Source organism: Aggregicoccus sp. 17bor-14 (assembly GCF_009659535.1).
Classification (GTDB): domain Bacteria; phylum Myxococcota; class Myxococcia; order Myxococcales; family Myxococcaceae; genus Aggregicoccus.
This window is the reverse complement of sequence record NZ_VJZZ01000001.1, coordinates 325424-555366: the sequence shown is the minus strand read 5'-3', so window position 1 is coordinate 555366 and position 229943 is coordinate 325424. Positions and strand designations below refer to the sequence as shown.

Sequence of the window (229943 nt, the reverse complement as noted above, 5' to 3'; positions counted from 1 at the left end):
GGAGCTGCGCGTGGCGCGTGCGGAGAACGCCCGGCTCGCCCAGCGCCTCGAGCGCTTGGAGCTGCGCGACACCGTGGGCCGCGCCCGCGCCTCCACCGCGAGCCCTCCCGCGGGGCCCCCTTCAGGCCCCGCCGCCGCGGGTGGGGACGCTGTGGCGAGCGTTCCCGGTGCGCCGCCCGAGCTCGCGGTGGTGAAGCTCAAACCCAAGCTGCAGCCCGCGCCGCCGCTTCCCACCGCGGTGCCCGTGGTGGAGCCGGCGGCCGAGCAGATGGAGATGCTCATCAGCGAGGCGGAGGCCGTTGCGCCTGCCGCCGCCGCGGACGGCGCCGCCCCGGCCGCCGGCCGCGCCGCGCTGCCCCCGGACGCCCGCGACCCCGACGTGCTCGAGGCCGAGTACGAGCAGGCGGTGGCGGCGCTGCGCACCGGCAACGTGGAGGGTGGGGTGGCGCGCCTCGAGCGCTTCGCGGACGAGAACCCCCGCCACCCCCGCGCGGACAACGCGCTCTACTTCCGCGGCCTCGGGCTGATGGGCCTGCAGGAGTTCCCCGAGGCGGCGCAGGCCTTCGAGGCGCTGCTCAAGCGCTACCCCGCCGGCGACGCCGTCCAGGACGGCATGCTTCGCCTCGCCGAGTGCCAGCTGCGCCTCAAGAAGTCCACCGAGGCCCGAGAGCTCTACAACCGCCTCCTCACGCAGTACCCGGGAACGGCCGCCGCCAGCCAGGCGGAGCAGCGGCTCGCCTCGCTCCCGCGTTGACGCAGATTTTGAAAGGACGTCGCTCCATGCGTTCCCCCCGCACCTCCTCCCCGCTCCGCTTCGGCCTGGGCCTCGGCCTCGGGCTCGCGCTCGCGCCCCTCGCGGCGCGCGCCCAGCAGGCCCCCGCGGCCCCGCAGCCCTCGGAGCAGTCCGAAGGCACGCAGAACGACACCCAGAACGACGCCCAGGACGCCGAGGCCCCCGAGCAGCAGGAGGGCAGCGAGACGCAGGGCGCCGACGTGGCGGATGCGCCCGCGCGCGCCCCGCAGGGCGGCCGCGTCTCGGCCCCGGGCGAGGTGCACACCGTGGTGCCGGGTGACACGCTCTGGGATCTCTCCCAGCGCTACCTCGGCAACGCCTGGTACTGGCCCAAGGTGTGGTCCTACAACCCGGAGATCGCGAACCCGCACTGGATCTACCCGGGCAACCTGGTGCGCCTCTTCCCCGCGGGCGAGGAGGCCCCCTCGCGGGTGGAGTCGGGCGCGCAGCAGGCGCCGGCCGTCGCGGCGACGGAGCTGCCCTCCAGCGGCGGCGACCTCGAGGCCCCCAGCGCCTTCGAGGCGGCGGACGAGGGCCAGGTGACGGTGAGCGGCAAGATCGGCTTCGTGCCCAAGCAGGGGCGGCGCGTGGTGCACGCGGGCTTCGTCACCTCGCGCGAGCTCGACGAGGCGGGGCGCATCGACAGCTCCTTCTCCGAGGCGCTGATGCTCTCGTACCCGGACACGGTCTACGTGCGCTTCAAGAACAAGGGCAACGCGAAGCTCGGCGACCGCTACGTCATCTTCCGCACCGACAGGCTGGTGCACCACCCGCTGTCCGGCGCCAAGGTGGGCTACCTCACCAAGTTCCTCGGCGTGCTGCGCGTCACGCGCGTCTCCGACAAGCTCGTCACCGCGCAGGTGCAGGAGACCTGGGACGAGGTGACCCGCGGCGACCTGGTGGGCCCCTACGGCGAGCAGCTGGCGGAGACGGTGGCGCCGCGCCCCAACGAGCGCCAGGTACAGGCCACGGTCATCACCGCGCTGGAGCCCGCGCTCACCCTCTACGGCGAGCACACCGAGGTCGTGCTCGACCGCGGCCGCAGCGACGGCGTGCAGCAGGGCAACACCTTCACCATCGTGCGCCAGCAGGACCTGGGCGGAAACTTCATGAACCCCGCCAAGGGCCAGAACCCCGACCTCCCGGTCGAGGACGTGGCGGTGTGCCTCGCGGTGGACGTGAAGGACCGCACCACCAACTGCCTCCTCACCCGCTCCATCCGCGAGGTGGTCCCGGGCGACCGGGCCCTCATGCGGGTGGCCCCCGCGCCCTCCGCGCAGCGCTAGCGGGGCCCCCCCCTGCCTTCACCCCGGGTGTGGAGTCCCGGGGGGAGGGGGCGCCGGGTTGGCTTGACCGCCGGCCGCGCCCTGTTTAAGTGTCCGCCGCCCTGTCGGGCCCATCATCTATATAGGACCTATAGATGCGGCCGGATGGGGGAAGGGTACGGTGGACGCTTCGAACGACACACTGTCGGTGGAATCCCGCGCGGAGCTCGCGCTCTGGGCTGCGCCCGGGCTGGGGCCCAAGACGCTGCGGGAGCTGAGGGCCCACTGCGGCGGCGCGCTCGGCGCGCTGCTGGAGCTGCCCACGCGGGACTGGGTGCCCGAGGCCCCGGTGCCCCCGGCCCTGCGCCAGCTGCTCCTGCGCGCCTCCTCGCTCGCGAGCGTGGCCGCGCGCATCCAGGAGCGCTGCGCCGAGGCCGGCGTGGGCATCGCGTTCCAGGGCGAGCCCGCCTTTCCCGACCGGCTCTGCGGCCTGGAGGACGCGCCGCCGCTGCTCTTCTACCGGGGAGCCCCCGGGGCGCCCCGCCGGCGCATCGCCATGGTGGGCAGCCGCCATCCGGAGCAGGGCTTCCTGCCCTACGCCCGCACGCTCGCCCGCCAGGTCGCCGAGGAGGGAGGCTGCATCGTCTCCGGCGCGGCGGTGGGCGTGGACCAGGCCTGCCACTGGGGCGCCCTGGACGCGGGCGGCGACACCTGGGCCTTCATGGGCTCGGCGCTGGACCAGCTGGACAGCGCCCAGGCCGGCTTCATCCCCCACCTGCTCGGGGGCGGCGGCCGGGTGTTCAGCGAGCTGCCTCCCGGGGTGCGGGCGAGCAAGAGTTCCTTCCCGCGGCGCAACCGACTCATCTCCGGCGCGTCTGACGCGGTCCTGGTGCTGAGGGCCGGGAAGAAGTCGGGGAGCCTGCGGACGGCGGAGGCCGCCGTGCTGCAGGGCCGGCCCGTGCTCGCCCTACCGGGCGACGTGCGCAACCCCACCGCCGAGGGGTGCAACGACTGGATCGAGAGCGGGCAGGCGCGGCTGTGCCGGGGGGCGGACGACGTGTGGAAGGCGCTCGGGCTGAAGCCGAGCCAGGTGGTGAGGCCGGAGGAGCCGGTGCAGCTGGACGCGACCTCCGCGGAAGCGAAGGCCGCCTATCGATTGTTGGAACGCGTTCCCCGGGGTTTCGACGACGTGCTGTTGCGCAGCGAGCTGGACCCGGCGGCGCTCGCCAGCGCGCTGTCGGAGCTGGAGATGCAGGGGCTGATCGTGCAGCACCCGGGAAAGCTTTACGAGAGGGTCTAGGTAGGAGAACCCATGGCGACGAAGAAGAAGACAGAGGCAGCGGAGACCGAGGCGCCCGAGACCGCAGAGGCGAAGAAGCCCGCGGCGCGCAAGGCCGCAGCCAAGAAGACGACCGCCAAGAAGAAGTCCGCCAAGAAGAAGGCGGCAGGGAAGGGCTCCGCCAAGGCGCTCGCCACGGTGGAGGCCAGCGCCGAGGGCGACGACGCCGAGGAGGCCCCCGAGCGGCGCGGCAAGGGCCCGCACTACCTGGTGGTGGTGGAGTCCCCCGCGAAGGCGAAGACCATCAAGAAGTACCTGGGCTCCGGCTACACGGTGAAGGCCTCCGTGGGGCACGTGAAGGACCTGCCCAAGAGCAAGATGGGCGTGGACATCGAGCGCGACTTCGAGCCCGAGTACGAGGTCATCAAGGGCAAGGAGAAGGTGCTCGGCGACCTGAAGAAGGCCGCGCGCGGCGTGGACACCGTGTTCCTCGCCACCGACCCGGATCGCGAGGGCGAGGCTATTGCCTGGCACATCCACGACGAGCTGGGGCACCAGAACCAGTTCCGGGTGATGTTCAACGAGATCACCAAGAAGGCCATCCAGGAGGCCATCGCCCAGCCGCGCCAGCTCAACCGCGACAACTACGACTCGCAGCAGACCCGCCGCATCCTCGACCGGCTCGTGGGCTACCAGATCAGCCCGCTGCTCTGGAAGAAGGTGCGCCGCGGCCTGTCCGCGGGGCGCGTGCAGAGCGTGGCGGTGCGCCTGGTGGTGGAGCGCGAGGAGGAGATCAAGGCCTTCGTGCCCCAGGAGTACTGGACGCTCGAGGCGCTCTTGCAAGGCCAGCAGCCCCCGCCCTTCAAGGCGAAGCTCAGCCGCGTGGACGGCAAGAAGCTGGAGCTGACGAACCAGGCCCAGACCGAGGGGCTCGTCGCCGAGCTGCAGGGCGCGCGCTACACGGTGGCCAAGGTGGACCGCAAGGAGCGCCGCCGCAACGCGCCCGCGCCCTTCATCACCTCCAAGCTGCAGCAGGAGGCGGCGAACCGCCTGGGCTTCAGCGCCAAGAAGACGATGACGCTCGCCCAGAAGCTCTACGAGGGCGTGGCGCTGGGTGAGGAGGGCCAGGTGGCGCTCATCACGTACATGCGCACGGACTCCACCCGCCTCTCCAACGACGCGGTGGAGCAGGTGCGCGGCTTCATCGCCACCACCTTCGGCAAGGACTCGCTGCCGCCCGAGCCGCTCGTCTACAAGACGAAGAAGAGCGCCCAGGACGCGCACGAGGCCATCCGCCCTACCTCGCTCGAGTACCCGCCCACCCGCGTGCGCGGCTTCTTCGAGCAGATGGGCGAGGAGGACATGTACCGGCTCTACGAGCTCATCTGGAACCGCTTCGTCGCGTGCCAGATGATGCCGGCCGTCTACGACCAGACCGCGGCGGACATCACCGCCGCCCGCGCCACCTTCCGCGCCTCCGGCAGCACGCTCAAGTTCCCCGGCTACCTCGCGGTGTACGGCGCGGGGCTCACCCCCGAGGAGGAGAGCGAGAAGGAGAAGGCCAAGGCCGCGGGCGAGGAGAGCGCGGACGAGGCCACCGGCGAGCTACCCCCGCTCGAGGAGGGCCAGGAGCTCAACCTCCAGAAGCTCGTCCACGAGCAGCACTTCACCCAGCCGCCCCCGCGCTTCAGCGAGGCCACGCTGGTGAAGGAGCTCGAGGAGCGCGGCATCGGCCGTCCGTCCACCTACGCCGCCATCCTCTCCACCATCCAGGACAAGAAGTACGTGGAGAAGCTGGAGGGGCGCTTCCGCCCCACCATGCTCGGCGGGATGTGCAACGAGATGCTCGTGAAGCACTTCCCCAAGGAGATGGACGCCGCCTTCACCGCCAACCTCGAGGAGAAGCTGGACCAGATCTCCGACGGCGAGGTGGACTGGAAGAGCGTGCTGCACGACTTCTACGGGCCCTTCAAGGAGACGCTCGAGAAGGCCGAAGCCGAGATGCGCGACGTGAAGCGCGAGGAGATCAAGACGGACATCCCGTGCGAGAAGTGCGGGAACCCGCTGCTCATCAAGTTCGGCAAGATGGGCCACTTCCTCGCCTGCTCGGGCTACCCCGAGTGCAAGAACACCAAGGACTTCAAGGAGGTGGACGGCAAGATCGTCGTCGTGGAGGAGGAGACCACGGACGAGAAGTGCCCCAACTGCGAGAAGCCCATGGTGGTGAAGCGCGGGCGCTTCGGGCGCTTCCTCGCGTGCTCCGGCTACCCGGAGTGCAAGACGAGCAAGCCCATCTCCATCGGGGTGGACTGCCCCGAGTGCAAGCAGGGCTACCTCACCGAGCGCCGCAGCGGCCGGGGCAAGATCTTCTTCGGCTGCAACCGCTACCCGGACTGCAAGTTCGCGGCGTGGGACCGGCCGCTCGCCGAGAGCTGCCCGCAGTGCCAGAGCCCCTACCTGCTGCAGAAGTTCAGCAAGCGCGACGGCGCCTTCATCAAGTGCCCGAACAAGGAGTGCGACTACCGGCGCGAGGCCCCCGAGCCCGGCGCCGGGCTGAACCTCGCCGCCACGACGTCGGCAGCGTGACGTCGGCGGCCTGACGTATTGGACGAAGGGGAGGGCGGCTTGACGCGTGAGCCGCCCGCCCCGTACAAGCCGCAGCACCGCGCTGCAACGGCCGCGGCGTGCGGGACCACGGGCCGGGGTCTCCTGAGGAACTCGCAGTGGGTATGAACGCGAACGTGGCGCAGCTGTGCGCCGGAGCGCTGGGCGCAGGCCCCGCCTCCGGGGGCCTCGAGGTCCTGCTCGCTCGCGCGCAGGCCGGCGGCCCCGCGCTCTGGTTCACCCTGGGGCTGGGCGGGCTCGCGCTCGGGCTCGCCGCGGAGCGCTCGCTCGCGCTGATGGCGCGCGGGGGGCAGGGCCCCTCTCCCTTCATGGATCAGGTCTCCAAGCTGGTGGCGAGCGGCAACCTGGAGCGCGCGGCGAAGCTGTGCGCGGCCTCGCCGCACGAGCCGCTCGCGCCCATCGTGCAGCAGGGGCTGCGGCGCGCCTCCGAGGGCCAGGAGGCGGTGCACGCGGCGCTGGACGCGGCGCTCGCCGAGGCCTCGCCGCGCCTGGGCAATCGCCTGCGCTGGCTGCCGCGGCTCGGCGGGCTCGCGCTGCTGGCCGGGGTGGGGGGCGCCGCACCGCGCCTGCTCGCGCTCGCGCATACGCCCGTGCTCTCGGGCGAGGTGCGCGAGGGCCTGCGCGCGCTGCTGGTGGACCATGCGGTGGTGGCGGGGGCGGTGAGCGCGGGCTGCCTCCTCGCGCACCGGCTGCTCGCGACCACGGCGAAGCGGCGGGCGGAGGCGCTGGCGCGCCAGGCGCTGCGGCTGGAGGGCGCGCTCGCGCGGCGCAACAGCCGGACGGAGAGCGGCAGCCTGCGTGCCGCAGGGACCGGGGCGGGCTAGGCCCGCTCCCGGCACTTCCTCTACAGCGAGTACAGGGCCATCGGGCCGCCGCGCATCTCGTGCTCGTGGCGGGTGGCGTCCTCCTCGCAGCGGATGGCGAAGGGCAGGGCCTCCAGCCGCTCGAAGGGGATCTCGGTGTCGCAGTCCACGCACAGCCCGAAGCTGCCCTCGTCCATGCGGCGCAGCGCCGCGTCGATGAGCATGATCTCGCGCCGCTGGGTCTCCATGAGGCTGGACAGCGTGTAGTCGGCGAGCTCGGACTGGGCGTTCTCCTCGTACTCGGGGTCGCGCTCCTGATCCTTCAGGGCCCGCAGCTCGCGGTGCACGCCCAGGCTCGCCTCGAGGATGTCGCGGCGGCGGCGCTGGAGGATCTCACGCAGCTTGCGGAGGTCTTTGGTTCGGGTCATGTGCCTGCGGCTCCAGGTTCGAAATCCGTCGTGAACTGCGCTCGCGTGGGCCCGCGGGCCGGAGCGAGGAACGGAGCAAACCTAGGTGTGACAGTGGGGGTGGGAAACCGACAGGCGGGACGCAGGGATGGCGCCAGGTCGCAGGGCAGACGGGCAGGCTCCGGGGCCGCGGGGACGCGCGTCCCCACCGGCCTCGCTGGCCCTTAGAAATCGCCCTCCACTCCTGCTAACAGGCAAAGGCCCGGCGCTGTTCTGCCGGGCTTCTGACGGCGGGAGACGTGCGATGGCGGACACGGTGTCGAGTGAGTCGAGTCAGCGGGTGACGGTGATCGGCGGCGGGCTCGCGGGCAGCGAGTGCGCGTGGCAGCTGGCGCGGCGCGGGGTGCCGGTGACGCTGTGCGAGATGAAGCCCCAGAAGCGCTCGCCGGCGCACAAGCTGGACGGGCTCGCGGAGCTGGTGTGCTCCAACTCCCTGCGCTCGGACAACCCGGAGAGCGCCGTGGGGCTGCTGCACCAGGAGCTGCGGAAGCTGCAGTCGCTCATCCTGGGCTGCGCGGACGCGCACCGGGTGCCGGCCGGAGACGCGCTCGCCGTGGACCGCGAGGCCTTCAGCGCCGCCGTCACCGGGGCCGTGCACGGGGCCGTCCAGCTGCAGCCGGGCGAGGTGGAGCGGCTCCCCGAGGGGCCCGTGGTCATCGCCACCGGGCCGCTCACCAGCGACGCGCTCACCCGCGAGCTCGAGCGCTACGTGGGCCAGAAGCTCTATTTCTACGACTCCATCGCCCCCATCGTCTCCGGGGACTCCATCGACCAGGGCATCGCGTTTCGCCAGAGCCGCTACGGCAAGGGGGACGGCGACGACTACCTGAACCTGCCGATGAACCGCGAGGAGTACTACGCCTTCGTCGAGGCCATCCGCACGGGCCAGAAGGTGGTGCCGCACGCCTTCGAGGAGCCGCGCTACTTCGAGGGGTGCCTGCCCATCGAGGTGATGGCGGAGCGCGGGCCCGACACGCTCGCCTTCGGGCCGATGAAGCCGGTGGGGCTCATGGACCCGCGCACCGGCCAGGCGCCGTACGCCGTGGTGCAGCTGCGCATGGAGGACCGCGCCGGCACCAGCTGGAACATGGTGGGCTTCCAGACGCGCCTCACCTGGGGCGAGCAGAAGCGCATCTTCAGCGCCATCCCGGGGCTCGCGAACGCGGAGTTCCTGCGCATGGGGCAGATCCACCGCAACACCTTCATCGACGCGCCGCGCCTGCTCGAGCGCGACCTCTCGCTCAAGGCCGAGCGCCGCCTCTTCTTCGCGGGGCAGATCACCGGCGTGGAGGGCTACGTGGAGAGCGCCGCCTGCGGCCTGCTCACCGCGCTCGCGGTGCACGCGCGCCTCACCGGCCGCGAGTTCGTGCCGCCCCCGGCCACCACCGCCCTGGGCTCGCTCTACCGGCACGTCACCGGCGAGGCGCACCCGCCGGACTACAACTATCAACCTTCCAACGTCATCTTCGGCCTCTTCCCGCCGCTGCCCGGAAGGGTGAAGAAGGCGGAGAAGCGCTCGCGCTACGCTGCGCGCGCGCAGGCGGACCTGCAGGCCTGGCTCTCCACGGTCCCCGCGCCTCAACCCCTGCAGAGGAGCGCGTGATGGCGGTGCGGTCGGTGTCGGTCCAGGTCGTGGTCCTGTCCTCGGTGCTCGTCGCGCTGGGCGCAGGCTGCAAGCGCGGCCACGAGGAGGCGAAGGCGCCGGCCCCGGCCGCTCCCGCGGCCCCCGGCGGCGCCGCCGCACCCGAAGGAACGCTGCTGGCCGCAGGCAACGCGCAGGACCTGCGCCTCAGCCCGGACCGCCGCTGGGCGGTGTACCTGGTGCAGGCGAAGAAGCCGGCGCTGGACGGAATCCCGCCCCAGATGCGCCTGGGCAGCGCGCGGGTGGTGTCCACCGCGGGCGGCGCCGAGCCGCGCGCGCTCGGCGACGGCGTGAGCAACGTGCCGGGCGGGATGCTCTTCACGCCGGACAGCCACTACCTGCTCTACCTCACCGGCTACAGCCCGGCGGGGCAGTCCGGGGACCTGAACGTGCTCGCGCTGCAGGACCAGGACGCAGCGCCCCAGCGCGTGGGCCGCGGCGTCACCTACCTGCTGCCCAGCCGGGACTCGAAGCACCTCGCCTTCGTGGAGGAGGGGGTGCTCAAGGTGGGAGCGCTGCCGGCCGGCCCCTTCCAGGAGGTCGCGCGCGACGTGGCCACCGCGGACTTCAGCCCGGATGGGCAGTGGCTGCTCTACACGCGCCGCCTCACCGCGGGCGGCGGCCTCGAGGTGGTGTCCACCGCGAAGCCCACGGCCCCGCACAAGCTCGGGACCCAGGTGGGCAACTTCACCGTCGCCTCCGACTCGAAGCACGTGGCCTTCCAGGTGCGCAGCACGGACGGCTCCAGCCTCTACGATCTCTACGTGGCCGGCTTCCCCGAGCTCCAGCCCAAGCGGATCGCGGGCGGCACCCACCGCTTCCTCTTCAGTCCGGACGGGAAGTGGCTCGCGCGCACGGAGAACGGCAAGTCCCCGCAGGAGTCCGGCAGCGTCGTGGTGGGCCCGGCCTCGGGCGCTCCGGGCCGCACGCTGGGCGAGCGCGTGGAGAACATCACCTTCTCGCCGGACTCGCGCGCGGTGGCCTTCCTCGCCCGGTTCGTGCCGCCGCCGGAGCCGGGCGGCGTGGGCACGCTCACGCTCGCGCAGCTGCCGGACGGTGAGCCGAAGAAGCTCGGCTTCCGGGTGCCCAACTACCGCTTCAGCCCGGACGGCAAGCGCCTCGCCTTCCTCTCGCGCGTGACCAAGCCGGTGTACTCGGTGGACCTGTTCACCTACGCGCTGGGGGAGGAGAAGGCCGCCCGCGCCCAGAGCGGCGTCTTCGGCTACGGCTTCTCGACGAAGGGCGAGTCGCTGGTGTTCCGTACCAACTGCATCCGCCAGGGCCGCTCCTGCGATCTGCTCGAGGTCCCGGCCGAGGCGGCGCAGGCCGCAGCGCCGCAGGCGGGCGCAGCGGCCGCGGACGTGGGCACCACCCCGGCGGCGCGCAAGCTCGCGGACGGCATCTACACCTACGAGCTGAGCGAGGACGGCCGGCGCGCGCTGGTGAGCTACGCGCGCATGGAGGCGAACCGCTTCGACCTCGCGGTGCTCAACCTCGAGTCCGGCAAGCAGCGCACGCTCGACCAGGGGGTGCAGCTGCCCGCCTTCTTCGTGGGCGAGGACGGCGGGCGGGTGGTCTACGTGGTGGACCACGGCCAGACGCCCGGCGTGTACGCGGCCGGGGACGTACCGTGAGTTTCTTGCGCGCGCGCCCGCACTCCCTAAGCTCGCGCGCACGATGAACGAGGCGCTCTCGCCGCTCTTGCAGAAGTTCCGCGCGCACCTGGAGGACCAGCAGGGCGCCTCCGCGCACACCGTGCGCAACTACCTGCTGGACCTGCAGGACTACGAGCGCTACCTCACCGAGCGCATGGGCTCGAGCCTGCTCGCGGGCTCGCACGCGGCCATCCGCGGCTACCTCGGCACGCTCTCGGTGGACCTCGCCCCGGCGAGCCGCGCGCGCCACCTGGCGAGCATCAAGAGCTTCTACCGCTTCCTCGTGCGCCAGAAGCTGCTGCCCGCGAGCCCCGCCAAGCTGGTGAAGAGCCCCAAGCTGCCCAAGGCCCTGCCCAAGGTGCTGCCGGTGGACGAGGTGTTCGCCATCCTGGAGGTGCCCAGCCAGAAGACGGTGCTGGGCCTGCGCGACCGCGCCATCCTGGAGATCCTCTACGGCGGCGGCCTGCGCATCAGCGAGCTGTGCGGCCTGGACCTGCTGGACGTGGACCGCAGCGGGCGCCTCGTGCGGGTGATGGGCAAGGGCAGCAAGGAGCGCATCTGCCCGGTGAACGCGAAGAGCATCCGCGCGCTCGAGGCCTACCTGCAGCGGCGCGGCGAGCTGCTCGCGACCCCGCACGCGAAGCAGGACCCGGACGCGCTGTTCCTCAACTTCCGCGGCGGCCGGCTCACGCCCCGCAGCATCGCGCGCCACCTGGACACCTACGTGGTGCAGTGCGCGCTCACGCGCAAGGTGAGCCCGCACGCGCTGCGCCACTCCTTCGCCACGCACCTCTTGGGCGGCGGCGCGGACGTGCGCAGCATCCAGGAGCTGCTCGGCCACGCGAGCCTCTCCACCACCCAGCGCTACACCCACGTGAGCTGGGATCAGCTGCAGGCCGTCTACGACAAGGCCCATCCCCGGGCCTGAGGCCCTGAGGGTCTGAGCTCTCCGAGCGGCCGAGGGGACGCAGGGGAGGGTGCCCCGCTGTACAGGGGCTGCGGCAATCCTTGGAAACCCTCCGTGCGCCTTGTTACACCCGGGCGCATGACCACCATCCTCTGCGTGCGCCGCGGCGCCAAGGTCGTCATCGCGGGCGACGGCCAGGTGAGCCTCGACAAGACGGTGATGAAGAACTCGGCGCGCAAGGTGCGCCGGCTGGGGGACGGCTCCGTCATCGCAGGTTTCGCCGGCGGCACCGCGGACGCGTTCACGCTCTTCGACCGCTTCGAGGGAAAGCTCAAGGAGCACCAGAAGAACATGGCGCGCGCCTGCGTCGAGCTGGGCAAGGACTGGCGCACGGACCGCTTCCTGCGAAGGCTCGAGGCGCTCCTGGTGGTGGCGGACCGGGAGAAGACCTTCATCCTCTCCGGCAGCGGGGACGTGGTGGAGCCGGACCACGGCATCGCCGCGGTGGGCAGCGGCGGGCACTACGCGCTCGCGGCCGCGCGCGCGCTGATGGAGCACACCCAGCTGCCCGCGCGCGAGGTGGCCCAGGCCGCCATGGGCATCGCCGCGGACATCGACATCTACACCAACGCGAACGTCAGCTTCGAGGAGCTCTAGGCCGTGGGTGACAAGCGCAGGAGCGGCGCCTTCACGCCGCGCGAGGTGGTCAGCGAGCTGGACCGGTACATCGTGGGGCAGGCGGCGGCCAAGCGCGCGGTGGCCATCGCGCTGCGCAACCGCTGGCGGCGCCAGCAGGTGCCGGACGACCTGCGGGACGAGATCTACCCGAAGAACATCATCATGATCGGCCCCACCGGGGTGGGGAAGACGGAGATCGCGCGCCGGCTCGCGCGCCTCGCCCAGGCGCCCTTCGTGAAGGTGGAGGCCAGCAAGTTCACCGAGGTGGGCTACGTGGGCCGGGACGTGGAGTCCATGGTGCGCGACCTGGTGGAGGCCGCCATCGCGCTGGTGCGCGAGGAGGAGATGGAGAAGGTGCAGGCGCGCGCCGCCGAGCTCGCCGAGGACCGGCTGATGGAGCTGCTGTCCGGCCACGGCGCCTCCTCGCGCCCCTCGGGAGGCGGCTTCGGCTTCGCCCCTCCGCCGCCCCCGCCCACGCCCCAGCGCCTCTCGGAGAACGAGCGCGAGAAGCTGCGCGCGCGCCTGCGCACCGGGAGCCTGGACGACGAGGAGGTGGAGGTGGAGACCGCCGAGGGCGGCAACACCTTCCTGCGCAACTTCAGCGGCCAGGGCATGGAGGAGATCGGCTTCAACCTGCAGGACCTCTTCAAGAACATGCCCGGCATGAACCGCACCCGGCGCCGGCGCGTGCCGGTGCCCGAGGCGCTCAAGCTGCTGCAGCAGGAGGAGGCCGCAAAGCTCGTGGACAGCGAGCGCGTGACGCGCGAGGCGCTGGTGCGCGCCGAGCAGAGCGGCATCCTCTTCATCGACGAGATCGACAAGATCGCGAGCCGCGAGGGCGGCAAGGGCGCAGGCCCCGACGTGAGCCGCGAGGGCGTGCAGCGCGACATCCTGCCCATCGTGGAGGGCAGCACCGTCAACACGAAGTACGGCCCGGTGAAGACGGACCACATGCTCTTCATCGCCGCGGGCGCCTTCCACCTCTCCAAGCCCTCGGACCTCATCCCCGAGCTGCAGGGGCGCTTCCCCATCCGCGTGGAGCTGGAGCCGCTCACGGGCGAGGACCTGGTGCGCATCCTCCAGGAGCCGAAGAACTCGCTCATCCGCCAGTACACCGCGCTGCTCGCCACCGAGGGCGTGCGCCTGCACGTCACCGAGGATGCCATCCAGGAGCTGGCCCGCATCGCGCAAGGGGTCAACGAGCGCACCCAGAACATCGGCGCCCGCCGACTGCACACCGTGCTGGAGCGGCTGCTGGACGAGGCCTCCTTCAGCGCGAGCGAGGTGGGCCCCTCGGACCTGCAGGTGGATGCCGCCTACGTGCGCGAGAAGCTGCAGGCCATCACGCAGGACGAAGACCTCTCCCGCTACATCCTGTAGGGTCCCCTCCGCACCCGCTGCGAACCGGTTTCAACGCCCAGGAGCTCACGCCGTGTCCTCGCCTCTCACGCCCGCCCCCACCCACTCCGCCGTCGCCGATCCCTCGTCCGCCACCAGCCAGCGCTGGATGGACAAGGCGAAGGCCCACCTGCTGGGCAACTACAAGCAGCAGCCCATCGTGCTGGAGCGCGGGCAGGGCAGCCGCGTGTGGGACGCCGAGGGCAAGGCGTACCTGGACCTGCTGGGCGGCATCGCCACCTGCGCGCTCGGCCACTGCCACCCGGAGGCGGTCGCGGCGCTCAAGGCGCAGGCGGACAAGCTGTGGCACGTGTCCAACGTCTTCTACAGCGAGCCGTCCATCGCGCTCGCCGAGCAGCTCACGAAAGCCAGCGGCCTCGAGCGCGCCTTCTTCTGCAACTCGGGCGCGGAGGCGAACGAGGCGCTGCTCAAGCTCGCGCGCAAGGCGATGAAGGACCGCGGCCAGCCGGAGCGCTTCGAGGTCCTCACCTTCGAGAACTCCTTCCACGGCCGCACCCTGGCCACCGTCACGGCCACCGGCCAGACGAAGTACCAGAAGGGCTTCGAGCCCCTGCCGCCGGGCTTCCGCCACGTGCCCTATGGCGACCTGGAGGCGGTGAAGGCCGCGCTCTCGCCCGCCACTGCCGCGATCCTCGTGGAGCCCATCCAGGGCGAGGGTGGGGTGCGCTCGGCGCCCGCAGGCTTCCTCAAGGCGCTGCGCGCGCTGTGTGACGAGAAGGGGCTGCTCCTGCTGGTGGACGAGATCCAGACTGGCATGGGCCGCACCGGCAAGCCCTTCGCCTTCCAGCACGAGGGCATCCGCCCGGACGCGGTGAGCATGGCCAAGAGCCTGGGCAACGGCATCCCCATCGGCGCCATGCTCTGCACCGAGGAGCTGGGCAAGGCGCTCGTGCCCGGCACCCACGGCTCCACCTTCGGCGGCAACCTGCTCGCGTGCGCGGTGGCCAACGTGGTGTTCCGCAAGGTGATGGACCCGAAGATGCTCGAGGAGGTGAGCGCCAAGGGCGAGTACTTCCTCTCCCGCGCGCGCGCGCTGCAGCAGCGCCACCCGCAGCTGGTGAAGGACGTGCGCGGCCGCGGCCTGCTCATGGGCGTGGAGCTCGCGCAGGACGTGGCGCCCCTCATCGGCCGCTGCCGCGAGGCGGGCCTGCTGGTGAACGCCGCGGGGGAGAAAACCGTGCGCTTCGCCCCCGCGTACATCGTCACGCGCGAGGAGCTGGACGAGGGGCTCGCGATCCTCGAGCGCGTCCTCACGGCCTGAAGCGGCCCGCGCTCGTTTGACGTGGAAGACCGGGAGTCCTAGTCTGGACAGTCGCCGCACCCACACCTTCCTACCTTGAGCGAGTCACACACCATCGTCGGCCTGGGGACCCGGACCGACCACGTCGCGGCGGCGCCGGGGGTGGACCCGGTGGCGCTGCGCCTGAACCCCGAGGAGTGCGCACTGCTCGCCCTGGTGGGTCGCGCGGCGCGCATCGACGCGGTGCTCGCGCGCTCGGGGCTGCCCGAGCCGCGCGCCATCGCGGTGCTGCTCGCGCTGAGGGCCAAGGGGGCGCTGGTGCCCGCCCGCGTGAGCATGCCGCAGGCCGCGGCGCAGCCGGTGGACGCGGGCCTCGCCGAGGAGGTGGAGCTCGAGCCGGCGCGCAAGCAGGAGATCCTCGCGCTGGACCGCGCGCTGGATCAGCACGATCACTTCTCCGTGCTGGGGCTCGCGCCCGGGGCGAGCGCCGCGGACGTCAAGGCCGCCTACTACGAGGCGAGCCGGCGCTTCCACCCGGACCGCTTCTACGGCAAGAACCTGGGCAGCTTCCGCGCGCGCATCGAGCGCATCTTCCGCCGCCTCAGCGAGGCGCAGGCGGTGCTCACCCAGCCGGACAAGCGCGCCGCCTACCTCAAGGCGCACCCGGAGCTCGCCGCGCCGGCCGCCCCGACGCCGGCCCCCTTCGACCCCGCCGAGGCCGAGCGCAGCGCCGAGCGCCGCGCGCGCCTCGCGCGCCACCCCTACCTCGCGCGCACCCAGCGCCTCAACGAGCTGCTCGCCCGCGCGCGCGCCGCGCTCGAGCGCGGCGCGTACGAGCAGGCCTTCGCCGAGCTGAACCAGGTGACGGCGGTGGATGCGCAGAACGCCGAGGCCGCGCTGCTGCTCGCCGAGACGCGCAGGCGCCACGAGGCGCTGCGCGCCGAGCGCGAGCTCGCCCGCGGCAAGGAGCTGGAGCGCTCCGGAGACCTGCAGGGGGCGCTGGCCGCGCTGCGGCTCGCCGCCACCCTGGATGTAGGCAACGCCGAGGCGGCCTTCCGTGCCGCGAGCGTGGGCCGCAGCGCGGGGCTGGACGCGAAGGAGGTGCGCGTGCTCGCCCTGCGCGCCGTGGAGCTGCAGCCGCGCCGCGCCGCCTACCACCTGCTGCTCGCCCAGGTGCACCTGGAGTCCGGGGCGAAGAAGCTGGCGAAGAAGCACCTCGAAGAGGTACTTGCGCTGGAGCCCCAGCACGCCGAGGCCAAGGCGCAGCTCAAGAAGCTGCGCTGGCCGTTCTAGCCTCGGCGTTTGGGCGTAGAGTGGGGGGTGTATGGCAGAGCGTGAACCGGTGATCGGCATCGACCTGGGGACCACCAACAGCGTGGTGGCCACCGTGCAGGGCGGTCAGCCGGTGGTCATCAAGAACCGGACGGGGCAGAACCTCACCCCGTCCGTGGTGGCGGTGGCCAAGAACGGCAAGCGGCTCGTGGGGCAGATCGCCAAGCGCCAGGCCATCACCAACCCGCAGGAGACGGTGTCCGCGTCCAAGCGGCTCATCGGGCGCAAGTTCTCGAGCCCCCAGGTCCAGGACGCGCTCAAGGTGCTGCCCTACCAGGTGGTGTGCGGCGAGCACGACGACGTGCGCGTGCGCCTGGGCGGGCGGGACGTGTCCCTGCCGGAGATCTCCGCGCAGCTGCTCGGCGAGCTGAAGGCGGACGCGGAGGCGCACTTCGGGCGCGCGGTCACCAAGGCGATCATCACCGTGCCGGCCTACTTCAACGACGGCCAGCGCCAGGCCACCAAGGACGCGGGCCGCATCGCCGGGCTGGACGTGCTGCGCATCCTCAACGAGCCCACCGCCGCGGCGCTCGCCTACGGCTTCGGCAAGAGCGTGCGCGGGAAGATCGCCGTCTTCGACCTGGGCGGCGGCACCTTCGACGTGAGCGTGATGGAGGTGGGCAACGACGTCTTCGACGTGGTGGCGACCGGCGGCGACTCCTTCCTCGGCGGCGAGGACTGGGACAACCGCATCATCGAGTGGCTCGTGTTCGGCTTCGCCAAGGAGCACGGGCTGGACCTGCGCAAGGATCGCATGGCGCTGCAGCGGCTGCGGGACGCCGCCGAGCGCGCCAAGGTGGAGCTCTCCAGCGCGCGCGAGGCGCAGATCAACCTGCCCTTCATCTGCACGCCGCCCGGGGGCGGCGCCGCGATGCACCTGCAGACCGTGCTCACGCGCGACAAGCTCGAGGAGCTCACCCACGATCTCATCCAGCGCACGCTCACCCTCGCGGACGAGGTGCTGCAGGACGCCAAGGTGCGCGTCTCCGAGCTGAAGGAGATCATCCTCGTGGGCGGCATGACGCGCATGCCGCGCATCGCCGAGGAGGTGAAGCGCCACTTCAAGCGCGAGCCCTGCAAGGGGGTGCACCCCGAGGAGGTGGTAGCGCTGGGAGCCGGCATCCAGGCGCACGCGCTCGTCGCCCAGGAGGGGGAGATCCTCCTGCTGGACGTGACGCCGCAGTCGCTGGGCGTGGCCATCGCGGGCGGCTACGTGCGCCGCCTCATCCCGCGCAACACCACCGTGCCCACCTCCACCACGGAGCTGTTCCACACTTCCAAGGACTACCAGAGCACCGTGAAGATCATGGTGCTGCAGGGAGAGAAGGAGCTCGCGCACGAGAACGAGCTGCTGGGCGAGTTCATCCTCTCGGGCCTGCGCCAGGCGCCGCGTGGAGAGGTGGAGATCGAGGTCGCCTTCGACATCAACGCCGAGGGCATCGTCTCCGTGTCCGCGCGCGACACCGAGACCAACCAGCGCCAGTCGATCACCGTCACCGCCTCGGGCGGCCTCACCCAGGACGAGCTGCAGCGGATCATGGAGGAGCAGCGCGACTACCTCATGGAGGCGCGCGCCTCCGAGGAGGTGCGTGCGAAGCGCGCCGAGCTGGACCAGGCGCTGCGCGAGCTCACCCAGCTGCTGCCGCGCGTGCGCGAGCTCACCCAGGGCACGGACTTCGGCCAGGACGCGCTCGCCAAGGCCGAGCACACCGCGGCGAGCGCGCGCACGGCGCTGGGCGGAACGGACCTGGGCGCGCTGCACCAGTCGCTCGAGCAGGTGGCGCGCGCGGTGAACCTGTTCCGCGGCGTGGTGCAGCGGCTGGGGAACGGCCGATGAGCGCCGAGCGCACCGAGCAGCTCATCGAGGCGGCCCTCTGGCTGCGCCTGAGCGGCGATGCGGAGGGCGCGCGCAGGCTGCTCGAGCAGGCGCTGAAGCTGGACCCGGGCAACGAGCGCGCGCGCCAGCAGCTGCTCGAGGCCAATCAGCCGCCCTCCGCGAGCCCGCGCCGCATCACCAACCCCTTCATCCGTGTGGACCCCGCCGGCAGCCCCGCGCCTGCCACGCTCGAGGACTGGGGCGCGGAGGCCTCGCGCAAGCTCACGCCGGACGCCTCCAGCGCCTGGGACAGCGCGGCGAATCCCGGTGTGCACCTGAGCAGCGTGTCGCCCGCCAAGCGCGATGCGCTGGATCTCATCGCCGCGGAGCCCGCCGGCACGGACGACGCGGGGCCCCTGAGCTCGGGCGCCCGCGCGGAGGTGGAGACGCTGCTGCGCGGCGCCGAGGATCTGCTCGGCCTGGACGATCACTCCGGCGCCATGGACCTGCTGCTCAAGGCGCGCGAGCTCGCTCCCAACGAGCCGCAGGTGCAGGCGCTCATCGAGCGCAGCGAGCACACGCTGATGACCATGCTCGAGTCCAAGCTGGGCGACCTCGGGCGCGTGCCCAAGGTGCGGCTGCAGGACGACGAGATCATCTGGCTCAACCTGGACCACCGCGCCGGCTTCGTGCTCGCGCAGATCGACGGCACGGTGAGCTACGAGGACCTCTTCGCGCTCTCGGGGATGAGCCGGCTGGACACCGCCCGCATCCTCGCGCAGCTGCTGGAAGAGGGCGTCATCGCCTCCTGAGCTGCGCGCTCGCCCCTGCGCAGCACGCCCTGCACGTCACCCGCTGGAGGCTGGCCGCTCCGCCCTCCGGGGTTTCCGCGCGCGCTTTGCGCGGCCTGCCTCCGGACGCCGCGCCCTGAGAAGAGACGGGGACGACCCGCCGGCGCCGCTCCCCCTGCGACAACTTGCCGCAGACCGCGGTGCGGTGCGGCGCGTTTGACGGCGGTCTGGGCGCGACGACATCCTTCGCGTCCCATGGCTCTCCGCTCGCTCATCCTCCGCACCACTGCTCTGGTCTCGCTCGCTGCTCCCGTCGCCCACGCGCAGGTGGTCGGGGCGGACGACACGGTGGACCGCTTCTTCCCGCTCTCCGAGAGTGCCTCGGTGCCGCCCACGCAGGTGCGCGCCGAGACGAACGGGACCGCGACCCGGGCCGGTGCGGACGGCAGCAGCGGCTACGGCGTCACCCAGACGGTGGAGATGGTGGCACTGCCGGGGCTCGCGCTGCGCGCCGGCGGCGAGCTGCGCAGCGGCGGCGAGGGCTTCACCCCCGAGGTGCAGGCGAAGTACCAGTTCCTGCGCCAGGGCAAGCACGGCGTGAACCTCTCGGCCGGTGCGCGCTACAAGCAGCTCGGCTTCAGCTCGGACGGCGGCGAGGTCGAGCTCTTCGTCTCGGCGGGGCGCCGCTGGGGCCAGCTCCTGGGCACCGCGAACTTCGTCGCCGGCCACGAGATGGAGCGACAGGACGCGGACTTCGAGGGCCACGTGGGCCTGGGCTACCTGCTCACCGAGCACCTGATGGTGGGCCTCAACTCCCGCTTCAAGCAGGAGGCGGAGATGGGCGGCAAGCCGCCGGGGGGCCGCGTCGGCCGCGAGTTCGAGCTCGTGAGCGGCGGCACCGTGGGCTACCAGTGGCGCATCCTGGAGGCCTCGGTGCTCGCCGGCTGGCACATGCCCAAGGCGAGTGATGAGCAGGGCGCCATCGCGCTGATGCGCGTGGGCCTCAACTTCTAGCCGCCACGCTCCCTCCCGCGGCACCTCGAGGCCTGCCTCCCTCCGCGCGAGGGACGGCAGGCCTCGCCGCTTGCGGGGCCCGGAGCTGCGCTAGTCGTCCGACTGCTGCGTCGCCGCGCAGCGGCCCGCCTGGCACGCGACGCCGGTGCGGAAGCGCGGGGGCGCGCACACCGGATCCGGGCAGCGCTGGGCGCTCGCCCCGCACTGGCGCTTGCGCTCCTCGAGCTGCGCGAGCTCGCTGCGCAGCACGGGCCTCGGCGTGCACAGCGTCTCGCAGCAGCCGCTCTCGTCGATGCGGGTGAGCGCGCAGTCGGCGTCGCTCGTGCAGCGTCCTCCCGCTCCCGCCTCCGGTGCGGCCACAGCGGGAGGCACTGCGCTCGCGGGCTCTGCCGGCGCGGCCGCGGCAGGGGAGGCTTCGGGGCGGGGCGCCTCGCGAGGCGCGGCCGCGGGCTGCGTCGAGGCCTCGTGTGAGGCGGGCGCGCTCGCGCGGGGCGAGGGCTCGGAGGAGCGCGCGCAGGCGCAGAGCAGCAGGGCAGGGAGGAGCACGGAGCGGAGGAGGGGAGCCATGCACTCCATCCTGGACCCGCAGGCCCCGTGGCGTCAGCCCCCTCTTCGCGCTGCTGTCCGCTACCACCCCCAGAACGCAACCGGATTGCAAGTACCCCCCCCACCCGTCATGGCGCGCTGCGGCGCGCTGCCTGCTCTCCGAGTGATGCGGCGTTTTGCCGCAGTTTTTTTGGGGGGGGCCCTTCCCAGCGGGATTTCCACTCGTGCACAATTTCCTCCCCTCGACAGTCCGGGAGCCGCAGGAATGGCCCTTTGTTTTGCAGACGCAGTGGATTCAGGCGCCGCATTTCGCGTGCAGGTCTCTGAACTCCTCCCGGAGCGGATCTCCGCTCCGCGCGCGCTGCGCCCGGCTTCGAGCCCGTCCTGCACGACTGCGCGCCGCCTCTCCCGCGCGCGTCCCTGTTGACCTCTGCTCAGCCGCTGGCCGGCACGCCCTCCTCGGAGCGCGCGCCGGGCCGCTGCGGCCTACCCCCTCCCGCCCAGAGTACGGGCGGACCCTGCAGTCGAAACGGAAGCGGAAGTTCAGTTGTGGTGCGGCTCGAAACCCCCTCGGGTGCCTATGCTTAGTAGAACCAAGTGGAAGCTGTTTGGACTGACGACTTCGGTGGGGCTCGCGGCATGCGCCCCGGCCGTGGTCGGCGCGTACAAGAACTGGAAAGAGGCGAAGCACGACGCCGCCGTGAAGCGCGCCGAGCAGGCGCTCGCGCAGGGCGCGGACTTCATCCCCTGGCAGGAGGAGCTCGTCCCCGAGATGGAGGAAGAGGGCGCCTCCGAGGCGGAGAACGAGAAGGTCGAGCAGGACTTCGCCGACCTGCGCCGGCTCGCGCTGCAGGCCGAAGTCGGCCCGCGCCCCGCCGAGTTCAACAACCAGCTGCTGAGCATCGTGGCCCGCGAGAACGAGCGCTGGAACAAGCCCGCCTCGCAGGACAACTTCGTGCGCGCGCTCGGTGACGCGAACGCCGTCGGCCCGGCCGCCGCCGGCACCCGTCCCTGGCTCAGCCTCGGGCCTGGCACCGCCCGCTCCTCGTACAACGGCACCTACTACAAGTCGATCGACTCGGGCCGTCCCACGCAGATCCGCGTGAAGCCGGGCGATCCCAAGACCGTGTACCTCGCCACCTCCGGCGGCGGTCTCTGGAAGGCCACCGACTTCGGCCAGTACCCCACCTGGCTGCCCCTCACCGACAACCTCGGCTCGCTCGCCATCGGCGCGCTGGACATCGACCCGAACAACCCGGCGACGGTGTTCATCGGCCTCGGTGACGCGTTCGACCGTCAGGGCGGCGGCATCGTGAAGTCCACCGACGAGGGCGCCACCTGGGGCGCTCCGATCGTCCTCGCGGCCACGCACCCGGTGGATGGCAAGCCCACCGCCACGAACAACGTGCGCGACATCAAGGTGGACCCGACCAACTCCAGCAACATCCTGGTCGCCACGGACGACGGCTTCTACCGCTCCACGGACGGCGGTGCGACCTTCGGCCTCATCGACCTGCCGAACACCGCGGCCACTGGCCCGGTGCGCGAGGCCACCTGGGCGCTCACGTACCTGGGCACCACGGGCGGCCAGTCCCAGTGGCTCGTGAGCGGCGTGTACGCCTGCCCCGGCGGCCTGCCCCCCACGCCGGCCAGCGGCACCCAGAACTCGTCGCTCGGCGTGGCCGCCTGCGCTTCGAACCCGGCCGTGGGCAACTACGGTGACTTCTGGAAGAGCACCGACTCGGGCGCGACCTGGGTCTCCGTGCGCGCCTCCGGCGCGCTGACCGCGGCGCTCACCGCGGGCGGCGCGGGCGAGGTCGGCCGCATGCAGATTGCCGGCAACGCGGCCCCGAACCCGGGCAACGCGGTCGTGTACGCCCAGGCCAGCACCATCATCGACAGTGGCTCGGCGGGCAACGCCACCGCGGCCATCCTCAAGAGCACCGACGGCGGTGCGAGCTGGACGGTGGTGGGCACCAAGGCCACGGCGATGGCCAACCCGACCAGCGGCGCCGACTGCAAGACCCTCGATATCGGCCACAACCAGAGCTACTACAACCTGGCCATCGCGGTGGACCCGGGTAACTCCAACAACGTGCTCATCGGCGGCAACCTCTGCGGTGCGCGCACCCGCAACGGCGGCGCGACCTGGGAGAACGTGGCGCACTGGCTGCCCCAGGGCGGCGGCGGCCTCACGGCGGACGGCTTCCTGCCCTACGTGCACGCTGACTGGCACACGGCCACCATCATCCGCACCAGCGCGGGCGCGGTGGCGTTCGCCGGCACGGACGGCGGCCTCTTCGCCTCCTACAACCTGTTCGACGTGACCAGCCCGGCCACCGTGGCCTGGCAGTTCCCGGACGTGGGCCTCGTGACCCAGCTGCCCTACGCGGTGGGCTCGGGTGACCCGGTCTACGGCACGGGCAGCGTGGTCTTCACCGGCCTGCAGGACAACGGCACCCGCTTCCGCCTGGTCGACGACGAGAGCTTCGTCTTCGACTTCGACCTGCAGAACTGGGACCAGATCATCGGCGGTGACGGCATCGGCAACGCGGTGGCCAACGACTCGCGCGGCCAGAACCCCGTGTACTGGGCCTCGGTGCAGAGCAGCTGGCGCTTCTGTGTCCCGCGCCTGCGCGACTGCAGCCGTCCCACCCGCCTCGAGAACGGCGTGGAGAAGAGCAACTGGCGCGCGTTCACCACCAGCTTCCCGGCCGGTGATGGCATCCCGTTCCTCGTGCGCTACGGCGCGCTCAACGACGACAACGGCTCGGTGGTCGCCAACAGCAGCCTGAACGTCTACCGCATCCGCGTGGATCCGCTGAACGAGACCCCCGTGTTCACCCGCATGACGCCCGCGGGCTTCACGGTCGCCGGCTCGGTGCGCGGCACCCGCGGCAACGGCCCGATCGTCTCGCCGTACTCCTACACGGTGGACGGCGTGCCCGCCCGCATCTACGGCGTGCCGCTCTCCAGCGGTGGCTCGGCGATCATCATCGACAAGGGCAACGCGGTGAACGTGATCAACGCCGCGACCGCCGTCACGGTCGGCACGGATCAGATCGGCTTCATCCAGGCGGTCACCGTCCCCCGCAACCCGGCCAGCCTGGGTGGCACGGACGTGAAGCAGACCTGGCTGGTGGCCTCCGCTGGCGCCGTGACGCTCGCGAACACCGTCGTCCCCGACTCCGTGGGTCACCTCTACAAGACGACCGACGCCGGTCAGACCTGGGTGCCCTTCCACGGTAACGGCACCGGCTTCGACCTGCCGAACGTGCCCATCTGGAGCGTGAAGTACGACCCGAGCGACCTCACCGACTCGACCATCTACGTGGCCACCGAGATCGGCCTCTACCGCACCGTCGACGGTGGCAAGACCTGGGCCCGCTACGGCCAGGGCCTGCCCATGGTGCGCACCTACGACGTGGTCATCTCCTCCAACGGCGGCCTCGTGCGCGTGGCCACCTACGGCCGCGGCATCTGGGAGATCCACCCGGAGAGCGAGCCGGCCAGCGCGCCGAGCACCGGTGACTGGGACGGCAACGGGGTCATCGACTACTTCGACCTGCAGGCCATGGCCACCCGCCTGGGCACCACCCCGGCGACGGGGCCGAGCGCGGGCCTCGCCTTCAGCAACTCGCTCTTCTACTCCAACACCCTCGACCTGACCGGCAGCCCCACCACCATCGAGGAGGCTGACCTCAGCGCCCTCGTTGCCAAGTTCGGGAGCACTCCGTGAACCAGGCCATCACTTCCACTCGAACCTACTCCCGGCCCATGACTAGAAACCTCCTCGTCCTGCTGTGCGTGGGCCTCGCGGCCTGCGGCGGTGGCGAAAAGCCCGCGGTGGCCGTCTTCACCGCGGCGCCCGAGACCATCGCGAAGGGCAGCCACACCAAGCTGGTCTTCACCGCCAACAACGCCAACCGTCTGAGCATCGACAACGGCGTGGGTGACGTGACCGGCAAGTCCTCGGTGGACGTCTCCCCCACCGAGACCACCGTCTACACCCTCACCGCCAGCCACGGCAGCGACCGTGCCGAGTCCAAGCTCACCGTCACGGTGGGCCCCACCCCTGCGGCCGGCTTCAAGCTGGCCGTGGCGGGGGCCATCGTCGCGGGCGCTGCGACCAACGTCACGGTCACGGCCGTGGACCCCTCGGGCGCCACCGTTCCCTCGTACACGGGCACGGTGCACCTGGTGAGCAACGATCCCCAGGCGGAGCTGCCCGGGGACTTCACCTTCACCGCCGCGGACAAGGGCGTGAAGACCGTTCCCGTGGTGTTCAAGACGGCGGGCGCGCAGCTGCTCGTCGCCAACGGCACCGTGGGCGGTGGGATGACCGGCTCCTTCAGCACCCAGAGCGCCGGGCTCCCGGTCAAGGCGGCCGCCGCCAAGACCCTGCTGCTCTCCAGCGTCCCGGTGGAGGCGGACGCGGACACGGACGTCACCTTCCAGGTGTCCTTCACGGACGCGTACAACAACCTCGCCACCGAGCAGCGCGGCACCCTCCAGGTGCGGCTGAGCGACGGCAGCGCGGTCCCCGTGCAGGACGTCCAGGTGGGCAGCGACGGCCGCGCGCAGATCACCGTGGCCTTCGCCACGGCCGGCGTGCAGACCGTGACCGTCACGGACTCGGCCAACTCCGCGCTCAAGGCCACTGCCGAGGTGCGCGTGAAGCCGGGCTCGGCCCTCAGCTACACCCTCGCGCCGCTGCCCGCCTCCGCGCGGGCCGGCGAGCCGCTCGCGGTGACCGTCACCGCGCGCGACCGTAAGGGCAATGCGGCGGCCGGTTACAACGGCAGCGCGTCCTTCTCGTCCTCGGACGCGACGGACCAGCTGCCCGGCACGGTCACCTTCGTGGACGGCGTGGCGCACGCCTCGGTGAGCTTCCGCACCGCGGGTGACCACTCCTTCACCGTGACCGAGGTGGGCGGCAGCCTCTCTGCGACCTCCTCCACCGTGGCTGTCAGCGCGGCGGATGCGGCGGCCCTCGTCGTCTCCGGTCCGGCCTCCTCCGAGGCGGGTGCGGCGGCCTCCTTCACCGCGACGGTGAAGGACGCCTACGGCAACACCGCCACGGGCTACCGCGGCACGGTGCACGTGAGCTCCACGGACAGCGCGGCCGTGCTCCCGGCCGACTACGCCTTCACGTCTGACGACGCGGGCACCCACGCGTTCTCGGTGACCTTCAAGACCACCGGCACCCAGCAGGTCTCCTTCGCTGACGCGGCGCACAGCCTGTCCGCCTCGGCCTCGGTGGCCGTGGGGGCCGGTGCGGCCGTCGCCTGCGAGATCTCCGAGACCCCGTCCACCAGCACTGCCGGCGCGAGCCTGCCGGTGCGCGTGACGGTCAAGGACGCCCAGGGCAACACGGCGACCGGCTACGCCGGCACCGTGGCGCTCAGCTCCTCGGACGCGAAGGCCACCCTGGGGGCGGCGGTGACGTTCGTGCCGTCGCGTGACCAGGGCAGCCGCGTGTTCACCGCCACCCTGGTGACGGCCGGCAGCCAGACCCTCACCGCGGGCGACTCGGCCGCGGGCTGGTCGTGCACCGCCACCGTCGCGGTGAGCGCCGCCCAGAGCCGCCTCGTGCTCGGTCTGCCCGCGGGCGTCAACGCGGGCATCCCGGCCACGGCGACCGTGCGCGTGCAGGACAGCTTCGGCAACCCGGTCGCGGACTACGCCGGGACGCTGCAGTTCACCTCCACGGACGCGAGCGCCACGCTGCCCGCGGACCTCGTGTTCACGGGCTCCGAGGGCGGCGTCGGCTCGGTCAGCGTCACGTTCAAGACGCTGGGCAGCCAGACCCTCACTGCGGTGCAGTCCGGTGACAGCACCATCTCCGGTCAGGCGACCACCGCCGTCCACGGCCTGGTCTACACGGATCCGACCGCGGGCGCCGGCAAGGTGCGCTTGGTCCTCAACACGGCCGCCTCGAGCGCCAGCGTCGTCCAGCTGGACCTCGTGTCGAACGTCTCCTACGCCCGCCAGGGCAGCACCACGGCGCGCGGCGGCATCTACTCGGCCGGTATGAACCTGCCGGTGGACACCACCCGCGCGGTCGCGGACTCCACGCTGTTCGTGGAGCCTGCGGCGGCGAGCGCGGCGCTGTCCCTGGGCGCGGCGCCCAAGGCCATCGGCGCGGCGCTGCCCACCACGGGCCCGGGGGCGAACGTCCTCTACACGGGCGCGAGCCAGAAGTTCGCGGGCGCCGGTGCGGTGGCTGCGGACTCCAACCTGACCACCGGCAAGGTGTTCTACTCCGTGCGCCTGAAGCTCCCGGCCACGGCGACGGTGGGCACGGTGTTCGACGGCAACAACCTCGGCACGAAGTTCCGCGCCGCGGTGCGCAACCGCGCGGGTGACGAGCTGCTGCAGAACGCCGACTTCGCCATCGGCAAGCTCGAGGTCCGCTAGCAAGCCGCGGTCGGCGCCCCACCCGGGGCGCCGCTCGCCAGACGCCCCCTTCCGCGCAGCTCGCGGGAGGGGGCGTCGTCGTTCAGGGGATGGACCGGGTGGGGAGGCTGCTCAGTGCCGCCGCGAGCGCCCGCCGTCCGTGTCGTCTCCCGCGGGCGAAGGCAGCGGGCTGTCGAGCGGGTCCTCCACCTCGAGCGCCTGCTCGCGGCGCTTCTCGTACTGCCCGCGCACGTAGTCCACCAGCGGGTCCAGGTAGCTGAGCAGGGGAGGGCAGCGCACCGACGTGCCCTCGAGCCGCTCGAGCGTGTTGTGGCAGTTGTAGAGCGCCAGGTGGCTCACGTAGCTGATGGCCGCGCGCTGCGGGCGCGCGAGCCGCTCGAGCACCGGCAGCCGCAGCATCACGTCGGCCGCGCGCGCCGAGAGGTTGAAGCGCGGCAGCTTGCGGTTCGCGCGCTCCGCGACGAGCTCGTACACGCGCCGCGCGCTCATCGGGTTGGGGTCCACCAGGTGGAAGGTCTGCCCCACGGCCGCGGGGTCGCGGCTCAGCGTCCACACCGCCTCCACCAGGTAGTCCATGGGGATGACGTTGAGCGGCGCGACGCCGTTGCCCGGCAGGGGCAGGGGCGCGACCAGCGGCGAGGTCACCAGGAGGATGCCCAGGTAGTAGGGCCCGTCGAAGCGGTCGATCTCCCCCGTGCGGCTGTCGCCCACCACGCTGCCGGGGCGGAAGATCGTGACGGGCAGGCTCGCGCCGGCGCGCTGCACCAGGCGCTCCGCGTGGAACTTCGTCTCCTCGTACGCGTTGCGGAAGGCCTGGCCGCGGTCCAGCTCGTCCTCGGCGATCACCCCCACCCGGTCTCCGGACACGTAGCAGGTGGACAGGTGGTTGAAGCGCCGCAGCCCGCCGCAGTCGCGCGCGAGCTCGAGCACGTTGCGCGTGCCGTCCACGTTCACCCGCCAGGCCGTCTCCTTGGGCGTGCTGAGCGAGGTGAGGGCGGCGAGGTGGAAGATGTCCGTGGTGCGGCCGCGCAGCCGCTCGTACTCCTCGCCGGAGAGGCCCAGGTGCATGTCCGCCACGTCCCCGGTGAGCAGCTCCACGCGGCCCGGGTTCTCGAGCCCCTTCACCAGCCGCTGCGCCTCCTTCAGGTGGCGCGGCTGCACCAGGAGCGCGAGGTGGGCGCGGGGCTCCGCCTCGGCGAGGTGGGTCACCAGCCGCTTGCCGATGAAGCCCGGGAAGCCGGTGACGAAGTAGCTGGGGGCAGCTGCGGGCGCGCGCGTCTCACTCATGGCGGGGCGCACCATACGTCAGCCGCGTGCGAGCAGGGCCTCCCAGATGCGCTCCACCTGCGCGCGCGTGGCCGCGAGCTCCCCCGCGTTGTCCACCACCCAGGTCGCGTGGCGCCGCTTGTCCTCGAGCGGGAGCTGGGAGGCGAGCCGTGCCTCGGCCGCCTCGCGCGAGAGGCCGTCTCGCGCCATGAGCCGCGCGAGCTGCACCTCGCGCGGCACCGCCACCAGGATGACCCCCTCCATGCGCGTGTGCAGCCCGTTCTCGATGAGCAGCGGGGCGTCGTAGATGACGCGCGCGGCGCCGGCCTCGGCGAGCGCCTGCGTGCGCTCGAGGAAGGCCTGCGCGATGCGCGGGTGCAGCAGGGCATTGAGCGCGGCGCGCTCGGAGGCGTCAGCGAACACGCGCTGGCCCAGCTTCGCCCGGTCCAGGCCTCCGTCCGGGCCCAGCACGCCGGGAAAGCGCGCTGCCACCTCCGCGAGCCCGGGCGTCCCCGAGGCCACCACCTCGCGCGCGAGCACGTCCGCGTCCAGCACCTGCGCTCCCAGCTCGCGCAGCATGCGGCTCACGGTGCTCTTGCCCGAGGCAATCCCTCCGGTGAGCCCGTACAGGTGCACCTACTTCGCCCCGCGCAGCGTGGTGAAGATGAACGAGTTCACCGTCTTGCCGTCCTCGTTGAAGAAGATGGCGAGCCCCAGGCGGGGGTAGAGGTAGTAGCTGCGGAAGTCCTCGGTGATCTTCTTGAGGTAGCAGGGGGTCTCCGGCAGCGGGCCCGTGGGGCAGGCCGCGCCGTAGGTGTTCTCGATCGCCTCGCGGTCGATGACCGGGGCGGGGAACACGTCGATGCGGTCCACCACGCCGCTCGCCGGGTCCAGCTTGAACTGCACCTGGGTGGTGCCCTTGATGGCCTGCTTGGCCAGGTAGGCGATGACCTCGGGGCCCGCCTTGCCCGCCTCGGGCTTCACCGTGCGGGTGGGCGTGCCGAAGCGCTTGAGCACGTCCTCGCGCCGGCTCACCCCGGGCTCGATGCCCTGCCAGGGCTTGGCGAGCGCGGGCGCGGCGGCGAGCAGCAGGAGCAGCAGGGCGAGCGGGGGCAGGGCAGGGGTGCGCATCGGTCTCGGGGTTCCTACTGAAAGGGCCGCAGGGCCTCAAGCGCGAGGGACGCGGCCCGGGTGTCCGCCATTCAAAGCCGCCCATTCCTGCCTTGCCGCGCTCTTCCCGGGTCTGCTAGTGCTCGCCGCTGCCATGCGCGCTCCCGGACCCTGGATTTTCCTCGTCATCCTGGCCACTTCCAGCGCGGCGCTCGCCGCGGACTTCGTGGGGCCGGAGAGCTGCAAGGGCTGCCACCCGGAGGCGTACGACGCCTGGATGCAGTCCAAGCACGCGCGCGCCACCGACTCGCTCAACACGCAGCAGAAGGGGGACGCGCGCTGCCTCAGCTGCCACGCGCCGAACCAGGCCGAGCAGCAGGTGGCGCAGGTGACGTGCGAGACCTGCCACGGGGGCGGTCAGTACTACTCCCCCAGCTACGTGATGAAGGACGCGGAGCTCTCGCGCCTCGTGGGGCTGGTGGACCCGAGCGAGAAGAGCTGCCGCACCTGTCACGACGCCTCCAGCCCCTCGCTCAAGCCGTTCAACTTCGTGGAGAGCCTCAAGGCGATCGACCACTGGTCCGCCGAGCGCGCGCGCCGCAGCGGTGCGCGCGCCGAGGCCTCCCCGCACGGGCAGGACAAGAAGTAGGACCCGGTGATCAAGATCCTCGACTCGCAGTTCGTCACGACCGCGGTGGAGCCGCACGGCTACCCCACCGACCACGGCGTGGAGGTGGCCTTCGTGGGCCGCTCCAACGTGGGCAAGTCGTCCATGATCAACGCGCTCACCGGCCGCAAGAAGCTGGTGCGCGTCTCCAACACGCCGGGGCGCACCCGCACCCTGAACTTCTTCGACGTGGACCTCGAGCGCGGCCGCCTGCGCCACCGCGTGCGCCTGTGCGACCTGCCCGGCTACGGCTTCGCCAAGGCGAGCAAGAGCGACAAGGCGCAGTGGGAGAAGATGATCACCACCTACCTCGAGAAGCGGCACCGGCTCGAGGCGGTGGTGAGCATCATCGACGCGGAGGTGGGCCCCACCGAGGAGGACCACCGCACGCTCGAGTTCCTCCAGGCGCATGACCGCCGCATCCTCGTGGCCGCCACCAAGATCGACCGCCTCCCCAAGGCGCGCCGCAAGCCGCGCGTGAAGGCGCTCGCCGAGGAGCTGGGCCTGCCGCTCGAGGCCGTGCTGCCCTTCAGCTCCACGGACAAGATCGGCGTCGAGGAGATGTGGGACGCGCTCCTGGACACCTTCGGGCGCCGCTCGGTGCACGCGCCCGAGCCGAAGGAGCCCAAGGAGCCCCGGGGCCCGTAATCCCCCCTCCCGGCGGCCCCCTGTGGTAGGGCTCGCCCCGTGTCCGACTCCAAGACTCCGCAGGGAAGTGGCAAGGGTGCGCAGGAGGGGCTGAGCAGCCTGCGCCGGCAGCTCGCACAGCTCTCGCCCAAGGCACGGCTCGATGCGCTGATCAGCGCCCCGGACGCCCGGCGCCTGGTGCGCAGCATGCCCGCCGAGGATCTCTACTTCGCCATCGCGGACGTGGGGCTCGCGGACTCGCCGGAGCTGGTGCAGCTCGCGAGCCCGGCGCAGTTCCGCACCTTCGTGGACCTGGGCGGCTGGGAGCGCGACCGCATCGACCCGCACGCGCTGCTCACCTGGCTGCGCGCCGCGCGCGGCGACGAGCCCGAGGAGTTCCTGCGCAAGGTGCACGGCGTGGACGCGGAGCTGCTCGAGTACCTGCTGCGCGAGTTCACCGTGGTGCACGACCTGGAGGAGAACCCGGACGTGAACCCGGAGGGCGTCACCATGGAGACGCCCGAGGGCCGCTACCTCCTCGAGTTCAAGGAGGTGGAGGGCGCGGAGCTCGCCGGCCTGCGCCACCTGCTCAACGATCTCATCGCCGAGAACCCCTTCGAGGCGGTGCGCCTCTTCGAGGCGGCGCGCTGGGAGGTGCCCAGTGAGCTCGAGGAGATCGCCTACCGCTTCCGCGCCGGGCGCCTGCAGGACCTGGGCTTCCCGCCGCTCGAGGAGGCCGTGCGGCTCTTCAGCTACGTGGACCCCGGAGCGAGGCCCGCGCCCGCGGCTTCGCCCGGCCAGGCGCTCGCGGCGGCGGGCGGCCACGTGGACTACCTGGAGGCGGCCTTCCGCGAGCTGGACGCGGTGGAGCGCGACAACCTCGAGGACGAGCTGCGCGGGGTGGCGAACGCCGCGCTCGTGGCCGAGGCCGCGGACCCCGGGGACCTGGACGCCCTGCGCCGCGTGGGCGAGATGGTGCGCGACTACCTCTCGCTGGGCCTCGAGCACCTCACCGGCGCCGCCCCCGCGCGCGCCGCGGAGCTCGTGCGCGAGGTGCCCCTGCCGCGCCTCTTCCAGGTGGGCTTCTCGCTCACGCTCGCGCTCAAGTACCGCGCGGACCGCCTCGTGAAGGCGCCGCTCGCGCGAATGGATGACACGCTCTTGCTGATGCCCGAGGAGGCCGCGGGGGTGGAGGCGCTGCGCCGCAAGCGTCCGCGGCGCGCGCTGCGGGTGCAGGGCGCCGAGGCCGTGCCCTTCCGCAACCTGCGCGAGCTCGCCCTGAGCGAGGCGCTGCTCGGCCGCGCCGAGGCGCAAGGGGCCATCTTCCGCGCGCTGCTCGGCGGCAGCGAGCCGAGCGCCCGCGAGCGCCTCGCCCGCTTCGGGGTGGACCTCAAGGCGCTCGAGGTGGAGCGCCTCTTCACCGCCGCCGTGGCCATGGCGGTGCTGGAGGGCCGGGTGGACCCGCGGCCGCTGCCCGAAGGGCGCGGGAGCGAGCTGGGCGAGCGCCTCTTCGAGGGGGAGCCCGCGGCGCCCCGCCTGCGCGCGAGCGCCGCCGAGCGCGCCCTCGCGGCCCTGGAGCCGGCGGTGGAGGAGGGCGCCCGGCCCGAGCTGCGTCGGCTGGTGAACGCCACCCTGGAACGGCTGCGCACCGAGCTGGGTGCGCCCTTCCTCCAGGAGCGGCGCATCCACCCCACGCTGGCCGTGATCCTTCCCATGGAGGGCAGCGCGACGCCGTAACTCTTTCAGGCTGCGCGGGCCCCCGTCGGCGCAGCCCTCGCCAAGTCACTGGATCCACGGGCAATGGCTGCTCGGAAGCCTGGCACGCACCCTGCTTGAGGGGGGCGTCGCAGAAGTGTGCTTTCAGAGCGTCGCTCGGGAGGAGTGGGCATGGTGGGCGAACAGGGGCGGCAGCGCGACGTGCTCGCGTTCTACTGCCTGACGGCTTTCGCATTTTGCATGTACGCGGTGCCCGGCGAGTGGATCCCCGCCCTGGCGCCCCTGCGCCTCGCGCTGCTGACCTCGGGGCTGGCCGCGGGACTGGTGGTGATGCGCCGGGTGGGGCGCGCCGAGCCCTTCTTCCTGGACGGGGTGCGCGGCGTCTCGCTGATGTGCTTCTCGGTGGTGGTGGTGGCCTCGATGAGCTGGTCCATCAACCCGCTGGAGAGCCGCGCGGTGGCGATCGAGGTGCTCAAGCTGAGCGCCATCTACCTCGCCGTGGTGAACGTGGTGACGAACGAGAAGCGCCTCACCGTGATTCTGGGCGCATTCGTGCTGGGCTCCATCATCACCTCCATCGGCGTCATCAACTGGTACCTCGTCGGCGAGAACCTGGTGGAGGGCTTCCGCGCCCGCTGGGTGGGCATCTACGCGGACCCGAACCGCACCGCGATGAACGTGGGCATCGTCGTGCCGCTCGCGGTGGCCTTCATCGCGCGCAAGGGCACCGGCTGGCTCTTCCGCATCGCGTGCACGGCCGCCGCGGTGCTCGCCGTGGTGGCCATCGTGTTCACCCACTCGCGCGGCGGCTTCGGCGGCCTCGCCACCGCGATGGCGCTGTGGGCCATCCGCGAGAAGCGGCGCCTGCAGGCCATCGTGCTCGGGGCCGTCTTCGCGCTGGGCCTGGTGGTGTTCGCGCCGGAGAGCTTCTGGAAGCGCAACGAGACGGTGACCGAGTTCCACCAGGACGCCTCGGCCATGGGCCGCGTCTACGCGTGGCAGGTGGCCAGCCGCATCAGCCTGGACAAGCCGCTGCTGGGCGTGGGGGCGGGGGGCTTCCGCTTCGCGTGGCCGCTGTACGCCCCGCCGGAGTCCCACCGCGCCTACGTGGCCCACGACCTCTTCCTGGAGGTGCTCGGCGAGCTGGGCTGGGTGGGCTTCTTCCTCTTCCTCATCTTCGCCGGAGGCGCGGTAGGCGGCGCCTTCGAGGCGAGCCTGGACCCGAACATCGGCTGGGTCGCACGCGCGCTGGGCGCGAGCATCGTGGGCTACCTCATTTGCCAGCTGTCCGCCGGCTACATCCAATCCGCACACCTGTACATGCTGTTCGGCCTCGCCGCGAGCGCCGAGCGCCTCGCCCGGATGCGCGAGGCGACGGCCCTGGTGCCCCAGCGCGGCCCCGCGAGCGCGCCCTCCGAACCGCTGGAGCCCGCGTGGGAGCCCACGCGCCATGCCCTCTGAGGGCAGCCACCGTGAGGCGGGGGCGCTGCCTGCGCCCCGGCCGCTGAGGCTGGTGCAGTTCACCCGCTCCTTCCACCTGGGCGGCACCGAGGTCCAGGTGGTGGAGCTGCTGCGCGGCCTGCCCGCGCACTACCGCACGCAGGTGTGCGTGCTGCAGGAGGGCGGGGCGCTGCTGCCGGCGGTGCGCGCGCTGGGGCACGCGCCCGAGGCCTTCCCGCTGCAGGGCTCGCTCGCCCAGGCGAACACCGCGCTGCAGGTGGCGCGGCTCGCGCGCTGGCTGCGGCGCCAGCGGGTGGAGCTCGTGCACGTGCACGACTTCTACTCCTCGGCGCTGGCGGTGCCCGCGTGCCGGCTCGCCGGGGTGAAGGCCATCGTCGGGCGGCTGGATCTCTCGCACTGGCAGGGGCCCGCGCGCCGCGCGCTCCACGCGCACCTCACCGGCCTCGCGCACCACGTGGTGGTCAACGCCGAGGCCATCCGCACCCAGCTCCTGTCCGAGGAGGGGCTCGCGCCGGACCGGGTGAGCGTCATCCACAACGGGCTGGATCTGCCGCGCTTCGACGCGCGCAGCGCCGCCGGGCTGCAGGCGCCACTCCCGGACACCGGCGGTGCGCCCTGGCTGCTGCACGTGGCCAACATGAACCACCCGGTGAAGCGCCAGGAGGATCTCTTCCACGCGCTCGCCCTGCTCGCGCGCCGGGGCACCGTGCTCCACGCGCTGCTGGTGGGCGACGGCCCCCGCCGCCCCGAGCTCGAGCGGCTCTGCGAGCAGCGGGGGCTGCGGCGCCAGGTGCACTTCCTCGGCTTCCGCCAGGACGTGCCGGCCCTCTACGCCCGCGCGGCCTTCGGAGTCCTCTGCTCGAGCGCCGAGGGGCTCTCCAACGCGGTGATGGAGGGGCTCGCCGCAGGCCGCGCCATGGTCGTCACCCGCGTGGGCGGAAACCCCGAGCTGGTGCTGCACGGCGCGCGCGGCCTGGTGGTGGAGCCCTGCCGGCCCGAGCAGCTCGCCGACGCCTTCCTCCAGCTGCTCTCGGACCCCGTGCGCGCCGAGGCCCTGGGGGCCGCGGGCCGCCGCTTCGTAGAGCGCGAGCTGACGCTGGCGGAGATGGTGCGCCGCCACGACGCCCTGTACCGCAGGGTGGTGGGAGGGAAGGGGGCCGAGGCCGCTGCCTGGGTCCCCGGGCACGCAGCCGAGGCCGCTGCGGGCGCCTGATGCAATGGCCGGGCGGGCCCTGCGTAGGGCATGCAGAGCCCCTCCCTTTCCCGAGGCCCCGCATGCACGCCCTCCTCCTCCTCGCCCTCGCCGCCACGCCCAACCCCCAGTCCTTCTCCTTCGACGCGGGCGCCGCCCCGAACGTGCACGTCTCGGACGTGAACGGCTCCGTCACCATCGAGGGGAGCGAGACGGGGAAGGTCACCGTCGAGGCGCGTCAGGAGGGCAGCGCCGAGGCGCTCGCCGACTACCCGGTGGAGGTGAAGCAGGAGGGGGACACCGTGACGGCGCGCCTGTGCTGCGGGCCCTGCGCGGAGAAGAACCGCAGCTGCAACCACCCGCCGGACACGCACTTCACGCTTCGGGTGCCGCGCGGCGCCCGCCTCGAGCTCTCGGTGGTGAACGCCGCCGTGCGGGTGAGGGGCGTGAGCGGCCGGCAGGAGGTCAGCAGCGTGAACGGCGCCGTGGAGCTCTCCGGCTCCACCCAGGCGCTCAAGGTGAGCACGGTGAACGGCTCGGTGCGCCTCGCGCCCCAGGAGGTCGCGGACACGGACGTGAGCACCGTCGCGGGGGACGTGAAGCTCCAGCTGCCGGACCACGCCAGCGCCAAGGTCGACTACTCCACCGTGGGCGGCAGCTTCAACGGCAAGAGCAAGGCGCTGGGCAGCGTGAGCCGCCAGTACGGCGCCGGCGCCCACGACATCGACGTCAGCACCGTGAGCGGCGCGCTCGACGTCGAGCCGCGCAGCTAGGCATCCAGGTTTCTCGGGGCCCTGCCGGCCGGACCCTCCAAGGGGTCGGCAGGGCCTCTTCCTCTTCTACGGCGTGGCGAGCACCGCGGGCGGCGCTGCCCTGCGCGCGTCCGCGCCCACCAGCTCGCGCACGCTCTTGAGGCCCTCGCGCTGCAGGTGCTCGCTCAGGCCCTGTGCGAGGCGCCGCGGCATCCCGGGCCCCTCGTAGATGAAGCCCGTGTACACCTGTACGAGCGAGGCGCCGGCGCGCAGCTTCTCCACCACGTCCGAGGCGCTGAACACCCCGCCCACCCCGATGATGGGCAGCGTGCCGCCGCTGCGCTGGTAGGCGCGGCGGATGACGGCGTTCGCCGGCTCGCGCACCGGGGCGCCGGAGAGCCCTCCCGCCTCCTTCGCCACCGGGTGCTCGAAGGGCCGCGCGATCGTGGTGTTGGTGCAGATGAGCCCGTCCAGGCCGCAGCTGCGCACCACGTCCACCACCTCGTCCACGGCCTCGGGGGTGAGGTCCGGGGCAATCTTCAGGAACAGGGGCTTGCCCGGTGCCACCTGCGCGAGCCGCGCCTTCACCGCCCGCAGCAGGGCGCCCAGCGCCTCGGGCTCCTGCAGCTTGCGCAGGCCGGGGGTGTTGGGCGAGCTCGCGTTCACCACCACGTAGTCGCCCAGCGCCCCGAGCGCGTCCACGCAGGCCACGTAGTCGTCCACCGCGCGCTCCAGCGGCGTGTCCTTGTTCTTCCCGATGTTCACGCCCACCGGCGCCGGCTGCCAGCGCCGGCGCCGCAGGCGCTCAGCCGCCGCGAGCGCGCCGCCGTTGTTGAAGCCCATCCGGTTGATCACCGCGCGCTGCTCCGGGATGCGGAAGAGGCGGGGGCGGGGGTTGCCCGGCTGCGGGCGCGGGGTGAGCGTGCCCACCTCCACCGCACTGAAGCCCAGGGCGAGCAGCGCATCCACCGCCGCCGCCTCCTTGTCCAGGCCCGCCGCGAGCGCCACCGGGTGCGCGAAGCGCAGGCCCGCCAGCTCCACCGAGAGATCCACCGGCGGCAGCCCCAGCGCCCGCTCGCGCAGCCAGCGGCACAGCCCCTGGAAGCGGCTCAGCAGCCGCATGGCGAAGAGGGTCAGCTCGTGGGCCGCCTCGGCCGGGAGCAGGAAGAGGAGGGTGCGGAGGAGCGGGTACATGGCCCCTCCGATATCAAGTCCTAGGCCGGAATGAACGAGTACTCGCGCGCCCAGGCGAGCGTCTGGTTCACCTGGTCGGGCGTGAGGATGCCGTGCTTCTCCATCAGCGCCACCTCGCTGCTCATGTCCGTCTCGAGCAGGTAGGGCCCGTCCGTGTTGATGCTGAACTTCACCCCGCGGTCCCAGAGCGTGCGCACCATGTGCTTGAACTCGTCCAGGCCCTCCACCGCCTTGGTGTGCAGGTTGGAGGTGGGGCACAGCTCGAGCAGCACGTTGCGCTCGCGCAGGATGCGCATCGCGCTCTCGTCGTAGGCGGCGAGGATGCCGTGGCCGATGCGGTGCGGATGCAGCGCCTCCACCACCGTCATCACGCCCTCGGCGCCGGTGCCCTTCGTCTCGCCCGTGTGCACCGTGCACTTGAGCCCCGCCTTGCGCGCGCGCTCGTAGAGATCCTGGAACTCGCGCAGGGCGTCCGGCCGCTTCTCCATCGCGTTCTTCTCGCTGCCCGCGAGGTCGATGCCGTAGACGCCGCGTCCCCGGTACTTGATCGCCTTCTCGACCAGGATGCTGTTGAGCCGGTGATCCCACTCGCGCGCGAGGCAGAAGATGAGGCCCGTCTTCACCCCGTACTCGAGCGAAGCGCGGTCCATGCCGCGCAGGGCCGCGTGGATGATGTGGTCCAGGTCCAGCTCGCTGTTGAGGTTGCGCTTCATCGGGTTGAAGCGCAGCTCCATCTGCGTCACCCGGCTGCCGCGGTACTCCTTGCCGATGATCTCGTACACGCTGCGCTCGATGGCGCTGGGCGAGCTCTGGATCTTCTCCGTCCAGGTGTGGAGGATCTTCAGGTAGTCGTCGAGGCTGCCCACCTTGCCGGGACGCGAGGTGATCAGCTCCACGAACTCGAAGTATCCCTTCACCGGCAGCTTGAAGCCCTGCTGGTGGGCGATGGACCAGAGGATGTGGGGCGCCACGGCGCCGCCCACGTGGATGTGCAGATCGATCAGGTCGCGAGCCATGGCGGTATGTATGCACAGCGCCGCGCGGGCGTAAAGGCGCCCCCCCCCTCAGCGGCGCAGCAGCACGTACAGCGCGCCCGCGCCACCGTCCTGCGGACGTGCAGTGGCGAACGCCAGCACCCGCTTCCCGATGCGCTTCTGTGAGAGCCACGACTGCACCTGGCCCTTGAGCACCGGCAGCTGGTCCTTCGAGTGCAGCCCGCGCCCGTGCACGATCAGCACGCAGCGCTTGTGGCCGCGTCGGCTCTCGGTGAGGAAGCGCTCCACGGCATCGCGGGCCTCGGCCTGCCCCATGCCGTGCAGGTCCAGCTGGCCCTGGAGCCCGAAGTCGCCGCGCCGCAGCGCCTCCATCAGCGAGCGGTCCGCGCCGCCGGACGCCGAGCCCTCGAGCACCTCGCCGCGCTCCGCGATGTCGAAGTCGCCGCGGCCCTCCACCAGCTCGGCCAGCTGCGCGAGCGCCTCGGCGTTGTCGTCCGCGAGCTGCTCGATGAGCCGGGGAAGGGCAGGGTCCTCGGGCGGCGGTTTGCCGCGCTCGGTCAGCTGCGACACGCCGTCCATCGCCGCGTAGAAGAGCGCGGCGTCGTCCTCCTCGATCGGCTTCGCGAGCTTCTTCGGGGGAGGGGGCGGCGCGGGCGCCTTCTTCGGCGCCGCGGGCTCGGGTACCTTCTTCAGCGCCTTGAGCGCCGCGAAGGGGGTGTTGAAGCCACTGTCCTTCTTCTTCGGCGGGCCACCGCGCTCGCTCATCCGTCCTCCCGGGAGCCCCACTCTTAATCCGCCCTCAGCGCCCGCGCAGCCTCCGAATCTCGGCGTACGCGCGCTCCAGCTCCTGGAAGCGCAGGGTGGCCCGCTCGCCCTCCGCGCGGCCGAGGTGCGCCACCCGGTCCGGGTGCGCCTGCGCCGCGAGGCGCCGGAACGCGCGCCGCACCGCTGCGTCGCTCGCGTCCGCCGCAACCCCCAGCGCCGCGTAGCTCGCGTGACCCGCGGGCTCGGCGGGAGGCTGCAGGGAACGCTGCTCGCGCTCGGCCTGGGCTTCGGCCGGGATGCCGAGCAGCCCCGCCACGCGCCGCAGCGCCTGCACCTCGGCGTTGCTCGCGCGCCCGTCGGCGAGCGCGAGGGTCCAGAGCGCCTCGAAGAGGCGGAGGCGCTCAGCGCCACCGAGCACTTCTCTCAGCGCTACCGCGGCCGGCCCGGGCGCGCGCGGGGCCTGCAGCTGCGCCTTCAGGCAGCGTCGCACCGCGCCCAGCGCCTGGGGGCCATAGCCCAGCGCATCCGCGAAGTGCTCGCGCACCGCGCGCAGCTCCTCGCGCCCCGGCTCGCCGTCCGCGCGCGCCACCTCGAGCAGCAGCGCGCAGGTGTCGGCGGTGAGGTCCGGTCCGGAGGGCGCGGGCAGCGGGCGCAGGTCGTCGTAGAGGTGGCCCGCGAGCAGCCCCACGCCCACCAGCAGCACCGCGCCGAGCGGGTTGCCCACGGCGAGCCCCAGGCCGAGCCCCAGCAGTGCACCGACGAGTTTGCCCATGAGCACCGGTGCGAGGCCCCCTTGCCGCTGCCCAGTTTGCCATATAGAGCGCCGCGCCATGGCCCAGCTGATCGACGGCAAGGCAATCGCCGCGCGCGTGCGCGAGCAGGTGCGGCAGGACGTGGAGCGGCTGCGCGCGAGCGGCGGGCCCACGCCCGGGCTCGCCGTGGTGCGCGTGGGCGAGGACCCCGCCTCGAAGATCTACGTCAACGGCAAGAAGCGGGCGGCGGCGGAGGTGGGCTTCCAGTCCTGGGAGCACCCGCTGCCCGCGACCGTCTCGCAAGGGGAGCTGCTCGCGCTCGTGGCGCGGCTCAACGCGGACCCGGCCGTGCACGGCATCCTCGTGCAGCTCCCGCTGCCCGCGCACCTGGACGTGGACGCGGTGATCGCGGCGGTGAGCCCCGACAAGGACGTGGACGGCTTCCACCCGGTGAGCGCGGGCCGCCTCTCGCTGGGCCTCCCGGGCCTGCGCCCCTGCACCCCGCTGGGCGTGATGCACCTGCTCGGCGGGGTGGGCTGCAACCCCTCGGGCAAGCGCGCCGTCGTCGTGGGGCGCAGCAACATCGTGGGCAAGCCCATGGCGCTGATGCTGCTGCAGGCGGACGCCACCGTGACGGTGTGCCACCGCAAGAGCGACCTGGCGCGCGAGGTTGGCCAGGCGGACATCCTCGTGGCCGCGGCCGGGGTGCCCGAGCTGGTGCGGGGCCACTGGGTGAAGCCCGGCGCGGTCGTCATCGACGTGGGCATCAACCGGCGCGCGGACGGCACGCTGGTGGGCGACGTGGAGTTCGCCCCGGCCTTCGTGCACGCCCGGATGATCACCCCGGTGCCCGGGGGGGTGGGCCCGATGACCATCGCGATGCTGATGCGCAACACGCTGCAGGCCGCGCGCGCGGCTACTTCGCGTTGAACGCGCTCTTCACGCCCGGGCGGTTGAGCACCACCAGCATCCAGATGCCGATGGGCAGCCCCACCGTGCAGGTGATCGCCGGGGGCACCATCGCGCCGATGGCGCCCACCACCGCGAGCCCGTAGCCGCGCAGGCGCATCGTGTTGAGCGCGCCCTGGATGGTGAGCGCGCTCCAGATGGCCGAGAACGCGAGGATCGCGATCAGGGGCAGGGTGGGCGTGGCGCCCGCGGCGCGCGTGCCGGTGGCCGGGTCCTCCCAGGGCATGTGCGCGTGCAGCGCGAGCGCGACGGCCATCACCGCGCAGAAGAACGCGTTGAGGATGCCCACGCACAGCAGCAGGAAGGCGGGGGGCCGCAGGTGGCGGAGGATCAGCAGACGGGGGTCAGAGGGGGGGAGTTCGACGCCGGGACCGCTCATGTGCGAGCTCGCAGTGCCCCCACGATCATGCGCGTCGCGGGGGACTTGTTGAGGGTGTAGAAGTGGATGCCGGGCACGCCGCGCGAGAGCAGCTCCATGCACTGCACCGTGGCGTGCGCCACGCCCAGCTGCATCAGGGCCTCGGGCTGATCGCGCACGCGCTCGAGCTGCAGCGCGAGCCGCATGGGCACCGTGGCCCCGCACATCCGGGTGAAGCGCTGCAGCTGCTCGTAGTTCGTGATCGGCATGATGCCCGGCACGATGGGGACGTTGATGCCGGCGCGGCGCGCCCGCTCCACGAAGTCGAAGTAGAAGGCGTTGTCGAAGAAGAGCTGGGTGATGACGAAGTCCAGGCCCGCGTCCACCTTCTGCTTCAAGTGGACCAGGTCCTCCTCGCGGCTCACCGTCTCCACGTGCCCCTCGGGGTAGCAGGCCCCGCCGAGGCAGAAGCCGAAGTCCTCGCCGCGGATGAACTCGACGAGCTCGCTCGCGTAGCGGAAGCCCCCCTCGTGGGGCACGAAGCCGGGCGCGCCCGCCTGGGGGTCCCCGCGCAGCACCAGCACGTTCTCCACCTGCGCGTCCGAGAGCTTGCGCAGGATGGCGCGCAGCTCCTCGCGGTCGTGCCCGATGCAGGTGAGGTGCGCCATCGCCGTGATGCCCGTGGTGCGCTTGATCTGCGTCACCAGGTCCACCGTGCGGTCGCGCGTGCTGCCGCCCGCCCCGTACGTCACCGAGACGAACCCGGGCTCCAGGGGAGCGAGCTCTTCCAGGGTGCGCAGCAGGGCACGCGTGCCGTCGTCCGTCTTCGGGGGGTAGAATTCGAACGAGAAGCAGGGATTGGACGGATTCAAGCGATAACGAATCTTCATGCGGCGCGCCGTCCTCGCCCTCCAGTGGGACCTTGATCGGAGGGGGTGCGCAGTTATAGTCCGCGCGCCTTTTTCCCCCACACGTTTTCAGGAGAGATCCATGCCCCGGCGCACGCCGCTCAACGAGGCCCACCGCAAGCTGGGGGCCCGCATGGTCGACTTCGTGGGCTGGGACATGCCCGTGCAGTACACCTCCGTCATCGCGGAGCACGAGGCGGTGCGCACGGGCGTGGGTCTCTTCGACGTCTCGCACATGGGCGAGATCGAGTTCCGCGGCCCCGGCGCGCTCGAGAGCGCCAACGCGCTCATCAGCAACGATCTCGCGCGCTGTGCGGACGGCCAGGCGGTGTACGCGGGCCTGCTCAACGAGCAGGGCGGCTTCGTGGACGACGTGGTCGCCTACCGCTTCAGCGCCGAGCGCATCCTCGTCTGCGTCAACGCGAGCAACGTGGACAAGGACTTCGCCTGGATGAAGGAGCACGCCAAAGGCGTCGCCCCCGTCAACCGCAGCGACGACTTCGCCCAGATCGCCGTGCAGGGCCCCAAGGCCCCCGCGCTGGTGCAGCGGCTCACGAAGGCGGACCTCTCCAAGGTCGGCACCTACCGCTTCACCGAGGGCGAGGTCGCGGGCGTGAAGTGCATCATCTCGCGCACCGGCTACACCGGCGAGGACGGCTTCGAGCTGTACTGCCCCCCGCAGGACGCCGAGAAGCTCTGGAACGCGCTCATGGCGGAAGGGCAGCAGGACGGCGTGAAGCCCGCCGGCCTCGGCTGCCGCGACTCGCTGCGCACCGAGATGAAGTACGCGCTCTACGGCAACGACATCGACGACGCGCACACCGCGCTCGAGGCCGGCCTGGGCTGGATCGTGAAGCTCGACAAGGCGCAGTTCGTGGGCAAGGACGCGCTCGTCGCCCAGAAGGCCGCGGGCGTGAAGCGCAAGCTCGTGGGCTTCGAGCTCACCGGCGCGGGCGTCCCCCGCCACGGCTACCCCGTGCTCAAGGACGGCCAGCGCGTGGGCGAGGTGACGAGCGGCACCATGGGCCCCTCGGTGAAGAAGCCCATCGGCATGGCCTACGTGCCCACCGAGCTCGCCGCCGAGGGCTCCACCTTCGACGTGGACATCCGTGGCCGCGCCGTCCCGGCCACCGTCGTGAAGACCCCCTTCCTCAAGAAGTCCTGAGTCTCGTCAGCCCCCTTTCCAGGAGCAGAACGCCATGGCCGCTGTCCCCCAGGATCTGAAGTACACGAAGGACCACGAGTGGGCGCGCCCCTCGGGCAAGTCGGTGGTGGTGGGCGTGACCTCGCACGCCCAGGAGGCGCTCGGTGACGTGGTCTACGTGGAGCTGCCCAAGGTGGGCGCCACGCTGACGGCCGGCCAGCCCTTCGGCGTCATCGAGTCCACCAAGGCGGTGAGCGAGCTCTTCGCCCCCGTGAGCGGCAAGGTGGTGAAGGTGAACGACGCCCTGAGCGACAACCCCCAGACCGTGAACTCGGACCCGTACGCGGCCGGGTGGATCGTCGAGGTCGAGCTCTCGGACACCAAGCAGCTGGACGGCCTCATGGATGCCAGCGCGTACGAGAAGCTGCTCGCGAAGCAGGCGCACTAAATCGGCGGGCGCCGGCTGTTACAGGGCGTTCTCGTTACCCCTTCCGCGACCTCTGCCTCAAAGGCTCAAAGGGCCCCAAGCACCATGAACCTGAACTGGAAGCACCAGGAGCAGTTTTCCGGCCGCCACATCGGCCCGGACGCCACCGAGCTGGAGGCGATGCTCGCCACCCTCGGCGTGGACTCGCTCGAGACGCTGATCGGCCAGACCGTCCCCTCGGCCATCCGCTCGAAGGAGCCGCTGAAGATCGCCGCCCAGCCCAGCGAGCACGAGCTGCTCGCGCAGCTGGAGAAGATCGCCGCGAAGAACCAGGTGTTCCGGTCCTTCATCGGCATGGGCTACAGCGACACGCACACGCCCAACGTCATCCTGCGCAACATCTTCCAGAACCCGGGCTGGTACACCCAGTACACGCCCTACCAGGCGGAGATCGCGCAGGGCCGGCTCGAGGCGCTGCTCAACTACCAGACCATGGTGATGGACCTCACCGGCATGGAGGTGGCCAACGCCTCCCTGCTGGACGAGGGCACCGCGGCCGCCGAGGCCATGGCCGTGGCGCTCGCCGTGAAGGGCGGCGAGGCGCGCACCTTCTTCATCTCGGACTCCTGCCACCCGCAGACCATCGAGGTGGTGCGCACCCGCGCGCTGCCGCTGGGCATCGAGGTGGTGGTGGGCGACCACCGCACGGTGGACCTGGGCGCCAAGAAGTTCTTCGGCGCGCTGGTGCAGTACCCCGCCACCGACGGCGCCGTGCACGACTACAAGGCCTTCGGTGAGAAGGTGCACGCGGCCGGCGGCCTCTTCATCGTCGCCGCGGACCTGCTCTCGCTCACGCTGCTCACGCCCCCGGGCGAGTTCGGCGCGGACGTGGCGGTGGGCAGCGCCCAGCGCTTCGGCGTCCCCATGGGCTACGGCGGCCCGCACGCCGCCTTCTTCGCCTGCAAGAACGCCTTCACCCGCGTGATGCCGGGCCGCATCATCGGCGTGTCCGCGGACGCGCAGGGCCGGCGCGCGCTGCGCATGGCGCTGCAGACCCGCGAGCAGCACATCCGCCGCGAGAAGGCCACGAGCAACATCTGCACCGCGCAGGTGCTGCTGGCCATCATCGCCAGCATGTACGCCGTGTACCACGGGCCCAGGGGGCTCAAGGCCATCGCGGAGCGCGTGCACGGGCTGACCACGGTGCTCGCGCGGGGCCTGGCGAAGCTGGGCCTCAAGCCCAAGCACGACCAGTTCTTCGACACGCTGCGCGTGGAGCTCTCCTCCACGGCCGCCCGCGCGGTGCTCGCGGCCGCCGAGGCCCAGGGCATGAACCTGCGCCGCATCGACGAGAAGAGCATCGGCGTGAGCCTGGACGAGACCACCCGCGCCTCCGACGTGGAGGCGCTGCTCGGCGTCTTCGCGCAGGGCAAGAAGCTCGAGGGTGGGGTGGACGCGCTCGCGCAGGACCTGGTGAGCCCCGTGGACGCGGGCCTGCAGCGCAAGAGCCCGTACCTCACGCACGCGGTCTTCAACAGCTACCACTCCGAGACGGAGATGCTGCGCTACATCAAGCGCCTCGAGTCGCGCGACCTCTCGCTCACGCACTCGATGATCCCGCTGGGCAGCTGCACCATGAAGCTCAACGCCACCGCGGAGATGATCCCGGTGACGTGGCCGCAGTTCAGCAAGCTGCACCCCTTCGCGCCCCCGAGCCAGGCGGCCGGCTACAAGGCCATCTTCGAGCAGCTCGAGGGCTACCTCGCCGAGGTCACCGGCTTCTCCGGCGTCTCGCTGCAGCCCAACGCGGGCAGCCAGGGTGAGTACGCGGGCCTGCTGGTCATCCGCGCCTACCACCAGGCGCGCGGCCAGGGCCACCGCGACGTGGTGCTCATCCCCTCCAGCGCGCACGGCACCAACCCGGCGAGCGCCGTGATGGCGGGCTACAAGGTCGTGGTCTCGCGCTGCGACGACAACGGCAACATCGACGTGGAGGACCTGCGCGCCAAGGCGGAGCAGCACAAGGACAACCTCGCGGCGCTGATGGTGACCTACCCGTCCACCCACGGCGTGTTCGAGGAGGAGATCCAGGAGATCTGCCGGATCATCCACGAGCGCGGCGGCCAGGTGTACATGGACGGCGCGAACCTCAACGCCCAGGTGGGCCTCACGCGCGCGGGCCAGTTCGGCGCGGACGTGTGCCACATCAACCTGCACAAGACCTTCTGCATCCCGCACGGCGGTGGCGGCCCCGGCATGGGCCCCATCTGCGTGGCGAGCCACCTGACGAAGTTCCTCCCGGGCCACCCCGTGGTGACCACGGGCGGTGCGCAGGCCATCGGCCCCATCAGCGCGGCGCCGTGGGGCAGCGCGAGCATCCTGCTCATCTCGTGGATGTACATCTCGATGATGGGCGGCGAGGGGCTCACCCAGGCCACCAAGGTCGCCATCCTCAACGCGAACTACATCGCCGAGCGCCTGCAGCCGCACTACCCGGTGCTCTACCGCGGCAAGCGCGGCCGCGTGGCCCACGAGTGCATCGTGGACCTGCGCCAGCTCAAGAAGAGCGCGGGCATCGAGGTCGAGGACGTGGCCAAGCGCCTCATGGACTACGGCTTCCACGCGCCCACGGTGAGCTTCCCCGTGTCCGGCACCCTGATGATCGAGCCCACGGAGAGCGAGTCCAAGGCGGAGCTGGACCGCTTCTGCGACGCGATGATCTCCATCCGCCAGGAGATCCGCGACGTGGAGGAGGGCCGCGCGCCGCGCGAGGGCAACCTGCTCAAGAACGCGCCGCACACCGCCGCCGTCCTCACCGCGCAGGAGTGGGATCGCTCCTACACCCGCGAGCAGGCCGCCTTCCCCGCGCCCTACTTGCGCGAGGGCAAGTTCTGGCCCTCCGTGGGCCGCCTCAACAACGTGCTCGGCGACCGCAAGCTCATCTGCTCCTGCCCTCCCACCGAGGACTACGCAGAGCAGGCCGCCTGATGCACGCTCCCGCTGGGAGCTGAGCCCGAAGGCCCGGAACGCCCCGCGCGTTCCGGGCCTTTCTCTTTCGGGGCCTTCAGCGCGGCCGCACCGGCTCCACGTGCACGACCACGTCCACGACCTGGGGGTAGGCCGCCTGCAGGCGCTGCTCCACCTCGTCCGCGAGCGCGTGCGCCCGCGCGGTGCTCAGGTGCGGGTCGACCTCGATCTTGAGGTCCACGTAGACGCTCTCCTCCATTCCGCGGCTGCGCACCTCGCGGCAGGAGCGCACGCCTTCGACCGCGGCGGTGAGCGCGGCCACGTGCACCGGGTCCAGGCGCGCCGAGTCGGAGAGGATGCCCACCGCCTGGCGCACGATGGTGTAGGCCACGTGGGCGACGAAGAGCATCACCACCAGCGCCACCACGCCGTCGGCGCGCGGGAAGCCCAGCCACACCAGCAGCATGGAGAGCAGCACCGCGCCGGTGACGAACACGTCCGAGAGCGTGTGGCGCGCGTCCGCGAGCAGCAGCGAGCTGTTGAGCCGCTCGCCGAAGCGGCGCTCCACGCGGCTCACCACCACGTTGATGACGAGCGTGCCCACCATCACCCAGGCCATCACCGGGCTCACGCTGGGGTGGCGATCGTGCAGGAGCGAGTCGAAGGCCATGCGCCCCAGCTCCAGCATGCCCACGCCCACCATCGCCCCGATGCCCAGCGACGCGAGCGCCTCGAACTTGCCGTGGCCGTAGGGGTGATCGTCGTCCGCGGGCTGCGCCGCCACGGACATGGCCACCAGGCCGAGCACGTTGGAGCTGCCGTCGATGAAGGAGTGCAGGCCGTCCGCCGTCACCGAGGCGAACTGGTGGTAGAGGCCGATGCCCAGCTTGGCGGCGGCCACGGCCCAGTTGGCGACGAGGATGGCGGCGAGGACCTGGCGGATGCGGGCGTTGCGCGTCTGGGCGGGGGAGGGCTCCACGGTGGCCCCCTCATGCAACGCCCAGCCCCTCCGAAGCAAGAGGGGGCGCCCTAGTTCGGCGCGCGGAAGATCCGCATGCGCGGGCCGCCGCCCATCTCCAGGAAGAAGCCGAAGGAGAAGGTGACGGTGTTCTCCGGCCCCATCAGCCCCGCGGGCGGGTTGGGGAAGGGCTGGGCGCGCTCGAAGGACTGCACCGCCTCGAGGTCGAGGAAGTCGAGCCCGCTGCTCTTCTCCACCTTCACGTCCGTCACGCGGCCGCTCTGGTCCATGGTGATGGCGAGCAGCGTCTGCCGGTCGCGCCCGGCGTAGGTGCTGCCCGTGGGGTCGCGCATCTGCAGCACCTTGCTCGGGTTCCACTGCTCGGCCACGCGCTGCTTGAGGCGGTTGAAGAAGCTCGCGTACTTCCACTCGCGCGTGTTGAGCAGCGTCGCGTCGCCCTCCTCCTCGTTGCGCAGGTCGTCGTTGGGCGCAGCGCCGACGATGCGGCTCATCGACTCGGCGGAGGGCATGAGGCTCGCGATCCCCTGCTTCCCCGCGTGCCCCAGCGAGCCCTCCTGCTGCTGCGTGCCCTGGGTGCCCGGCTCGATGCGCAGGCGCTTCGAGTTGCCGTCCATGTCCTCGCTCTCGGTGCGGTTGGGCACCGAGGCGCCGGGTCCGGGCGTCTCCGGGTTCGTCTTGAGCGCCACCGCGTCGCGCTTGCGCGCCTCGGGGATCTCCATGATGGCCTTGCGCTGCGCCTCGGTGGCGGGGCGCTCGTCGTCGCCCACGCCCGCGTTGCCGCCGGCCTCCGCCTGGCGGGGACGGGAGGCCTGCTCGGGGTTCGGCCCCACCGCGCGCGGCGCCGCGTTGCGGTAGTTCGCCGTCTGCTCGCGCGCGCGGGTCTCCTTCTGCACGCGGTTGTTGCTCTCCGAGAGGTACTTCGCGTCCGGGGACACCTCGTCGTTGCCCGGCGCCGTGTCCACCACCTGGCCCTGCGGCTTCTCGGGCGGCTTGGGCTCCACCTTCGCCACCGCCTTCTGCTGCGGCTTGACCGCGGGAGGCGTGCCGGGCGGCAGGGGGCGGCTGTTGCCCCGGTTGCGCGCCCACTGGTCCGCGCTCAGCGAGCGCAGGCTCACGTCCTGGGGCGGGGGCTTGGGCGTGTGCGGGGGGGCCGGCGGCGCCAGTGCCGAGAGCAGGACGAGCAGCCCGACGAAGACCCCGTGCCCCAGCAGGGCCAGCAGCAGGGCGACGAGGGCACGGCCCCAGCCTCCCTCGGAGCGCTTTCGCCTGGAGCTGGGAGCCTGAGAGGAGTTCATCGCCAAGGTGACCCGTCTAACCATCGGGCGGTCAGAACAGTCCCGCCCGCTCACTGGGCAAGATGCGGCCGCCCCCCGACCGTCTCAAGCCTGCTCTGTCCCGGAGTGCTCAGTAGATGGCCGCCACTTCGGCACCGCTGAAGTAATAGCGCAGGATTTCCCGGTAGTCCTGCCCGGCCTCCGCCCGCCCGATCGCCCCCGTCTGGCACATCCCCACGCCGTGGCCCCAGCCGCCGCCGGTGAACACCCAGCCGCTCACCCGGCCCCGCGCGTCGCGCTCCGCGGAGACGAGGAACATCGCGCTGTTGAGCATCCCGAAGAGGCGGCGGATGTTGAGCTCCCCGCGCACCTGGGTGGCCCCCTTCTCGCCGGAGAGCGTGAGCAGCTTCGCGCGGCCCGAGACCCCGCGCTCCGTGACGCTCATCGCCTGCACGGCCCCGATACCCAGCGAGGCGGTGAGCGCGTCCACCTGCTCGGCCGTGAAGCGGCGCTCCCAGCGGAACTTCGAGGCCTGCGCGAAGCTCGAGAGGCGGCAGGCCGCCGGCAGGTCGGCGCGCAGGAACTCCGCCAGCTGGGCGGGGGAGGGGAGCGGCTCGCCGTGCCCTTCCTGCTCGAGGAGGTCCGGCCGCCCGCGCAGGTTCGGATTGGGCGGCCCGCCCCACACCGCGTCGTTGTCCTCGGTGTGCCCGCCGCACACCGCGCTGTAGACCGAGTCCACGAGCCTTCCGTCCGCGCCGAACAGGGCCTCGCCGCGCGTGGCCTCCACCGCGGCGCTCGTGCTCGCGGCCTCGCCCGAGCGCCCCTTGTACACGGCGCAGTGCTGCTCCGAGCAGAGCAGGTAGGGGTCCGCCAGGTGCTTCGTGCCCACCTTGGCCAGCACCTCGCCGCGCGCCGTGACCGCCTGGGCCTTGAGCGCCTCGGGGTGCGCGCGGGCGAAGATCTCCGAGGGCACCAGCCCCTTGAGCAGGTCCTCGAGCGGCACCAGGTTCACCACCCCGAGCGTGCCGTAGCGGTCCACCGTGAGCTGCAGCGTGCCGCGGTAGCTGCGGTCCTCGAAGCTGTGGAAGTCGTAGCCCACGCCGTACTCCACCTGCGCCACGTCGAAGCCGGCGCCGTCCAGCGTCTCCACGACGAGGCTGTCGCGCCACGCGCCCTGCACGCGCCCTGCGTCGTCCAGCAGCTCGAGCACGCCGCTCGCCGGCGCCTGCACCTCCTCGAAGAGGCTGGTGCGCACCCCGAACTGCCGCAGCACCGCGGCCTGGCGCGCCGCGGCCTCCTCGGGGCCGAGCACCTCGTCCACGAGCAGCAGGTAGCGGCGGTTGTCGATCACCTTGCCTGCGATGCCGAACAGCGCCCCGAGCACGTGGGGGCGCACGCGCAGACCGCGCGCCTGCCAGCGCGCCTGCTCGATCGCGAGCCCCGCCTTGTCCGCGAAGGGGAACTCCGCGAGCTGCACCCGCGCGCTCATCCGCGCCGGCGTCCCGCCGCGCAGCCGCACACTCCAGCGCGAGCCCGCCGGCGCCTCGAGCACCTTGTGCTCCGGCCCGTCGAAGCGCAGCCGCATCCGCCCGCGCGGCGTGAAGCGCACCTCCTGGCGGCGCTCCATCAGCCGCACCGGCACCAGCGGCTCGCCGCCGCGGAAGTCGAGCCGCTTCTGGGTCAGCGCGCCGGGAACCTCCGGGGCTGCTCCCTCACTGCTCGCGGGCGCCGGGGCGCTCTCGTCCGCAGGGGCCAGGGAGGCCTCCCGGCCCGCGTCCGGAGGCGTGGCGGGAACGCTCTCCACGGTCGCAGGCCCGTGGGCCACGGGGCGGGAGGGCTGCGGCTGCGTGGCGCAGGCGAGCGCGAGGAGGACGGGCAGGAGGGGCCGCAACAGGGGGGATCGCAAGCCCGGCGGACCCTACCTGCGAGCAGGCGGGCTTGCCACTGGCACGGGGGACGGAGGGTGGGCTCAGCAGGCGCCGCCGGCGAATAGCTCCCACCTCCGGGAGGTTCACCCTGCTCACCTACTTTCCTGGAGACAACGGATGACGAAGACCCCTGCGGCCCGCCTGGCCGCCTGCTTGCTGACCCTGGGACTTGCGGCCTGCGGAGGAGGCGGCGGGGAAGCGCCCTCCGGCGAGGCGCAGACCGGGACCGGCGCGGGCGGGACGGGCAGCACGGTCGCGGCCGGTCAGCCCATCCCGCTCGGCGTGCAGTCCGTGGAGGACACCCCCGTGGCCCGCCTGCCCAACCACCCGGGCCACACGCCCATCGCGCAGCCCTCGCCCCAGCCCGGTGCCGTGGGCCAGGGGCTCAGCCTGCCGAAGAAGATCCAGTACGCGCACACCTTCGTGGTGAGCCCCAAGGGGGACGACAGCGCGGCGGGCTCCGAGGCAGCGCCGTTTCGCACCATCGCCAAGGGCGTGAGCGCCGCGGGTCCCGGAGACCTCGTGCGTGTGCTGGCCGGCACCTACGACGAGCGCGTGGCGCTGACCAAGGCGGGCACCGCGGACGCCCCCATCACGCTGCAGGGGGAGGGCTCTCCGCGCCTCACGCCGGGCCCCGGCAGCGGCGCGGTGGTGAAGGTGCAGGCCCCCAACTGGATCGTGGACGGCCTCGAGATCGACTGCCAGGGCCAGGGCGTCTTCGCCGTCACCTTCGAGGGTGACGTGCGCGGCTCGGTGCTCGCCAACAGCGAGCTGCACGGCGGCACGCTGGGCGGCGGCATCACCACCTTCAACGACGCGCGCGGCGCCACCGTCGAGAACAACCACATCCACGACTTCCAGCGCACCGGCGGCAACGGCGACTCGCACGGCATGGTGATTCAGTCCACGAGCAAGGACATCACCGTGCGCAACAACGACATCCACGACAACTCGGGCGACTCGGTGCAGTGCCTCGGGCCCGAGGGGTTCAGCAACCTGCCTCCCGCCGACGGCGTCCTCATCGAGAACAACCACCTCTACGACAACCGCGAGAACGCGGTGGACATCAAGACCTGCAAGAACGTGGTGGTGCGCAACAACCGCATGCACGGCTTCAAGGTCTCCACCACCTCGAAGGGCGAGGCCGTGGTGGTGCACATGTCCGCGAGCACCGTGACGGTGGAGAACAACGACATCTCCGAGGCCGCGAAGGGCATCTCGGTGGGCGGAAACCACGACGGCCCCGTGCCCTCCGGCGTGGTGCTGCGCCGCAACCGCATCCACGCCATCAGCAAGGCCAACGGCGGCGACGGCAGCGGCATCCGCCTCGAGAACTCGGACGGCACCCAGGTGCTCAACAACACCGTGACGGACATCGAAGGCGCCGCGCTCGTGCTCGGCCACGGCACCGGCGGGCCCACGAGCAACCTCACCGTCGAGAACAACATCCTGGACGGCGCCACGGACGTGGACCTCGGCGGCGAGGCGCCGGGCCTGAAGCTCGTCACCAACCTCTACGGCGGTGCGGGCCGCTTCATCACGGGCGGCAGCAACAGCGCTCCCGTGGACCTGGAGGCCTTCCGCGCCAAGTCCGGCGACAAGGGCTCCACCGTGGGCCGCCCCGGCGTGGACACCACGACCTACGCCCCGGGCTCGGACGCGGTGGACAAGGGCACGGACGTGAAGCTGCCCTTCTGCGGCAGGGGGCCGGACATCGGCGCGGTCGAAGTGGGCTGCTGACCCAGACGGCAGAAAAAGCGAAGGCCCGGCGCGAGGTTGACTCGCACCGGGCCTTTGAAGTCTCGAGAGGCGCCACCCGGATTCGAACCGGGGAATGAAGGTTTTGCAGACCTTTGCCTTACCACTTGGCTATGGCGCCGCGAGACGGGGCTTATAAGGGCCTGCGCCGGACCGGTCAAGGAGGGCGTGCAGCGCGCTAGCATCCGCCGCGAGCCGCCCCCGCGCCCTTCGAGCGGACCGCGAGCGGCCGGGGAGGGCAGGCACATGCTGCACGGCTATGGGCTGTACGCAGAGGAGCACGAGGCCTTCCGGAGCACGGTGCGCAGCGTGGTGCAGAAGGAGCTGCGCCCGCACGCCGCCGAGTGGGAGCAGCAGGAGGAGTTCCCGCGCGCGCTCTTCCGGCGCTTCGGCGAGCTCGGCTTCCTCGGGCTCAAGTACCCCGAGGCCTACGGCGGCAGCGCCACGGAGGGGCAGAGCGGCGAGCTCTTCGAGGCCGTGCTGCTCGAGGAGCTGGGCCGCTGCGGCTCGGGCGGCGTGGCGGCGGGGCTCGGCGCGCAGTTCACCATCGCCACCGGACCCCTGCACAAGTTCGGCACGGACGCGCAGAAGCGGCGCTTCCTCGCGCCGGCCATCCGCGGCGAGCGCATCGGGGCGCTCGGCGTCACCGAGCCGGACGCGGGCTCGGACGTCGCCTCGCTGCGCACCACTGCGCGGAGGGACGGCAGCCACTACGTCGTCAACGGCGCGAAGCTCTACATCACCAACGGCGTGCGCGCGGACTTCGTCGTGCTCGCGGTGAAGACGGACCCCGCCGCGGGACGGCGCGGCCTGTCCCTGCTCGTGGTGGAGCGCGGGACGCCGGGCTTCAGCGTGGGGCGCAAGCTGCAGAAGCTCGGCTGGCGCAGCTCGGACACCGCGGAGCTCGTGTTCGAGGACTGCCGCGTGCCGGCCGAGAACCTGCTGGGGCAGGAGGGCGAGGGCTTCGCGCAGATCATGGGCAACTTCCAGTGGGAGCGCCTCAGCCTCGCGCTCGGTGCGCTCGGCGCCATGGACGACATGCTGGACACGGTGCTCGAGCACGTGCGGCAGCGGCGCGCCTTCGGCCAGCCGCTCGCGGGCTTCCAGGTGGTGCGCCACCGGCTCGCGGAGCTCGCCACCGCGCGCGAGTGCGCGCGCCAGCTCACCTACCACGCGCTGCGCCTGCACGTGGGCGGCGAGTACGCCATCGCCCAGACCTCCATGGCCAAGAAGGTGGCCACCGAGACGGCCTGCCAGGTCGCGGACGCGTGCCTGCAGCTGCACGGCGGCGCAGGCTACATGATGGAGTACGACATCCAGCGGCACTGGCGCGACGCGCGCCTGGGCCCCATCGGCGGCGGCACCAGCGAGGTGATGAACGAAATCATCGCCAAGCAGCTCGGGCTCTGATCGCCAGCGGACACCGGGTAGCAGGCGAGCAGGCGGGGGGCGGGAAGCGCTGAGGCACACTCCGGGTTGTCGGGTCGAAGGTAGACCGGGCCGGAGGTCACCGCGTGGAGCTGCTCATCTCCTGCAGCGAGCTGTTCGAGCGACTGGGTGACGACGACGTGCTCGTGCTGGATGTGCGCTCCGGCGCGGACTGGGAGCGCCTGCCCATGCACGTGCCGGGCGCCCTGCGGCTCGCCCCCGAGGAGCTGGCGGGGTCCCTCTCCATGCTCCCGGACGACGAGCTGATCGTGCTCTGTGGCACCGCGCCCGCCGAGCTCGACGCGCGCCGCGCCTCGCTGCTGCTGCGCCGCTCTGGCCGCACGGCCCGCGTGCTCGCGGGCGGCCTCCACGCCTGGATCCTGGGCGGACTGCCCACTGAGCGCCACGCCAGCACGCAGGATGCGGCCCACGGCCAGTCCGCGTGAGTTGTCTCCGGACGGCAGGTCCCCTCATTTTCGGGGGTGCCTCTGCGGGGGCGAAGCACTAGTGTGCGCCCACTTTTTTCGCAGTCCCAGGAGAGCGTTTCATGGCCTACGTCGTCGCCGAGCCTTGCATCAAGTGCAAGTACACCGACTGTGTCGAGGTCTGCCCCGTCAATTGCTTCTACGAAGGGGCGAACTTCCTCGTGATCCACCCGGACGAGTGCATCGACTGCGGTGCCTGCGAGCCGGTGTGCCCCACCAAGGCGATCTTCCCCGAGAGCGACCTCCCGGGTCAGTGGTCCGAGTACAAGGCCCTCAACGCGGAGTTCGCCCCCAAGTGGCCGAACATCGCGGAGAAGAAGGCGCCCCTGCCCGAGGCCGAGGAGTTCAAGGACAAGACCGACAAGCGCAAGCTCTTCGACCCGAACCCGGGCGCCTGAGCCGCAACGCAAAGCCGCACCGCCAGGCCCCGAGCGCACGTGCGCTCGGGGCCTGCGTCCTTCTCAGCAGGCCTCGAGCGAGCGCAACCGCAGCCCCCGCGCCTCGAGCGCCGCGCGCAGCTCCGTGAGCGCAGTCGGGGCAGGCGGGCCGTTGCGGCCCGTCAGCCGGAGTGCCACCTCGCGCGGGCCGGTGCGCTCCACCTCGACCGTCGCAGCGAGCGCGCCGCCCACGCTCAGCGCCATCGCCGGCCGCTGCGAGCGCACGAAGAGCTCGATGCGCTCGATGAGCGCCAGCGCGGCCTCGGCCCGCGCTTCCGGCGCGTCCTGCGCGTGCGCCTTGCGCGCACCGGCCCCGCCCACGGCGAGCCCCTCCGTGTCGCCCTCGGCGCCGAGCTCCGCCGGGGACTGCGCGCGCTCCGCGTGACGCGTCGGCTCGGGCAGGGGCGACGGCGCGGTCTCGCGCGTCAGCTCGCGGCGAAGCTCGCGCGAGATGAGCTCCGCCATCCGCTGCCCGTCGCGCTGCTCGCTGCGCCCGAGCCCCTCGGAGCGAACGTCCCCCAGGCGCTGCGCCTCGGCGTGCAGCCCGCTGCGCACGAGCCGCAGCCCCTCGGCGCTGCCCGGCCTCGCCGCGCGAAGGCCGCGCGCCCCGCGGCCGGCAGCGGCCGGGAGCACCAGGTGGCAGTGCAGGCCCGGGCGCACGCGGGGCGGTGCCACCGCGTGCAGGGTGCGCTGGAAGCTGCCGGGCGCCCGGGGGGGCGCGTCGGCAGGGGACTTCGAGTCGGAGGGGACACGCATCGGCTTGCTCCTGGAACGGTAGGACCTCCGCCCGCACGGAGCAGCCGGCGTGCCGGCCCCGCCTACCCGGGATGCGCGCTGCGGCCCGTCTCACCCCCGGGCCCCTGCCGTCCGGGAAGAGGGACGCCGGAGGCCTGCGCAGGAGGGTGCACGCCCAGCACCAGCAGCGCTGCGGCAACCTCCAGCAGCGCAGCCACGCCGTAGAGCCGGTGGCCGCCGAGCCAGTCGTAGCCCGCGCCCGCGCTCACGTAGCCGAGCAGGCCGCCCAGGCCGAAGCTCACGGACACGAACAGCGTCTGGCCGGAGGCGCGCAGCGCCGGCGGCGAGCGCTCCGCCATGAAGGCCACGCTGGCGACGTAGAACGCGCCGAAGGTCATCCCGTGCAGGAGCGACAGCGCGACGATCGCCACGGGCGAGCGCGTCGCCGCCATCCCTGCCCAGCGCACGGCGCTCGCGGCGAAGGCGAGGAAGAGCAGGTGGCGCGGAGCGAGCCGCCGCGCGAGCTGCGGATGCAGCAGCATCACCCCCACCTCCGCCGCCACCCCCAACCCGGAGGACAGGCCCACCACCGCGGGCCGCAGCCCGAGCGCCTCGACGTGCAGCGAGAGCAGGCCGTTGTACGGCGCGCAGGCGAGCCAGTGCAGACAGGTGGCCCCGAGCAGCAGCCGCACGTCGCGGGGTGCGAGCAGCCGCAGCCCCGCGAGCGGAGTGACGGCCGCGCCCGGGGCACTCGGCGCGCGGATGCGCAGGCTCCAGAGCGCGTACGCGGCCACGAGCCCCAGCGGGATGGCGACCGCCGAGCGGTCCGGGCGCACGGTGGCGAGCCCGAAGGCCGTGGTGCTCAGCACGAAGCCCACCGAGCCGAAGAGCCGCAGGCGCGCGTAGCTGCCGCCCACGTGGGCCACCCGGTGCAGGGTGAGCGCGTCGGCGAGCGCGGTCACCGAGGAGACGAACAGCGCGTAGGTCGCCAGCACGAGCAGCAGGGTGGCGAAGCGCGTGGCGAAGAGCAGCGGCGCGAAGGCGAGGCAGGCGCAGGTGGCGAGCAGGGTGAGCACGCGGTCCGGCCGCCCCGTGCGGTCCGCGAGGTGGCCCCACAGCGGCGGCATCAGCAGGGACATGAGAGGGCCCAGCGCGAGCAGCAGCCCCACCTGCGTCGCGCTGAGGGAGAGGGAGGCGAGGTAGGCGGGCAGGAAGGGCTGGGTGATGCCCAGCGCTGCGAAGTACAGGAAGTAGAAGCCTGCGAGCGCGCTGCGCCCGGCAACCTGCGGGGGCGCCGTCATGGGGCCGGCCCCTTAGCACGGGCCCCTCGATTGTGCCTGTCGGCAACCGTCGCTTTTGTGTACGGTGCCGCGCGCATGTCGACTCCGGATACCCCCCAGCCGGTCACCCTCGCCGAGGTCAAGAACGAGGCGGATCTGATCCAGGCGCTCGCCATTCGCGAGGTCGTCTTCATCGAGGAGCAGCACGTCCCGGAGGGCATCGAGCGCGATGCAGAGGACGCGCGCGCCTACCACGTCCTCGCGTTCCAGGGCGGGCACGCCATCGGCACGGGGCGATTGGTGATGATGGCCGCGCCCCCGCCCGGCGAGACCGGCGGCCGCTGGGCGCAGGTGGGCCGCATGGCCGTGCTGCAGTCGCACCGCAAGGCCCGCGTGGGCTCGCTGCTGCTCACCCAGCTGGAGGACGAGGCGCGCCGCCGCCAGGTGACGGGCATCCTGCTGCACGCGCAGCTGTACGCGCTCGAGTTCTACAAGAAGAAGGGCTACGAGCCGCTCGGCCCGGTCTTCCAGGAGGCCGGCATCGAGCACCTCGAGATGCGCAAGCGCCTCTGAGCGCTGGCGCTCCCCGCGTCAGCGGCGCGGCGGCCTCGGAGGAGGCGGCTGCGCGTGGCGCGGGTCCTCCGGCCAGCTGTGGCGCGGGTACTTGCGGCACAGCTCCTTGCGGATGGCCGGGTAGTGGCGCTCCCAGAAGCCCGCCAGGTCCGTGGTCACCTGCACGGCGCGCATGTTGGGCGCGAGCAGGTGCAGCACCAGCGGCACCCGGCCCGCGCACACGCTGGGGCCCTGCGCGAGGCCGAAGAAGTCCTGCAGGCGCGACTCCACCCAGGGCGGCTTGCCCTGCTCGTAGTGCACCTTCACGCCGCGCCCGCCCGGCAGCGTCACGCGCTCCGGCACGTGGTTCGCGAGCAGCCGCGCCTGCTCCGACGTGAGCCGCGCCTGCAGCGCGTCGATGAGGCTCACCCCCTCGAGGTCCGCGAAGCTGCGCGCGCCCACGCACAAGGAGGCGAGCGCGTCGCGGACGAAGGCCGCGTCCACGCTGGGAAAGCCCGCCTCGGGGAAGGCGCTCGCGAGCAGCCCCACGCGGGTGCGCCACTGCTCGAGCGCCTCCGCGCTCGCGAAGCGCTCGGGGCCCGCCGCGAGCGCCGCGTCCACCAGCACCCGCGCCGCCTCCTCGGACGGGGGCGCCACGGTGCGCGTCTCCTCGAGCACGAGGTTGCCGTAGGCCAGCCGCGTCACGCGCTCCACGCGCCGCGCGTCCGCGTTCCACTGCAGCGCGTCCAGCTCCTCGAGCGCCTCGGGGTAGAGGTCCAGCAGCCACTCGGGCTCCACCGCGCTCGCGAGCCGCACCACCGCGCCCTTGCCCGCGCGCTCCTCGGCGTCCACGGCCACCATCAGCTCGGGCTCGTGCACCACGCTCAGCTCGGAGAGCGTCGCGGTGCCGCCGCCGAAGAGCAGCAGCTCGGGCGCGCGGGGACGGCGCCGGCGCGCGACCCGGTCCGGATAGCCCGCGAGCGCGCTCAGCATCAGCGCCTCCTCGAGCGCCTCGGCGCGCTCGGGGCGGCGCCCCTGCTCCCGCACGGCGCGCCGCAGCTGCCGCTGCACGCGGTCCACCGCCTGCACTGCCGCGGGCTCCAGCGAGAGCCCCTGCAGGCGGCCCGGAGAGAAGCCCGCGCGCTCGGCCTCGCGGAAGCGCTCGAGCAGCTCGAGCAGGTCCGAGGGGCCGCTCACCACCGAGCCTGCCGCGCTGCCGCGCCCCTGGGGGCCGAAGCCCGCGCGCGCCTCGCGGCGGATGTCGCGCTCGCCCAGCAGCGCCGCGAGCACCGCCGCGTCCGCTCCCACGCCGCGCTTCTCACCCTCCGCGATGATGCGCGCCTGGCGCGGGTGCACGGGGAAGCGCAGCAGCCGCTCGCCCACGGGCGTCACGGCCCCTGCCGCGTCCACCGCGCCCAGGCGCCGCAGCAGCGTCTCGGCGGCTTCCAGCGACGCCGCGGGCGGCGACTCGAAGAAGGGGAAGGTGGCGAGGTCACGCACCCCCGAGGCGCGCAGTGCGAGCACGGTCTCGGTGAGATCCATGCGGCGGATCTCCGGCGCCTCCTGCTCGGGCCGCCCGTCGAAGTCGTGCTGCGTGTACAGGCGCAGGCAGTGGCCCGCGCGCGTGCGGCCCGCACGGCCTGCGCGCTGCGTGGCCGAGGCGCGGCTCACCTTCGCGACCTTGAGCGCGGGCAGCCCCGACCAGGGCGAGTGGGACGCCGTGCGGGCGAGCCCGCTGTCGATCACCGCCGCCACGCCGTCGATGGTGACCGACGTCTCGGCCACGTTGGTGGAGAGGATGAGCTTGCGGCGGCTGCTGCGGCGCACCGCGCGATCCTGCTCGGCGGGGGAGAGGTCGCCGTGCAGCGGGAGCACGTCCATGCCGTGGCGCTCGGCGAACTCCGCGCAGGCCTCCTTCGCGCGGCGGATCTCCCCGGCCCCCGGCAGGAAGACGAGCAGGTCTCCCTCCACGCCCGCGGCCACCAGGCGCTTCACCGCGGAGAGCACCTGCGCGTCGAGGTAGCGCTCGTCGGGCGAGGGCAGGTACTCGAGCGTCACCTCGAAGCGCCGGCCCTCGGAGCGCAGGGTGGGGCAGCCGCCCAGGTAGCTGCTGATGGGGCCCGCCTCCAGGGTCGCGGACATCACGACCAGCTTGAGGTCCGGGCGCGCGCCCTGCTGCAGGCGCGCGAGCTGCGCGAGCGAGATGTCCGCCGAGAGGTGGCGCTCGTGGAACTCGTCCAGCACCACCACGCCCACGTCGCGCAGCGTCGGATCGCCCAGCAGCCTGCGCCCGAGCACGCCCTCGGTGACGAAGGACAGGCGCGTCTTGCTGCTGCGCACGTCCTCGAAGCGCACCTGGTAGCCCACGGTCTCGCCCACGCGCTCGCCGAGCTCCTCGGCCACGCGCTGCGCGGCGAGCCGGGTGGCGAGGCGCCGCGGCTGCAGCACCACGATCTCCTTGCCGCCGCCCAGGCCCGCCTCCAGCAGCGCACGCGGAACGCGGGTGGTCTTTCCGGCGCCCGGGGGCGCCTCCAGCACGAGCGCCTGCGCACGCTTCAGCGTGGAGACGATCTCGGGCAGCAGCGGATCGATGGGGAGCGCGACCTCGGCCATGGCGTGCGGAGTCAGTCTCCGGCCCCCTCGGCAGGCTTGGCGGCCTTCTTCCGGCGGCGCGCGGCCTTGGGCGTCGGCGCGGCCTCCTCCTCGACGGGGGCAGACGGCTCGGGCACGGGCTCGGATACCGGCTCGGCCACGGCCTCCGCCTCGGCCGCGCTCGCGGCGCCGCCTTCTTCCTCGGGGGGCTCGTGACCCTCCTCGAGCGGGGGCTCGCCCTGTGCCTCCGCGGCGGCATCTTCCCCGACCGCGGCCCCGGCCTCGACGTCATCCGCGTGGACCGCGTCGAGCTCGAGCGGCCCGCCGCCGCGGCCCGGGCGGCGCTTGGGCTTGATGCCGAGCCCGGAGGCGTCGAAGGCGTCGCGCACGGGAGTGAGGGCCGCTTCCGCGAGCAGGCGCGCCTGGCGCACCGCGATGTCCAGGCGACGGCCCAGGGTGATCAGCCCCTCGCGCAGCGGCGCGGCCTCGTCCTCGGGCAGCGGCGCGGGGTTGTAGCAGGCGAGCCACTGCACGTAGGCCGCCGCCACCTGGTCGAGCACGGGCCGCACGAGCGCGAGCTCGTCCTGGGCGAGCAGGCGCGTCACGTACGAGGACTTCAGCCGGCGCTCGTACAGCGCCGCGTACTCGGTCACGGCCTCCCGGCTCGCGCGCCGCAGCTGGGGAAACTTCAGGTGGGGGAAGAGCGCGTCGATCACCGGCGAGCGGCTGCCCGCGCTGAAGGTGATGCCTGCATGCAGCTTCTCGAGCGCGTCCACCCAGACGTTGAGCAGCTCGGCGCCGAACTCCTCGCGCACCTCGTCCAGCTCGGGCAGGTCGCGCACGCGCTCGAGCATCCCCGGTGCCGGGATGCGCTCGAGCCGCACCAGCTCCAGCGCCGCGCCCATCCACTCCTTCTCGCGGACGAGGCCCCGCTTGCCGCTCAGCTGCTCCTCGGCACCTGCGAGCCGGGTCTCGAAGACCTCGGCGAAGCGGATGAGATCGTAGGCTTCCAGGCAGCTGAAGGACATGGCGTCCGCCCATACCACAGGGCGGCGCCGTCCCGGGGCCTCCGCTTTCAGCGCCCGTGCAGCAGGGCCTGCAGCGCGCCGGGCGCGGTGAAGTCGTCGAAGGCGAACTCGGCGCCGGCCGCCTGCAGCTCCTGCGCGCTGTAGCTGCCGGTGCCTACCCCGATGGTGGTCGCCCCGATGCCCTTGGCGGCCGCCACGTCCTTCGGCGTGTCCCCGATCACCACCACGCGGCAGGCCTCCAGCGGAGCGCCCAGCAACGCCGCGCCCGCGCGGGCCCCGTGGCGGATGAGCTCGGTGCGATCCTCGGCATCGCAGCCGAAGCCGCCGAAGCGGAACGGCTCGTAGAGCTGCACGCGCTCGAGCTTCACCTTCGCCCCGGGGCGCACGTTGCCCGTGCCCAGCCCCACGGCGAAGCCGCTGCGGGCGCTCGCCGCCTCCACGGCCTCGCGCATGCCCGGGTGCAGCACGTAGTCGCGGTCCTGCACCTTCGGGATCTCCTCGTGCAGGCCGGCGATGTACGCGGCGATGAGCGCGTCGATCGCGGGCTCGGTGGGCTGCACGCCGATGACCTCCAGCCCTTTGCGCACGATGGCCCGGTCGGTCATCCCGGACATCTTGAAGGAGTCGCAGGCGTCGCGGCGTCCGTGGAGGCGCTCGAAGGCGAGCTCCATGGCGCGGCGGCCCGCGCCCCCGGTGGTGACGAGGGTGCCATCGATGTCGAAGAGGAGGACGGTGGGTTGCATGCGGCGGCTTGCTTAACGGGCTTCGCGCCCGAAGGCGAGCCCCGCTGCCCGAACGCTGGGCGGGGAGGGCGGCAGGCTCCGGCCCGCTACGGCGCGCTCAAGGCTCCAGCCGGCTGAGGCTCTGCTGCAGGGCCTCGCGCACGCGCTCGGACTCCTCGGCCGCGAGACGCTCCTCCAGGGCGCTGCGCGCCGTGTCTCCACCCAGGCCGCCCAGCGCCCTCGCCGCGGCGGCGCGAACCTCGCCGTCGCGGTCCGAGAGCATCGGCGCGAGCACGGGCAGGGCCACGCGCCCGGCCTGCTGCCCCAGGGCGAGCGCGGCGGCGGCACGCACGGGCGGCGCGACGTGTGGGTCCTCCACGAGCGCGCGCAGGCGCACCTCGGCGCGGGGATCCTCGCAGCGCCCCAGTGCCTCCACGGCATCGAGCGGCAGCGGCACGCTGCTGCGGGGCTCCGCGAGCAGCGCGTCCACCGGAGCGCAGGCCGTGCTGCGGGCCGCGGAAGCGGGCGCAGGCGCAGCCACTGCGGAGGGCGACGTCGCGGGCGGAGCGGGGCGCGCGCAGGCGCTCCCTGGGAGGACGGCGGCGCCGAGCCACAGCAGCAGGCGGCTCAGCGCGAGGGGGCGGTGCATGGCTGCGCGGCTCGGGCCCATCGGATCCTCCGGACGAGTGCGGCGCGCGCATCATGCCAGCGTTGCGCGGCGGCTCGCAGTGGGGCGGGCGCACCTGCAGCGCAGGCGGATTGTTGCACCGCGCGGACGCATGTAGGGTGGGGTGTATGGCTGGGCGCGTCTTCTTCTTCCTGCAGCACGCGACGTACGAGCCCGCGTTCCAGGCGGCCTCGATGGGCATCACTGCCGCGGCGATGGGGGACGAGGTCTACTTCGTCTTCGCCTTCGATGCGCTTCGCCAGCTCGTGCGAGGCAGCTTCGGGCTCCCGCACACCGAGAAGGAGATGGCGGAGAGCGCTCGCGCAGAGGGCCTCAACGTCCCGCCTCCCGCGCGCATGCTCGCGGAGGCGCGCAGCCTCGGCGCACGTCTCATCGCGTGCGACACCACGGTGCGCATCTGCGGCTTCGACCCCGCTGAGCTTACCTTGGAGCACACGCTCGACGAGGTGATGGGGCTCGCCTCGCTCTGGCGACTCACGAGCGGCGCGCGCACGCTCAGCCTGTAGCTTTGCAGACCCGCGGCTGCGCGCGCAGAACGCTGGCTCCGTGAGTGCTCGCAGAGGTATCCTCGCCGGGCTCTTATTTCGGGCCACGTCGAGGATGGGTGCTCCGTCCTGCCGGCCCCGTGAGGAACACGAACAACATGCGCGCCAAGCTGACCATCCTCAGCGCTCTTGCAGTGGGCATCGCCGCCGGTGCGATCGCGGGCTGCCAGACCTATGACTTCGAGCCGGTGAACCCGCTCGCGCTGGGCCAGACCACGGTGCTGAACAAGGTCGTCGCGAAGGGCGAGACCCCCAACATGATGATGCTCGTGGACACCTCGGGCTCCATGAACACGCCGGTGGCGTGCGGCTCCGGCACCTGCCCCACGCGGTGGCAGGAACTGCAGGGCGCAATGAAGACCTTCCTCACCGGCAGCGGGACGGTGGCGCGTCTCGGGCTCACGACCTTCCCGGACACGCAGGTCGGCAACCCCATCGGCCCTGCGTGCACCGCCTCGAGCAAGGTCGACAAGGATCTGCCCGCGCCCGGAACCGACGAAACGGCCGTGCAGCTGCAGGCGCGTGCCAACGAGATCAACGCGATCCTCCAGAAGATCAACTCGGGCCAGTCCGGCGCGGAGATCGTGGTGGGCGGGACCCCGACGAGCGTCAGCCTCCAGTTCGTGGGCGGCCTGCCCGCGCTCCAGGATCCGGACCGCGAGAACCTCGTGCTGCTGCTGACGGACGGTCTGCCCAACTGCAATCCGAACAACCCCGCCAGTGGCATCACGGATCCGGCTGCCTGCCGATGCACGCTGGGCACCAATGCTTGCAACGACGCGGAGTCCGAGCGCCTGGGCTGCCTCGACAAGGACGTGAGTGTGCAGCGCGTGGAGGAGCTGGCCAGCCGCGGCATTCGCACGATCGTGATCGGCTTCGGAGCGGAGACGACCTCGGGCACGGCGGTGGAGGTGCTCAACGCAATGGCCGAGAAGGGAGGCTTCGCTCGTCCGTGCGCGCCCGGTCAGGCCACCTGCACGAAGTTCTATCCGGCGTCGAACCAGCAGGAGCTCGCCGCGCAGCTGGCGGCCATCTCGGGGCTGCTGCCCGGAAACCCCTGCCTCGTGCCGCTGACCACCGAGCAGCTGCCCAGCGACGACAAGCTGCTCGTCGTGAAGCTCACTGCGGACGGTGTCACCCGCACGGCCGAGCAGGGCACGGACTACCAGCTGAATCGCACCGGCGACAAGCAGGGCGTGGAGATGATCGGCGCCACCTGCGAGCGCATCAAGCAGTCCACCCCGCGCGATCCCGTGACGCTCGAGGTCTTCGCCGTCCAGCCGAAGTAGGCGAGCGGCGCGCCAGGCAGGCGCGTGCTGCGCGCCTTTACGCAGACAGGGACGGGCACTAGGTTCGCAGCCCGTCCCCACTTCGTCTGGCGCCCATGAAGATCACGCTCCTCTCGCGCTCCGCCTCCATCCCGTCCACCAAGCGCCTCATCGAGGCGGCGCGCGCGCGCGGGCACAAGGCGCGCGTGCTCAACCCGGTGCGCGTGGAGATGCACCTCGACGGACGCAGCGCGAACCTCTACTACCAGCGCAAGAAGCTCTCGCCCTGCGACGTGGTCATCCCGCGCATCGCGCAGAGCATCAGCAACTACGGCCTCGCGGTGGTGAACCAGTTCGCGATGCGGGGCATCCCCATCGTCAACAGCGCCCAGGCCATCGCCCAGTCGCGCAACAAGATGCGCACGCTGCAGCTGCTCTCGGCGCACGGCATCGACATCCCGGCCACCGTGATGGCGCGCGACGCCGGAGACCTGAAGGAGATGGTGGGGCTGGTGGGCGGCGTGCCCGTGCTCGTGAAGCTGCTGCAGGGGCAGGAGAAGCACGGCGTGATGGTGTGCGAGAGCCTCCAGTCGCTCGAGGCAGCGCTCGAGGCCATCCTCGGCCTCGGCCACAACCTGGTGGTCCAGCAGTACGTGAAGAAGACGGGGCACGATCTGCGCGTGCTCGTCATCGGGGGCAAGGCCGTGGCGGGCGTGCGCCGGCGCCCCCGCGTGGGCCGCCTCTCCGCCACCCTCAACCGCGGCGCGCGCCTGGAGGGCATTGCGCTGTCGCCCTCCCAGCGCGAGGCCGCCGAGGGGGCGGCGCGCCTGGTGGGCCTCGACGTCGCCGCCGTGGACCTCCTGGACGTGCAGGGCGCCCCCAAGGTCTTCGAGGTCAACAGCTCGCCGGCCCTCCCGGAGATGGAGGCGGCGACGGGCATGGACCTCGCCGGTCTCATCGTCGAGCGCGCCGAGCAGCTGGTGCGCGAGGCGCCGCCGCGCGCGCCCCGCCGCGAGCGCGCGGCCTCCAGCGCCCCGGCTGCCAAGCGCGGGCGTCGCACGCCCAAGGCCTCTGCCGGAGGGCTGTGAGGCGAAAGTCCGTCCGTGCGTCGGGGCAGGGCAGTGATAGAAGCGAGCGGTCCCGTCCAGGAGTCGTCTCCCATGCCCCTGCGCCCCGCGCTCGCCCCTCTGCTCGTGCTCGCCCTGCTGGCCCCGCTGCGCGCGGTGGCCGGGGAGCCTGCGGCGGCGCCCGGGTCGCGCTTCGAGCTGAGCACCGAGGGCAGCTCGCTGCGGCTGCGCGCCGGTGAGCGCGGCGTCTTCGTCCTCACGGTGAAGACGCGCGGCGGCGCGCACGTGTCCGACGAGGCTCCGCTCAAGCTCCTGCTGCAGAGCGCCCAGCTCACGCCGGCGAAGACCCGGCTGGGGCAGGCGGACTCGGTCGCCCGGAAGCAGCCGGGAGAGGCCTACGTCGACCCGCGCTTCGAGGTCGCCTTCACGGCGCCGCGCCCGGGCCGCGCCTCCCTGGACGCCCAGCTCACCTTCTTCCTGTGCATGGAGGAGCGCTGCGAGCGCATGGAGCGCAGCGTGTCCCTTCCCGTCGAGGTCCTGTAGCCCGTGTCCAGAGAGCGAACCCCGCAGCATCCGCAGCGTCGTGAGGGACGGGAGGGCCGCCGCTCCCAGGGCGAGCAGCGCCTCGTCTACGGAGTGAACCCCGTGCTGGAGGCCCTGCGGGCGCACCCGGATGCGGTGGAGCGCCTCTACACCTCCGAGGGGCAGCTGGCCGGCCGCGCGGGCGCGGAGCTGCTGGGACTCGCGCGCGAGGCGGGCGTGCGGGTGGAGAGCGTGGCGCGCGAGCGCCTCGCCCAGCTCGCCGACGGTGGCGTCCACCAGGGCGTGGTCGCGGAGCTGCGCGCCTTCTCGTACAGCGAGCTCTCGGACCTCATCGAGCGCGCCCAGGCGAGCGGGCGGCCGCCGCTCTTCGTCGTCCTGGACGGCATCCAGGACCCGCACAACCTCGGCGCCATCATCCGCTCGGCGCACGCGCTGGGCGCCCACGGCGTGGTCATCCCCAAGGACCGGGCGGTGCAGGTGACCGGCACGGTGGCCAAGGCCTCGGCCGGTGCGGTGGAGTACTGCCCCGTGGCCCAGGTGGTGAACCTGTCGCGCGCGCTCGAGGAGCTGAAGGCCGCAGGCATCTGGATCGCCGCCGCCGACCCCGGCTCCCAGGAGCCCCTGTGGCGCGCCCGCCTGGACGGCCCCATGGCCATCGTCGTGGGCGCCGAGGGGGCAGGCGTGCGCGAGGGCGTCCTCAAGCACTGCGACTTCCGCCTGCAGATTCCGATGATCGGCCGCGTGGGCTCACTCAACGCGTCCGTCTCCGCAGCGGTTCTGCTATACGAGTGCGCCCGCCAGCGGGCCGCGCCTGCCGCCGGGGGAAAGTAGGGCGGCGGCGGATCAAAGCGCTTGACTTACATCGTCGGCTGCTCGTACAAAGCGCCCGCTTTTACGGACCGGAACGGTGGCTGCGGGCGCCTCCGGCGAGCAGGCGGGTGTAGGGGTAGGGAAGCAACCGGGATTCGCCGGTGTAGCTCAGTCGGTAGAGCAACTGATTTGTAATCAGTAGGTCGCGGGTTCAAATCCCGCCGCCGGCCAAGTGGGACGGGGCCGCGGATGAGGGCCCGAGGCAAAGAGAACGCAGCACGGTCGAAGGAGTTTTGATACGGAGGGGTGCCCGAGCGGCCAAAGGGAGCAGACTGTAAATCTGCCGGCTCTACGCCTTCGTTGGTTCGAATCCAACCCCCTCCATCGGTCCATGCGGGAATAGCTCAGTTGGTAGAGCGTCAGCCTTCCAAGCTGAATGTCGTGGGTTCGAATCCCATTTCCCGCTCCACCCGTTGTTTGGTTGCAAATAAGCCCTGATAGCTCAGTTGGCAGAGCGCATCCTTGGTAAGGATGAGGTCTCCAGTTCAATCCTGGATCAGGGCTCCATTTTTCGAGGAGCGTTATGAGCAAGGAGAAGTTCGATCGCAGCAAGCCCCACGTGAACATCGGGACGATTGGGCACGTGGACCACGGCAAGACGTCGCTGACGGCCGCCATCACGAAGGTGCTGGCGAAGACGGGCGGCGCGACGTTCCTCGCGTACGACCAGATTGACAAGGCGCCGGAGGAGCGCGAGCGCGGCATCACCATCTCCACCGCGCACGTGGAGTACCAGACGCAGAACCGGCACTACGCGCACGTGGACTGCCCGGGCCACGCCGACTACGTGAAGAACATGATTACGGGCGCGGCGCAGATGGACGGCGCCATCCTCGTGGTCTCGGCGGCCGATGGGCCCATGCCCCAGACGCGCGAGCACATCCTGCTCGCCCGCCAGGTGGGCGTGCCCTACATCGTCGTCTTCCTCAACAAGGTGGACATGCTGGATGACCCCGAGCTGCGCGAGCTCGTGGAGATGGAGGTGCGTGACCTCCTCAAGAAGTACGACTTCCCCGGTGACAGCATCCCCATCGTGCCCGGCAGCGCCCTCAAGGCGCTCGAGGGCGACACCTCGGACATCGGCGAGGGGGCCATCCTCAAGCTGATGGCGGCCGTGGACAGCTACATCCCCACGCCCCAGCGCGCGACGGACAAGCCCTTCCTCATGCCGGTGGAGGACGTGTTCAGCATCGCGGGCCGCGGCACGGTGTGCACGGGGCGCGTGGAGCGCGGCATCATCAAGGTGGGCGAGGAAGTCGAAATCGTCGGCCTCAAGCCCACGCAGAAGACCGTCGTCACGGGCGTGGAGATGTTCCGCAAGCTGCTGGACCAGGGCATGGCGGGCGACAACATCGGCGCGCTGGTGCGCGGCCTCAAGCGCGAGGACGTGGAGCGCGGCCAGGTGATGGCGAAGCCGGGCAGCATCACCCCGCACACGAAGTTCAAGGCGCAGATTTACGTGCTGACGAAGGAGGAGGGCGGCCGCCACACCCCCTTCTTCAAGGGCTACCGCCCCCAGTTCTACTTCCGCACCACCGACGTGACGGGCACCGTGAAGCTGCCGGAGAACGTCGAGATGGTGATGCCGGGCGACAACATCGCCATCGAGGTGGAGCTCATCACCCCCATCGCCATGGAGAAGGAGCTGCGCTTCGCCGTGCGCGAGGGCGGCCGCACCGTGGGCGCCGGCGTCGTGGCGGACATCATCGCGTAATTGGTGTAGTCTCGGTTTCAACAGGCACTTAGCGTGCCGAGGGGAGAGTCGGTCCGCCGGCTTTCCCCTCTTGCCTTCTGAAGAGTGACGTCATGCCCAAGGGTAATCGCACCATCATTTCGCTCGAGTGCACGGTGTGCAAGGAGCGGAACTACACCACGACCAAGAACAAGCGGAAGAGCCAGGACAAGCTCGAGCTGAACAAGTTCTGCCCTCGTGACCGCAAGCACACGCCGCACAAAGAAGGCAAGGTCTAGGCTTTAGGCCAGTAGCTCCAACGGTAGAGCAGCGGTCTCCAAATCCGCGTGTTGTGGGTTCGAATCCCTCCTGGCCTGCCAGTTTTTTCCGAGTGAGCGGGGACCCTCGGGGACGAAAGTGCCCCGAGGGTTCCTGCCTTTTCGCATTTCCGGTCTCGCAGCACCCGTGAGGAACGATGGCGACGGCAAGTGAAGCCAGCCAGCAGGCCAACCGCTCGGCGATGGATCCCAAGCGCCTGGTGGTCATTTTCTACCTGATTGCCGGCATCGTGCTGGCGCTGTTCCTCGAGCACGTCTTCGGTCTGCTGTGGGCCAAGGCGGGCTGGAACGACCGCGAGCTCATCGAGGGGCTCGGCTGGAACATCTCCACCTTCGTGGGCTTCGCCGTGGCGATCGCGCTCGTGGTGGCCGCGTTCGCGAACAAGCGCGTGCACGACCTCTCGGTGGACGTGGCCAGCGAGCTGATGCGCGTGAGCTGGCCCACCTGGAGCGAGACCCGCGCCTCCACCTTCGCGGTGGTCGTGGCCTCCCTCGTCGCCGCGGTGCTGCTCTTCTTCATCGACACCGTGGCCTACAAGCTCATGGTGGACTGGCTGCCGGCGGTGTGGGGGAAGCTGTAATGGCGATGAAATGGTACGTCGTCCACACCTACTCGAACTTCGAGAACCAGGCGAAGAAGAGCCTGGAGGAGAAGATCCGCCTCGAGGGGCTGCAGGATCAGTTCGGTGAGATCCTCATCCCCATGGAGCAGGTCGTGGAGATGGTGAAGGGGGAGAAGAAGACCTCCAAGCGCAAGTTCTTCCCGGGCTACATCTTCGTCCAGATGGACCTGAACGACCGCACCTGGCACCTGGTGAAGAACACCCCCAAGATCACCGGCTTCCCGGGCGCCGCGCAGAACGAGCAGCCCACGCCCATCTCCGACAAGGAGGTGAGCCGCCTCACCAGCCAGATCTCCGAGGGCGCCGTGAAGGCCAAGCCCAAGGTGCAGTTCGAGGACGGGGACACCGTGCGCGTGATCGACGGCCCCTTCGCGAACTTCAACGGCACCGTGGAAGAGGTCAACGCCGAGAAGGGCCGCGTGAAGGTGCTCGTGAGCATCTTCGGCCGCTCCACCCCTGTGGAGCTGGACTTCATGCAGGTGGAGAAGACCACCGGTTAAGCATTCCGAATCTCCCCGCGCGCTGAGCGCGGGAGCAACCCGGTGGGAGGGCCGTCGTCAGCGGCTCCGCTCGAACCACCGAATCGAAAGGCAGTCGCCATCCGATGAAGAAGGTCACAGGACAGGTCAAGCTGCAGATCCCGGCCGGCAAGGCCAACCCCGCCCCCCCGATCGGCCCCGCGCTCGGTCAGCAGGGCGTGAACATCATGGAGTTCTGCAAGCAGTTCAACGCGGCCACGCAGCAGCAGGCGAAGGAGAGCCTGATCATCCCGGTGATCATCACCGTGTATCAGGACCGCTCCTTCACCTTCATCCTGAAGACGCCGCCCGCGGCCGTCCTCATCAAGAAGGCCGCCGGTCTGCACACCGAGAAGAAGAAGGGCTCTGGCGCGAAGAAGCCGGGCAAGGAGAAGGTCGGGCAGATCACCCGCAAGCAGCTCGAGGAGATCGCCAAGACGAAGATGGGCGACACCACGGCCGCTTCGCTCGAGGCCGCGATGAACACCATCGCCGGCACCGCCCGCTCCATGGGGATCGACGTCGTCGCCTAAGGGTCGGCCGTCACCTACCTTCGAAAGGATTCTGAATCATGCCTAAGCCTGGAAAGAAGTTCGCCGCGGCCTCCGCCCTGGTCGACCGCAACAAGCGCTACACCATCACCGAGGGCTTCAAGACCCTCAAGGCGTCCGTCGACGCCCGCAAGACCAAGTTCGACCAGACGGTGAACGTGGCCATCAACCTGGGCGTGGACCCCAAGCACGCGGACCAGATGGTTCGCGGCGCGGTCGTCCTCCCCCACGGCACCGGCGCCACCGTGCGCGTGGCCGTGTTCGCCCGCGGCGAGAAGGCCACCGAGGCCGAGGCCGCCGGCGCCGACGTGGTCGGCGGCGACGAGCTCGCCAAGCGCATCGAGGGCGGCTTCCTCGACTTCGACACCGTCATCGCCACCCCGGACATGATGGGCGTGGTCGGCCGCCTCGGTAAGGTGCTCGGTCCCCGCGGCCTCATGCCCAACCCCAAGGTCGGCACCGTGACCGTGGACGTGCGCAAGGCCATCGGCGACGCCAAGGGCGGTAAGGTCGACTTCCGCGCCGAGAAGGCCGGCATCGTGCACGCGAAGATGGGCAAGAGCTCCTTCACCCAGGAGAAGCTCGAGGCCAACTTCAACGCGCTCGTGGACACGGTGATGAAGCTCAAGCCGGCCACCGCGAAGGGCGTGTACCTCAAGGGCCTCGCCATCAGCACCACCATGGGCCCCGGCATCAAGATCGACACCCAGGAAGTCCTCGCCCGCCACCGCTAAGGGGCGCGCGCGGGGCGCCTCCCGGGCGTCCGCAGCAGCCAGGCACGGGGGAGGGGGGCCAGTCCGGCAACCCTCCCACCCGTCGCCTGGCTGACTTTTTTTGCGAGAAAGTGCTGGATCTTTCGGAAGCCGGGCGGTATAGGCCGCCGGCTTCTGCAATTGGGGCGCCATGTCGATTCCGACCTGGCGCCTTGTCGTCCCTGGTCCCAGACAGCAGGGACCGAAGGTGGTGCACGTGCCTCCCGTTGGCAACCGGGCAACCGGTCGGGATCACGCAAGCCGCCCTCGGTTCAAACGGCGAAGTCGTGCCAGCCCTGCCGAGACTGGAGGTGCGGTGTGGTGCCCCACTTCGGGGTTCCTCTCTCGCTCTGCCGCTTTGGCCCAGGCATCAAGCCCACCGTCAGGTGGGTCAGGAGGAGGTGAGTCAAGGTGCTGAAGAGCGAGAAGGAAGAGCTCATCAAGGAGCTCAACGAGAAGTTCGCGAAGACCCGCACGGGTATCGTCGCCGAGTTCTCCAAGCTGAACGTGGAGACCGTCACCAAGCTCCGCAAGAAGCTGCGCGAGGGCAAGGTGGAGTACAAGGTCCTCAAGAACTCGCTGGCCAAGCGGGCCGCGAAGGGCACGCCGGTGGAGGTCATCTCCGGCGACTTCACGGGTCCCGTGGCGATGGTGCTGAGCTACGACGACGTCGTGGCCCCGGCGAAGATCCTCTCCGAGTTCATCAAGGACATGGAGACGATCAAGGTTCGGAGCGCCGTCGTCGAGGGCCGCAAGGTCAACGCCGAGGGCGTCAAGGCGCTGGCGAAGATGCCGGGCCTGCCCGAGCTGCGTGCCCAGATCCTGGGCATGCTGACCCAGCCGGCTGGCAAGCTGGTGCGGACCATTGCAGCCCCCGGTTCGCAGCTGGCGCGCGTCATCCAGGCGTACGCGGACAAGAAGTAATCGTTCCCAGAAGTTTTATATCACCCACCCAGGGGACTTTCCTGCCCAGAGGGCAGTGTCCCCGCTAGTAGGACAAAGAAGGACACAGTCACATGGCCGACCTGAACGCAATCATCGACCAGCTCTCGCAGCTCTCCGTCATGGAGGCCGCTGAGCTCGTGAAGCAGCTCGAGCAGAAGTGGGGCGTTTCCGCCGCCGCCGTGGCCGTTGCCGCGGGCCCCGCGGGCGGTGGCGCTGCCGCCGCTCCTGCCGAGGAGAAGACGGAGTTCAACGTGGTGCTCGCGAACGCCGGCGCCAACAAGATCAACGTCATCAAGGAGATCCGCGCGATCACCGGCCTGGGCCTGAAGGAGGCCAAGGACCTGGTCGAGGGCGCGCCCAAGACGGTGAAGGAGGGCGTCAACAAGGACGACGCCAAGAAGATGAAGGACCAGCTCACCGCGGCTGGCGCCACCGTCGAGATCAAGTAGCACCCCGCGGCAGGTGGGGGCCGGTTCGGGAAATCCCGGCCCCTCCCTGACCGGAAAGGCAGGCCGGCGCTCCCCGCAACGGGGGCGCCGGCTTTGCCCTTTCCACCGGTTACAAATTTCCCGCCGCCGCTGCGCGTTATAGACGCTTGCCCCGCCTTGCCCCGCCCTGGGCAGCCTCGTCCCCGGAGACCGAATGCCGACGCAGATCCAGAACAATTTCCGCGTGCGGAAGACCTTCGCGAAGATTGGGAAGATCATCGATATTCCCAACCTCATCAACATCCAGAAGCAGAGCTACGAGAAGTTCCTCCAGGCGGACATCGCGCCTGAGAAGCGCGAGGACCTCGGCCTGCAGGGTGTCTTCAAGAGCGTCTTCCCCATCCGGGACTTCAACGAGACCAGCTCGCTGGAGTTCGTCTCCTACCACCTGGAGAAGCCGAAGTACGACGTCGACGAGTGCCACCAGCGTGGCATGACCTACTCGGCGCCGATCAAGGTCGTCGTCCGTCTCGTGGTCTGGGACAAGGACGAGGAGACCGGTGCGCAGAGCATCCGCGACGTGAAGGAGCAGGAGGTCTACTTCGGGGAAATCCCGCTGATGACCCAGAACGGCACCTTCATCATCAACGGCACCGAGCGCGTGGTGGTGAGCCAGCTGCACCGCTCCCCCGGCGCCTTCTTCGACCACGACAAGGGCAAGAGCCACAGCTCGGGCAAGCTGCTCTACAACGCCCGCATCATCCCGTACCGCGGCTCGTGGATCGACTTCGAGTTCGACCACAAGGACCTGCTCTACGTCCGCATCGACCGCCGCCGCAAGCTGCCGGCCACGGTGCTGATCCGCGCCCTGGGCGCCGTGCAGGACACCGCGAAGAAGAACCCGCTCGAGTTCCGCGGCTCGACCGAGGAGATCCTCAACTACTACTACGCGACCGAGACCATCTACCTCAACAGCGCCGAGGACTTCGAGAAGAGCGTGGAGCTGGAGCTCCTGCCCGGTCAGCGCGCCACCCGCGACATCAAGACCAAGTCGGGTGAGGTGATCGTCAAGAAGAACCGCAAGTTCACGCGCGCCGCCATCAAGAAGCTCGAGGCGGCGAAGATGAAGACGCTGCCCATCGACGCGGACGAGCTGTGGACCAAGGTGTCCGCCTACGACGTCGTGGACGAGACCACCGGCGAGGTGATCCTCGAGTGCAACGAGGAGGTCAGCCAGGAGAAGGTGGACGAGCTCCTCAAGCGCGGCATCAAGGAGTTCAAGGTCCTCTTCATCGACAACCTCAACGTGGGTCCGTACCTGCGTGAGACGTTGATGCTGGACAAGATCGACAACCCCGAGCAGGCGATCATGGAGATCTACCGCCGCCTGCGCCCGGGTGATCCGCCCACGCCCGAGACGGCGATCAACCTCTTCACGAACCTGTTCTTCAACCCGGAGCGCTACGACCTGTCCAAGGTCGGCCGCCTGAAGCTGAACTTCAAGTTCGGGCTCGAGGAGCCGCTCGACGGCCAGATCCTCACCAAGCGCGACATCCTCGAGGTCATCCGCTACCTGATCGACCTGAAGAACGGCCGCGGGACCATCGACGACATCGACCACCTCGGCAACCGCCGCGTGCGCGCGGTGGGCGAGCTGCTCGAGAACCAGTACCGCATCGGCCTCGTCCGCATGGAGCGCGCGATCAAGGAGCGCATGAGCCTCCAGGAGATCGAGACGCTCATGCCGCACGACCTGATCAACGCCAAGCCGGTGACGGCGGTGATCAAGGAGTTCTTCGGCAGCAGCCAGCTCAGCCAGTTCATGGACCAGACCAACCCGCTCTCCGAGGTCACGCACAAGCGTCGCCTCTCGGCGCTCGGGCCCGGCGGTCTCACGCGCGAGCGCGCCGGCTTCGAGGTGCGCGACGTGCACCCGACGCACTACGGCCGCATCTGCCCCATCGAGACGCCGGAAGGTCCGAACATCGGCCTCATCGCGAGCCTCTCGACCTACGCGCGCGTGAACGAGTTCGGCTTCGTAGAGACCCCGTATCGCAAGGTGGACGCGGGCGTGGTCAGCGCGGACGTGGCCTTCTACTCGGCGCTCGAGGAGGAGAAGCACACCATCGCGCAGGCGAACGCCGAGATGGACAAGAAGGGCAAGTTCGTCAACGAGCTCGTCTCCAGCCGCCGCGGCGGTGAGTTCGTGCAGGCGCGCGCCGAGGACGTGGACCTGATGGACGTGTCCCCGAACCAGCTGGTCTCGGTGGCCGCCTCGCTCATTCCCTTCCTCGAGAACGACGACGCGAACCGCGCCCTCATGGGCTCGAACATGCAGCGCCAGGCCGTGCCGCTGCTGCGCACCTTCGCGCCGCTGGTGGGCACGGGCATCGAGGCGATCGTCGCCCGCGACTCGGGCGTCACCTGCGTGGCCCGCCGCGACGGCATCGTCGAGGCGGTGGACGCGGGCCGCATCGTGGTGAAGGCGGACGTGCCGGCTGCGTTCAGCGACAGCACGAGCGAGGTCGACATCTACAACCTCCTCAAGTACCAGCGCTCCAACCAGAACACCTGCCTCAACCAGAAGCCCATCGTGCGCAAGGGCGACCGGGTGAAGAAGGGTGACGTGATCGCCGACGGTCCCGCGACCGAGACCGGCGAGCTCGCGCTCGGCCAGAACATCGTCGTCGCGTTCATGCCGTGGCAGGGCTACAACTTCGAGGACTCCATCCTCATCAACGAGCGCATCCTCAAGGACGACGTGTTCACGTCGATCCACATCGAGGAGTTCGAGTGCATCGCGCGCGACACCAAGCTCGGCAAGGAGGAGATCACCCGCGACATCCCGAACGTGGGTGAGGAGGCCCTCAAGGACCTGGACGAGAGCGGCATCATCCGCATCGGCGCCGAGGTGAAGCCCGGCGACGTGCTGGTGGGCAAGATCACCCCCAAGGGCGAGACCCAGCTCTCCCCCGAGGAGAAGCTGCTGCGCGCCATCTTCGGTGAGAAGGCCGGCGACGTGCGCGACAGCTCCCTGCGCGTGCCCCCGGGCGTTCAGGGCACCGTGATCAGCGCCAAGGTCTTCAGCCGCAAGGGCGTGGAGAAGGACGAGCGCGCGAAGCAGATCGAGTCCATGGAGGAGGCGAAGCTCCTCAAGGACCAGAACGACGAGATCAAGGTCATCCGCGACTCGGCGTTCGCGCGCATCCGCAAGATGCTCTCGGGCAAGGAGGTCCAGGGCAAGCTGGTGGACGACAAGGGCAAGATCCTGCTCAAGAAGGGCGACAGCCTCAACGACGAGCTGCTCTCCACCGTCCCCTACAAGTACTGGAGCGAGATCTCGGTCGGCGACCCGCTGGACTCCAAGATCCGCGACATCCTGCGCAACCTCGAGGAGAACACCGAGGCCGTGAAGCTCGCCTTCGGCGAGAAGATCGCGCGCATCAAGAAGGGCGACGAGCTCCCGCCGGGCGTCATCAAGATGGTGAAGGTGTACGTCGCCATCAAGCGCAAGCTGGCGGTGGGCGACAAGATGGCCGGCCGCCACGGCAACAAGGGCGTCGTGTCCCGCATCCTCCCCGAGGAGGACATGCCGTACCTGGAGGACGGGCGTCCGGTGGACATCGTGCTCAACCCGCTGGGCGTGCCCTCGCGCATGAACATCGGGCAGATCCTCGAGGTGCACCTGGGCTGGGCGGCCAAGGGCGTCGGCGAGCGGCTCCAGCACTACATGGAGCAGAACTACTCGACCGAGCAGCTCAAGAAGGCGCTCAAGGCGGCCTACGACGACCGCGCCTTCGGCGACTTCGTGGACGGCCTCAACGACGAGGAGGTCCGCGCGGTGTGCCAGAAGCTCAAGCGCGGCATCCACGTGGCCACGCCGGTGTTCGACGGCGCGCGCGAGACCGAGATCCACGGGCTCTTCGACCAGGCCACCCTGCCGCGCAGCGGCCAGATGGTGCTCTTCGACGGGCGCACCGGCGAGCCGTTCGACCAGAACGTCACCGTGGGCGTGATGTACATGCTCAAGCTGCACCACCTCGTGGACGAGAAGATCCACGCGCGCTCCATCGGGCCCTACAGCCTCGTCACCCAGCAGCCGCTGGGCGGCAAGGCGCAGTTCGGCGGTCAGCGCCTCGGCGAGATGGAGGTCTGGGCGATGGAGGCCTACGGCGCGGCGTACACGCTGCAGGAGTTCCTCACCGTCAAGAGCGACGACGTGGTGGGCCGCACGCGCATGTACGAGGCCATCGTCAAGGGCGACAACGTCCTCGAGAGCGGCCTGCCGGAGTCCTTCAACGTGCTCCTCAAGGAGCTCCAGAGCCTCGCGCTCGACGTGGAGCTGCTCGAGAACGCCCCGCCGGAGCGCCAGCGCGCCTTCGGCTCGGGCCTGGACGTGGGTGGAGACGGCGCGAAGACCGGTACGGACGCCTAGCCCCGCCTCGCATCAGCCGCCCGGCGCCCGCTCCCTTGCTACGGCAGGGAGCGGGCCCCCTGGCGGCCCCTCGAGGCCACGCAACGAATTGGCGCTTCGGCGCTCAAACAGTTTTTCGGAGGCACCGTGAAGGACATTTTCAACTTCTTCGAGAAGCCCAAGGACCCGCTTTCCTTCAACGCCATCCGCATCGCGCTGGCGAGCCCGGACAAGATCCGGCAGTGGAGCCACGGCGAGGTCAAGAAGCCCGAGACCATCAACTACCGCACCTTCAAGCCGGAGCGGGACGGGCTCTTCTGCGCCCGCATCTTCGGGCCGGTGAAGGACTACGAGTGCAACTGCGGCAAGTACAAGCGCATGAAGCACCGCGGCGTGGTGTGCGAGAAGTGCGGCGTGGAGGTGATCCAGTCCAAGGTGCGCCGTGAGCGCCTGGGCCACATCACGCTCGCGACCCCGGTCGCGCACATCTGGTTCCTCAAGTCGCTCCCCAGCCGTCTGGGAAACCTGCTCGACATCACGCTCAAGGAGCTCGAGAAGGTCCTGTACTGCGAGAGCTACATGATCATCGATCCGAAGGCGACGCCGCTGCTCAAGGGCGAGCTCGTCTCGGAGGAGAAGCTGCACAAGCTCTACGCCGAGCACGGCGAGGACAGCTTCACCGCGGGCATGGGCGGCGAGGCCGTCCGTGAGATGCTCAAGAACATCGACGTGACCCGGCTCGCCGAGGACCTGCGCAAGGACATGCGCGAGACCACGAGCGAGGCGAAGCGCAAGAAGTACGCGAAGCGCCTGAAGGTGGCCGAGGCCTTCCGCATCTCCGGCAACAAGCCGGACTGGATGATGCTGGACGTGATCCCGGTCATCCCGCCCGACCTGCGCCCGCTCGTGCCCCTGGACGGCGGCCGCTTCGCGACCTCGGACCTCAACGACCTGTACCGCCGCGTGATCAACCGCAACAACCGCCTCAAGCGGCTGCAGGAGCTCAACGCGCCGGACATCATCATCCGCAACGAGAAGCGGATGCTGCAGGAGGCGGTGGACGCGCTGTTCGACAACGGCCGCCGCGGCAAGACCATCACCGGTCCGAACAAGCGCCCCCTCAAGTCCCTGAGCGACATGCTCAAGGGCAAGCAGGGCCGCTTCCGCCAGAACCTGCTCGGCAAGCGCGTGGACTACTCCGGTCGCTCGGTGATCGTGGTGGGCCCGGAGCTCAAGCTGCACCAGTGCGGCCTGCCGAAGATCATGGCGCTCGAGCTCTTCAAGCCGTTCATCTACAACAAGCTCGAAGAGAAGGGCTACGTCACCACCATCAAGAGCGCGAAGAAGATGGTGGAGAAGGAGCGTCCCGAGGTCTGGGACATCCTCGAGGACGTGATCCGCGAGCACCCGGTGCTGCTCAACCGCGCCCCGACCCTGCACCGCCTCGGCATGCAGGCGTTCGAGCCGGTGCTCATCGAGGGCAAGGCCATCCAGCTGCACCCGCTCGTGTGCGCCGCGTTCAACGCGGACTTCGACGGTGACCAGATGGCCGTGCACGTGCCCTTGTCCATCGAGGCGCAGATGGAGGCGCGCGTGCTCATGATGAGCACGAACAACATCCTGAGCCCCGCGAACGGCAAGCCCATCATCGTCCCCACGCAGGACATGGTGCTCGGCATCTACTACATGACCCGCCCGCGCGAGTTCGCGCACGGCGAGGGCCGCGTCTTCTCGTCCCCGGACGAGGTGCGCGCCGCCTACGATCACGGCGAGGTCGCGCTGCAGGCGAAGGTCACCTGCCGCATCGACGGCGTGCGCAAGGACACCACCGTGGGCCGCGTCCTGCTCTGGGACATCGTGCCGCGCAAGGTGGGCTTCGACGCCATCAACAAGGTGCTGGACAAGAAGAGCCTCGGCGCGCTCATCGACCTCTGCTACCGCCTCACCGGCGAGAAGGAGACGGTGCTGCTGGCCGACCGCATCCGCTCGCTCGGCTACACCAACGCGACGCGCGCGGGCATCTCCATCGCGCTCAAGGACATGATCATTCCTGCGAAGAAGCAGGAGCTCCTGGACGGCGCGCGGCGCGAGGTGTCGGAGATCGAGAGCCAGTACAACGAGGGCCTCATCACCGACGGCGAGCGCTACAACAAGGTCATCGATATCTGGGCGGAGATCACCGAGAAGGTGGCCGCCGAGATGATGCAGCAGATCTCCCAGGAGGAGGTCTCGGGCGACAACAAGGAAGGCAAGCGCGAGACGCGCAAGCAGCCCTCGTTCAACCCCATCTACATCATGGCCGACTCCGGCGCCCGCGGCTCCGCCCAGCAGATCCGCCAGCTCGCGGGTATGCGCGGCCTCATGGCCAAGCCGTCCGGTGAGATCATCGAGACGCCCATCACCGCGAACTTCCGCGAGGGCCTCTCGGTGCTCCAGTACTTCATCTCCACCCACGGCGCCCGCAAGGGTCTCGCGGACACGGCGCTGAAGACCGCGAACTCGGGTTACCTCACCCGCCGTCTGGTGGACGTGGCCCAGGACGCGATCATCACCGAGTACGACTGCGGCACCATGGATGGTCTGTTCATCGGCGCCCTGGTCGAGGGCGGCGAGATCATCGAGGCGCTGGGTGAGCGCATCCTCGGCCGCGTGGCCCTGGACGACATCCACGACCCGGTCACCAGCGAGGTCCTCGTCCGTGCGAACGAGGAGATCGACGAGGCCAAGGTCAGCCGCATCGAGAACAGCGGCATGGACAAGGTGAAGATCCGCTCGGTGCTCACCTGCCAGGCGCGCCGCGGCATCTGCGTGGAGTGCTACGGCCGCGACCTCGCTCGCGGGCGCAAGGTGTCCATCGGTGAGGCGGTCGGCGTCATCGCGGCGCAGTCCATCGGCGAGCCGGGTACCCAGCTCACGATGCGCACCTTCCACATCGGTGGTGCGGCGACCCGTCGCGCCGAGCAGTCCAGCCTCGAGAACCGCTTCGGCGGCACGGTGAAGTTCTCCGGCCTCAACACGGTGCAGAAGGCGGACGGCAGCCTCGTCGCGATGAACCGCAACGGCGAGATCGTGATCGTGGACGACAGCGGCCGCGAGCGCGAGCGCTACGGCGTCATCTACGGCGCGCGCATCCTGGTGAAGGAGGGCCAGAAGCTCGAGGCCACCACGCTCATCGCCGAGTGGGATCCCTTCGCGATCCCGCTGCTCACCGAGGTGGGCGGCGTCGTGCGCTTCGAGGACATCATCGAAGGCGTGACGATGTCCGAGACGCTCGACGAGGTCACCGGCCTCAGCCGCAAGACCGTCATCGAGTCCAAGGACCCCGAGGCCCGTCCTCGCATCACCATCCGTGACGCGAACGGCGAGGTGAAGGAGCTGCCGTCCAGCCGCAACCCGGCGAGCTACTTCCTGCCCCAGGGCGCAATCATCACCGTCAACGACGGCGACGAGATCAACCCCGGCGAGGTCATTGCCAAGCAGCCGCGCGAGACCACGAAGACCAAGGACATCACGGGCGGTCTGCCCCGCGTGGCCGAGCTCTTCGAGGCGCGCAAGCCCAAGGACTCGGCGGCCATCGCCGAGATCGACGGCGTGGTCAGCTTCGGCAAGGACACCAAGGGCAAGCGCAAGCTGATCATCACCCCCGAGGTGAGCGGCGAGCAGCGCACCGACCTGGCCAAGGAGTACCTGATCTCCAAGGGCAAGAACATCAGCGTGCACTCGGGCGACCGCGTGAAGGCCGGCGAGGCGCTGATGGACGGCTCGGCCAACCCGCACGACATCCTCAAGGTGCTGGGCGAGAAGGAGCTCGCGCGCTACCTGGTGGACGAGGTGCAGGAGGTGTACCGACTGCAGGGCGTGAAGATCAACGACAAGCACATCGAGACGATCGTGCGGCAGATGCTGCGCCGCGTGCGCGTCACCGACGTGGGCGACACCAACTTCCTCGTCGACGAGCAGGTGGAGAAGTGGGTGTTCGAGGAGGAGAACGAGAAGGTCATGGCGGCGGGCGCGCGCCCGGCCGTCGGTGAGCCGCTGCTGCTCGGCATCACCAAGGCCTCGCTCTCCACCGAGTCGTTCATCTCGGCGTCCTCCTTCCAGGAGACCACCAAGGTGCTCACCGAGGCCGCGATCAACGGCAAGGTGGACTACCTGCGCGGCCTCAAGGAGAACGTCATCATGGGCCGGCTCATCCCCGCCGGTACCGGTCTGCCGAACTACAAGCACCTCGACATCGCGGTGGAGAGCCCGGCGGACGAGATCAACGAGATGGAGGCCGCGCTCGCGGCGACCCACGGCGACGAGAGCGGTCCGCTCGGCGCTCCGGCGCGCGGCGAGGGCAGCCGCGGGGAGACCGGCGCCGCCTAAGGCGCAGGCCTCAACTCGCAGCACCCCAGAATCGGTAGCACCCACCGCCGTCCCGGCCATCTGCCGGGGCGGCGGTTTGTTTTTGTCCAGCCGACGCTGCGCGTCAGGACCCCTTGACGCTCTATGGCGCATCGCGTTATGGCCGGGGGACTGGCCGGGCAAAGGCCACTACCTGGGGAGGAGACACACCATGGCGACGACGGCGAAGAACGGCAGCAGCGGCAAGGCGGCAGCGGGCAACGGCTCGCAGCTCGAGGCGTTCGTGAAGGGCCAGCTGGGCGAGGCGCAGAAGCGCATCGCGGGGCTCGAGAAGGAGGCCGAGAAGGTGCTCAAGAACCTCGCGGCCCGCGGCGCGGACTCGCGCAAGGAGCTCGAGGGCCTGCTGGGCCGCATCAACTCGGGCGAGTTCAACCCGCTGGAGAGCGCGCGCGTGCGCGAGCTGGGCAAGAAGGCGAACCAGGCGGGCGCCGAGGTGAAGAAGCGCCTGGACGGCCTGCAGACCCGCGTGGTCGAGGCGGTGGGCGTGGCGAGCCAGACGCAGGTGAAGGAGATCAACCGCGAGCTGGGCAAGCTCTCGCGCAAGCTGGACACGCTGCTCGGGGGCAAGAAGCCCTCGGCCAAGAGCGAGCCGCGCGCCTAGGCCGGTCCTCCGGTCAGTGTCTGTGGGTGGACGGGGGCCCCGGTGCGAGGGCTCCTCCGTTCCCAAGCCCCGGGGGGCTGTGATTTACCCTGGAGCACGTACGTTCCCGCCGCAACCGGACCGCCCTGGCGGCCCGCCTGCGGCCGCCGTCCCAGCCCCCCTCCCGGAGACCGCCCCATGGACAGCCCCGAGACCCCGCGCGAGAAGCGCCCCCTGGCCGAGACCTTCGAGCGGCTGTGGGGCCAGGCGCTGCTCGCGGTCTCCAACGCCGAGGAGGAGGCCGCCCGCGCGGTGCAGCGCGTCACGGGGGCTGCCGGCTGGAGCCAGGACGAGGTGCGCCGCCACGCGCGCGAGCTCACGGAGCGCCTGGTGAGCCAGCGGCGCGACCTGGAGCGCAACGTGGAGGAGGGCGTGCGCCGGGCCCTGGGCCGCATGAAGCTGCCGCGGCGCGAGGAGCTGCAGGAGGTCTCGGCCCGCCTGGAGCGCATCGCCCAGCGCATCCAGGCCCTGGAGGACACGCGTTGAGGAGCGCCATCCCCGCGCGCGGGGAGGCGTTCTTCCGCTGGATTCACGCCTGGAGCGCCGGGTGCGCGAAGCTTCCGCTGTTCGCGGGGCTCGCCCTGGTGCTCGCCGCGCGCGTGGGGGCGACGCTGGAGGCGCTCGCCCCGCCGGCCCCGGTGGAGCTCGCCGTGGAGGCGCCGTCCCCGGACGCGGCGATCATCGACACCGTGCTCACCAAGCGCGCGCCCGCCTTCGGCCTCACCCTGCGCCGGCAGCTCGGCCAGGCGATCGCCGAGGAGGCGGGCAGGGCGGGGTACGATCCGCTCCTGGTGCTCGCGCTGATCGACGTGGAGAGCGACTTCGACGAGGGCGCCGTCTCGGACAAGGGCGCGCGCGGGCTGATGCAGATCAAGCCCAGCACGCTGCACTTCCTCGCCGAGAAGCAGGGCCTGCGCCTGTCGCGCGAGGAGGTGGCGGCGGACCCCGCGCTCTGCGTGCGCCTGGGCATCCGCTACCTGCGCAACCTGCACGACCGCTTCGGGGACCTGGACCTCGCGCTGATGGCCTACAACGCCGGGCCGGACCGCATCCGCCAGGCGATGAAGGAGGGCGAGCTGGACGTGTTCCGCCGCTACCCGCGCCTGGTGCGCCGCGACTTCCGCCGCTTCCGCGAGGGCGAGGGGCTGGGCGGCGACTGGGCCCTCGCCCAGCGCGAGCTCGAGGACGCTGCCGCCGCCGAGTGAGCGCGAGGGGCTCGCGCACGCGCCCGCATCGCCTTGTGGGGGCGGGCCCCTTGGGCTAAGGGGGCAGCAGCGCTTCGAGGGAGGCACCGTGTTCACGATCGATCCCCGCTACCGCGGGCTGCCCACCACCCGCGAGCAGGTGGCGTCGCTGCACCAGTCGATCAACAGCCCGCACGTGGCCATCCCCGGCAAGGCGGCCGGGCCCGCCCAGGCCTTCATCGTGGGGCTGCGCGTGGCGGCCGGCCTGCGCGTCTTCGTCTACCTGTACCTGGGCGAGACCGCCGACTGCGCCGTCTACGTCTCGGACGCGGGCGCCGTGCCTGCGGCGCGCTACGCGGACGAGGAGGGCGAGGCGCTCGCGTTCGTCGAGTCGCTCGGCTTCATGATGGACGACGCGCGCTTCCGCACCCTGCCGCCCGCGCAGCAGGACGAGCTGCTGCGCACGCTGCCCGCCTTCCTCAAGGATCCCTCGCTCGTCGCGCCGGGCAAGGCGCCGCGCAGCCGCGCGGAGGAGAAGCGCTCCGCCGCCGCGCAGCTGGGCCGCCTGCTCGCTTCCTTCTAGACGCCGCCTCCGACCCCGCGCTTTCCCCCGCCGCCCCTCGCAGGAGCCGCCTCCGAATGTCCCGTCCCGCCGCCCTCCGCACCGCGCTCGTCTCCCTCCTGGCCCTCGCCGCCGCCGCGACGGGCTGCAGCCACACCCCCACCGAGCGCGAGCAGCAGGGCTCCGAGAGCCGCTACGATCTCGGCGTGCTCGCCCAGCAGCAGGGGCGCATCCAGGAGGCGTACACCGAGTTCCAGCGCGCGGTGGAGCTGAACCCGGACAACGCGGACGCGCACCACGCGATGGGCGTGCTGCTGCACCTGGCCTTCAACCGCCCGGAGGAGGCGATCAAGCACTACGAGAAGGCGATCGAGGTGCGGCCCACCTTCTCCGAGGCGAAGACGAACCTGGGCAACGTGTACCTCTCGCTGCAGCGCTACGACCAGGCGGTGAAGCTGTACAAGGAGGCCCTCAACGACATGCTCTACCCCACGCCGTACATCGCCCAGAACAACCTGGGGTGGGCGCTGTACAAGAAGGGGGACAAGGCGCAGGCGCTGCAGAACATCAAGGCGGCGGTGACCACGAACCCGCAGTTCTGCCTCGGCTACAAGAACCTCGGCCTCATCGCGGAGGAGGGGGGCGACGCGGCGGAGTCCTGCCGTCAGTACGCGCGCTACCGCGAGGCCTGCCCGGACGCGGCGGATGCGCTCAAGCGCGAGGGCGTGTGCCAGGCGCGCGCGGGGCAGGTGGAGGCGGCCAAGAGCAGCTTCACCACCTGCGAGGCGAAGGCGCAGGCCCAGGACCTGAAGGACGAGTGCCGCCAGCTCGCCGAGCAGCTCTAGTTCCCCCTTCACCCTCCCACCCGCAGGCGCTCTCGTGGACCACATCGACTTCGGACGCTTCCTCACCCAGCAGCGCGAGCTGCGGGGCCTGTCTCGCGACGAGGTGGCGCAGGCGACGAAGATCCCCCCCACGCTCATCGCCGCGCTGGAGACCGGCCAGGTGGAGCGCCTGCCCGCGCGCATCTTCGTGCTCAACTACATCCGCGCCTACGCGCAGGTGATCGGCATGGAGCCCGAGGAGGCGGTGCTGCGCTACGAGGAGATGGACAAGACCGTCCCCTCCGAGCCGCCGCCGGCCGCGCTCGAGCACGCGCGGCGCACCCGGGCCTGGGTGGGGCTCGCGCTGACGCTGGTCCTGGCCGCCCTGATCGTGGGCGGTCTGCTGCTCGCTTCCGGGAAGCTCGGCCACCCCTTCGGCGGTTAAGTAACGACCATGGAGCGCTACGCGGACGAAGCCCTGGTCCTCTCCACCGTGGACTACGGCGAGGCGGACCGGCTCGTCACCCTCTTCACCCGGGAGCACGGCAAGCTGACGGCGTTCGCCGCCGGCGCGCGCAAGAGCAAGCGCCGCTTCGCCGGGGCGCTCGAGCCCTTCATGCGCATCGGCGTGCAGCTGGTGGAGACGCGCGGCAGCACCGTGCGGCTGGACTCTGCGGACATCCGCGCCGGCTACTACGCCGTGCGCGAGGACCTCTCGCTCATCGCCCGCGCCCTGCACGCGGTGGAGCTCAGCCGCGAGCTCACCCGCGACCACGAGCCGCACCCGGAGCTCTTCGAGCTGCTCGAGGGCTACCTCGGGAAGCTCGACGCGAAGGAGGCGGGGCCCACCTCGCTCATCGCCTTCGAGCTCGCGGCGCTCGCGCACGCGGGGCTGATGCCGCGCTTCGACTCCTGCAGCCTGTGTGGAGGGGAGCCGGGCGAGCGGCCCCGCTTCGATGCCGCCCACGGCGGCGCGGTGTGCGAGCCCTGCTCTGCGCGCGCGCGCGAGGCGAGCGCGGTGGCGCCGGGGCTGCTGCAGGGCCTGCGGGCGCTGCAGGAGGGCCAGCGCACGCCGCTGCCGGCGGAGCAGCGGGCGCGCGCTCGCACGCTGCTCAACGCCTTCCTCGCCCACCACATCGGGCGGCGGCTGCGCAGCGTGGACTTCATGGCCCAGGTCGGGCTCGATTAGTCCTCGGTTCGGCTTCCCGACACCGTGCGGGTAGGGCGCTGTGCGTCCGTCCTTGACGCTCCCGGACCCCGTCAATAGGGTCCGCCGCGCAGCGTCATCCGAGCCTACCGAGCCCCCATTCCATGTACTTCCAGGACCTCATCCTCACGCTCCAGAACCACTGGGCCCGCCAGGGGTGCATCATCACCCAGGGCTACGACCTCGAGGTCGGCGCGGGCACCATGGCCCCGTCCACCTTCCTGCGCGCCCTGGGCCCCGAGCCCTGGAACGTGGCCTACGTGCAGCCCAGCCGCCGCCCCGCAGACGGGCGCTTCGGCGAGAACCCGAACCGCCTGTTCCAGCACCACCAGTTCCAGGTGATCCTCAAGCCTGCGCCCAAGAACGTGCAGGAGCTCTACCTGGACTCCATCCGGGCCATCGGCATCGACCCGCGCGAGCACGACATCCGCTTCGTGGAGGACGACTGGGAGTCGCCCACGCTGGGTGCCTGGGGCCTGGGCTGGGAGGTGTGGTGTGACGGGATGGAGGTCACCCAGTTCACCTACTTCCAGCAGTGCGGCGGCTTCGAGTGCAAGCCGGTGGCGGCGGAGCTGACGTACGGGCTCGAGCGCATCTGCATGTACCTGCAGAACGTGGAGAACGTCTTCGACATCGAGTGGGTGAAGGGCGTGAAGTACCGCGAGGTGTTCCACCCGAACGAGGTGGAGATGAGCGAGTACGCGCTGCACGCCTCGGACGCGGCGCAGCTGTTCGCGCTCTTCGACTCGTACGAGAAGGAGTGCAAGCGGCTCATCGAGCTGAAGCTGCCGCTGCCCGCGTACGACTTCGCGCTCAAGTGCTCGCACACCTTCAACCTGCTGGACGCGCGCGGCGCCATCTCGGTGACCGAGCGCGCCAACTTCATCAAGCGCGTGCGCGACAACGCGCGCCTGTGCGCCGAGGGCTACCTGCAGATGCGCGAGCGGCTGGGCTACCCGCTGCTCAAGACGCAGTGGACGGTGGGCCAGCAGCCTCCCGTGCTCGAGGGCAAGCCCGCGAGCGACTACTGGAAGACCGTGAAGCTCAACAAGGCCGAGGAGGAGACCACCCGTGGCGCGTGACCTGCTGTTGGAGATCGGCGCGGAGGAGATCCCCGCCTCGTTCATCGGCCCGGCGCTCGAGGACCTGACGCGGGTCATCACCACGCGCCTCGCCGAGGCGCGGCTCGCCCACGGCGCGGTGCGGACGTTTGGAACGCCGCGGCGGCTCGCGGTGCTGGTGCAGGGCGTGGCGGACGCGAGCGAGGACGTGACGCGCGAGGTGCTGGGGCCCAGCGCCAAGGCGGCCTACGACAAGGACGGCAAGCCCACCAAGGCGGCCGAGAAGTTCGCCGAGAGCGTGAAGCTGCCGGTGGAGAAGCTCGCGCGCACGCAGACGGCGAAGGGCGAGTACCTGGCGGCGAAGGTGGAGGAGAAGGGGCGCCCCGCGGCGCAGCTGCTGCCCGAGGTGCTGCACGCCGCGGTGCACGGCATCAACTTCCGCAAGTCCATGCGCTGGGGCGACGTGGAGACGGCCTTCGCGCGGCCCGTGCAGTGGATCGTCGCGCTGCTGGGCGCCGACGTCCTGCCGGTGGTGTTCGGCGACGTGAAGAGCGGCCGCACCACGCACGGCCACCGCTTCCTCGCGCCCGACGGCATCGAGCTGAAGGCGCCCGCGGACTACGAGGCGGCGCTGGAGCGCGCGCACGTGGTGGCGGACGTGAGCAAGCGCCGCGCGCTCGTGGTGGAGCGGGTGAGTGCTGCGGCCAAGAAGGCGGGCGGCGCGCTGCTCGAGGACGAGGCGCTGGTGGACCAGGTGACGAACCTGGTGGAGCTGCCCAACCCGGTGGTGGGCTCCTTCGAGGAGCGGCACCTGGACCTGCCCGCCGAGGTGCTGGTGCAGGAGATGAAGAGCCACCAGCGCTACTTCAGCCTCGTGGACGCGAAGGGCAAGCTGATGCCGCGCTTCATCGCCGTGTCCAACACGCCGGTGCGCGACGAGCAGCTGTCCCTGCGCGGCTACCAGCGCGTGCTGCGCTCGCGGCTCGCGGACGGGCGCTTCTTCTTCGACGAGGACCGCAAGACCCCGCTCGAGGCGCGCGTGGAGAAGCTCGCGCGGGTGGTGTGGCAGGGCAAGCTGGGCAGCTACGCGGAGAAGGTGGCGCGCTTCCGCTCGCTCGCGGCCGAGCTCGCGCGGCGCACGGGCCATGCGGACCAGGTGTCCACCATCGAGCGCGCCGCCACGCTCGCCAAGGCGGACCTCGTCACCGGCATGGTGGGTGAGTTCCCCGAGCTGCAGGGCGTGATGGGGCGCGAGTACGCGCGCGCGGGCGGCGAGCCCGAGCCGGTGGCGCTCGCCATCTTCGAGCACTACCTGCCGCGCTCGGCGAGCGACAGCCTGCCCACGCAGGACGCGGGCGCGCTCATCGGCATCGCGGACCGGCTGGACACGCTGTGCGGCATCTTCGCCATCGGCAAGGGGCCCACCGCGTCCGCGGACCCCTTCGCGCTGCGGCGCGCGTGCCTCGCGGTGATCAACATCGTGCTCGCGCGCGGCTACCGCTTCTCGCTCTCGCAGGCGGTCGACGCCGCGCTCGAGCAGCTGCAGCCCAAGGTGGCGGACGTGAAGCGCAAGGCGGGTGAGCCCAGCGTGCGCGAGCAGGTGCTCGAGTTCTTCCGCGGCCGCCTCAAGGCGCTGTGGACCGAGCAGCACCGCGCGGACGTGGTCGAGGCGGTGCTCGCGGTGGGCTTCGACGACCTGGTGGCCGCTCAGCGGCGCCTGCAGGCGCTCAGCCCGCTGGTGGGCCGCGCGGACTTCGCGCCGCTCGCCGTGGCCTTCAAGCGCGTGGCGAACATCGTGGAGAAGCAGGGCAAGGGCGTGAGCGGCGGCGAGGTGAGCCCCCAGCGCTTCACGGACGAGGCCGAGCGCCACCTGCACTCCGCGTTCACCCAGGCGCGCGGGCGCGTGGCCGAGTCGATGAAGACGGACGACTACGCGGCGGCGCTCAAGGAGATCACCGGCCTCAAGCCCGCGGTGGACACCTTCTTCGACAAGGTGATGGTGATGGCCGAGGACAAGGACCTGCGCGAGAACCGCATCCGCTTCCTCACCGAGATCGGCACCCTGTTCAACCAGGTGGCCGACTTCTCGAAGATCCAGGCCGAGCTGTCGGCGTAGCGCCGGGGCAGCAGGGGAGGGGGCGGGCCCGCCGGCACCTACACGGCGCCGCGAGGGCCGCCCCTTTGTGATTGCGCACCGGGGGCCCGGTTTCTACACTCCGGGCCCTTTGATGCGCCCACACTTCCTGACCCCCGCGCTGCTCTTTCTCGCCACGTGCAGCTCCGAGCTGCCGCGGCGCAACCCCCCGCTCGACAGCTTCGCGTACCCGTCCGCACTGGTGCACGTGAAGGTCCCAGGCAAGGACAACGGCCTGCTGTACGTGACGAGCAGCAACTTCGACAAGCTCTACGACACCGGCGCGGTCATGGCGGTGGATCTGGACGCGCTGTCCACCGCGCTTCCGGCCTTCGAGCGCACGGACAAGCCGGTCGTGGGGCCGCGCGATGCGCCCACGCCGCTCAACGTCGGCGACGGCGGCCGGGTCTTCGTGCAGAGCATGACCGGGGACATGGCGCTCTGGACCTCGCCGAGCGACGGCCAGTCCTACCTCTTCGTGCCCAGCCGCTCCGAGGGCGACCTGCTGCAGGTGGTGCAGGCGAACGGCACCCAGCTCAAGTGCGTGGGCACCGACAGCCTCGATTGCCAGAGCCACGCCATCACGCTCACCACGGCGGAGGGCGTCACGAACGGCCAGCCCGGGGCGCCCGCGCCCTTCGGCGTGACGGTGGGGCAGGGGGCGGACAGCGAGCTGTGGGTCACGCACCTGATGTCCGCGCTGGTGGAGAAGGGGACGAACCGCCAGGCCACCGCGACCACCTACGTGCTGCGCACGGACGCGCAGGAGGTGGTGAAAGCGCTGCAGGACCCGACGAAGCACGGCCTGCTGCAGCTCCCCCCCGACCAGTTCCTGCCGCTCACCGTGGGCGCCTCGCTCGCCGGTGCGCACGCGGTGGCGCTGGGGCCTGACTACGCCTTCCTCTCCGGCCGCTCGGTGACGAGTGGGCAGGGCACCGCGGGTGCGCCTCCCTTCCTGCTGCGCGCGATCCGCCGCACCGACCCGCCGCTGGCGCTGGACGCGGGGCTTCGCGCCTCCTACCCGGACATCGAGGCGCGCGGGCTCGCGCTCAACGCGACGGGAACGCGCCTGTACCTCGCAGGCCGGGCGACCGGCAGCACGCTGATCGTCGCGCACGTCAACAGCACGCCCACCACCCTGGGGGTCACGGTGGTGCGCGCGATCGACACGCTCCCTCCGGGTGCGAGCGCCGTGAAGGTGATCTCGCGCGGCACCCCCACCCAGCCGCGCGGCGACCTGGTGCTCATCACCTGCAGCAGCGCCGGCGTGCTCGCCATCTACGACGACGAGGTGGGCGACATCGTGGCGCAGGTACCGGAGCTGGGCCTGCAGCCCTACGCGCTCGCCGTGGACGAGCGCATCATCGACCCGCTCACCCAGCAGAAGGGCGCGCGCGTGTACGTCGCGAACTTCGCGGACGGCCGGGTGAGCGTGATCGACATCGACGATGTGGACAAACCCCAGGGCGCGCGCGTGGTCGCGCGGCTCGGCGCGCTGCAGGCCTGCGCGAGTGACAACCGGGAAAACTGCCTGGAGGGCTCCCCGTGAAGTGCGCTGCAAGGACGTTCCTGATCTCCGCGCTGCTCGTCTGCGCGGCCTGCAGCTCCAGCCAGGACGAGGTCCCTCCGGCCGGGCTCGCGGAGACCTACGACCTCGTCGAGGCGCAGGGCCTCATCTTCGTGACCTCCGCGGAGACCAATGACCTGAAGGTCATCGATCCCTCCGTGGTGGACTACATCCGTGCGCCCAACCCCCTCGAGGCGCTCTCCGTGCCGGTGGTCGCGCGGCCGGACAAGCTCGCCCGGGACATCTCCTACGAGGCGACGCAGACGGACCTGGGCACCGAGAAGACCGGCCCCTACGTCTACGTGCGCAGCGCGAGCGAGTCCGCGATCTCGGTGGTCTCCACCGACGCGCTCGACCTGCGCACGGTGATCACGGTGCCCACCCAGGGCGCGGTGACGGCGCTCGCGGCGCGCGGCCCCACCTACGCGGACCCGACGCACAGCGTGCTCTACTACGCGGCCCAGGCGCAGGGCCGCAGCTCACTGTTCCGCGTGGTGCTGCCGGCGGACCCGGCGGTGCTCGCGAAGGTGGATCCCAAGACGCTCGTGAGCCAGGAGGTGAAGATCGAGAGCGGCACCAACGACAGCGGCGCCGCGGTGGCCGTGCCGGCCGAGGGCTACGGTCCGGTGACGGCGCTGCTGGTCGTGCCGGGCCGCATCGCGGACGCGAGCACGCTGAAGGATCGCCTGATCATGGCCACCCGCTCGTTCCAGGGGACGAGCACCGACCCGCTCAACCCGCAGCGTCCCTTCGACACCGTGCGGCTCGCCTTCGAGCCCACGCGGGCGGTGGCGGAGCTGAAGCTGAACTACACCACGCCGCTGAGCTCGGCGCAGACGGACCGCAAGCCGGTGCCGGTGCGCAGCCTCATCACGAACGGGCGCTTCTCGTACACCGCGCTGGAGCCGGACGCGAATGGGACCCCGCAGCCGGTCACCAAGGTGAAGGAGGCGGCGGACCACATCTTCGCGCTGATCGACGAGGAGGCCTGCGTGGGCGTGAGCCGTTGCGGCGGCGTGCTCGCGGTGAACTCGACGGACGGAGAGATCGCCACGGCCACCGTGCCCGAGCGAGCCGAGGTCTCGAGGATCACGAACGGGACCAAGGAGGTCATCGCGGACTCCGCCCCCGGCTTCACCGCCCCGATGCTGCCGCTGGCCTTCGACTTCTCGCTGCCCACGGGCTTCACGCTGGTCCCCCGCGCCGAGGTGCAGGTCGTCCAGGGCGTTTCCCCGGTGCAGCAGCAGTTCCCGCTGCTCGGGATCGTGGCGCACGCCAGCGGTGCCTACTTCGCTTTCGACGCGATGAACCTCATCCACCTGGATCAGGATGTGCGTGACTCGACGATCTCGCCCCCCTCGGCGCTCGACGCAGCGAACACCCCCTTCCCGGAGAGCAGCGAGGTCTTCAAGAGCAACCCGATCAGGATCAACGACCCCTTGCTGACCCCCTTCCAGGGCTACACGGACTCCGCCACGGTGTCCGTCGTGTTCGAGGGCCCGATCACCACGAGCTTCTTCGCGACCACGCAAGAGGCCACGACGTTCAGCGTCCCCCCGACGCTGGTGCACAGCGGTGCGGTCGGGCTGCCCACCACGGGCGCGCCGGAAATCCTCCCGGGGGACGTGGTGCAGTTCTTCCCCAGCTCGGACCCGAGCACGCTGTGCCGCGTGATCAAGCCCGACGGCTCGAGCGAGGTGCAGGAGGCCCACGTGGACACGGTGACCCCGGGCAATCTCGCGACCGGGGCGGCCATCACCTTCACGCTGGCGGAGAAGACGATCCCTGCGGCCTGCAAGGACGTGAAGTTCTTCCAGGTTCGCTCCGGCAAGGACACGGTGTGGCCCTTCGTGGCCTACAGTGACAACACGTACCTCGGCCGCGTGGGGCAGGCGGGCACGGGCGGCGAGCTGGACCTGCGGACGAACCCGCACTTCCTCGCCCCGCACTTCACGTTCGGCAATCCCTCGCTGCAGATCGTGGCGGTCAGCACGCCTCCGCAGGCGCTCACCCGCGGCAACAAGTACGTCTACACGCTCGCCTCGAACTTCGATCCCTACAGCTTCACGGTGGCGACGGACGCGGCCCGCCTCACGCGCTTCTTCATCCCGGGTCCGATGGTCTACTCGCCGGGCCGCCCGCTGACGGTCGAGGGGGGTGGCGAGCCCACGATCGAGGGAAAGAACCGCATCTACGTGGCCTACCCCACGGCGGACGGCGTGCTGCAGATCGCGCTTGAGGGCGCGCAGAACAACGGCCGCCTGCTCGTGCCGGTGGTGCCCTTCCAGTAGTCGAAGGGCGCATGCGCTCTGCTATCGTCCGCCCCGGACACTGCCAAACCCGGGGCCACACGATGATGGAACAGACGAAGCGTCCGGCACGCCAGGTCGGGATTGCCGACCACCTGTGGGAGACCTTCGAGCTCATGGCAGAGCAGATGGGCTCGGAGCGGGAAGCGCTGATCAACCAGGCGCTCTTCACCTTCGCGCGCCTCAACGGCTTCCTCGAGGCGGCGAGCGCCGCGCCCCGCAGCAGCGCAGGCGCCGCCGCAGCGGCCGTGCCTCGCACGCCGGCGTTCGCGCCCGCGCCGGCCCCCGTGCGCCACGCGCCCCTGCAGCACCCGAAGACGGCACCGGGCCTGCCCGCGGCCGAGGCCGCGCCTGCCGCGGAGGACGAGCGCTCGCATCGCGAGGAGGACGGGGCGCTGCCCCTGCCGGGCGCCGCGGAGCCCGCGGCGGCGAGCATCGAGCCCGACGCCGCGCCCGTGCAGCTGCCCGCACCCGCTGCGGCGGCCGCGGAGCCCGGCCTGCAGCTGTACCTGATGACCGAGAGCGGTGAGCTGGACAAGATCACCAAGGACCGCTTCGTCATCGGCCGCGGCAAGCACTGCGACTTCGTGATCAACTCGGGCAAGGTGAGCCGCGAGCACGCCGTCATCGTGCGCGACGGCGATGCCTACTTCATCGAGGACCTCGGCTCGTCCAACGGGACCTGGTTCAACAAGCAGCGCATCAAGCGCCGCCGCGTCGAAGAGGGCGACGAGTACTTCGTCTGTAACGAGAAAATTAAGCTCGTGTTGCGCTGATCAGGCGCGCGCCACGCGCGTGACCTGTTCTTGAATTGACCCCGCAGGGGCCCTCCTGTTCAATGGCGCGAGCCTGCTCGCTCGCTCGGCAGGCGTTTCCATGACGCCCGCCGAGATCGCGCTCTGGACAGCGCTGGGAGTAGCCCTGGTGATTGCGGTCGCGACGGACCTGCTGCGCCAGTTCATCCCGACGGCGCTCACGGCCGTGCTGCTCTTCGGAGCGCTCGCGCTGCGGCTGCTGCTCGAGGGCGTGGGCTCGCTGGACTCCGGGCTGCTCAGCGGCGTGGTGGCCGCGGCGGGGCTCGCGCTCGTGCTGCTGCCCTTCACGCGCGGCGGAGGCATGGGGGCGGGCGACGTGCGCCTGATGGCGGGCGTGGGCGCGGCCGTGGGGTTTCCGGCGGTGCTCGCGGTGGCGGGCTTCGTGTCGCTGATGGCCTTCTTCCAGGCCGTGGTGACGCTGCTGTGGCAGGGCGCGGTGGCCGAGACGCTGGGCGCGATGCTGCAGCGCTGGGCGGTGCGGGCGGGACTGCGGCCGGAGGGGAGCGCGGCGCCCGTGCGCCGCCGGGTGCCCTTCAGCGTGGCGGTGCTGCTGGGCTGCGCGTGGACGTGGGTGTGGCGCAGCGGGCGGGTGGGGTAGGGCGCGTGCAGGCAACGGGACAATCGAGGGGACCGACGACGATGGGCAAGGGCATCAGGCAGGTGGCGCTGTGGGGGGCATGGCTCGCCGTGCTCGTGGGTGGGGTGGCGGCGGGTCAGGAGAGCACCACGATCGCGCTCGGGGTGGGGACGCAGAAGGTCATCTCCGCGCCCGGCGTCACGCGCATGTCCATCGGCGACCCCGCGGTGGCCGAGGTGAAGAGCCTGGGCGGCAGCCAGGTGCTCGTCACGGGCAACGCCGAGGGCAAGACCACGCTGCTGATGTGGAAGGGCACCGGGCAGCGGCTGAGCTACCTGGTGACCGTGCGGCGGCAGGATCCGAACGAGGTCATCTCGGAGATCCGCAAGCTGCTCGGCGAGATCGAGGGCGTGAGCGTGCGCATGGTGGGCGACCGCATCTACCTGGACGGCCAGGCCTACACGACCCAGGACGCGGACCGCATCCAGCAGGTGGTGGACCTGTACCCCAACGTGAAGAGCTTCGTGAAGATCGCGCCGAACGCGAAGAAGCTCGTGGCGCAGAACCTCAACGCGGCCTTCCAGAAGGCAGGCCTCAAGAACGTCCAGGCCAACGTCGTGGGGGCGTCCATCTTCCTGGAGGGCTCGGTGGAGAGCCAGCAGGACCTGCAGAAGGCGGAGCTCGTCACCAAGGCGCTGGGCGAGAAGGTGGAGAACCTGCTCACGGTGGGCATCAAGCGGATGATCCTCTCCGAGGTGCAGTTCGTGGAGATCCGCCGCAACTCGCGCGACCGCTACGGCGTGAAGTACCCCACCGACATCACCGGCACGGTGAGCGCCTCCGCCATCTTCAACAAGCAGCTGTTCCCGGGCAGCTTCGCGGATGGCGTGGCGCAGGCGGCCATCATCGGCTCCGCGGACTTCGCCGTGGGCTTCCAGACCAACGACGGCTACGGCCGCCTCCTCGCGCAGCCCAAGCTGGTGTGCGCGAGCGGCGAGAAGGCGGAGTTCCTCGCCGGCGGCGAGGTGCCGATCCCGCTCATCACCAACAACCAGTTCACGGTGGAGTACAAGCCCTACGGCGTCATCCTCAACATCCGCCCCACCGCGGATCGCAACGGCAACATCCAGACGGAGATCGAGGCGGAGTCGAGCGAGATCGACACGTCCGTGGCGGTGTCCGTGGGCGGCTCGGCCAGCGTGCCCGGCTTCCGCACGCGCAAGGTGAAGACCAACGTCACCGTGCGCCACGGCGAGACCATCGTGCTCTCCGGCGTGTTCAGCCACGACGAGCAGAAGGCGGTGAGCAAGATCCCGGGCCTCGGTCACATCCCGATCATCGGCGAGCTGTTCAAGAGCCGCGGCTTCGACTCCACCAAGCGCGAGCTGGTGATCTTCGTCACCCCGCGCATCGTGAACCCGGACTCGGACAAGGTCCGCACGATCATCGAGGACGTGAAGACCCGCTACAAGCAGGCCCGCAGCGAGGTGAACTTCAACATCTTCGACTGAGCGGCGCGGGAGCGCGCGGCTCCATTTCGAAGGGCCGCGCCATCCGCCGTTCGTCGTACGGCCCCTGCCTGGAGGGGCCCTCTCCCGCGGGGTAGACTGGGGCGCATGTTCCTCATCACGCTCGCGGAGAAGGGGGGCGACTCCCAGCAGCTGGAGTTCGCCCAGGACGAGGTGACGATCGGCCGGCTCGCGGGCAACGACATCGTGCTCGCGAAGGGGAACGTCTCCAAGAACCACTGCCGCCTGGTGACGAAGGACGGCAAGTACGTGCTCGTGGACGAGCGCTCCACGAACGGCACCTTCGTCAACGGCAAGCGCGTCTCCGCGCCGCTGGTGGTGAAGCCCACGGACGCCATCTTCGTGGGGGACTACGTGCTGCACGTGGAGGCGCCCGGTACGAGGCGCGAGGCCGCCGGCGCCGAGACGCCCGCGCCGCTGCACCCGGCCCCGCCGGCCGTGGCCCTGCGCGCGGCCGCGGTGGCGGCCCCGCCCGAGCCCGCGCCGCAGGCCCCCGTGGCGGCGGCGGGCCGCATGCCCGCCTCACTCGCCAGTGCGCTCGCGCGCGCGCAGCGCCCCGTGGATGCGCGCGCGCTGCGCTACACGCAGCTGCAGAAGGACATCCACGACCGGCTCATCGAGTACCTGGATCTGCGGCGCATGGACATGGACCGCCTGGGCACCGAGGAGCTGTGGCGGCGCACCGAGAAGTCCATCCGCGACATCCTCGACCAGATGGAGGCGGACGGGGAGCTGCCCGACGACGTCTCGCGCGACGCGCTGCTCACCGACGTGATCAACGAGGCGCTGGGGCTCGGGCCGCTGGAGGCCTTCCTGGACTCGGACGAGATCAGCGAGATCATGGTGAACCACGCGAACCAGATCTACGTGGAGCGCAAGGGCAAGCTCACGCTCTCGGACAAGAGCTTCTCGTCCAACCGGGCCGTGCTCGGCGTGATCGAGCGCATCGTGGCGCCGATCGGGCGGCGCATCGACGAGTCCAGCCCGCTGGTGGATGCGCGCCTCAAGGACGGCAGCCGCGTCAACGCGATCATCCCGCCGCTCGCGCTCAAGGGCCCCTGCATCACCATCCGCAAGTTCAAGAAGGACTCGCTCAAGATCCAGGACCTGGTGAAGTACCGCACGCTCACGCCGCAGATGGCGGAGTTCCTCGAGATGTGCGTGAAGGCGCGCAAGAACATCGTCATCTCGGGCGGCACGGGCTCTGGCAAGACGACCACGCTGAACATCATCAGCGCGTTCATCCCGGACGACGAGCGCATCGTCACGGTGGAGGACGCCGCCGAGCTGCAGCTGCCGCAGGAGCACTGGGTGCAGCTGGAGAGCCGCCCGCCCAACCTCGAGGGCAAGGGCGCGATCGGCATCCGCGATCTGGTGAAGAACTGCCTGCGCATGCGCCCGGACCGCATCGTGGTGGGCGAGTGCCGCTCGGGCGAGACGCTGGACATGTTGCAGGCGATGAACACCGGGCACGACGGCTCGCTCACCACGCTGCACGCGAACACCCCGCGCGACGCCATCGCCCGCCTCGAGACGATGGTGCTGATGTCCGGGATGGAGCTGCCGGTGAAGGCCATCCGCGAGCAGATCGCGAGCGCGGTCCACATCATCGTGCAGCAGACGCGCTTCTCGGACGGCACGCGCAAGATCTGCTTCATCACCGAGGTGTCGGGGATGGAGGTGGACATCGTCACCCTGCAGGACATCTTCACCTTCAAGCAAGAGGGCTTCTCGGAGGACGGCAAGGTGCGCGGACGCTTCGTGGCCTCGGGCTTCGTGCCGAAGTTCTACGAGGAGCTGCAGCGCAAGGGCCTGCCGGTCAACATGAGCATCTTCCGCGAGGACTAGCCGCCCCATGCCCACGCTCCTCGTCACGCACCCCGACGGCACCCAGACCGAGCACCCCTTCGAAGGCGAGCTGAGGATCGGCCGCCAGGAGGGCAACGATCTCGTCCTCGCCGACGGCGGGGTGAGCCGCCGCCACGCACTGCTGCGCGCGCAGGGTGCGCAGGTGGTGCTCGAGGACGCGGGCAGCGCGAACGGGACCTACGTGGAGGGGGCACGGCTCGAGGGCCCGTGCGTGCTCGAGCCCGGGCAGGAGGTGCAGCTGGGCGACTACCTCCTGCAACTCGTGGCGCCCGCGCGCGACGACCGCAGCCGCACCGACGAGGTCCCTGCGCTCGGTGCGGTCCCAGACGCAGCGCCTGGGTCCGCAGCGGCTCCGGATCGCGCGGGCGAGGCGGGGGCCTCCGCCGGGGCTGCGCTCGCACCGCCGCGCACGCCGAGTGGACGCACCTCGCGCACGGACGAGCTGCTCGCGCCCGGTGCTGCGGCGCGTGTGCCCCAGGCCCTGGCCCGGACCGGGCAGGGCCCGAGGCTGGTGGGGCTGACGGGGCCGTGGGCGGGGCAGCGTGTGGCGCTCGCGGGCACGCTGAGCGTGGGGCGCGGCGCGGGCGCGGGCCTGCTGCTCGAGGACGAGTCCGTGAGCCGCCGCCACGCCGAGCTGCGCTGCACCGGGGCGGGCGTGCAGGTGCGCGACCTGGGCAGCGCGAACGGGACCGCCGTCAACGGCGCACCCGTCCCTGCAGGCGCCCCGGAGGGCGTGCTGCTGCAGCGCGGAGACGCGGTGCAGTTCGGCGTCGCGCTGTTCCGCTTCGAGGACGGCGCGGAGGACGAGGCGGCGCCGCTGAGGCGGGCGCGCGGCGGTGCAGTCCCCACGCGCAGGGGTCAGCGCGGGGCTCGCCCCAGCCCTGCACAGCTGTGGGCTCAGCTGGACCCACGCCGCAAGCGGCTCGCCGTGGCCGCGGGCGGCGTGCTCGCGCTGCTGCTCACCGCGGGAGTCGTGAAGGCCCTGTCCGGGCCGGAGCCCGAGGCCGCGGCGGTCGCCGGGGGCGAGGAGGGCGCAGGCGGGGAGAGCGGCGAGCAGATCCAGCAGCTGCTCAGCCAGTGCCGCTCCTACGCCTCCACGGAGCTGGACGCCGAGCCGGACTGGCGTCGCGCCGAGGAGGCGTGCGGCAAGGCGCTGGACCTGGACCCGCTGCAGTCCGAGGCCCACGCGCTGCTGCAGCGCATCCGGCTCGAGCGCGAGGCCGGCGACAACTTCACCCGCGGCGAGCGGGCGCTCGCGCGCCTCAATGCGGAGGAGGCGCTGGACCTGTTCGGGAAGATCCCGAAGGAGAGCGACTACTTCCGGCGGGCCCGCCCGCGCGTGCGCGAGGCCAGCGCCCAGGTGGTGAAGCGCGCGCTGGACGACTGCAAGCGCTACCTGCGCGACAGCCAGTGGGCCGCGGCGGTGCCGCGCTGCGAGCGCTACCTGGGCGTGGCCTGCCAGAAGATGGACCGTGAGGAGCTGGAGCCGCCGGTGGGCTTCAAGGTGGTGCTCACCTCGGGCCGCCTGCGCACGAACGAGTGGCGCCCCAAGGATCCGCTGTTCCTGCGCTTCCTCACGGCGCGCCAGCGCGTGGACCCCCGCGCAGCCCCCTGGACCTGCCCGCCCGCGGACATCCTCGCCGAGGAGCCGGAGGCGGAGGACCCGAAGCAGGCGGTGACGGCGGCCTTCCAGAAGCGCTACGCGGACAAGCTGCTGCAGGCGGCGATGCTCGACTACTGGTCCGGCCGCAGCACCGAGGCGCTCGCCACGCTGCAGAAGCTGCGCTCGGACTACAACCGCGCGCAGTACCACGCGGACGCGGACGCGGCGATGCGCGACCTGTCCACCGTGGACCAGCTCTTCAAGAGCGGCCAGTCCGCCCTGCAGGCGGAGGATCCCGAGCGCGCCGCCGAGCCCTTCCAGGAGGTGCTCGAGGTGGACGGGCGGGTGATGGCGGAGCTGGCCACGACCCGGCCCTCGTTCTACCGGCGCGCCATCCAGCAGGACATGGCGAGCCATGCGTACGTGGCCGGCAAGCACTGGGCGGACCGCCAGGACACGCGCCGCGGCTGCCGGGTGTGGAAGCTGGGCTTCGGCTTCTACGCGGGCAACACGGACCTGAACAAGGCGGTGGGCTTCTGCTCCACCCGGGGCCTGGCGCTGCTCAACGAGGCCCAGGGGTGCGCGGACCTGCCGGCGGTGCTGGACTTCGCGGTCAAGGGCGACGGGCTGCAGGAGAAGGTCGCCGCCAAGCGGGCCGAGTGGGCGTGCGCCGACTAGCGCGCGTCGCTGTCCAAGAAGGGCGCGGCTCGGCGTGGACAGGGCAGGGCGCGCGGGTTAAGGCTCGGGAATGGTCCCGAGCCCGTCCGCTGGCGCGCCCGTCCTCACGCTGATCGACGCGTCGAACTTCATCTTCCGCGCCTATCACGCCATCCAGCACCTCTCCACGAGCAAGGGGGTGCCCACCAATGCCGTGTACGGCTTCACGCGCATGGTGCTCAAGACGCTCAAGGACCTGGAGCCCACGCACGTGGCCCTGGTCTTCGACAAGGAGAGCCGCACCGAGCGCCAGAAGCTGGACCCCAACTACAAGGCCAACCGCGAGGGGCCCCCGCCGGACCTGGTGCCCCAGTTCGCGCTCATCCGCCGGGTGGTGGAGGCGCTGAACCTTCCGGCGCTGGAGATGGCCGGCTGGGAGGCGGACGACGTCATCGGCACCCTCGCGCGGCGCGCCAAGGCCGAGGGCTACTGCGTCCTCGTCGTCACCGGCGACAAGGACTTCGTGCAGATCGTGGACGAGGACGTGCGCCTCTTCGATCCGATGAACGACCGGCGCACCGGCCCCGCGGACGTGAAGGAGCGCCTGGGCATCGAGCCGCGCCAGATGCGCGACTACCTGGCGCTCATCGGCGACGCCATCGACAACGTGGCGAAGGTGCCGGGCATCGGCCCCAAGACGGCCGTGGAGCTGCTCACCCAGTTCAACGACGTGGAGACGCTGCTCACGCGGCTCGACGAGGTGAAGAAGCCCAAGATCCGCCAGGCGCTGGAGAGCCACCGCGACAGCCTGCAGCTGGCCAAGAAGCTGGTGACCTTCAACACCGAGCTCCCGCTGGACGTGAAGCTCGAGGACCTCGCGCGCCGCCCGGTGCACGAGGCCAAGGCGCGCGACCTGTTCAGCGAGCTGGAGTTCTACAAGCTGCTGCAGGAGATGCCCACCGAGGCGCCCACGCCGCTCGCGCAGACCACCGAGACCGTGGTGGACGCGGGAGGGCTCAAGGCGCTCGCGGACGCGGCGCGCGCCGAGGGCCGGGTGTTCCTCATCCCCGCTTACGAGGGCCTGCCCTACGCCGCGGAGCTGGTGGGCCTGGGCGTGGCGCTGCCGAGCGGCAAGAGCGCGTACGTGCCGCTGGGCCACCGCGTGCTGGGCAGTGCCGGCGTCGCCCCCGCGCAGTTCTCCGAGGTGTTCGGCCCGCTGCTCGCGGACGCGGGCGTGAAGAAGGGCGGCCACGGCCTCAAGAGCCTGAGCCTGCTGCTCTCCTCACTGGGCCTCGTGCTCGCGGGCAGCGAGGACGACGTGGAGCTGCTCAGCTACCTGCTCAACCCCTCGCGGCGCGAGCACGCCCTGACGGACCTGGCGCGCGAGCGGCTGCGGGCGGAGCTGCCGCCCCTGCCCGCCGTGGCCGAGGGCAAGAAGGGCCGCGCGCTCTCGGATCACACCGCGGAGGAGCTCGCGCCGGTGTACGGCACGCGCGCGGATGCCGCGCGCCGGCTCGCCCCCGACCTGTGGGAGGAGCTCGAGCGCGCGGGCCTCGCGAAGCTCGCGCGCGAGCTCGAGGTGCCGCTCTTGCCATTGCTCGCCCAGATGGAGCGCCACGGCGTGAAGGTGGACCTGGGCACGCTCGCGGGCATCAGCGCGATCGTGGACGGGGAGTGCCAGACGAAGCTCAAGGACGTGCACGCGGCGGCGGGGCGCGAGTTCAACGTGGGCTCGAACCAGCAGCTCGCGCAGGTGCTCTACACCGAGCTGCAGCTGCCGGTGCTCAAGCGCGGCAAGACGGGCCCCTCCACGGACCAGGAGGTGCTCGAGAAGCTCGCCCAGCAGCACCCGGTGGCGCGCGCCATCATCGAGTACCGCACCCTGTCCAAGCTCAAGAGCACCTACCTGGACACGCTGCCGGGCCTCGTCGCGAAGGACGGACGCATCCACACCACCTACGACCAGGCGGCGACGGCCACCGGGCGCCTCTCCTCGCGCGACCCGAACCTGCAGAACATCCCCATCCGCACCGAGGTGGGCCGGCAGATCCGCAGCGCCTTCGTGGCCGAGGCGGGTCACCAGCTGGTGTCCGCGGACTACAGCCAGGTGGAGCTGCGGCTGCTCGCGCACGTGGCGGAGGATCCCGTCCTCATCGACGCCTTCCTCAACGACCAGGACATCCACAGCCGCACCGCGGCCGAGGTGTTCGGCGTGCCGCCGGAGCAGGTGACGCGCGATCAGCGCCGGGTGGCGAAGATGGTGAACTTCGGCATCGCCTACGGCCTCTCAGCGCACGGCCTCTCGGGCCGCCTGGACATCCCGGTGGAGGAGGCGCGAGACGTCATCGAGCGCTACTTCACGCGCTACGCGGGCATCCGGCGCTACCTCGAGGACACCGTGGAGCAGGCGCGCAAGCGCGGCTACGTGGAGACGCTGTTCGGGCGCCGCCGCCTCATGGGCGACCTGCTCTCCAAGAACCGCAACGTGGCGCAGGCGGCCGAGCGCGCGGCGATCAACATGCCGATCCAGGGCACCGCGGCGGACCTCATCAAGATGGCCATGCTCGCGGTGGACCGCGCGCTGCGCGAGCGGGGCCTGAAGGCGCGCATGCTCCTGCAGGTGCACGACGAGCTCCTCTTCGAGGCGCCGGACGCCGAGGTCGACGCCGTGAAGGCGCTCGCGCAGGAGTGCATGTCCTCCGTCACGCAGCTGAAGGTGCCGCTCAAGGTGGACGTGGGGGCAGGCCGCAGCTGGGCGGACGCCCACTAAGCTCCACCCGTGCTCCGCCTCAGTGCAGCGCGGCCCGGGGGCGCTCCTCGAGCTGCCGGCTGCGGGCGGCGTGCGTGCGCTCGAAGAACTCCACCACGAGCCCGCCGAAGGCCACCCGGGGCGCCTCGGCGGCCGGGTCCGCGAGGCGCTGGAAGTAGGCCACCGCCGAGTCCACGGCCTCGTCCACCGCGCGGTTGAGGGTGGTGCGCTCCTCGTCGCTGCCGCCCAGCACCTCCAGCGCGTCCACGAGGCAGCGGCGCAGGGCCGCGAACTCGTCGTAGAGGGCGCGCACGCCGCGCTCGCGCGACAGGCGCAGCACCGCGCGCGTGCGGCCCCAGGCGCTGCTCGGGTCCCCGGCGAGGCTGCGGCCCACCTCGCAGATGAAGGGCTCCACCACGTCATCGAGCAGGTTGTGGGGGATCTCGCCCTTCTTCCCCTCGGCGTACCGCACGCGGCGCCACGCCGCCGCCACCCTGTCCGGCTGCTGCGAGAACACCCGCGCCGCCCCCGCCGCCACCCGCCTCGCCCGCTCCGCCATGTGTCCGGCCTCCTCGGTTGCCGCCCCTGCTGAGCAAGAGCCCGGCCAAGGGACGCGCCCCGGAGCGGGGACCGGAGATCAACGGGTTGCAGCGTCCGGAGGGAACCTTCCGGCACCCGCGGCTGTAAATTGTTTTCCCATGTAGGTGAAAAGGCGCAGCCGCCCCCGGCACCTCAGTGCAGGGTGGGCTTCGTCGGGCGCTGCGCCTCGGCGTCGCGCTCGGCCTCGGGCGGGGCGGCCTCGGGCGGGGCCTCGCTCGCGGCCGGCGCAGGCGGCTCCCAGGAGGGCAGGGCGCTGTCGGTGAGCGGGGGGAGCGCGAGGGTGCTCGGGGCGGCGAGGGCGGCCTCCTCGGCCGCGAGACGGGCCTCCTCCTCGGCCTCCCGCGCGTCCTCCAGCTCCAGCGCGGCGAGGTGGCGGCGCTTCTGGCGCTGGCGCAGGACGAAGGCCGCGCAGCACAGCAGGGTGGCGAGGAGCCAGAGCAGCTCGCCGGTGGTGGCGAGCGGGAGCCAGCCGTAGCGCGCAGGGAGCTCCTCGCGCCAGGACTCCTCCTCCAGCCGCAGCGTGCTGCGGAAGGCGCGGGCGAAGGCGGTCTCGAAGGGGGCGCCGCGGCCCACCGCGTCCACCAGCTCCGCCATGCGCTCGGGGCCGTAGCGCGAGGCGAGGTGGGCGACGAAGGCGCTGCTCTGCGCGTAGGCGACCTCCACGTCCCACGGCTGCTCGGGCCAGCCCTCGTCGAGGTCCTCGAAGTGCAGGATGCGGTCCTGCCGCACGGCGCGGAACAGGGCCGTGTACTGGGAGACCGAGAGGCGCTCGCCGCTCACGTTCATGGCGAGCCCCTCCTGGAACCAGCGCGGCCATGCGGGGCCCAGCTGGCCCAGCGCCACGTGCGCGAGCTCGTGGCGCAGCGTGGTGGGGCCCTGCTCGCTGCGCAGGCTGAGGGCGTCCAGGAGGATGATCTGGTGGGCCGGGTACGCGAGCGCCACGGCCCAGCCCGGGGGCGCGCCGCCCGGCAGCGCGAGCGCCTCGAACTCCTCGCGCCCCACGCCCACGCGGATCTCCGTGGTGCCCTTCCAGTCGCGGCCCAGCAGCTGCCCGAAGCTGTCGCGCACGCCCTCGATCTCCTTCGCGAGCGCGCGCGCGGCGCCCTCGGCCCGGGCCGTGTAGAGGATGCGGAAGCGCCGCGTGCTCAGCTCACCGGCGACGAGCGCGGGGCGCGGCAGGGGCAGCAGCGCGGGCTCACCGCCCGCGTGGGAGCCTGCGCTGGTGCGCCCGTCCGAGGCGACGACCGACGGCAGGGCCCGCTCGCCGCGCACGTCCTCGACCGGAGAGGGCTGCGGCGTGGCGGCGAGCGCGCGCGGGGCGCCCAGCAGGGCGAGCAGGAGCAGCAGGGCGGGGGGCAGGAGGCGCTTCACGGCGCACCAGAGATAACAGCCTCGCGCCGTGCGGCATCAAGACCCGCTGCGTGCGCCCCGCTTCGACGCGCGGTGTCACCCGCGCGGCGGGACTACTCGGTGGCGCCGGCCTTCTTCTGGGCGAGGTAGGCCACGTTGTCCTCGATGCGCTCGTAGTCGCGGTCCGCGAACGAGGGGCTGCGGAAGGTCTCCAGCAGCTTGAGGTGCGAGTCCACCACCGAGCGCACCTGGCTCTCGAACTGCACGCGCTGGCGCTTGAGCTCGTTGATGTCCTCCACCACCTGCACGAGCTTGGTGTGCGCGCCCTGGACGATCTTCTCGGCCTGGTGCTCGGCGTCCGCGAGGATGATGTCCGCCTCCTTCTTCGCCGCGGACTTGAGGTCCTCGCTGATGCGCTGCGCGGTGACCATGGTCTCCTGCAGCGTGCGCTCGCGCTCGAGGTGCTGCTCGAGCCGCGACTGGGTGCGCTTGAGCTCCTCCTTCAGCGCGATGTTCTCCTTCACGACCTCCTCGAACTCGCCGGCGAGCAGCTCGAGGTAGGCCTCCACCTCGCGGCGCGAGAAGCCGCGGAAGCCGGCTTCGAAGCGCTTCTGCCGGATGTCGAGAGGGGTGATCTTCATGGCCGCGAGTATAGGGCAGGGCTCCCCGCGCTCCAGGAACTGGCCGTCCGGGATGGGGGCGCCGTCCGCCGATGAACGCCTGCTTGCCCTGCAGTCAGGGAAGAAGAACGCAGCCGGGGCGTCCACCGGAGATCGCTCGCGAAAAAGCATGTGGGCAATTTCTTGACCCGATCCGCGCCCGTGGCACAAACGCCGGCGCTACAGGCGTGTTGCGCACGGGAGGCAAGGGGACAACATGACGGCGACGGTGGCGGCCTGGCAGACCCTGGAGGGCGTGGACGTCGAGTGCACCCACTGTGGCGTTCGGATGACGATGCACGCCGGGGCGCGCGTGAAGTACTTCCGCTGCGGCTCGTGCCACCGCTGGGTCTCCAGCACGTACACGGACATCTTCCGCGCGGACGCGAAGATGCGCACCCACCCGGTGAAGGAGGCGCCCGAGAGCGCCGGCTTCATCGAGGTGAAGGATCGCCTCGAGCGCTGGCTCACTCAGCTCGAGGACCAGGACCCCTACCGCGTGCTCGGCGTCTCGCCGCTCGACTCCGCGGAGACGGTGCGCAACCGCTACCGCGAGCTCGCCATGGAGCGCCACCCGGACCGCGGCGGCTCCGCCGAGCGCATGCGCGAGCTGAACGCCGCGTACGAGCGCATCCTGCGCCACCGCGAGCGCAAGCGCGCCGAGGCGCTGTCCTCGGGCAGCAGCACCCTGCCCGGGGCGCTGCCCGCGCGCAGCCGCTGAAGGTCGCCGCGCGCTGTCGCCTCCTGAACAGCGCGGCGCTCCTTGACCCGCAGTCCGGCGGCTCGCGCCCCTGCTGATCCGGGCGGCACCGTTGCCGCCCGCGCCCCACGTGTCGACCTTGGCCGCCGGAGGATGGCGACATGGGGCGTCGGTGGGCGGGTGCGGTCGGGAACTGGACACTGTGCGTGCTGCTGGGAGCGGGCTGTAGCTCGAGCCCTGCGCCCGCGTCGGACCCACCTCCCGCCTCCGAGGCTCCCTCCACGCCGCAGCCTGACGCGGGCCGCCCCGGGGACGCCGGCTCTGGCGACGGCGGCGCGAGCGACGGCGGCGGGCGCGACGCGGGCAGCCCGGATGCGGGCGCCGGCGATGGCGGCGCTGCGGACGCGGGGCCGCAGGGACAGACGCGCTGGCTGCACCACCCCTCGGAGCCGAAGCACGAGGTCTCGGGCGGCGTCGCGGTGAGTGACGCGGGCAGCATCTTCAGCGTGGCCACGCACGGCGTGGAGGCCGCCTACAGCACCGCGGGCGAGACGGAGCTGCGCCTCGTGGTCACGCGGCTCGAGCCGGACGGGCGCGTCGCGTGGACGCGCGCCTTCCCGGTGAGCCGGCCGCCGCCCACGGGCGACATCCAGGACTCCGGCTCGGTGCAGGCGCGCGTGGCGGCGGACGCCGCAGGCAACGTGTACCTCGCGGGACAGCTGCGCGGCAGCGTGAGCTTCGGCGGTGCAACCCTGACCTCAGGCGGCTTCCTCGCGGGGCTCACCCCCGCGGGCGAGCACCGCTGGTCGGTGGCGCTTCCCGCGGGCTACGAGGTGGGCGCGCTCGCGGCGGACGGCGCGGGCAACACCTACGTGGGCGTGCAGGTGCAGGGGGCGTATCAGCCGGACACCCAGTGCTACCCGACGGACGGTCGCGTGGCGAAGTTCGACGCGCAGGGAGCGCGCGTCTGGGAGACGAGCATCGGCGGTGCGCAGTGCGATGGGCACCGCGCCGAGGTGCGCGCGCTGAGCGTGGACGCCTCCGGGCGGGTCGCCCTGGGGGGCGCGTTCAGCGGGGAGCTGCGCTTCGGGGAGCAGCGCTACCGCACCACGGCCTTCAGCCCCTACCTCGCCGTCCTGGGCGCGCAGGGAGGCCTCGCGTGGCTGCAGCCCTTCTCGAGTGCGTCGGGCGCCGTGACGGGCGTGGGCCAGAGCGCGAAGGGCACGGTGGCCGCCACCGGCACGCAGTACGCGGCGGGGCACCTCGACTGGGCGGGCACCCGGCTCGACAAGACCGCGCCGACGGACCAGATCTTTCTTCTCGTGGCGGAGCGCGATGGGAAGGCGCGCTGGGCGAAGGACCTCGGCGCGGGTGAGCGGCCGGTGCTCGCGGTGGAGCCGCTGGGCAGCCTCGTCGTTGGAGGGCTCACCCGCACGTACGAGGATCCGCAGCGCCCGGGTGTGGACCCGCTGAACGACCCGCACCTGTTCGCCTCGCGCTTCAACCTCGACGGCACTCCGCTCTGGACCCACGTCTTTCCTCGCGGTGATGGGCGGCCGGACCTCTTCGCCGAGGAGCTGAAGGGTGCCGCGATGGTGCCAGGCGGCGCGGGCGCCTCGGTGCTCGCGGGCCAGTTCTCCGCGCCGACGGACTTCGGGACAGGGACGCGCACACCCGCCGAGACGGACGTCTTCGTCCTGCGGCTCGCGCCGTGAGCGGCGCCCGCCGGGCGCAGCGCCCGGCGATGCGTCCGGGCGCCGCGCGTCGGCCTCAGCTCGCGGCGGAGCTGCCCTCGTGCACGGTGTCCTCGCGGGGGGCGCGCACCTCGATGACCCGCTCGCCCCAGCGGGCGTAGAGCCGGTACATCACCGGGAGCAGGACCATGGTGAGCGAGCACGCGGACAGCGTGCCGAAGACGATCACCACCGCCAGGGGCCGCTGCGTCTCGGAGCCGATGGCGTGGCTCATCGCCGCCGGCACGAGGCCGAGCGCGGCCAGGGCCGCCGTCATCAGCACGGGCCGCAGCCGCTCGCGGCAGCCGCGCACGATGGCCTCGTCCAGAGGCTCGCCCGCGCTGCGCCGCTCCGCGATCGCCGAGGTCACCAGGACGCCGTTGAGCGCGGCCTGCCCGATGAGCGCGATGAAGCCCACGCAGGCGGCCACCGACACGGGCATCCCGGCGAGCGCGAGCCCGAACACGCCTCCCACCAGGGCGAAGGGCACGTTGAGCAGCGTGAGCACCGCCCGCCCGAAGGAGTCGAAGGCCTTGAAGAGCAGCAGCAGGGTGAGCAGCAGCGCCACCGGCACCACGGTGAGCAGCCGGTTCATCGCCCGCTCCTTGTTCTCGAACTCGCCGCCCCACTCGATCTGCATCCCGCCCTCGAGCGGTGCCTCGCGGGCGACGCGGGCGCGCGCCTCGCTCACGAAGCCGCCCAGGTCGCGGCCGCGCACGTTCATCCGGATGCCGATGTAGCGCCGGCCGTTCTCGCGGTTGATGGAGGCACGCCCCAGGCCGGTGCTCACGCGGGCGAGCGCCTCGAGGGGGATGCTCGCGCCCCCCTCCACGGGGACGCGCAGCTTGCGCAGCTTCTCCACGTCGTCGCGGCTGGAGAGCGGCAGGCGCATCACCACGTCCAGGCGCCGCTCGCCCTCCCAGAAGTCCGCCACGGGGCGGCCGCCCACCGCGGTCTGGAAGACGTGCTGGAAGTCGCCCAGCGACATGCCGTGGCGCGCGAGCGCGGTGCGGTCCGGCACCACCTGCAGCTGGGGCACCTCGCCGCTCTTCACGATGCCCAGGTCCGCCACGCCCGCGACCTTCGAGATGGCGTCCTTCACCCGCTCGGCCTGCTTCTGGAGCGCGACCAGGTCGTCGCCGTACAGCTTCACGGCCACCTGGCCGAACTGGCCGCTGATGCTCTCGTTGACGTTGTCGCGGATGGGCTGACTGAAGTTCACCTCGAGGCCGGGGATCTCGTCGATGGAGGACTGCAGGTCCGCGATGACGTCCGCGAGCGTGGGCGTGCTCGCCGGCCACTCCTCGGGGGGCTTGAGCTTCACGAAGAACTCGAGGTTGTTCGTGAGGGTGGCGTCCGTGCCGTCCTCGGGCCGGCCGAGCTGGGAGAGCAGCGACTCCACCTGCGGCTTCGCCTGGATGAGCTGGTTGATGCGCGGCACCAGCTTGCGTGCCTCGGTGAGCGACACGTTCGAGGGCAGGGTGAAGGTCATGTACAGCGCGCCCTCGTTGAGCTCGGGCAGGAACTCGGAGCCGAGGTGCGGGAGCGTGAGGCCCGCGGCGAGCAGCGCCGCGCTCGCGAGCGCGATGACCAGTGCGGGGCGGCGCAGCGCGAGCCGCAGCGTGGGGGCGTAGGCCCGGTCCGCCCAGCGCAGCACCGGCGATTCGCGGTGCTTCACCTTGCCCCGGTACACGAAGGACGCGAGCACCGGCACCAGGGTGATGGAGAAGAGCAGTGCGCCCACCAGCGCGGCCACCACGGTGTTGGCCATGGGGGCGAAGATGCGGCCCTCCACCCGCTGCAGCATGAAGATGGGCAGGTAGGCCGCGATGATGATCAGCAGCGCGAACACCGTGGGGCGCACCACCGCGATGGTGGCGCGGCGGATGCGCTCGGTCGCCGTGAGCCCGGCGTCGCGCGCCTCGTCGTGGCTGAGCCGCGTGAGGATGCTCTCGATGATGACCACGCCGCCATCGACGATGACCCCGAAGTCGACGGAGCCCATGGACAGCAGGTTCGCCGACATGCCGCGCAGCTTCAAGTAGATGAAGGACGCGAGCAGCGAGAGGGGGATGAGCACCGCCACCACCAGGGCTGCGCGCAGATCCAGGAGAAACACGAAGAGCACGAGCGTGACCAGCACCGCGCCCTCGAGCAGGTTGTGGCCCACCGAGCGCAGGGTGGTGGAGACCAGGTCGGTGCGATCGTAGAAGGGCTCGATGGAGGCCCCGTCCACGGCGAGGCGGGCGTTCACCGCCTCCACCTGCGTGCGCAGGCGCGAGAGCACCACCGAGGGGTTCTCGCCGCGACGCATGAGCACGATGCCCTCCACCGCATCCAGCTGCGAGCCCACGCTCACCACGCCCTGGCGGGGCGCCCACCCCTCGCTCACGTCCGCCACGTCCTGCAGGAACACGGGCGTGCCCTCGTGGGTGGCGACGCGCACCTTGCGCAGGTCCTCCAGCGAGCGGAACAGGCCCTCGCTGCGGATGACGAACTGCTCGGCGCCGCGCTCGAGGGTGCCACCGCTCGCGTTCACCGAGCCCTCGTGGATGGCGCTCTCCAGTTGCGCGAGCGTGAGGCCGAACGCGGCGAGGCGGCCGGGCCGCGGCTGCACGTGCAGCTCGCGCACGAGCCCGCCGTAGCTCACCACGTCCGCGACGCCGTCCACGCGCATCAACTGGGGGCGCACCACCCAGTCCTGCAGGGTGCGCAGCTTCATCGGGTCGCCGCCGGCGCCCTTGAGCGAGTAGCGGTACACCTCGCCGATCGGCGTGGCGAAGGCGCCCAGCTCCGGGGTGACCCCCTCCGGCAGCTCCGCGTCGCGCAGGCGCTCGAGCACCTGTTGGCGCGCCCACTGCCCGTCCACCCCGTCGTTGAAGGTCATGGTGACGAAGGAGAGGCCGAACATGGAGAGGTTGCGCAGCCGCGCGAGCCCGGGCGTGCCATTGAGGGCGCGCTCCAGGGGCAGGCCGATCTGCCGCTCCACCTCCTCGGAGGGCTGACCGTCGAACAGCGTGATGACGTCCACCTGGGTGTCGGTGGGATCCGGGAAGGCCTCCACCGTCAGGTCGCGGAAGGAGAAGTAGCCCCAGATGGCCGCGAGCACCGTGAGGAAGGCGATGGCGCTGCGATTCTTCAGGGAGAAGGTGACGATGTTCTCGAACATGGCCTAGTCCGCGAGATCGATCTGGTTGAGCAGCAGCAGCGCGCCGCGGGCCACGTAGCGCGCCCCCGGCTCCAGGCCCGAGCGCAGCTCCACCTCGCCGCCGCGCCTGCGCCCGGTCACCACCGGGACGCGCTCGAGCCGGTCGGGCGCGCGCGCCACGAAGACGAGGCTCTGCTCGCCCTCGCTCACCACGGCCTCCTCGGGGACGCGCACGCGCTGCGTGCTCGGGTCCGCGGCCAGGGCCACCTCCACGAAGGCGTTGGGGCGCAGCGCGTGGTCCGCATTGGGCACGCGCACGCGCAGCTCGAGGGTGCGGCGCTGGGGGTCCACCACCTCGGAGAGGTGCTCGATGACGCCGGGGCGCTCCAGCGCGGCGTCCTGCGTGACGACACGCACCGCGCCGCCCTGCGCGAGGTCGGCCGCGTCCGCCTCGCTCACGTCCGCGAGCACGCGCAGCTCGTCCAGGTCCGCCACCCGCACCAGCGGCCGCTCGCGCTCGGGCCCCACCTCGGCGCCGGGGTGCACGTCCAGCTCCACCACGGTGCCCGCGCGGGGGCTGCGCACCCAGTAGAGGTTCTCGCCCTCGGGGGCCACCGTGAGGCTGGACTGCTTCGCGAGCGCCGCCTTCAGCGAGAGCTGCGCCTGGGTGAGCTCGGCCTCGGCCTCCAGCACGTCCTTCTCGGCCGTGGCCTTGAGCCCGAGCAGCTCGCGCGAGCGCTGGGCGAGCCGGGCCTTCACCGCCACCTCCTCGCGGGCGCTGGCCACCTCGCGCGCGAGGTCCGCGAGCGCGGCGCTGCGCACGGAGAAGAGCCGGTCACCGGCCTTGACGCTGTCTCCCAGCTGCACGCGCACGCTCTCCACGCGGCCGGCCAGCGGTGCGCCCAGGTTCGCGGTGCGCTTCTCGTCGAAGTCCACGCGGCCCGGCACCGGCAGCGGCGCGAGCGCGGGCGCGCTGCGCGCGGCCGCGAGCTCCACGTACTTCCACTGCGGCGCGTTCGGGGCGAGCGTGACGCCCTGGGCATCTGCGCGGAGGGCGGGGGCGGCGGGCGCGGGCTGCGGGTCGCGCCGGTGGAGGAGGAAGGCCAGCGCGAGGATGCCCAGTGCGAGCGTGACGATCAGGGCCGCGCGCTTCGCCGGAAAGGTGCGGGGCGAGGGAGGGGGCGCGTCAGGGGAGGAGACGGAAGGGGCGGCGGAGTGGGTGGCGTGGGACATGGAGGGCTCGCTCAAGGAGTGGAGGAAGGGGACGCGGAGAGGTCGGCCGGCAGCGGGGGCTGCGCGCCGGCGGTGAGCGCCTGGGCGCTCGCGAGGCGGAACGCGGAGAGCTCGAGGTCGGCGGACTCGAGCAACGTCTCGCCCAGCGTGCGCCGCGCCAGCAGCAGCTCCTGGAGCGGCGCGCCGCCCGCACTCACGGCGGCTTGCAGGTCCTGCACCACGCTGCGCGCGAGCGGCAGCGTGTGCGCCTGCAGCCGGGACCGGCGCTGCTCCAGCAGGGAGCGCTCTGCGGCGAGCTGCTGCAGCTGCTGGCGGGAGCTCTCCAGCAGCAAGGTGCGCGCGCGCTCGGCGGCGCCGGCGCTGGCGGCCGCGGCCTGGTCGTCTGCCTGGCCCTGGTCGAAGAGGGGCAGGGGAATGGAGGCGCCCACGAAGAGGCTGTTGGGCTGGTTTCCCGCGGCGACGAACTGGTCGCGCACGTAGCCCACGCGCAGCGTGGGATCCGGGATGCGGTGGGCGCGGGCGAGGGCTCCCTGGGCGCGGGCGGCCTGCGCCTGGGCGTCGAGCGAGGCGAGGTCTGGACGCTGCGCGGTGGGCGCCCCGCCGGGGGCCTCGGGGAGGCGCGCGAGGAACGCCGCCGCGCGCTCGCTGCTGCCGAAGGGCTCGCAGGGCATGCCCACCGCGCCGGCGCACGTGCGCAGCGCGCTGGCCAGGTGGGCGTGCTCCTCGGCGAGCGCGCTGCTGAAGTGCGCCTCCTCCAGCTCGGCGCGGTCCGCGTCCAGGCCCGGGGTGTCCCCGTGGCGCGCGCGCTGGCGCTGCAGCTCGGTGAGATCCGAGGCGTCCGTGGAGAGCTGCGTCAGCGCGGCGGTGCGCAGCTCCGCGGCGGCGACCTCGGCGATGACGTCCAGGAGCTCGAAGTAGCGCTGGCGCAGCTGCTCCTCGGCATCGAGGCGGGAGGCGCGGGCGCTCGCCGCCGCGGCCTCCTGGCGAGGCCCGCGCTTGCCCAGCTCGATGAGCTCGGACACCGAGACCGCGTAGTTGGGGATCTGCGAGAAGGGCAGGTCCTCCGGGTTGTGCGGCCCCACCGGGATGGTGTTCCACGACAGGTCCAGCCCGGGGTTGGGCAGCAGGTGCGCGCGCCGCTGCTCCGCGAGTGCCGCGCCGATGCGCCCGCGCGCGGCGGCGAGCTCCGGCGAGCGCTGCCACAGCAGCGCCGCGAGCTCGGACTGCGAGGGAAGGGTCGAGAGGGCGAGGGTGGGGGGCTCGGCGTGTGCGGCGAAGGGGGAGAGCAGCAGCGCGGCGACGGCGCCGAGAGAGGCGAGGGGACGGGGGCTCAAGGTGGGGGCTCCGCAGGTGTGCGGGCTCCCCTGAGCACGGCCCGTGCCGCGCGCGTGGGGCACGTGATTCCGCGCGCTTGTCCTCGTCCCCTCCGCGCGCGCTGAAAGGGACTTTCAGCGGGGCTGCCCGCCGCTGAAGGATTCTTTCAGCGGCCCCCGCTCAGGGCTCTTCGAGCCGCTTGAGGAAGGTGGGATAGGAGAGGCCCAGCACCTTCGCGGCCTCCATGCGCCGCCCCCCGAGCCGCGCGAGCACCCAGCGCACGTAGTGGCGCTCCAGGGCCTCCAGGGTGGTGGGGGGCCCGTCCAGGCAGAAGGCCTCCCCGGATGGGCCGGCGGGCGCTGCCGGCGTCGGGCCCGCGAGCAGCTCCAGTGTGAGCTCGGGGCCGGGCTCGAGCACGAGCGCGCGCTCGAGGATGTTGCGCAGCTCGCGCACGTTGCCCGGGAAGTGGTAGCTGCGCAGGCGCGCGCGCGCCGCCTCGCCGAGCGTGGCGCTGCGGCGGCCGAGCCGGGTCCGCATCTCGGCGAGCAGCCCCTCGGCGAGCGGGAGGATGTCCTCGGGGCGCTCGCGCAGCGGGGGGATGCCCAGGCGGAAGACGCCGAGGCGGAACCAGAGATCCTCGCGGAAGCGCCCCGCGCGCACCTCGGCCTCGAGGTCGCGGTTCGTGGCGGCCACGATGCGCGCGCTGCTCTCCAGCGCGCTGCTGCCGCCCAGGCGGCGAAAGGCCCCGGAGTCCAGGAAGGTGAGCAGCTTCGCCTGCACGGGGAGGGACAGCTCGCCCACCTCGTCGAGGAAGAGGGTGCCGCCGCTGGCCACCTCGACCAGCCCGCGCCGCGAGGTGCGCGCGTCCGTGAAGGCGCCGCGCTCGTGGCCGAAGAGCTCGCTCTCCACCGTGGGCTCGGGCAGGGCGGCGCAGTTCACGTGCACGAAGGGCGCCTGGGCGCCTGCGCCCCGCGTATGCAGGTGCCAGGCGAGCACCTCCTTGCCCACGCCCGTCTCTCCCAGCAGCAGCACGGGGCTGCGGGGCGAGGTGGCGATGCGGTCCAGGGTCTGCACCACCTGGCGCATGCCCGCGGAGAGCGGCGCGATGAGGCGGCGGCGGCCCGAGAGCTCTGCCTCCGCGCGCTGCAGCCGCTCGCGTAGGCGGATGTCCTCCGCCGCCCGGCGCGCCTTGATCACCAGGTCCGCGAGCTCCACCGGCTTGGCCACGTAGTCGGCCGCGCCCGCGCGGATGGCATCCACCGCGCTGGCGATGTCGCCGTGCGCGGTCACCATCACGATCACCGCGGCAGGCGCCTTCTCGCGCAGCTCCGGGAGGAAGCCCATGCCGTCTCCATCCGGGAGGCGCCGGTCCAGGATGACGAGGTCGGGGCTGCCTTGCTCGAGCGCGGCGCGCGCCTCGTGCAGCGAGTGGGCGACGCGCACCGGCAGCCCCTCGCGCTGCAGCGCGGCCGCGGCGAGCGCGGAGAAGGCGCGGTCATCATCGACGAGGAGGGTGGCGAGGGGGGCGTTCATGGCTCGAGCTCGAGTCTCACGGTGAAGCAGCTTCCGGCCGCGGTGCGCTCGAAGGCGAGCTTGCCGCCCATGTCGACCAGCGCCTGGTGGGCCATGGAGAGCCCGAGGCCGATGCCCTTGGGCTTGGAGGTGACGAAGGGCTCGAAGAGCCGCTCCTCGAAGCCGGGTGGCGGGCCGCCGGCGTTGTCCTCCACCCGGACCTGCCCCCAGCGGCCATCGCGCTCCGCGCTCACGCGCACCCAGGGGGCGCTGACGCGGCCCAGGTCCTTGGCGCCCACGGCCGCCTCGATGGCGTTGCGCACCAGGTTGTCGATCGCCGTGACCAGCATCAGCGGGTCGGCCTGCACGCGCAGCGGGCCCGCGGAGTGCACCGTCACCTGCACCTCGCTGCGCTCCGGGAGCGCGGCGAGCCCGTCCACCGCCTCCTGCGCGACGCGCTCCAGTTGCACCGGCACGCGGTGCACCACCGGAGGCTTTCCGAAGGCGAGCAGCGAGCGCGCGAGGTGGCCGAGGCGGTTGGTCTGGCCCCGCAGCGTCTTGACCGAGGTCGCCGCGTCCCCGCCCAGCTCGAGCATCGACACGGCGGCCCCGAGCCCGTTGAGCGAGTTCTTCACCTCGTGCGCGATCAGCGAGGACGCGGTGCCCAGGGCCGCGAGCTTCTCGCTCTGGGTCACCCGCGCCTCGAAGGCGAGGAAGCCGCGGTAGATGCGGCGCAGCGAGAGCGCAAAGAGCAGCAGGGTCGCCACCTGGAGCACCGCGATGAAGAGCAGCTGCAGGCGCATGCGGCCGCGCAGCGGGGCGATGGCGGCGTGCTGGTCCGCGATCATCAGCAGCCACAGGGGCGTGCCCCGCACGGCGTTGGCTGCCGCGAAGACGGGCGTTCCCGCGAGCTCCCACTGCTCGCCCTCACCGCCGGCCGCGAGCGCCTGCACGCGCTCGAGCATCCCGCCCTGGCGCACCCATGCGGGCGCGCTGCTGGGGAAGAGGACGTTGCCCGTGGGGCCCAGCACCGCGAGCGACTCGCCCTCGTCGTGCAGCTGGGGGACGAGCCGGTGGGAGGCCTGGACCAGCCCCAGCAGCACGCCCTCGTTGCGCACGGGCACCGCCACGGCCAGCGTCTCCTCGCCCGCGGAGAAGACGTCCACGGTGGAGCCTCGGGTGGCCAGCACCCGCTGGAACCACGGCGAGCGCTGCAGCGCGGTGTTCGCCGCGAAGAGGCCGTGCGGCTCGCTGCGGATCACCTGTCCCTGGAGGTCCAGCAGCGCCACGCCGCCGGTGAAGAGCGAGGAGCCCTGGTGCGCGATGCGCAAGAGCAGCTCCTCCGGCGCGGCCGTGTCGTCGCGCAGGTTGACCTCGGGCTGCTGGGCCACGCGCTCCAGCTCGGCCTGCAGCAGCGAGACGTGCAGGGAGAGGGCGTCCGCGTACAGCGCCGACTCCCGGGCGAGCCGCGCCTGCATCTGCACGCGGCTCGCGCTGACGTCGCTGCGGTAGGAGATGAGAGGGCCGATGATTGCGATGGCCGCGAGCAGCGCGAGCCCCATGCCCACCGCGCGGGCAAAGGGCCGGTGGGCGCTCGCGAGGCGTGCGCTCGGGGTGGGGGTGGGAGGACCCTGCGGTGCGCTCTTCGCGGCGTCCGGGCTCATGCTCTGCGCACTATTGCGCGTGCGGTCCGCCGGTGAAAGCACCGGGCGGGGGGGGCCGCCGCACCCGGCTGGTGCCTCGGGCCGCAGGCGAGCGGATCGGCACCCGGGTCAATGGGGGACCGAGCCCTGCGCTTCCGTCACCACCTCCAGCGACTCCGCGCCCGCGTCCCGGACGGCGTCCAGCGCGGCCACGACGGTGGCGTAGTTGGCGCCGTCCGCAGCTTCGAAGAAGACCTGCCGCTCGCCCGGCCGCCGCTGCGCGAGCGCCTGCCGCAGGTGCCCGGTGAGGTCGTCCGCGGGCACGGGGGCGCCGGCCACGCGCAGCTGCCCCGCCGCGTCGAGGCTCACCAGCAGCTGCGAGCTGCTGGATGCACCGGACTCCTCGATGGCCGTCTTGGGAAGAGCGAGGGGCAGCTCCGCCTGCGCGAGCGGCGTCACCACCATGAAGATGATGAGCAGCACGAGCACGACGTCCACCAGGGGCGTCACGTTGATGTCCGCGTTCGCGCGCCCCTGCGGCGTGAGGAGGGTGCGGCGCTGCTTCGGGGGCCTCATCGCGCGCCCTCCGCCTTGCCCGGCTCCACGGCGAGCGCCACCCCGCGTGCGCCGGCGGCGCGACTCTCCTGCATCACGCGGCGCACCTCGCCGTAGGTGAGGCTGCGGTCTCCGCGCAGGACCAGCCTGCGTCCCGGCTGCTCGCGCAGCGCCTGGGTGAGCTGCTGCGGCAGCGCCGCGCCCGCGGGCCGCGAGGCGGCGTCGACGAACACCTCGCCCGCCTGCGTGATGGAGACCACGAGCGCGGGAGGAGGCGGCGCGCCCTCGCGCGCCCCCGAGGCCTGCGGCAGCTTCACGTCCTTGCCCGGCTGCAGCTGCGGCGTCACCACCATGAAGATGATGAGCAGCACCAGCACCACGTCCACCAGCGGTGTGACGTTGATCTCGCTCTTCGCTCCGCCTCTGCCGTTGCCCACCGAGATGGCCATCGAGTCCTCCTTCGCGTGCGTGTGCGGGCCGCGTCACACGGCTTCGGCCCGCAACGTCACGCTACGCACCGCGCGCGGGGCGGGTGCGGAGGGACGGCCATCCTTTCGTCACGGTTCGGTCAGGCGAAGAGCGCGAGCAGATCGTCGCGGGTGATGGAGGCTCCGGCCGAGGCCTCGCTCAGCGCCGACTCGAAGAGGGCCCGCTTCTTCTCCTGCAGCCCGAGGATGCGCTCCTCCACGGTGCCCTGGGCCACGAGCCGGTACACCATCACGGGCCGCTCCTGCCCGATGCGGTGCGCGCGGTCGGCGGCCTGCGCCTCGACGGCGGGATTCCACCAGGGGTCCATGAGGAATACGTGATCGGCGGCGGTGAGGTTGAGGCCGGTGCCGCCTGCCTTGAGGCTGATGAGCATGACCGGAGGCCCTTCCGCGGACTGGAAGCGCGCCGTCACCTCGCCGCGGTTCTGCGTGGCGCCATCCAGGCGCTCGAAGGGGATGGAGGCCTGGGTGAGCGCCGGCTCCAGCAGGTCCAGCAGCGAGGTCCACTGCGAGAAGACGAGCGCCTTGTGCCCATCCGCCGCGGCGGTGCCGAGCCGGTCCAGCAGCGTCTGCACCTTGGACGAGGTGTTCGCCTGCTGGCCGGGGACCAGCGCGGGGTGGCAGGCCGCCTGGCGCAGGCGCAGCAGGGCCTCGAGCGCCTTGAGGATGCTGCCTCCCTCCTGCAGCAGCGCCACCACCTCCTTGCGCGTGGCGGCGAGCACGGCGTCGTAGACGCTGCGCTCGCGCTCATCCAGCGAGACGTGGAGCACGGACTCGCTGCGCGGCGGAAGCTCCGGCGCCACGTCGCGCTTGAGGCGGCGCAGCACGAAGGGGCGGATGCGCTTGCGAAGGCGGGCCGCAGCGTCGGGCTGCCCGTCCGTGATGGGCCGCGCGATGCGCTCCTCGAAGTCGCGGCGCCCCCCGAGCAGGCCGGGGTTCGTGAAGTGCATGATGCTCCACAGCTCCTCGAGCCGGTTCTCCAGCGGCGTGCCGCTCAGCGCGAGCCGGAAGCGCGCCTTCATCGCGAAGGCCGCGCGGGCCGCCTGGCTGTCGGGGTTCTTGATGGCCTGGGCCTCGTCCAGCACCAGCGTCTCCCAGGTGCGCGCGCCGAGCGCCGCCTGGTCCAGGCGCAGGATGGCGTAGGTGGTGAGGGTGACGTCCGCGGCGGGGTCCAGCTCGCGCTCCGGGCCGTGGTAGACGGACACCTTGAGCGAGGGGCGGAAGCGCGCGAGCTCCGCGGCCCAGTTGGGCAGCACGCTGGTGGGGCACACCACGAGCGTGACGGGGCCGAGCGCGCAGATCGTCTGCAGCGTCTTTCCCAGGCCCATGTCGTCCGCGAGGATGCCGCCCAGCCCCGCGCCCCGGAGGAACTGCAGCCAGCTCACGCCCTGCTGCTGGTAGGCGCGCAGGGTGGCGGTGAGATCCGCGGGGAGGGTGGGGGGCGGAAGCCGCTCGAAGCCCTCGACCAGTGGCGCGAGCCGCTCGAAGCCCGGCGGGGGCGGCTGCTCCAGCGTCTCGCACAGCGCGCTGAGCTCGGGCAGCGCGTGGTTCGCGAGCTTGCCGTCCGCGCCTCGCGAGGCGAGCAGGGCGGCGACGCGCTCGCCGTGCTTGTCCAGCCAGGCCTGGGGCAGAGGCGCCCAGCCGCCGCCCACCAGCGGGACGAGCCCCAGCCCCTCGCGCCAGGCGCGCACCACGGCCTCCGCGTCCACGCTCTGGGCGCCGCCCTCGGCGCCGGTGGCCTGGAACTCGAGCTTGAAGCGCACCTCGGGCACGCCGCCCGCGCCCAGCGCGGACTCGAGCTGCAGCGAGGGCTGCAGCTTCACGTGGGGGCTCACGATGCCCGCCGCGTCTCCCGCGAGCCCACCGCCCCAGCGCCGCAGCTTGTCCGCCCAGCGCACCATCTCGGTGCCCTGCACGGTGACGCGCTTGCCGGGGACGAGGTTGAGCTCGTCGCGCAGCTGGTGCACGAGCCGCTGCTCGGCGGCCTCGTCGCGCAAGGGGACGGCGCCGCGCAGGTAGGTCATCCGCCCGCCGTCGATGCGCACCGAGGGCGGCGCGCCGTAGACCAGCGTGGGCAGGAGCGAGAGCCCCGCGTCCAGCTGCGTGAGCTCGAGCAGGATGCGCGGCCGCAGCTCGCGGTCGATGGGCGGCAGGCGCTTGCTGCGCACCTCGACGCGCAGGCGGCGCGCGAGCTCGGGGAGCACCTTCGAGCTCAGCTCGCCGAGCTGGTTCGCGCCGTAGGTGCGCGTGAGCGGCAGGTGCTGCAGCCAGGGCCCGCTCAGGTCCGTGGCGCCGAGCATGGCGAGCGAGTCGCCCACCAGCGCCACGCCCGGAGCGAGCACCTCGGTGACGTCCGGGTCGCGGGTGAGGCGCACGGCCCACTGCTCGCCGCGGTCCTCCACCACGGCCTTCGGGTTCACCGGCTCGCTCGCGACCGCGACCGGCTTGCCCTCCAGCTGCACGTTGCGCGCGGGCTGCAAGAGCTGCAGCAGGGCCGCGAGGCGCTCGGGCGGGATGGGCCCGCGCAGCTGCTTCTCGAGCAGCTTGTCGATGACGAGATCGTGCTGCTCGAGCTGCATCGTGGCGGCCTGCGCGGGCCGCGCGAGCACCGCGGCGAGGCTTCCCTCCAGGGGCTCGTGGCGGCCGTCCGCGTGCGCGATCAGCCGCTGCAGCTGGAGGCCTCCGTCCACGCGCTTGAAGTCGTAGACCACGCGGCCCCAGCGGTTCGCCGCCGGGGTGAGCGGGGCCTCCTCCTTCTCCGCCTGCTGCAGCGAGATGGCGGCCGCGACCACGTGCTCGCAGGGGTCCACGCGGCTCGGGCAGTTGCACTCCCACGCGTCGTCCCCCGGGTAGAGGATGACGGTGAGGGGCACGGGGCGCCCGGAGGCGCGCACGCGCAGCTCGATCTCCTTCTCGCTCTGCGCCTGCACGGCGACGGCGCCCGCGCGCGCGAGGTTGACGCCGTTGGACCAGATGCCGGGCTTGGCCTCGGCGCGCACCGCTTCCAGGAGCTGGGAGAACGCGGACATGGGGACCTGTTTCCCTACGGCCCCCCGCGCCTGCGTGCAACGCGATTCCTACGCGGCCTGGGCACCCAGGGCCGGGTAGTCCGTGTAGCCCTTCGCGTCCGGCGTGTAGAAGGTCTGGAAGTCGGGCGCGTTGAGGGCCGCGCCGCTCGCGAGGCGCTCGGGCAGGTCCGGGTTCGCGAGGAAGGGGACGCCGAAGGCCACCAGGTCACCCTCGCCGCGCTCGAGCGCCGCGTTCGCGCTCTCGCCGGTGTAGCCGCCGGAGAGGATGAGCGTGCCCCGGAAGGCCTCGCGCAGCGCGGGCGTCACGCGGGGGCCCGGGACTGCGGCGGGGCCTGCGACGGGCTCGCTCACGTGCAGGTAGGCCACCTGGCGCTTCGAGAGCTCGCGGGCGACGTAGGTGAAGAGCGCCACGGGGTCCGAGTCCTTCATGTCCTGGTAGGTGCCCGTGGGGCTCACGCGCACGCCTACGCGCTCGCGGCCGATCGCCGCGGCCACCGCGTCCGTCACCTCGAGCAGCAGGCGCGCCCGGTTCTCCACGCTGCCTCCGTACGCATCCGTGCGGCGGTTGGCGCTGTCGCGCAGGAACTGGTCCAGCAGGTAGCCGTTCGCCGCGTGCAGCTCCACGCCGTCGAAGCCCGCTTCCAGCGCGAGCCGCGCCGAGTGCACGAACTGCGCGACGATGCCGGGCAGCTCCGAGACCTCGAGCGCGCGCGGCGTCACGTGCGGCTGAACGCCGGTGGGCGTGTAGGTCGGCCCCTGGACGGCGATGGCCGAGGGGGCGACCGGCTGCTCGTTGCGCGCGTTCCAGCTGGGGTGGTGCGCCCTTCCGGCGTGCCACAGCTGCACGAACACCTTCGCGCCGCCCGCGTGCGCTGCCTGCGTCACGCCGCGCCAGCCGGCCACCTGCGCCGGGGTGTGCAGGCCGGGGGTGCGCATGCCGCCCGCGCCCACCTCGGTCACCTGGGTGGCCTCGGTGACGATGAGGCCCGCGGAGGCACGCTGCCGGTAGTACTCGGCCATGAGCGGAGTGGGGATGCGCTCGGGGGCGCGGGTGCGGGTCATCGGGGCCATCACGAAGCGGTTCTGCAGCGTGAGGGGCCCGAGCGTGTAGGGCTGGAAGAGGGGAGCGCGGGACATGGTTACTTCCTCCGAAGCGGTTACTGCAAAAAGGGAAGCGATGGGGCAGATCTAACGGGACGCTTCCTCCTGTCAAGCGACTTCCTTTCCGGAAGGGTGGCGCCGCCGCGCCGCGGATGACAGAATTGGGAATGCGCGCTGCCCGGAGTGGCTCCGGGAGCGAGGAAGGAGCCCGCCGTGATGCAGCGACACTGTCAGCACCTGTGCGAGCGCTTCCAGCTGGCGATGGAGCTGCTCGCGCGGCCCTGGAACGGCCTCATCGTAGCGACGCTCGAGGAGGGCCCGCTGCGCTTCGGCGAGCTCGCCGAGCGCGTGGAGGGCATCGGCGACCGGATGCTCTCGTCCCGGCTGAAGGAGCTGGAGGCGGGCGGGGTGCTGGTGCGCGAGGTGGAGCCCGGCCCGCCGGTGCGCGTGCGCTACCGGCTCACGCCCGCCGGCGAGGGCTTCCGGGCGGTGCTCGACTCCATCAGCCGCTGGGGCGAGCAGCTCGAGCAGGGCCGGCGCAGCGCCGGAGGCGCCTCCGCGCGTGCGCCGCGGCGGGCCCGCGCCGCAGCGGGCGCCCGCGCGGCGCGCCAGCCCTGAGGTGTCTCGCACTGCACGCAGGCAGGCGAGGGTGACGCAGCGTGTCTAGTTCGGCCGTCCAGAGCGCTGAGAAAGTTCTCCCCGTCTTGCGAGTCGGCCGGGCTGCGCAGGTGCCCGGAGTGCCATTGCCGAGGTCACCGGTGTCCCCCTTCGTCCGCCCACAGCCCGACCTGCGCCATCGCTACTTGAAGAGCGCCGCGGCCTTGCTGAAGGTGGAGAGCACCCCCCAGGCGAGCGGCACCGCGACGACGAACCAGGCACCGAGCACCAACGCGACGTTCGACTGCGCCTTCGACTCCGCCATGGGAACCTCCGGTTGCGCGGGCGCGCCCTGGGTGGGCGGCCTGGCGCACAGGTCTAGGCGGCGCGCGGAGTCAGCGCAAGCCACCCCCCGCCTCGCAGCGTCTTCTTCCCCTCACCTCCCTTGGAGTCCCTCCCGATGAGCCAGGACGATCGCGCTCCTGCCCCCCGCCCCTCGAACGCGCCCGCGGCGCCGCCCGAGCCGGGTCCCACGAACGCGCTTCAGGTGCAGCCTCCGAGCGCACTGCTCGCCCCCCAGGTGCTCGCCGAGCCGCCGGTGGAGACCGAGGGGCTGCGGGTGGGCCCCGCGCCGCAGGCGGCCGGTGGGATGCCCGCGATCGTGAGCACGATGCGGCATGCGCTGGGGAAGATGGGCGCGGTGCGCACCTTCCAGACGCTGAGCCGGCTCAACCAGAAGGGCGGCTTCGACTGCCAGAGCTGCGCGTGGCCCGACCCGGACGGCGAGCGCGACCTCGCCTCCTTCTGTGAGAACGGCGCGAAGGCGGTGGCCGACGAGGCGATGACGGCGCGCATCGGACCCGAGTTCTTCCGCCGCTACAGCGTGCAGCAGCTGAGCGAGCAGTCCGACCACTGGCTCAACCGCCAGGGCCGGCTCACGCACCCGATGCTGCTGCGAGAAGGCGGCACGCACTACGAGCCGGTGAGCTGGGACGAGGCCTTCGCCCTCGTGGCGCGCGAGCTCAACGCGCTCGCGAGCCCGGACGAGGCGCTGTTCTACACCTCCGGGCGCACGAGCAACGAGGCCGCGTTCCTCTACCAGCTCTTCGTGCGGCAGCTGGGGACGAACAACCTGCCGGACTGCTCGAACATGTGCCACGAGTCGAGCGGGCAGGCGCTCAACGAGGTCATCGGCATCGGCAAGGGCACCGTCACGCTCGAGGACTTCGCGAAGACGGACCTGGTCATCGTGGTGGGGCAGAACCCGGGCACCAACCACCCGCGCATGCTCACCACGCTGCAGGAGGCCAAGCGCCGCGGCGCGAAGCTGCTCACCATCAACCCGCTGCCCGAGGCCGGGCTGCAGCGCTTCAAGCACCCACAGGAGGTGTTCGACACGCTGGTGGGCAAGGGCACCCAGCTCACGGACCAGCTGCTGCAGATCCGCATCAACGGCGACATGGCGGTGCTGCAGGGCATCATGAAGGAGCTGCTGGACGAGGAGGCGAAGCGGCCCGGCGAGGTGCTGGACCACGCCTTCATCCGCGAGCACACCACGAACTTCGAGGCGCTCGCGGCCTCGCTGCGGGAGGTGAGCTGGGAGCTCATCGTCGAGCAGTCGGGCGTGAGCCGCGCGGAGATCCGCGCCGCGGCGGAGCTGGTGCTGCAGGCGCGCACCTTCATCATCTGCTGGGCCATGGGGCTCACCCAGCACAAGAACGCGGTGGCCACCATCCAGGAGCTGGTGAACCTGTGCCTCCTGCGCGGGAGCATCGGCAAGCCCGGCGCGGGGCTGTGCCCGGTGCGCGGCCACAGCAACGTGCAGGGCGACCGCACGGTGGGCATCTGGGAGCGCCCGAAGGAGCCCTTCCTCGCGGCGCTGGACCGTGAGTTCGGCTTCACCTCGCCGCGCAAGCACGGCCTGGACGTGGTGGCCGCCATCCGCGCGATGCACGCGGGCGAGGCGAAGGTGTTCTTCGCCATGGGCGGCAACTTCCTCTCCGCCACCCCGGACACGCACTACACCGCCGAGGCGCTGCGCCGCACGCGGCTCACCGTGCAGGTGTCCACCAAGCTCAACCGCTCGCACCTGGTGCACGGGCGCCAGGCGCTCATCCTCCCGTGCCTCGGCCGCAGCGAGGTCGATCTCCAGGCGGGTGGGGCGCAGTTCGTGAGCTGCGAGAACTCGATGGGCGTGGTGCAGTCGTCGGAAGGAAAGCTCGAGCCCGCGAGCGAGCACCTGCTGAGCGAGCCCGCCATCGTGGCCCGGCTCGCGCGCGCCACGCTGGGCGAGCGCTCGCGCGTGGACTGGGAGGGGATGGCGGCGGACTACGATCGCATCCGCGACGCCATCTCGCGCGTCATCCCCGGCTTCGAGGACTACAACGCCCGCGTGCGCAGGCCCGGCGGCTTCTACCTGCCCAACGCCCCGCGCGAGAACCGCTATCCCACTGCCACGGGGAAGGCGAACTTCACCGTGCACCAGTTCCCGCGCCACCAGCTCGCGCCCGGGCAGCTGGTGCTGATGACCATCCGCACGCACGACCAGTTCAACACCACCATCTACGGCCTCGATGACCGCTACCGCGGCATCTACAACGGCCGGCGCGTCATCCTCATGCACCCCGAGGACGTGCGCGCGCTGGGCTTGCGCGAGGGCCAGTTCGTGGACCTCACCAGCCACTTCGAGGGCGAGCGGCGCACGGCGCTGCGCTTCGCGGTGGTGCCCTTCGCCATCGCGCGCGGGTGCGCCGCGAGCTACTTCCCCGAGACCAACGTGCTGGTGCCCATCGGCAGCACCGCCGAGCGCAGCCACACGCCCACCTCGAAGTACGTGGTCATCACCCTCGCACCCTCCGAGGCCCCGCAAGCGGGGCGGCTCACCGAGGGTACGAGAGAGCCCGCACGCGTCTGAGGCTCCCCGCAGCATCCGCGCGGGAGCCCCTCTCCCGCTCGGTCCCCGAAGCGATGAAGGAGAGAGGTCGCATGGCGTCTTTTCTGGATCGTGATCACACGGTCGCAAGACCGGGCTTCAACCGCTGGCTCGTCCCCCCCGCAGCACTCGCCATCCACCTGTGCATCGGTCAGGCCTACGCGCTCAGCGTGTTCAACCTGCCGATGAGCCGGCTCATCGGCATCACCAAGCCGGCGCCCGAGGACTGGCCGCTCACCACCACGGTGTGGATCTTCAACATCGCGATCTTCTTCCTAGGGCTGTCCGCGGCGCTGTTCGGCAAGTGGCTCGAGCGCGTGGGCCCGCGCCGCGCGATGTTCGCGAGCGCGCTGTGCTTCGGCGGAGGCTTCCTCGTCTCCGCGCTGGGCGTGCACCTGCACCAGATCTGGCTCGTGTACCTGGGCTACGGCGTCATCGGCGGCATCGGGCTGGGGCTCGGCTACATCTCGCCGGTGTCCACGCTGATCAAGTGGTTCCCCGACCGCCCGGGCATGGCCACCGGCATGGCGATCATGGGCTTCGGCGGCGGCGCGATGATCGGCAGCCCGCTCGCGCAGAACCTGATGGAGCACTACAGCAGCGCGACGTCCGTGGGCGTCGCGGAGACCTTCGCCACCATGGGCCTGCTGTACCTGGCCTTCATGATGTTCGGCGTCTTCACCGTGCGCGTGCCGGCGGAGGGCTGGCGGCCCGAGGGGTGGGTGCCCTCGCAGCACCAGAAGAAGCTGGTGACGAATGCGAACGTGACGGCGGACACGGCCATCAAGACGCCGCAGTTCTGGCTCCTGTGGGCGGTGCTCTTCCTCAACGTGACGGCCGGCATCGGCGTGCTCGCGCAGGCGTCTCCGATGATCCAGGAGATGTTCCCGGGCACCATCACGCCGGCGGCCGCCGCGGGCTTCGTGGGCCTGCTCAGCCTCTTCAACCTCGCGGGCCGCTTCTTCTGGTCCTCGACGTCCGACTACATCGGCCGCAAGAACACGTACATGGTCTACTTCGCGCTGGGCACGGTGCTCTACGCGGCGGTGCCCACGCTGGGGCGCTCGGGCAGCGTGTTCCTCTTCGTCGCCGCCTTCTGCGTGATCATGAGCATGTACGGCGGCGGCTTCTCGACCGTGCCCGCGTACCTGCGCGACATGTTCGGCACGCTGCAGGTGGGCGCCATCCACGGCCGCCTGCTCACCGCGTGGAGCGCGGCGGCGCTCGTGGGGCCCACGCTCGTCACCTACGTGCGCGACTACCAGCTCGCCCACGGCGTGCCCAAGAGCGAGGTCTACACCATCACCCTGTACATCATGGCCGGGCTGCTGGTGCTGGGCTTCGTCGCGAACTTCTTCGTCCGCGAGGTGAACGCCCGCTACCACGTGCGCACTGCGGAACCGACCGGGGCACCGGCCGGCGCCAGCTTCCAGAAGGCCTGAAGCACGGAAGGCCGGAAGCCCTGGATTGCTCCAGCGCTTCCGGCCTTCGTGGCATGTCCCCGACGGGATTCGAACCCGTGTTACCGGCTTGAAAGGCCAGCGTCCTGGGCCTCTAGACGACGGGGACCTACGGCAGTGAGTCGCGGGGGGCTCGAACCCCCGACCCTCGGCTTAAAAGGCCGGTGCTCTACCAGCTGAGCTAGCGACTCGCACTATTCTTTTTTGGCCACGCCGGGCTCGGCTGGACACCCCGCGTGAGCGGCTCTCTACCAGCACTGCTCCCGGGCTGCCAGCGCCGTGGACCTGGGGGCCGGGCGGGCAGACGCCGGCCGCCTGCCCGCCGCGCGCTTTGGCTATAGAGGCACCATGCGAGAGCACGACGAGCGCGCCGAGGAGGACGAGGACGAGGAGGACGCCCCCAAGGGCCCGGGGAAGCGCTACCTCACGCGCACGGGCGCAGAGCGGATGCACAAGGAGCTGCTCAAGCTCCTCAACGAGGAGCGCCCCAAGGTGACGGCCGAGGTCTCGGCGGCGGCGGCCCAGGGCGACCGCTCGGAGAACGCCGAGTACATCTACGGCAAGAAGCGCCTGCGCGAGATCGACCGGCGCATCCGCTTCCTGCAGAAGCGCCTGGACACCGCCACCATCGTGGACCCCGCGGAGCAGGTGGACCGCGAGCACGTGTACTTCGGCGCCACCGTGCTGCTCGAGGACGAGGACGGCACGCGCACCACGTACCAGCTCGTGGGCTCGGACGAGATCGACACCTCGGGCGGGCGCATCAGCGTGGACTCGCCGGTGGGCCGGGCACTGCTGCGCAAGCGGGTGGGGGACAGCGTGGAGGTGATGCGGCCGCGCGGGGAGATCGAGCTCACCGTGGTGAAGATCGAGTACCGCTAGCGCACCCGGTCGAAGGTCACGACCCAGACCCACGGGTTCGTGGCCCACACGTGGCCGCGCTCCCCGTTGATGCTGTCCCAGAGCGCGCGGTACGCATCCCGGTCCGCGACCCCTTCGTCCCGCGCGTCCGCCTCGCTCACGTCCTGCAGGGGCTCGATGCGCACGGCCTCCACGTGCAGCAGCAGCCGCGAGGCGCGGCGCGGGAGGAAGAGCGGAGACTTCCACTTCGCCGGGGGACTCGCAGGCGCGTCGGCGCGGTACACGAAGCCCTCGCCCGCGGGGCCCAGACCTCCTTCACCCACAGGCGGTCCCCGGCCTTTCCGTAGGGAGAGAGGGCGAGCAGCTCGTCCGGAGGTGCACCTCTCCAGGTCCATTCCCGCCAGCGCCACGCGGCGCCCTCGCGCGTGGGCAGGGGGTTCATCGCCCGACGCGTCTGCCGCTTCGTCCCGGCCTGTAGCGCGTGCACCATCGGGGCACTGAACAGGATGGGACGCTCCCGGGATCCAGACCCCGTGTCTTTTCCGACAGCCTGCTTTCCTCGGGCCATGGTGGCTGCTTCCCTGGGGAGTGGGTGCTTATAGTGATCACTAGTCGAAGCACCGTCGCACGGACGTCGCACCTAACCCAGAGGTCGCGCAGCCCACGATGCGAAAGAACTTCATCCTCGACACGAACGTCCTCCTCCACGATCCCCGCTCCATCTACGGCTTCAAGGACAACAACGTCATCATCCCGATCTACGTGATCGAGGAGATCGACCAGTTCAAGCGCGACCTCTCGGAGCTGGGCCGCAACGCCCGCCTCGTGGCGCGCTACCTGGACAGCTTCCGCGCGGAGGGCTCGCTCAAGGAGGGCGTACCCCTGCCCGGTGGCGGCATGCTCTACGTGCGCTTCACCAGCCGCGAGCTGCCGCTGTCCATGGCGGACAGCAACCTGATGGACAACCGCATCCTCGCGGTCGCGGTGGACCTCCAGGAGAAGGAGCCGGACTTCCAGGCGGTGTTCATCACCAAGGACACCAACCTGCGCATCCGCGCGGATGCGCTGGGGCTCGTCGCCGAGGACTACGACGCCGAGCGCGTGGAGATCACCGAGCTGTACACCGGCTTCACCGAGCTGCTCGTCCCCAAGGACGCGGTGGACCAGATGTACAAGCAGGGCGCCGAGGTCGAGGTGGCGCAGGTGGGGCAGCTCTCGCCCAACCAGTTCGTCCTGCTCAAGGACGAGACCAACCCCAGCCACACCGCCATGGGCCGCTTCAACGGCGCCAAGGGCCGCGTGGTCCCGCTGATGCGGGTGATGAAGGAGGGCGTCTGGGGCGTGCGCCCGCGCAACATGGAGCAGGCCTTCACCCTGGACCTGCTGCTCAACGACGAGATCAAGCTCGTCACCATCGTGGGCAAGGCGGGCACGGGCAAGACGCTGCTCGCCATCGCCGCGGGCCTGCAGAAGGTGACCGAGGAGAGCCTGTACCAGAAGCTCCTGGTGAGCCGGCCCATCTTCCCGCTCGGGCGCGACATCGGCTACCTGCCCGGCAGCGTCGAGGAGAAGCTCAACCCCTGGATGCAGCCCATCTTCGACAACGTCGAGTTCCTCATGAACCTCAGCCGCGCCGACAAGAAGGCGGGCCGCGGGTACCACGAGCTCATCGACCTGGGGCTGATGGAGATCGAGCCGCTCACCTACATCCGCGGCCGCAGCATCCCCAACCAGTTCATCATCGTGGACGAGGCGCAGAACCTCACCCCCCACGAGGTGAAGACGATCATCACCCGCGTGGGCGACAACACGAAGATCATCCTCACCGGCGACCCCTTCCAGATCGACAACCCCTACGTGGACGCCACCAACAACGGGCTCGTGCACGTGGTGAACCGGTTCAAGAACGAGAAGATCGCCGGCCACATCACCATGGCGAAGGGCGAGCGCAGCCAGCTCGCGGAGCTCGCCGCGAACCTCCTCTAGCCGCGCGCTGGCGCGGCAAGGACCAGGGCACATGAAGGAAGGCAACGGAGACCCGAGCAAGCCCAACGGCACGCCGGACATCGAGGAGAAGAAGCTCACGGTGCAGTACCCCACCGACTACACCTTCAAGGTGATGGGGGTGCAGGCCGGCGACTTCCGCGACTACGTGCGCGAGCTCTTCGAGCGGCTCATGGGCGGCGCGCTGCGCCCGGACGCCCTGAGCGAGCAGCCCAGCAGCAAGGGCAAGTACCTCTCGATCAACGTGACCGTGCACCTGACCTCGGAGGAGCAGCGGCGCGCCATCTACGCCGAGCTGCACAAGGACCCCCGGGTGGTCTACTACCTGTAGGCCTTCCGGACAGAGCAAGGGCAGGTTAAACCCCGCGCCATGAGCCCTGACGAGCCCCTCCCGCACGTGCAGCCCGCTGGCGCACGTCAGGCCTTCGCCTCCGAGGAGGCCACGCGCCGCTTCGCGAAGGTCGCGCTGCTCGCACCCGGCGACCGGGTGCTGCTGCTGGGCGGCTGCGGCGAGGCCCCGCTCGTGCTCGCGCGCGACTACGGCTGCCAGGTGGTGGCGGCGGCCGAGGACCCGCAGGCGCTGCAGCCGCTGCAGCGCGAGCTCGAGGCGCAGGCGCTGGGGCACCTGCTCCGGGTATGCCCGCTGGAGGGCGCGCTCGAGGGGTTGGAGGAGGGCGGCTTCCAGGGCGTGCTGGTGCGCGGGGAGCGCCTGTACCGGACCCGGGAGGCCGCCGAGCGCCTGCGCTCACTGCTCGCCCCCGACGGACGCTTGGGCCTCGTCGCGCTCACCTGTGTGGGGCGCAGCGTGGACCCGGAGGAGCAGGCGCGCTGGGAGGCGATGCAGGGCGCGCCGCTGCTGGGCCCGCTCGCGCTGCTCGCGCTGCTGCGCGACGCAGGCTACGAGCCCGAGGCGGCCGAGGCGCTCGCGCCCGCGGAGCTGGAGGCGCTCGCGCAGGCCGAGGCCAGTGAGGAGCCCCTGCTGCGCGCGTGGCGCGAGGAGGGCGGGCGCGGCGGCGTGAGCTACGCGCTCGTGATGGGCCGGCGCCGAGAGCCGGGTGAGCGGCCGCCGATGCCTCACGACCGCGGCTGAGGAGGGCGTGGGTCAGGCGCCCTCTCCCGGAAGGAGCGGGCGCGCGGGCTCAGTGCATCGGGGCGCTGAAGTCCACCAGGTCCACCGCCTCCGGCGCGATGCCGAAGGTGACCTGCTCGCGGTAGCCCGCCGCATCGCCCGCCACCTGGAAGGGCACGGGGCGCGCGGAGCGGATGGTGACCTCGCTCGCGTGGAAGTCGAGGATGCCCTCGGGGAACCAGCGGCCGGCCCACAGCTTGGGCAGGTTCGCGATCACGCTGGTGGTGCCCACCTGACCCAGGCGCAGCTGCATCATCCCGCGGCGCTTGTCGGCGAAGGGGAACATGCGCATGCCGTAGCCGTAGAAGGGCATGGTGGCGGCGGCCGCCATCATCAGCTTGCCGCGGAACAGCTGCGCACCCGGCGCGATGGGCTCGCCCACCGGCTGCCCGTCGGGGCCGAGGCGGTAGGCCTCGGTGTGGGGGCCGTTGGTGATCTCGCACTCCACCAGCGTGGAGTTCGTGAGGTAGTGCGGCACGGTCTTGAAGGTGACGGCGGAGAAGTAGCCGCCCCCGCCCGTCATCACGCGCTTGAGCACGCCCTTGCCCAGGTTGTGCTTCACCCAGATGTAGTCGTTGAGCAGCTTGCCATCCACGCCCATGCCGGCGAACGGCGCGCGCTGCCCGTCCACGCTGAGCAGGTCCATGCGGCGGCTCGCCGTCGCCTCGTTGGCGCGCGCACGCAGCACGTCGTGCAGGATGCCGTCGTTGCGGGTGTCCGAGGCGTTGGTGAAGTGCGCGATGGCGTTGCCCGTGCCCAGCTTCAGCACGCCGAAGCGGGGCGCCCGCTGGCCGGGCAGGCGGCCGCGGTGCTCCAGCTGGCGGTACACCTCGTTGACGAAGCCCATGAAGGTGCCGTCGCCGCCGCCGGTGAAGACCGTGTGGTAGTTGCGCTCGAGCACCGTCTGCACGATGCGCCGCGCGTCCAGCTCCGAGCGGCTGAGGAACAGGTCCTGCTCGGGCACCACGTGCGAGAGGGCACGCACCACGCGCGCGTTCACCTTGCGCGCGTTGGCGTTCAGCAACACCGCCACCTTCGGCTCCGCCGACGGGACGGCCTGCGGCAGGCCGTGTGAGTCAGCGGGGCGGAGGTCGGGGACCAGCATGGGCAAGCTCCAGGGTAGGGGCATGTCGTTGCGCACTGCGGCAACCGGGCAGGATTGCTGCATTTTCTCCGCCAACCTTTGACGCTGGGAGTCAAAGGGCCTCCCTCAAGGAATAATCACGGCTTGGCGCGTTCACAGCCCCTGACCGGGTGCGTAAGCCGTTACCCAGCGAACAGCCAGGTGGCGCGCGCGTTACGCACCGGTGACGCGCAGCGGCGGCCGCGCCCGGGGCGGGGCCGCGTGCGAGCGCTGGGGAAGCGACCTGCGGGCACCCCGGAGCGGTTTGACAGGGTGGGGGGGCTGGTTAACTTGGTCGTACATCGGAAGGTTTCTGAGAAAACGCAGTCTTTTCCGGAGGTTAACGACCGTGGGCAAGATTATCGGCATCGACCTGGGCACCACGAACAGCGTGGTCGCCATCATGGAGGGTCGCGAGCCCAAGGTGATCACCAACGAGGAGGGCAGCCGCATCACGCCCTCCGTCGTCGGTTTCGCCAAGGACGGGGAGCGGCTGGTGGGGCAGGTGGCGAAGCGCCAGTCCATCACCAACCCCGAGCGCACCATCTACTCGATCAAGCGCTTCATGGGCCGGCGCTTCGAGGAGGTGGGCGAGGAGACCAAGCTCGTCCCGTACAAGATCGTTCGCGGCCCGCACGGCGATGCGCGCGTGGACATCGACGGCAAGCAGTACAGCGCGCCCGAGGTCAGCGCGCAGGTGCTGCTCAAGCTCAAGCGCGCCGCGGAGAACTACCTGGGTGAGAAGGTCACCGAGGCGGTCATCACCGTGCCGGCGTACTTCAACGACGCCCAGCGCCAGGCGACGAAGGACGCCGGGGAGATCGCCGGCCTCACCGTGCGCCGCATCGTGAACGAGCCCACCGCGGCCGCGCTCGCGTACGGCCTGGACAAGAAGAAGGACGAGAAGATCGCCGTCTACGACTTCGGCGGCGGCACCTTCGACATCTCGATCCTCGAGGTGGGCGAGAACGTGGTCGACGTGCTCGCGACCAACGGCGATACGCACCTGGGCGGCGACAACATCGACCAGCGGATCATGGATTGGCTCGTGTCCGAGTTCAAGAAGGACACCGGCCTGGACGTGAGCAAGGACAAGATGGTCATCCAGCGCCTGAAGGAGGCGGCGGAGAAGGCCAAGATCGAGCTCTCGAGCACCAACGAGACGGACATCAACCTGCCCTTCCTCACGGCGGACGCGACGGGTCCCAAGCACCTGAACGTCAAGCTCAGCCGCGCCAAGTTCGAGGCGATGATCGACGACCTCATCGAGCGCTCGCTCGAGCCCTGCCGCAAGTGCCTCAAGGACGCGGGCCTCGAGCCCAAGGACCTGAACGAGGTCGTGCTCGTGGGCGGCAGCACCCGCATCCCCAAGGTGCAGGAGGCCGTGAAGCGCCTCTTCGGCAAGGAGCCCAACCGCTCCGTGAACCCGGACGAGGTGGTGGCCGTGGGCGCCGCGGTGCAGGCCGGCGTGCTCTCCGGCGAGGTGAAGGACATCCTCCTGCTGGACGTGACCCCGCTCTCGCTCGGCGTGGAGACGCTGGGTGGCGTGATGACCAAGCTCATCGAGCGCAACACCACCATCCCCACCCGCAAGTCGGAGACCTTCTCCACGGCGGCGGATGGCCAGAGCCAGGTGGAGATCCACATCCTCCAGGGCGAGCGCGACATGGCGGGCGACAACCGCAGCCTCGGCAAGTTCCACCTGCAGGGCCTGCCCCCGGCGCCGCGCGGCGTGCCGCAGATCGAGGTCACCTTCGACATCGACGCGAACGGCATCCTCAACGTGAGCGCCAAGGACAAGGCGACGGGCAAGGAGCAGAAGGTCACCGTCAGCCACTCCTCGGGCCTCGCGAAGGAGGAGGTCGAGAAGATGGTCTCCGCGGCGAAGGAGAACGAGGCCGCCGACAAGGCGCGCCGCGAGCTCATCGAGCTGAAGAACCAGGCGGAGAGCCAGGCCTACGCCGCCGAGAAGATGGTGAAGGAGAACAAGGACAAGCTCTCGGCGGACTCCGTGAAGACGCTCGAGGAGGCCATCAGCGGCCTCAACGGCGTGCGCGAGGGCCAGGACAAGGACGCCATCAAGGCGGCGCTCGAGAAGCTGCAGCAGGCCAGCTACAAGGTGGCCGAGGAGATGTACAAGGCCACCGGCGCGGCCCCCGGCGGCGAGGCGCCTCCTGCGGGCGGCCCCTCGGCGGCTCCGGGCAGCCAGGCCACGCCCAAGGACGACGTGGTGGACGCGGAGTTCCGCTCCACCTAGTCGCTGACGGACAGCACTGAGTCGTAGGCCCGAGGGCCGGCGCACCTCCCACAGCGGGGTGCCCCGGCCCTCGTGCCGTTTCACGGGCGTTCATGGCCGGACGGCGCGCGGGGAAGCGCGCTGCCCGGGCGCAGAGGGCGCATTAGCCTTGTGCCCGAGCCCCCGTGACGCCCACGCCCCCCGCACCGAGCTTCGAGCAGGCCGCCCGCGCCTTTCGCGCGTACTTCGCGGAGCTGCGCGCGCTCTACCTCGAGCGCGAGGCGCTCTTCACCCAGGTGGAGCTCGCGCTGCTCTCGCGCGAGCACGTGCTGGTGGTGGGCCCCCCGGGCACGGCGAAGAGCGCGCTGTGCGCCGCGGTGCTCGGGCGCATCGTGGACGGGGAGACGGGGGCGCCCTCGCTCTTCGCGAAGCAGCTCTCCGAGAGCACGGTGCAGACGGACCTGGTGGGGCCCGTGGACTTCAAGGTGCTCACCGAGACGGGGCGCACCCGGCACCTGGTGGAGGAGGGGATGCTGGGCGCCACCCACGCCTTCCTCGACGAGGTGTTCGACGGCCGGGACATGCTCCTGCGCGCCATCCTCAACGCGCTCTACGAGCGCGAGCTGAAGCAGGGCCGCAGCATCGCCGTGGGACGCACGCAGTCCGTGCTGATGACGAGCAACCGCTACCTCTCCGAGGTGCTGGCGCGCTCGCCGGAGCTGCTGCTCGCCTTCGCCGACCGCATCGGCTTCGTCTCCTTCGTGCCGCGCACCTTCGTGCGCCCGGACAGCCGGGCCACGCTGCTGCAGCGCGCCTCCGAGGGCCCTCAGCCCCGGCTGCACGCGTCCCTCACGCTGCAGCAGCTCGCCCTGCTGCAGGAGGAGGCGGAGCGGGTCGCGGTGCCTCCGCCGGTGCTCGAGGCGCTCGAGCACCTCGCGGAGGAGCTGGAGCGGCTGCTCGCGGCGCGCACCGCGCAGCTGCCCGAGCTGCTGCCCACCAAGACCTTCTCGCAGCGCTCGCTCGTGAAGGCGCTGTGGGTGCTGCGCGCGGCCGTGGTGCGCGACTGCGCGCTGCACCGGCCGGAGCGTGCGCGCGTCGCGGGCTTCGAGGACCTCGAGTCGCTGCGCGCCTACTTCCTGCTGGGCGGGCCTCCTCCCGAGGGCGTCGAGGCGCTGCTGCGCGAGGGCCGCATCGATGCGCGCGAGCGCGCCCAGCTCGAGCGGGTGCGCCTGGAGCACCGCGCCTTCGACGAGGCGCTGGCCCACGTGCGCGCCGCCCTGGGAGAGGGGCCCGCGCGCGAGGCTCGCGCGCTGCATGGCCTCGCAGCGCAGGAGGCGGCGGACGCCATCGCGCGCAGCTTCGAGCCGGGTGCGGCCACGGCGCTCGCCGCCACGCTGGAGGCCCGGCTCGTCCCGGGACCACGCTACGCGGAGAACCGCGCGCCCCTCCTGGAGGCGGCGCGGGCCCTGCTCTCCGCGGCGCGCGAGGCGCTCGCGCGCCCGCAACCGGGTGGCGACGTGCTCGCTGCCGGAGCGCGCGCCCTCGGGCTCGCGCAGAGGGCGCCGGAGCTCGCGGCGGAGCGGGCACCGCTTGCCGCTGCGCTGGAGCGCGCGCTGGAGGCGGCACTTTCCGGCGCAGGCGCTGCGGCGCAGGGAGCGGCCTTCGAGTCGCGACGCTCGCTCGCCCAGCTTGCCCTGCGCGCCCGTGAGCTCGCTGCCGAGCTCGAGCGGTTGCGCGAGAGTCGGCGCACACTGCCCGAGGCCGTGCAGGCCCGGCTCGCGCGGTGCGAGCAGCGCGTCCGCGAGGAGGCGGCGTCAGCCCTCGCCCGGTGTGCTCCGGCGCTCTTCGAAGCGCCCGCGGAGCAGTCCTCCCTCGATGAGGCAGTGGCTCAGCTCCACGCCCTGGAGGCGGCCCTCGTCGCGCTCGCCCCCGGACAACAGGGGCTCACGGCGCGGCTGCTCGCGCCGCTCGCGCGCGCAAAGGTGGAGGCCGCACTCGCGGGCGTAGTCTTTGGGCAGCTCGGCGAGCTGGAGCAGCACCTGCGTGCGCTCGCGCAGTCGCTGCGGCGCTGGGGGCTCGAACCGACAGAGCTCCTGGGCGGCTGCGCCCACGTTCTGGGTCCGCACCTGCTCGCCCACGTGCAGACGCTGCAGGCTCCGCCGGCGCTCACGCCCTCCGGGAGTGAGGCGCGGGAGGGGCTCGCGTATTCGCGCTACCGCGACGCCTTCGCCGAGGGGCCTGCGGCCCGCGAGCTCGCGGCGCTCCCGGCGGTGCGCGCGTACCTGCCGATCGACGCTGAGGTGGGCGCACAGCTCTCCCGGGCGCTGCACGAGGAGCTCGAGGCACGGGTGGCCAGCCTCGAGGCCTGGTTCGGCCGACTGAGGGAGGCGCTCCCCGCGGCCCCCTCGAATCGCCGCGAGGCCGTCGCGAGCTTCGACGTCCTCATCCACAGTCGCTTCCCCCAGTTGCTGCTGCGCGACGGAGAGCTCGCCCGGCTGGGCTCGGCGCTCGCCCTGCTCGAGGCCGAGGGGGAGGCTGCGCGGGCGGCGCCGCTGCGTGCGCGCCTCGAGTCCTTGCAGGGCGCCTTCGAGCAGCTCGCGCAGGCGCTCCTCGAGCGGGGAGCGGCGCCATGAGCGGAGGGCGCTGAGGGTGGACCGCGCCTCCCGGCTCGAGCGGCTGCGCCGCCGCCTCGATGCGCTCGGCGCCGAGCCTCCGCGGCGCACGGGGCTCCTGGGGTGGGTGCGGAGGCGTTGGCAGAGGGGGGAGCTGACCCTGCAGCTGCCGGTGCTGGAGGCGTTGGACCGGGACCTGAACCGCGTGGGCGTGCTGACGCTCGCGGACGCTCGACTATTGCATCGCCTGGGCGTGCAGCGCGGCCGCGCCGGGGCGCTCGCGCAGGGGCTCGCAGCGCGCGCGGACGAGGCCTTCATCGAGTTCGAGCGGGAGCTGGGCTGGGCAGAGCGAGCGTGGCGCTCCGGGGCGCTCGCTCCGGGCGCCTCGCTCGCGCTCGGACGCGGCCTCGTGCAACTCTCGCGCGTGCTGCGCGTGGCCGAGGTCTTCGCGGGGGACCGCCACCCGCAGGACCGAGCCCTGGGCCTGCTCCCGCGTGCGGCACCTGCGTGGCGCACGGGCGCTCCCGCGGCGGCACGGCTTGCGGCAGCCGAGTACCTCTACGAGCGCGCCCGCGCCGAGCCGCTGGATGTGGAAGCGCGGCGAAGAGACCTCACGCTCGCCCACGAGCTGCTGCTGCACCTGGGCACTGAGGCCGAGCGCGAGCGCACCCTCGCGCTCCGGTGGGAGGTGGCGCAGGCGCGAGAGCGGCTCGCGGAAGCGCCCGCAGTGCGCAGCCTGGCGGCACTGCTGCGCGAGGTGCGCGGCGCCACGCTGCGAGACCCACAGCGCGCCTACGGCTTGCTGCGAGGCCTCTACGAGCGGGCACTGGAAGCAGGGGAGGAGGGCCTCGCGGGCGCGGTGCGACCCGCGCTCGAGGCGCTGCTCCCCGAGCCCGAGGCCCTCGCCGGGCTCGTCGAGCGTGCTGAGTGGGAGCCGCTCGGGCTGTGGGGCGAAGCCGGAGGTGGGTCGCTCGCGGCCGTGGCGTATGGCCTGGACCCGGAGCGCCTCGCGCTCCTGCAGCTCGCGGCCGGCAGTGCGCACTTCTTCGACGTCCAGGCGCCGGAGTCGCTCTCGCAGGTCCTCGCCGGGGCGCCGCGCTCGGCGCCGCGGCGGGTGCCCTATCCGACCGCGCGGCTGGGCTTCGACACCACGGGAGACCCGGGCGAGGTCGCCTCCTTCGTCATCCAGGACCCGCGCCGCGTGCTGGTGGATCTCGCCGCGCACGCGCAGCCGGTGCGCGCGTGGTTCGAGGAGCCCGCGGAGCCTGCCCCTCGCGAGCGCTCGGCGGTGCGCGTCTACGTCTGCGATGCCTCGGGCTCGATGCAGGGAGCGCGAGCGCGCCTGCGCGACGCACTGCTGCTCTCGGAGCTCGCGCACCTGCGCCAGCGCGCGCTGCACCGCCAGCCCTTCGACCCGGTGCTCTTCACCCTCTTCGACGAGGCACCCGGCGAGCTCGTGCGGGTGGACAGCGCGGCCGAGGCCACCCGGCAGATGGAGCGGCTCTTCGCGAGCTCCCCCGCGCAGGGACAGACGAACATCACCGCCGCGCTCGTCTCCGCCTTCGAGTCTCTGCGCAGCGCCCGGGCGAAGGACGCGCGATTGGCCCATGCGACGCTGGTGCTGGTGACCGACGGTGAGGACCGCGTGGACCTGGAGCTGCTGCGGCGCGTGCGCGCTCCGCTCGGCCGCGTCGACATCGCCCTGAGCGTCATCTCGCTCGGGCAGGAGAACCCGGATCTGCGCGCGCTCGTACGCGAGCAGCGCGAGCAGGGGGCCCGCGCCTTCTACCAGCCGCTCTCGGACGCGGACCTCGCCTGGGCGCAGGGCGCCTTCTCCTCGCCCTGGCGCACGCTGCTGCCGCAGGACGTGGCGGTCGGTGCGGAGGCCCTGGAGGCGCTCGCCCCCCATCTCGAAGCGCTGGAGGCCCTTGCCACCCGCGAGGCTCCCCGGATGCCCGTGGTCCTGGAGGTGTCATTCGCCGCGCTCTTCCCCGAGCACCCGGATGCAACAGGGCGCCTCCGGCAGGAACCGCTGCGGGACGAACGGGTGGCGGACATCCTCGGGGCGGTGGCGGAGGTGGCCTCGCTCACGGGGGCGGCCGAGCGCGCGCGGGAGAGTCAGCTGCTGCTGCGCCACCTGCTGCAGCTCTACGGGCTCCCCGCCGAGGCGTACCTGGAGGCCCTGGCGGCGGGAGGCCCGCCCGTGCGCGAGGCCCTTGCCCGGGTGCGCCTGCTGTGCGCACCGCTCGGAGGGCCCAGGGTATGAGACGCGTGCTCTTCGACTGGTGGCGAAAGCGCAGGGCCCGCGCGGCTCCGGATCCGCTCGCGACCTACGACCGGGTCCTCGGCGAGCTCGAGCAGGAGGCGGCGCGGGTGCGCCGTGCCGCCGCCGCGCTCCTCGCGCTGCAGGGCGAGCTGCGCCGCAGCGCCGAGCGCGCCGCGGCGCACCTGCGCGAGCTCGATGGCCGCGCGGACGACGCCAGGCGCCGGGGCGATGACCGGGCGGCCCAGGTGCTGCACGCGGACCGGGCGCGCTCGGAGGAGGAGGGCAGGGCGGCACGGGCAGCGCTCGCGCGGGTGGAGGCGGATGCCGAGGTGCTGGTGGCCGCCGCGCGCTCGCTCGAGGAGCGCCTGGGCGCGCTGCGGCGCGAGCGCGAGGACGCGGCGCTGCGCCTGCGCGCAGGGGAGCTGGTGCAGGAGGCGCTGCGGCTGCCGGGCGAGCGCTTCGAGCACCGGGTGGCGCTGGACGCCGCACGGGACGAGGTGGAGCGCGCGCACGCGCTCGCCGAGCTCTACCGCGAGGAGCAGCGCCGCTAGGTGCGGCGTGCCGTCTGGTGCAGCTCGAGCAGGATGCTGCCGTTTTTGAAGAGCCGCACCGCGCCCGAGGTCTGGCTCACGACGAGCGCCACGCACTTGGTGGTGGAGGTGATGCCCGCGGCCGCGGCGTGGCGCGCCCCGAGCCCGAGGGGGATCTTCACGCCCTCGTCCGCGGCGGAGAGGTAGCGGCCGGCGGAGAGCACCACGCCGTCCTCGCGGATGACGAAGGCGCCGTCGAGGACGGAGAAGTTCTTGATCGCCTCGCGGATCTTCGGGTCGAGCACGTTGCGCTCGGCCTCGGAGAGTCCCTGGAAGGGGTTGATGGTCATCTGGCGGCTCTTCTCCAGGACGGAGTTGTGGTCGCCGATGGTGATGATGGTGCCGATGGGATGGCCCTCGAAGCCCTCCTGGCCGATCTGCAGCGCGAGCTGGATGAGGGCATCCACCACCTGGGAGTTGAACTCCTCGCCCAGCTTCACGCCCTCGATGGTCACCCGGTCGTCCAGGCTGCCGCCGATGCGCATCTGCATCAGGGTGTCCGGCGGGCGGCCCACCCGGCCTGTCATGCAGAGGATGAGCTCCCCCTCCTTGAAGGCCCCCTGGGAGAGCGCGGAGACGAGCGCCACCTTCACGCGCTCCACGCGGGAGTAGTCGTAGGCCGGAATGACGAGCGCGCGCAGGCCCTTGGCGCGCTGCTCGTGCGCGATGGCCTCCAGGGTGACGGCGTACACCAGCTTCTTTCTCATCGAGCGACCCCGCAAATCGTCAGCGGGAATCGGCTGGTCGCAGATATAGAGGAAGTGGTCGACGTCGCTCTTGGCTGCGAGCGAGAGGGCGTTGCGGAGGAACTCGCGGTCGAACTTCGAAAGATCGTTCATGCGCTCCCTCCCCTGGCTGCCTGCTGGGTGCGGGTCACCTTGACACCTGCAGCAGTCTGAATAAAGCTTTCCGGCCTTTTTTTAGAGGTCGAAGGCGTTTTTCTACTCTCCACACCGGAGCCGCGGTCGTGAATCAGAAAGATCTCAAGCGTTACAAGAAGATGCTCGAGGACAGCAAGACGAGCCTGCTCGAGAGCGCGAAGAAGACTCTGGTGGAGGAGTCCAACTTCGACACGGACGACCTGCCCGACGAGATCGATCTCGCCTCGTCCGAGTACGCGCAGTCCATGGTGTTCCGCCTGCGGGACCGCGAGAAGTTCCTGCTCAAGAAGATCGAGAAGGCGCTCGCCCGCATCGAGGACGGCACCTTCGGCATCTGCGAGCGCTGCGAGGAGGACATCGCCCAGAAGCGCCTCGAGGCGCGCCCGGTGACGACCCTCTGCATCCGCTGCAAGGAGGAGCAGGAGAAGAAGGAGAAGTCCTACGGGTAGTCGCAGTCCCGCAGGAAGGCCGGCCCGGGCAGCTGCCCGGGCCCGAGCCCCCTAGGCGGCCGGCTGCAGCTCCACGCGCAGCAGCTGCCGCCCGATGAGGAACTGGTCGCCGTGCTCCACGAACGAGGGCGCGATGACCCTCACGAAGGTGCCGTTGGACGAGCCCACGTCCCGCACCACGACGCGCTCCTGGCGGACGGTGAGCAGCGCGTGGCGCCCGGAGACGAAGCCGTCGGTGGGGAAGGTGAGGTCGCCCGCCTCGCGCCCCAGCAGGTTCTCCCCGTCCTTGAGCGGGAAGGCCGCGCCGCGCACGCCCCCCTCGAGCATCTGCACAAGCCGGAACCGGTAGCCCGCGTCCGGCGAGCCCCACACCTGGGTGCCTCCCGGCCCGGGCGAGGCCGCGGGCACGGGCTCGAGCACCAGGCGCTGGCGCCCCACGCGCAGCTCTCCGCCCGTGCCCAGCTCGCGCTCCTGGCGCAGGCGCACGAAGACGCCGTTCGCTCCGCCCACGTCCTCCACCGCGAGCCGGGGGCCCGCGAAGAAGAAGCGCGCCTGCACGGGGAGGATGAAGGGGTCGTCCGGCAGGGAGAGGTCCGCGTGCCGCCCGCAGGTGAGCATGTCCTTCTGCATCGCGAGCACCTGCTCGGTGCCCCCGTCCGCGCGCACCACGCGCAGGGACACGCGCGGGCGCGCCCCGGCGCCGGCGGCCTGCATCACCAGGGTGCCGGCCGCGCGCAGGGGGCTGCCGCAGGCGATGCAGGTGGAGGCGTCCGGGAGGTTCTGGGCGTTGCAGCGGGGGCAGTGGGTCATGGCGCCGGGGAGCAGCAGGGGGCTGGGGCGCGTCATATCAAGGACGCGCGGGGAGCGCTCGCTTCCGCACCGGTCGGCTGCTTGTGGCGGGGAGGGGGGACGTGCGAAATTTCCCCGCCCGCTGCGACGGGCCCACCCCGGAAGGTCCCCCCTTGCTCTGCCCCTCCTGCGGCGTCGACGCCGGCGAGAGCTCCAAGTTCTGTCCCGCCTGCGGCATCACCCTGGCGCGCAGCGCGCCGAGCGATGCGTACGAGGGCCGGATCGTCGCCCAGAAGTACCGGGTGGAGGCGCTGATCGGCGAGGGCGGCATGGGCAAGGTGTACCGCGCCCGCCAGTTCGCGCTGGACAAGCCGGTGGTGCTCAAGGTGCTGCGCCAGTCGCTGATGTCGGACGAGCGCACCGTGGCGCGCTTCCAGCGCGAGGCGCGCGCCGCGAGCCGCCTCAACCACCCCAACTCCATCAACGTGCTGGACTTCGGCCAGGCCGAGGACGGCGCCTTCTTCATCGCGATGGAGTTCGTCTCCGGCAAGGACCTGCACCAGGTGCTCAGCACCGAGTGGCCGCTGCCCGAGGCGCGCATCGTGCGCATCGTGGCGCAGGTGCTCTCGGCGCTGGGCGACGCGCACATCGCGGGCGTCATCCACCGGGACCTGAAGCCCGAGAACATCATGGTGGAGCAACGGCGCAACGCGCCGGACTTCGTGAAGGTGCTCGACTTCGGCATCGCGAAGATCCAGGAGGCGGGCGACAGCGACGGCCCCGCGCTCACCCGCGCCGGCTTCGTGTGCGGCACGCCCGAGTACATGTCCCCGGAGCAGGCCCGTGGCGCGACGCTGGACGCGCGCTCGGACCTCTACGCGGTGGGCGTCATCCTCTACCAGCTGGTGACGGGGCTGCTCCCTTTCGACTCCGACTCCGCCGTGGGCTTCGCCACCAAGCACCTCACCGAGGTGCCGCCGCCGCCGAGCCAGCGCCGCCCCGGCGTGCGCGTGTCCACGGGGCTCGAGCAGCTCATCCTGCGCGCGCTCGCCAAGGACCCCGAGCTGCGTCCGCAGAGCGCCGAGGCCTTCCGCGAGGAGCTGCGCGCGCTGCAGCAGGAGGCCGTGGGCACGCCCGCTCCGCGCCCGCTGCTGCTCACCACGCCCGCCCCGCCCACGGCCCCGCAGGCGGCCAGCTTCGCCTCCACGCGGCCCGTGGCGCTTCGCGCGCCCGAGCCTGCGCCTCGTCCGGCGACCGCCGCCGGAGGCCGCAGCCTGCTCGGCTTCAAGGTGCTCACGGGCGCCCTGGTCGTGGCCGCGCTCGCGGTGGCCGGCTACGCGCTGCAGGGGTGGGTGAGGCCCCCGGCACCCGCCGCCGTGGCGCCCGCGGCCGAGGTCGCGGCCGCAGGGCCCGCGGCCGCCGGGGAGCCGCTCTACGCGCTCGAGGTGCCGCTCGATGCGCGCGACCCGGCGCGCGCCCAGCAGCTCGCGCAGGCGGGCGACACGGCGCACGAGCACGGCCAGCTCGACGTGGCGGCCCAGCGCTACCGCGAGGCCTTCCGGCTGGATCCGGATCCGGAGCTCGCGCTGAAGCTCGGTGAGCTCGCCTGGCAGCGCGATGCGACGGCGGAGGCGCGCGGCTGGTGGCAGCGCCACCTGCGCGACGCGAGCGACTCGCACGCCCGCCGCTACATCGAGCAGGCCATGTCGGACGTCTCGGCGGAGCCCCAGGCGAGCCCCACAGGGCCCTAACAGAGCCCCTAGCCGAGCAGCTCCACCTGCAGCACGTGCTGTCCCATCCGCACCCGGTCGCCCGCGCGCAGCGGGCGCTCGGTGAGCGGGGGGATGCGCACGTAGGTGCCCAGCCCGCCGGACAGGTCGCGCAGCGTGGCGCCCGAGGGATGCGGGCTGAGCTCACAGTGGCGCACCGCGAGCGACTCGTCCTGGGGATAGGAGAGGTCGCAGTGGGTCTGCCCCACGGTGAGCATGGGGCCCGCGGTGGTGACGGCGCGGCCGGGACGCCCGCCCACCAGCACCTCCTCCACCGCGTAGAGCGCCTGGCCCGAGGGCACCGGCGCGCCGTACACCAGGGGGCGCCCGGCCAGGGGCGGCGGGGCCTCGAGCAGCCCGACGTAGCGGAAGGCCCGCTGGCCCACGGCGAAGAGCCCGTGCGGGGCGAGGCTCTCCGTGCCGGCGATGGTGACGTAGACGCCGGAGGTGCTGGACTCGTCGCGCACGAAGAGCGCGCCGTCCTTCACCACGAAGGTGGCGTGCAGGGGCGAGACGTAGGGGTCCTCGGCGAGCAGCAGCGCACCCCGAGTGCGGCCCACCACACAGCCGGTGAGCGGCAGCCGGTAGCGCTGGCCCCGGGAGGCGCCTGCCAGCACGGCGAGCCCGAACTTGGGCGCGGCCGCCGCAGTCCCGGCTGGGGCCAGCCCCGTGCGGGCCGCAGGCGGGGTGAGGGCGCGACCGACGAGCGGGGCAGGGGCCGCGGGCACGCCTGCGGCGCTCGCCGTGCGCGGGGGGGCAGCCGTCGGGGCCGCCGGGGAGCTGGCGGTGCGCGGCGGCGAGGCGGGCACTCCGGCGGCGCTGGCGGTGCGCGGAGGCGGCGCGGCGGGTGCCGGAGCGCGCGGGGGAACGGTCGCCAGGCCCGAGGGCGCCGGAGGCGGGGTGCGGGCGGACGGGCGCAGCCCGGGAGGCACGCTCTCCGGCGGGCGGGTGGGGCGCGGGGCCTCGCCGGCCTTGGGGAAGGTGGAGACGGCCGCCGGGGCACCCCGCGCGGGGGCGCCCAGCGACGTGCCACACGCCTGGCAGGCAGCGCTCTGCGGAGGGTTGTACCCGTCACAGTTCGGGCAGACGACGGCGAGTGAGGACAGCAGGAGCTGTGACATGGGAACGGCCGACTCTAGGGGGTGGGAAAACACCGGGTCAACGCGCGCGATGATGGCGGTCGTTGCCCCCCCTGTCTCGCACAGTTACGATTGCCAGACGCCTCGATGATTCGCCTGAACGACATCCTCCAGCGGGTGGCTTCGTACCATCCGGACCCCGACCTCGACATCATCAAGAAGGCGTACGTCTACTCCGCCAAGGTGCACCAGGGGCAGCTGCGCAAGTCCGGCGAGCCCTACCTCATCCACCCGCTCGAGGTGGCCGGAATCCTCGCGGAGCTGAAGCTGGACGAGGCCTCCATCGTCACGGGGCTCCTGCACGACACCATCGAGGACACGCTCGCCACCTCCACGGAGATCACCGACCTGTTCGGCCCCGAGGTGGCGCAGCTGGTGGACGGCGTCACCAAGCTGTCCAAGTTCAGCGCCTCGGCGAGCCTCTCGCAGGAGGAGAAGCAGGCGGAGAACTTCCGCAAGATGATCATCGCGATGGCGCAGGACATTCGCGTCATCCTCGTGAAGCTGGCGGACCGCACGCACAACATGCGGACGCTGGATCACATGGCCGAGGAGAAGCAGGTCCGCATCGCGCAGGAGACGCTGGACATCTACGCGCCGCTGGCGAACCGGCTGGGCATCAGCTGGGTGAAGACGGAGCTGGAGGACCTCTCCTTCCGCTACGTGAAGCCCCAGGACTTCTTCGCGCTCAAGGAGAAGCTCGATAAGCGCAAGAAGGAGCGCGAGAAGTACATCGAGGACGTCTGCCAGTTCATGCGCGACAAGCTACAGGAGCGCGGGCTCACCGCAGACGTCAGCGGCCGCTTCAAGCACGTCTACAGCATCTACAAGAAGATCAAGAGCTCGGGCATCGAGTTCGAGCAGATCCCGGACATCATCGCCTTCCGCATCATCATGCCCACGGTACCCAGCTGCTACGAGGCGCTGGGCCTGGTGCACCAGCTGTGGAAGCCCGTGCCGGGGCGCTTCAAGGACTTCATCGCCATCCCCAAGCCGAACATGTACCAGTCGTTGCACACGACGATCATCGGCCCGCTGGGAGAGCGCGTGGAGGTGCAGATCCGCACGCTGGAGATGCACAAGATCGCGGAGGAGGGCATCGCCGCGCACTGGGCCTACAAGGAGGGCAAGGCGCTCGTCTCCAAGGACGACGAGAAGTTCGCCTGGCTGCGCCAGCTGATGGAGTGGCAGCAGGACCTCAAGGACCCGAAGGAGTTCCTCGAGACGGTGAAGGTGGACCTCTTCACCGACGAGGTCTTCGTCTTCACCCCCAAGGGGGACGTGCGCTCGCTCCCGCGCGGCGCGACGCCGGTGGACTTCGCCTACGCCATCCACTCGGACGTGGGCAGCCGCTGCGTGGGCTCCAAGGTGAACGGGAAGATCGTCCCGCTGCGCTACAAGCTGAAGAACGGGGACACGGTGGAGGTGCTCACCAGCCCCCAGGCGCACCCGAGCAAGGACTGGCTCACCTTCGTCAAGACGAGCCGCGCCCAGCAGCGCATCCGCGGCTTCATCAAGCAGCAGCAGCGCGACAAGAGCCTGCAGCTGGGCCGCGAGCTCACCGAGCGCGAGCTGCGCCGCTACTCGCTCAACCTGAACAAGCTGCTCAAGGGCGGCGAGCTCAAGAAGGTGGCCGAGGGCTACGGCTACCGCATCGAGGAGGACCTGCTCGTGGCCGTGGGCTACGGGAAGGTGGCGCCCCACCAGATCGTGCAGCAGCTCTTGCCGCCCGAGAAGGTGAGCGCCGTCAACGAGCAGCGGGCGGGGCACGAGGCCTCCGGCGCCGCAGCCACCGGCAGCGACCGGGCGGGCGCGAGCGCCTCGAGCATGCTGCCCTCGTTCTCGCGCGTCACGGACCTCGCCAAGAAGCTGGTGGGCCGGCAGAGCCGCAGCGGGGTGCAGATCGGCGGCGTGGACGACGTGCTGGTGCGCTTCGGGCGCTGCTGCAACCCGGTGCCCGGAGACCCCATCGCGGGCTTCATCACCCGCGGGCGCGGCGTCACGGTGCACACGGTGGGCTGCGAGAAGGCGCTCGCCACGGACCCCGAGCGCCGCGTGGACGTGGCCTGGGACGTGCGCGGCGCCTTCAAGCGCCCGGTCACCCTGCGCGTGCTCACCGCGGACCGCCCCGGCCTGCTCGCGGACATCTCCAACACCTTCAGCAAGAAGGGCGTGAACATCTCCCAGGCGAACTGCCGCGCCACCGGGGACGACCGCGCGGTGAACACCTTCGAGGTGGTCATCTCGGACCTGAAGCAGCTGACCGACCTCATCCGCACCATCGAGGGGCTGCAGGGCGTGTTCTCCGTCGAGCGCATCTAGGCGCGCGGCCCGCAGGCCGTGGACGCGGTACCTGTGGCTACCGGGATGCGGGCGCTGCTAGCGTCGGGGCCGCCGCAGCCGCGGCTACCTCTGGAGGGGAATGCCATGTTCAAGGTCAACAAGATCCTGGTTCCGCTGGACTTCTCTGTCGCCTCTCAGCGCGCGCTGAAGTACGCGCGCGCTCTCTCGCAGCAGCTCGGCGCCACGGTGGACGTACTGCACGTGGGCTCGGAGGCCGAGATGCGGGGCCTGGACGAGGTCTCCGTGCTGCTCAAGGGCGTGCCCGGCTCCACGCTGGAGTCGTACAACGAGCGCGACGCGCAGCGCGCGCTGACGGTGCTGCTGCGCGACGCGGGCTTCGACCGCGAAGTGCGCAACGACGAGATCGAGCAGGGCAAGCCTGGCGAGGTCATCGTCCAGCGCATCAAGGACGGCGGCTACGACCTGGTGGTGATCGGCACCCGAGGCCGGCGCAAGGGGCTCTCGCGCTTCGTGGGCAGCGTTGCGATGCAGGTGGTGCAGGACAGCCCGGTGCCCGTCTTCACCTGCCAGCCCGAGCACGCATAGGCCGCCCCAACGCGCGGCGCGCGCTGCCGGCTGCGCGCTCCGTGCCCGCCTCCCGCGCCGTCATCAGTGCAGGTAGACCACCCCCTGCAGCACGAGCGTACGGCTGCCGAACGGGATGCGCGCCCGAAGGCGGCCCGGCTTCGGCGAGACGACCTGAGCGGCCTCCAGGCGGGCCTGCGCTCGCAGGCGGGGTGGAGCGAGTTGCAGCAGCGCGGCCGCCGTGCCGTTGAAGTAGACGAGCCGGGAGCCACAGCGCTGCAGCATGCGACCCCGCAGGAACGCGCCGGCGCAGCTCGGCGCTCCCTCGAGTGCGAAGTGCCCCTCGTCCACGAAGAAGCGCGCGCTGGCGTCCCGCGGGGCCTCCCAGTCCAGCAGGACCTTCCCGTCACGCACGTCCAGCAAGAGCACGCCCGTGGCATCGGCCACTGCGACGACCCCACCGTCGCGGAGCACTCCGATGGCAAACGGCGGCTGTGAGGCACGGGGCCGGGCGCGGTACGCTTCCAGCTCCGAGGCACACGCGGCCCCGTCGTGGGCGCGTCGGCAGTCGCTGGGCACGCGGTCCGCCTCGCGCATTCGACTCGGGAGCCGCACCGTCCAGCGCACGCGGTCGTGCGCATCCAACCAGCTCACCGACACCGCTTGCGCGAGGGGCGGCACCGACGCGCCCGGTCGCTCCTCCAGGTCCCAACGCAGGAAGGGGCCTGCGCGAAGCGGCTGCGCGCTGGCCACCCCCGACGCGAGGAGGAGTGCGAGGCCAGACGCCTTCCAGAGGCGGGCACGGGAGGACTGGGGACTGTGCATGCGGACCTCCACTCGGAGCGTCCGGACGTGCGGTGCGGCCTGCCATTCAATCCGGTGAGGCAAGCCGGGGCCAGGGGGGCTGCGGGAGAGGTGTGAAGGGGGGCTCCGCGAGCCCTACGCGCCCCTGCGAACGCGTTTGTAGCCAGGCGCGGCGAGGCACCTGGCGCCGAGGTGAGCCGGCGCGGCCATGGCCTGCGACCTCGAAAGGCGAGCCGGCTCGCCCTTACGCCGCCGACCCGCGCGGCTCGGCCGGGGTGGTGAAGTCCACCGGCTTGTACCAGCGGGCCACCAGCGCGAAGAGCACCGCGAAGACCACCATCAGGGCCGAGAAGAACAGGTAGTAGGCCACTCCCGTGAAGGGGACGAACAGCGGCACGAGCGCGGTGATGGCGTTGCCCACCGCGATGAACACGAACCAGAAGCCCATGATGACGCTCTTCATGGACGGCGGCGCCTGGGTGAAGGCGAACTCGAGGCCCGTCACCGAGATGAGCACCTCGGCCACGCCGAGGAAGAAGTACTGCACCCCCTGCCAGAGCGCGTGCGGTGCGTGCCCCGACTGGATGCGGTGCTCGACGAGCGCCGCGGTGAGGAACGCGAGCGCGGCGATGAACATCCCTGCGGTCATCTTGCGCAGGGGCGTCACCTCGAGCCCGCGCCGGCGCAGGACGTCGTAGAGGCGGTTCATCACGGGGATGAGCACCAGCACCCAGGCCGAGGCGTACGAGGAGAGCTGGCCTGCGCTCATCCGCATCCCCCCCGGCAGCCCGAGGCCCATCTTGTCGGCCTGCAGGGTCCAGCTGGAGCCGTACTGGAAGTAGAGCGCCCAGAAGACGGACACCAGCGAGAACACGAACACGATGCGGATGGCTGCACGGACGCCGTCGACCGCCTCCGCGGGGAAGCGCCCGCGCAGGCTGTCCAGGCGCGACTGGCCCGGCGCGGGCTTCGCCCCGAGCGCCGCCAACGACACGCGCAGGAAGCCGTGGGGGTTGGGACCCGTGGGTGGCGGCTTCACGTACTGCCGGCGCCCCAGGTAGAAGACGAGCAGGGCGAGCGCCATCGCGATGCCGGGCAGGCCGAAGGCCCAATGCGGGCCGTACCAGTCGAGCACCTTGGGGATGAGCAGGACGCCCAGCACCGAGCCCACGTTGATGGCGAAGTAGAACCACCCATACGCCTTCTCCACCAGGTGCTGCTTCTCCGGGCCGAACTGGTCCCCCATGAAGGTGGACACGCACGGCTTGATGCCGCCCGCGCCCATGGCGATGAAGAGGCAGCCCACGTAGAGGCCGAGGCTGCCGGGCACCACCGCCAGCAGCGCGTGTCCCAGCACGTAGCCCAGCGACACGAAGAGGATGGTCGCGTAGCGGCCCAGGAAGCGGTCCGCGAGGAAGCCGCCCAGCAGCGGGGCGAAGTACGCCCCGAAGTTGAACCAGTGGTACTTCTCCCGCGCTTCGACCTCGTCGAACCCGAGGTGCTTGGCCATGTACAGCACCAGGATGGCGGTCATCCCGTAGTAGCTGAAGCGCTCGCAGCCCTCGGTCCCGACGATGTAGCGGGCCTGCGGGGGCATGCGCTCGTGCTGCGCGGGCAGTTCAGTCGAGAGGGCCATGGGATGAGATGCAACGGGCAGGCATGCGCCGAGTCAAGCGCCGCGCTGCGCCCGGCTCCTCAGCCGTGCCAGAAGTGAAGGACGAGGCGCGCGGGTACGGAGAGACCCGCGAGCACCATCATGGCGACGATGGGGGCGCGCTTGATGCCCGCGGCATTCTTGGCGAGAAAGTGCAGGAACCACGCGTCCACGGCGAGCATGGCTGCTCCGCTGGCCATGGCGAGGCGGATGTCCGAGAAGAGCCCGACCCCGAACCAGAGCGCGACCCATCCGAGCGCGGCAAGCAGTGACAGAAGCCCACCGAGGGTCGTGCTCCGACGCGCCTCCCGCTCGCTGCTCTGCTCCAGGGGTGCCCACGCAGCGAGCAGCTCGCGCACCGCGTCCGGCCTGTCCAGGTAGGGGGGGAGCACGGTCGCGAGGCCAGCCCCCCTCCCTGCGAGCACGAGTCCCATCCCGGGGATGTCCCGGATGCGCGCTACTTCACTGCGGGCAAGGCGCCGCTCGGGCATCAAGGTGCTGCGCTGGACCAGCCCTTCCTCGTCCACCTCGAGGCGGTAGCTCTCGAAGTGCTGCTCGAGCCGCGCACGGACCCTCCCTGCCGTGAGCCACGGCTGTGCCATCAGGAAGGTGCCGAAGATGCCGAGAACGGCGAGCAGGGTCCGGTCCACGGTGCCCGTCAGGAGATAGGCGGGGACCGGGATCAGCAGCAGGAGCGGGAGCGTGAAGAAGGTGGCGCGAAGCTGGCGGGTGCGGTGGTCGCGCTGCGCCTGCTCGAGCAGAGAGGGATTGAGATGGAAGACGGGCATGCCACGACATTCAAACGCGACGGGTGCCCCTCCCGCCAGGGCCCTCCCTCCGTCGGGCGTCGCGCGTGCGCCGCATCTCGGCGCTCGCCTCCCGCCGCCAGCGTGCTAGAGCCCGGGGTCTCCCTGGCCGCGCCTCATCCCGGTGCGGCCTCTTCCTTCCGAGGTCCCGCAATGGCGCGCAAGACGATCCACTCCGACAACGCCCCCAAGGCGATCGGCCCCTACTCGCAGGCAGCGCAGGTGCCCGCGGGCACCATGACCTTCCTGTCCGGGCAGATCCCCCTCGACCCCAAGACGATGAACATCGTGGAGGGGGACGTGGTGGCGCAGACCGAGCAGGTGATGAAGAACCTGCAGGCGGTGCTCGAGGCCGCGGGCCTCGGCTTCGACCACGTGGTGCGCTGCGGCATCTTCGTCACCGACCTCAACGACTTCACCAAGGTGAACGAGGTGTACGGCCGCTACTTCAAGGGCCCGCCCCCCGCGCGCGCCACGGTGCAGGTGGCGGCGCTGCCGCGCGGCGTGAAGGTCGAGATCGACGCGATCGCGGTGGCCTGAAAAGGCGAAGGCCGCCGGAGCTCCCCTCGAGGAGCTCCGACGGCCTTCCGTGCTTCAGGGCTCCGGAGAGCGCGCTACTTCTGGTCGCGCGCGACCGGGCCCGCCTTGCTCAGCTCCTCGTCGATCACGGCCTTGAAGGAGTCGAAGGGCAGCGCCCCGACGACCTGGCGGCCGTTGATGAAGAAGGTGGGGGTGCCGTTGGCGCCCAGGCTCATGCCCTGCTGGGAGTCCGCGTTGATCTGGGCCTCGAACTTGTTCGAGTCCATGGCGGCCTTGAACTTGGGCATGTTCAGGCCGATCTCCTGCGCGTAGCGCTCGAGCGAGGCGCGGTCCAGCGCGCGCTGGTTCGCGAAGAGCTTGTCGTGCATCTCCCAGAACTTGCCCTGCTCGTTCGCCGCCATGGCGGCCATGGCCGCGGGCTTCGCGTTCGGGTGGAAGGGCAGGGGCTGGTTCTTGAAGGCGAGCTTCACCTTGCCCTTGTAGGTGTCCTCGATCTGCTTGAGCGTGGGGATGACCCGGCCGCAGAAGGGGCACTCGAAGTCCGAGAAGGCCACGATGGTGACGGGGGCGTTCTTCGCACCCTTCACCGGGGCGTTGCCGAGCTCCACCTTCTGCACCGCGGCGGGCGCAGCGGGGGCCTCGGGAGCAGCGCTGGGGGCGGGGGCCGCGGCGGCCTGGGCCATCAGCTTCTCGTACACGTCCTCGAGCTTGGTGCCGCTGGCGAGCAGCTTGTCCGCCTTGGCGATCTCTTCGTCGATGATCTGCTTGAAGTTCGCGAAGGGCACGGCGCCCACCACCTCACGGCCGTTCACGTAGAAGGTCGGGGTGCCGTTGGCGCCCACCGCGGCGCCGTCGCGCGCGTCCTGCTCCACGCGGCTGCGGAACTTGCCGCTGTCCAGCGCCGCCTTGAACTTGGGCAGGTTCAGGCCGATCTCCTGGGCGTAGCGCTCGAGGGACGCGCGGTCGAGGGCGCGCTGGTTCGAGAACATCTTGTCGTGCATCTCCCAGAACTTGCCCTGCTCGTGCGCGGCCATGGAGGCCTCGGCGGCGAGCTTCGCGCTCTGGTGGAAGGGCAGGGGCTGGTGGCGGAACACCACGCGCACGTCCTTGCCGTAGGTCTCCTCGATCTGCTTCAGCGTGGGGGTGACGCGGCCGCAGAAGGGGCACTCGAAGTCGGACCACTCCACGATGGTGACCTTGGCCGCCTTGGGGCCGCGCACCGGCGCGTCCGCGGGGAAGGTGACCTTGCGCACGGCGGGCGCCGGGGCCTGGGCCTCCTGCGCGGGAGCGGCGGAGGGCGCGTCCTGCGCCTTGTCCATGGTGGCGGCGTACACGTTGGCGCGCGGGGTGCCGGCCTTCACCAGGGCCTCGGCCTTGGTGAGCTCCTCGTCGATGACGGCCTTGAAGTTGTCGATGGGCTGGGCGCCCGAGAGGAAGCGGCCGTTGATGAAGAAGGCCGGGGTGCCGCTCGCGCCGAGCTTCTGCGCCTGCGCCTGGTCATGCGAGATGACCTCGGCGAGCTTGGGGTCCTGCATGTCGCGCTTCCAGCGCGCCACGTCGAGGCCCACCTGGCCCGCGTACTTCTCGAGGTCCGCGTCCTCGATGTTGCGCTGATTGGCGAAGAGGGTGTCGTGGTACTCCCAGTACTTGCCCTGCTGGCCAGCGGCGAGCGCGGCGAGCGCGGCGGGGCGGGCGCGGGGGTGGAAGGAGAGCGGGTTCTGCTTCATCACGACCCGCAGCTTGCCGGCGTACTGCTTCTCCAGCTGCTGCACGGTGACGTGCGCGCGGCTGCAGAAGGGGCACTGGTAGTCGGAGAACTCCACCAGCGTGACGAGCGCGTCGGCGGGGCCGCGCACCGGGGCGCCATCCACCGGCACCTTCAGCACGGCGGTGTTGGTGGGCCGCGCCGAGGGGCGGGCGGCGCTGGGGGCGGCCGCGGCGGCGGTGGGGCTGTCGCTGCTGGGACCGGTGGCGGCCTTGCCGAACACAAATCCCAATACAAGGCCCACCAGGAGGGCCACCAGAACGCTGGGCTTCATAAGTCGGGTCTACTCCTTCAGTGATTCACGGGTTCCAACGTGCGGCTTCCGAAGACAGAGCCGCCCGTCGGCAGGGCGGCGGTACTTAACAGGGCGAAAAACGGCGGTGCAAGCCGCCCGGACCCATGGTGAGACGAGGGCGCCGGAAGTTTCAGGCCCAGAGAAAGCGGCCAGGGTGGCCCGGGATTCCAGCGCCCTCGAGCGGCCGCATGCCAGGATGCCCCCCACGCCGATGCCCCAGAGCCCCGCCCCGCCTGCCGCCGTGCTCCTCGACACCTCGGGGCGCTACTGCCCGGTGCCCATCCTCGAGATCGCCAAGGCGTGCCGGGGCCTGCCCGCCGGCACCCTCGTGGAGCTGTGGGCGACCGATCCCGGCATCCGGGCGGACCTCCCCGCCTGGTGCGAGGCGACGGGCCACCGGCTCCTCGGGCTCGAGCAGCAGGGCGAGCGCTTCGTCGCCCGGGTGCTCACGCAGGGCAGGGCGCCCTAGAGCAGCTGCAGCACCCGCTCCTCGAGCTTCTGGCCGCGCGAGACGCCCAGGATGAGCACGCCGGTGGAGAGCAGGTGGGCCACGGTGCGGCTGATGACCTCCTCGGGGCGGTGCTGCTGCCCGTCGAAGCGCACCAGCAAGACGCCCTCGCTCTCCAGGCGCGCATCGCTCACGCCCGGAAGCTGGGTGAGCTCGGGAGGGATGACCATGCCGCTCGCAATCTGCACGCGGAACTCCGCCGCCTGGCCCGTGAGCTCGCCCATGGTGCCCGCGCGCGTGAGCGCGCCGCGGTCCAGGATGGCCGCCGCGTCGCACAGCTCCTCGAGCTCCTGCAGGTTGTGGCTGGAGACCACCACCGTCTGACGGCCGCGCATCTCCTTGATCAGCGCGCGCACCTGCGCGGCCACCCGGGGGTCCAGCCCGGCCGTGGGCTCGTCCAGCAGCACCAGCGGCGGAGCGCCCATCAGCGCCTGCGCCATGGCGGCGCGCTTGGCCATGCCGTGGCTCAGCGCCTGGGTCTGCACCCGCCAGGCCTCCTGCAGCCCCACGCGCTCGAGCGCGGAGCGCGCCTCGCCGGCCGGGTCCGCGAGCCCCGAGAGCCGCGCCCAGTAGGTGAGCAGCGCCCCCGTCTCCCAGCCGGGCGGCAGGACGGCATCCTGCGGCAGCGCGCCGAGCCGGCCCTTGAGCGCGCCCGAGACGCGCGGGTCCACGCCCATCACCTCCAGGCGCCCCGCCGTGGGCGCGAGGTAGCCGCACATCATGCTGAAGGTGGTGGTCTTGCCCGCGCCGTTGGGCCCGATGAGCCCGAACACGCTGCCGCGCGGCACGCTGAGGCTGAGGTCCTCCACGGCGAGCTTCTCGCCGAAGCGCTTGCTCACCCCCTCGAGATGGATGGCCCGGTCGCTCACAGATCCCTCTGGCGCAGGGTGAGGTGGGCGAGCCCCAGGAAGACCGCCGCGAAGGCCACGTAGGCCGCGGCGCTCGCGAGGAAGGGGCCCGGCTGCGGGTGCAGCAGGTTCGTGGAGTAGGCGGAAGGGGAGAGGTAGCGCAGGGCGTCCGCCGGCGAGGGCAGCACGCTCGCGATCACGTCCACCAGCCAGAACACGAAGAGCAGGATGAAGTTGACGACGAGGCTCACGCCGGGGCTGCGAAACAGCGCCGAGCACAGCGAGGTGAGCGCGACGTAGGCGAGGCTGTAGACGAGCGCCGCCCCCCAGAAGCGCACGAAGGTGAGGGCCATCAGCCCCCAGCCGAAGCCCGGCGTGGTCGCCTTCGCGAAGACGAAGATGGCGAGGTCCACCAGCAGCACCAGGCCGAGCAGCAGCACCGCCTGGGTGAGGAACTTGCCCAGCAGCACCGAGGAGCGGCGCGCCCGCACGGTGACGTAGCGGATGGAGCGCGGTCCCACCTCGCCGCTGAGCTGATCGAAGCCCATCAGCACGATGTACGCGGGCAGGAAGAAGAGGGTCATCTTGAAGACCACGAGCACGAGGATGGGCACGCGGCTGAGCGCCTCCATCATCGCCGGGTCCTTGTTCACGAAGAACCCGAGCACCCCCTGGTGCGCCTGCTCCATGGCGGCCTGCGTCTCCGCGCCGTTGCCGCTCGCCGAGGCCCGCTCCAGCTGCTCGCGCACCTGGCGGGTGATGCCGCCCACCACCAGCAGCACGAGCGCGGTGAACATTGCGTAGAGACCGAGGAGCACCACGGTGCGCGCGCTGCGCAGCGCGCGGCGCAGCTCCGCGCTCCAGATGACGACGATTTCCCTGAGGCCTTCTCCGTGTCGTTCCACGGTGGGCGACCCTAGCGGAACTCTGCGCCGCGGTTCCCACTTTCTCGCACTCCGCGGCACCTGCCGGCACCTGCTCCGGAGGCATTCGTCACCGCACTGCGCTTTGCGGGAATGGACCGCGCGATCCCGCCGATTAGGATGCCGCGCCGCGCTGAACCCGTGACCGAGATCCGATGAACCCCTCCCGCCGACTGCTCTCCGCGTTGCTCGTCACCCTGGTGTGTGTGGTGGGGGCCCTGGGTGGGCTCGTGCACACATCCCTCGCCAGCCCCGCCGCGGACGCGGGCAGCGCCACGGACGGTGGCACCGCGGCGTCCAGCGCGGACGCGGGCGTGGAGGCGGTCGCGGCGGCGGGGCTGCTGCCTCCGAGCGTGGTGCCGGACCGGCTCAAGGCGCCGCCCATCGCGGGGCTGCGCAGCCTCTCCGCGAAGGAGGACCTGCTCGCGCGCGCGCGTCCGGACGGCAAGGGCCACCTGGTGCTGCCCGACGGCCGCCGCCTCACGGTGGATCCGGAGCTGCAGGGCGCGCTCACGAAGATCCTCGAGAGCTACGAGGTGCCCTACGGCGCGGTGGTGGTGCTGGAGCCCTCCACCGGCCGGGTGCTCGCGATGGCCGAGCACTCCCAGGCGCAGCCCGGCATGCGCGGGCTGACCACGCGCGCAGTGTTCCCCGCGGCCAGCGTCTTCAAGATCGTGACCGGCAGCGCGCTCGCGGAGGCCGGCGTCTCCAAGGACGTGCAGGAGTGCTTCCGCGGCGGCAAGCGCCGGCTCACCGAGCGCATGCTCGAGGACGGTGCCCTCAGCGGCAAGTGCCTCAGCCTCGCGGAGGCCATGGGCAAGAGCGCGAACGTGGTGTTCGCCAAGCTCGCGCTCAAGCACCTCGCGCCCGAGCGCCTGCGCCACATGGCGGCCGCCTTCCACTTCAACCGCAGCATCGACTTCGACGTGCCCACGGACGTGTCGCTCGCGAGCATCCCGGACGACGAGTTCGGCTTCGCGCAGGCGGGCGCGGGCTTCGGCAACGTGTACCTCTCGCCCCTGCACGGCGCGCTGATGGCCTCGGTGGCGGCGAACCGCGGCCTGTGGACCGACCCGGTGCTGGTGGAGCCCAGGCCCGGCAGCGCGCCCGCGCCCGCGGTGGACCCCGAGTCGCGCCGCGTGCTCACGGCGCAGGCGGCCGCCGAGCTCACCGACATGATGGAGGAGACCGTCACCAACGGCACCGCGCGCGCGGTGTTCCGCCAGCGCGGCTTCCAGGTGAAGGGGGCGGTGGGCAAGACCGGGACGCTCGCGGACAAGGCGCCCTTCCGCGACTACTCGTGGTTCGTGGGCTTCGCGCCGCGGGACAACCCCCAGGTGGCCGTGGCTGCGGTCATCGTCAACGAGCCCAAGTGGCGCATCCGCGCCGCCTACGTCGCGCGCGAGGCGCTGCGCCTCGGCCTCGAGCGCGCCCCCGCGCACGTGGCCGCGCCCGCGGCCCCCGCCGTCGCCGCCACCGGCGGCTCCGAGGCGGTGGATGGCGGGGTGGCCGCCCCGGCCGTGAGCGCCACCGCCACCCCCTGAAGCGCCTCTCGCTGCCGGAGTGCCCATGCCCCCCGTCCCCCTGAAGACCCGCGAGCGCCTGTCCGAGGTCCGCTACGAGATCCGCGGAGAGCTCGCCCGGCGCGCGCGCGAGCTGGAGGGGCAGGGCCGCAAGCAGATCAAGCTCAACATCGGCAATCCCGGCGCCTTCGGCTTCCGCGCCCCCGAGCACCTGCAGCGCGCGATCGCCGAGCGCATCGCCGACACCGACCCCTACACGCACCAGCAGGGGCTGCCGGCGGCGCGCGAGGCCATCGCCCGCTACCACCGCGCGCGCGGGACCCCGGGCGCGAGCGCGGAGCGGGTGTTCGTGGGCAATGGCGTGAGCGAGCTCATCGATCTCACGCTGCGCGCGCTGCTCAACCCCGGCGACGAGGTGCTGCTGCCCTCGCCGGACTACCCGCTGTGGAGCGCCGCCACCATCCTCAACGACGGCCGCCCCGTGTACTACGCGTGCCGCGCCCAGAACGGCTTCCTGCCGGATCCGCAGGAGCTCGAGCGCCTGGTGACGCCGCGCACCCGGGCGCTGGTGCTGATCAACCCGAACAACCCCACCGGCGCCGTATACCCGCGCGCGCTGCTCGAGCAGCTGGTGGCGGTGGCGCAGCGCCACGGGCTGCTGCTGCTCTCGGACGAGATCTACGACTCGATCCTCTACGACGGGGCGCGCTTCGAGCCGCTCGCGCCGCTCGCAGGCGACCTGCCCTGCATCTCCTTCGGCGGCCTGAGCAAGGTGCACCGCGCCTGCGGCTGGCGCGTGGGCTGGGCGGTGCTCTCCGGAGACCCGGCCGCGAGCGCCGACCTGCACCGCGCGATGGATCTGCTCGGCGCGCTGCGGCTGTGCGCCAACGTCCCGGGGCAGTTCGCCATCGAGGCGGCCCTGCACGGCGAGGACACCATCGCGCCCCTGTGCGCGCCCGGCGGCCGGCTCTACGAAGCGCGGCGCGCCATCCGCGAGTGCGTGGAGGCGAGTCCCCACCTGGAGCTGGTGGCCCCGGCCGGCGCGCTGTACGCCTTCCCGGCGGTGGTGGGGACGGCCGCCGCGGGCTTCGACGATCACCGCTTCGCGCTCGAGCTGCTGGAGACCGAGGACGTGCTGGTGGTGCCGGGCTCGAGCTTCAACGTCCCCTGGCGCAACCACTTCCGCGTCACCCTGCTGCCCGAGCCCACGCAGCTGCGCGAGGTGTTCGGACGCATCGGCCGCGTGCTGCAGCGCCACGTGGAGCGCTCGACGCCCGCGCGCGCCGGCTAGCGGGGGGACGGGGTGGCGCGCGGCTTGGGCGTCATCCGCACCAACCCGGAGTCCACGAAGCCCTGCAGGTAGCGCAGCGCCTCGAGCTCCTGCAGGGGCGAGACGTGGACGATGTTCGCCACGTCCCGGCGCCCGTCGATGCGGCTGAGCAGGTAGCGCTCGGGGGCGGTGAGCGCGAGCGTCTTGAGGTGCGCCGGGGGCACCAGGAGGCTGGGCACCTGGGGGCGATCCAGCAGCTCGCGGCGCAGCTGGCCGAGCAGCGCGCTCTCCGCGCCCTTGAGCAGCTCGGCCGTCTCGGTGGAGGGGTCCATCTCGTGCGCGCGGCGCGCGAGCGCCTCGCCGTCGCGCAGGTTGCCCGCGTCCAGGAAGTTGCGCGCCGCGGCCACCACCTCGCTCGCGGGGGACTCGGCGCCGATGACGCTGGGCGGCTCCTCGAGCGCCTCGCCCAGGTTCAAGGGCTCCTCCGCCACGCGCACCGCCTCCAGCCGGTAGAGCGCGTAGAGGCGCTGGTAGAGGAAGAAGTCCGAGGCGTGCAGCGCGAGGACCATGTCGTCGATGGTCATGTCCTCGTGGATGAGGGCCACGAGGCGCGCATCGAGGCTGCCGGGCTTGGGCGGCTGCGGCAGCCGGCTCTCGTCCACGGCGAGCCGCACCGAGCCGGAGGGGAAGGCCTGGCGGATGGCCTGCCACGCGGTCTCGCGGAACTCGCCCTCGCGGTGGATGTCCAGCAGGTCCACCACCACCTCCATGCCCTCGAAGGAGGGCAGGGTGGCGTCCGGGTCGAAGCTGAAGGCGCCCTCGTCCCAGGCGAAGGCGTCCAGCAGGGTCTCGCGGAACTTCATGTTCAGCGCGCTGAGCACGGCCTGCTCGGTGACCAGCCCGATCATGACCAGGATCTTCCCGAGGAAGACGCGGGTCTGCTTCTGGGTGGCGTAGGCCTTCATGAACTGCTCTTCCGTCAGGTGCCCCATGTTGATGAGGAACTGACCGAAGTACTCGCGCGGCTGGTTGCTGCTCGCGTTCACCACCTGACCGTCGCGCAGCGCCACCTGCTTCTGGACGCCCGCGCGCTCGAGGCGGAGCGCACCCGTGGCGCGGCGGTTGCCGAGGTAGACGACGAGATCCTTGAGGGGCATCGTCGCGAAATCGCCTGCAAGGCCGCGCATCGCGCCCCATCCTGCAACCGATGAGAGTCGATCTCTACTCAAAACCTGCCTGCTCGCTCTGCGACAAAGCCCTGGCCGTGATCGAGCGCGTGCGCGAGCGCGTGCCCTTCGAGCTCTACGTGCACGACGTGCGGATGTCGCCCGAGCGCTTCGCCGAGCTGCGCTTCGACATCCCCGTGGTGTTCATCGACGGGCAGCGCGCCTTCCACCACGCGGTGGACGAGGGCGCGCTCGAGGCACGCCTGCGCGAGCGGGCAGCCGAGGGCGCATGAAGGGAAGCCCGTGGCACAGCTGTTGCTCAAACCGGCGGCCAGGGTGAGCAACTTCATGCCCCATCCCAGGAAGAATCAGGGGATAGCGGGGGCAGCCAGGCGGTCGGGGCTGTAATTCTGGGTAGGCAAGGGGCCTGAGCGGTGGGGAAGAAAATGCGGACGGGCCGGGGGTCGGGGCGGTGGGTGTGAAGGCCAAGCGGGCAGCATCGGCAGGCGGCGGGCGTCAGGCTCCGACCGTGCTCCTCGTGGAGCCGCGGGCGGAGAGCCTGGAGGCGACCCGCGTCGTGCTGATGGACGCGGGCTTCCGCGTCGTGCCGCTCAGCCGCTACGAGGCCGCCGTGCCGCTCTTCCAGGTGCTGCGCCCGGACGCCGTGGTGCTCGCGGCGCAGGGCCCGGACTACAGCGCGCTGGGCGTGGCGCGCCGCATCCGCCAGCTCTCGCACGGCTGCGTGCCGCTGCTCTACCTGGTGGACGCCTCGGACCCGGAGGCGCGGCGCTTCTGCACCGAGCGCGGGCAGTGCGTAGACCTCGCGCCGCGCGGCTACGCGGGGTACGACGGCGGCGAGCTGCCGCTCAAGCTCTACGCCCAGCTGCGGCTGCGCGAGAGCGTGCAGCGCGCGACCCGCTCCGAGGACGCGCACACCACGCTGCACGATCCGCTCACTGGCGCCTTCACGCGCCCCTTCCTGCTCGCGCTGATCGGCCAGGAGGTGCGGCGCGCCGAGCGCTTCGGCGGGACCTTCTCGCTGGTGGCCGCGTGCGTGGACGGGATGGGGCCCTTCCGCAAGACCTACGGGCGCGGCGTGGCGGAGCGGCTGCTGGTGTACGCGGCCGTGGTGCTGGGCCAGACGGTGCGCGAGGCGGACGTGGTGGCCCGCGTGGACGAGGAGGCCTTCGCGCTCTTCCTGCCGGGCACGCCGCAGGAGTCGGTGGCGGAGCTGACCGGGCGCGTGCACGCGCGCTTCGAGCAGGCGCGCTTCCAGGTGGAGGGCAAGGTGGTGCGCACGGACGTCTCGCTCGGTTCGGTGAGCTTCCCGGACACGGTGGGCAGCCCGGGCCAGCTGTTGACGGCGGCGCTCGCGGATCTGCGGCGCGGCCGCGAGGCACGCCGCACGGCGAGCGGGCCGAGGCTTTCGATTTGAGGTGGCGCCGCCCCCCGCGCGGGCGGGGCTTGCGGCGTGAGCAGAGCATCGGGGTGGCAGGAAAGGGGCGAGGGAGATGGGGATGGATCGGATCGCAGTGCTGGTGGTGGATGACGAAGAGTCGGTGCGCACGTTCCTGGCCGAGTTCCTGGGCAGCTCGGGCTACCAGGTGCGCTCGGCCTCCAGCGGCGCGCAGGCGCTGGAGATGCTGGCGGGCGGCTCCTTCGATGCGGTGCTCCTGGACGTGATGATGCCGGAGATGAGCGGCCTCGAGGTGCTGGGCCGCTACCGCAGCAACGGGGGCACGGCGCCGGTGATCGTGCTCTCGGCGCTCACCGGGCAGGATGACGCGGTGCGCGCCATGAAGCTGGGCGCCACGGACTACCTGTCCAAGCCCTTCGACAACGCGGAGCTCGAGGACGTGCTCAGCCGCGCGCTGGGCCGCCGCAGCAGCGCGCGCCCGCCCGAGCCGCGCGCCCGCGAGCGCCTGCCCGAGGCGGCGGTGCCGGACGGCGACAGCCGCGTGCTCATCTCCACTGCGCCCTCCATGCGCCGCGCCCGCGCGCTGGTGGAGCGCATCGCGGACACGGACGTGCCCGTGCTGCTGCTGGGTGAGTCCGGCACCGGCAAGGAGGTCATCGCGCGCGAGATCCACGCGCGCAGCCGCCGCCGCGCGCGCCCCTTCATCAAGGTGAACTGCGCCGCGCTGCCCGGCGAGCTGCTGGAGAGCGAGCTGTTCGGCCACGAGCGCGGCGCCTTCACCGGCGCCACGGCCGAGAAGCCGGGCAAGTTCGAGCTCGCCGACCAGGGCACCATCTTCCTGGACGAGATCGGCGAGATGGCGATCCGCCTCCAGGCGAAGCTGCTCCAGGTCCTGCAGGACGAGGAGTTCTTCCGCGTCGGCGGCAAGAAGAGCGTGCGCGTGGACAGCCGCGTGGTGGTGGCCACCAACCGCGACCTCGAGCGCGAGATCGAGCTGGGCAACTTCCGCGAGGACCTCTACTACCGCCTCAACGTGGTGGCCATCCGCCTGCCGCCCCTGCGCGAGCGCATGGAGGACGTGGTCCCGCTCACCGATCACTTCCTCAAGAAGTACGGGCGCAACTTCATCTCCAGCGTCTCCGAGCTGCCCACCGAGGTGCTGCGCGCCTTCGGCGAGTACAACTGGCCGGGCAACGTGCGCGAGCTGGAGAACATGGTGCGCCGGCTGTGCGTGCTGCGCGATCCCTCGCTGGTGCTCGACGAGCTCAGCGCGGGCCGCACCCCGGGCAGCGCCCCGAGCCTGCCCACCGCCTACGCGGGCGACGTGGGGCACGCCGCTCCCCGCGAGCCCGTGCGCTCGCTGGGCGGCGCGGGCGCGAGCGTGGCCAGCACCGAGGTGCTCGAGATGCCGCCGCGCGGCCACGCCGGCGCCGTCACGCTCAACGAGCCCTTCGGCCGCCCGCTGCCTCCGCCGCCGCGCTACGCGAATCCCTTCGACATGCCGCAGCCGCCGCCCCCGCCGCCCTCGATGCCCGAGGCGGACATGTCCCTCAAGGACATCGGCAAGCGGGCGGCCATGCTCGCCGAGCGCGAGGCGATCCTGTCCATGCTGCAGCGCACCGCGTGGAACAAGCGCCGCGCCGCCGGAAAGCTGCGCATCAGCTACAAGGCGCTGCTCTACAAGATCAAGGAGTGCGGGATCATCGACCCGCGCGCCAGCGCCGAGTTCTGAGCACCCGTGTCCTCCCTCTCTCTCTGGGAGAGGGTCGGGGTGAGGGAAGTACGCTCACCCCTTGCGCCCCCGTGCCCCGCCCGCTATCGCGCGGAGCATGACGCCTGCGCTGATCCTGCTGGGCAGTGGCTACACCCTCACGCGGCTCGCGCTGCGTGAGGCGCAGTCGGGGCGCACGGTGCTCGCGAGCACCCGCCACCCCGAGCGCATCGCGGCGCTCGAGGCGGCCGGCGTCCAGGTGCTCCCGTTGGAGGCCGCGCTCGCGCGCTCGCGTGACGCGCACGTGGTCATGGGCCTGCCGCCCGAGGCGGGCTGGGACGCACGCATCGCCGAGGCGTTCCAGGCGCAGCCACCCGCGAAGTGCGTGTACCTGTCGTCCACGGGCGTGTACGGCAGTGCGCGCGGAGTGGTCGACGAAGAGACCCCCGTAGACCCTGTCGCAGGTGCAGGCCGTCTCGCAGCCGAGGCGCTGCTGCGGCCGCTGGGCGCGGTGGCGCTGCGCATCGCCGGCATCTACGGGCCGTGGCGCGGGGCGCACACGCGCCTGCTCGCCGGAACGCTGCGCCTCCCTCGAGACGGTGGAGGGCGCATCTCGCGCGTCCACGTGGATGACCTCGTCGGAGCCGTGCAGTGCGCGCTCGAGCGGGGCACCCCGGGCGAGGTGTACTGCGTTGCGGATGATCGCGCGGTGACGCAGGCCGAGACCGTGGGCTGGCTGTGCGAGCGGCTGGGCGTGCCGCGGCCGCCGGAGGTGGAGCTGAGCGAGCTGCACCCGAGCCTGCGGGGTGACCGGGCCGTGCAGAACGCGCGGCTCAAGGGGCTCGGCTGGACCCTGCGCTATCCGGACTACCGCTCGGGCTTCGAGGCGGTGCTCCGGGACGAGAGCCACTAATCCCTCACCCCGACCCTCTCCCAGGGGGAGAGGGGACGGTGTCACGATGATCATCCTGATCCCCGCGTTGCTCGTCCTCAGTGCCCTCTACTGGGCCTTCGTCGCGCTGCAGCTCCTTCGCGCGATGCGCCAGGTGCCCCAGCTCGCCGAGCTGCAGCCCCCGCCGCCCCCGCGCTGGCCGCGACTCTCGCTCGTCATCCCGGCCTGCGACGAGGAGGCCACCCTGGAGCCGGCGCTGCGCTCGCGCCTGCGGGAGGACTACCCCGAGCTCGAGCTCGTGGTGATCGACGATCGCTCCACCGACGCGACCGGCGCCATCGTGGACCGGGTGGCCGCAGAGGATGCGCGCGTGCGGGCGCTGCACATCCGCTCGCTGCCGGAGGGGTGGCTGGGCAAGGTCCACGCGCTGCACCGCGGCGTCGAGCAGGCCAGCGGCGAGTGGCTGCTCTTCACCGATGCGGACGTGCACCTGGAGCCCGGCACGCTGCGCACGGCCGTCGCGTACTGCGAGTCGCGCGGGCTGGATCACCTCGGCGTCTTCCCCGAGGTGTGGAGCGCCTCCTTCCGCCTCGACGTGGCCCTGGGCACCTTCGGGCGCCTGGTGGCGCTCGCGGCCCGCCCCCACGCGGTGGAGGACCCCCGCTCGCGCGCGGCCTTCGGAGTGGGGGCCTTCAACCTCGTGCGGCGCAGCGCGCTCGAGCGCAGCCCCGGGCTCTCTTGGCTGAGGCTCGAGCTGCTCGACGACGCGGCGCTGGGGCAGATGCTCAAGCGCAGCGGAGCGCGCTGCGGCATGGCGATGGGGCGGGGCAGGGTGGGGCTGACCTTCTACCCGTCGCTGCGAGAGCTCGCGCGCGGCACGGAGAAGAACGGCTTCGCGGGCGCGGGGCGCTTCAGCCAGCTGCGGCTCGTGCTCTTCTGCCTCACGCTGCTCGCCCTCGAGGGGACCCCCTTCGCGGCGCTGCTCGCCTTCGGGCATCCGCTCGTGCAGCTGGCGGGCGGGGCCATCGCCGCGCTCGCGGTGGGCGCGAGCATGGTGGGCAGCCGCTGGATGGCGCGCCCGGTGCTCCCCAACCTGCTGCTCCCGCTGGGCACGCTCTTCTTCGTGGGTTGCCTCCTGCGCTCCGGCTACCTCGCCCACCGGCGCGGGGGCATCGCGTGGCGCGGCACGCTGTACCCCACGGCGCTGCTGCGGGCGGGGGCCCGCTACGAGTTTCCCTGAGGACACGCCCCCGGATCTCCGGGACAGGGGGGCCTCGCTCTGCGGCGGAGCGGGAACATGCTGCGGCCCATGGCGAGCGACAGGGCAGGCCAGCGGGACGCGGACGCGGCGCAGCTGGGGCGGCTGGGTTATGCGCAGCAGCTGCTGCGCGACATGGGCGGATTCTCCAACTTCGCCCTGTCCTTCTCCATCATCTCCATCCTCACCGGCGCGGTGACGCTCTACGGCCATGGGCTGCGCTTCGGCGGGCCCTTCGCCATGGGGGTGGGCTGGCCGCTGGTGGCACTCGGCACGCTCACGGTGGCGGCGAGCCTCGCGCAGCTCGCGTCCTCGTTTCCCACCGCCGGCGCGCTCTACCACTGGAGCGCGATGCTCGGTGGGAAGCGCGCAGGCTTCTTCACCGCGTGGCTCAACACGGTGGGGCAGTTCGCCATCACCGCGGGCATCGACTACGGCCTCGCAGAGTTCATGGCGGACATGCTGACGGGCTCGCGCCAGCGCAGCACGGTGCTCGCCATCTACGCGGGAATCCTCGTCTCCCATGCGGCCCTCAACCACGTGGGCGTGCGGGCGGTGGCGGTGCTCAACGCGCTCTCGGCCTGGTACCACCTGGTGGGGGTGGGGCTGATCCTGGGCGCGCTCCTGCTGCTCGCCCCGCAGCGCGAGCCCGCCTTCCTCCTCACCCGCGTCACCGCCGAGCCCTACGGGTACGGCTACGCCTTCCTCATCTCGCTGCTGCAGGCGCAGTGGACCTTCACCGGGTACGACGCGAGCGCCCACGTGTCCGAGGAGACGGTGGACCCCACGCGCAATGCCCCCTGGGGCATCTTCCTCTCCGTCGTGGTGAGCGCGCTGGTGGGCTGGGCCCTCATCGCCGCGGTCACGCTGAGCATCGGGGACCTCGGGGCGACGGTGCGCGCGGAGAACCCCTTCCTCTACGTGCTGCGCGGCGCGCTCGGAGCGCGGCTCGGCGGCGCGCTGGTGTGGGTGGCGATCGGCGCCATGTGGTTCTGCGGGCTCGCCTCCATCACGTCCAACTCGCGCATGCTCTTCGCGTTCGCACGCGACGGAGGGCTGCCCTTCTCACGCCAGCTCGCGAGCGTGTCGCCGCGCTTTCGCAGTCCGGCGGTGGCGGTGTGGGTCTCGGCGGCGGCGGCGCTCGTGGTGGCGCTGTGGAGCGGCGCCTACGCGGCCATGGTGGCGCTGAGCACGCTGGCGCTCTACGCATCCTACGCGCTGCCCATCCTGGTGGGGCTGCGGGCGCGGGCGAGCGGGATCTGGAGCCAGCGGGGGCCCTGGGATCTCGGGCGCTGGGCCCTGCCGGTGAACGTGGCGGCGCTCGCGTGGAGCGCCGCGGTGATGGTGCTCTTCGTGCTGCCGCCCAACCAGCTCGCCGGCTACACCTTCGCCGGCTGCCTCGTGCTGCTGGGCGCCTACTGGGGGCTCTCGCGGCGCCACACCTTCGTGGGGCCGCGGGTCTCGCTCAACGCGCCTTCGGCAGCGCGGTCTTCCCCATCTTGAGCACGCGCTTGAAGTGCTCGGCGGACACGGGGACCACCGAGATGCGGCTGCGGGTGAGCAGCTGCATCTCCTCGAGCTCCGGCGTGGCCTTGATGGTGGCGAGCGTCACCGGCTCCTTCAGCGCGACCACGGGGCCCACCTCCACCGAGGCCCAGTTCTCGCCGGGCGCGGTGGGGTCCTCGGACGCTGCGGTGAGCACGCGCGCCACGGCGACCACGGCCTTGCCCTCGTTGGAGTGGTAGTAGAGGCAGAGGTCGTCCGGCTGCATCGCGCGCAGGTTGTTGCGCGCCTCGAAGTTGCGCACCCCGGTCCACGCGGTGCGCCCCTCCTGCTCCAGCTGCGCGTAGGGGTAGACGGAGGGCTCGCTCTTGATCAGCCAGTACTGGGTCTTCGCCATGGCGGCGCATGCTACCCGGCGGCCCGCGCGGGCCAAGCACAAGCGTCAGCGGCCGGGAGCCTGCGCCGGGGTCGTCTTGAGGAACACCCGCAGGGCCTCGGCGATGCCCCAGGCCTGGGCGATGCAGCCGCGGGGGCGGTAGGGCTCGGTGGCGTCGAAGATCTCGCTCACCTGGCCGACGCCGGCGTGCTCCAGGTGCTCCTGCAGCCCGCTGAGCACCTCGCGGGCCCGCGAGCGGTCCGGGTCCACCTTCAGGCGCGCATCCACGTAGTGGCCGATGAGCCAGCTCCACACGGTGCCCTGGTGGTAGGCGGCGTCGCGCGCGCGGAGGTTGCCGTCGTAGTTTGGCTTGTAGTCGGGGTGGCCCGGGGCGAGCGAGCGCAGCCCCACGGGGGTGAGCAGCTGCTCGGTGACCTTGCGCAGCACCGGCTCCCAGCGGTCGCGGCGCAGCACGGGGTTGCGCAGCGAGATCGCGAAGATCTGGTTCGGGCGCACGGCGGCGTCGTTGCCACCGCCCTCGGCGTCCACCACGTCGTAGAGGCAGCCCTCGCGCTCGTTCCAGAAGCGCTGGTTGAACGAGGCCTCGGTGCGGTCCGCGTCGCGCACGTAGGGGGCCGGGTCCTCTCCCAGCTGCTCGGCCCACGTGGCCATCAGGCGCAGGGCGTTGTACCAGAGCGCGTTGAGCTCCACGGCCTTGCCGCGGCGCGGGGTGACGACCCAGCCGTCCACCTTCGCGTCCATCCAGGTCAGCTGGTAGCCCTGCTCGCCCTGGGTGAAGAGGCCGTCCGCGGGATCGATGCGGATGTTGAAGCGCGTGCCCTGCAGGTGGCGGGTGACGATCTCCTGCAGGGTGGGGAAGAAGTCCTGAAGGAGCGCCCGGTCCTTCGTGGTCTCCAGGTAGCGGTCGATGGCGTGGAAGAACCAGAGCGTGGCGTCCGCCGTGTGGTACAGGCCCTCGCTGTTGCCCTCGGGAAAGAGGTTGGGCAGCAGGCCGTCGCGCACGTAGTGACGGAAGGTGCGCAGGATGGCCGCCGCCTCGCGCAGGCGCCCCGTGCACAGGGTGAGCCCCTCCAGGGAGATCATCGTGTCGCGGCCCCAGTCGGTGAACCAGTGGTAGCCGGCGATGACGCTGCGCGCGTCGTGCCCGATGGCGCGCGCCCAGGCATCGTCGCGCGGGCGCATGGGCTCGATGACGAACTGGTCCGCCGCGAGCACCAGCCGCTCGGCGACCTTGTCGTGGGTCGCGGCCGGCGCGCGTGAGAGCAGGTGCCGCTCGCGCGTCTGCTCGTGCTCGAAGGCCTCCGTGGGCAGGGTCCCGAGCGAGCTCCAGTCCTCGGTGGTGACGCCGAGCACCACGGTCTCTCCGGCGCGCAGCGTGCACTCGAAGTAGCCGGGGCTCGCCTGCGTCTCCACGTGATCGTAGCCGCGCGCCTTCTCCGTCCGGTACAGCAGCGGGGCGGACACGTCGTAGAGGCCCACGAAGGGCATGGGGCGGGGCGCGAAGATCTTCATCCGCATGGCGGGCGAGTGCTCGTTCGCGCGCACCTCGACGCGGTCCTCGCGCAGGTTCACCACCGGGCTCCACGGCTGCGGCGGCATCCCCTGGTCGTGCGGGCGCATCACCGGGTAGGGGCGCACGCGCAGGGTGAGCTCGGAGCCCGAGAGCAGATCCCACGCGACGAAGAGGCTGTTGGTGCCGTGGACCAGGACGAGCCGGCGCCGCAGCCGGGCGCCGTCCACCTCGAACTCCCACTCCGGCAGCAGGCCGTGGAGCCGGAACGCCCTCAGGAAGGGCAGGTTGCTGCTCACCAGCGTGCCGTCCGCGTGCTCCTCGGCGTCCAGGCGCACGCGCTTGGCGCCTCCGCCGAGCACCACCTCCTCGGTGAGGCGCGCGAGCAGCACGGTGCGCCCGTGCTCGGGGATGTTGGGGATGAAGAGGCCGTGGTAGCGGCGCGTGTTGCAGCCGGCAATGGTGCCGGACGCGTAGCCGCCGCGCCCGTTCGTCACCAGCCACTCGCGGCTGAGCACCTCGCTGGCCTCGGGGCCTCGCGGCCACTGGAACTCCATGCGCGGCAGGGGGGGCGATTTCTCTCTCACGCGGTCCTCTCCTCACTGATGAGTACGCAGGCCGTCTGCCCCGGGAGTCGCCAGCGGCCCCCGTCCTCGAGCGGCGCCATTCCGCTCCCGCCGAAGCGGGTCTCCTCTGAAGACAGCAGCGGGCGCCAAAGCTTTCCCGCCTCCGGCGCCAGCAGGGGCTCCGGGCAGGGGGACAGGTCCAGCTCGGTCCCCAGGTTCAAGAGCAGCAGCCGGTCGCCCTGCTGCCCGTCCCCCAGGTAGCGCAGCACCAGCGCGTCGCGCGAGAGCACCGCGCCCGCGAGCCGCTCGCGCGCCTGGGCCGCGAACACCGGGTCCTCGCGCCGCAGCCGCAGCAGCTTACGGTGCAGCTCGCGCATGCCGCGGTGCGGCTCGCGCTCGCACTCGCTCCAGTCCAGCTGTGAGCGCCTGAAGGCCTCCTCGCCGAAGGGGATGCGGAAGCCCTCGTGCTCCAGCGCCTCGCGCGCCGCCGGGAACTGCGAGACGAAGGCGTTGCGGCCCCGCTCGACCAGGGGCTGCAGCTCCTCCTTGTGGTCGACGAAGTAGAGGAAGGGCGTGCTCGCCGCCCACTCCTGGCCCATGAAGAGCAGCGGGGTCTGCGGCAAGAGCAGCAGCAGCAGCGTCAGCGCGCGCGCCCGCGCGGGGCCCGCCAGCTGGCACAGCCGCTCGCCGCGCAGCGTGTTGGCGAGCTGATCGTGGTTCTGCAGGAAGAAGACGGCGTGCGGGGCAGGGGTGTGCAGCAAGGGCGTCCCGCGCGGCTTCTGCTGCCAGCGGTAGTGCTGGCCCTGGTAGAGCGCGTTGCGCAGCGCGCACGAGAGCAGCTCCTGCGCCGTGCCGGTGTAGTCCACGAGGTACGCCTCGCGCCGCCCCAGCGCCGCCACGCGCGCCGTGTGGTGGAAGTCGTCGATCCACAGGGCGTCCGTGCCGTGGCCTCCCTGCTCGGGAGCTTGGACGCAGCGCACGTCCTGGGGCTCGTTCTCGGAGACCACGAGCACGCGGCGGGGGCCCGCCGCCTCGCGCACCCGCGCCGTGAGCTCCTGCACCACGTGGCGCGCGCTCTGATCGAAGAGGCTCTGGGTGGCGTCGAGCCGCAGCCCGTCGAAGTGGTACTCGCTCACCCAGTGGCAGGCGTTCTGGATGAAGAACTCGCGGCTGCCCTCGGCGTCCGGGTACGCGTCGAAGTTGGTGGGGTCTCCCCACTCGCCCGGGTAGCGGGTGCTGAAGTAGCCGGGCGAGTACTGGGCGAGGTAGTTCCCGTCCGGGCCCAGGTGGTTGTAGACGACGTCCAGCAGCACCGAGAGCCCCAGCGCGTGCGCGCGGTCGACGAAGCGGCGCAGGTCGTCCGGGCTGCCGTACACGGCGCAGGGCGCGAAGAGGGTGACCCCGTCGTAGCCCCAGTTGAAGCGGCCCGGGAAGGTGTGCAGCGGCATCAGCTCGAGGCAGGTGACGCCGAGCTCCGCGAGCTGCGGCAGGCGGTGCGCCGCGGCCGCATAGGTGCCCTCGCGCGTGAAGGTGCCCACGTGCAGCTCGTAGAGCACCTGGCCCCGGAGCTCGGGGCCCCGCCAGGCGGCGTCCCCCCACGCATGGCGGCGCGGGTCCACCACTTGCGAGGGGCCGTGAGGCCCCTGCGGCTGGAAGCGCGAGGCGGGGTCCGGGAAGCAGGCCCCGCCATCGAGCCGGTACGTGTAGAGCGCGCCGGTGGGCACCGGCAGCTCGCCCTCGAAGTAGCCCCCGCTCGCACGCTGCAGCGGCAGGCAGACGGCTGCGGAAGCGCCCGGTGCACCCGCGAGGCACACCTCGACGCGCTCGCGCCGCGGCGCCCAGACGCGGAAACGCGTGCGCCCCTCGAGCGAGGGGCGCGCACCCAGCGTCAGCCTGCGGTCCTCGTCCGGCACCCGGCCCTCCCCGTGGGAGGCGGCAGGCCCCCCTCAGAAGATGGGGCGGCTACGCCTCCTTGGCGACACCGGTCGGCGCGGGCAGCTTGCCCGCCAGCGCAGAGCTCGTGGCGAAGAGGCCGAGCCCGATCAGACCCAGCGCCGCAGCCTCGGCGTACGCCCCGAGCACCGTGCTCAGGAGAGTCATCGCCCCGCTGCCCACCATGAACACCGCCACCACCGCCCCCGCTGCCTTCCCCATCGGTGCACGCTCCAGGTTCCCGGGCCCACTGCCCGGCGTCCACGGGAGGTCCTTACAAGCAGCGTGCCGAGCGGCTCTCCCCCGGGGCGTGGGCAACCGCAGCGAGCATGTGGGCAAAACCCTTCCACGGGTGGGCCCTGATCACGGGAAGGACCCCGGTGTCCTCTGGGGATCAGCCGAAAAAATTTCCCGATCTTCCCCTGTCCTCCTTGCACCTACCTCACTGAAACCCCCAGATTCCCGAGGTTTGGGCACTCCGAGGGGGTGGCACACCCGGTGCTAAGGCCAGTGCCCCGAATGCAGGCCACCGTGTGGGCAATGCCGTACCGCGGTGGATGAATCGAGTGGCACTGAGGGAGGAGAGGGAAAGATGTTCAAGAAGAGCGCGAGGGCGATGGCGGTGATGGGGTTCGGGATGCTCCTCCTTTCGGGATGCGCCCACCAGCAGGCCCCCCAGGTGGACAACTCGGAGAAGCCGTTCCGCATCGGGCGCGAGGACGTGCTCGACATCGCGGTGTGGCGCGATCCGGACCTCTCCCGGGTGCTCCCGGTGCGGCCGGACGGCTTCATCACCATGCCCATGGCGGGTGAGCTGATGGCCGCGGGCAAGACGCCCGGCGAGCTGGAGAACGAGATCAAGGAGAAGCTCAAGCCGTACGTGCAGGAGCCGCGCGTGAACGTGATCGTGCGCGAGGTGAACAGCAGCCGCGTGTTCGTCACCGGCGAGGTGACGCACCCGGGTGCCTACCCGCTGCGCGGCCGCGTCTCGCTGCTGCAGGTGCTCGCGCAGGCGGGCGGCTTCACCGACTTCGCGGACTCGGACGAGATCGTGGTCATCCGCACCTCCACGGACGCGGGCGCCAAGAGCCAGCGCATCCCGGTGCGCTACAGCGACCTGGTGAAGGGGGACGCGCAGGAGAAGTACGACGTCATCCTGCGCCCGGGCGACACCATCGTCGTTCCGTAGCGCGCAGCGGGAGCGGGGCGGGGCGTGCGGCGCGGGCCGCGGCCCCCGCTCGGGAGTGGTTGCAGGCAGCGCAAGTGCAGTCATCTGGCGGTGGGTGGGAGGGGAGGCGTTGGCGATGCGCAACAGACTGATGGCGGCGTGCGTGGTGCTCTGCGCGCCGGCAGCGCTGGCGGGGACGGTGTTCACGCCCTCGCTGAAGGTGACGGCCGAGGAGCGCTACGACACCGACCTGCGCCTGCGCGAGAACGGGGCGGGCGGCCAGCTGATGAGCAAGCTGTCCCCGCGCCTCGGGCTCGAGGCGAAGGATCCCACCCTGGTGCTGGACTCCTTCTACGCGGCGGACGCGTTCATCCGCCACGGCTCGGGGAGCACCTCGCTGGATCACCGCGCCGGGGTGGACCTCAAGAAGCAGCTCAGCCGCAACCTCCGCCTGGACACGGCGCTGCGGGTGTTCCGGGTGACGGACCCCACCAGCCTGCCGCGCCAGGGCCTGGGGGCGACCTTCGACCCCATTCTCTACGGCAAGGCCACGGTGGGGCTCGGCGGCCGCGTGTCGCGGCGCTGGAACGTGCGCGGGGCCTACACCTTCGAGGCGGCGCGCGTGTACGCGGCCACGCCGCAGGTGGGCGTGGGGCTGGAGGGCAAGAGCGCGCGCGGTGACTTCGTGCACACGCCCACGCTCGAGGCCTGGTACGGCGTGTCGCGCCGGCTGCTCTTGGGCACCGAGTACCGCTACCAGGCCTTCCAGCTGAGCAACGGCCTGGACCAGTCGCACACGCCCAGCGCGATGCTGCGCTACCACCTCACGCGCTGGACCACCTTCACCGCGCGCGGCGGGCCCGTCTTCTTCCAGCCGCACTCGGGAGTCGCGGGCGGGCAGGGCGTCATCCCGCGCGTGCAGCTGGAGCTCACGCGCGAGGTGGAGCACGCGGCGCTGGGCCTCGTGGTGGGCCACGACCTGGTGGGCGCGAGCGGCTTCGATCGGACGCTGTGGGCGGACTACGCGAGCCTCGTCGCGTCGCGCGCCTTCAGCGACAACTTCAACGTGTTCGGTGCGGCCAGCTTCTTCCGCAACGGCAAGGCCCCCAATCAGGGGCTCACGAGCTTCAGCGCCCAGGACGGTGTGTCCCAGGGCTACGCAGTCGGGGGTGGCGTGGAGTACCGGCTCAACCGGTACCTCGCGCTGCAGGGGACCGTGGACCGCATCGACCAGGTGGGGGGGCCGCAGGCTCCTGCCGCCGGGCCGGGCGGGGCGGCCACGGGTGCGGTGGACCTGTCGCGCAATGTCGCGGCGGTCCGTGCGGTGTTCACGGCTTGGTAGCGACGGCTTCGGAAGGCCTGTCTTAGGAGGAGTGGAAAATGGAGCGTGGGATGACGGCAGACCAGATGTTGGCGGCCCTGTGGCGCCGCAGGGCTCTGGTGGGAGCCATCGCAGTGGCGGCGTTCATCATGGGAGCGGCAGTCGTGATGACCCGCCCCAACGTGTACCAGGCGACCGCCGTGGTGCGCGTGGAGCCGCAGCGGCCGGCCGAGGAGATGGTGCAGCACACCGTGAGCGAGCTCATCGAGCAGCGCCTGCTCACCGTGCGCCAGGAGCTGATGGCGCGCCCCGTGCTGCAGAAGGCCATCGAGGAGATGAACCTCTACCCGAACATCGTGAGCGAGGACGGGATCGACGCCGCGGTGGACGCCATGCGCAAGGACCTGGAGGTGCGCGTGGAGGGTGAGAACGCCTTCGAGATCACCTACTCGAGCCACGAGAAGGAGACGGCCGCCAAGGTGGCCAACCGCCTTCCCGCCATCTTCGCCGAGGAGACGCTGAAGCTGCGCCAGGCTCAGGCCGCGCGCGCCACCCAGCTCTTCCAGGACGAGATGGGCTCGCTCTCCAAGAGCGTCACCGAGTGGGAGCGCAAGATCGCCCAGTTCAAGGTGGACCACATGGGTGAGCTGCCCGAGCAGATGGAGATGAACATGCGCGGCCTGGAGCGCATCAGCCAGCAGCTGCAGACCAAGAGCGAGGAGCTGCGCATCGCCGAGGCGCGCCGCTCCGACCTGGCCCGCGCCCGCAACGCGGCGGACAGCGAGGCCGGCCGCCTCGAGCTCGCCGAGGACACCCTCACCAAGGACCTGGTCACCGCGAAGACCACCTGGACCGCGGATCACCCGGAGATCAAGCGCCTGTCCGCCGAGCTCGACGCGATGAGCGCCAAGCGCAAGGACGCCGAGAGCCGCATGTTCGCCGAGCGCGCGGAGCGCACCCGCGTGGCGCAGCTCATCACCGACATCCAGCAGAGCATCGGTGACCTGCAGAAGCAGGCCGAGACCTACCAGAAGCGCCTGGACCAGACCCCGCGCTGGGCCCACGAGCTGGGCGTGCTCAACCGCGACTACGAGATCGCCCGCACCAAGTACCAGAGCGTGGTGAGCCGCAAGGTGGAGGCCGAGCTCGCCGAGGACCTCGAGGCCAAGAGCGCCAAGAGCCTCTTCAACGTCATCTCCCCGGCCGGCGTGCCCTTCAGCCCCGCCAAGCCGGACCGCATGGGCGGCCTGATGATCAGCCTGCTCGTGGCCCTGGGCCTCGGCGTGCTCACCGGCGTGGTGATGGAGATGCGCGACGACAGTATCCGCGACAGCAGCGAGATCAAGGAGCGCCTCACGCTGCCGGTGCTCGCGGTGGTGCCGAACATGCAGGGCAAGAGCGAGCGGCGGGTGCTGATGCCCGCTCCTGCGTCCCGGAACGGAATTTCTTCCCCGGGGTCCCTGAACTAGGGCTGAAAAAATGGAGACCCGACGCTCAGTGGGCGCCGCAGGTCAGAGGGGGATGACTGTGAACCCGACGAATTCTTCGAGGAACGAGATGGATCAGACGATGGAGCGGGCGGGCAACTTCCTTCCCCGCGTGGACGAGAGCGTGACGGGGAACGAGGTGGACCGCCGTCTGGTCAGCCTCACCGCCCCGGCCTCGGCGGCGGCCGAGCAGTACCGCAGCCTCTACTATCGGCTCGAGCGCATGCGCGAGCTGCGGCCCATGAAGGTCATCGCCTTCACCAGCGCGATGCCCGGCGAGGGCAAGACGGTGTCGGCGGTGAACCTGGCGCTCGCCGCCGCGCGGGCGAACCCGGACCGCCGCATCCTGCTCGTCGACGCGGACCTGCGCCGCAGCAACGTGGGCACCGTGCTCGGCATCAAGAGCAAGCCGGGCCTCAGCGAGCTGCTCGCGGGCGAGGTCGAGGTGCGCGACGTGGTGCGCCGCTTCGCCGCCACCCGGCTGGCCATCCTGCCCGCCGGCGGCGTGCCGGAGGAGCCCACCCAGGTGCTCGCGAGCTCGCGCATGAAGCAGCTGCTCAAGGCGGTGCGCGAGAGCTTCGACGAGATCTACGTGGACCTGCCTCCCTCGCTGCCCTTCGCCGACGCGGGCATCCTCGCGCACCAGGCGGACGGCGTGCTCATGGTCATCCGCGCGAACGTGACGCCGGTGAAGGCCGTGAACCAGGCGGTGGAGCAGCTCGGGGGCGCGCCGGTGCTCGGCTGCATCCTCAACGGCGCGGAGACGCACACCACGCCGTACCTGAAGAACTACCTCAAGAAGTAGCCCTGCCGTCGCAGGGCGCTGTGCTGGAGCAGTCACCGCGCGCTCCCGGAGGGGCTCCTTCCGGGGGCGCGCGGCGCAAGGGGCGGTCGGTTTGCATCGGGTGTGGGTGTAGGGCGGGTAGGAGGGGTTTCGAGTGCTTCGCGTTTTCCATCACTACTTCTCGGCCAGGAAGCTGGCCTTCTTTCTCGCAGAGAGCTCGGCCATCGCGCTCGCGTGCCTCATCGGCGCGGTGGGGCTGGCGGCGGCGCTCGCCCCGGCGGGTGAGCCCCTGCAGTGGCACCACTTCGCGCCGGCGCTGCTGATCCTCAGCGCGGCCTTCGTGGCCACCTTCCAGTTCACGCTGTACCTGCTGGATCTCTACGACTTGCGCGTGGCCACCGAGGACCGCCGCCGCGGCTACCGCTTCCTCAAGGCGGCCGGAGCGACGGCCGTGGTGGTGGGCGTGCTGATGATGCTCGTCCCGCTGCTCGTGCACGTGAGCATGCCGCCGGGGGCGCTCCTGGGCGGGGCGATGGGCGCGCTCGCCGGCACCCTCACGGTGCGCGCCGCGATGCACGCGGTGGTGGGCGAGCCCGCGCGCGTGCTGGTGGTGGGCAACGGCGTGAAGGCGCGCCAGGTGGCGCTCGCGATCGAGGAGGGCGGCGAGGACAGCTTCCGCGTGGTGGCCATGGTGGACCCGCGCACCGCGAGCGAGAGCATCGACGCGACGGCGGAGCGCCTCGGCGCCGAGTACGTGGTGCAGGCCGCGGACGACATGCGCGGCGTGAACTGGATGGAGGCGCTGCTGCGCTGCCGGCTCAACGGCCTGCGCGTCTACGACGCCATCGGCTTCTGCGAGCGCGTGCTGCGCCGCATCCCGGTCGCGCACCTGCGCGCGAGCGACTTCGCCTTCGCGGACGAGCTCACCGTGTCGCCCCTGCGCCGCGGGCTCAAGCGCGCCTTCGACATCGCGGTGTCCAGCGTGCTGGTGCTGCTCGCCGCGCCCTTCCTCCTGCTGGTGGCGGTGGCCATCAAGCTGGACTCCAAGGGCCCGCTCTTCTACCGGCAGGAGCGCACGGGGCTCGCCGGGCGCAGCTACTTCCTCTGGAAGTTCCGCAGCATGCGCACGGATGCGGAGAAGGACGGCGCGGTGTGGGCCAAGGCCAACGACGACCGCGTCACCCGCGTGGGGCGCTTCATCCGCAAGACGCGCATCGACGAGATCCCCCAGGTGTTCAACGTGCTGCTCGGGGACATGAGCTTCGTGGGCCCGCGCCCCGAGCGCCCCGTGTTCATCGAGCAGCTCAAGAAGCAGATCCCCTTCTACGGCCTGCGCGAGGCGGTGAAGCCGGGCATCACCGGCTGGGCGCAGATCCGCTACCCCTACGGGGCCTCGGTGGAGGACTCGCGCAACAAGCTCGAGTTCGACCTCTACTACGTGAAGAACGGGAGCCTGTTCCTGGACATCGGGATCATCTTCCACACCGTGCGCCACGTGCTGCTGGCGCGAGGGGCGCGGTAGGCCCGGCGGTTGCAGTGAGCAGGAGCGTGCCCCTGGGGGCCAGGGCACGCGCAGGGCAGGACAGAGGGCAGGGCGGGGTGGGTGGGCTGTAAGGCTGTAAAGGGCGGCGGGCAGGGGGACGGACATGTCAGGGTTGCACTCGGAGATTCCACTGAACGGGCTGCACGACGCGCTGGAGCGCGCCGCGCGGGAGGAGCAGCAGCGCAACGAGCTGCTCAACCGCCCGCTGGAGCAGCGCCCCACGCAGATCGTCGCCATGGGCGGCGGCACGGGGCTGCCCATGGTGCTGCGGGGGCTGGCGCGCCGCGCCGAGCCGCGGCTGGGGGAGCCGGGACTGGACATCACCGCGGTGGTGGCGATGAGCGACGACGGCGGCAGCAGCGGCCGGCTGCGCCGCGACCACGGCGCGCTGCCGCCGGGCGACATCCGCAACTGCCTCGTGGCGCTGGCGGGTGGGAAGAAGAGCGCCCTGGGCGAGGTGTTCCAGTACCGCTTCGGGGGTGCGAAGGGGCTCGCGGGCCACGCGGTGGGGAATCTCCTGATCGCCGCGCTCGCCGAGCTCAAGGGGGACTTCCTCGAGGCGGTGCGCCTGAGCGGGGAGCTCTTGGGCGCCAAGGGGCAGGTGCTGCCCAGCACGCTCGCACCGGTGCAGCTGGTGGCCCAGATGGAGGACTTCACCGAGGTCGTGGGCGAGCGGGCGATCGCGCGCGCCCAGGGCCGCGTGCGCCGGGTGAGCCTCAGCCCGCGCAGCCCCCCGCCGGTGGACGGGCTCATCGAGGCCATCCACAGCGCGGACCTCATCACCATCGGCCCCGGCTCGCTCTACTCGAGCGTGCTGCCCAACCTGCTGGTGGACGGGGTCGCGCGCGCGCTCAAGGAGACGCGGGCGCTCAAGGTGATGGTGGCCAACCTCATGACCCAGCCGGGCGAGACGGACGGCATGGACTGCCTGGATCACGTGCGCGCGGTGCTGGATCACGTGGGCCCCGTGCTGGACGCCGTGCTGGTCAACGGCACCGTGCCGGAGCCCGAGGCCATCCGCCGCTACGCGCGCCGCGGCGCCTTCCCGGTGACGGTGGACCGCCGCGCCCTCATCAGCGCGGGGGTGATCCCGGTCGAGGCGGACCTGCTCAAGGAAGGGTCCAAGATCCGACACGACAGCCGCAAGGTCGCGCGCTGCCTCCTGAAGATGGCGCGCAGCGGCTTGTAGCCGCCCGGGCCCATCCCCACCTTGGGCCCGCCCTGCGCGAGCGGCGCGGAGCGGGCCTTTCCGAAGTCACAGCACCTGGAGAAGCGGACAAAGACATGGAAGCCCTTCAGCTGAGCGCCCCGCAGGAAGCCGCCGCCCCCGCGCCCCAGGCGCGCGTGCAGGTGGTGACCGACCGGGCCGCCTTCATGGCCCTCGAGCCCGAGTGGAACGCGCTGGTCTCCCAGACGGGTGACGAGCTCTTCTACCGCCACGAGTTCCTGCGGGTGTGGCTGGACAACTTCGCCCCCGGCGCGCAGCTGCGCGTGCTCACCCTGCGTGAGCCGGACGGGAGCCTCTCGGCCGCGCTGCCCCTGCTGCTCGAGAAGAGCAACATGTACGGCGCCCCGGTGCGCCAGCTGGTCTCCGCGGCGAACCCGCACTCCTGCCGCTTCGACGTCGTGGCGCGCGAGCCCGAGGCCGCGGCGCAGGCCTTCCTCGCGCACCTGCGCCAGGACCGCGGCTGGGACGTGCTGCGCCTCAACGACGTGCCCGAGGGCGGCGCGGGCTGGCAGCTGCACGCGGCGGCCGCCAGGGCGGGGCTCGCCACCGGCAGCTGGGAGTCTCTGCAGTCGCCGTACTTCCCACTCCCTGCCCGCCACGACGCCTTCCTCGCCACGCTGCAGTCCAAGTTCAAGGCCAACTGCCGCCGCCGCCGCAAGAAGCTGGAGGAGCGCGGGCAGGTGCGCTTCGAGCGCTACGACGGCGGCGTGGAGCTGGACGCGAAGCTGGAGGAGGGCTTCGCCCTGGAGGCGAGCGGCTGGAAGGGCCAGCGCGGCACCGCCATGGCGCAGGACGTGCGCACGCGCGGCTTCTACACGGAGCTCGCGCGCGAGAGCGCCCGCAACGGCCGCCTCACGCTCTACTTCCTGCGCCTGGACGACCGCGCCGTCGCCTTCCAGTTCGGCCTCACGCACGGCGAGCGCTACCTGCTGCTCAAGCCCGGCTACGACGAGCGCCTGAAGGAGTGCAGCCCCGGCCAGCTCCTGATGGAGGAGGCCGTGCGCGACTGCATCGCGCGCGGGGTGCGCGAGTTCGACTTCCTGGGGCCGGACATGGTGTGGAAGCGCGACTGGACGGACAAGGTCCGCCGCCACACCTGGCTCTACCTGTTCAACGACACGGCCTTCGCGCGCGCGCTGTGCACCGCGAAGTTCCGCTGGGCTCCTGCCGCCAAGGAAGCGGCGAAAGAGGTGGTGTCGCGATGGAAGAAGTGAAGAGCAACGCCGGGCGCATGTTCGTTCCGTCCCTGCCGACGCTGTGGCCCAGCATGCTGCTCGCGCGCAAGGACGTGGGCGGCTTCCTGCCCTTCGCCTCGCCGTCCGTGCGCTACTTCTACTTCGCGCGCAACGCGGTGTGGCTCACGGTGAAGATGCTGGGGCTGGACCAGGGTGGGGGAGAGGTCCTGGTCCCCGCCTACCACCACGGCGTGGAGATCGAGGCGCTGGTGGACGCCGGCGTCACCCCGCGCTTCTACCGCGTGGGCAGCCGCTGGGACGTGGACCTCGCGGACGTGGAGCGGCGCATCGGTCCGAAGACGCGCGCGCTCTACCTCATCCACTACGCGGGCTTCCCGGGCCCCGCGGCCGAGATGCGCGCCCTCGCCGACAAGCACGGGCTGCCCCTCATCGAGGACTGCGCGCTGTCCTTGCTCTCCTCGGACGGCACCGTGCCGCTGGGCAGCACGGGTGACGTGGGCATCTTCTGCCTCTACAAGACCCTGCCGGTGCCCAACGGCGGCGCCATGGTGATCAACGGCCCGCGCCAGTACAGCGTGCCCGAGCCGCCCGCGCCTCCCACCACCAGCACCTTCAGCCACACGGTGGGCTCGCTGCTGCAGAACCTCGAGCTGCGCGGCGGCAGCGTGGGCCGCGCGCTGCGCGCCGCCATCCGCGGGGTGGGCCGGGGCACGGTGAAGGCCGCGAGCATCGAGCGCGTGGCCACCGGCACCCAGCACTTCAACCGCAAGCACGTGGACCTGGGCATGAGCCCGCTCACCAAGCGCATCGCGCTCGCGCAGGACCTGGCGAGCGTGGTGGAGCAGCGGCGGCGCAACTACTTCTACCTGCTCGCGCGCCTGCGCGACGTGTCCCCGCCGCTCTTCAACCAGCTCGCCCCCGGCGTCTGCCCGCTCTTCTACCCGATGGTGGTGGAGAACAAGCCCGCCCTGCTCGAGAACCTGCGCGCGCGCGGCATCGACGCCATCGACTTCTGGAAGTACTTCCACCCCGCCTGCAACGCCTCCGAGTTCCCGGAGGTCGCCGAGCTGCGGCGCACGATCCTGGAGATTCCCTGCCACCAGGACTTCGGTCCTGACGAGATGGCGCAGATCGCCGACGCCGTGCGCGACGCGCTGGTGCAGACCCGTCCCCAGCGCTCGCGTGCCGGCTGAGCCGCCCCCGGCGTCGTCGCTGGGGGAGCCTGTTTCCAACTGGAGCAACACCGTGATCCGAGAAGCCGACCTGACGCCCTCGCCGCAGCCGCAGCCGCACACCTCCCAGTGGTTCGAGGTGACCAGCGTGCGCAGCGGCGCCGACTTCGCCGCCCTGCGCGGCGAGTGGGACGCGCTGCTGGATGCGAGCGACGCGGGGCCCTTCAACGCCTGGGAGTGGCTGTATCCCTGGTACCGGCGCATCGCCATGGACCGCCAGCCCTTCGTGCTGGTGGCGCGCGACCGCCGTGGCAGCCTCGCGGGGCTGATGCCGCTCGCGCTCGAGACGCGCAAGGTGCTGGGGCGCAGCGTGCGCCGGCTCGCCTTCCTCGGCGAGACGCACGTGGGCAGCGACTACCTGGACGTGGTCGCGCGCCGCGGCGAGGAGGAGCCCGTCACCCGGGCCTTCATCAGCCAGCTGCGCGAGCTGCGCGCCGAGTGGGACGTGCTGGACCTCCTCGACCTGCGCGAGGGCTCGCTCACGGTGAAGCTCCTGCAGGAGGCCTTCGGCGCAGACGTCGTCCGCGTGAGCGAGCGCTACGTGTGCCCCTTCGAGACGCTGGACCCGAAGGAGCCCTTCGACGCCTTCCTCAAGCGCACGGGGCGCCGCGACAACTACCTGCGCCGCCGCAAGTGGCTCGAGAAGCAGGAGGGCTACCGCATCGAGAAGACCGAGTCGCCGGGCGCGCTCGCCGCGCCCATGACGGACTTCTTCCGCCTGCACGCGATGCGCTGGGCGGGTGACGGCGGCTCGCAGGGCATCAAGGGCGCGGGCGTGGAGGCCTTCCACCGCGACGCCACCGGGCTGCTCGCCGAGCGCGGCCGGCTGCGCATGTACACGATGAAGGTGGGCGGCCAGGCCGTGGCCAGCGTCTACGGCATCCTGCACAGGGGCAGCTTCATCTACTTCCAGTCCGGCTACGACCCCGCCTGGCGCAACAAGAGCGTGGGCCTGGTGCTGGTGGGCGAGACCTTCAAGGACGCCTTCGCGGCCGGGATGACCGAGTACGACTTCCTGCGCGGCACCGAGACCTACAAGTCCGACTGGACGAGCCAGCAGCGGCGCACCGTGGCAGTGCGCGTGCACGCGGCGAAGGGCGCGGGCGCGTGGTTCACCCGCCACGAGGAGGCCGCCCGCACCGCGCGCAACGCGGTGAAGCGCGTGCTGCCGGAGAACCTGGTGGAGCGCGTGCGCCGCTTCCGGCGCAAGCTTGCGGCGGTGAAGTAGGGCGCGCCTGCTAAGGTGGCAGGTCCCTACGCAAGGACCTGCCGATGCGCGCCCACCTCGCCCTGCTCTTCGTCCTCCTGCCCTCTCTGGCGGCCGCCTCCCGCCTGCCAGAGACCGTCGTCCCCGAGCACTACACGCTCTCGCTCGCCCCGGACATGGCGACGGGCGCGCTCGAGGGGAAGGAGACGGTGCGCCTGCGCATCGCGAAGCCCACGCGCAGCGTCGTGCTCAACGCGGTGGGGCTCACCTTGCGCGACGTGGCCGTGACGGCCGGCGGCCAGCGCCAGCAGGGCAGCGTGAAGGTGGACGCGGCGGCCGAGACCGTCACCCTGAGCTTTCCCAAGGCGCTGGCAGCAGGGGAGGCGGAGCTCTCGCTCGCCTTCAGCGGCCGCGTGCGCGACGACCTGCGCGGCCTGTACTTCAGCAAGAGCCCTCGCCGGAAGTACCTCGCCACCCAGCTGGAGGCGACGTACGCGCGCATGGTGTTCCCCTGCTTCGACGCGCCTGCGTTCAAGGCGACCTTCGACCTCTCCGTCGTCGCGGACGCGGGCGACACCGTCATCTCCAACGGCAAGCTGGTGAAGGACGAGCCGGGCCCGCAAGCCGGCAAGCACACGCTGACCTTCTCCACCTCGCCGCGCATGTCCACGTACCTGGTGGCCATTGCCGCGGGTGACTTCCAGTGCCTGGAGGGCGAGTCGGACGGCACGCCGCTGCGCGTGTGCGCGGTGCCGGAGAAGGTGCAGATGGGGCGCACGGCGCTCGAGCTCACGCGCACCTTCATCCCCTTCTTCAACCGCTACTTCGGTATCCGCTACCCCTTCGGCAAGCTCGATCAGGTGGCGATGCCCGACTACGAGTGGGGCGGGATGGAGAACACCGGCGCCATCTTCTACAAGGAGCGCGCGCTGCTGCGCGACGAGAAGACCATGACGGTGAGCGCCAAGCGCGGCCTCGCCTCGGTGGTGGCGCACGAGATGGCGCACCAGTGGTTCGGCGACCTCGTCACCACGCGCTGGTGGAACAACATCTGGCTCAACGAGGGCTTCGCCACCTGGATGGCGCGCAAGCCCGTGCAGGCGTGGGATCCGAAGTGGGATCAGGCCCTCGAGGCCGCGCTGGATGCGGCCGGTGTCGCGGAGGTGGACTCGCTCTCCACCACCCGCCCCATCCTCGCCAATGGCGAGACCCCGGGAGAGATCAAGGAGCTGTTCGACGGCATCGCCTACCAGAAGGGCGCGGCGGTGCTCGGCATGCTCGAGGCCTACCTCGGGCCGGACACCTTCCGTGACGGCGTGCGGGCCTACCTCGCGCGCTACCAGAACGGCAACGCCACGGCGGAGGATCTCTGGACGGAGCTCACCCGCGTCTCGAAGAAGCCCGTGGACCGCATCATGAAGAGCTACGTCACCCAGGCGGGCCTGCCGCGCATCGCCGTGCGGAATCGCTGCGAGGGCGACCGCACGAAGGTGACGCTGCGCCAGCAGCGCTTCCTCTCGAACCCGGGCTCCGCGCCGAAGGGGGCCTCCGCCGAGCTGTGGCAGGTGCCGGTGTGCCTGCGCAGCGGCAAGGAGGGGGCGCCGCAGTGCGAGCTGCTGCGCCAGCGCGAGCAGACCTTCTCCGTGCAGGGCTGCCATCCGTGGGTGTTCGCGAATGCCGGCGCGAGCGGCTTCTACCGCACCCGCTACGCTCCCGAGGCGCTGCGCGCGCTGTCGGGCGAGGTGATGAGCGCGCTGAGCCCCGCCGAGCGCATCGTGCTGCTGCAGGACCAGTGGGCGCTGGTGCTCGCGGGGGACGGCGAGGTCTCCGAGGTGCTGCAGCTCGCCGCGGGCATGGAGGCGGAGCGGCGGCGCGCCGTGTGGGAGGTGCTGCTCGAGCGCATCGGCTTCGTGGGCGAGTACCTGGTGGCCCCGGCGCAGCGCCCTGCCTTCGACCGCTGGGTGCGCGCGCGGGTGACGCCGGCGCTGAACGAGCTGGGCTGGGAGCCGAAGCCCGGCGAGCCGGATGACGCGCGCGACCTGCGGGCGCGGCTCTTCGGCGCGCTTGCCGGCGCAGGGGACGAGGCGGCCATCGCGCGGGCGCGAGCGCTCACCCAGCAGGCGATGAAGGCGCCGGCCTCGCTGGATCCCAGCCTCGCGGGCGTGGCGGTGGGCATCGCGGCGCGCTACGGGGACGCGGCGCTCTTCGAGGCCTTCCAGGCCCAGCAGCAGCGCGCGGGCAGCCCCGAGGAGGCCTTCCGCTACCTGATGGCGCTCACGCGCTTCCGCGACCCGGCGCTGGTGGAGCGCGCGGTGGCCCTCCTCCGCTCGCCCACCCTGCGCAGCCAGGACCTGCCCTCGTACACCGGGGCGTTGCTGAGCAACCCGGCCTCGCGCGATCAGGCCTGGGCGGCGATGAAGGCGGACTGGGCGCGCCTGAGCAGCCAGGTGACCTCGTTCGGCGGCGGCGGCGCGGTGGGCGCACTCGGCGCCTTCTGTGACGCCGCGGCCGCGCGCGACATCGAGGGCTTCTTCGCGAGCCACCCGGCTCCGGGCGCCGAGCGCACCCTCAAGCGCAGCCTGGAGTCCATCTCCCAGTGCGCGGCGCTCAAGGCGCGGCAGCAGGCGCCGCTCGCGCGCTGGCTGGACACCGCCTCTCCGTAGCGCTCCCTCTCCTCCGGGGGAAGGGCACGGCCGCTACGAGAGCTCCACCTCGACGAGCAGCTCGCTCTTCGGCGGGAGGATGCCGAGCACCCGCCGGCGCAGGAACGAGAGCTGATCGTCCAGCACGTCCGGGCGCCGGTACATCTCGAAGTGGCCGGTGTCGTAGCGGCGCAGCTCCAGCTTCGGGGCGCGCTGCGCCGCGCGCACGGCCGCCTCCGGAGGAACGGTGAGGTCCCGGTTCGCCACGGCCATGAACAGGGGCACACCGAGCCGTCCTGCCGCTCCGCCCGGGTTCTCGAAGGGCACGTGCAGCAGCAGCCGCGCGGCGAGCCGGTTCACCCAGCGCGAGTCCGCGCTCGAGGTGATGGACGCATAGCCCGGCATCGCCTCCTCCGAGGTGAGCAGCGCGAAGGTGCCCGGCTCCCCCACCGCGGGCACGTAGAGCGGCGCCCGCCCGAACAGCGCGCGCAGCCCGTCCAGCACCGCGAGCCCCGCGGCGCGCAGGAGCACCCGCAGCGGCGTGATCCGCAGGTTCGCGAGCCCGTTGACGAAGGGGGCGATCGAGACCACGGCGGCCACGTCCGCGTCCTGCTCGCCCACGGCGAGCACGTGGCCGCCCGAGAAGGAGAAGCCCCACAGCACCAGCCGCTCCGCGTCCACGAAGGGCAAGGTGCGCGCGTAGGCGAGCGCCGCGCGGTAGTCCTCGCGCTGCCGCGCAATGTCCAGCAGCTCCCGGGGCTCTCCCTCCGAGTCGCCGAAGTGCCGGTAGTCGAAGAGCAGCGCGGCGAAGCCCTCGCGCGCGAAGGCCTCGGCGAAGCGGGGGAGGGCGTCGTTGCGGGTGAGGGTGAAGCCGTGGGCCATCACCACGCAGGGCAGGGGACCGGGCTTCGCCGTGGGCCGGTACAGCCACGCGGCGCAGCGCTCCGCGCCCGAGGCGAAGTGCACCTCGCTGCGGGTGAACGGCGCCTCGGTGGGTCCCCGGTCCATGCGCCCCCTGTCTAGCGTCCGAGCTGCTGGCGCAGCCGCGCGATCGCCTGGGCCACCTGGGGCGGCCGTTGGTCCCGCGGCACCTCCACGCTGAAGCGCTCGAAGTACGCGAGCGCGTCCGCCTTCTGCCCGCGCTGCTGTGCGATGGCGCCGAGGAAGAGCAGCGCCTCCTGTGCGTCCGGGTAGAGGTCCACCAGCTCGCGCAGCTCCTTCTCGCCGCCCTCGCCGTCACCGCTGATGGCGCGCAGCACGCCGCGGTGCACGCGCGACTCCACGTGGAAGGGGTCCACCGCGAGCGCGCGGTTCGTCACCCGCAGGGCCTCGTCGTACACCTCGCGGCGGATGAGCTCGTGGCCCACCAGCGCCGAGGTCTCCAGGTCCCCCGGGTTCTCGCGCAGCCGCTCGCGCGCCGCGGTGAGCTCCGCGTCGTCGCTCTGGCCCGCCGCGGCGCTGCCGCCCGGGGCGCCCTGGCCCTGCATGGGACCGGCTCCCGGAGGCGTGCGGCCGGTCATCACCCCCTGCTCGTCGCGCTCGCGCTGCTCGGAGACGAGCACGTAGCTCAGCGCGCCGAAGAACAGCACGATGCCCGCGCCCCACAGCGCGCCGCGCAGCTGCGGCCGATCCGCGAGGAAGCCTCCCGGCGCCGCGGCAGCCGGCGCAGGAGCCTGCGCGCGCGCAGCGGCCACCGGCGCCCGCGCGACCGCGTCCCGCTCGCGCAGCACCGCCGCCGCCTCGTGCTCGAGCCGGCTGCGCTCCTGGGCGTACTGCTCGGCGGGCAGGTGGTGCTGCTCCGTGGAGAGCTCCTTGAGCTGCTCGAGCAGCCCCTGGTAGCGCCGCTCCAGGTCCGCGAGCCCCGGCCCCGCGCCGGCGCTCTCGGGCGCCGCGGCGCCCCCGGCGCGGCGGGTGAAGAGCAGGTAGAGGGAGGCCGCCACGAACACCAGCCCGAGCACCACGAGGCCCGGAATCCAGTTGGTCTGCTGTGTCATCGCTCGAGGTCCCGGCGCACGGCCTGGAGGTAGGGGTCCTCGGCCTCGGCCGGGACGGGAGTGGAGGAGGGCGAATGCGGGGCTGCAGCGGGCTCGGGGGCGCGGCGCACCTGGCGGAGGATCACGAAGGCGCCCACCAGCAGCAGCACCCCGGGGCCGAGCCAGACGAAGAGGTTGAAGCCCTCGGCCTTGGGCTGCAGCAGCACCCACTCGCCGTAGCGCGCGACGAAGTAGTCGCGCACCTCCTGGTCGTTCTTCCCCTCGGAGACGAGCTCGCGCACCTTGTCCAGCTGGGCGCGCGCCATGGAGGACGGGCTGTCGGTGATCGAGAGGCCCTGGCACACCGCGCAGCGCAGCTCCTTGCCCAGCTTCTGCACGCGCTGCTCCAGCGGCGGGGCGAGCGGCTGGCTTCCGGCCTGCTGCGGCGCGTACTGGCCCGCGGCGAGGCCGAGCGCGAGCGTGAGGGGAAGGAGGAGGCTCATGGGGTACGTCCTACTGCTTGCGCCGGTGCCTTGCACCGGGAAAGCCCCGGGCGGGGCCGATGGGGGAGCTGGCGTCGCGCGCTCCACTGCGCGCCTCAGCGCGCCGGAGCGGCTGCAGGCTCGCGCAGCGCCCTCACGGCGGCCTCCAGGGTGTCCGGATCGATGGGCCCCACGTGCTTGCCGCGGATGATGCCATCCGCGTCGATGAAGTAGGTCTCGGGCACGCCCGCGACCCCGTAGTCCACCGCCATCTGCGAGCGGGGGTCCACGAGCTGGGTGAAGCTCTCGCCGTGGCGGCGCAGGAAGGCGCGGGCGTTGTCGTCCGTGTCCTCGAAGATGACGCCGAGGAAGCGCGCGTCCTGGCCCAGCTTGCGCGCGCCCCACTCGAGCACCGGGTGCTCGCCCTCGCAGGGCCCGCACCAGGACGCCCAGAAGTTGAGCACCACCGGCTGGCCCTTGAGGGCGGCGAGGCTCACCGTCTCACCGGTATTCAGCGCCTTGAGGGTGAAGGCGGGAGCGGGCTTGCCCTGCATCATGAAGGGCACCTCGTGCGGGTCGCGCCCGAAGCCCTTCCACAGCACCACGAGCAGCGCCACGCTCACGACGGCGAGCCCCACGGGCAGCTTCCACCTCATGCGGCCCCCCGCTCGGCCGAGGCCGAAGGCACGGAGGCGACCTGGGCACCGGCGCTCCCGGCCGCGCTCGTGCGCGCCCGGCGCGAGGGCCACAGCGAGATGAGCGAGCCGAGCACCAGCAGCGGGATGCTCCACCAGATCCAGCTCACCAGCGGGAACACCCACGCGTTGAAGCTCGCCGTGGCGCCGCCCTCGCTGAAGGCGAGCAGCGACACGTAGAGGTCCTCGCCCGGGTGGTCGCGCACGGCGGGGCTGCCCACCGGGTCGGTCATCCGCTCGTAGTAGTTCATCCGCGGCGCGAGCGGCTCCACCTTGCCGCCCGGCGTGGTCACCTCGAGCTTCGTGGCCACGAAGGTGCGCCGCGGCTCCCGGCCGCTGGTGAGCCCCAGGTACTTCACGCTGTAGCCGCCGATGGCGAAGCTCTGCCCCTCGCGCACGGTGGCCGTGGCGTGGGTCACGTACGAGCTGCTCGCGGCGACGGCCACGATGATGAGCACGATGGCCAGGTGCACGATGTACCCGCCGAAGCGGCGGCGCGCCTTGGTGGCGCTGCCGAAGAGCGCCCCCACCAGCCCCTCCTTGCGCTCGCGCATCCGCACCCGGACGGGCAGGGCAAGCTCACGCAGGGTGACGAGGGTGACGAAGCCCGCGAGGCCGAAGGTGAGCAGCGGGTAGAAGCCGCGCAGCCCCGCCGCGTAGCAGGCCGCCGTCACCGCGAGCCCCACCAGCGAGGGCACCACGAACTGCCGGCGCACCGTGGCCGGGTCCGAGCTCCCCCAGGGGAGCATGGGCCCCACGCCCATCAGGAAGAGCACCGCGATGCCGCCGGGCACCGCCATCTTGTTGAAGTAGGGCTCGCCCACGCTCACGCGCACGCCGCGCACCGCCTCGCTGATGAGCGGGTAGAGCGTGCCGATGAGCACCGTGAAGGTGATGGCCACGAACACCAGGTTGTTCACCAGGATGCTGGCCTCGCGGCTCGCGAGGCTCTTCACGTAGCCCTCGGCCACGAGCAGGTGTCCGCGCGCCGCGAGCAGCGCGATGCACACCACCAGCAGGAAGGCGATGAACACCAGGAAGGTGGGGCCGATCTCCGACTGGGTGAAGGAGTGCACCGAGTTGAAGATGCCCGAGCGGGTCATGAAGGTGCCCAGGATGGTGAGCACGAAGCTCGCCAGCGCGAGGCTGATGGTCCAGAGCTTCAGCATGCGCTTGCGCTCCTGCACCATCGTCGAGTGGATGAACGCGGTCGCCGTGAGCCACGGCAGGAAGCTCGCGTTCTCCACCGGATCCCACGCCCAGTAGCCGCCCCAGCCCAGCACCGCGTACGCCCACCAGCTGCCCAGGATGATGCCCACGGACAGGAAGGTCCACGCGATGAGCGTCCAGCGCCGCAGGGGGGCCATCCAGCTCTCGCGCAGCTCGCCTCCCAGCAGCGCTGCCACGGCGACCCCGAAGGGCACGGTCATGCCCACGTAGCCGAGGTAGAGCATCGGCGGGTGGATCACCATGAGGAAGTGGTTCTGCAGCAGCGCGTTGGGGCCCGGCCCGTCCGGCGGGACCGGGCTCACCGCGCTCCACGGGTTCGCCGGCCCCGCGATGAGGAAGGCGAAGAAGATGCCCACCCCGAGCATGGTGCCCAGCGCGAGCGTGAGGTGGCGCGGCTCCTCGCGGCGGCTCGCCAGCATGAAGGCGAGCACGTAGCTGCCCATGATGAGGCCCCAGAAGAGGATGGAGCCCTCGAGCGCGCTCCACAGGCTCACCACCGTGTAGAGCAGGGGCGTGGCCCGGCTGCCCACCTGCGCCACGTAGCGCACGCTGAAGTCGTGGGTGACGAGCGCGTGCACCATGGTCAGGTTGCTGCCCGCCATGCACAGGAAGAAGCCCCACACGCAGGCGCGCACCCAGCGCAGGCTGCCCGTGCTGCGGCGCATGCCGGCCGTGAGCCCCACGATCGCGCCGAAGGTCGCGAACGCGAGCCCCGCGAGGATGAGGCCGTAGCCCACCAGCCCGTTCAAGGCTTGCCCCCCGGACCGCCGCTGATGCCCTCGCCGGGGGCGCCATTGGACGCGGTCTTCTCCGGCTCCAGCGTCTGGTACAGCTTCTTCACGTCGTCGCTGTTCTTGGGCGCCCGGTACTCGTTGGAGTGGTTCACCATCAGCCGGTTGGAGCTGAAGACGTGCGAGGCGTCATAGGTGCCCTCCACCACCACGCCGATGCGCTCGCGGAACATCTGCGGCGGCACCTCCGTGCTGCGTACCAGCACGCTCGCGGCGCTCGGCTCGAGCCCCTGCGCCACGCGGAAGGTGAGCGAGGTGTGGGTCTCGTCCCAGTGGATGCTGCCCGGCTGCACGAGGCCGCCCAGACGCACCGTGGCCCCGTACGCGTCCTCGCCCTTGGCGAGCATCTCCGAGGGGCTCCAGTAGTAGACGAGGTTGTCGCCAATCTTCCCCAGCGACACGAAGGCGAGCCCCGCCGCGGCGACGAGCAGCGCGCCGAGCGCGAGGAGGCGGTTGCGGGTGGTGGGCTTCATCGCCGGCTTCTTCTCCGATTCCATGGCCGTCACTTCCCCGAAGGCCCGCGGTTGCCAGCGGGCGGAAGGTCCTGCGTGCGCGGGCGGCGCACCCAGAGCGAGAGCGCGTAGAGCGCGAGCCCCGCCCAGGCCACGCCGTACGCGCGCCCCACGAAGTCCCAGCCGCCCACGATGCGGCCCACGCCCACGCGCGAGGCGGCATCCGCCGCCTGGGCGAGCAGCCCCGAGGAGAGCACCGAGGCAACCGAAGCAAGGGGCATCATGCGACCTCCCGGGGGTGCGGCGCGCTGGGCAGCGCGTCTGGCAGGGCCACCTCGGCCTCGCGCTCGCGCAGGGCAATCCAGTAGCGGATGAGGACGAACGCGCACACCAGCGCGAGGAAGCCGAAGGCGTTCACCCGCAGGGGCAGCACCATCTGCGGGTCCACGGTGCGCGGGCTGCTCTGCACCTGGTGCAGGCTGCGCCACCAGCGCACGCTGAACCAGACGATGGGCAGGTTCACGAAGCCGATGATCCCCACCACCGCGCTCCACACCGCGCGCCGCTCCGGGTCCTCCACGAAGCGGCGCAGCGCGAGGTAGCCCGTGTAGGTGACGATCATGATCGCCTCCGCGGTGAGCCGCGGATCCCACGACCAGTACACCCCCCACGTGGGCTTGCCCCAGATGGAGCCGGTGACGAGGCCCAGCGTCGCGCACACCAGGCCCACCTCGGCCGAGGCCTCCGCGAGCGCGTCCGTGCGCCAGCTCGCCTTGAAGAGGTAGGCGAGCGCGCAGCCGAAGTTCAGCGTGAGCAGCAGGCAGGCCATCCACTGCAGCGGCACGTGCACGTACATGATGCGCTGCACGTCGCCCATCTCGCGGTCGGGCGGCGCCCACGCGAGCCCGAGGTAGTGGCCCACCACCAGCAGCACTGCGGCCAGTGCCCCCAGCACCCAGACGGTCTTGGATTTGCCCATAGGTTTGGCCCTTCGGTCCCTAGTCCTCGATCACCCGGGGGAACAGCACGAAGCCCAGGCTCCAGTATATCAGATTGAAGCCCGCCAGAAGCTTGAGCCATGAGCTCAGCTGATTCATCGGGTCACCCTGGAGGACCAGGTTGGTGGCCTTGGCGGCGGCGAGGAGCGCCGGGATGATCAGGGGGAAGAGTAACAGCGGCAGGAGCACGTCCCGCGCGCGGGCGTTGCTCGCGATGGAGGCGTACACGGTGCCCGGCGCGCTGAGCCCCATACAGCCGAGCAGAAGGGTGAGACCCAGGGGCAACAGCCCGAGCGTGATCTTCACTCCGTAGAGCGCCGCCATCACCGGCACCAGCAGCACCCCGAGCACCACGAGCAGCAGCCCGTTGCCCAGCGCCTTGGACAGGAAGATGGCGCGCGCGTCCGCCGGGGTGAGCCGCAGGCCATCCAGGCAGGCGTTCTCCTGCTCCACCCGGAAGCTCTCGCCCAGCGCGAGCACGCTGGCGAAGAGGATGGCGAGCCAGAGGTAGCCGCCCGCGTTGCGCTCCAGCAGGCGCGTGTCCGGCCCCAGCGCGAACGAGAAGAGCAGCAGCGTGGCGAGCGAGAAGAACACCAGCGCGTTGAGCCGCGCGCGGGTGCGCCACTCGATGAGCAGGTCCTTGCCCAGCAGCGCGAGCGTCGTGCGCGCGAGCCCCACTCCCTGGCGCGGCGCGCTCACGCGGCCACCGCCCGGCCGTCCTGCAGGTGCAGCCGCTCCTCGCACAGCGCGAGGCCCTGCTCCACCAGGTGCGTGGCGAGCACCACCGTGACCCCCTCCTGCTTCAGCTGCCCGATGATCTCCTCCATCGCCGCGATGCCCGCGGGGTCCAGCTCCCCGAAGGGCTCGTCCAGGAGCGCGAGCGAGGGCCGCTTCATCAGGAGCCGCGCGATGGCGAGCCGCTTGCGCATGCCCGCGGAGAACTGGCGCACCGGGCTGTCCGAGCGCTGGGTGAGCCCCACCCGGGTGAGCAGCCCCTGCGCGGCGTCTCGCGGGGAGGGCAGGCCCAGCAGCCGCGCGAACACCGTGAGGTTCTGCTCCGCGGTGAGGTCCTCGTACAGGAAGCTCGCGTGGCTCAAGAGCGCCACCTCGCGCCGCACCTCGTCCCGCGCGCCCACGCTGTCCTTGCCCAGCACCTCCACCCGGCCCGCCGTGGGGCTGAGCGCCGTGGCCACCAGGCGCAGCAGCGTCGTCTTCCCCGAGCCGTTGTGCCCGGTGAGCAGCAGCGAGCGCCCCGCGGGCAGCGCATAGCTGAGCCGCGCGAGCGCCCAGCGGCGCCCGTAGCGCTTGCTCACGTCGTGCAGCGCGAGCGCCGGCACAGCGTCAGGGGAAGGGGGAGGGGGCATGGAGGCCCGCGTAAGTAGCCGGAAATCGCCGCGTTCACCAGCGGACTCGGCACCCCCGCGCCCCCCGGCGGCGCACAGGGAAGGGTGGAGCCGCTCGGGTGGAAAGTTTTTCAGCAGGTAGGCCTGCTCGCCCCGGGAGCGGCGGATCGGCTCGCCCAGAGCGTTGGAAGATCAGGCGCTTGGCGCGCGCGCCGCTGGCACCGGGGCTGCAACGGAGCGCCGCCAATCCACAGGGCGCGTCAGGGCACGCGCGGGGGTCGGGACGGGTATGTCGGGTTCGATGCTGATTCGTCGGGTGGTGAAGGGCGCGGCCGCGGGCTTCATGCACTACAGCGGGGTGCGCAGCGCCATGGCGAAGTGGCGCCGCAGCCAGTCCGGCGGGCGGCGCATCCTCATCGTCAGCTACCACCGCGTGGTGAGCGACTTCACCGGCGAGCTGCAGCGCTCCATCCCCGGGCTGCTCATCTCCCAGGAGACCTTCCAGAAGCACCTCGAGGAGGCGGCGGCCGCCGGCTACGACTTCGCCAGCATCGGGGACGCGGTGGACGTGATGGCGGGCCGGCGCACGGCGAAGAAGGACCTGTGCGTGGTGACCTTCGACGACGGCTACCGGGACGTGTACCGCTACGCCTACCCGGTGCTGAAGAAGCTGGGCGTGCCGGCCATCACCTATCTGCCCACGGCGTTCATCGGCACGGATCGCCGCTTCAACCACGACCGGCTCTTCCACCTCGTGCGCAAGATGCAGGAGCGCAAGAACCGGCCCTTCTTCGACACGCTGCCCGCCGCGGCCGCCGAGCTCCTGCAGCCCATCCTCTCCGGGCACAAGAGCGCGAGCGCCACGCTGGACGACTTCATCGAGGTGCACCCCGGCTCCACGCTCACCGAGGTCATCGACGCGCTCGAGCAGCAGCTGGGCGGCGACCCGGACCTCACCCCCGAGCAGGGCGACATCATGAACTGGGACGAGGTGCGCCGCATGCACCGCGACGGCTTCGAGTTCGGCGCCCACACGCTGGGCCACACCGTGCTCACGCTGGAGAGCACCGAGTCCGTGGAGCGGGAGATCGGCGAGAGCAAGCGCACCATCGAGCGCGAGCTGGGCTGCCGCGTGCAGGACTTCGCCTACTGCAACGGCTGGTACTCGGACGAGATCATCCGCGTGCTGCAGGCGCAGGGCTTCCGCTCCGCCGTCACCACCGAGGACGTGCCCAACCGCATCGGCGGGGACCCCTTCGCCCTCAAGCGCAAGGTGCTCTGGGAGAACTTCAGCCTCGGCATGCTCGGCGACTACTCGCCGAGCCTCACTACCTGCCAGCTCGACGACTGCTTCGGCGTGCTCGGCATGAGCAGCCCGGTGCTCGGCAAGCGCCCGCACCAGGCGCGCGGCCTGAGCGCCTCTCTCGCGGCGCAGACGCTGCGCGCCGCGGCCGCCGCCAACAACCTGCCCAAGGAGAACCCGTGAAGGACCGTACAGCCCCCGCGAGTGCCGGAGGCGGAAGCTTCCTCGGCAAGGCGGGGCCCCTGGTGCTCGCCCGGCTCTTCACCGCCGGACTGACCCTCTCCATCCCCCTGGTGCTCGCGCGGGTGCTGAACCTGAGCGAGTACGGCACGTACTACCAGCTCTTCCTCATCGCCACGACGCTCTACTACGTGCTGCCCTTCGGGGTGGTGCAGAGCCTCTACTACTTCCTGCCGCGCGCGGAGGCGAAGCGCCCCTTCCTCGGGCAGACGCTGCTCTTCATGACCGCCGCGGGGCTCGTGGGCGGGCTCGGGGTGGTGGCGGCGCTCTCGCCCGTGGCCGCGTGGTTCTCCAACCCCGCGCTGCTCAGCTTCCGCGCGCCGCTCGCGCTCTACACCGCGCTGCTCATCGGGGCGATGCCGCTGGAGGTGAGCCTCACCAGCCAGGGCCGCACGCGCGAGAGCGCGCTCGTGTACCTGGCCTCGGACGCGGTGCGCGCCGGCGTGATGGTGGTGCCCTGTCTGCTGGGCTTCGGGCTGCACGGGCTGATGTGGGCGGTGGCGGGCTTCGCGCTCGCGCGCTACCTGGCCACCTGGGCGCTCACCCTGCGCAGCAGCACCGGGCCGCTGTTCAGCCCGCAGCTGATGCGCGCGCAGCTCGCGTACGCGGCCCCCTTCGGCGCGGCGATGCTGCTCAGCGTGCCGCAGCAGAACGCGCACCTGTACATGGTGGCCGGCGCCGTGGCCCCGGCGCTCTACGCGCTCTACCGCGTGGGCTGCTTCCAGCTGCCGGTGGTGGACCTGCTCTACACCCCCACCAGCGAGGTGCTGATGGTGCGCCTCGGCGAGCTGGAGAAGGAGGGGAGGCTCGACGAGGCAGTGGACGCCTTCAAGGAGGCCGCGGGCAAGCTCGCCTTCGTGTTCCTGCCCTTCGCCGCCTTCCTCTTCGCCGCCGCGCCCGAGTTCATCGGGGCGCTGTTCGGCCAGAAGTTCCTGCCCGCGGTGCCCATCTTCCGCGTCAGCGTGCTGGGCGTGGCGCTCGCGGTGCTGCCCATGGACGGCGTGCTGCGCGCGCGCGGCTTCACCCGCGCCATCTTCCTCTCGTACCTGACCAAGGCGCTCGTCACGCTGCCGCTCGTGTACCTGGGCGTGCGCCACTTCGGGATGTCCGGCGGCATCGCCTCGTGGGCGCTCGCGGAGGTGGTGGGCAAGGCCACGCTGCTGATGCCCCTGCCGCGCGCGCTCTCCACGCCGGAGCGCCCGCTGCACCTGCGCGACGTCATCCCCTGGCGGCAGCTGGGCCAGGCGGGGCTCTCGGCCGCCGCCGCCGCGCTGGGCGTCACGCTGCTGCGGCTCTTCCTGGGGCACGCGTACCTCGGCCTGCCCACGGGCTTCGTGTGGCGCGCGCTGCCGCTCGCGGTGGCCGGCATCCTGTTCGCCACGGGCTACGTCGCCGTCCTGCACGCGACAGGCGTGCGGCTGCTCGCGCTGATCGCGAACGTGAGGCTGCGCCGCGCAGCGTGAGGGGTAGGGAACGGCACTTCCCACCGGCGTGGGAGGTACCTAGCTTGGCCACGACCCAACGGGGGCCGTGGGTCTTTGGGCCAGAGGTCGAGGGGACGGGGGAAGAGGGCGATGGGCGTGGACGCGATGACGCTGTACCGGGCCGCACGGCGGCTGCATCTCAAGAACATCCCGGTGCTGCCGGACCTGCTGCGCAAGGCGATCTACTACCTGCACAGCTCCTCCATCCCGCAGGACGCGGACATCGGCGAGGGCACGCAGCTGGGCTACGGAGGCATCGGCGTGGTCATCCACAAGGCGGCCCGCATCGGGCGCCAGTGCCTCATCTCGCAGCAGGTCACCATCGGCGGGCGCTCGGGCCTCGAGGGCGCGCCGGTCATCGGCGACTACGTGCGCATCGGCGCCGGGGCGAAGATCCTCGGCAACATCACGGTGGGGGACTTCGCCGTGATCGGCGCGAACGCGGTGGTGGTGAAGGACGTGCCCCCGGGCGCGGTGGTCGCAGGAGTCCCCGCGCGCGTGCTGCGCCGGGAGCCGGACCCGCTCGCCAGCTACCAGCGGGACATGGGGCTCGCCCCCCAGCCGCCGCCGCCCACCAAGACGCCCACCCACATCCAGTAGGCAGCGGTCCGAGACCGGAGAACCACACACCATGCGCGTGCTCCTCGTGGGGGACTACCCCCCGCCTCATGGCGGGGTCGCGGTCCACGTCCAGCAGCTCCATCGATTTCTTCGCAGCCGCGGCGTCGAGGCGAAGGTGCTCGACATCGGGAAGGGTGGCCGGCCGGATCCGGACGTCCTCCCGGTGCGCACGCTCGCCCAGTACTCGCTGCGGCTCGCGGGGTTCTTGCGCGCCGGGTGGACGGTCCACGTCCACACCAGCGGAAACAACCCGAAGTCCTGGGTGCTCGCCGCCACGGCCGGCATCCCGGGCCCGCGCGCTCCGCGCGTCATCACCCTGCACTCGGGGCTCCTGCCGGGCTACCTCGCGGCCTCCGCGGCGCGCCGGGCCTTCGCGCGCGCCGCGCTCGCGGGCTACGACCGGGTCATCGCCGTGTCGGACGCGGTGAAGGCCGCCCTGGTGGACGCCGGCGTCCCCGAGCGCAAGGTGCAGGTGGAGCCAGCCTTCTGCGCCTCGCAGGTGCGCCCCGGCGCCGCCACCCCCGAGGTGGAGGCCGCCCGCGCGCGCCGCACGCCGCTCATCGCCATGGCGCACCACCCCTCGCCGGTGTACGGCCGCGCGCTCGCCTTCCGCGCGCTGCGCCTCGTGGCCGAGCGCCACCCGGACGTGGGGCTCGCGCTCTTCGGCCCGGGCATCGGCACGGACGACTTCGTGCGCGACGTGCGCGAGGCCCGCGTCGCCTCCCACCTCGAGCTGCTCGGCGAGCTCGCCCACGACCAGGCCCTCGCGCTCATCTCCCGCTCGGACGTGTTCCTGCGCCCCACCACGCACGACGGGGACGCCATCTCCGTGCGCGAGGCGCTCACGCTGGGGGTCGCCTGCGTGGCCTCGGACGTGTGCACCCGGCCGGCGGGAACGATCACCTTCGCCAACAATGATCCTGCGGCCCTCGCGGCTGCCGTGGAGCGGGCGCTCACCGGCGCCCGGGCGCAGGTCGCCTCGCCGGACGCCGGGCCCGTGCTGCTCGCGCTCTACGCGCAGCTCGCGGGGCTGCCTCCGCCTGCGGCCGACCACGCCGCCGCAGCCTGAACCCTTCTCTGGACCTTTCTCGCCTTCGCTACAGGAGATGACGCATGCGCCGCACCGATGACATGGACCTCGCTCGCCGCGCCCTCAGGGGCCGCGACCTGGTGGTGTTCTCCAACGACTGGGACGGGGACCCGCTCTCCAAGACGCACATCATGCGGATCCTCGCGCGCGACAACCGCGTGCTGTGGGTGAACAGCATCGGCTACCGCGCGCCCAAGGCGAACGCCCACGACGCGAAGCGCATCTGGAAGAAGCTCAGCAGCTTCACCCAGGGCATCCGCGAGGTAGAGCCCAACCTCTTCGTGCTCGCGCCGCTCGCCATCCCCGCCTACGGCTCCGAGGCCATCCGCGCCGCGAACCGCGAGCTGCTCAAGCTGCAGGTGAAGCGCGCGATGAAGCAGCTCAAGTTCGAGCGCCCGGTGGGCTGGAGCTTCCTGCCCACCAGCGCGCCCGTCTCCGGCACCCTGGGCGAGGACTTCCTCGTCTACCACTGCGTGGACGAGTTCAGCGCCTTCAGCGACACCAACGGCCGCCACATCGCCGAGCTGGAGCAGGTGCTGCTCAAGAAGGCGGACCTGGTCATCACCTCGGCGGAGCGCCTGCGCGAGAACAAGGTCAAGGTGAACCCGCGCACCGTGCTCGTGCGCCACGGCACCGACTTCCAGCACTTCGTGAAGGCGTGCGACCCGGCCACGCCCATCCCCGAGGACATCGCGAGCCTGCCCAAGCCCATCTTCGGCTTCTTCGGCCTCGTGGCGGACTGGGTGGACCAGGATGCGCTCATCGCCACCGCGAAGGCGCACCCCGAGGGCAGCGTCGTCATCGTGGGCAAGGTGGCCCCGGACGTGGACGACTCGAAGCTGCGCGCCGTGCCCAACATCCACCTGCTCGGCCGCAAGCGCTACGAGGAGCTGCCCGGCTACTGCAAGGCCTTCGACGTGAGCCTGATGCCCTTCACCGTGAACGAGCTCACGCTGAACGCGAACCCGCTCAAGGTGCGCGAGTACCTGGCCGCGGGCCTGCCCTGCGTCTCCACGGACCTGCCCGAGGTGCGCAAGGTGGGGCTGTGCAAGATCGCCACCTCCACCGAGGACTTCGTGCGCAAGGTGGACGAGTGCCTCGCGGAGGGGGCGGGCCCCCGCCGCGAGCGCGCCGAGCGCATCTACTCGGAGAGCTGGGACGCCCGCGTGGAGGAGATCCGCCAGCACGTGGGCGCCGCCATGCTCAAGGCCGGCAAGCAGCTCTAGCGCGGCCTCCTCACCGGGCCCCGCTTGCCCCCACGCGCGCACGCGTTCCCAGGAACTCGTGCACGCTGGGGGCGTTGCGCGCCTGCGCATCCACGCACAGCTGGATGGACTCCAGCGCGCGTGCGAGCGCGCGCGGGCCGCCCTCGATCTGCTTCACCTGGGGCGTGAGCAGCGCGTCCGCCTGCGCGCGCTGCTCCGGGGTGCAGAGCACGCCGGCGCGCTCGATGAGCCAGCCCAGCTCGTCCGAGCGCAGGCGCTTCGCGAGCGAGGGGAAGCTCTGCTGGTAGAAGGCCCAGGCCTGCGCGCGAGACTCCGCGCCTCCCAGCGCCGCCTGCAGGATGCCCACCGTCTCGCGCGCGTCGAACTCGGTGCCCTTCACCAGCTCGAGCGCGCGGGCGAGCTGGGTGGGGTCGCGGAAGGACCCGAGGATGCCGAGCAGCTCGCCGCGCTCGCGCCGGTCCTTCGCCGAGCGCGCCTGCGCGAGCACCGTGTCGTAGAGCGCCGCATCCCCGCGGCGCGCCGCCACGCGCAGCGCCGTGTGGCCCACGTCCTCGGGCACCGCGCTGCGATCCTTCAGCCACGCCTTCGCGAGGCGCGTGGCCTCGGCCGAGAGCACCGGGTCCTCGCCGGCCCCCGCCGCGAGCGGCACGATCATCAGCCGCAGGCGCTGCACGTTCTCGTCCTCACCGGGGCGCGCCACCCACCCGAGCTGCCGGGCGCGCGGGGCGTAGGTCTGGCGCAGCCACGCGCGGTAGCGGCCGCGGTCCTCCGCGCTGAGCTGCTCCAGCCGCACGCCCTCGAGCAGCTCCATCCCGCGCTGCACCATCAGGCGGCTGGGGTCGCGCGCCGTGGCGGGCACGGCAGGAAGCGCCTCACCCAACCGCAGGTCCGCGCGCGCCACACCCGCCTTCACGTCCGAGAGCAGGGCGAGCCGCTCGTCCTCGCTCAGCGCTCCGGAGGGCGCCTGCAGCAGCGCGTCCAGCTGCGGCCGCGCGTAGCCCGCGTGGTAGTAGCCGCGGCCCTCGGCGTTGAGCAGCACCCAGCGCGGGCAGCCCGGCTGCTGCAGCGCGAGCTCTCCCTGGGCCTCGGTGAGCAGCGTGCACTGGCGCTCCGCCTTCGCGCCGGTGCCCGCGCGCACGCACACCGGCACGCTCCAGGTCTGCCCGAGCTTTCCCGCGGATCCCGCGGGCCAGTAGCGCTCCTGCGAGAGCTGCAGCCTGGCGGGAGCGCCCGGTGTGCACTGCACCTGGGCGGTGATGCGCGGCACACCCGCCTGGTCCACGAAGCTCTTGAACACCTGCGCGGCCTCGGGGCCCGCGACCTGCGAGAGCGTGGTCACGTAGTCGTCCGAGGTGGCCGTCTTCCACGCGTGGGTGCGCACGTGGGTGCGCATCACGTCGCGCACCTTCTCCGGGCTGAGCCAGGTCTCCAGCATCCCCAGCACCGAGGCGCCCTTCGAGTACGTGGTCCCATTGTCGAAGGCGCCGATGATGTCGTCGTTGGTGGCCACGGGCTTGCGCACCGGAGGCGTGTTCACCAGCGAGTCCGTGCTCATGGCGAAGGAGAGCGACTCGGCGCTCATCTCCCGCCCCAGGCCCCACGCGGGCTCGAAGCCGTCCATGGTCTTGCGATCCAGCCAGCTGGTGAAGGACTCGTTGAGCCACACGTCGTTCCACCAGCGGCAGGTGACCAGGTCGCCGAACCAGTAGTGGCCCAGCTCGTGGCCCGCAATGGTCGCGTAGCGCTGGCGGCGCTCCAGGGTCTCCTCGCCCGGCTTGATCAGCGTGAGCGGCTGGCCGAGCGCGACGATGCCCGGGTGCTCCATGGTGCCCCAGAAGCGCGGCACCACCGCGACGTCCAGCTTCTCGAAGGGGTAGGCCTGATCGAAGAAGTCCTCGAGCACCTGCACGATGCGCGGGGTGACGCGCGCGGCGTACGCCGTCTCGGGCCCGCGGCCATGCGGCACGATGAAGTGCAGCGGCACCTTCGTGCGGCCCACCGTCCCGGCATCCACCACGTCGAAGGGGCCCACCATGAAGGCGACGAGGTAGCTGGGCAGCGGCTTGCTCTCGGCGAAGGTGACGCGCTTGAGCCCATCGGGCAGCGGCTCCTCGCGCACCACCGGCGCGTTCGCCGCGGTCACGTGCTCGGCCTTCACCGTGAAGGTGAGCTGCCAGGGCACCTTGAAGGTGGGCTCGTCGAAGCAGGGGAAGGCGCGCCGCGCGTCGATGGGCTCGAAAAAGGTGTAGAGGTACGGCTCGCCGGCCTCGGTCTCGCCGTACAGGCCCTGGCTCAGCTTGCGCTCCACGTGGCCGGTGAAGGTGAGCACCAGCCGGGCGCGTCCTGCCGGCAGCTCCTCGGGCAGCAGCAGCCCGAGGCGCCCCGCGTCCGCCGTGACGGGCTTTGCCTCGAGCGTGCGGCCCTCGCGCTCCACGCGCGCCGCCGTCACCTGCACGTCCAGCGCGTGCAGCCACACCTGGCGCACCGGGGCGCGCACGTCCACGTCGATGGTGACCGTACCCGGATAGGTGTCCTCGCGCGGCAGCAGCGTGAGCTCGAGCGCGTAGTGCACCGGCTGCACGGTGTCCGGGAGCCTCAGCTCGGGCGGCGCAGGCTGCGGGTACTCGGGCGCCTTGGCCGCAGGAGCGGCAGCTGTCGAGGCGGGTGCGGGAGCGGGGGAGTGGCCACAGTGCAGCGAGCCCACGGCGAGGAGCATCAGCAGGAGTCGGCGCATGACCCCACGCCACCCTCCCGCGCCCGCCCTGTCAACCGCGATCGCTGCCGCGCCCCCGCGTGAGCAACACCCGCGCTGCGGCCGCCGGGTCCGCGGCGGCGAGCACCCCCGAGATGGTCGCGAAGCCGTCCGCGTCGGGAAGCGCGGCCGCGCGCACCGGGTCGATGCCGCCGAGCGCGAGGGCGGGACAGCTCAGCTGCGCCCGCAGTGCGGCGTACCCCGCCGGGCCCAGGGGAGCGCGCGTGTCGTCCGGCTTCGAGCCGGGCGCGTACACCGGGCTCACCAGGGCGAGGTCCGCGCCGGCCGCGTCCGCCGCCTCGCGCGCGTCGTGCACCGCCGCGCTCACGAGCCGCCCTGCGGGGAGCGCCGGGCGCACGTCCGCAGGCGTGAGTCCTCCCGCAGGCAGGTGCAGGTGCGCCCCGAGCAGGAGCGCCACGTCCAATCGGCCGTTGATGAAGAGCGGCCGCGCGAGCCGCTCGCACAGGGCCGCGAGCACCCGCGCCTCCTCGAGGAACTGCCGCAGCCCGACCCCCGGGTGGCGGTGCTGCACGGCCACCTCGGGACCTGCCGAGAGCGCCGCCTCGAGCGACCCGAGCAGGCGCGCTCGCGGCAGGCCCCAGTCGGTGATGACGACGAGGCGCGGGAGCACCCGCGCTACTCGACCAGTCCTTCGAGGGGGCTCGACGCCGAGCCGTACGCCTTGCGCGGGATGCGGCCCGCGAGGAAGGCCTCGCGCCCCGCCTCGACCGCCTTGCGCATGGCCACGGCCATCCGCACCGGATCCCTCGCACCGGCAATGGCGGTGTTCATCAGCACCGCGTCCACGCCCAGCTCCATCGCGATCGCGGCATCCGAGGCCGTGCCCACGCCGGCGTCCACGATCACCGGCACCTTCACGGTCTCGCGGATGAGCCGGATGTTGTGCGGGTTGCGCACGCCGAGGCCCGAGCCGATGGGCGCCGCGAGCGGCATCACCGCGGCGCAGCCCGCGTCCTCGAGCTTGCGCGCGGTGATGGGGTCGTCGCTCGTGTAGGGCAGCACGGTGAAGCCCTCCTTCACCAGGATGCGCGCCGCCTTCACCGTCTCCTCCACGTCCGGGTAGAGGGTCTTCTCGTCGCCGAGCACCTCGAGCTTCACCCACTTGCTCATGCCCAGCTCCTCGGCGAGCCGGCAGGTGCGCACCGCGTCGTCCGCCGTGTAGCAGAGCGCGGTGTTGGGCAGCAGCCGCATGCGCTTCGTGTCGATCCAGCTCATCAGCGACTGCTCGCCCTGGGCCTTGAGGTCCAGGCGGCGCACCGCCACGGTGACCACCTCGGCGCCGCTCGCCTCGTGGCAGCGCTTCATGATCTCGAAGCTCGGGTACTTGCCGGTGCCGATGAGCAGCCGCGACCCGAAGGTGACGCCTGCGATGGTGAGGGGAGTGTCCTGCTGGCTCATGTCCGCGCTCCTAGCCGCCGCCTACGAAGGTCACGATCTCCACGCGGTCTCCCTCTTTGAGCCGGTGCTCGGCGTGCTGCGCGCGGCGCACCACCGCCGCGTTCACCTCCACCGCCACCCCAGGCCCCGAGAGCGAGAGCTCCGCGAGCAGGCGCGTGAGGTTCACGCCGTCCTGCACCTCCCGGGGATCGCCGTTCACCCAGACCTTCACGCGCCGCTGCTCCTATCGGGAAACACGCAGGGAGACTGCGTTCAGGTCGAGCCCTACAGGCGAGGGAGCGCAGTGTCAACGCGCACGCTCGGAGCCGTCAGAGCGCACGGCAGCCCGTTTCATCCCGACGAGTAGCAGGCAGCCGATCGAGCCGTGCGCAGTCAGGCCGGCGCCCCTGTGTCGCTCCCTGCGCGCTGACAAGCTCTTTTCCGGGCCCGGGTCGAGCACCACCTTGCTTTGCGAAGCGCCGGGTTGAACCCGGACACAACGAAAGGGGCATCGACATGCGGAAGCTCATGATGGCGGTGGGGGCGGTGGCGGCGCTGGGGATGATGGCGGGCTGTCAGGACAACAAGAGCAAGGTCGCCGACGAACAGCGTGACGTGGCCCAGGCGCAGGCCAAGGCCAGCGAGAAGGTCGCCGACGCGCGCCAGGACGCCGCCAAGGACAAGGCGGAGGCCCAGAAGGAGGAGAACAAGGACCTCGCCAACGCCAACCAGGAGGCGGCCGACGCCCAGCGCGACGCGCAGAAGAAGATGGCGAACGCGGACGAGGAGGCCCAGAAGAAGATCGCGGACGCACAGAAGGACGTGAACGAGGAGAAGAAGGACGTGGCCGAGGCCCGTCAGGACGCGGCGCGTGACAGCGCGGACGACAGCGCCACGGGCGGCAGCGGCGCGGCGATCCCCGCGGCCGGCACCCTCACCGGCACGCTCAAGGACGTCACGATGGCCAACAACCTCCAGCTCGTCGACTCCACGGGCAAGGAGCTGAAGCTCAAGACCAACGACGCGACCCGCGTCATGTACAACAACAAGGCCGCGAAGCTGGACAGCTTCGACGAGGGCACCCAGGTGCGCGCCTCCTACGTGAAGGACGGCGACGACATGGTGGCCCGCGACGTGACCGTGCTGAAGGCCGTGATGAAGAAGTAGTCGCCTTCACACGGATGCAGCGCTGCGGCTCCGTCCTCCGGGACGGGGCCGCAGTCATTGGGTGCGAGTGCGCCGTTGTGGCGCGCGCCCGGACGGCCCACACTGGCGCGCGTGACGGACGTGCTCGAGCTCCATCGCCGCTGGCCCATCGCGGACGCCCACGCGGACTCCCTCATGTGGAACCGCGACCTCACCGTGCGCTCGCACGAGGGGCACGTGGACTTCCCGCGCCTGCGCGAGGCAGGGGTGAAGCTGCAGTGCTTCACCCTCGTGACGCGCGGCTTTCCCTTCGTCGGCGGCTTCCCGGTGTTCGGCGCGTGGCGCGGCTGGCCGCGCGAGGCGCTCAGGGGCGAGTGGGCGCGCGCGCAGTGGCAGATCGACCGGCTCGAGGACTTCTGCCGGCGCTCCCAGGGACAGGCGGCCATCGCCACCCGCGGCGCGCAGCTCGCGCAGAACCTCGCCGAGGGCCGGCTCTCCGCGGTGCTCGGCGTCGAGGGCGGCCATGCGCTGGAGGGGAGGGTGGAGCGCCTCTCGGAGCTGCACGCGCGCGGCGTGCGCTTCATGGGGCTCACCCACCTGTCCAACAACGCACTGGGCGGCTCCTCCTTCCCCTTCATGGGCAACCGCACCCTGTCCGCGCTCGGACGCGAGGTGCTCGACGAGATGGCCCGTCTGGGGATGAGCGTGGACGTGGCCCACGCCTCGGAGCAGACCCTGGAGGCCGTGCTCTCGCACCCCCGCGCGCGCCCCTTCTGCTCGCACACCGGCGTGCGCTCCGCCGGTGGAGGCTGGCGCAACCTCCCGGACGACACCCTGCGGCGCATCGCCGAGCGGGGTGGGGTGGTGGGCATCATCTTCGGCACCGTGTACCTCGGCGGAGACCGCATCGAGGACGTGGTGCGCCACATCGAGCACGCACTGGACGTGATGGGCGAGGAGGCCGTGGGCCTGGGCTCGGACTTCGACGGGATGGTGCCGCTGCCCAAGGGCATGCGGGATGTCACCGGCCTCCCACTGCTCACCGAGGCCCTGCTGCGCCGCCATCCAGAAGCGCGCGTGGAGCGTGTCCTCGGGGGCAACCTCCACCGCTTCTTCCGGGAGACCCTCGGGTCCTAGACCCGAAAATCCGAGGAAACTGAAAAACACCGCACTTGCCGAATCGCCGCCCGATGCCTACCTCGGGGACCGAGCGAGGAGGCAAGCATGCGAGCGAGCAGCTGGAACGGGGTCTGGGTGGCAGTGATCGCGCTGGCGGTGGGCTGCCACGAGGCCACCGGTGTGCGCGAGCCCGGAGACGGCGGTCCTGGCGTCGTCGACCCGCCACCGCCGCCTCCGCCGCCGCCGCCGCCCCCGCCCCCGCCGCCGCCGCCTCCGCCCCCGCCGCCGCCGGAGTTCAAGCGCGTGCCCGCGCCCAACCCCATCCCGGCCGAGAACGCGAAGCCCGGCGACACGAGCTGGCGCCAGGGCAGCAGCGCGCCTCCCGGCACCGTCGAGCTCTACGCCTCGCTCGACTCGGCAAAGGCCGGTGACACGGTCTCGGTGAAGGTCTCCACCAGGAGCCCCGGCACCATCAGCGCCACCGTGTACCGGCTCGGCTACTACGGCGGCGCCGGTGCGCGGAAGGTGTGGAGCGGCAGCGCCTTCGACACGCGGACGCAGGCACCGTGCCCCCGGGACTCGACCACGGGCCGCGTGGAGTGCGCCTGGGACGACACCTTCTCCTTCAAGGTCGGCGACGACTGGGTCTCCGGCTTCTACCTCGTGAAGGTGAGCTACAGCGGCTACAAGCGCTTCACGCCCTTCATCGTGCGCGACGACCGCGCCGCCGAGCTCCTCTACGGCTCGGCCCTCTACACCTCGCAGGCCTACAACCGCTGGGGCGGCGAGAGCCTCTACGCCACCTCCTCGGGCATGCCGTACAACCGCAGCTACGAGGTCTCGTTCGACCGGCCCTTCGAGGCGGACGATGGCCGGGGCAAGGTCTTCTACCTCGAGCAGCCCTTCATCACCTGGCTGGAGAAGGAGGGCTACGACGTCACCTACGGCACCAACTCGGACTTCCTGCGCTACGGCAACTTCCTCGAGGGGATCGGCGCCTACGTGCACGCGGGCCAGGACGAGTACTGGCCCACGCAGCAGCGCACGCAGGTGGATGCGGCGCTCGCCAGCGGGAAGATGAGCCTCGCGTACTTCGGCGGGAACGGCGCCTACTGGCGCGTGCGCGGTGAGAAGGACCGGGCCGGCAACGAGCTGCGCACCATCGTTTGCTACAAGAACACGCCGTGGCTGGACCCGCAGCCCGGGAGCACCGTGCGCTTCCGCGACGACCCCAACCCTCACCCCGAGAGCGAGCTCTTCGGCGTGATGTACGACGGCTGGCAGCTCATCAGCTTCCCGCTCGTGGTCGCAGACGAGTCCCACTGGCTCTTCGAGGGCACGGGCCTCACCACCGGCACGCAGCTGCCCGGCTTGCTGGGCTTCGAGGTGGATCGCATCTGGCCGGACCTTGCGGGCACGCCCACGAATCAGCGCGTGAGCCTGGAGAGCCCGCTGCTCACGGCCGAGGGGATCCCCAACGTCTCGCACGGCGTGGACCGCGATCTGCCCGGCGGCACCCACATCTTCGCCTCCGGCACCATCCAGTGGCCGCTCGCCTTCGGCTCGGACCCCGAGCTGCACGACGACCGCGTCCTGCGCATGACGGCCAACGTGCTGGAGCGCTCGCTCGAGCACCGCCGCGCCCACCGCGCGCTCGCGCCCGTGACGAGCAGTGGCACGCCGGAGAACGAGCCCATCGCCGTGTGGGCGAGCTCGGTGCACGCCTTCGCCGGCCAGCCGGGCCGCGGCGGCTACCGCGAGGGCCCTGCGGACCAGGCGCTGTTCAACGGTCCCACGGGCGTTGCCGTGGGCCCGGACGGCCGCGTCTACGTGGCGGACACCAACAACAACCGCATCCGCGTGATCGGCACCGACTCCGAGCACACCGTGAGCCTCGTCGCCGGGACGGGCGCGCTGGGACCCGTGAAGGTGCTGAACGACGTGGCCGGCGCGACGGCGCAGTTCCGCAAGCCCACGGGCGTGGCGGTGGCCCCGGACGGGACCGTCTACGTGGCGGACTCGGACAACCACTGCATCCGCAGCATCGTGGAGACGCCGCAGGGCTGGAGGGTCTCGCTCTTCGCGGGCTCCGACAGCCGCCAGTCCGGCTACGCGAATGGAGCAGGCCCGGCCGCGCGCTTCAACCGTCCGACCGCCCTCGCCGTGGACTCGCTGGGCAACGTCTACGTCGCGGACCAGGCGGGCAACAGCGTGCGCATGATCAGAGTGGACCCGATCACCCACGCGGTGGAGGTCACGACGCTCGCGGGCAACGGCCAGGCCGGAGATGCGGACGGCGCAGACGGCAGCCAGGCTCGGTTCAACAACCCGAGCGCCATCGCGGTGGGCTCGGCCGGCGAAGTCTTCGTCTTCGAGGGCTACAGCCAGAAGCTCAAGCGCATCGCGCCCGAGGCGCCCCACGCGGTGACCACGCTCGCGGGCAAGGACGGCGCGCAGGGCTTCGCGGACGGGCCCGGCAATCAGGCCCGCTTCCGCGCCCAGATGGGCCTCGCGGTGGGACCGGTGGGGGAGATCTACATCGCGGACACGGCGAACTTCCGGCTGCGCAAGGTCATCACCGGCGCCGATGCGGCCTCCAGCCGCGTCTACACCATCGCGGGCTCGGGGAAGCTGGGGCTCACCCTGGGCAGCGGCAGCCAGGCGGACCTCTCCATCCCCGCCGGCCTCGCGGTCGTCCCCTCGGACGAGTCGATCCTCGTGACGGACGCGTTCAACAACGTCATCCGCCGCGTCATCCGCTAGGCGGCGAGCAGGCGCGAGAGGAAGGCGTCCAGCACGCCGTTGAAGGCCTCGGGGTTCTCCTGGTTCGGCAGGTGGCCGGCCGCCGGGATGACCTCGAGCTGGGCGCCGCCGATGAGGTCCGCCATCTGGCGGGCCTTCTCGAGCGGCGTCACGTGATCCTCGGCGCCCACCACCACGAGGGCAGGCCCCGCGAAGCGCGCGAGCATGTCCTTGCTGTCGTGGCGCAAGCCCATCCCGCGCAGCGCCGCCGCGATGCCGCCGGGAGTCCCCTCGCGCATCAGCGCCGCCACCTCGCGCCCCACGCGTGAGTCCACGGGCGAGGTGATGAGCTTGGGCAGGTTGTTCTCCAGCACGGACTGCACGCCGCGCGCGAGCGCGTCCTGGGCCTGCGTCTCGCGCCGGGCGCGCCCCGCGTCGTCGTCCGCCGTCACCTGCGTGTCCACCAGGACCAGGGCCCGCACGCGGCTCGCGTCCTCGCGCAGCAGCGCCATCGAGGCGTACCCGCCCATGGACACCCCGCCCACCACGGCCGTGTCCAGGCCCAGGGCATCGAGGATGGCGAGGCCGTCGCGGGCCATGCGGGACATCTCGGTGGGGCCCTCGCCCAGGGCGCTCCCGCCGAAGCCCCGCGCGTCCGGCAGCAGGAAGCGGTAGCGGCCTCCCAGCGCCGCCACCTGGGGCGCGAAGGACCCACTGGTGAGCGGGAAAGCATGAAAGAGCAGGACGGGCAGGCCGCGGCCCTCGTCGCGGTAGTGCAGGGGGACGCCGTCGACGTTCAGGGTGGGCATGGGTGCTCCAGGACCGGGAAGGGGGGGAGGGGGGCCTGGCTCCGCTCTACCGAAGGAGCCCCGGCGGGGGGAAGCGCCGCGTGAGGGTGAACATCCGGTAGAGGAAGGGCAGGATCCGATTAAAGTGCGGTCCCCGTGGCCGCCGCCCCCTCACCCGACACCCTCCCCGCGAGGCTCGAAGAGCTCCTCACCGCGATGCCCGAGCGCGCGTTCGCGGGCCGCCTGCGCAAGGTGTACGCCGCCGCGGCGAACGCCATCGTGCGCCTCGGCGACATGGACCTCGTGAAGTACGAGACCACGTCCGTCGAGGGCAGCGCCGACCTCTCGCTCTGGGAGGAGATGGCGCCCGTCATCCGCGACACGGTGATGGACGTGAACGCCCTGCTCAACGTGGTGCGCGAGCAGTTCCCGGTGCAGCCGCGCGGCGGGCTCGCGGACACGGTGCGCAGCGCCGCGGAGGAGGCGGGGCCGTTGCCGCCCTCCAGCCCGCTCGCCCGCAAGGCGCAGGAGTCGGTGGAGGTGCTGCACGCGGCCATGGGCGTCATCGCCCAGGGCATCACCCAGCTGGGCGAGGCGATGCGCAGCCCCGGCGTGGTGTCTGACCGGTGGAACCTGCTCGCCGAGATCCAGCGCTTCCGCGCCTTGTTCCGCGAGCAGATCGGCACGCTGGTGTACGACTCGGCCGGAGCGCTCGCGGACGTGAACCGGCGCGACGTGGTCCCCGGCCACGACACCGAGGTGAAGGCCGCGATCGTGGTGCGCGCCATCGTCGCGGACCTCGGGCGCATCGTGGGCGCGCGGGTGCAGAAGATCCGCGAGGCCGAGCCCGAGGACGTGCAGTGGAACGCCCAGCAGCTGCAGAACGAGCTGGACGCCTTCGGCCGCACGCAGGCCTACCGCTCGCTGCGCGCCCAGGATAAGCGGCGCATCATCGAGGTGCGCTCCCAGGTGGGCAAGCTCGCCATCCAGCCCGCCCCCGCGCAGCCCGAGCTCATGGCCGTGGCGAGCGAGCTGGACACCTTCGTGGGAGACCTGGCGCAGGTGAACCGCCGGCAAATCCTCATCTCCCACGACCGCGAGGTGTGGGCCGCCTGCGGCGTGCAGCTGGAGCGGGCCATGGGGATGTTCGGCTACGATCCCTCGCTCGCCGCGAAGGTGCTCTCGGAGGCCGCTGCGCGCGCCCAGTCGCTCTACGGCCGCGACCCCGCCCTGGACGTCTTCCTGCGCCGCGCCCGCAAGGCGCCGCTCGCCACGCTGACGGGCGAGGAGCTGCGAGGCACGCTCGAGTCCTTCCAGGAGCTGCTCGCCCAGCTGCCCGTAGGCTAGGGGGGAGGCGAGGGGCGCGCGCCTTCCCGCTTTGCCCGGGGGGCCCTCGGGTGTAAGTGCTCGGGGCAATGCCGCATCCCCGCCCGCTGCGCGACGCGGACCTCTCCTCGGTGGAGGCGGTCTTCACCGACGTCGACGGCACCCTCACCACCCACGGCCTGCTGCGCAGCTCCACGCTGCGCGCGCTGGAGTCCCTCGCGCAAGGAGGCGTGCGCGTGGTGTTGGTGAGCGGGCGGCCCGCGGGCTGGGGCGAGGCCTGGGCGCGCACCCTGCCGGTGGACGGCGTCATCGTGGAGAACGGCGGGCTCTTCTTCCACCGCCGGCCGGGCGGGCCGCTGCGCAAGGTGTACGCCCAGAGCGCGAGCGTGCGCGCGGTGAACCGCCGCCGGCTCCAGGCCGAGGTCGCGCGCGTGCTCGCCCGGGTGCCCGGCGCGCGCCTCTCCTCGGACAGCGCGCACACCGAGGTGGACCTCGCCATCGACTACAACGAGGAGGCCCGCCTGGGCAGCGCGGCGGCGGGCCGCATCGAGGCGCTGCTGCGCGCGCGGGGCGTCACCGCGGTGCGCTCCTCGGTGCACGTGAACTGCTGGATCGGCCGCTTCGACAAGCGCACCGCCGTCTCGCGCTTCCTGCGCAGCGCGTGGGGCCAGGTCCTGCAGCCCGGCGAGCGCCGCTACGCGTACGCCGGTGACTCCTTCAACGACGCGCCCCTCTTCGGCGCGTTCCCCGTGAGCGTGGGCGTCGCCAACGTGCGCGCCGTGCTCGCGGCCATCGATACGCCCCCCGCCTTCATCACCCGCGCCGCCGAGGGCGCAGGCTTCGAGGAGCTCGCGCGCGCCGTGCTCGCGCAGCGCCAACGCCGGGAAAAGCGTCGGGCCGGCCCTCGTGAATCTCAAGGAGTCGCCGCATGAGCAGTCTCGTGAAGCTGGAGCTCGCCCGGGGCCTCGGGCGCCACCTGCGCGCAGGTCACCCCTGGGCCTTCCGCAAGGCCTTCGAGCACCCGCCGCGCATCCCCGCCGGCAGCGTGGTGGACCTCACCGAGGGCGGGAAGTTCGTGGCCCGCGGCTACTACGATCCGCACTCGGCCATCGCGGTGCGCGTGCTCACCCGCGACCCGCGCGAGACCATCGACGCGGCCTTCTTCGCCCGCCGCGTGAAGGCCGCGCTCGCCGAGCGCCGCTCGCTCATCGACCTCAGCGGCACGGACAGCTTCCGGCTCCTGCACGGCGAGGGGGACGGCCTGCCCGGCGTGGTGGTGGACCTCTACGGCCGCTACGCGGTGCTCAAGCTCTACTCCGCGGGCCTCACGCCGTACCGCTCGCTCATCGTCGAGGCGCTTCGCCAGGCGCTGCCCGAGCTCCTGGGCGTCATCGGCCGCGACGAGGTGGGCCGCGACGACGCAGAAGGGGACGAGGAGCGCGGCGCGGGGCGCATGCTCTGGGGTCCGCCCGCGCCCGAGTTGCTCGCCATCCAGGAGCGCGGCGCCACCTTCATGGTGGACGCCCTGCGCGGACAGAAGACCGGCTTCTTCCTCGACCAGCGCGAGAACCGCTACCTCATCCGCCGCCTCGCCGCCGGCCGCGACGTGCTCAACTGCTTCTGCTTCACCGGCGGCTTCTCGGTGAACGCGGCCCTGGGCGGCGCGCGCAGCGTGTTCTCGGTGGACCAGGATGCGGATGCGATCGCGCTCGCCCGCGAGAACTTCACGCGCAACGGCCTGCCCGCCGAGAAGCACGACTTCCTCGCCGCGGACGTCTTCAAGCTGCTCGCCTCGTTCAAGGAGGAGGGCCGCACCTTCGACCTGATCATCCTGGACCCGCCCGCCTTCGCGAAGAGCCAGCGCGCGGTGGAGGCCGCCATCGACGGCTACGCCTCCCTCAACCGCCAGGCGCTCGGCATCCTGCGCCCCGGCGGCCTGCTCGCCACGGCCTCCTGCTCGGCGCGCGTGAGCCCCGAGGCCTTCTTCGAGGCCATCAAGGAGGCGGGCTTCAAGGCGGGCGTGGACCTCGCGCTCGTGGAGGAGCGCTACCAGCCGCCGGACCACCCCGTGCGCCTGCAGTTCCGCGAAGGCCGCTACCTCAAGTTCTACGTCCTGCAGTCCGTCTAGGAGACCCCTCCCATGTCCCGCTCCCTCCTGCCCGCGCTGCTGCTGCTCGCCTCGCTCGGCGCCGGCTGCGGCGACACCCAGGTGCGCCACTACCTCGTCGCCGTGGACGCGGCGCCGCTCTCGCGCCTGGAGGCCTCCTGCTACAAGGGCGGCGTGCTCCCCGCCGAGCGCCCCCGCGACAACGGCTTCCAGGCGCTGCGCTGGACGCTGTGGGACGCGGACGGCGGGCGCGCCTACCTCGAGCTTGAGTCGCCTCCGGGTGGCTGGGTGCTCGGAGATGCCCCGGTCATCCAGGCGCCCGGCGCCATCGCGGGCACCGGCGAGGTCTTCGAGGCGGAGCGCCTGGACCTCGACGCCAACGACCAGAAGCTGCGCTCGCGCGTGGTGCGCGTGACCTTCACCGAGCGCGGCGCGCTCGCCCGAGGCACGCTCGAGCTGAGCGCGAGCGACACTGCCGGGGTGAAGTGCGCCGCGACCCTGGCCTTCACCGCGCGCGACGAGCCGCGCGAGGACTAGCGCCATGGTGCTCAAGGGCCAGTTCCTGGAGCGCTCCACCCTCATCCCCGTGGACACCGGCGCGGGTCCGGCCTCCGAGGTCATGGAGGGCACCGCCCACCGGGGCGAGCGCCAGCCGCCGCTGCTCATCCTGCCGCCGCGCCCGGAGGAGGGGGGCGGCATGGACCACGTCCTCGCCGCCGAGCTCGCCTTCGCGGCGGCCCGCGCGGGCCACGCGACCCTGCGCTTCAACTACCGCGGCGTCGGGGCGAGCCAGGGTGCGCGCGGCGACCAGGAGGCGCTCGGCCGGGACGCCGCGGCAGCGCTGGACGTGGCGCTCGAGAACGCGCGCGGCCCCGCGGCCGCCCTCGCCGCCCTGCACGGCAGCGCTCCGGTCGCCCTCGCGCTCCTCGCGCGCCGCGCCGAGCCCTGCGCGCTCGCCCTCGTCGAGCCCCGGGACGTGCCCCTGGGGGCCCTGGCGCGCGTGCGGGTGCCGCTCCTGGTCATCGCCTGGGCGGGCGGCGACCGGCGCGAGAGCGCAGCCATGGCGGAGGCGGTGTCCGAGGCGGGGGGCCGCCTGGAGCTCGTCTCCGACGCCGCCCCCACCTTCCCCAGGAACCTGCCCGTCATCGGACACCTCGTCGCCGAGTGGCTGCAGCGCCTGAGCGGCGCGCCTGACATAACCTCCTGAATTCTCTAGGGAGAAGGGGAGGGGAGCCAGGCAGGCGCAGGCGCAGACCCAATCGTTTCCCGGCCCGTTCGTAGGCTCGCTGGAAGGAGTTCGCTCATGGCGTGGACGACGACGCGGTGGACCCGGGCAGGGACGGTGGGGGCAGTGGCGGCGCTGGCGCTGGCGGCCTGTGGAGGCGCGCACAAGGAGCCGCCCAGGGCCGCCTACCACCCCGAGCGCGATGCGAGCGCCCTGAAGGGCTCGCAGGTCGCGGGCGGCATCGTCGTGGACTTCAAGGACGGCACCACGAAGGAGCAGTTCGACGCCTGGGAGCGCGAGTGGGGCGTGGACCTCGAGTTCAACTCGGTGGAGGGGCCGCGCTCCGGCATCACGCTCGCCGTCGGCGTGCCGGACGTGGACGCGGTGCTCGAGCGCATCCGCCAGAACCCGGCGGTCGAGTCCGCCGAGCCGCTCACCGTGTACACCCTTCCGCCCGAGGCCGAGGCGTCGGACGCCGATGCGGCGCCCCGCCCGGGCTTTCGCGACGACGAGGGCGGCTTCGTCCCCAATGATCCCGACTACGCGCGCCAGTGGAACCTGCGGATGATCCACATGCCGCGCGCCTGGGAGCAGAGCCGCGGCAAGGGAGTCATCGTCGCGGTGCTCGACACCGGCGTGGCCTACGAGGACTACCAGGACTTCCACCGGGTGCCGGACCTGCGCACCACGCGCTTCGCGAAGGGCTACGACTTCGTGAACGACGACACGCACGCGGATGACGACCACGGCCACGGCACGCACGTGGCCGGCACCATCGCCCAGAGCACCAACAACGGCGAGGGCGTGGCGGGCGTGGCCTTCGACGCGACGATCATGCCGGTGAAGGTGCTCAACCACTTCGGCGCTGGCACCTCGGCGGACATCGCGGACGCCATCCGCTTCGCTGCGGACAACGGCGCCAAGGTGATCAACCTCTCGCTGGGCGGTGGCTGGCACTCGGCCGCGGTGGCCAACGCCGTCGACTTCGCGCGCAAGAAGGGCGCCACGGTGGTGGCCGCCGCCGGCAACGGCTCGCGCGCGCACGTGGAGTTCCCCGCGGCCTATCCGGGCGTCATCGGCGTGAGCGCGGTGGACCCGGAGGGCAAGCTCGCCTTCTACTCGTCCTGGGGCCCCGAGGTGGACCTCGCGGCGCCTGGCGGCGACAAGCGCGCGGGGCCGCACGGCGGCATCCTGCAGAACACCGTGGACCCGAGGGACCCCTCGAAGTCCATCTACGCGGCGTACCAGGGCACCAGCATGGCCACGCCGCACGTCTCGGGCGTCGCCGCGCTGCTCTACGCCGCCGGCGCCGAGACGCCCGAGCAGGTGGAGCAGGCGCTCTATGCGGGCGCCCAGAAGGTGGAGGGCGGCGACGCCGAGCGCTACGGGCACGGCCTCCTGGATGCACAGGGGGCGCTCGCGGCCCTGCGCCAGCAGGCGCCTCCGACCGCGTGGCAGCCGCTGGCCTGGAGTGCGGCCCTGCTCGCGCTGGTGCTGCTCACCCTGGGCGGCCGCGAGCGTCCCGGCTACTTCAACATCCTGCTCCGGCCCACCTTCCTGCTGCCGCTGCTGCTCGCCACGGTGGGGGTGTTCTTCCTGCGCAACCACGTCTCGGGGGACACGGTGAGCACGCTCACGCTGCCCATGCCGGACTGGCAGCGGATCATCTTCGGCCGCGGCAAGCTCGCGAACCCGCTCTTCTACAGCTCGCTGCTGCCGCTGGTGGCCTCGCTGCTCGCCATCCGGCTGCGCGGCCTGCGCCCGGTGGTCGGGGGCCTGGCGCTGGGCTTCGCGGGCTTCCTCGCCTACGCGGCGTGGTCTCGGGCGCCGGGGCTCGCGTACCTGCCCTTCGCGTTCCTCGCGGTGCCGTGGCTCGTGCTCAACACGCTCTCCTGCGTCTTCATCGCGCGGGCCATGCTCAAGCGGGAGGCCGCATGAAGCTCAGCGGGCGGGTGGTGTTCCGGGACATCGAGACGGGCGTCTGGGTGCTCGAGGCTGACGACGGCCGCACCTACGCGCTGGCCGGGGGAGATCGCGGCCTGAAGAAGGACGGCAAGCGCGTGGAGATCGACGGCGAGGTGGACCGAGGCGGCGTCACCGCCGCCATGGTCGGTCCGCTGCTGCGCGTGAACGGCTACCGCTTCACGTAAGTCCCCGAGTGCTCCCGCTCCACCTTGGGAGCGGCTCGGGGTGAGGGAGCCGGGCGAAGCTGCGCCCCTATCAGTGCAGCGCCGCCCCGCGCTCGCGCTCCTTCAGCCGCGCGCGCTCGGTGCGGTACTCGCTCAGGGGCGCCTCCCCGCGGCGCACCTTTGCGCGCAGCTCCCGCAGCGCCGTGCGCTCGGCCTGCGCCGCGTCCGGCGCATCGTCCGCGAGCGGCTGCAGCGGGATGCGCAGGTCCACCTGCTGCAGCTCCAGGCCCCGGGAGTCCACGAGCACCAGCCCCCCGATGGCCGCGGTCGCCGCGAGCACCCACGGTGCGATGAGCCGCGCGAGCGAGGGCGCAGGCAGCGCCTCGGCGGCGACCCGCTCCGGGGAGCCGGGGCGCCAGAAGGACGGATGCCGGCGCGCAGCGAGCAGCAGCCCGAAGAAGCAGGCCATGCCCAGCAGCACCATGACCACGGGCGCGAGCACCTGCATGAGGGGGGACGCCGCCTCGGCCTGCGCCTGCACCTTCGCTCCGGCGCCGACGCGCTCGGCAGCGAAGTAGAGCAGGGTGGAGATGAGGTTGTTCGCCGAGTGCGCGGCGATGCCCGGCCACAGCGAGCCGGTGCGCAACAGCAGCAGGCCGAACAGCATGCCCAGCTCCACGCGGGCGAGGAAGCCCACGGGGTCCATGTGGAACGCGCTGAAGACCACGGCGGTGAGGAGCACGGCGCGCTGGGGCGAGAAGGCCGGCGGCATGAGGCCCTGCTGCAGCACGCCGCGGAAGAAGAACTCCTCGCACACCGGCGCGGCGATGCTCACCGCGCCGATGATCAGCGCGAGCTCCAGGGAGGTCTGTCCCCGGAAGATCTGGCTCACGTCCATCACCTTCCAGGACTCGGGCGCGAGCGCCTGCGCGGCGAACTGGATGGGCACCACGAAGGCGAAGAAGTTGGCGAGCCCCAGGGCGAAGCCGAATGCCAGGAGCCCCCAACCCCGCGGCTCGAGGTGCGTGTAGGCCACGGGAGGCCGCCCGGTGCGGCGCAGCATCACCCAGCCCACCGCGAGGAAGACGAAGACCTCGGTGAACCACAGCCCGAAGGGGATGTTCAGCGACTGCACCGCGAAGCCCACCGTCCCGTAGAGCACCAGGACGATGAGCGTCGAGAGCACCGCGAGCCACCGCGCGCTGCGCACGCGCACGAGCCCGGGGGGCTCTGGCGCGGAGGGGCTGGAGGGGAGCTCATCCACCGGGGGACTCCTTGGGCAGTGCTGCGTCAGCCGCGCTCGAGGAAGCGGGCGATCTCTGCGCGGCGCTGGGCGCGCGCCGCGGCGTCCTGCGCGGCCGGACCGAGCCGCAGCTTCTTGTCCTCCTCCACCAGCAGCCGCTGGTCGAGGAGGTACGCGAGCGCGTTCTCCAGCGTGGGCTTGGACAGCGCCTCGGGCGCGAGCAGCTTGCCCGACTGCAGCGCGGCGCGGCCCGCATCCAGCGCGGCGCGCACGAAGCCCTTGCGCTCGGTGACCGTTCCCGCCGCCACCTCCTCCAGCATCTGGTACGCGAGCAGGTAGGCCTCGAGGTAGTCGCGAAGCAGCTCCGCCAGGAAGTCCAGGTCCGGCAGGGCGTGCGCCTCGGGCGCGATGGCGAGCGCGTCGTCGGTGCGCAGCACCAGGCCCATGCGCACCAGGGCCTCGACGGCCTCGGTGAAGAGGATGTCGAAGCTCGCGCCCACCCGGTACATGAACTCGAGCTTGAAGAGGCGCGAGAGGAACAGCGCGCGCTCCTTCACCTGGGCCTGCGAGGCGGGGGCGCCCGCGAGCACTGCGTGCGCCACGAGGCTGCGGGGCGCGAGCAGGTTCATCAGCGTGTTCTTGTAGAAGGCCAGCTCGGGGCGGCGCTCGGGCACCGGCTCGTAGAGCAGCTCTCCTTCCACCTCGCGGGTGCGGATGAGCCCGTCCGAGGCAAAGCTGCGGCCCGCCTCCTGGATGGCCCCCAGCGCCTCGGGATCGCTCGGCGAGTTGCGCAGGATGTGCGAGAGCGGCGCGCCCTCCTCACCGGCGATGCGGCGCAGGGTGCGGATGCGGTCGCCCACCTGTGCGCGGCGCATGCCGGTGCCGCGGTGCGAGCCCGCGAGCAGCGCGGCGCTGACCAGCGCGTTGGGCGTCACGGTGGACACCTTCCCGATGCCGTACATCACGCGGTTGCTCAGCGCGCGCACCAGGCCCTTCTTCTGCTCCTCGTCCACGCCGGCGTCGAGCGAGAGCCCGCGCGCCTTCATCAACTCCACGAGCGAGACGGGCTCGTCGAAGGTGAGGTGGATGCGGCCGTAGCGCGCGGTGAGCACCTTGGGCGCGGTGAGCAGCGCCTTGAGGTCCTCGGGCTTCTTCTCGCCGCCCGCGAGCTCCTTCGAGTACGAGCTGGACTCCACCACCTTCTCGTAGTCGATGGAGACGGGCACGTAGATGATGTCGCTGTTGGCGCGCTCGAGCAGCGCGTCCACCTGCCAGCTGAACATGCCCAGGCGCGGCTGCAGCAGCTTGCCGGTGCGCGAGCGTCCACCCTCCGGGAAGAACTCCTGGTGGATGCCGTCGTGGATGAGCTTCTTGATGTAGGCGCGGAAGGCCGCCGCATACACCTTGTCGTCCTTGAACGAGCGGCGCAGGAAGAAGGCGCCCGCGCGCCGCAGGAACGGCCCCAGGGGCCAGAAGCTCAGGTTCGCGCCGGCGGCCACCAGCGGCGGCTTGTAGCCGCGCTTGAACAGCACCCACGCGAGGATGAGGTAGTCCACGTGGCTCTTGTGCGACGGGCACACCACCACGGGGGCGCCGCGCGCAGCCCGCAGCGCGCGCTCGAGCCCGCGCTCGTCCACGTCGATGCCGTCGTAGATGCGGCTGAACACCCAGTCGAGGATGGGCGAGGCGATGGCCAGCGCCGTGGGACCGGGGCGCGCGGCGATCGCCTCCAGGTCGCGCTTCGCCTCTCGCTCCACGCTCTCCATCCGGCGGCCGCTCGCCTTGGCCACCTCCTCGAGGCTCTCGCGCAGCACGCGGTCGCGCAGGGTCTCTCGGATGAGCCGGTCGGTGCTCTTGGCCGGAGGGCCGAACACCGCACGCGTCTCGCGCGACAGGTGGTGGTGCAGGGCGCTGCGCACCTTGCGCGCGATGAGCTCGTCCGAGTCGCTCGGGTTCTCGCGGATGAAGCGCTGCAGGTCGATGGGCTCGCCCACCCGGAACTGGGCCCGCTTGTAGTTGCGGAAGAAGGCCACCATCGAGTGCACGAAGCCCGGGGCCTCGGGGCTCCCGAACACCATGTCCATGAGGCTCGGCTTGAGCCGGCTGGTGCGCTTCTCCCAGACGAAGAGCTCGGGCACGAGGAACACGGCCGTGTCCGTGCGCCGCGCCATCGCCACCAGCGCCGGGAAGGGGTTCTCGGTGATGTCCTTGCCCTCGGGCGTGAGCAGGGCGGTCTTCTTGAGGAAGATGAGGCCGCTGCCGCTCTGGCGCCGGGCGTAGGTGAAGCGCACGTCGTAGTCGCCGCGCTGCGCGGTGCGCACGAAGGGGCGGGTGAACCAGGGGCGCAGGTTCACCACCGCGCGCACCGCGGGCAGCCCCCGGCGCACCATGGCCCACGCGAGGTACAGGAAGTTGATCCACGCGGTGCTGCGCATCACGTGGACCACGAAGCCGCGCTCGCTCAAGCCGCGCAGCTCCTCCTCGGCCTCGGGCGCGAAGCGCACGCCGTCGAAGTAGCGCGCACCGAGCCAGCGGGACACCGGCCCGAACTCGCACTTCAGGGTCTGCTCGCGGCTCTCCTGGGGCACCACGGCGCTCTCCACGGGGGGCTGCCTCCTACATCGTGTCGGGGGTGGCCACGCCCAGCAGCGTGAGCCCCGCCGCAAGGGTGACCCGGGTCGCATCCGTCAGGGCGAGCCGCGCCGCGCGCAGCGCCGCCTTCTCCTCGCCCTCCACCAGCACGCGCTTGTCGCGGTCCTGGTTGCCCAGCGTGTAGAAGCGGCTGAAGGCCGCCGCCAGGTCCAGCAGCAGGCGCGAGACGAGGCTCGCGTCCAGCTGGTCCGCCGCCTCCTGCACCACCACCGGGAGCCGCGCGATGATGCGCAGCACCGCCTGCTCCTCGGGGAGCGTGAGCAGGCTCGCGTCGTAGGACGCGGGCGCCCCGCCGCCCTTGAGGAGGATGTTGCAGGCGCGCGCGTGCGCGTACTGCAGGTAGGGCCCGGTGTGTCCCTCGAAGCTGAGCATCTCGTCCCAGTCGAAGGTGTAGTCGGTGGTGCGGCGGTTCTTCAGGTCGCCGAACACGATCGCGCCGATGCCGATCTGCTCGGCGAGCTTCTCCGCGTCCTCCGTGTGGATGCGGCCCGCCGCCTGGTTCTCCTTCACCTTCTCCAGGGCGCGGTTCTTCGCCTCGTCCAGCACCTGGCTGAGCAGCACCACGTTGCCCTTGCGCGTGCTCATCCCGTGCACGCGCCCGAAGCCCGGGTGCACCAGCCGCTCCGCCCACTCGCGGCCCATGGCCTTGAGCACGCCGAACACCTGGCGGAAGTGCAGCGCCTGGTCGTTGGCCACCACGTACAGCGCCTTCTCGAAGCCGAAGCGCTCCCAGCGGTCGTGCGCCGCCGCCAGGTCGCGCGTGGCGTAGAGCGTGGAGCCGTCGTTCTTCTTGAGCAGCACGGGCGGCTCGCCCTCGGCATAGGGCAGGTCCACGATGAGCGCGCCCTGGGACTCCTTCACCCCGGGCTTCTTCGCGATCTCGTCGATGACCGCGTCCATCTTGCCCTGGTAGCGGCTCTCGCCCTCGAAGTGCTCGAACTCGATGCCCAGGCGCGCGTAGATGCGCTTGAAGTCCGCGAGGCTGGTGTCGCGGAACTGCTGCCAGAGCGCGAGCGCCTCGGGGTCTCCGGCCTCCATGCGGCGAAAGAAGTCGCGGGCGCGCTCGTCGAACGCGGGCTCCTTCTCCGCGCGCGCGTTCGCCTTGACGTACACCTCCACCAGGTGCGCCATGTCGTTGCGGCGCGCCGGGTCGCCGTACTCCTGGAAGCCCACGGCGACGAGACCGAACTGCTTGCCCCAGTCACCGAGGTAGTTGATGCCCTCCACCCGGTAGCCCAGCGCGCGGTGCAGGTTCGCGAGGCTGTGGCCGATCATCGTCGAGCGGATGTGGTGGAACGCGATGGGCTTGGCGATGTTGGGCGAGGAGTAGTCGATGACCACCGTCTTGCCCGCGCCCACGTCGCCCCCGCCGTACGCGAGCCCCGCGCCGCGGGCCGCGTCGATGACCTCCTGCGTGAAGGGCTGCACGGCGAAGCGCGCGTTCACGTAGGGGCCCGCCGCCGCGATCTCCAGGCCCGGCACCTTCACGGAGGCGGCCGTCGCCGCGGCAATCGCCGGCGGCGCCTTCTTCTGCTGCTTGGCGAGCGCGAAGGTGGGGAAGGAGAGGTCGCCGTGCGGCGGCTCGGCGGGCTTCACCTGGGCCTCGACGTCGGAGACCGGGAGCCCGAGCGCCTGGGCGAGCGCCTCGCAGAAGGCGCGGCGGTAGCGAAGATAGACGGGAGTGCTCATGACCGGGGCGGATACTACAGCCCCGGGCGTTTGGGCAGCGGGCGAATCGGGGGCCCGTTGCCCGTGCTGCTCAGGGCAGCCCGGCCGAGCGGCGGCTGGGGCGCACCACCGCAGCCACCGTGTCCAGCAGCTTGGGCAGCTGCAGGGGCTTCTCGAAGAAGCCGTCGATGCGCTCGAGGCCGCCCGCAGACGCGAGCGAGGCCACCTCGCTGGCCCCCGAGATGAGGTACACGGCCACCTCCGCGAGGTGCGCGTCGCCGCGGATGAAGCGCAGCACCGAGCGGCCGTCCTCCTCGCTCAGGCGCAGGTCCAGCAGCACCATGGCGGGGCGGATGTGCGAGAGGATGGCGCGCGCCGCGGCCCCGTTCGCCGCCGTCATCACCCGGTAGCCCTCCTCCTCGAGCACCTGCTGCAGCACCTCGCGGCAGTCGCGGTCGTCCTCGACGATGAGGATGCCGCCCGCGCTCGGGGCGGGCACGTCCGGCTGGGGGCTCGCCACGGCGCCCGCGAACATGGGCAGGGCGAGCTGCAGCGTGGTGCCCTCGCCCAGGGTGCTGCTCGCGTCCACCCGGCCGCCGTGCAGGCCCAGGATCTTGGCCACCAGGGGCAGTGCGAGCCCGCCGCCGCCGTTGACCCGGGGGGTGCCCGGCTGGGCGCGGAAGAAGGGATCGAAGAGGTGCTCCAGGTCCTCGGACGAGAGCCCCGGGCCGTTGTCCTTCACGCTCAAGAGCGCGAGCCCGCCCTCGGTGGAGACGCGCAGCTCCACGCTGCGGTCGGCGTCCCCGTTGTGCATCGCGTGCTCGGCCAGGTGGGCAATCGCTTCCGCGATGCGCTCGCGGTCCCCGCGCACGAAGACCTCGGTGCAGGGCGGGATGGTGAGGCGCACGCGCGCGGCCTCGGCCTGCGGCGCGAGCGCGCGCACCACCTCCTCGGCCACCGCCTTGAGCCCGAAGGCGCGCTGGTTCAGCTGCATCTTGCCGCTCTGCAGCCGCGACATGAGCAGCAGGTCGTTCACCATGCGCAGCATCCGGTCGGCGCTGCGGTCGCAGGTCTGCACGGCCTTGGCTTGCCCCTCGGAGAGCGCCCCCAGCTTCTGCCGCCCCAGCATCGCCAGGTACGCCTTGATGGTGGTGAGCGGGTTCTTCAGGTCGTGCGAGACGTTGCCCAGCAGCTCGTCGCGGTTGTCCTCGAGGCTCTTGAGGCCGGCGATCGCCGTCTGCAGATCCTTCTCGCGCCGGGCGCTGTCGTCGCGCAGGCGCGCCAGCTCGTACGCCGCCGAGAGCTGACCGGCGAGCGCGCTCAGCAGCGAGTCACTCGCCGTGCGCCGCGGGGCGAGCAGCGCGAGGCAGCCGTTCACCCCGTGCGCACCCTCCAGGGGCACCGCCACGGTGTCCTCGTCGCGCTGGATGGTTCGCGTCGTGAAGGCGCGCCCCAGCACGCCCTCGTCCGGGGACACAGCGGTGATGCGCGCGTCGTAGCGGCCGCGCACGTGCTCCACGAGCAGCTGCTTGCGCTCGCCGTCGTAGCGCGCCACGTAGCAGGCCTTGGGCTGCAAGAGCGCGTGCACCGTCTGCAGCTGCGCGCGCAGCGCCTCGAGGGGACCTGCGTTGCCGGTGAGGTGGCGCACCATCTCGGTGAGCGCGGCCTCGGCGGCCTCCGTCTCTACCGTCGGGAGCTCGCGCGCGGGGCGCGCGGGGCGCTTCCGCTGCGGCTTCGCCGGCTCCTTCGGCGCGGAGGGCCGCAGGGCGACGACGTTGCTGGGCGGGGGGCTCTTCTTCGAGCGGACGGGGCGCTTGGGCTCTTCGCGTGACATCGGCGCCCATCCTCCCAGAGCCCCCGCGCGGGCGGAATGTGCGCGGGACGCGGGGTGGGACTCAGGACAGCTTGCCTGTCCGCTTCAGGACAGGGCCCGTCAGGCGCGCCGCTGCACGTTCCCGGAGGCGTCGAGGAAGAAGGGCTCCTGCACCACGGCCTGCACCTTCTCGCGGAAGCCCTGCACGCCGAAGCCGCTCTGGTGCAGCGCCGCCAGCGCCGCCATCTGCACGCGGCGCGCGGTCTCCTCGGCGGTGAGCAGGCGCAGGATGGGCTCGCGCGCCGGCTCGTACTTGCGGGGCCCCAGCGCCGCGAGCGCCGCGAGCTTCACGTCGTCCGCCATGTCCTCGAGGAAGGGCAGGGTGGCGGGGGCGATGCGCGCGTCCTCGCGCCCCTCCAGCGCGTGCAGGAGCACCACCTTCTTCTCCGGGGTGCGCGTGTACTGACTGCCCAGCTGCCCGAGCAGCTCGAGCAGGATGGCGGTCACCTCCGCCTCGGGCAGCAGCGCGGTGAGCACGCGCAGGGCCCAGGAGGTGGCCTGGTCGCTCTTGCGCAGGAACTCCTTCACCGGGGCCACCGCGTCCTGCCCGAAGCCCTTGATCAGCTCGAAGGTGTGCTCCTTCTCGTCCGCGTCCGTGGTGAGCGGCTCCACGGTGACGGTGAAGCGGCTCATCAGCACGCTCACGGCCTCCGGGAACTTCATCTCGCCCAGCTGCTGCAGGGCCTTCTGGCGCGTCGTCGGGTCGCCGTACTTCTGCGTCACCTTGGACTTGAGCTTGAGGGCCTTCTCGGGACCCGAACCACCGAAGATGTCGAAGAAACCCATGGCGCTGTGGACTCCGGCTGCTGTGAGTGGCGCCGCCGCCTTAGGCCGGCGCGTGGAGGAAGGCAAGGGCTGTCAGAGCTTGAGCTGCGCGCGCACGTCGCCGCGGTATGCGCGCTCCAGCGCCTCGGCCGCGGCGCGCGCCGCGTCGTCCGCCTCCTCGGGCACGCGCACCTCCAGCCGCAGGTAGAGGTCTCCCGCGGCGCCGCCGCGCAGGGACGGCGCGCCGCGCCCGCGCAGGCGCATCTTCTTGCCGGACTGCGAGCCGGGCGGCACCCGCACCGTCACGTCCCCCTGGAAGGTGGGCACCCGCACCTCGGCGCCCAGCAGCGCCTCGCGCACCGTGATGGGCAGGTCCATGTGCAGGTCATCGCCCTCGCGGCGCACGAGCGGGTGCTCGGCCACCTCGGTCTCGATGTAGAGGTCCCCCGCAGGGCCCCCGCGCTCGCCCGGGCCTCCCTGGCCCGCGAGCCGCACCTTCGAGCCGGTCTGCACGCCGGCGGGGATCTTCACCGTGAGCTGCTTCGTCTCCTCGGCGCCGCCGCGGCCCGGGCGCCGCACGTTGAGCGTGCGCTCGGTGCCCTGCAGCGCCTCGGCGAACGAGAGCCCCACGCGGGCGCTCAGGTCCTCGCCCGGCACGGGCCCCGCGGGACGCCTGCGCCCGGCGCGCCCGAACAGCTCGCCTGGATCGAAGCCCGCGCCGCCCCCGCCGCCGCCCCCGGCCGCCGCGCGCCCGAACAGCTCGCCGAACAGGTCGCCGATGTCCACGCCCTCGCCGCCCATGTCGAAGGGAATGCCCCCGCGGCTGTAGCCGCCGCCGCCCGGAGCGGACGCCGCGGCGCGGTAGGCGCGGTACTGCTCGGCCTTCTTCTCGTCGAAGCCGATCTTCGCCGCGTCGTCGCCGAACTCGTCGTAGAGCTTGCGCTTCTTGGGGTCTCCGAGCACCTCGAACGCGGCGCCCAGCTGCTTGAACTTCTCCTCGGCGGCCTTGTTGCCGGGGTTCACGTCCGGGTGGTGCTTGCGGGCCAGCCGGCGGTACGCCTTCTTGACCTCCTCGTCGGAGGCGCTGCGGGCCACGCCCAGAACTTGGTAGAAGTCTTCGGCCATAGGTTGCGTAAAACGTAACCAGCCTGGAGGAGTGCGCCAGCGCGCCATGCGCGGGGGGCTCATTCCGGAGCCCACGGATGACTAAGGTTGCGGCGATGCGAGGCAGGGTCGGTACAGCACGGGGGCGGCGGGCAGGGTGGGGAGCGGCGCTGGCGCTCGCCGGGGCCTGTCTCGGGAGCCTTCCCCTGGCCGCGGCTGCTCAGGCGGCGCCCCAGGGCCGCATCTTCGACCGGGTGGTGGCGGTGGTGGAGAACCAGGTGCTCACGCTCAGCGAGCTGGAGTTCGAGGCGCGCGTCGCGCTGCTCGAGCGGGGAGGCGTGCAGGCAGCCGAGGCCCCGCTCGACGAGGCGGTGCTGCGCAGCGCGCTGGAGCTCGCGCTGAGCCAGCGCCTCCAGGTCCTGGATGCGGACCGCCTCCAGGCCTCACCGGCGGACCCCCAGGAGGTCCAGGCCCGCTACGTCCGGCTCGTGGAGCGCATGGGTGGAGAGCCCGCGTTGCAGGCCTTCCTCGCCCGCTACGAGGCGGACGCGGAGGGGCTGCGCGCCCTGCTCGAGCGCAGCGTGCGCGCCGAGCACATCCTGGACAGCCGCGTGCGGCTGCGCGCCCAGGTGAGCGAGGCGGAGGTGCGCCGCTCCTACGAGGCCCACGCGCGCGAGCTCGGCGGCGCCCCCTACGCGAGCGTGCGCGCCCAGCTGCGCGAGCGCCTGGTGCGCGAGCGCTACGCGCAGCTCGCCCAGGAGGAGCTGGCCAACGTGCGGCGCAGCCCCGCGGTGCGCCGCGTGGCCCCCTTCGCCCGGGAGGCCGCACCGTGAGGCGCCTGAGAGAGGGCGAGGTCCCCTCGCCGCACCCGACCTTCCAGCTGCGTCAGATGACGCACGAGGACCTGCCGGCGGTGATGGCCATCGAGGCGGTCGCCTTCCGCAACCCCTGGTCGCTCGAGCTGCTGCGGCGCGAGCTCAGCCACGACTGGTCCACCATCCTGCTCGTGGAGGAGCCGCTGCCCGAGGGGGGCATGCGCCTCCTCGGCTTCTCCATCTTCTGGATCGTCCACGACGAGGTGCACATCCTCAACGTCGCCACCGCGCCCGAGCAGCGCCGGCGCGGCGTGGCCCGCGTGGCCCTGGAGGCCACCCTGGCGCGCGGCCGGGAGCGCAAGTGCACGCTCGCCACCCTGGAGGTCCGCCGCAGCAACGAGGCCGCGCTCAACCTCTACAAGGGCTTCGGTTTCCGTGCGGTCGGAATTCGCCCCAACTACTACGTGGACGAGGGCGAGGACGCGATCGTGATGGTGCTCGACCTCTGAAGCCCCCGGGCGAGCCGCGGTGTAGGCGGACCGGGAGTGCTTGACACAGGGGGGTCCCCCCCTATACTCGCGACCCTTTTTCAAGCGCAGTTGTAGGACAGTATGCGCTGCTCCGGCCGTGAGCTGCGGGGCATCCATCCAGCGAGAAGGATTCACTAGTGCCGACGATTAGCCAGCTGGTCCGTCAGGGCCGCGAGAAGCTGAACATCAAGGGCAAGTCTCCCGCCCTCAAGGAGTGCCCGCAGAAGCGCGGCGTGTGCACTCGCGTGTACACGACGACCCCGAAGAAGCCGAACTCGGCCCTTCGCAAGGTCGCCCGCGTGCGCCTCACCAACGGGATCGAGGTCACCTCGTACATCCCCGGCGTGGGCCACAACCTCCAGGAGCACTCGGTGGTCATGATCCGCGGCGGTCGCGTGAAGGACCTCCCGGGCGTTCGCTACCACATCGTGCGCGGCACCCTCGACTCCGTGGGCGTTGCCGGCCGCAAGCAGAGCCGCTCGAAGTACGGCGCCAAGCGCCCGAGCTAGTCCGCTTCACGCAGTCACCACCTTCGTTGCGTCCTGGGACGCGCTGCCCCGCACCCTGGGGAGCGTCCTGAGTCGTTTCTGTCAAAGCCGTTCGTACAAGCCCCACTTTGAAGCTCTCCAAGGAGAGCGGGGCGTAAGGGAAATCAGATGCCTCGTCGTCGCGTAGTCGCCAAGCGCAAGATCCTTCCCGATCCGAAGTTCCAGGATCGGCTCGTCACCAAGTTCGTCAACGACCTCATGCGCAAGGGCAACAAGTCCATCGCTGAGCGCGTGTGCTACGGCGCCTTCGGTCTCATCGAGGAGCGGGCGAAGGAAGACCCCCTCAAGACCTTCAAGAAGGCCCTGGACAACGTGAAGCCCGTGCTCGAGGTGAAGAGCCGCCGCGTCGGTGGCGCCACCTACCAGGTCCCCGTGGAGGTCCGTCAGGATCGCCGCGTGGCGCTCGGCATGCGCTGGATCATCACCTACGCGAAGGCGCGCGGTGAGAAGACGGCCATGGAGAAGCTCGCCGGCGAGATCATGGACGCGGCGAACAACCGCGGCAACGCCGTGAAGAAGCGCGAGGACACCCACAAGATGGCCGAGGCCAACAAGGCCTTCGCGCACTACCGCTGGTAGACCCTTCGTAGGTCTCGCGGTGCGGCGGCGCCCGGATGCGGATTCCCGCGTCCGGGCGTTTCCGTTTCCAGCAGTCTGCTTCTTTGCCGTTCCCCGGACGGGGCCGGCGCGCTATCAGACGGCGCGCGGCGGGCCCTTCCGCCCCTTCTTTCACGAGGACAGCAACGCCATGGCTCGCGAATACCCGCTCGAGCGCTACCGCAACATCGGCATCATGGCGCACATCGATGCCGGCAAGACCACCACCACCGAGCGGATCCTGTTCTACACGGGCGCGATCCACAAGATGGGCGAGGTGCACGAGGGCACCACCACCACGGACTGGATGGTGCAGGAGCGCGAGCGCGGCATCACCATCACGAGCGCCGCCATCACCGCCTTCTGGACCCGCCGGGATCAGAAGTACCGCGTGAACATCATCGACACGCCGGGCCACGTGGACTTCACCATCGAGGTGGAGCGCTCCTTGCGCGTGCTGGACGGCGCCATCGCCGTGTTCGACGGCGTGAACGGCGTGGAGCCGCAGAGCGAGACCGTCTGGCGCCAGGCGGACAAGTACAAGGTCCCGCGCATCTGCTTCATCAACAAGATGGACCGCGTGGGCGCGGACTTCGACATGTCCGTGAACTCGCTGCGCGAGAAGCTCGGCGCACGCCCCGTGGTCATGCAGCTGCCGCTGGGCACCGAGGACAAGCTGCGCGGGGTCATCGACCTCGTGCTGATGAAGGCGCTCGTCTTCGAGGACGCGGTGCAGGGCAGCCGCTTCAGCGTGGAGGAGATCCCCGAGGACTTCCGCGCAGCGGCGGAGGAGGCGCGCGGCCACCTGCTGGAGGCCGCCGCCGAGCAGGACGACGCGCTCACCGAGAAGTTCCTCGAGGGCCACGAGCTCACCGAGGAGGAGATCCGCGGCGCCATCCGCAAGGGCTGCCTCGGCCTCAAGCTGTTCCCGGTCTTCTGCGGCTCCGCCTTCAAGCACAAGGGCGTGCAGCCCCTGCTGGACGCGGTCGTGGACTACCTGCCGGGCCCCCTGGACGTGCCGCCCGTGCACGGCAAGAGCCCCAAGGGCGCGGACGAGACGCGCGAGACGAGCGACAAGGCCCCCTTCAGCGCGCTCGCGTTCAAGATCATGACGGACCCCTTCGTGGGCACGCTCACGTTCATCCGCGTCTACTCGGGCAAGTTGGAAGCGGGCACCACGGTGTGGAACGGCGCCAAGGGCAAGCGCGAGCGCGCGAGCCGGCTCCTTCAGATGCGCGCGGACAAGCGCGACGAGCTCTCCGAGTGCTACGCCGGGGACATCTGCGCCGTGGTGGGGCTCAAGAACTTCACCACCGGCGACACGCTGTGTGACGACAAGCACCCCATCATCCTCGAGAAGATGGAGTTCCCCGAGCCGGTCATCGACATCGCGATCGAGCCGAAGAGCACGGCGGACCAGGACAAGATCCACCAGAGCCTGCAGCGCCTCGCGATGGAGGACCCGTCCTTCCGCGTGAAGACGAACGAGGAGACGGGGCAGACCATCATCGCCGGCATGGGCGAGCTGCACCTCGAGATCATCGTCGACCGGCTCCTGCGCGAGTTCAAGGTCGACGCGAACGTGGGCAAGCCGCAGGTGGCCTACCGCGAGACCGTCACCGCCACCGTCGAGTCCGAGGGCAAGTACATCCGCCAGCTCGGCGGCAAGGGCGTGTACGGCCACGTCTGGCTGCGCGTCGGCCCCAACGAGCCCGGCAAGGGCTTCCACTTCGAGAACACGATCTCCGGCGCCACGGTGCCCAAGGAGTTCATCGCCGCGGTGGAGCAGGGCGTGAGCGAGAGCCTGCAGAGCGGCCCCATCGCCGGCTACCCCATGGTGGACGTGAAGGTGGAGGCCTACGACGGCTCCATCCACGAGGTGGACTCCAACGAGATGGCCTTCAAGGTCGCCGGCTCCATGGCGTTCAGGGATGCCGTGAACCGCGCGCAGGCCGTGCTGCTCGAGCCGGTGATGAGCTGCGAGATCGTCACCCCCGACGACTTCATGGGCGACGTCATCGGCGACCTGAACGGCCGCCGCGGCAAGATCATGGGCATGAGCCCCCGCCCGGGCGGCGTGCAGGCCATCCAGGCCCAGGTGCCCCTGGCCGCCATGTTCGGCTACTCGACCGACCTGCGCAGCCGCAGCCAGGGAAGAGCCACCTACACCATGCAGTTCAGTCACTACGCGCCCGCTCCGAAGTCGGCGCTCAACCGCTAGGGCAGGGGAGAGCGCAACGGGCAACCGATCGAATTCGGTTGACCTTTGTAGGCCGTTGGAGCACGACGCACACCCTTTACTGCTTTTTGACCCCGCCGGCCTCCGCAGGAACCGGCACCGCGAGGAGACGCGATGAGCAAGGAGAAGTTCGATCGCAGCAAGCCCCACGTGAACATCGGGACGATTGGGCACGTGGACCACGGCAAGACGTCGCTGACGGCCGCCATCACGAAGGTGCTGGCGAAGACGGGCGGCGCGACGTTCCTCGCGTACGACCAGATTGACAAGGCGCCGGAGGAGCGCGAGCGCGGCATCACCATCTCCACCGCGCACGTGGAGTACCAGACGCAGAACCGGCACTACGCGCACGTGGACTGCCCGGGCCACGCCGACTACGTGAAGAACATGATTACGGGCGCGGCGCAGATGGACGGCGCCATCCTCGTGGTGTCGGCGGCCGATGGGCCCATGCCCCAGACGCGCGAGCACATCCTGCTCGCCCGCCAGGTGGGCGTGCCCTACATCGTCGTCTTCCTCAACAAGGTGGACATGCTGGATGACCCCGAGCTGCGCGAGCTCGTGGAGATGGAGGTGCGTGACCTCCTCAAGAAGTACGACTTCCCCGGTGACAGCATCCCCATCGTGCCCGGCAGCGCCCTCAAGGCGCTCGAGGGCGACACCTCGGACATCGGCGAGGGGGCCATCCTCAAGCTGATGGCGGCCGTGGACAGCTACATCCCCACGCCCCAGCGCGCGACGGACAAGCCCTTCCTCATGCCGGTGGAGGACGTGGTCAGCATCGTCGGTCGCGGCACGGTGTGCACGGGGCGCGTGGAGCGCGGCATCATCAAGGTGGGCGAGGAAGTCGAAATCGTCGGCCTCAAGCCCACGCAGAAGACCGTCGTCACGGGCGTGGAGATGTTCCGCAAGCTGCTGGACCAGGGCATGGCGGGCGACAACATCGGCGCGCTGGTGCGCGGCCTCAAGCGCGAGGACGTGGAGCGCGGCCAGGTGATGGCGAAGCCGGGCAGCATCACCCCGCACACGAAGTTCAAGGCGCAGATTTACGTGCTGACGAAGGAGGAGGGCGGCCGCCACACCCCCTTCTTCAAGGGCTACCGCCCCCAGTTCTACTTCCGCACCACCGACGTGACGGGCACCGTGAAGCTGCCGGAGAACGTCGAGATGGTGATGCCGGGCGACAACATCGCCATCGAGGTGGAGCTCATCACCCCCATCGCCATGGAGAAGGAGCTGCGCTTCGCCGTGCGCGAGGGCGGCCGCACCGTGGGCGCCGGCGTCGTGGCGGACATCATCGCGTAATT

192 protein-coding genes and 8 tRNA genes (1 of these 200 cut by a window edge) are annotated in these 229943 nt (G+C 71.7%); 127 read left to right on the top strand and 73 right to left on the bottom strand.

Features of this window, described 5'->3' with window-relative positions; all coding sequences use genetic code 11:
- From FGE12_RS02480 to FGE12_RS02460, 5 genes are all read left to right on the top strand, one after another.
- A protein-coding gene (locus tag FGE12_RS02480) for a tetratricopeptide repeat protein (RefSeq protein WP_370458857.1) crosses the window boundary here: on the top strand, window positions 1-754 show its 3' portion. 59 nt of this gene lie to the left of the window's left edge; only the last 754 of its 813 coding nucleotides appear in the window; its start codon lies beyond the left edge, outside the window; its stop codon occupies window positions 752-754.
- A 26-nt stretch (window positions 755-780) separates the two neighbouring features.
- Window positions 781-2079, top strand: coding sequence for a LysM peptidoglycan-binding domain-containing protein (locus FGE12_RS02475; protein WP_153864558.1), 1299 nt, complete (start codon window positions 781-783; stop codon window positions 2077-2079).
- Between the two features lie 187 nt (window positions 2080-2266).
- Window positions 2267-3358 carry a DNA-processing protein DprA gene (locus FGE12_RS02470; protein ID WP_370458856.1) on the top strand — a complete coding sequence of 364 codons (1092 nt, stop codon included), beginning with the start codon at window positions 2267-2269 and terminating at the stop codon, window positions 3356-3358.
- A gap of 12 nt (window positions 3359-3370) precedes the next feature.
- Complete coding sequence (topA, locus tag FGE12_RS02465) at window positions 3371-5923, top strand: type I DNA topoisomerase (RefSeq protein ID WP_153864557.1); 2553 nt, start codon at window positions 3371-3373, stop codon at window positions 5921-5923.
- Between the two features lie 143 nt (window positions 5924-6066).
- A complete protein-coding gene (locus FGE12_RS02460; protein WP_153864556.1) occupies window positions 6067-6786 on the top strand; it encodes a hypothetical protein in 720 nt (239 codons plus the stop codon).
- 20 nt (window positions 6787-6806) lie between these two features.
- Here the strand turns inward: FGE12_RS02460 and FGE12_RS02455 are convergent, their stop codons facing one another.
- Window positions 6807-7193 carry a TraR/DksA C4-type zinc finger protein gene (locus tag FGE12_RS02455; RefSeq protein ID WP_153864555.1) on the bottom strand — a complete coding sequence of 129 codons (387 nt, stop codon included), beginning with the start codon at window positions 7191-7193 and terminating at the stop codon, window positions 6807-6809.
- Between the two features lie 283 nt (window positions 7194-7476).
- Here FGE12_RS02455 and trmFO point away from each other — a divergent pair, with 283 nt between their 5' ends.
- From trmFO to FGE12_RS02405, 10 genes are all read left to right on the top strand, one after another.
- Window positions 7477-8835: a methylenetetrahydrofolate--tRNA-(uracil(54)-C(5))-methyltransferase (FADH(2)-oxidizing) TrmFO gene (gene trmFO, locus FGE12_RS02450; protein WP_153864554.1), complete on the top strand. Its 1359-nt coding sequence runs from the start codon at window positions 7477-7479 to the stop codon at window positions 8833-8835.
- On the top strand, window positions 8835-10508 hold the full coding sequence (locus tag FGE12_RS02445; protein ID WP_153864553.1) for a PD40 domain-containing protein: 1674 nt from the start codon (window positions 8835-8837) through the stop codon (window positions 10506-10508). The genes trmFO and FGE12_RS02445 overlap by 1 nt, the downstream gene beginning before the upstream one ends.
- 43 nt (window positions 10509-10551) lie before the next feature.
- A complete protein-coding gene (locus FGE12_RS02440; protein WP_153864552.1) occupies window positions 10552-11457 on the top strand; it encodes a tyrosine recombinase XerC in 906 nt (301 codons plus the stop codon).
- A 117-nt stretch (window positions 11458-11574) separates the two neighbouring features.
- Window positions 11575-12093 carry an ATP-dependent protease subunit HslV gene (gene hslV / locus FGE12_RS02435; RefSeq protein ID WP_153864551.1) on the top strand — a complete coding sequence of 173 codons (519 nt, stop codon included), beginning with the start codon at window positions 11575-11577 and terminating at the stop codon, window positions 12091-12093.
- 3 nt (window positions 12094-12096) lie between these two features.
- Window positions 12097-13494 (top strand): ATP-dependent protease ATPase subunit HslU, encoded by a 1398-nt coding sequence (gene hslU, locus FGE12_RS02430; RefSeq protein WP_194797489.1) that lies wholly within the window; start codon window positions 12097-12099, stop codon window positions 13492-13494.
- A 52-nt stretch (window positions 13495-13546) separates the two neighbouring features.
- Entirely contained in the window at window positions 13547-14794 is a 1248-nt protein-coding gene (locus FGE12_RS02425) for an acetylornithine transaminase (protein WP_370458855.1), read from the top strand.
- A gap of 75 nt (window positions 14795-14869) precedes the next feature.
- Window positions 14870-16066, top strand: coding sequence for a J domain-containing protein (locus tag FGE12_RS02420; protein ID WP_194797488.1), 1197 nt, complete (start codon window positions 14870-14872; stop codon window positions 16064-16066).
- Between the two features lie 31 nt (window positions 16067-16097).
- Window positions 16098-17942, top strand: coding sequence for a molecular chaperone DnaK (gene dnaK / locus FGE12_RS02415; RefSeq protein ID WP_153864549.1), 1845 nt, complete (start codon window positions 16098-16100; stop codon window positions 17940-17942).
- Window positions 17939-18733, top strand: a complete 795-nt coding sequence (locus FGE12_RS02410; protein ID WP_153864548.1) for a hypothetical protein — start codon at window positions 17939-17941, stop codon at window positions 18731-18733. The genes dnaK (FGE12_RS02415) and FGE12_RS02410 overlap by 4 nt, the downstream gene beginning before the upstream one ends.
- A gap of 234 nt (window positions 18734-18967) precedes the next feature.
- Window positions 18968-19726, top strand: coding sequence for a hypothetical protein (locus FGE12_RS02405; RefSeq protein ID WP_153864547.1), 759 nt, complete (start codon window positions 18968-18970; stop codon window positions 19724-19726).
- 90 nt (window positions 19727-19816) lie between these two features.
- Here the strand turns inward: FGE12_RS02405 and FGE12_RS29955 are convergent, their stop codons facing one another.
- The gene (locus tag FGE12_RS29955) at window positions 19817-20293 is read right to left on the bottom strand and encodes a hypothetical protein (protein WP_194797487.1); all 477 of its coding nucleotides are present in this window, start codon (window positions 20291-20293) and stop codon (window positions 19817-19819) included.
- Window positions 20294-20897: 604 nt separating this feature from the next.
- Here FGE12_RS29955 and FGE12_RS02395 point away from each other — a divergent pair.
- Together FGE12_RS02395 and FGE12_RS02390 are read left to right on the top strand one after the other, a co-directional pair.
- Window positions 20898-24011, top strand: coding sequence for a hypothetical protein (locus FGE12_RS02395; RefSeq protein WP_153864546.1), 3114 nt, complete (start codon window positions 20898-20900; stop codon window positions 24009-24011).
- Window positions 24012-24049: 38 nt separating this feature from the next.
- On the top strand, window positions 24050-26692 hold the full coding sequence (locus FGE12_RS02390) for a hypothetical protein (protein ID WP_153864545.1): 2643 nt from the start codon (window positions 24050-24052) through the stop codon (window positions 26690-26692).
- Between the two features lie 111 nt (window positions 26693-26803).
- Here the strand turns inward: FGE12_RS02390 and FGE12_RS02385 are convergent, their stop codons facing one another.
- The 3 genes from FGE12_RS02385 to FGE12_RS02375 are packed head-to-tail and all read right to left on the bottom strand — an operon-like array spanning window position 26804 to window position 29089.
- Entirely contained in the window at window positions 26804-27979 is a 1176-nt protein-coding gene (locus tag FGE12_RS02385) for an SDR family oxidoreductase (RefSeq protein WP_153864544.1), read from the bottom strand.
- Window positions 27980-27997: 18 nt separating this feature from the next.
- The gene (gene coaE / locus FGE12_RS02380; RefSeq protein WP_194797486.1) at window positions 27998-28594 is read right to left on the bottom strand and encodes a dephospho-CoA kinase; all 597 of its coding nucleotides are present in this window, start codon (window positions 28592-28594) and stop codon (window positions 27998-28000) included.
- The gene (locus FGE12_RS02375) at window positions 28595-29089 is read right to left on the bottom strand and encodes a hypothetical protein (protein WP_153864543.1); all 495 of its coding nucleotides are present in this window, start codon (window positions 29087-29089) and stop codon (window positions 28595-28597) included. It lies immediately after the preceding gene.
- A gap of 133 nt (window positions 29090-29222) precedes the next feature.
- Here FGE12_RS02375 and FGE12_RS02370 point away from each other — a divergent pair, with 133 nt between their 5' ends.
- The 6 genes from FGE12_RS02370 to FGE12_RS02345 all read left to right on the top strand — a co-directional run bounded on the left by FGE12_RS02370 (window position 29223) and on the right by FGE12_RS02345 (window position 35504).
- The gene (locus FGE12_RS02370; RefSeq protein ID WP_194797485.1) at window positions 29223-29717 is read left to right on the top strand and encodes a multiheme c-type cytochrome; all 495 of its coding nucleotides are present in this window, start codon (window positions 29223-29225) and stop codon (window positions 29715-29717) included.
- Window positions 29718-29723: 6 nt separating this feature from the next.
- The gene (gene yihA / locus FGE12_RS02365) at window positions 29724-30383 is read left to right on the top strand and encodes a ribosome biogenesis GTP-binding protein YihA/YsxC (protein ID WP_194797484.1); all 660 of its coding nucleotides are present in this window, start codon (window positions 29724-29726) and stop codon (window positions 30381-30383) included.
- A 39-nt stretch (window positions 30384-30422) separates the two neighbouring features.
- Entirely contained in the window at window positions 30423-32099 is a 1677-nt protein-coding gene (locus tag FGE12_RS02360; RefSeq protein WP_194797483.1) for a DUF6178 family protein, read from the top strand.
- Window positions 32100-32249: 150 nt separating this feature from the next.
- Window positions 32250-33539 carry an O-antigen ligase gene (locus tag FGE12_RS02355; protein ID WP_153864541.1) on the top strand — a complete coding sequence of 430 codons (1290 nt, stop codon included), beginning with the start codon at window positions 32250-32252 and terminating at the stop codon, window positions 33537-33539.
- Window positions 33529-34752 (top strand): glycosyltransferase, encoded by a 1224-nt coding sequence (locus FGE12_RS02350; protein ID WP_153864540.1) that lies wholly within the window; start codon window positions 33529-33531, stop codon window positions 34750-34752. Before FGE12_RS02355 ends, FGE12_RS02350 begins: the two co-directional genes overlap by 11 nt.
- 62 nt (window positions 34753-34814) lie before the next feature.
- Window positions 34815-35504, top strand: coding sequence for a DUF4097 family beta strand repeat-containing protein (locus tag FGE12_RS02345; protein ID WP_153864539.1), 690 nt, complete (start codon window positions 34815-34817; stop codon window positions 35502-35504).
- Between the two features lie 66 nt (window positions 35505-35570).
- Here the strand turns inward: FGE12_RS02345 and FGE12_RS02340 are convergent, their stop codons facing one another.
- From FGE12_RS02340 to FGE12_RS02325, 4 genes are read right to left on the bottom strand one after another with little or no spacing between them, the layout of a single operon-like run.
- On the bottom strand, window positions 35571-36677 hold the full coding sequence (locus tag FGE12_RS02340) for a quinone-dependent dihydroorotate dehydrogenase (RefSeq protein WP_153864538.1): 1107 nt from the start codon (window positions 36675-36677) through the stop codon (window positions 35571-35573).
- 20 nt (window positions 36678-36697) lie between these two features.
- A complete protein-coding gene (locus FGE12_RS02335; protein WP_153864537.1) occupies window positions 36698-37693 on the bottom strand; it encodes an adenosine deaminase in 996 nt (331 codons plus the stop codon).
- Between the two features lie 48 nt (window positions 37694-37741).
- Window positions 37742-38437, bottom strand: coding sequence for a Smr/MutS family protein (locus tag FGE12_RS02330; protein WP_153864536.1), 696 nt, complete (start codon window positions 38435-38437; stop codon window positions 37742-37744).
- A 34-nt stretch (window positions 38438-38471) separates the two neighbouring features.
- Window positions 38472-39209, bottom strand: coding sequence for a TerB family tellurite resistance protein (locus tag FGE12_RS02325; protein ID WP_153864535.1), 738 nt, complete (start codon window positions 39207-39209; stop codon window positions 38472-38474).
- Window positions 39210-39267: 58 nt separating this feature from the next.
- On the opposite strand from FGE12_RS02325, the gene folD reads away from it, so the two are divergent.
- Complete coding sequence (folD, locus tag FGE12_RS02320; protein ID WP_153864534.1) at window positions 39268-40119, top strand: bifunctional methylenetetrahydrofolate dehydrogenase/methenyltetrahydrofolate cyclohydrolase FolD; 852 nt, start codon at window positions 39268-39270, stop codon at window positions 40117-40119.
- Here folD and FGE12_RS02315 read toward each other — a convergent pair.
- Together FGE12_RS02315 and metF are read right to left on the bottom strand one after the other, a co-directional pair.
- The gene (locus FGE12_RS02315) at window positions 40106-40537 is read right to left on the bottom strand and encodes a hypothetical protein (RefSeq protein ID WP_153864533.1); all 432 of its coding nucleotides are present in this window, start codon (window positions 40535-40537) and stop codon (window positions 40106-40108) included. The genes folD and FGE12_RS02315 overlap by 14 nt on opposite strands.
- Window positions 40534-41406 carry a methylenetetrahydrofolate reductase [NAD(P)H] gene (gene metF, locus FGE12_RS02310; protein WP_153864532.1) on the bottom strand — a complete coding sequence of 291 codons (873 nt, stop codon included), beginning with the start codon at window positions 41404-41406 and terminating at the stop codon, window positions 40534-40536. The genes FGE12_RS02315 and metF overlap by 4 nt, the downstream gene beginning before the upstream one ends.
- A gap of 100 nt (window positions 41407-41506) precedes the next feature.
- Between metF and gcvT the strand changes: the two genes are divergently transcribed.
- The 3 genes from gcvT to gcvP all read left to right on the top strand — a co-directional run bounded on the left by gcvT (window position 41507) and on the right by gcvP (window position 45983).
- Window positions 41507-42589: a glycine cleavage system aminomethyltransferase GcvT gene (gene gcvT, locus FGE12_RS02305; RefSeq protein WP_153864531.1), complete on the top strand. Its 1083-nt coding sequence runs from the start codon at window positions 41507-41509 to the stop codon at window positions 42587-42589.
- 34 nt (window positions 42590-42623) lie between these two features.
- Window positions 42624-43016 carry a glycine cleavage system protein GcvH gene (gene gcvH / locus FGE12_RS02300; protein ID WP_153864530.1) on the top strand — a complete coding sequence of 131 codons (393 nt, stop codon included), beginning with the start codon at window positions 42624-42626 and terminating at the stop codon, window positions 43014-43016.
- An 84-nt stretch (window positions 43017-43100) separates the two neighbouring features.
- Complete coding sequence (gene gcvP / locus FGE12_RS02295) at window positions 43101-45983, top strand: aminomethyl-transferring glycine dehydrogenase (RefSeq protein WP_153864529.1); 2883 nt, start codon at window positions 43101-43103, stop codon at window positions 45981-45983.
- Between the two features lie 76 nt (window positions 45984-46059).
- On the opposite strand, the gene FGE12_RS02290 is transcribed toward gcvP, so the two are convergent.
- The 3 genes from FGE12_RS02290 to FGE12_RS02280 all read right to left on the bottom strand — a co-directional run bounded on the left by FGE12_RS02290 (window position 46060) and on the right by FGE12_RS02280 (window position 50121).
- Window positions 46060-46941, bottom strand: a complete 882-nt coding sequence (locus tag FGE12_RS02290) for a cation diffusion facilitator family transporter (RefSeq protein WP_370458854.1) — start codon at window positions 46939-46941, stop codon at window positions 46060-46062.
- 50 nt (window positions 46942-46991) lie between these two features.
- Window positions 46992-48236, bottom strand: coding sequence for a TonB family protein (locus tag FGE12_RS02285; protein WP_153864527.1), 1245 nt, complete (start codon window positions 48234-48236; stop codon window positions 46992-46994).
- 109 nt (window positions 48237-48345) lie between these two features.
- Window positions 48346-50121: a SpoIID/LytB domain-containing protein gene (locus FGE12_RS02280; RefSeq protein WP_228530500.1), complete on the bottom strand. Its 1776-nt coding sequence runs from the start codon at window positions 50119-50121 to the stop codon at window positions 48346-48348.
- A 139-nt stretch (window positions 50122-50260) separates the two neighbouring features.
- On the opposite strand from FGE12_RS02280, the gene FGE12_RS02275 reads away from it, so the two are divergent.
- A complete protein-coding gene (locus FGE12_RS02275) occupies window positions 50261-51883 on the top strand; it encodes a nitrous oxide reductase family maturation protein NosD (RefSeq protein WP_153864525.1) in 1623 nt (540 codons plus the stop codon).
- A 67-nt stretch (window positions 51884-51950) separates the two neighbouring features.
- Here FGE12_RS02275 and FGE12_RS02270 read toward each other — a convergent pair.
- Window positions 51951-52022, bottom strand: a tRNA-Cys gene (locus FGE12_RS02270).
- A gap of 125 nt (window positions 52023-52147) precedes the next feature.
- On the opposite strand from FGE12_RS02270, the gene FGE12_RS02265 reads away from it, so the two are divergent.
- The 3 genes from FGE12_RS02265 to fdxA all read left to right on the top strand — a co-directional run bounded on the left by FGE12_RS02265 (window position 52148) and on the right by fdxA (window position 54212).
- Window positions 52148-53311, top strand: coding sequence for an acyl-CoA dehydrogenase family protein (locus tag FGE12_RS02265; protein ID WP_153864524.1), 1164 nt, complete (start codon window positions 52148-52150; stop codon window positions 53309-53311).
- A 104-nt stretch (window positions 53312-53415) separates the two neighbouring features.
- Window positions 53416-53775 (top strand): rhodanese-like domain-containing protein, encoded by a 360-nt coding sequence (locus tag FGE12_RS02260; RefSeq protein WP_194797482.1) that lies wholly within the window; start codon window positions 53416-53418, stop codon window positions 53773-53775.
- 101 nt (window positions 53776-53876) lie between these two features.
- Window positions 53877-54212, top strand: a complete 336-nt coding sequence (fdxA, locus tag FGE12_RS02255) for a ferredoxin FdxA (RefSeq protein WP_153864523.1) — start codon at window positions 53877-53879, stop codon at window positions 54210-54212.
- A 63-nt stretch (window positions 54213-54275) separates the two neighbouring features.
- Here the strand turns inward: fdxA and FGE12_RS02250 are convergent, their stop codons facing one another.
- Both FGE12_RS02250 and FGE12_RS02245 read right to left on the bottom strand, forming a co-directional pair.
- Complete coding sequence (locus FGE12_RS02250) at window positions 54276-55007, bottom strand: hypothetical protein (protein WP_153864522.1); 732 nt, start codon at window positions 55005-55007, stop codon at window positions 54276-54278.
- A 62-nt stretch (window positions 55008-55069) separates the two neighbouring features.
- Entirely contained in the window at window positions 55070-56287 is a 1218-nt protein-coding gene (locus tag FGE12_RS02245) for an MFS transporter (protein ID WP_153864521.1), read from the bottom strand.
- 75 nt (window positions 56288-56362) lie between these two features.
- Between FGE12_RS02245 and FGE12_RS02240 the strand changes: the two genes are divergently transcribed.
- On the top strand, window positions 56363-56839 hold the full coding sequence (locus tag FGE12_RS02240) for a GNAT family N-acetyltransferase (RefSeq protein ID WP_153864520.1): 477 nt from the start codon (window positions 56363-56365) through the stop codon (window positions 56837-56839).
- A gap of 18 nt (window positions 56840-56857) precedes the next feature.
- Here FGE12_RS02240 and hrpB read toward each other — a convergent pair whose 3' ends face one another.
- The 4 genes from hrpB to FGE12_RS02220 all read right to left on the bottom strand — a co-directional run bounded on the left by hrpB (window position 56858) and on the right by FGE12_RS02220 (window position 61809).
- Window positions 56858-59431, bottom strand: a complete 2574-nt coding sequence (gene hrpB, locus FGE12_RS02235) for an ATP-dependent helicase HrpB (protein WP_153864519.1) — start codon at window positions 59429-59431, stop codon at window positions 56858-56860.
- Between the two features lie 11 nt (window positions 59432-59442).
- Window positions 59443-60438 carry a hypothetical protein gene (locus FGE12_RS02230; protein ID WP_153864518.1) on the bottom strand — a complete coding sequence of 332 codons (996 nt, stop codon included), beginning with the start codon at window positions 60436-60438 and terminating at the stop codon, window positions 59443-59445.
- A gap of 47 nt (window positions 60439-60485) precedes the next feature.
- Window positions 60486-61181 carry an HAD family hydrolase gene (locus FGE12_RS02225; protein ID WP_153864517.1) on the bottom strand — a complete coding sequence of 232 codons (696 nt, stop codon included), beginning with the start codon at window positions 61179-61181 and terminating at the stop codon, window positions 60486-60488.
- 97 nt (window positions 61182-61278) lie between these two features.
- Window positions 61279-61809, bottom strand: coding sequence for a HEAT repeat domain-containing protein (locus FGE12_RS02220; protein ID WP_194797481.1), 531 nt, complete (start codon window positions 61807-61809; stop codon window positions 61279-61281).
- Between the two features lie 146 nt (window positions 61810-61955).
- On the opposite strand from FGE12_RS02220, the gene FGE12_RS02215 reads away from it, so the two are divergent.
- The 37 genes from FGE12_RS02215 (at window position 61956) to polA (ending at window position 102097) form a co-directional block, all read left to right on the top strand.
- Window positions 61956-62354 (top strand): DsrE family protein, encoded by a 399-nt coding sequence (locus tag FGE12_RS02215; protein WP_153864515.1) that lies wholly within the window; start codon window positions 61956-61958, stop codon window positions 62352-62354.
- Between the two features lie 137 nt (window positions 62355-62491).
- Window positions 62492-63682, top strand: a complete 1191-nt coding sequence (gene cglB, locus FGE12_RS02210) for an adventurous gliding motility lipoprotein CglB (RefSeq protein ID WP_153864514.1) — start codon at window positions 62492-62494, stop codon at window positions 63680-63682.
- 95 nt (window positions 63683-63777) lie between these two features.
- Window positions 63778-64749: a RimK family alpha-L-glutamate ligase gene (locus FGE12_RS02205; RefSeq protein ID WP_153864513.1), complete on the top strand. Its 972-nt coding sequence runs from the start codon at window positions 63778-63780 to the stop codon at window positions 64747-64749.
- 72 nt (window positions 64750-64821) lie between these two features.
- Window positions 64822-65271, top strand: coding sequence for a hypothetical protein (locus FGE12_RS02200; RefSeq protein ID WP_153864512.1), 450 nt, complete (start codon window positions 64822-64824; stop codon window positions 65269-65271).
- A gap of 3 nt (window positions 65272-65274) precedes the next feature.
- Window positions 65275-66102 carry a 23S rRNA (guanosine(2251)-2'-O)-methyltransferase RlmB gene (rlmB, locus tag FGE12_RS02195; protein ID WP_194797480.1) on the top strand — a complete coding sequence of 276 codons (828 nt, stop codon included), beginning with the start codon at window positions 65275-65277 and terminating at the stop codon, window positions 66100-66102.
- 136 nt (window positions 66103-66238) lie between these two features.
- Window positions 66239-66311, top strand: a tRNA-Thr gene (locus FGE12_RS02190).
- A 70-nt stretch (window positions 66312-66381) separates the two neighbouring features.
- Window positions 66382-66465, top strand: a tRNA-Tyr gene (locus FGE12_RS02185).
- Window positions 66466-66474: 9 nt separating this feature from the next.
- Window positions 66475-66550: transfer RNA gene (locus FGE12_RS02180), tRNA-Gly, on the top strand.
- Window positions 66551-66572: 22 nt separating this feature from the next.
- A tRNA-Thr gene (locus FGE12_RS02175) sits at window positions 66573-66648 on the top strand.
- Between the two features lie 16 nt (window positions 66649-66664).
- Window positions 66665-67855: an elongation factor Tu gene (tuf, locus tag FGE12_RS02170; protein WP_153864511.1), complete on the top strand. Its 1191-nt coding sequence runs from the start codon at window positions 66665-66667 to the stop codon at window positions 67853-67855.
- Between the two features lie 92 nt (window positions 67856-67947).
- Entirely contained in the window at window positions 67948-68112 is a 165-nt protein-coding gene (gene rpmG / locus FGE12_RS02165; RefSeq protein ID WP_153864510.1) for a 50S ribosomal protein L33, read from the top strand.
- Window positions 68113-68117: 5 nt separating this feature from the next.
- Window positions 68118-68193 (top strand) — tRNA-Trp (locus FGE12_RS02160).
- 95 nt (window positions 68194-68288) lie between these two features.
- The gene (gene secE / locus FGE12_RS02155; RefSeq protein WP_153864509.1) at window positions 68289-68732 is read left to right on the top strand and encodes a preprotein translocase subunit SecE; all 444 of its coding nucleotides are present in this window, start codon (window positions 68289-68291) and stop codon (window positions 68730-68732) included.
- Window positions 68732-69274, top strand: a complete 543-nt coding sequence (gene nusG / locus FGE12_RS02150) for a transcription termination/antitermination protein NusG (protein ID WP_153864508.1) — start codon at window positions 68732-68734, stop codon at window positions 69272-69274. Before secE ends, nusG begins: the two co-directional genes overlap by 1 nt.
- Before the next feature lie 104 nt (window positions 69275-69378).
- Complete coding sequence (rplK, locus tag FGE12_RS02145; RefSeq protein WP_153864507.1) at window positions 69379-69825, top strand: 50S ribosomal protein L11; 447 nt, start codon at window positions 69379-69381, stop codon at window positions 69823-69825.
- 38 nt (window positions 69826-69863) lie between these two features.
- Complete coding sequence (gene rplA / locus FGE12_RS02140; protein ID WP_153864506.1) at window positions 69864-70577, top strand: 50S ribosomal protein L1; 714 nt, start codon at window positions 69864-69866, stop codon at window positions 70575-70577.
- 429 nt (window positions 70578-71006) lie between these two features.
- Entirely contained in the window at window positions 71007-71519 is a 513-nt protein-coding gene (rplJ, locus tag FGE12_RS02135; protein WP_194797479.1) for a 50S ribosomal protein L10, read from the top strand.
- 92 nt (window positions 71520-71611) lie between these two features.
- The gene (rplL, locus tag FGE12_RS02130; protein WP_153864505.1) at window positions 71612-71989 is read left to right on the top strand and encodes a 50S ribosomal protein L7/L12; all 378 of its coding nucleotides are present in this window, start codon (window positions 71612-71614) and stop codon (window positions 71987-71989) included.
- 193 nt (window positions 71990-72182) lie between these two features.
- Complete coding sequence (rpoB, locus tag FGE12_RS02125) at window positions 72183-76403, top strand: DNA-directed RNA polymerase subunit beta (protein WP_153864504.1); 4221 nt, start codon at window positions 72183-72185, stop codon at window positions 76401-76403.
- A gap of 126 nt (window positions 76404-76529) precedes the next feature.
- Entirely contained in the window at window positions 76530-80750 is a 4221-nt protein-coding gene (gene rpoC, locus FGE12_RS02120; RefSeq protein ID WP_194797478.1) for a DNA-directed RNA polymerase subunit beta', read from the top strand.
- Window positions 80751-80940: 190 nt separating this feature from the next.
- Window positions 80941-81390 carry a hypothetical protein gene (locus tag FGE12_RS02115; RefSeq protein ID WP_153864503.1) on the top strand — a complete coding sequence of 150 codons (450 nt, stop codon included), beginning with the start codon at window positions 80941-80943 and terminating at the stop codon, window positions 81388-81390.
- Window positions 81391-81567: 177 nt separating this feature from the next.
- On the top strand, window positions 81568-81915 hold the full coding sequence (locus FGE12_RS02110; RefSeq protein WP_153864502.1) for a phasin family protein: 348 nt from the start codon (window positions 81568-81570) through the stop codon (window positions 81913-81915).
- Window positions 81912-82634: a lytic transglycosylase domain-containing protein gene (locus FGE12_RS02105; protein WP_153864501.1), complete on the top strand. Its 723-nt coding sequence runs from the start codon at window positions 81912-81914 to the stop codon at window positions 82632-82634. The genes FGE12_RS02110 and FGE12_RS02105 overlap by 4 nt, the downstream gene beginning before the upstream one ends.
- An 88-nt stretch (window positions 82635-82722) precedes the next feature.
- Window positions 82723-83196, top strand: coding sequence for a social motility and stimulation tgl protein (locus FGE12_RS02100; RefSeq protein ID WP_194797477.1), 474 nt, complete (start codon window positions 82723-82725; stop codon window positions 83194-83196).
- Between the two features lie 56 nt (window positions 83197-83252).
- Window positions 83253-84020, top strand: coding sequence for a social motility TPR repeat lipoprotein Tgl (gene tgl / locus FGE12_RS02095; protein ID WP_153864500.1), 768 nt, complete (start codon window positions 83253-83255; stop codon window positions 84018-84020).
- Window positions 84021-84054: 34 nt separating this feature from the next.
- Window positions 84055-84444, top strand: a complete 390-nt coding sequence (locus FGE12_RS02090; protein ID WP_194797476.1) for a helix-turn-helix transcriptional regulator — start codon at window positions 84055-84057, stop codon at window positions 84442-84444.
- A 9-nt stretch (window positions 84445-84453) separates the two neighbouring features.
- The gene (gene recO, locus FGE12_RS02085; RefSeq protein ID WP_153864499.1) at window positions 84454-85188 is read left to right on the top strand and encodes a DNA repair protein RecO; all 735 of its coding nucleotides are present in this window, start codon (window positions 84454-84456) and stop codon (window positions 85186-85188) included.
- 122 nt (window positions 85189-85310) lie between these two features.
- Window positions 85311-86288, top strand: coding sequence for a glycine--tRNA ligase subunit alpha (gene glyQ, locus FGE12_RS02080; protein WP_153864498.1), 978 nt, complete (start codon window positions 85311-85313; stop codon window positions 86286-86288).
- Window positions 86278-88383: a glycine--tRNA ligase subunit beta gene (gene glyS, locus FGE12_RS02075; protein ID WP_194797475.1), complete on the top strand. Its 2106-nt coding sequence runs from the start codon at window positions 86278-86280 to the stop codon at window positions 88381-88383. The genes glyQ and glyS overlap by 11 nt, the downstream gene beginning before the upstream one ends.
- 112 nt (window positions 88384-88495) lie before the next feature.
- Entirely contained in the window at window positions 88496-89950 is a 1455-nt protein-coding gene (locus FGE12_RS02070) for a YncE family protein (RefSeq protein WP_153864497.1), read from the top strand.
- Window positions 89947-92259, top strand: coding sequence for a hypothetical protein (locus tag FGE12_RS02065; RefSeq protein ID WP_153864496.1), 2313 nt, complete (start codon window positions 89947-89949; stop codon window positions 92257-92259). The genes FGE12_RS02070 and FGE12_RS02065 overlap by 4 nt, the downstream gene beginning before the upstream one ends.
- 62 nt (window positions 92260-92321) lie before the next feature.
- Window positions 92322-93053, top strand: a complete 732-nt coding sequence (locus tag FGE12_RS02060) for an FHA domain-containing protein (protein WP_153864495.1) — start codon at window positions 92322-92324, stop codon at window positions 93051-93053.
- A 100-nt stretch (window positions 93054-93153) separates the two neighbouring features.
- Window positions 93154-93690: a prepilin peptidase gene (locus tag FGE12_RS02055; protein ID WP_153864494.1), complete on the top strand. Its 537-nt coding sequence runs from the start codon at window positions 93154-93156 to the stop codon at window positions 93688-93690.
- 41 nt (window positions 93691-93731) lie between these two features.
- The gene (locus FGE12_RS02050) at window positions 93732-95180 is read left to right on the top strand and encodes a type II and III secretion system protein family protein (RefSeq protein ID WP_153864493.1); all 1449 of its coding nucleotides are present in this window, start codon (window positions 93732-93734) and stop codon (window positions 95178-95180) included.
- 105 nt (window positions 95181-95285) lie between these two features.
- Window positions 95286-97046, top strand: a complete 1761-nt coding sequence (locus FGE12_RS02045) for an ATPase, T2SS/T4P/T4SS family (RefSeq protein WP_153864492.1) — start codon at window positions 95286-95288, stop codon at window positions 97044-97046.
- Window positions 97047-97053: 7 nt separating this feature from the next.
- Window positions 97054-99348, top strand: a complete 2295-nt coding sequence (locus FGE12_RS02040; protein WP_153864491.1) for an FHA domain-containing protein — start codon at window positions 97054-97056, stop codon at window positions 99346-99348.
- 70 nt (window positions 99349-99418) lie between these two features.
- Window positions 99419-102097, top strand: coding sequence for a DNA polymerase I (polA, locus tag FGE12_RS02035; RefSeq protein WP_153864490.1), 2679 nt, complete (start codon window positions 99419-99421; stop codon window positions 102095-102097).
- 19 nt (window positions 102098-102116) lie between these two features.
- On the opposite strand, the gene FGE12_RS02030 is transcribed toward polA, so the two are convergent.
- The 3 genes from FGE12_RS02030 to FGE12_RS02020 all read right to left on the bottom strand — a co-directional run bounded on the left by FGE12_RS02030 (window position 102117) and on the right by FGE12_RS02020 (window position 104667).
- Window positions 102117-102635, bottom strand: coding sequence for a hypothetical protein (locus FGE12_RS02030; RefSeq protein ID WP_153864489.1), 519 nt, complete (start codon window positions 102633-102635; stop codon window positions 102117-102119).
- Between the two features lie 173 nt (window positions 102636-102808).
- Window positions 102809-104047, bottom strand: a complete 1239-nt coding sequence (locus tag FGE12_RS02025; RefSeq protein WP_370458853.1) for a peptidase MA family metallohydrolase — start codon at window positions 104045-104047, stop codon at window positions 102809-102811.
- 92 nt (window positions 104048-104139) lie between these two features.
- Window positions 104140-104667: a DivIVA domain-containing protein gene (locus FGE12_RS02020; RefSeq protein ID WP_153864488.1), complete on the bottom strand. Its 528-nt coding sequence runs from the start codon at window positions 104665-104667 to the stop codon at window positions 104140-104142.
- Window positions 104668-104902: 235 nt separating this feature from the next.
- Here FGE12_RS02020 and FGE12_RS02015 point away from each other — a divergent pair, with 235 nt between their 5' ends.
- Window positions 104903-105406, top strand: coding sequence for a J domain-containing protein (locus FGE12_RS02015; protein ID WP_153864487.1), 504 nt, complete (start codon window positions 104903-104905; stop codon window positions 105404-105406).
- A 185-nt stretch (window positions 105407-105591) separates the two neighbouring features.
- A complete protein-coding gene (locus FGE12_RS02010; RefSeq protein WP_153864486.1) occupies window positions 105592-107100 on the top strand; it encodes a hypothetical protein in 1509 nt (502 codons plus the stop codon).
- Between the two features lie 55 nt (window positions 107101-107155).
- On the opposite strand, the gene FGE12_RS02005 is transcribed toward FGE12_RS02010, so the two are convergent.
- The 9 genes from FGE12_RS02005 to FGE12_RS01965 all read right to left on the bottom strand — a co-directional run bounded on the left by FGE12_RS02005 (window position 107156) and on the right by FGE12_RS01965 (window position 121177).
- The gene (locus FGE12_RS02005; protein ID WP_153864485.1) at window positions 107156-110287 is read right to left on the bottom strand and encodes an efflux RND transporter permease subunit; all 3132 of its coding nucleotides are present in this window, start codon (window positions 110285-110287) and stop codon (window positions 107156-107158) included.
- Window positions 110288-110290: 3 nt separating this feature from the next.
- Window positions 110291-111499: an efflux RND transporter periplasmic adaptor subunit gene (locus FGE12_RS02000; protein ID WP_153864484.1), complete on the bottom strand. Its 1209-nt coding sequence runs from the start codon at window positions 111497-111499 to the stop codon at window positions 110291-110293.
- 11 nt (window positions 111500-111510) lie between these two features.
- Entirely contained in the window at window positions 111511-112833 is a 1323-nt protein-coding gene (locus tag FGE12_RS01995; protein WP_153864483.1) for a TolC family protein, read from the bottom strand.
- Between the two features lie 160 nt (window positions 112834-112993).
- A complete protein-coding gene (locus FGE12_RS01990; RefSeq protein ID WP_153864482.1) occupies window positions 112994-114346 on the bottom strand; it encodes a sigma-54 dependent transcriptional regulator in 1353 nt (450 codons plus the stop codon).
- Window positions 114343-115989, bottom strand: a complete 1647-nt coding sequence (locus FGE12_RS01985) for a sensor histidine kinase (RefSeq protein WP_153864481.1) — start codon at window positions 115987-115989, stop codon at window positions 114343-114345. The genes FGE12_RS01990 and FGE12_RS01985 overlap by 4 nt, the downstream gene beginning before the upstream one ends.
- A 108-nt stretch (window positions 115990-116097) precedes the next feature.
- Window positions 116098-116544: a biopolymer transporter ExbD gene (locus FGE12_RS01980; RefSeq protein WP_153864480.1), complete on the bottom strand. Its 447-nt coding sequence runs from the start codon at window positions 116542-116544 to the stop codon at window positions 116098-116100.
- Window positions 116541-116972: a biopolymer transporter ExbD gene (locus FGE12_RS01975; RefSeq protein WP_153864479.1), complete on the bottom strand. Its 432-nt coding sequence runs from the start codon at window positions 116970-116972 to the stop codon at window positions 116541-116543. The genes FGE12_RS01980 and FGE12_RS01975 overlap by 4 nt, the downstream gene beginning before the upstream one ends.
- Before the next feature lie 119 nt (window positions 116973-117091).
- Window positions 117092-120040, bottom strand: coding sequence for a DEAD/DEAH box helicase (locus tag FGE12_RS01970; RefSeq protein ID WP_153864478.1), 2949 nt, complete (start codon window positions 120038-120040; stop codon window positions 117092-117094).
- Between the two features lie 48 nt (window positions 120041-120088).
- A complete protein-coding gene (locus FGE12_RS01965) occupies window positions 120089-121177 on the bottom strand; it encodes an alkene reductase (RefSeq protein WP_153864477.1) in 1089 nt (362 codons plus the stop codon).
- Between the two features lie 180 nt (window positions 121178-121357).
- On the opposite strand from FGE12_RS01965, the gene FGE12_RS01960 reads away from it, so the two are divergent.
- On the top strand, window positions 121358-121759 hold the full coding sequence (locus FGE12_RS01960) for a helix-turn-helix domain-containing protein (protein ID WP_153864476.1): 402 nt from the start codon (window positions 121358-121360) through the stop codon (window positions 121757-121759).
- 181 nt (window positions 121760-121940) lie between these two features.
- On the opposite strand, the gene FGE12_RS30595 is transcribed toward FGE12_RS01960, so the two are convergent.
- Window positions 121941-122063, bottom strand: coding sequence for a hypothetical protein (locus tag FGE12_RS30595; protein WP_255449793.1), 123 nt, complete (start codon window positions 122061-122063; stop codon window positions 121941-121943).
- A 135-nt stretch (window positions 122064-122198) separates the two neighbouring features.
- On the opposite strand from FGE12_RS30595, the gene FGE12_RS01955 reads away from it, so the two are divergent.
- Entirely contained in the window at window positions 122199-124652 is a 2454-nt protein-coding gene (locus FGE12_RS01955) for an FdhF/YdeP family oxidoreductase (protein WP_153864475.1), read from the top strand.
- Window positions 124653-124723: 71 nt separating this feature from the next.
- The gene (locus FGE12_RS01950; protein WP_228530499.1) at window positions 124724-126112 is read left to right on the top strand and encodes an OFA family MFS transporter; all 1389 of its coding nucleotides are present in this window, start codon (window positions 124724-124726) and stop codon (window positions 126110-126112) included.
- Between the two features lie 54 nt (window positions 126113-126166).
- Here the strand turns inward: FGE12_RS01950 and FGE12_RS01945 are convergent.
- A tRNA-Glu gene (locus FGE12_RS01945) sits at window positions 126167-126239 on the bottom strand.
- Window positions 126240-126248: 9 nt separating this feature from the next.
- Window positions 126249-126321: transfer RNA gene (locus FGE12_RS01940), tRNA-Lys, on the bottom strand.
- Between the two features lie 157 nt (window positions 126322-126478).
- Here FGE12_RS01940 and greB point away from each other — a divergent pair.
- Window positions 126479-127012, top strand: coding sequence for a transcription elongation factor GreB (gene greB, locus FGE12_RS01935; protein WP_153864473.1), 534 nt, complete (start codon window positions 126479-126481; stop codon window positions 127010-127012).
- On the opposite strand, the gene FGE12_RS30175 is transcribed toward greB, so the two are convergent.
- The gene (locus tag FGE12_RS30175; RefSeq protein ID WP_228530498.1) at window positions 127009-127314 is read right to left on the bottom strand and encodes a hypothetical protein; all 306 of its coding nucleotides are present in this window, start codon (window positions 127312-127314) and stop codon (window positions 127009-127011) included. The two genes, greB and FGE12_RS30175, sit on opposite strands and share 4 nt — an antisense overlap.
- A gap of 343 nt (window positions 127315-127657) precedes the next feature.
- Here FGE12_RS30175 and FGE12_RS01925 point away from each other — a divergent pair, with 343 nt between their 5' ends.
- From FGE12_RS01925 to FGE12_RS01915, 3 genes are read left to right on the top strand one after another with little or no spacing between them, the layout of a single operon-like run.
- On the top strand, window positions 127658-128977 hold the full coding sequence (locus FGE12_RS01925) for a PhoH family protein (RefSeq protein WP_153864472.1): 1320 nt from the start codon (window positions 127658-127660) through the stop codon (window positions 128975-128977).
- Between the two features lie 31 nt (window positions 128978-129008).
- Window positions 129009-129326: a YbeD family protein gene (locus tag FGE12_RS01920; protein WP_153864471.1), complete on the top strand. Its 318-nt coding sequence runs from the start codon at window positions 129009-129011 to the stop codon at window positions 129324-129326.
- Between the two features lie 39 nt (window positions 129327-129365).
- A complete protein-coding gene (locus FGE12_RS01915) occupies window positions 129366-130085 on the top strand; it encodes a cyclopropane-fatty-acyl-phospholipid synthase family protein (RefSeq protein WP_153864470.1) in 720 nt (239 codons plus the stop codon).
- A gap of 49 nt (window positions 130086-130134) precedes the next feature.
- Here the strand turns inward: FGE12_RS01915 and FGE12_RS01910 are convergent, their stop codons facing one another.
- Entirely contained in the window at window positions 130135-131229 is a 1095-nt protein-coding gene (locus FGE12_RS01910) for a diacylglycerol kinase family protein (protein WP_153864469.1), read from the bottom strand.
- Between the two features lie 367 nt (window positions 131230-131596).
- On the opposite strand from FGE12_RS01910, the gene dnaK (FGE12_RS01905) reads away from it, so the two are divergent.
- From dnaK (FGE12_RS01905) to FGE12_RS01890, 4 genes are all read left to right on the top strand, one after another.
- Entirely contained in the window at window positions 131597-133504 is a 1908-nt protein-coding gene (gene dnaK / locus FGE12_RS01905) for a molecular chaperone DnaK (RefSeq protein ID WP_194797474.1), read from the top strand.
- 164 nt (window positions 133505-133668) lie between these two features.
- The gene (locus FGE12_RS01900; RefSeq protein WP_194797473.1) at window positions 133669-136116 is read left to right on the top strand and encodes an AAA family ATPase; all 2448 of its coding nucleotides are present in this window, start codon (window positions 133669-133671) and stop codon (window positions 136114-136116) included.
- 16 nt (window positions 136117-136132) lie between these two features.
- Window positions 136133-138361, top strand: coding sequence for a vWA domain-containing protein (locus FGE12_RS01895; protein ID WP_194797472.1), 2229 nt, complete (start codon window positions 136133-136135; stop codon window positions 138359-138361).
- Entirely contained in the window at window positions 138358-138912 is a 555-nt protein-coding gene (locus FGE12_RS01890; protein WP_153864468.1) for a hypothetical protein, read from the top strand. Before FGE12_RS01895 ends, FGE12_RS01890 begins: the two co-directional genes overlap by 4 nt.
- On the opposite strand, the gene FGE12_RS01885 is transcribed toward FGE12_RS01890, so the two are convergent.
- Complete coding sequence (locus tag FGE12_RS01885; RefSeq protein ID WP_153864467.1) at window positions 138909-139790, bottom strand: diadenylate cyclase; 882 nt, start codon at window positions 139788-139790, stop codon at window positions 138909-138911. The genes FGE12_RS01890 and FGE12_RS01885 overlap by 4 nt on opposite strands.
- A gap of 128 nt (window positions 139791-139918) precedes the next feature.
- Here FGE12_RS01885 and FGE12_RS01880 point away from each other — a divergent pair, with 128 nt between their 5' ends.
- A complete protein-coding gene (locus tag FGE12_RS01880) occupies window positions 139919-140281 on the top strand; it encodes a TraR/DksA C4-type zinc finger protein (RefSeq protein WP_194797471.1) in 363 nt (120 codons plus the stop codon).
- Window positions 140282-140332: 51 nt separating this feature from the next.
- Here FGE12_RS01880 and FGE12_RS01875 read toward each other — a convergent pair whose 3' ends face one another.
- Complete coding sequence (locus tag FGE12_RS01875) at window positions 140333-141091, bottom strand: FHA domain-containing protein (RefSeq protein ID WP_153864466.1); 759 nt, start codon at window positions 141089-141091, stop codon at window positions 140333-140335.
- Window positions 141092-141243: 152 nt separating this feature from the next.
- Between FGE12_RS01875 and FGE12_RS01870 the strand changes: the two genes are divergently transcribed.
- Window positions 141244-142821, top strand: a complete 1578-nt coding sequence (locus FGE12_RS01870; RefSeq protein WP_153864465.1) for a serine/threonine-protein kinase — start codon at window positions 141244-141246, stop codon at window positions 142819-142821.
- 8 nt (window positions 142822-142829) lie between these two features.
- On the opposite strand, the gene FGE12_RS01865 is transcribed toward FGE12_RS01870, so the two are convergent.
- Window positions 142830-143567 carry an FHA domain-containing protein gene (locus FGE12_RS01865; protein WP_370458852.1) on the bottom strand — a complete coding sequence of 246 codons (738 nt, stop codon included), beginning with the start codon at window positions 143565-143567 and terminating at the stop codon, window positions 142830-142832.
- A gap of 498 nt (window positions 143568-144065) precedes the next feature.
- Here FGE12_RS01865 and FGE12_RS01860 point away from each other — a divergent pair, with 498 nt between their 5' ends.
- Together FGE12_RS01860 and FGE12_RS01855 are read left to right on the top strand one after the other, a co-directional pair.
- Window positions 144066-146300, top strand: a complete 2235-nt coding sequence (locus FGE12_RS01860) for a bifunctional (p)ppGpp synthetase/guanosine-3',5'-bis(diphosphate) 3'-pyrophosphohydrolase (RefSeq protein ID WP_153864463.1) — start codon at window positions 144066-144068, stop codon at window positions 146298-146300.
- 105 nt (window positions 146301-146405) lie between these two features.
- Window positions 146406-146867, top strand: coding sequence for a universal stress protein (locus tag FGE12_RS01855; RefSeq protein WP_194797470.1), 462 nt, complete (start codon window positions 146406-146408; stop codon window positions 146865-146867).
- A gap of 63 nt (window positions 146868-146930) precedes the next feature.
- Here the strand turns inward: FGE12_RS01855 and FGE12_RS01850 are convergent, their stop codons facing one another.
- The 3 genes from FGE12_RS01850 to FGE12_RS01840 form a co-directional block, all read right to left on the bottom strand.
- Entirely contained in the window at window positions 146931-147293 is a 363-nt protein-coding gene (locus FGE12_RS01850; RefSeq protein ID WP_153864461.1) for a hypothetical protein, read from the bottom strand.
- Between the two features lie 601 nt (window positions 147294-147894).
- Complete coding sequence (locus tag FGE12_RS01845; RefSeq protein WP_153864460.1) at window positions 147895-149286, bottom strand: MFS transporter; 1392 nt, start codon at window positions 149284-149286, stop codon at window positions 147895-147897.
- 59 nt (window positions 149287-149345) lie between these two features.
- A complete protein-coding gene (locus FGE12_RS01840; protein ID WP_153864459.1) occupies window positions 149346-150092 on the bottom strand; it encodes a hypothetical protein in 747 nt (248 codons plus the stop codon).
- 171 nt (window positions 150093-150263) lie between these two features.
- Between FGE12_RS01840 and FGE12_RS01835 the strand changes: the two genes are divergently transcribed.
- Window positions 150264-150650: a RidA family protein gene (locus FGE12_RS01835; RefSeq protein WP_153864458.1), complete on the top strand. Its 387-nt coding sequence runs from the start codon at window positions 150264-150266 to the stop codon at window positions 150648-150650.
- 74 nt (window positions 150651-150724) lie between these two features.
- On the opposite strand, the gene FGE12_RS01830 is transcribed toward FGE12_RS01835, so the two are convergent.
- Window positions 150725-152689, bottom strand: coding sequence for a thioredoxin domain-containing protein (locus FGE12_RS01830; RefSeq protein ID WP_153864457.1), 1965 nt, complete (start codon window positions 152687-152689; stop codon window positions 150725-150727).
- A gap of 232 nt (window positions 152690-152921) precedes the next feature.
- On the opposite strand from FGE12_RS01830, the gene FGE12_RS01825 reads away from it, so the two are divergent.
- On the top strand, window positions 152922-153179 hold the full coding sequence (locus FGE12_RS01825) for a sulfurtransferase TusA family protein (RefSeq protein WP_153864456.1): 258 nt from the start codon (window positions 152922-152924) through the stop codon (window positions 153177-153179).
- Here FGE12_RS01825 and FGE12_RS01820 read toward each other — a convergent pair.
- Window positions 153176-154087, bottom strand: a complete 912-nt coding sequence (locus FGE12_RS01820) for an ABC transporter ATP-binding protein (protein ID WP_194797469.1) — start codon at window positions 154085-154087, stop codon at window positions 153176-153178. The genes FGE12_RS01825 and FGE12_RS01820 overlap by 4 nt on opposite strands.
- Window positions 154084-154971, bottom strand: a complete 888-nt coding sequence (locus FGE12_RS01815; protein ID WP_194797468.1) for an ABC transporter permease — start codon at window positions 154969-154971, stop codon at window positions 154084-154086. The genes FGE12_RS01820 and FGE12_RS01815 overlap by 4 nt, the downstream gene beginning before the upstream one ends.
- Window positions 154972-155144: 173 nt before the next feature.
- On the opposite strand from FGE12_RS01815, the gene FGE12_RS01810 reads away from it, so the two are divergent.
- Together FGE12_RS01810 and FGE12_RS01805 are read left to right on the top strand one after the other, a co-directional pair.
- Window positions 155145-156533 carry a penicillin-binding transpeptidase domain-containing protein gene (locus FGE12_RS01810; protein WP_153864455.1) on the top strand — a complete coding sequence of 463 codons (1389 nt, stop codon included), beginning with the start codon at window positions 155145-155147 and terminating at the stop codon, window positions 156531-156533.
- A gap of 25 nt (window positions 156534-156558) precedes the next feature.
- Window positions 156559-157803 carry an aminotransferase class I/II-fold pyridoxal phosphate-dependent enzyme gene (locus tag FGE12_RS01805; RefSeq protein WP_153864454.1) on the top strand — a complete coding sequence of 415 codons (1245 nt, stop codon included), beginning with the start codon at window positions 156559-156561 and terminating at the stop codon, window positions 157801-157803.
- On the opposite strand, the gene FGE12_RS01800 is transcribed toward FGE12_RS01805, so the two are convergent.
- Complete coding sequence (locus FGE12_RS01800) at window positions 157800-158969, bottom strand: DUF4388 domain-containing protein (protein ID WP_153864453.1); 1170 nt, start codon at window positions 158967-158969, stop codon at window positions 157800-157802. The genes FGE12_RS01805 and FGE12_RS01800 overlap by 4 nt on opposite strands.
- A 20-nt stretch (window positions 158970-158989) precedes the next feature.
- Here FGE12_RS01800 and FGE12_RS01795 point away from each other — a divergent pair, with 20 nt between their 5' ends.
- The 6 genes from FGE12_RS01795 to FGE12_RS01770 all read left to right on the top strand — a co-directional run bounded on the left by FGE12_RS01795 (window position 158990) and on the right by FGE12_RS01770 (window position 165729).
- Window positions 158990-159241 (top strand): glutaredoxin family protein, encoded by a 252-nt coding sequence (locus FGE12_RS01795; protein ID WP_153864452.1) that lies wholly within the window; start codon window positions 158990-158992, stop codon window positions 159239-159241.
- A 236-nt stretch (window positions 159242-159477) separates the two neighbouring features.
- On the top strand, window positions 159478-160383 hold the full coding sequence (locus FGE12_RS01790) for a diguanylate cyclase (protein WP_370458851.1): 906 nt from the start codon (window positions 159478-159480) through the stop codon (window positions 160381-160383).
- 82 nt (window positions 160384-160465) lie between these two features.
- Window positions 160466-162097: a sigma-54 dependent transcriptional regulator gene (locus FGE12_RS01785; RefSeq protein WP_153864450.1), complete on the top strand. Its 1632-nt coding sequence runs from the start codon at window positions 160466-160468 to the stop codon at window positions 162095-162097.
- A gap of 97 nt (window positions 162098-162194) precedes the next feature.
- Window positions 162195-162989 (top strand): NAD-dependent epimerase/dehydratase family protein, encoded by a 795-nt coding sequence (locus FGE12_RS01780; protein WP_153864449.1) that lies wholly within the window; start codon window positions 162195-162197, stop codon window positions 162987-162989.
- A 46-nt stretch (window positions 162990-163035) separates the two neighbouring features.
- The gene (locus tag FGE12_RS01775) at window positions 163036-164208 is read left to right on the top strand and encodes a glycosyltransferase family 2 protein (protein WP_153864448.1); all 1173 of its coding nucleotides are present in this window, start codon (window positions 163036-163038) and stop codon (window positions 164206-164208) included.
- A 57-nt stretch (window positions 164209-164265) separates the two neighbouring features.
- Window positions 164266-165729: an amino acid permease gene (locus tag FGE12_RS01770; protein ID WP_228530497.1), complete on the top strand. Its 1464-nt coding sequence runs from the start codon at window positions 164266-164268 to the stop codon at window positions 165727-165729.
- On the opposite strand, the gene FGE12_RS01765 is transcribed toward FGE12_RS01770, so the two are convergent.
- The 4 genes from FGE12_RS01765 to FGE12_RS01750 are packed head-to-tail and all read right to left on the bottom strand — an operon-like array spanning window position 165692 to window position 170356.
- Entirely contained in the window at window positions 165692-166126 is a 435-nt protein-coding gene (locus tag FGE12_RS01765) for an EVE domain-containing protein (RefSeq protein ID WP_153864447.1), read from the bottom strand. The genes FGE12_RS01770 and FGE12_RS01765 overlap by 38 nt on opposite strands.
- 45 nt (window positions 166127-166171) lie before the next feature.
- Complete coding sequence (locus tag FGE12_RS01760) at window positions 166172-168223, bottom strand: amylo-alpha-1,6-glucosidase (RefSeq protein ID WP_370458850.1); 2052 nt, start codon at window positions 168221-168223, stop codon at window positions 166172-166174.
- A complete protein-coding gene (treZ, locus tag FGE12_RS01755; protein WP_370458849.1) occupies window positions 168220-170115 on the bottom strand; it encodes a malto-oligosyltrehalose trehalohydrolase in 1896 nt (631 codons plus the stop codon). Before treZ ends, FGE12_RS01760 begins: the two co-directional genes overlap by 4 nt.
- A 49-nt stretch (window positions 170116-170164) precedes the next feature.
- Window positions 170165-170356: a hypothetical protein gene (locus tag FGE12_RS01750; protein ID WP_153864446.1), complete on the bottom strand. Its 192-nt coding sequence runs from the start codon at window positions 170354-170356 to the stop codon at window positions 170165-170167.
- Window positions 170357-170726: 370 nt separating this feature from the next.
- Here FGE12_RS01750 and FGE12_RS01745 point away from each other — a divergent pair, with 370 nt between their 5' ends.
- The 10 genes from FGE12_RS01745 (at window position 170727) to FGE12_RS01700 (ending at window position 183963) form a co-directional block, all read left to right on the top strand.
- Complete coding sequence (locus FGE12_RS01745) at window positions 170727-171323, top strand: polysaccharide biosynthesis/export family protein (RefSeq protein WP_153864445.1); 597 nt, start codon at window positions 170727-170729, stop codon at window positions 171321-171323.
- A gap of 115 nt (window positions 171324-171438) precedes the next feature.
- On the top strand, window positions 171439-172644 hold the full coding sequence (locus tag FGE12_RS01740; RefSeq protein ID WP_153864444.1) for a hypothetical protein: 1206 nt from the start codon (window positions 171439-171441) through the stop codon (window positions 172642-172644).
- Window positions 172645-172682: 38 nt separating this feature from the next.
- The gene (locus tag FGE12_RS01735; protein WP_153864443.1) at window positions 172683-174092 is read left to right on the top strand and encodes a Wzz/FepE/Etk N-terminal domain-containing protein; all 1410 of its coding nucleotides are present in this window, start codon (window positions 172683-172685) and stop codon (window positions 174090-174092) included.
- An 88-nt stretch (window positions 174093-174180) separates the two neighbouring features.
- On the top strand, window positions 174181-174915 hold the full coding sequence (locus FGE12_RS01730; RefSeq protein WP_153864442.1) for a CpsD/CapB family tyrosine-protein kinase: 735 nt from the start codon (window positions 174181-174183) through the stop codon (window positions 174913-174915).
- 133 nt (window positions 174916-175048) lie between these two features.
- Window positions 175049-176416, top strand: coding sequence for a sugar transferase (locus tag FGE12_RS01725; protein ID WP_194797466.1), 1368 nt, complete (start codon window positions 175049-175051; stop codon window positions 176414-176416).
- A gap of 124 nt (window positions 176417-176540) precedes the next feature.
- Window positions 176541-177626, top strand: a complete 1086-nt coding sequence (gene yvcK, locus FGE12_RS01720; RefSeq protein ID WP_153864441.1) for a gluconeogenesis factor YvcK family protein — start codon at window positions 176541-176543, stop codon at window positions 177624-177626.
- Window positions 177627-177721: 95 nt separating this feature from the next.
- On the top strand, window positions 177722-178879 hold the full coding sequence (locus FGE12_RS01715) for a GNAT family N-acetyltransferase (RefSeq protein WP_153864440.1): 1158 nt from the start codon (window positions 177722-177724) through the stop codon (window positions 178877-178879).
- Window positions 178867-180054, top strand: a complete 1188-nt coding sequence (locus FGE12_RS01710) for a DegT/DnrJ/EryC1/StrS family aminotransferase (protein WP_153864439.1) — start codon at window positions 178867-178869, stop codon at window positions 180052-180054. Before FGE12_RS01715 ends, FGE12_RS01710 begins: the two co-directional genes overlap by 13 nt.
- Before the next feature lie 52 nt (window positions 180055-180106).
- Entirely contained in the window at window positions 180107-181321 is a 1215-nt protein-coding gene (locus FGE12_RS01705; RefSeq protein ID WP_194797465.1) for a GNAT family N-acetyltransferase, read from the top strand.
- A 44-nt stretch (window positions 181322-181365) separates the two neighbouring features.
- Entirely contained in the window at window positions 181366-183963 is a 2598-nt protein-coding gene (locus FGE12_RS01700; RefSeq protein WP_153864438.1) for a M1 family metallopeptidase, read from the top strand.
- Between the two features lie 33 nt (window positions 183964-183996).
- Here the strand turns inward: FGE12_RS01700 and FGE12_RS01695 are convergent, their stop codons facing one another.
- The 10 genes from FGE12_RS01695 to ccmA all read right to left on the bottom strand — a co-directional run bounded on the left by FGE12_RS01695 (window position 183997) and on the right by ccmA (window position 191927).
- The gene (locus FGE12_RS01695) at window positions 183997-184950 is read right to left on the bottom strand and encodes an alpha/beta hydrolase (protein WP_153864437.1); all 954 of its coding nucleotides are present in this window, start codon (window positions 184948-184950) and stop codon (window positions 183997-183999) included.
- A gap of 11 nt (window positions 184951-184961) precedes the next feature.
- Window positions 184962-185936: a tetratricopeptide repeat protein gene (locus FGE12_RS01690; RefSeq protein WP_153864436.1), complete on the bottom strand. Its 975-nt coding sequence runs from the start codon at window positions 185934-185936 to the stop codon at window positions 184962-184964.
- A complete protein-coding gene (locus tag FGE12_RS01685) occupies window positions 185933-186418 on the bottom strand; it encodes a cytochrome c-type biogenesis protein (RefSeq protein ID WP_153864435.1) in 486 nt (161 codons plus the stop codon). The genes FGE12_RS01690 and FGE12_RS01685 overlap by 4 nt, the downstream gene beginning before the upstream one ends.
- A gap of 95 nt (window positions 186419-186513) precedes the next feature.
- Window positions 186514-187053, bottom strand: a complete 540-nt coding sequence (locus FGE12_RS01680; protein WP_153864434.1) for a redoxin domain-containing protein — start codon at window positions 187051-187053, stop codon at window positions 186514-186516.
- Complete coding sequence (locus FGE12_RS01675) at window positions 187050-189071, bottom strand: heme lyase CcmF/NrfE family subunit (protein WP_153864433.1); 2022 nt, start codon at window positions 189069-189071, stop codon at window positions 187050-187052. Before FGE12_RS01675 ends, FGE12_RS01680 begins: the two co-directional genes overlap by 4 nt.
- The gene (locus FGE12_RS01670; RefSeq protein ID WP_153864824.1) at window positions 189068-189586 is read right to left on the bottom strand and encodes a cytochrome c maturation protein CcmE; all 519 of its coding nucleotides are present in this window, start codon (window positions 189584-189586) and stop codon (window positions 189068-189070) included. Before FGE12_RS01670 ends, FGE12_RS01675 begins: the two co-directional genes overlap by 4 nt.
- A 29-nt stretch (window positions 189587-189615) precedes the next feature.
- Complete coding sequence (locus FGE12_RS01665; RefSeq protein WP_228530496.1) at window positions 189616-189849, bottom strand: hypothetical protein; 234 nt, start codon at window positions 189847-189849, stop codon at window positions 189616-189618.
- On the bottom strand, window positions 189846-190544 hold the full coding sequence (gene ccsA / locus FGE12_RS01660; RefSeq protein WP_153864432.1) for a cytochrome c biogenesis protein CcsA: 699 nt from the start codon (window positions 190542-190544) through the stop codon (window positions 189846-189848). The genes FGE12_RS01665 and ccsA overlap by 4 nt, the downstream gene beginning before the upstream one ends.
- 19 nt (window positions 190545-190563) lie before the next feature.
- Window positions 190564-191262, bottom strand: a complete 699-nt coding sequence (locus FGE12_RS01655) for a heme exporter protein CcmB (protein ID WP_194797464.1) — start codon at window positions 191260-191262, stop codon at window positions 190564-190566.
- Window positions 191259-191927 carry a heme ABC exporter ATP-binding protein CcmA gene (gene ccmA / locus FGE12_RS01650; RefSeq protein WP_153864431.1) on the bottom strand — a complete coding sequence of 223 codons (669 nt, stop codon included), beginning with the start codon at window positions 191925-191927 and terminating at the stop codon, window positions 191259-191261. Before ccmA ends, FGE12_RS01655 begins: the two co-directional genes overlap by 4 nt.
- Window positions 191928-192276: 349 nt before the next feature.
- Here ccmA and FGE12_RS01645 point away from each other — a divergent pair, with 349 nt between their 5' ends.
- The 5 genes from FGE12_RS01645 to exoP all read left to right on the top strand — a co-directional run bounded on the left by FGE12_RS01645 (window position 192277) and on the right by exoP (window position 197870).
- Window positions 192277-193392: a polysaccharide deacetylase family protein gene (locus FGE12_RS01645; RefSeq protein ID WP_153864821.1), complete on the top strand. Its 1116-nt coding sequence runs from the start codon at window positions 192277-192279 to the stop codon at window positions 193390-193392.
- A complete protein-coding gene (locus FGE12_RS01640; RefSeq protein WP_370458848.1) occupies window positions 193389-194912 on the top strand; it encodes a lipopolysaccharide biosynthesis protein in 1524 nt (507 codons plus the stop codon). Before FGE12_RS01645 ends, FGE12_RS01640 begins: the two co-directional genes overlap by 4 nt.
- 111 nt (window positions 194913-195023) lie before the next feature.
- Window positions 195024-195533: a serine O-acetyltransferase gene (locus FGE12_RS01635; RefSeq protein WP_153864430.1), complete on the top strand. Its 510-nt coding sequence runs from the start codon at window positions 195024-195026 to the stop codon at window positions 195531-195533.
- A gap of 31 nt (window positions 195534-195564) precedes the next feature.
- On the top strand, window positions 195565-196623 hold the full coding sequence (locus FGE12_RS01630) for a glycosyltransferase family 4 protein (RefSeq protein WP_153864429.1): 1059 nt from the start codon (window positions 195565-195567) through the stop codon (window positions 196621-196623).
- Between the two features lie 44 nt (window positions 196624-196667).
- A complete protein-coding gene (gene exoP, locus FGE12_RS01625; RefSeq protein ID WP_153864428.1) occupies window positions 196668-197870 on the top strand; it encodes a spore coat polysaccharide biosynthesis glycosyltransferase ExoP in 1203 nt (400 codons plus the stop codon).
- A 10-nt stretch (window positions 197871-197880) separates the two neighbouring features.
- Here exoP and FGE12_RS01620 read toward each other — a convergent pair whose 3' ends face one another.
- From FGE12_RS01620 to thiS, 4 genes are read right to left on the bottom strand one after another with little or no spacing between them, the layout of a single operon-like run.
- Window positions 197881-200604, bottom strand: coding sequence for a M1 family metallopeptidase (locus FGE12_RS01620; protein WP_153864427.1), 2724 nt, complete (start codon window positions 200602-200604; stop codon window positions 197881-197883).
- Window positions 200605-200635: 31 nt separating this feature from the next.
- Complete coding sequence (locus FGE12_RS01615; RefSeq protein WP_194797462.1) at window positions 200636-201253, bottom strand: thiamine phosphate synthase; 618 nt, start codon at window positions 201251-201253, stop codon at window positions 200636-200638.
- A gap of 5 nt (window positions 201254-201258) precedes the next feature.
- Complete coding sequence (locus FGE12_RS01610) at window positions 201259-202041, bottom strand: thiazole synthase (protein WP_153864426.1); 783 nt, start codon at window positions 202039-202041, stop codon at window positions 201259-201261.
- Window positions 202042-202051: 10 nt separating this feature from the next.
- Window positions 202052-202252, bottom strand: a complete 201-nt coding sequence (gene thiS / locus FGE12_RS01605) for a sulfur carrier protein ThiS (protein WP_194797461.1) — start codon at window positions 202250-202252, stop codon at window positions 202052-202054.
- Between the two features lie 284 nt (window positions 202253-202536).
- On the opposite strand from thiS, the gene FGE12_RS01600 reads away from it, so the two are divergent.
- The 3 genes from FGE12_RS01600 to FGE12_RS01585 all read left to right on the top strand — a co-directional run bounded on the left by FGE12_RS01600 (window position 202537) and on the right by FGE12_RS01585 (window position 207048).
- Complete coding sequence (locus tag FGE12_RS01600; protein ID WP_153864425.1) at window positions 202537-203187, top strand: hypothetical protein; 651 nt, start codon at window positions 202537-202539, stop codon at window positions 203185-203187.
- 111 nt (window positions 203188-203298) lie between these two features.
- Window positions 203299-204303 (top strand): membrane dipeptidase, encoded by a 1005-nt coding sequence (locus tag FGE12_RS01595; RefSeq protein WP_194797460.1) that lies wholly within the window; start codon window positions 203299-203301, stop codon window positions 204301-204303.
- An 87-nt stretch (window positions 204304-204390) separates the two neighbouring features.
- Window positions 204391-207048, top strand: coding sequence for a N,N-dimethylformamidase beta subunit family domain-containing protein (locus FGE12_RS01585; RefSeq protein WP_194797459.1), 2658 nt, complete (start codon window positions 204391-204393; stop codon window positions 207046-207048).
- Here FGE12_RS01585 and FGE12_RS01580 read toward each other — a convergent pair.
- Window positions 207045-207836 (bottom strand): alpha/beta fold hydrolase, encoded by a 792-nt coding sequence (locus FGE12_RS01580; protein WP_153864421.1) that lies wholly within the window; start codon window positions 207834-207836, stop codon window positions 207045-207047. The two genes, FGE12_RS01585 and FGE12_RS01580, sit on opposite strands and share 4 nt — an antisense overlap.
- 135 nt (window positions 207837-207971) lie before the next feature.
- Between FGE12_RS01580 and FGE12_RS01575 the strand changes: the two genes are divergently transcribed.
- From FGE12_RS01575 to FGE12_RS01545, 7 genes are all read left to right on the top strand, one after another.
- Window positions 207972-209162 (top strand): hypothetical protein, encoded by a 1191-nt coding sequence (locus tag FGE12_RS01575; RefSeq protein ID WP_194797458.1) that lies wholly within the window; start codon window positions 207972-207974, stop codon window positions 209160-209162.
- A 68-nt stretch (window positions 209163-209230) separates the two neighbouring features.
- Entirely contained in the window at window positions 209231-210073 is an 843-nt protein-coding gene (locus tag FGE12_RS01570; protein WP_153864420.1) for an HAD-IIB family hydrolase, read from the top strand.
- On the top strand, window positions 210070-211269 hold the full coding sequence (locus FGE12_RS01565; protein WP_153864419.1) for a class I SAM-dependent rRNA methyltransferase: 1200 nt from the start codon (window positions 210070-210072) through the stop codon (window positions 211267-211269). The genes FGE12_RS01570 and FGE12_RS01565 overlap by 4 nt, the downstream gene beginning before the upstream one ends.
- Window positions 211270-211281: 12 nt before the next feature.
- Window positions 211282-211785, top strand: a complete 504-nt coding sequence (locus FGE12_RS01560; RefSeq protein ID WP_153864418.1) for a hypothetical protein — start codon at window positions 211282-211284, stop codon at window positions 211783-211785.
- Between the two features lie 4 nt (window positions 211786-211789).
- A complete protein-coding gene (locus tag FGE12_RS01555; protein ID WP_153864417.1) occupies window positions 211790-212455 on the top strand; it encodes an alpha/beta hydrolase in 666 nt (221 codons plus the stop codon).
- A gap of 96 nt (window positions 212456-212551) precedes the next feature.
- A complete protein-coding gene (locus FGE12_RS01550; RefSeq protein WP_153864416.1) occupies window positions 212552-214411 on the top strand; it encodes a S8 family peptidase in 1860 nt (619 codons plus the stop codon).
- Window positions 214408-214623: a DUF5818 domain-containing protein gene (locus FGE12_RS01545; protein ID WP_153864415.1), complete on the top strand. Its 216-nt coding sequence runs from the start codon at window positions 214408-214410 to the stop codon at window positions 214621-214623. Before FGE12_RS01550 ends, FGE12_RS01545 begins: the two co-directional genes overlap by 4 nt.
- A gap of 70 nt (window positions 214624-214693) precedes the next feature.
- Here the strand turns inward: FGE12_RS01545 and FGE12_RS01540 are convergent, their stop codons facing one another.
- From FGE12_RS01540 to FGE12_RS01515, 6 genes are all read right to left on the bottom strand, one after another.
- Window positions 214694-215866, bottom strand: coding sequence for a type II CAAX endopeptidase family protein (locus tag FGE12_RS01540; RefSeq protein WP_194797457.1), 1173 nt, complete (start codon window positions 215864-215866; stop codon window positions 214694-214696).
- Between the two features lie 26 nt (window positions 215867-215892).
- Complete coding sequence (locus FGE12_RS01535; RefSeq protein WP_194797456.1) at window positions 215893-218448, bottom strand: 1-acyl-sn-glycerol-3-phosphate acyltransferase; 2556 nt, start codon at window positions 218446-218448, stop codon at window positions 215893-215895.
- Window positions 218449-218461: 13 nt separating this feature from the next.
- Entirely contained in the window at window positions 218462-220186 is a 1725-nt protein-coding gene (gene argS, locus FGE12_RS01530; protein WP_153864412.1) for an arginine--tRNA ligase, read from the bottom strand.
- A 70-nt stretch (window positions 220187-220256) separates the two neighbouring features.
- Window positions 220257-221999, bottom strand: coding sequence for a hybrid sensor histidine kinase/response regulator (locus FGE12_RS01525; RefSeq protein WP_153864411.1), 1743 nt, complete (start codon window positions 221997-221999; stop codon window positions 220257-220259).
- A 99-nt stretch (window positions 222000-222098) separates the two neighbouring features.
- Window positions 222099-222824 carry a HEAT repeat domain-containing protein gene (locus tag FGE12_RS01520; RefSeq protein ID WP_153864410.1) on the bottom strand — a complete coding sequence of 242 codons (726 nt, stop codon included), beginning with the start codon at window positions 222822-222824 and terminating at the stop codon, window positions 222099-222101.
- Between the two features lie 72 nt (window positions 222825-222896).
- Entirely contained in the window at window positions 222897-223928 is a 1032-nt protein-coding gene (locus FGE12_RS01515) for a DnaJ C-terminal domain-containing protein (protein ID WP_153864409.1), read from the bottom strand.
- Between the two features lie 95 nt (window positions 223929-224023).
- Between FGE12_RS01515 and FGE12_RS01510 the strand changes: the two genes are divergently transcribed.
- From FGE12_RS01510 to tuf (FGE12_RS01485), 6 genes are all read left to right on the top strand, one after another.
- Entirely contained in the window at window positions 224024-224740 is a 717-nt protein-coding gene (locus tag FGE12_RS01510) for a hypothetical protein (RefSeq protein ID WP_153864408.1), read from the top strand.
- On the top strand, window positions 224737-225231 hold the full coding sequence (gene rimI, locus FGE12_RS01505) for a ribosomal protein S18-alanine N-acetyltransferase (RefSeq protein WP_370458847.1): 495 nt from the start codon (window positions 224737-224739) through the stop codon (window positions 225229-225231). Before FGE12_RS01510 ends, rimI begins: the two co-directional genes overlap by 4 nt.
- Before the next feature lie 158 nt (window positions 225232-225389).
- The gene (gene rpsL / locus FGE12_RS01500; RefSeq protein WP_194797455.1) at window positions 225390-225761 is read left to right on the top strand and encodes a 30S ribosomal protein S12; all 372 of its coding nucleotides are present in this window, start codon (window positions 225390-225392) and stop codon (window positions 225759-225761) included.
- Window positions 225762-225908: 147 nt separating this feature from the next.
- Complete coding sequence (rpsG, locus tag FGE12_RS01495; RefSeq protein ID WP_153864407.1) at window positions 225909-226379, top strand: 30S ribosomal protein S7; 471 nt, start codon at window positions 225909-225911, stop codon at window positions 226377-226379.
- Window positions 226380-226548: 169 nt separating this feature from the next.
- On the top strand, window positions 226549-228618 hold the full coding sequence (gene fusA / locus FGE12_RS01490) for an elongation factor G (RefSeq protein WP_153864406.1): 2070 nt from the start codon (window positions 226549-226551) through the stop codon (window positions 228616-228618).
- Window positions 228619-228750: 132 nt separating this feature from the next.
- Window positions 228751-229941, top strand: a complete 1191-nt coding sequence (gene tuf, locus FGE12_RS01485) for an elongation factor Tu (RefSeq protein ID WP_153864405.1) — start codon at window positions 228751-228753, stop codon at window positions 229939-229941.
- Window positions 229942-229943: the final 2 nt, after the last annotated feature.

Coding starts and splice junctions, on each gene's coding strand:
- FGE12_RS02475 (WP_153864558.1), top strand. CDS start 781: ATGCGTTCCCCCCGCACCTCCTCCCCGCTCCGCTTCGGCCTGGGCCTC.
- topA (WP_153864557.1), top strand. CDS start 3,371: ATGGCGACGAAGAAGAAGACAGAGGCAGCGGAGACCGAGGCGCCCGAG.
- FGE12_RS02460 (WP_153864556.1), top strand. CDS start 6,067: ATGAACGCGAACGTGGCGCAGCTGTGCGCCGGAGCGCTGGGCGCAGGC.
- FGE12_RS02455 (WP_153864555.1), bottom strand. CDS start 7,193: ATGACCCGAACCAAAGACCTCCGCAAGCTGCGTGAGATCCTCCAGCGC.
- trmFO (WP_153864554.1), top strand. CDS start 7,477: ATGGCGGACACGGTGTCGAGTGAGTCGAGTCAGCGGGTGACGGTGATC.
- FGE12_RS02445 (WP_153864553.1), top strand. CDS start 8,835: ATGGCGGTGCGGTCGGTGTCGGTCCAGGTCGTGGTCCTGTCCTCGGTG.
- FGE12_RS02440 (WP_153864552.1), top strand. CDS start 10,552: ATGAACGAGGCGCTCTCGCCGCTCTTGCAGAAGTTCCGCGCGCACCTG.
- hslV (WP_153864551.1), top strand. CDS start 11,575: ATGACCACCATCCTCTGCGTGCGCCGCGGCGCCAAGGTCGTCATCGCG.
- dnaK (WP_153864549.1), top strand. CDS start 16,098: ATGGCAGAGCGTGAACCGGTGATCGGCATCGACCTGGGGACCACCAAC.
- FGE12_RS02410 (WP_153864548.1), top strand. CDS start 17,939: ATGAGCGCCGAGCGCACCGAGCAGCTCATCGAGGCGGCCCTCTGGCTG.
- FGE12_RS02405 (WP_153864547.1), top strand. CDS start 18,968: ATGGCTCTCCGCTCGCTCATCCTCCGCACCACTGCTCTGGTCTCGCTC.
- FGE12_RS29955 (WP_194797487.1), bottom strand. CDS start 20,293: ATGGCTCCCCTCCTCCGCTCCGTGCTCCTCCCTGCCCTGCTGCTCTGC.
- FGE12_RS02390 (WP_153864545.1), top strand. CDS start 24,050: ATGACTAGAAACCTCCTCGTCCTGCTGTGCGTGGGCCTCGCGGCCTGC.
- FGE12_RS02385 (WP_153864544.1), bottom strand. CDS start 27,979: ATGAGTGAGACGCGCGCGCCCGCAGCTGCCCCCAGCTACTTCGTCACC.
- FGE12_RS02375 (WP_153864543.1), bottom strand. CDS start 29,089: ATGCGCACCCCTGCCCTGCCCCCGCTCGCCCTGCTGCTCCTGCTGCTC.
- FGE12_RS02370 (WP_194797485.1), top strand. CDS start 29,223: ATGCGCGCTCCCGGACCCTGGATTTTCCTCGTCATCCTGGCCACTTCC.
- FGE12_RS02355 (WP_153864541.1), top strand. CDS start 32,250: ATGGTGGGCGAACAGGGGCGGCAGCGCGACGTGCTCGCGTTCTACTGC.
- FGE12_RS02350 (WP_153864540.1), top strand. CDS start 33,529: ATGCCCTCTGAGGGCAGCCACCGTGAGGCGGGGGCGCTGCCTGCGCCC.
- FGE12_RS02345 (WP_153864539.1), top strand. CDS start 34,815: ATGCACGCCCTCCTCCTCCTCGCCCTCGCCGCCACGCCCAACCCCCAG.
- FGE12_RS02340 (WP_153864538.1), bottom strand. CDS start 36,677: ATGTACCCGCTCCTCCGCACCCTCCTCTTCCTGCTCCCGGCCGAGGCG.
- FGE12_RS02335 (WP_153864537.1), bottom strand. CDS start 37,693: ATGGCTCGCGACCTGATCGATCTGCACATCCACGTGGGCGGCGCCGTG.
- FGE12_RS02330 (WP_153864536.1), bottom strand. CDS start 38,437: ATGAGCGAGCGCGGTGGCCCGCCGAAGAAGAAGGACAGTGGCTTCAAC.
- FGE12_RS02325 (WP_153864535.1), bottom strand. CDS start 39,209: ATGGGCAAACTCGTCGGTGCACTGCTGGGGCTCGGCCTGGGGCTCGCC.
- folD (WP_153864534.1), top strand. CDS start 39,268: ATGGCCCAGCTGATCGACGGCAAGGCAATCGCCGCGCGCGTGCGCGAG.
- FGE12_RS02315 (WP_153864533.1), bottom strand. CDS start 40,537: ATGAGCGGTCCCGGCGTCGAACTCCCCCCCTCTGACCCCCGTCTGCTG.
- metF (WP_153864532.1), bottom strand. CDS start 41,406: ATGAAGATTCGTTATCGCTTGAATCCGTCCAATCCCTGCTTCTCGTTC.
- gcvT (WP_153864531.1), top strand. CDS start 41,507: ATGCCCCGGCGCACGCCGCTCAACGAGGCCCACCGCAAGCTGGGGGCC.
- gcvH (WP_153864530.1), top strand. CDS start 42,624: ATGGCCGCTGTCCCCCAGGATCTGAAGTACACGAAGGACCACGAGTGG.
- gcvP (WP_153864529.1), top strand. CDS start 43,101: ATGAACCTGAACTGGAAGCACCAGGAGCAGTTTTCCGGCCGCCACATC.
- FGE12_RS02285 (WP_153864527.1), bottom strand. CDS start 48,236: ATGAACTCCTCTCAGGCTCCCAGCTCCAGGCGAAAGCGCTCCGAGGGA.
- FGE12_RS02275 (WP_153864525.1), top strand. CDS start 50,261: ATGACGAAGACCCCTGCGGCCCGCCTGGCCGCCTGCTTGCTGACCCTG.
- FGE12_RS02265 (WP_153864524.1), top strand. CDS start 52,148: ATGCTGCACGGCTATGGGCTGTACGCAGAGGAGCACGAGGCCTTCCGG.
- fdxA (WP_153864523.1), top strand. CDS start 53,877: ATGGCCTACGTCGTCGCCGAGCCTTGCATCAAGTGCAAGTACACCGAC.
- FGE12_RS02250 (WP_153864522.1), bottom strand. CDS start 55,007: ATGCGTGTCCCCTCCGACTCGAAGTCCCCTGCCGACGCGCCCCCCCGG.
- FGE12_RS02245 (WP_153864521.1), bottom strand. CDS start 56,287: ATGACGGCGCCCCCGCAGGTTGCCGGGCGCAGCGCGCTCGCAGGCTTC.
- FGE12_RS02240 (WP_153864520.1), top strand. CDS start 56,363: ATGTCGACTCCGGATACCCCCCAGCCGGTCACCCTCGCCGAGGTCAAG.
- hrpB (WP_153864519.1), bottom strand. CDS start 59,431: ATGGCCGAGGTCGCGCTCCCCATCGATCCGCTGCTGCCCGAGATCGTC.
- FGE12_RS02230 (WP_153864518.1), bottom strand. CDS start 60,438: ATGTCCTTCAGCTGCCTGGAAGCCTACGATCTCATCCGCTTCGCCGAG.
- FGE12_RS02225 (WP_153864517.1), bottom strand. CDS start 61,181: ATGCAACCCACCGTCCTCCTCTTCGACATCGATGGCACCCTCGTCACC.
- FGE12_RS02220 (WP_194797481.1), bottom strand. CDS start 61,809: ATGCACCGCCCCCTCGCGCTGAGCCGCCTGCTGCTGTGGCTCGGCGCC.
- FGE12_RS02215 (WP_153864515.1), top strand. CDS start 61,956: ATGGCTGGGCGCGTCTTCTTCTTCCTGCAGCACGCGACGTACGAGCCC.
- cglB (WP_153864514.1), top strand. CDS start 62,492: ATGCGCGCCAAGCTGACCATCCTCAGCGCTCTTGCAGTGGGCATCGCC.
- FGE12_RS02205 (WP_153864513.1), top strand. CDS start 63,778: ATGAAGATCACGCTCCTCTCGCGCTCCGCCTCCATCCCGTCCACCAAG.
- FGE12_RS02200 (WP_153864512.1), top strand. CDS start 64,822: ATGCCCCTGCGCCCCGCGCTCGCCCCTCTGCTCGTGCTCGCCCTGCTG.
- tuf (WP_153864511.1), top strand. CDS start 66,665: ATGAGCAAGGAGAAGTTCGATCGCAGCAAGCCCCACGTGAACATCGGG.
- rpmG (WP_153864510.1), top strand. CDS start 67,948: ATGCCCAAGGGTAATCGCACCATCATTTCGCTCGAGTGCACGGTGTGC.
- secE (WP_153864509.1), top strand. CDS start 68,289: ATGGCGACGGCAAGTGAAGCCAGCCAGCAGGCCAACCGCTCGGCGATG.
- nusG (WP_153864508.1), top strand. CDS start 68,732: ATGGCGATGAAATGGTACGTCGTCCACACCTACTCGAACTTCGAGAAC.
- rplK (WP_153864507.1), top strand. CDS start 69,379: ATGAAGAAGGTCACAGGACAGGTCAAGCTGCAGATCCCGGCCGGCAAG.
- rplA (WP_153864506.1), top strand. CDS start 69,864: ATGCCTAAGCCTGGAAAGAAGTTCGCCGCGGCCTCCGCCCTGGTCGAC.
- rplL (WP_153864505.1), top strand. CDS start 71,612: ATGGCCGACCTGAACGCAATCATCGACCAGCTCTCGCAGCTCTCCGTC.
- rpoB (WP_153864504.1), top strand. CDS start 72,183: ATGCCGACGCAGATCCAGAACAATTTCCGCGTGCGGAAGACCTTCGCG.
- FGE12_RS02115 (WP_153864503.1), top strand. CDS start 80,941: ATGGCGACGACGGCGAAGAACGGCAGCAGCGGCAAGGCGGCAGCGGGC.
- FGE12_RS02110 (WP_153864502.1), top strand. CDS start 81,568: ATGGACAGCCCCGAGACCCCGCGCGAGAAGCGCCCCCTGGCCGAGACC.
- tgl (WP_153864500.1), top strand. CDS start 83,253: ATGTCCCGTCCCGCCGCCCTCCGCACCGCGCTCGTCTCCCTCCTGGCC.
- recO (WP_153864499.1), top strand. CDS start 84,454: ATGGAGCGCTACGCGGACGAAGCCCTGGTCCTCTCCACCGTGGACTAC.
- glyQ (WP_153864498.1), top strand. CDS start 85,311: ATGTACTTCCAGGACCTCATCCTCACGCTCCAGAACCACTGGGCCCGC.
- FGE12_RS02070 (WP_153864497.1), top strand. CDS start 88,496: ATGCGCCCACACTTCCTGACCCCCGCGCTGCTCTTTCTCGCCACGTGC.
- FGE12_RS02060 (WP_153864495.1), top strand. CDS start 92,322: ATGATGGAACAGACGAAGCGTCCGGCACGCCAGGTCGGGATTGCCGAC.
- FGE12_RS02055 (WP_153864494.1), top strand. CDS start 93,154: ATGACGCCCGCCGAGATCGCGCTCTGGACAGCGCTGGGAGTAGCCCTG.
- FGE12_RS02050 (WP_153864493.1), top strand. CDS start 93,732: ATGGGCAAGGGCATCAGGCAGGTGGCGCTGTGGGGGGCATGGCTCGCC.
- FGE12_RS02045 (WP_153864492.1), top strand. CDS start 95,286: ATGTTCCTCATCACGCTCGCGGAGAAGGGGGGCGACTCCCAGCAGCTG.
- FGE12_RS02040 (WP_153864491.1), top strand. CDS start 97,054: ATGCCCACGCTCCTCGTCACGCACCCCGACGGCACCCAGACCGAGCAC.
- polA (WP_153864490.1), top strand. CDS start 99,419: ATGGTCCCGAGCCCGTCCGCTGGCGCGCCCGTCCTCACGCTGATCGAC.
- FGE12_RS02030 (WP_153864489.1), bottom strand. CDS start 102,635: ATGGCGGAGCGGGCGAGGCGGGTGGCGGCGGGGGCGGCGCGGGTGTTC.
- FGE12_RS02020 (WP_153864488.1), bottom strand. CDS start 104,667: ATGAAGATCACCCCTCTCGACATCCGGCAGAAGCGCTTCGAAGCCGGC.
- FGE12_RS02015 (WP_153864487.1), top strand. CDS start 104,903: ATGACGGCGACGGTGGCGGCCTGGCAGACCCTGGAGGGCGTGGACGTC.
- FGE12_RS02005 (WP_153864485.1), bottom strand. CDS start 110,287: ATGTTCGAGAACATCGTCACCTTCTCCCTGAAGAATCGCAGCGCCATC.
- FGE12_RS02000 (WP_153864484.1), bottom strand. CDS start 111,499: ATGTCCCACGCCACCCACTCCGCCGCCCCTTCCGTCTCCTCCCCTGAC.
- FGE12_RS01990 (WP_153864482.1), bottom strand. CDS start 114,346: ATGAACGCCCCCCTCGCCACCCTCCTCGTCGATGATGACCGCGCCTTC.
- FGE12_RS01985 (WP_153864481.1), bottom strand. CDS start 115,989: ATGAGCCCGGACGCCGCGAAGAGCGCACCGCAGGGTCCTCCCACCCCC.
- FGE12_RS01980 (WP_153864480.1), bottom strand. CDS start 116,544: ATGAGGCCCCCGAAGCAGCGCCGCACCCTCCTCACGCCGCAGGGGCGC.
- FGE12_RS01975 (WP_153864479.1), bottom strand. CDS start 116,972: ATGGCCATCTCGGTGGGCAACGGCAGAGGCGGAGCGAAGAGCGAGATC.
- FGE12_RS01970 (WP_153864478.1), bottom strand. CDS start 120,040: ATGTCCGCGTTCTCCCAGCTCCTGGAAGCGGTGCGCGCCGAGGCCAAG.
- FGE12_RS01965 (WP_153864477.1), bottom strand. CDS start 121,177: ATGTCCCGCGCTCCCCTCTTCCAGCCCTACACGCTCGGGCCCCTCACG.
- FGE12_RS01960 (WP_153864476.1), top strand. CDS start 121,358: ATGCAGCGACACTGTCAGCACCTGTGCGAGCGCTTCCAGCTGGCGATG.
- FGE12_RS30595 (WP_255449793.1), bottom strand. CDS start 122,063: ATGGCGGAGTCGAAGGCGCAGTCGAACGTCGCGTTGGTGCTCGGTGCC.
- FGE12_RS01955 (WP_153864475.1), top strand. CDS start 122,199: ATGAGCCAGGACGATCGCGCTCCTGCCCCCCGCCCCTCGAACGCGCCC.
- FGE12_RS01950 (WP_228530499.1), top strand. CDS start 124,724: ATGGCGTCTTTTCTGGATCGTGATCACACGGTCGCAAGACCGGGCTTC.
- greB (WP_153864473.1), top strand. CDS start 126,479: ATGCGAGAGCACGACGAGCGCGCCGAGGAGGACGAGGACGAGGAGGAC.
- FGE12_RS01925 (WP_153864472.1), top strand. CDS start 127,658: ATGCGAAAGAACTTCATCCTCGACACGAACGTCCTCCTCCACGATCCC.
- FGE12_RS01920 (WP_153864471.1), top strand. CDS start 129,009: ATGAAGGAAGGCAACGGAGACCCGAGCAAGCCCAACGGCACGCCGGAC.
- FGE12_RS01915 (WP_153864470.1), top strand. CDS start 129,366: ATGAGCCCTGACGAGCCCCTCCCGCACGTGCAGCCCGCTGGCGCACGT.
- FGE12_RS01910 (WP_153864469.1), bottom strand. CDS start 131,229: ATGCTGGTCCCCGACCTCCGCCCCGCTGACTCACACGGCCTGCCGCAG.
- FGE12_RS01890 (WP_153864468.1), top strand. CDS start 138,358: ATGAGACGCGTGCTCTTCGACTGGTGGCGAAAGCGCAGGGCCCGCGCG.
- FGE12_RS01885 (WP_153864467.1), bottom strand. CDS start 139,790: ATGAACGATCTTTCGAAGTTCGACCGCGAGTTCCTCCGCAACGCCCTC.
- FGE12_RS01875 (WP_153864466.1), bottom strand. CDS start 141,091: ATGACCCACTGCCCCCGCTGCAACGCCCAGAACCTCCCGGACGCCTCC.
- FGE12_RS01860 (WP_153864463.1), top strand. CDS start 144,066: ATGATTCGCCTGAACGACATCCTCCAGCGGGTGGCTTCGTACCATCCG.
- FGE12_RS01855 (WP_194797470.1), top strand. CDS start 146,406: ATGTTCAAGGTCAACAAGATCCTGGTTCCGCTGGACTTCTCTGTCGCC.
- FGE12_RS01845 (WP_153864460.1), bottom strand. CDS start 149,286: ATGGCCCTCTCGACTGAACTGCCCGCGCAGCACGAGCGCATGCCCCCG.
- FGE12_RS01840 (WP_153864459.1), bottom strand. CDS start 150,092: ATGCCCGTCTTCCATCTCAATCCCTCTCTGCTCGAGCAGGCGCAGCGC.
- FGE12_RS01835 (WP_153864458.1), top strand. CDS start 150,264: ATGGCGCGCAAGACGATCCACTCCGACAACGCCCCCAAGGCGATCGGC.
- FGE12_RS01830 (WP_153864457.1), bottom strand. CDS start 152,689: ATGAAGCCCAGCGTTCTGGTGGCCCTCCTGGTGGGCCTTGTATTGGGA.
- FGE12_RS01825 (WP_153864456.1), top strand. CDS start 152,922: ATGCCCCAGAGCCCCGCCCCGCCTGCCGCCGTGCTCCTCGACACCTCG.
- FGE12_RS01810 (WP_153864455.1), top strand. CDS start 155,145: ATGAACCCCTCCCGCCGACTGCTCTCCGCGTTGCTCGTCACCCTGGTG.
- FGE12_RS01805 (WP_153864454.1), top strand. CDS start 156,559: ATGCCCCCCGTCCCCCTGAAGACCCGCGAGCGCCTGTCCGAGGTCCGC.
- FGE12_RS01800 (WP_153864453.1), bottom strand. CDS start 158,969: ATGCGCGGCCTTGCAGGCGATTTCGCGACGATGCCCCTCAAGGATCTC.
- FGE12_RS01795 (WP_153864452.1), top strand. CDS start 158,990: ATGAGAGTCGATCTCTACTCAAAACCTGCCTGCTCGCTCTGCGACAAA.
- FGE12_RS01785 (WP_153864450.1), top strand. CDS start 160,466: ATGGATCGGATCGCAGTGCTGGTGGTGGATGACGAAGAGTCGGTGCGC.
- FGE12_RS01780 (WP_153864449.1), top strand. CDS start 162,195: ATGACGCCTGCGCTGATCCTGCTGGGCAGTGGCTACACCCTCACGCGG.
- FGE12_RS01775 (WP_153864448.1), top strand. CDS start 163,036: ATGATCATCCTGATCCCCGCGTTGCTCGTCCTCAGTGCCCTCTACTGG.
- FGE12_RS01770 (WP_228530497.1), top strand. CDS start 164,266: ATGCTGCGGCCCATGGCGAGCGACAGGGCAGGCCAGCGGGACGCGGAC.
- FGE12_RS01765 (WP_153864447.1), bottom strand. CDS start 166,126: ATGGCGAAGACCCAGTACTGGCTGATCAAGAGCGAGCCCTCCGTCTAC.
- FGE12_RS01750 (WP_153864446.1), bottom strand. CDS start 170,356: ATGGGGAAGGCAGCGGGGGCGGTGGTGGCGGTGTTCATGGTGGGCAGC.
- FGE12_RS01745 (WP_153864445.1), top strand. CDS start 170,727: ATGTTCAAGAAGAGCGCGAGGGCGATGGCGGTGATGGGGTTCGGGATG.
- FGE12_RS01740 (WP_153864444.1), top strand. CDS start 171,439: ATGCGCAACAGACTGATGGCGGCGTGCGTGGTGCTCTGCGCGCCGGCA.
- FGE12_RS01735 (WP_153864443.1), top strand. CDS start 172,683: ATGGAGCGTGGGATGACGGCAGACCAGATGTTGGCGGCCCTGTGGCGC.
- FGE12_RS01730 (WP_153864442.1), top strand. CDS start 174,181: ATGGATCAGACGATGGAGCGGGCGGGCAACTTCCTTCCCCGCGTGGAC.
- yvcK (WP_153864441.1), top strand. CDS start 176,541: ATGTCAGGGTTGCACTCGGAGATTCCACTGAACGGGCTGCACGACGCG.
- FGE12_RS01715 (WP_153864440.1), top strand. CDS start 177,722: ATGGAAGCCCTTCAGCTGAGCGCCCCGCAGGAAGCCGCCGCCCCCGCG.
- FGE12_RS01710 (WP_153864439.1), top strand. CDS start 178,867: ATGGAAGAAGTGAAGAGCAACGCCGGGCGCATGTTCGTTCCGTCCCTG.
- FGE12_RS01700 (WP_153864438.1), top strand. CDS start 181,366: ATGCGCGCCCACCTCGCCCTGCTCTTCGTCCTCCTGCCCTCTCTGGCG.
- FGE12_RS01695 (WP_153864437.1), bottom strand. CDS start 184,950: ATGGACCGGGGACCCACCGAGGCGCCGTTCACCCGCAGCGAGGTGCAC.
- FGE12_RS01690 (WP_153864436.1), bottom strand. CDS start 185,936: ATGACACAGCAGACCAACTGGATTCCGGGCCTCGTGGTGCTCGGGCTG.
- FGE12_RS01685 (WP_153864435.1), bottom strand. CDS start 186,418: ATGAGCCTCCTCCTTCCCCTCACGCTCGCGCTCGGCCTCGCCGCGGGC.
- FGE12_RS01680 (WP_153864434.1), bottom strand. CDS start 187,053: ATGAGGTGGAAGCTGCCCGTGGGGCTCGCCGTCGTGAGCGTGGCGCTG.
- FGE12_RS01670 (WP_153864824.1), bottom strand. CDS start 189,586: ATGAAGCCCACCACCCGCAACCGCCTCCTCGCGCTCGGCGCGCTGCTC.
- FGE12_RS01665 (WP_228530496.1), bottom strand. CDS start 189,849: ATGATGCCCCTTGCTTCGGTTGCCTCGGTGCTCTCCTCGGGGCTGCTC.
- ccsA (WP_153864432.1), bottom strand. CDS start 190,544: ATGGGCAAATCCAAGACCGTCTGGGTGCTGGGGGCACTGGCCGCAGTG.
- ccmA (WP_153864431.1), bottom strand. CDS start 191,927: ATGCCCCCTCCCCCTTCCCCTGACGCTGTGCCGGCGCTCGCGCTGCAC.
- FGE12_RS01645 (WP_153864821.1), top strand. CDS start 192,277: ATGGCGAAGTGGCGCCGCAGCCAGTCCGGCGGGCGGCGCATCCTCATC.
- FGE12_RS01635 (WP_153864430.1), top strand. CDS start 195,024: ATGGGCGTGGACGCGATGACGCTGTACCGGGCCGCACGGCGGCTGCAT.
- FGE12_RS01630 (WP_153864429.1), top strand. CDS start 195,565: ATGCGCGTGCTCCTCGTGGGGGACTACCCCCCGCCTCATGGCGGGGTC.
- exoP (WP_153864428.1), top strand. CDS start 196,668: ATGCGCCGCACCGATGACATGGACCTCGCTCGCCGCGCCCTCAGGGGC.
- FGE12_RS01620 (WP_153864427.1), bottom strand. CDS start 200,604: ATGCGCCGACTCCTGCTGATGCTCCTCGCCGTGGGCTCGCTGCACTGT.
- FGE12_RS01610 (WP_153864426.1), bottom strand. CDS start 202,041: ATGAGCCAGCAGGACACTCCCCTCACCATCGCAGGCGTCACCTTCGGG.
- FGE12_RS01600 (WP_153864425.1), top strand. CDS start 202,537: ATGCGGAAGCTCATGATGGCGGTGGGGGCGGTGGCGGCGCTGGGGATG.
- FGE12_RS01585 (WP_194797459.1), top strand. CDS start 204,391: ATGCGAGCGAGCAGCTGGAACGGGGTCTGGGTGGCAGTGATCGCGCTG.
- FGE12_RS01580 (WP_153864421.1), bottom strand. CDS start 207,836: ATGCCCACCCTGAACGTCGACGGCGTCCCCCTGCACTACCGCGACGAG.
- FGE12_RS01570 (WP_153864420.1), top strand. CDS start 209,231: ATGCCGCATCCCCGCCCGCTGCGCGACGCGGACCTCTCCTCGGTGGAG.
- FGE12_RS01565 (WP_153864419.1), top strand. CDS start 210,070: ATGAGCAGTCTCGTGAAGCTGGAGCTCGCCCGGGGCCTCGGGCGCCAC.
- FGE12_RS01560 (WP_153864418.1), top strand. CDS start 211,282: ATGTCCCGCTCCCTCCTGCCCGCGCTGCTGCTGCTCGCCTCGCTCGGC.
- FGE12_RS01555 (WP_153864417.1), top strand. CDS start 211,790: ATGGTGCTCAAGGGCCAGTTCCTGGAGCGCTCCACCCTCATCCCCGTG.
- FGE12_RS01550 (WP_153864416.1), top strand. CDS start 212,552: ATGGCGTGGACGACGACGCGGTGGACCCGGGCAGGGACGGTGGGGGCA.
- FGE12_RS01545 (WP_153864415.1), top strand. CDS start 214,408: ATGAAGCTCAGCGGGCGGGTGGTGTTCCGGGACATCGAGACGGGCGTC.
- argS (WP_153864412.1), bottom strand. CDS start 220,186: ATGAGCACTCCCGTCTATCTTCGCTACCGCCGCGCCTTCTGCGAGGCG.
- FGE12_RS01525 (WP_153864411.1), bottom strand. CDS start 221,999: ATGTCACGCGAAGAGCCCAAGCGCCCCGTCCGCTCGAAGAAGAGCCCC.
- FGE12_RS01520 (WP_153864410.1), bottom strand. CDS start 222,824: ATGGGTTTCTTCGACATCTTCGGTGGTTCGGGTCCCGAGAAGGCCCTC.
- FGE12_RS01515 (WP_153864409.1), bottom strand. CDS start 223,928: ATGGCCGAAGACTTCTACCAAGTTCTGGGCGTGGCCCGCAGCGCCTCC.
- FGE12_RS01510 (WP_153864408.1), top strand. CDS start 224,024: ATGCGAGGCAGGGTCGGTACAGCACGGGGGCGGCGGGCAGGGTGGGGA.
- rpsG (WP_153864407.1), top strand. CDS start 225,909: ATGCCTCGTCGTCGCGTAGTCGCCAAGCGCAAGATCCTTCCCGATCCG.
- fusA (WP_153864406.1), top strand. CDS start 226,549: ATGGCTCGCGAATACCCGCTCGAGCGCTACCGCAACATCGGCATCATG.
- tuf (WP_153864405.1), top strand. CDS start 228,751: ATGAGCAAGGAGAAGTTCGATCGCAGCAAGCCCCACGTGAACATCGGG.